Genomic DNA, 213291 nt, shown 5'->3' on the forward strand with positions numbered 1-213291 from the left:
AGAGAACATAGCTGTTACAATAATTGGGCCTAAAGTATTAGGTAATATATGTTTAAAAATTAGACTCGAATTTGAAGCACCGAGTGTTCTAGATGCCATAACAAACTCTTGATTTTTAAGCTTCAAAAATTGGCCTCGGACAATTCGACTCATACCTATCCATCCTGTCAGACTCATTGCTAATACAATTGTTAACATACTCGCATCAAAGATAATTACAAATAAAATCATAATAATTAAGTTTGGAATAGATGCAATAATTTCAATAATACGTTGCATAAAAGTATCAGTTGCACCACCAAAAAATCCAGAAACAGACCCGTAAGTAATTCCTATCACTACATCTAACAATGCTGCAATTATACCTATTAATAGAGAGACTTGTGTTCCCTTCCACACTCGAGTAAAAATATCTCTTCCTAACCTATCTGTTCCAAACCAATAACTGTCTTTTATATTATTTTCTTCGTATTTGTTATACCCATCCTTATCTTCACCTGTAAAAGGTAAGAATTTAACATCTTTTAAGATTTCAATTCTGGGCGCAAGATTTTCATGACCTTTATGTTGTTCTCTATATGTATGTCCACTAATCAACGGACCTATAAGTGCCATTAATGTTAACAAAACTAACCCTATCAAACCTAAGACAGCGCCTTTATTTGCTTTTAGCTGAAGCCATGCATCCTGCCAAAATGTTCTTGATTCTCTTTCAATTTTTTCATCGTTAATTTCATTTTTATCAGCAAGTATAAATGAGCCAGGATGTATTTGTAATGATTGGTTTAAATCGCCATGATTAATATATTTTTCATTATATTCTTGAGTCATTAATCTTTTCCTCCTTGAACTCGAATTCGCGGGTCAATTATTCCATATAGAATATCAACAATGAATAACACTGTAATGAATAAAAAGCTAAACAAAATAGTTAATGCCATAATTACAGGATAATCATTTTGTTGTATAGACCTAACGAACTGATCTCCAATTCCGGGAATTGCAAAAATTGTTTCAATGGTTAATGCACCTGTTAATATACCTACAGTCATTGGTCCGATCAAAGTAATAATTGGAATTAATGCATTTCTCAATGCATGACCAAATAATACTTTGATTGTTGAATTTCCTTTTGCTTTAGCTAAAGTTATATAATCAGAACTTAACACTTCAATCATTTCTGAACGAATATAACGTGCAATCGTTGCAATTACTCCTGCAGAAAGTGCTAAAGAAGGCAATACTGCATATTTTAGACCATCAAATTCTGCAACAGGAAAAATTGGATTTCTTACAGCAAAAAAGTACTGAAGTAAAACTGCTAGTACAAATGAAGGTACAGATATAGCTACTACTGAAAAGAGAGTTGCTAAATAATCAATCCAAGTATTTTGTTTAACTGCTGCAATAATACCTAGTATGATACCTATTGTTACACCAATTAACATAGCATAAGCACCTATTTCCGCTGATGGTCCCAATCTCGGTATTATTAAATCTAATACTTCTTTCCCATCATATTGGAAACTATTTCCAAAATCACCTGTTGCAACATTTTTAATGTAGTTACCATACTGTACTGGTAATGGGTCATTTAACCCGTATTTTTCTTTTACAATTTGCTTTTGTTCAGCAGATAATTTCTCATCGTTAAAAGGTGACCCTGGCATTAACTTCATAAGAAAGAAAGTTGCTGTAGCGACAATAAATAACGTAATTACCATGTAGAATAATCTTTTTAAAGCATACTTAAACATGAAAAAGCCTCCCATTCCTCCATAAAATACTTCTTTCAAACAGTTACAACATATTTTTAATTGTTTTTCTATATTTGTAGTACAATTATTATTTAAATTTTAAAAGTAACTAAATTTTCAGAAGATTAATTATATTATAAAACTTATGTATACAAAATATCAATATCTATTTTAAGATTTTTAATAATTATCTGGCTTTAAACAACATAATATAATGAGATAAACAAATGTTCATCGCGTTATCTCATATTTAAGTATATTTTTTTATAATAATATATAGTTATAATTATTTAGATATATTTATTTTTTTAATATAATAGATTTAATATAGAGGAGGACAATATATGGAAAAGTTTATTTATATAATTTTGACTGAATTATTTTTTATTTTATTATTAACTTTTATATTTCATTTTTCATTTATTAATGCTTTATTCATCATAGGTATGACAGGCTTGTGTGCTGGTTTACTTCTCTTGATTTATTCCGGTGGTGCCTTTAGTATTATCGGCTTTTCATTTCGAAGATTCCATTATATAATGGCCCCTAAAAGTGTGAAATCTACTATGGACGAGAGTAGTGATTCACATAAATCACTTACAATCAGAAGTGAAAAATATCCAATTACATCACCATTAATTATTGTATCTACGTTGTTACTAACGTTAAGCATTCTATTATTAATATTATAAAAGCGTATGCAGCAATTGCTGCATACGCTTTTATTAATATTTCTTCAACACTAGTACTGCATTATGTCCACCGAATCCAAGGCTGTTTGTCATGGCGTATTCGATATCCTTTGTCACTGCTTTCTCCGGAACATAATTTAGATCAAGTTCCGCATCAGGTGTATCTTGATGTATCGTCGGAGGAATCTGGCCTGTCTGTAATGCGAGGGCTGTAATAATCGTCTCAACAGCGCCTGTTGCGCCGAGTAGATGCCCTGTCATCGATTTAGTTGATGACACAAGTAGATCTTTCGCTGATTCCCCGAATGTTGTTTTGATGGCCATCGTCTCATATAAATCGCCAATGGGTGTACTCGTACCATGGGCGTTCAAGTATCCCACATCACTCGGTGTTATTCCAGCGTCTTTCAGTGCCATGTTCATCGTACGTGTGCCACCTTCACCGTTTGGCGCGGGTGCTGTAATATGATGGGCATCACCGTTATTCCCGTAGCCCACGACTTCTGCATAAATATGTGCTCCACGTGCTAATGCGTGCTCGAGTTCTTCCAGGACAACGACACCTGCGCCTTCACCCATAATGAAACCATCGCGTCCTTCCTGGAATGGTCTGCATGCTGTATGTGGATCATCGTTCGTACTTAATGCTTTATTCGCACTGAATCCTGCTAAGCTCATACGTGTAATCGGTGCTTCAGCACCTCCTGCAAACATTACATCTGCGTCGCCGTACTGTATAATACGCATGGCGTCACCGATAGAGTTTGTTCCTGTAGCACATGCTGTCACTGTACAGCCATTCGGCCCTTTAGCACCGAGTGCAATTGACACCTGCCCTGCTGCCATGTCAGGTATCAGCATCGGTACGAAGAATGGGCTTACACGTCTAGGTCCCTTTTCTGTCATCGCAGTATGTGCAAGCTCAAATGTCTCCATCCCACCAATTCCAGAACCAATCCAGACACCAACACGATCGCTGTTGTCATCATCAATCTGCAGCTTAGAATCTTTAAGCGCTTCATTTGCTGCGACAACCGCATACTGTGTAAAGCGATCCATTCTACGGGCTTCTTTCTTATCTATATAGTCTTCAACATTGAAGTCTTTCAGTTCTCCAGCCACTTTCACATTCATATCACTCGTATCAATACGCGTAATCGTATCGATACCATTGACACCGTTTAATGCATTGTTAAATGTTGTCTGTACATCGTTACCGATAGGTGTCAAAGCACCCATACCTGTTATTACAACTCTTCTCATCTTTTTTCCTCCTGTCCCCATATCAATGCGATTGCGCCGAATGTCAGTCCACCACCAAATCCGGTTAATATGAGTTGATCTCCATTTTTTATTTTACCGTTTTGACATTCATATGCAATAGATAATGGAATACTTGCCGCTGAAGTATTACCATACTTGTCGAGCGTTGTACTCACTTGTGAAGCGGAGAGTCCGAGGCGTTCTCTCGCTGATTCAATGATTCTCGTGTTCGCCTGATGTGGAATCAGCATATCAATATCCTGTGCATGAAGTCCTGCCTTATCCATAACAAGTTGTGACTGTTCTTCAAGAATACGCACCGCAAACTTAAATACTTCACGCCCATTCATCTTTAGGTACCCGGATGCTTTATCATCATAGAGATGAAATGCACCGCTACCGTCACTTCCCCAGCTATAAGCCTGAATACCATAATTATCACTGACCTGACTGACAATCACTGCACCTGCACCATCACCAAAGAGCACTGCAGTATTACGGTCCTCCATATTGGTAATTTTCGAAAGTTTATCTGCACCTACAACAAGAATATTACGGTAATTTCCTGATAAGATGAACTGCTGTGCCGTTATAAGGGAATAAATAAATCCCGTACATGCTGCAAGCTGATCCATTGCCGGCACTTTGCTCAATTTTAAACGATGCTGCAGCTGACAGGCCACCGACGGAAAGTGATGGTCTCCTGTTGATGTTGCAACAAGAATCAGATCAATGTCTTCCGGTTTAATCGCTGCATCTTCAATCGCCTGCAGCGCAGCATAATATGCCATATCACTGACATCCATGTCTTGATCTGCAAACCTTCTTTCCTTGATGCCTGTACGCGATACAATCCATTCATCTGTTGTTTCGAGATAGTTTTCAAAATAATGATTATCTATAATCGTTTCAGGTACATATGTTCCAATCCCTATAATCCCTGCATTCATTACAGCACCCACTTATATCAAGTTTTAGTATCTGGTACTAATTTATCACATAATAAAAAACACTTCAATATAAAGAAGTGCTTTTTAGCTTGCTTTAATCAGATACGCACTCTCCTGATATGTCGGGGGTAGTTTCTTATTCGGAAGAATGCCTGTCACTTTAAATCTCTGTATATCCGATTTGAGTTTCTTAACATACACTTCATCTACAGATTTCGATATCTCAAGATCAGTGATGTTGTTATTCATTCCGTATTTTTTGGTTCCACCTTTAAGTCTCCGTTCATAGTAATCATCAGCAATATCTGAATATAATTTCGATATATTCTGCGTCGTACTGCCGATAACAAAGCCCCCTAAGTAACTTTGATCAGAAATATACCCGATGGCCTTCTTATTACGTGCTTTAACAATCTCCATTACATCTCGATTTGTCCCGTCTGCTGCTGGATAGATCACATCTGCACGCTCCTTATCAATCAACCTTATTGTACATGCTTGTGCATCCCCATTATATCCCCATGTCTTTATATACTTTGTTTTAACTTTAACAGATTTTTCTTCATAATGGGCGCCATCTATAAATCCATCTATCTCTGGCTGTCCTTTAAATGCCCCGACAATTCCAAGCACCTTCGTTTTAGACTCATGTGCCGCGAGCATTCCTCCGAAAAATCCCATCGCATATCCTTCTATATTTAATGAAGATACATTTTTGGCACGACTCTCCCCATTCAAAAAGACAAAATGCATCTTCGGATACTTCACTGCAGCCTGATTAAACACTGCTTCAAATTCAGAGCCTTGCCCGTATATAATATTGACATCGCGCTCAGCAAATTGACGAATCGTATCCATTACCGCCTTATCGGTCTTTAGATTCTCCTGAACAAAAAAGTTGGCGTTGTGTGTCTGGATAATATTTAATATACCCTTATATCCTTCTGTGCCCCATGTCTGGTCATGAACTGATTCTTTGGATAAATATGCGATACTTTTAATCTCCTGATGTTTCGGAATAATAGAATAAATACATAGGACAATAAGTACGCAGACCGTTGCTAAGGAGATAACTTTATAATTCATAATATTTCCTTTCTAAAATAAGGTATACTTTTTTATGCTACTCTTTTATAATAAACTATATAGAATAAAGTTGGGGGAGAAATATTATGAATTATATTTTCACATTTGTGTGGGCTTTCATTCTTGTTCAAATGATTAATTTCGTTTTAATGAGTCTTGGTGGCGGACAGGATCTTAACTTACCATTTGCATCAATCATGGGCGTCATCTTTGGTATTCTTGCGATTATTATTGCACATATTATTCCGAATGAACCGATACCCCACCACGAAGAGCATTAATATTGACATAAGAAAGTACCAGATGATGAATCATCTGGTACTTTCTTTATATCGCGTTATCTGAATACGACTTCACCATCAACTCTATCTACAGTAATTTCCGTACCTTCAGCGTAATCTTCTTTTATCAGTAATTTAGCAAGCGGCGTCTCAATTTCCTTCTGAACGAAACGTTTCAGTGGTCGTGCACCAAACTGTGGTTCATACGCTGTATCAGCAATCCATGTTTTCACTGCGTCTGTTAAATGGACGCGTACACCGTTACTAATCAATCTCATGTTCAGCTGGTTAACGATTTTATCGACGATAAATGTCATATCGTTTCTGGATAATGGTTTAAACATAATGATATCATCCATACGGTTCAGTATCTCAGGCTTAAAGTACTGATGAAGTGCAGCTGTAACATTGTTTCTTGCATCTTCCGTTATTTCACCATTGTCGATGCCATCTAACAGATATTGAGATCCAATGTTACTTGTCATAATGACAATCGTATTCTTAAAGTCAACATTGCGTCCACGTGAATCTGTTAATCGACCTTCATCAAGTAATTGAAGCAGCACGTTAAATACATCACTATGCGCCTTTTCAATCTCATCGAGTAACAGAACTGTATATGGATTTCTGCGCACTGCTTCAGTCAGCTGACCACCTTCCTCATGCCCTACATAACCAGGAGGTGCACCGATTAATCTGCTCACAGAATGTTTCTCCATATATTCACTCATATCGATTCTTACCATATGTTTCTCTGAATCAAACAATGTGCTTGCTAATGCTTTCGCAAGTTCAGTCTTACCGACACCAGTTGGTCCTAAGAATAAGAAACTACCAATCGGACGATTCGGATCTTTTATCCCTGCACGCGCACGAATGACCGCATCAGATACTAAGTCAACTGCTTCATCTTGCCCAACGACGCGCTCATGCAGAATATCAGAAAGACGTAATAATTTATCTTTCTCTGATTCTACGAGTTTATTCACCGGAATACCTGTCCATTGTGACACAATATAACCAATTTCTTCTTCTGTCACTACTTCACGAATCAGACGGTCTGTATCTTTCGTTTCCTCGTGCAGCTGTGCTTCTAGTTCAGCAAGTTCTTTCTCTACTGCCGGAATCTTCGCATATTGCAGTTCTGATGCTTTTTCCAGGTTATAGTTGCTCTGTGCTTCTTCCAGCTGCTTACGAAAATCATCCAGTTCTGCCCGTTTAGTCTGCACAACGCTGATCTGTTCTTTTTCTTTCTCAACTTTCGCAGTTAACATCTGCTGACGTTCTTTCTCATCTGCAAGCTCTCTTTGCAGTTCATGCAGTCTTGCTTCTGATTTCGCATCACTTTCATGCTTCAATGCATTCTCTTCAATTTCTAACTGTAACACGCGGCGATTTACCGCATCAAGTTCTGTCGGATTAGAGCCCATTTCCGTACGTATTGTTGCACAAGCCTGATCGACTAGATCAATCGCCTTATCAGGCAGAAAGCGATCTGTAATGTAACGATCTGATAATTCAGCAGCGGCAACGAGTGCATTATCCTGTATACGTACACCGTGATGTACTTCATAACGTTCCTTTAAACCACGTAGTATTGAAATCGTATCTTCTAAATCCGGCTCTTTAACATTTACTTTCTGGAAACGACGCTCAAGCGCCGAATCTTTCTCGATATACTCACGATACTCATTTAATGTTGTGGCACCGATACAATGCAGTTCACCACGCGCAAGCATCGGTTTTAACATGTTCCCTGCATCCATTGCGCCATCTGTTTTACCAGCCCCAACAAGCATGTGAATCTCATCAATAAACAATAGAATCTTACCGTCAGATTCCTTAACTTCTTTAAGTACTGCTTTTAAACGTTCCTCAAACTCACCACGGAACTTCGCACCTGCAACAAGTGCTGATAAATCAAGCTCAAAGATTGTCTTGTCTAATAGACTGTCTGGAACATCACGCTTCACGATACGCTGTGCAAGACCTTCAACAATCGCTGTCTTACCGACACCCGGTTCGCCGATTAATATCGGATTGTTCTTTGTTTTACGGCTTAATATACGAATCGTATTGCGAATCTCATCATCACGACCAATCACCGGATCCATCTTACCGTTACGCACCTCTTCAACGAGATCGCGTCCATATTTCTTCAATACTTCATACTGAACTTCTGGATTTTGTGTTGTCACATGATTTCCCCCTCTTATATTCATTATGATTTCTTTAATAACATCATTCTTATTCCCTACAAAGTTACGTGTAATTTCATGAACTTCTGTGGCAGCTAGGATAATATGTTCAGCTGACACATACTGATCCTCCATTTCTGTCATCAGTGCCTGAGCCCGACTCATCAACTCGCTCATATTACTAGCAATATACTGGCCATACTGCACATCCCCCTCTACTCGAGGTTTCTTGTCCAGCGCTTCTTGTAATAAAGCTTTATATCCAGAGATGTCCAGATGCGCACGCTCGAACACTGTAACGAGCATACTATCAGCTGTTTCAGCAAAATGTAATAGCACATGCTCACTTTCAATGGCCTGCAATTTATCTTCTCTTGCCTTGTGCTGTGCTTGCTCTAACGCACTCTGCACATTAAATGTCATCTGTTCTATATTCATGTCATTCACCCCTGTTTGACCTTCTTTGACTATAACACTATTATAAAATGTTTTATAATAGAATACAAATATTACGGTTCGTATATAGAAGTTGAAATTTGTTATGTTATAATAAATACAAATTTGAAAATGATCCGTAAGAAGGTGAATACAATGGTTCAATCTGCATTTCACGAAGCAACAAGTATCGTCAACTACATTATGGAAGAGGGAAAGATAGAAACATTCGATGCAAATCAATATATCTTCCAGGCAGAAGATCCTATTGATTCAATCTATATCATTAAATCAGGGAATGTTGTGATTCATCGTGTACTTGAAGATGGCAAGGAATTCAATTTAAAACTGCTGGGCAGACGTAACCTGTTCGGTGTGAACACCCTGTTCTGCGGCAATAAGAAACATGCACTCTTTGCTAAGGTGAAAACAAAGACTACTGTCTATAAAATGGATTTAGCCACATTTGAGACTGCGATTCTTAACGATGAAGTACTAAACTATGAATGGCTGCTATTTATTCAAAATGAAAATGAAAAACAAGAGTATAAGTTACGTGACCTTTATACACTTGGGAAAAAAGGTGCCATCTACTCTACTTTGATTCGTCTGACAAATACGTATGGCGTTGAAACAGACGTAGGCATTAAACTTAATATTGATCTGACAAACAATGAACTGGCAAACTTCGGTGGCACAACACGAGAAGGCGTTAATCGCATCATCAGCGAACTTAAACAGAATGGTATCATCGAAACAAATAACAAGAAAATTACAATTAAAGATTTAGACTATCTAAAGAATGAAATTAACTGCGAAAATTGTCCACTTAATATATGTCGCATCGAATAAGAAGAAAGGAACGAGGCTGAAAATAAATTTTCAGCCTCGTTCCTTTCTCTTTATTATTAGCTTACACCTAAAGCAATCTTAGCATAACGGCTCATCATATCTTTATTCCATACTGGATTCCATACAACGTTCACTTCTGTCTCTTTAATCTCAGGTAATTCACCTAATGCAGTTTTCACCTGATCAATAATTTGCGGGCCCATCGGACAACCCATAGATGTCAATGTCATTTCAACCGTGCACAGACCATCATCATCCATATCTACATTGTAAACTAATCCTAAGTTAATGATATCAATACCTAGCTCAGGATCAATAACATTTTCGAGCGCTCCCATTATACTGTCTTTCATAGCTTCTTCCATTTGTATCACCTCAAAGTTTATTATACACTTACTATATCAGAAATTAATATACATATAAACGAAATACATTTAAAGGAGTTATTTTATGGAACAGCATTTAATTTGTCTCGATCTAGATGGAACATTACTTAATAGCAAGCAGGAGATTACACCGTTTACGAAGAAGGTCATCCGTCTGCTACAGGAACAAGGCCATAAATTTATTATTTCGACCGGACGTCCATACCGTGCCAGTCAAATTTATTATAATCAGCTGAACCTGGATACACCGATTGTTAATTTCAATGGCGCATTCGTTCATCACCCAGGTGATACGAATTTTGAGACATTTCATGAAACTTTAGATTTCGAGGTATCAAGAGATATCTTCTCTAAGATTCCTAATCTTAATATTAAGAATATCGTCGCCGAAATTAAAGACAATGTTTTCTTACATTATCATGATGAATATTTATTCGAAGGCTTTAGTATGGGTAACCCTGTCATCAAGATCGGGAATCTACTGGAAAACATTACAGAACCTCCGACAACCATCCTTATCCAGGCTGAAGAATCCGAGATTCCTAATATCTATAAGCACTTTGATGAAATCTATGCTGACAGATTAGAGCATCGTCGCTGGGGCGCTCCATTTCCAGTCATCGAAATCGTTAAGAAAGGTATCAATAAAGCAGTCGGCGTGAAGCTTTGTCACGAATATTTAAATATTAAACAAGAACATGTTATAGCATTCGGTGATGAAGATAATGACAATGAAATGATTAAATATGCTGGAACAGGCGTAGCAATGGGCAATGCAATCGATGAGCTCAAATCTATCGCAGACGAAATTACTGACACAAATAATGAAGATGGGATAGCGAAGTTTCTTATTCAATACTTTAAGCTGGAGGTATAATCATGAAAATCATTATCGTCGGTGCAGTTGCAGGTGGCGCGACAGTTGCATCTCAAATCAGAAGACTCGATGCAGATGCTGATATCACAATCTACGAAAAAGATCGTGATATGAGCTATGCAAACTGTGGTTTACCTTATTACATCGGAGAAACAGTGGCCTCTCGTGATAACATCGTTATGGCAACACCGGATACATTTAATGATAATCGTAATATTCAAGTCCACACGTATCATGAAGTGACACGTTTATATCCGGATGATAAGAAAATAGAAATTTACAATCATCAAACTAAAGAAACATTCACCGATACATACGATTACTTGATTCTGTCACCAGGCGCAAGCCAAATTGTTCCGGATTTATATAAGCATGATCATGTGTTCCAAGTGCGTAACTTAGAAGATACGGATAAGATCGATCAGTATATTGAACATACCCATGCACAGCGTGCACTCGTAGTTGGCGGTGGTTATATCAGTCTCGAGATGGCAGAAAACTTAAAGCATCGTGGACTGGATGTAACGCTTGTACATCGCAGCAGTCACTTCCTAAAACAGATGAGTCGAGATATTACAGACACGGTTCCTCAAGTACTTGAAGATAACGGTATTCATCTAAAACTAGAAGATGAGGTTGCGCGTATCAATGAGCACACTGTTACATTCAAGTCAGGTGATACCGATACATTTGATATCATCATCACAGCACTCGGTCTGCAACCGAATACGAAATTTATCGGTGATGCACTAGAACTCAATGATAAAGGATATATCAAGGTCAACCGTTATTTTGAAACGAGCAATCCATCTATATATGCACTAGGTGATGCAATAGAAACATTCTATCGCCATATAGATAAGACAGCAACAATCGCACTTGCCTGGGGTACGCATCGCGCTGCCTCTATCATTGCCCATAACTTATTCCATAAAGATAGAGAAGCATTTAAAGGACTACTTGGCAGTAATATTCTTCGATTATTTGATCATACGTATGCGTCGGTAGGCCTCACTGAAGCGCTCGTACTTGAAATGGATAATATCGCACACGTGTCACACACGCAAAAACATAAAGCCAGCTACATGCCTTACAGTTCGCCGCTAAGCATCACAGTTTACTACGAGCAATCAACCGGCAAAATATTATCAGCGAGCGTCTCTGGAAAAAGTGGTGTCGATAAACGAATCGATGTCCTATCAACGGCTATGATCGGCGGATTAACAATCTATGACTTCAAAGATATCGAAGTTGCGTATCATCCTGACTACTCCAGCCCAAAAGATATTATTAATATGCTCGGATATAAAGCGAAGTAGTCATTGATTGTTAATATAGAAAGCAGACGCCCAAGATTTGGGCGTCTTTGCATGGTGTTGCACTTTGTTTATGCACCCCCATCTCAACAGCGAAAAGACAACCCGTATGCACGGATTGTCTTTTCGTTGTTTCTATTTCCTTAAATTATTGACATGTTTCTTCCTATTTCTTGCTGCACCGATGATAAATACTGTAAAGAGCACGATCGTTAACAGTGATGCGATCACATAACCTAAGTTCAATCCACGTGGTGGAACGAGTGCGTAAAGCTCCGTTTCTTCACGGTTCGTTATCAAATTAAACGTGCCGTCTTTCACATGGATTCTATCTCCAATAAGCAATCCGCTGAGCATCTTATCGCCTGGTATGTCTTTGTCTGTCAGTTTAACGTTCGTAGATTTGCTTGTATCGTTAATATTATAGATGAAGTCTACTTTGTCTGTATCGAAATAGATAAGCTGTTCACCTTTTTCGTTGTAGATTACTTTAGAAGTACCATCGAACATTTCTTTGTACTTATGATAAACTTCGCTCGTCTGTTCTAAGTATTCCACCACTTCTTTATCCGTTCTAAAATCGAGTAGTTGGTGTGTATCAGGAAGTTTTTCACCATTCATCGCAATTTCAGTACCATAAGTCATACTGACCGGTTGCTTTTGTACAAACAGATAGCCCATCATCTGTTTAATACGTGTTCCTGGGAACATATTTTCATGAACCGCATAGCTTGTGAAACGTGGGGTAAAGAAGTTATCAGCTGAAAGTAGCTCCTTCTTATTGTGCTGCTCTGGGATTTGCTCATCAACATTCTTGAATGCTTGTGCAATTTGCTCTGATGTCTTCCCAGTCTGAATGTAATCATAGCCGGTTACTTTAACATCGCTATTGGTAATAGCAATCTTTGTTATATTCTCAGGAAATACTTTTGAAAGATCGACATTATCCTGAAGTACATACATCGATAAGCCATCGACTTTCGTTTTGTTTACGAAGTCTGTCATCAGCTGCTTATAGCGCTTAATATTTGCTTCATTCGTTAAATCAATCATCGGTGTATCTTTGTAATACGATTTCTCTATTGCGTTCATCTTCGTGTCTTCTGTTACTGTGAAATCATCCGTTGCAACAACAGGCATATCGACGATGACTTTCATATTATTTTTATGTGCAAGATATACGAGCTGTTTGAAGTCCTTCTCTCCACCGAATGTTTTAGAAATCTGATTATAATTATTAATCTTATACCCTAGATAATCATTCTTGTCATGGTCAAACACCGGTGAGACATGAATGGCATTAAAGCCCATCTTCTTAATATAGTCTATTTTATTGATGATACCTTTAAAGTCTCCACCGTAAGGCAGATTATTGTCCTTGTCATTATGAATGTCTTTATTATTATTCTCATCACCATTCATAAATCGATCAGTAAGAATGTTATAGATACGCATTTCGTCCTGACTCGCTGCTTGTGCAGGTAGCGCACTGAATGATAGCAGTAATATCACCAATATGATTGAAATTCTTTTCATTTGAATACCCTCACTTAAGTTATTATATTGATTATACTAAATTACTTATCGTTTATGTAAGAGTTCATAAAATATTCAAATAAAAAAGACAGCGAGAAACAATAAACGTTTCTTGCCGTCTTTTCATGCTTTACTTAAACATCGTTGTAATTGGCCCCATCGGTAAATGAATACCTAAGCCGATTGTTAAGATGATAAATAATATTACGAGATAGAAGAAGGTTCTTGAAGGTTTCTTCTTTTTCTTCTTCGCAATTGTCATCTCCATTAAACCGATAGTAATTAAACCTAATAAGAATTTAATACCATACAATGCTGAATCTACTTTCATATACTGCATAAAAATCATAATTCCGCTGATGATCACAAGTAATGCAAATAATCGCTGAACCATAAGTAATGGTTTGAAATATTTGCTAGGACCTAAGCGATCAGAGAAATTAGAGTATGCTGCAAAGAAAACGATAATTAAAACAACCCAACTTAAAATATGCAGATGAAACATACCAGTTTCCATGTATTTCACTCCTTTATATTCATACTGTTATTAGTTTAACATAGATTCCTATACTTGTACCAAAATAACTGTATGAACAAAAGGATACTATTCTCCGATTGTATTCTGTAAAGTACCGATACCGTCAATCGTCACTTTAATTTCATCCCCACGCTTTAAGTATACAGGTGGATTCATGCCTGCACCTACGCCGCTTGGTGTACCTGTTGCAATAATATCACCTGGATGTAGTGCAACATACTGTGAAATCTCAGCAATCAGATCGTCAATTTTCTTTACCATATCCTCCGTATTGCCATCCTGACGAATTTCATCGTTCACTTTTGTTACGATATTTGCATTTTCTGGAGTCGGCAGTTCATCTTTCGTTACGATATACGGTCCCATCGGGCATGCACCTAATAAGCTCTTAGATAAGAACGCCTGAGCATGCGCCTTCTGCAGGTCACGTGCTGTAATGTCATTAATGATTGTATAACCATAAACATAATCTAATGCTAATGCTTTAGGAATCTTATGACCATATTTACCGATGACTACGCCTAGTTCTCCTTCATAATCTAATGCTTCTGTAACATCGCTATGTGATGGTACAAAAGCACCATCTCCAATTAAGCTTGAAGGTGCTTTTGTAAAGACATAGAGCTCATCCACATTATTGTTCATTTCCTTCGCATGATCCGAATAATTTCGCCCGATAGCGATAACATTATTGGTCGGAACAACAGGTGGTAGGAACGTCATATCTGTATATGCAACTTTGTAATCTTCGGCATCCTTCTCTTGCTCTATATGTGCGATTGTTTTACGTACAAGCTCCTGAAAGTCGAGCGTATTGTTTTGCTGTAATGCTTCTAATAACGTCTTTGGGTAATTCGCTGTATTCGTTGCTTCAAATACACGGACAAGATCCCATGCTGCATCTTCTCTTTTAACCTTTACACCGAAAGATTGTTTACCTTTATACTCAAACGACAAAAATTTCATGAATTCCACTCCTTCTTATACTTTGTTTCATTATACAGAAAATAAGATGACGTTTCATTGTTTTAGAGTTATTTTTCAGATTTTTTTGAATTTATTATTTTTTACATGAAGAATTAACATCAAAACGACGAATACGGCACTTATAATTACAGTCAATATCAAGCTTTCTGTCATCATTACATTTAAGTTCTCTGGTGGAAATGCACGGAACCACCCTGTAAATAGCAGTGTGGCACTGATCTCGACGATGGCAATAAAAGCCATAAAAGTAATGACATCACGTGGAGTGACATGAACATTGCGGTCGAGTAACATAGCGATAGCTAGTCCTTGTAATAATGATCCGGACAACGTAATGATAAACTGTGTCCAGTCAAAAGTGGTGCTAAACAGCTGCAACTTAGCTGCTGTTCCTAAAGTTAACAGTATAAGTGCTAGTGGAAGCTTGAACTGCGTGATTCGTGCACGTCCTAAAAGCATAGAAGGTACGATAACACAACATAGCACGATTGTATAATGCCACAGATGCGAGTTGAACAGTTCTCTGTTCAACTGTAAGATTTCTCCGTAATGAGAAGCGTTGTATGTGCCAATAAATTCCTGGAATGCATTAACATTAAGAAATGTCTCCTTGTCACCATAGAGTAACAAAGACGGAATTAAAATAGCGATGAACAGCACACTTATCAATAAACAGGCGATGCTGATATAAAGTGTACGTGAATATGCTCCGATGAACTTATAAATCATATTCGTGACAATAAGTCCTAGCATCATCATAAATATGATACTCATTCTTGAATGTACTAATATGAGAAGCCCACCAATAATCAAGTAAGCCATCATTCTGCGTGTAAGTTGCACACGTGCCAGAAAATAAGCGATGACCGGAATCATTGTAAACAAAATGATAAATAAGTAAGTTTCTAGCACAGGGAGTTCTTCTTGCGCATAATAATCGAATGGATTAATAAATTCAACAGGCTGTGCACTTAAATATATAAAGTGCAGCCCGTAGATTAATAAAACGATTCCCATCATACTGTATTTAAGCAATAATTTTATCATTACACCTCAACCATTCCCGCCTCAAAGAAATATAGATATCCAGTTACAGGTTCATCTAATATAACTTCCAGCGTCTTCTTATAGTAATTCATCTGAACTTCGTAACGAAGCTTCAATTCTGCTAGTGTTTCCTCTGTCGTGCGGCTGAGCCGTGAGATTACTTTATCTGTCTTATAATCGATAAAATAGTAATGTCCGTCAAACTTAAATACACAGTCAATCATCCCCTGGACAAGCTGATCTGGATGACTTTGTGTGATATACTGCTTACCGATAACAAACGGCAGCTCAAAGTAAACCTCGTCTGCATGAACCAATCTGTCATAAAGTACAGTCTTTGTGAACTGATAAATATGTTTTTCGTTGATGAGCGGTCGTTCCTCATCTGAAATAATGCGACGCTCTACTAAATCATCAAGAAAATGCTTGATATCCTCTGATTCCACATTGTTCAGGCGCGGCAGATGCTGCATTACTTTATGCATAAGTGTTCCATATTCAGCTGCCGTCTTCTTCTCTTCAGACATAAACTTTGGACGATCATAAGTCGCTTTACCAAGACGATATTGATTGATATATGTCCAGGCAGTGGCTTCATCATCTGTTTCCTGTGCTTTCTTTATTTCTGACACACTTTCTTTTGTCGGTAGCAAATTCTCACTTAAATATGGATAGCGGTACTCTTTAAGTTCCTGTAGCCATGTTACACCTTCAGCTTCATTAGATTCAGCTGTTTCTGTAGCTTCATTTTCGGGTGTGTTCAGCGTACGAATAATACGAACGTCAATAGAGGCATCATGTAATGCAATCGGTGCGATAAGCTGCAAAGGACTAAGCGCACTGAGTCTATAGTAATCATCCATCTTTTTATCGACTTCTACATTCTGAAACTTCTCTATCACTTTATCGTCTTTGACATTTCCTACAAGCACCAGTTTTTCACGGGCACGCGTAAGCGCAACATACATCAACCTCAACTCTTCAGACACTTGTTCATTACGAATCTTCGTCTTAAACAACTGATTGATTGCTAACGGATAAGTCGTATGCGCCGCCTTATCATAGAAATTAATGGATAGGCCAAGACGTTGATTCAGCAGCAGCTGTTCCTTTGTTTCCATCAAGTTGAACTGGCGGTCAATATTGTTATAGATGACAAAAGGAAACTCTAATCCTTTAGAGGCGTGGACTGTCATCATTCTGACAACGTCCGCTTCATCTGAAACAATATTCATCTCACCAAAGTCTTTACCAGCTTCAAGTATATTGTCTACAAAGCGAAGAAACTGATAGATACCTCGGTAACTACTCTGTTCAAACTGCTCTGCCTTTTGTAGCAGACCTTCCAGATTGGCTTGTCGCTGGTGGCCTCCTGGCAGTAAGGTAAACTTTTCAATGAGCAGCGTGTCATTATATATGTAATCGATTAAGTCCTTCACACTCACTTTTCTACTTTGTTCACGATAATCTGAAATATCAGCGAGCACCTTCTTCACCTTATGCTTAAGCTGTTCATTTTCACCATTGACACTATATGCGAGAAGGTTATGGTAAAGATAGACTGAACAGTCGGATCTCAATGCGGAAAGTTCATGAGCATCAAACTGATAGATGATGCTGCGCAAGAGCCCAGCTAAAGGAATATCCTGTAATGGATTATCTACCACTCTTAATAAACTTAAAGTCGTATTAATTTCGTCCGTCTGGAAATACCCTTCTTTACTATTCACATGAAAAGGAATCTTGCGGTCTTTCATCACTTTCATATGCTCTGCCGCATTGCTGAATCCACGCTCTAAGATTGCGATATCTTTATACTGAGCTGCACGGTACTCACCCGTCTTAACATCATAAACTTTTTCTTGTGCAATAATCTGTTCAATGACATCGGCAATATGATGAGAAGCATAGTATTCGATATCATTCAGTTCCTCTTTACTCAGAAGATGCAGTTCTGTATGCTGTGACACGTCGTCATACGGTGCACCATAATATAGCATCTGTGCATCATCATAGATGATATCGCCAAGTTTCTCATCCATTATTTTAGAGAATATTTCATTTGTATTGTCGATGACAGAACGACGTGAACGGAAGTTTTGAGAAAGATCGATGACTTTACCAGGTCCGCCTGATTTGAAATGACTGTATTTCTCCATAAATAGTTCAGGTTCTGCCTGTCGGAATTTATAGATGGATTGTTTCACATCTCCGACCATAAACATATTATCCTCACGTTTGATCGCCTGAATGATACTTTCCTGTACACGGTTTGTATCCTGGTATTCATCGACGAGAATCTCCTTATATTGCGCCTTTAGCATGTGTGCAATTTCAGTCGGCTCATCATTATGGATTAATATTTGCAGAGCGAAATGCTCATAATCGCTAAAATCTATCAGTTTACGCTCGCGTTTAAGCTGGCTGAATCTATCGATGACCATCTGTGTTATACGTGTCAATCGTTCTACTTCAACCGACATGGCACGAATATCATCAGCAAGTTCTGCTATTGGTGCATATAGATAGTTTTCCTGAATATTTGATACCAGCTTCTTACTCTGTGCTAAATATTCTTTTATGCCTTCATTTAATTCTTTATCGTACGGATCATCGCTCTTTTTCATATTTGGTTTGCGACCAAATTGAATACTTTGAATAAATGAGAATTTATCTTCCAGCGCTTTAGGAAACTGTTCCAGCTGCTGACGTATTTTCTGTAGATATTCAAGGTTTGTATCTAATGCCGCGCTGATACATAGATCTTCTGCACGCTTAATTAACTGGATCGCCTGCAGCAGTTCGTCATTAATCTGTTGATTAATCGATAAGAAATAACTGCTGTCTATTGAAACGTCACGATATGAAGCCGCAATCGCGTCTAGCCATCTCGAAGGATGACTATTCGCAATCGCAAAGTCGTACATCTTCACTAATGTCTTTCTCACGTAATCATCTTTACGGTCTGATGAAAGGTGCAGAAGTAACGTCATATCATCCGGATGTGCAGCTTCATAAACTGTTTCTAATACATCATCGATCGCCTGCATGAGTAACAGCGCACGTTCTTCTTCAGAAGCGGTTCTGAACGTCGGATCAAGATCAATTGTATAATAGAAACGCTCGATTAAATTAAGACAGAAGCGATGCAAAGTCGATATATCTGCTTGATGCAATTTGATGAGCTGCGTTTTGAGATGTTCATTATGAGGTGCATCATTCAACGCTTCTTGCAAGCGATTAAAAATACGGTGTTTCATTTCTTTCGCGCTTGCATTTGTAAATGTAACGACGAGCAGTTCATCAACATTGACCGAGTGATCGATGACCTTTCTAATGATACGTTCTACAAGCACTGCTGTCTTACCACTACCCGCCGCTGCTGCAACGAGTGTATCCTGTCCTGTTGTCACTATCGCTTCTTGCTGACTAGCTGTCCATCGCATCTTTATTCACCGCCTTCATAATTTCATTTAATGGGTCGATTTCTTTATCAAACGTTCTGATATCCTCCTGGTTTAATATCGGATCTATATGGCATACCGATTTAAACGCACAGAACTGACAAGGGTTCAGCTTATCGTATCTTACAGGATTGATACGGCTGTCTCCTTGCAATATATTTTGTGCTGTATGCATAAACTGCTGTTTATTATGCTGAATAAGTGCATGCATTTCTTCTAATGCAAGCGTTCTGGAGCTTCTCTTATTAAACGATCCGTCATTCTTTAACATCGCGGGAACGATTTTCGATTTCTGTCCCGCTTCAAGCGTCGTGTCCATATCTTTTGCGATCTCTATGTCATCAAGGATAAACCCCTGCATACTATATTTATTAAATCGTTCATCGAAGAGTTGCTCTGCACCTTGCTTCACGTTAAATGAAAGTTTTGGATTGTACACATGAAAATAAAGCATCCCTGCTGGTATTACATCACTCTTCAGTCCAAGCCGTGCAGTGTTTGAAAGCACGACGTCCATATAAGTCAGCATCTGCATTTGCAGTCCATAATAGACCTGCTTTAAGTCAAGATCAGTCTCACGTGATTTATAATCGATGATGCGCACATAATCTTTATCTGTTGATGGGAGTATATCGATTCTATCAATCTGTCCGGTAATCTCGATCTGTTTATTCTTTCCGAAACGATAAATTTGCGTATCCAGTGCGCCACCTTTACCAAATTTCGTCTCAAAACGCGCCATCTTAAAGTTGCTGTACTTCGTCTGACGTTGAATCGCAGTGAAAGTCGAGAGTAAAATTGTCCTGATCTGTTTAACGATATATTGATAGTAATGTTTAGAATACAGCACTTCATAATGAACAGAAGGCAGTGACGCTTTCAAATAGTCGTCGATTTCTGAAGCGATGACAGCGGCATCCACTTGCAGCACCTGATCCTTAAACTTCTCACTTAAGTGTCGCAGTGCATCATGAAAGATATTGCCAAGCTGGAATGACTGAAATTGATAAGGCAGACGTTCCTTTAATTTTAGACCATGGTTTGCAAAGTGTTTGAATGCACATTGGTTAAATGTTTCAAACCTTGAGACGCTAGCCTTTATCGTATCGCCATAAAGATGCGACACTTCATGTTCGGCGAGCATCTCTGACTGATTTCTGTAATGTCTCAGCTTAAATACATGTTCAAATTGCGGATCTGTCTCATACACTGCAATAACATCTGACCAAGTATCGTCTTCAATATGTGACACTGCATGTTTAATACCTGCCTGATACGTTGTGATACAGTCTTGCGGTTTCATATCATGCGTCATATCCTGAACCTCAAGGTGTAACTGTCTCTCTAGCCGCGCTAAATACCTTGAAGGACGCATCGCTTCCTGGTTCATATTCATTAAACTGTATGATATGTATACCGAATGCTGTGCATGTGTCACAGCATTATAGAATACAAACCATTCATCCTGTATCAGTACATCCGTTGTCGGTGCAAGATGAATATCCCCTATTTCCTGCATCATACGTTTTTCCTGGTCCGTAATCAGCGCATCTTCTTTCATCGGTCGAGGCAGAATATCATCATTGACCCCGCATACGAATACATACTTTTTATTTTCTACCTTTGCAAGATCAAGGTTTAATATCTGTATCTGGTCGAGTCCTTGAGGTGGTGCATTATATTCAAGTGCCAAGAACCCAACATCTATAATATCGCACATCACCTTATAATCTAATGTCACTTCATCCATAATCAATACGAAATCATCCAGTACCTGATTTAGTCCAGTTAGAATCTGATCAAATGTCAGCGCAATATACTGCTCGCCGTTGTCTTTAGCCATATCTTTATGCTGCATCAAATATTCTGGCATCGAAATTGACAGCATAAAATTATAGATTGCACTTGCAAATGCACGTCCGGACTGCGCGTTCACTATCCCTTCCTTAAAAGGTTCTATAATCGATAGCATATACTCGATATATTGTAGTAATGCATCCCATTGGTCTTGTTCATAGACATCCTTTTCATCATAAAATAATTTACGTTTATGAATTAAATCATCATAATACATGCCACGCTCAATCATAACGTTTTCTAGCATATCAATAAGAAGCAGATCTTCTCCTCTCTTAAATTCGTGTGCAATCAAACCTGTCTTCAGTGCTCGAAATAGATGTTCAATACGCATATTTGTCTTAAATGCATCCAGTAATGAACGAATCAGTTCAATTGCTTTATGGTGAATCATTAGTTCTTTATAGTCCGTATGATATGGAATCTCATGCTTACGGCACACATCAATCAGCTGCTTGACATAACTTTCATCACGATAGAGTACTGCAATATCCTTAAATCTCTCCCCATTTCTCACGAGGTCCATTATTTGGTGTGCGATATGCGCAGCTTCAGCTGGTACAGATGCATGCTGTGATAAATGTATATGCTCCGGGTGACTGATTGATACTTCACGTGAGAAACTGTTTTCAAGCGTGTTCAGTTCGTCATTGAAACGATAAGGAACATGCATATTGTCGACATGATATGTTAATGCGCGCTCATGCAAATAAGTTTTAATATGATCTAACGTTTCTGTCGTCTTTCTAAACAGTACAGGGTCTGTCTGATCGATTGTCAATGCGATTGTCAGTGATTTCGCATGCTGTGCTAACGACTGGATGACCATATATTCTACAGTCGTAAAGTTATAGAAACCATCAATGTATATATCCGCATTACGGATTGTCTCTGATGTTTCTATCATTCTACATAGAGAAACGAGCATATCCTCTGTCTGCATATACCGTCCGCTCATCTTCTCCTCTAATGCTGTATACACTTCATATATGTCATGCAGCTTATCTTTCGTGCGCACTTCCATTTCTTTTCCGAGCAGTGTATAAACATCGGGCGGTGTGACATTATATTTTTTTAGTTCTGAGATGACTGCTGCCATCTTCTGACTAAAGCCAAAATATGCGCTTGTCGACTGAAATCTCTTTAATTCATCTTTATGTTCGTTGAGTATCTGATACGTCAGCATTTCAACGCCACTGTTTGAAATATGCTGCAGCTCCGTGCTTCCTTCTTCGCTTTCAAGTCTCCAGAACAGTCGATCAAAGGAATAGATTGCTGTACGCATACTTCCTTTAATCATCGCATCATGACTTAACGCCTGTTCAATCTGAAAGGTACTTTGTCTTGGTGCAATCATGATAATTGGATCACCAAGCGGTTGTCCTTTCAGCTGTAACTTTATCCTTTCAATAATTTCATAGGTTTTCCCTGTCCCTCTTCTGCCGAGTAATAATTGAACTGTCATCTGTTTCCTCCTAAAAAAACAACTTTACAAACAGGAATATTTTGTAAAGTTGTATCTATATTTATTGTGGATTAAAATTCACATGAAATGTATCTAGCGGCCAATATCTTACCTGTACTTCTCCTACAACTTGCTGCTCTTTGATCAATCCGAAACTTCTGCTATCATTACTCGTCTCTCTGTTGTCTCCAAGAACAAGCAGCTTACCTTCTGGAATGACCGATTTACCGCCCGCACCAGATAGATCACTTACTTTGAAATTTTCTGTAAGCAATATATTCGTCTTAGCAATTCGGTTTTCCTGAAGGTAGGGTTCTTCAGTACGTTCACCATTAATATATAAAACATCATCCCTGTATTCTACTTTATCTCCCGGCTTTCCTATAATACGTTTAACATAATCTTGAGTACTTCCTGTATGAAAGACGATAACATCGCCATTATGCAGTGTACTCATCTTATTAACGATGACCTTATCATCATCAGTGAAAGTCGGATACATTGAATCGCCACTTACAGAATAAGAAATAAAGAAGAATGTCTTTACAACAAAATATAATACTGTAGCAATGACAATCGCAATCAGCCATTCAATAAATTCCCGCTTCAAAAGGAGCACCTCAACTTATTTTATATTAATCACTTATCTTTCCAGATGCCGCTCAATTCTTTTACCAATCCACCACAGAATCACGAGCACTATAATAACAATTATACTCTTTTCAGGTGCTTTCACAAAGGAATATATATCGTTACCGATAAAGCTTAAAGTAAACAACATAATCGCTTTTCCCAATAGAACGACCCATAAATATTTCTTTATATCGAGCGTGCTTAGACCTGCCACAATATTGACCAGACTGGAGGGTGTGAATGGAAAGCAGAGTAACAAAAATAATGGCAGCATCCCTCTGTCATCTACTCTTCTTATAAACTTTAATGTCTGCGGATGTTTGCTTAATCGTCTTAAAAGTCGATGCTGACCATAGGTTCTCACTAAAAGCGTAACACAATATGCACCAGCTACTGCACCGCTCCATGTAATTAAGAATCCAAGGATCAGACCATAAGCATTCACATTAACAACGGCAAAGACCATAATCGGTAATATCGGAATAAATGCTTCAATAAACGGCAGAAGAAAAGCAATAATAATGCCGAGACCTTTAAATCGTTCAAGCAATTCCAGTAAGTGCGCTTCTGTAAACAAACCCTCACCTCACTTTTATGTGATTATAATGTAAATATTAAAAAAAACAAACTATGAACAGTTCATAGCTTGTTTTAAGAATAACATGACATATATTATTGAAGTCTTGCTTCTAGTTCTGCCTTCTTGTCTTCAAAGCCCGGTTTCCCAAGCAATGCGAACATATTCTGCTTGTACGCTTCAACCCCTGGCTGGTTAAATGGATTAACACCGAGCAAGTAGCCGCTCATCGCAACACTTAACTCGAAGAAGTAAACAAGGTAACCGAAAGTAAATGCATCTAACTTCGGTACTTCAACGACGAAGTTTGGTACCCCGCCATCGCTATGTGCAAGTAGTGTCCCCTGGAATGCTTTCGTGTTGACGAAGTCCAATGTTTTACCTGCTAAGAAGTTCAGACCATCTAGATCATTCTCATCCGCTTCAATTGTGACATCGCTTCTTGGTGTCGTTACTTTAACGACCGTTTCAAAGATATCACGACGCCCTTCCTGAACGTATTGACCTAATGAGTGAAGGTCCGTTGAGAAGTTCGCGCTTGATGGATAGATACCTTTAAAGTCCTTACCTTCAGACTCACCGAATAGCTGTTTCCACCACTCGTTGAAGTATTGAAGACTCGGTTCGTAATTGATTAACATCTCAATCGTGTACCCTTTGTTGTATAAAATATTACGCAGCGCTGCATACTGATAACTGATGTTCTCTGTAAGTTCTGATGAACTCAGTTCATTACGTGCACTCGCAGCTCCTTCCATCATCGCATCAATATCATGGCCTGCTGCTGCAATCGGTAATAATCCAACAGCTGTTAATACTGAGAAGCGTCCTCCGACATCATCCGGCACGACAAATGTTTCATAGCCTTCAGTTGTGGCAAGTGACTTTAATGCACCTTTAGATTTATCCGTAGTTGCATAAATACGAGATTTCGCGCCTTCTTTGCCGTATTTCTCTTCCAATAGTTTCTTAAATACACGGAATGCAACAGCTGGTTCCGTCGTTGTACCAGATTTAGAAATCACGTTCACTGAGAAATCTTTGTCCTGAACATATTCAATTAAATCGTTCAAATAGCTTGATGATAATTGGTGTCCTGCAAAGATAATCTGTGTCTTATCTGATTTCAGGTGATCAAATGATTTATTCAGCATCTCGATTGCAGCACGTGCACCGAGATAAGACCCTCCAATGCCGATAACAATTAACACGTCGCTATCTGCATTTATCTTCTTCGCACTTTCTTTAATACGTGCGAATTCTTCCTTATCGTAATCTACCGGTAAGTCCAGCCATCCTAGGAAATCGCTACCTGCACCACTACCTTCATGGATTACATGATGAATATTTTTCACTAAATCCTGCATCTGTGTCAATTCATGATCTCCTACGAACGATTTTGCCATGTCGTAGTTAAATTTAATATGCGTCATTTCTATTCCTCCCGTTCATAGTTTCACAATCATTGTACTCGATTCAACTTAAGTTCACAATCCATAACGCTTTATAAAGTGCTTATATCTTAAAAATTGAAATATTTATATTTTTATTCTAAAAAATGAATATTTATACTTGATTTTAGTTATGCATACTGATACATTATTATGTATATTAATTAATAAAATAAATTCAAAAACTAATGGGGGAATTGAAATGAACGAAAAACAAAAAGTGGTATTAGCATATTCTGGAGGATTAGATACTAGCGTCGCAATTCAATGGTTAATCGAGAAAGGGTATGATGTTATCGCATGCTGCCTTGATGTCGGTGAAGGAAAGGATCTCGCACACATTAAAGAAAAAGCACTCAAAGTTGGCGCGATTGAATCGATCATGCTCGATAAGATTGAAGCATATGCAGAGGACTACCTATCATATGCAATCAAAGGGAACAGCCTTTATGAAAATACATATCCGCTTATTTCAGCACTGAGCAGACCGCTGATCGCTGAAGCGCTTGTAGAAGTTGCACATCAACATGAGGCGAAGTTCATTGCACATGGCTGTACAGGAAAAGGAAATGACCAGGTGCGTTTTGAAGTTGCGATTCATAGTATCGATCCATCTATTACGACACTTGCGCCGGTTCGTGACTGGGGATTCAGTCGTGAAGAAGAGATTGAATACGCTAAAGCGCATGATATTCCCGTGCCTATCAACTTAGATTCACCCTACTCAATCGATCAGAATTTATGGGGCAGAAGTAACGAATGCGGCATCTTAGAAGATCCCTATGCCACACCACCTGAAGATGCATATGACTTAACCGTATCACCGAAAGATGCACCAGATGAAGAAGAAATTATTGATATCACTTTTAAAGCAGGACTTCCAGCTGCATTAAACGGACAGTCTTTAAAATTGCACGAAATCATCAAACAGTTGAATGAATTAGGAGGCAAACACGGTGTCGGCAGAATCGACCACGTTGAGAATCGTCTTGTCGGCATTAAATCACGTGAAGTATATGAAGCACCAGGTGCAATGATCATCCTTAAAGCACATAAAGACCTTGAAACAATCACTTTAACGAAAGATGTACAGCATTTTAAACCCTATGTTGAGCAGCAGTTTGCTAACCTTATATATAACGGCTTATTCTTCTCTCCACTTGCCGATCATCTGAAACATCTGTTAACAGATATGCAGCAATACGTTAATGGCGAAACAAAGGTCAAACTCTATAAAGGAAATATCACAGTAATCGGCAGAAAAAGTGATAACACTCTGTATAACGAGAAGCTCGCAACTTATACGAAGGAAGATACATTCAATCAGCAGGCAAGTGTCGGATTCATTGAAATCTATGAACTTCCAGTGAAGCAGGCAACGAGAGTGTATAGAGGTGATGCACATGAGTAAAGCGCTATGGGGTGGCAGATTTAAAGAAAGTATGAGTGAACAGGTCGCCGACTTCAATCAATCGATTGAAGTTGATGCGAGACTGTTCTACCAAGATATTAAAGGGAGTATCGCGCATGTTACGATGCTTGAGAAGACGTATATCATCACTTCAGATGAAGCGAATCAAATTATCAATGGACTACAGGACATTAGAGAAGACTATGAAGCGGGTAACGTGACTTTCAAAAAAGAACTAGAAGACATCCATCTTAATATCGAGAAACTGCTGATAGAAAAAATCGGCCCTGTTGGAGGAAAGATGCATACCGCTCGTTCAAGAAATGATCAGGTCGCAACAGATATGCACTTGTATGCAAAAGAGATGACAGAGGCCATCATTACATCTATAAAAGCATTACAACACGTCATAATCGATTTAAGCAAGCAGTACCATACAGTAATTATGCCGGGATATACCCATCTTCAGCGTGCACAGCCGATTCTTTTCAGCCATCATATTATGACATATTTCTGGATGCTGGAACGTGATAAAGCAAGATTCAGTGAAGGCTTAAAACGCATCAATATATCACCACTCGGTTCAGGAGCACTCGCAGGAACGACCTTTCCCATTGACCAGCAGTATACAGCTTCACTGCTCGAATTTGATGATGTCTATGCAAACAGCATCGATGCAGTAAGCGACAGAGACTATGTACTCGATATAATGCATAATATTAATCTTCTTATGATGCATCTGTCTCGTTTCTCTGAAGAGATTATTCTTTGGTGCAGCGAAGAATTTAAATTTGTAACTTTAAGTGATGCCTATACTACAGGTTCATCCATTATGCCGCAGAAGAAGAATCCAGATATGGCCGAACTCATACGAGGTAAATCCGGAACAGTGGCAGGTAACTATATGGGACTGCTGATGACGATTAAAGGTTTACCACTTGCATATAATAAAGACTTGCAAGAAGACAAGAAAGGATTCTTCGATAGTATCGATACAGCATTGCAGTCTGTTCAAATATTCACTGGTATGATAGATACGATGGAAGTCAATGCGGCACATCTAACAGATATCACACAAAATGATTTCTCAAATGCGACGGAACTTGCAGACTATCTCGTGACGCTCGGCATCCCTTTTAGAGACGCACATGAAATAACAGGACAACTCGTACTTTACGCAATTGATAACAATATCCTGCTAAAAGATATTCCATTAGGCCATTATCAAACGGTTAATAAAGATATTACGAATGATATATATACGAAGCTCAACCCCGAACATGCAGTAAATAGAAGAATCAATGACAATGGTACAAGTACAAAAAGCGTGATGAAACAAATTGCAAAAGCAGAAAAATGTATGTAAAAAAGCAGCGGAATCCGCTGCTTTTTATTTGCGTACTGATTTATAACGCTGCTCTATAGATTGCCAGTATATCTTCACGTTGTAACTTATAGAAGTTACCGAATGGGCCATAGATTAAAGTTTTATCTGCAAATGCTTCTAAATCTTCAGCGTTCACTCCGTAATCAGATAACTTCTGCTTCGCTCCTAGACTTGTCCAGAAGTTCTGAAGTTCATCAATCGCATAATTGATCTTGTCTTCATCTGATAAAGATGCCTCTACATTGAATACATCTTCAGCAAACTTCACAAAACGTGCTGGAGACTGCTTACTTACATAACGCATCCATTCAGGGAATAATATCGCAAGACCTGCACCGTGTGCAATATCATAGACGGCACTTACTGCATGTTCTAAGTTGTGCGTTGCCCAGTCACCAACGTAACCTAGACGCAGGAAACCGTTTAATGCAACTGTTGATGATAGCATCAATGTCTCACGTGCTTCGTAATTTTTAGGGTCTTTCACTGCAATTGGTCCAGTCTTCATCACAGTCTTCAGTACGCCACTGATCATTTGGTCTTGTACTTCTGTATTATCCGCTTCGTTAAAGTACTGTTCTAATAGGTGACTCATGCTATCAATAATACCATTTACCGTCTGATGTTCTGGTAATGTGTATAGCACTTCTGGATTTAACAGACTGAACTTAGGAAAAACAAGTGGCGAACCCCATCCTAACTTCTCATTCGTCTCCCAGTTTGTAATAACACTGCCTGAATTCATTTCAGAACCTGTTGCCGATAAAGTTAATACCGTGCCAAATGGTACAGCATCATCTACTTGTGCTTTACGTGTAACGATATCCCATGCATCACCATCATATTTACTTGCAGCTGCAATCAATTTCGTACCGTCGATGACAGATCCACCACCTACTGCTACGATAAAGTCGATATTATGCGCTTTCACAATTTCTACACCTTTGCGTACTGTTTCAACACGTGGATTCGGTTCGATTCCAGCAAGTTCAAATACTTCAAAGTCTGATAGCTTTTCCATTACTTCGTCGTAAAGACCTGTCTTCTTAATGCTTCCGCCACCATAGGTAAGTAGTACTTTATTCCCGTTGCTATAGGCTTTCACCATATCGTTCAGCTGTTCCAGACTTTCTTTTCCAAATACTAGTTTAACTGGATTATAAAATGTAAATTGATTCATTGCTTCCTCCTGAATTAAAAATGACATAATACGCAATTAAGCATATTATGTCATAGCTACTAATAGATATTCAAATATTTGAACTTATATGAAGTCACTGAAACGTTCTCTGAATTTTACATGGAGGATTGAGCCGAGAATAAAGAAAAGCAAAACAAATCCAAGATTATATAATGCTAACTTCCAATGTTCTACTAAGTACCATTCATGATATAGTATAGCACTTCTATAGCTTTCCGCTAAGAAGTAAACAGGATTCAATTTCATTATAAATTCTACTATTTGCATCTTTTCAGATGTACCTTCTGGTAGCCATAATATCGGAGAGATGTAAAATAACACTCTTAATAATGCTTGAACAGCCATCTGTACATCTCTGACAAGGACACCAAGTGTTGATGTAAACATTGTTACTGATAGACTGAAAATGTATACGAACGGTATATAGATTAAGAGCTGCAGCATATGTATGGATGGTTTAATTCCTGACAAGAAACAAATACCAATAATTAGCCCTAATAATATAATATGTGTATAAAATTTACTCATTAAAATATAACTTGGAATCGTGGATAAAGGGAAATTCATTTTAGCAACTTGACTATACTTCATCGAAATGGACTTTGTACCTTCCAGAATACCTTGATTCACAAAGAACCACATACTTATACCAACAAGCATCCATAAGATAAATGGCACACCATGAATATCTGCACGTCCTCCTCTTATACCAATGCCAAAGACAAAGTAATAAACACCGATTTGAATAAGTGGATTAATAAATTCCCACGCAAGGCCTAAATAATTATCATGTGTCGATATTTTAATTTGAAATTGTGCAAGTCTTTGAATTAAATAAAAATTTTTAAACTGTTCTCTTAAAACAACGCTTACAGGATTCATAATATCCTCTTTTCTATTCTTTTTCTTTTAGATGTTTATATGGATCATATTTTTCGTTAAACATTTGCTTCCTAACTTCAATCATAAATAATGGAATTGTTACCGCTCTTTTAAATCGTTTAAAATCAGTCAATATTCTATATAGCCATTCTAAGTTCATATTAATAAAAACTTCAGGTGCTCGTTTAACATTACCACTCAATACATCAAACGACCCTCCTACCCCCATGAATACAGTATGATGAAAATGATGCTGATTAAAATATATAAAACTTTCTTGTTTTGGAAAGCCCATTGCTACAAATACATAGTCGGGCTCAAAATCTTTTAACTTCTTTAGAGTTTTTTTATCATCTATTTCTTTATACCCATGCTTGGAGTTAAAGATAATATTTGGATATCTCTCTTCTAATTTCTGCTGGCATTGCTTAACCGTCTTTTTTGAACTGCCCAGAAGGAAAACCTTTTTATTTCTCATATTCGCTATTTCTAGCATTCCTTCCATCAATTCAATACCAGGCACACGGGATTTCATAGGTCTGCCAAGGTGCCTAGCTGCTTTAATAATACCGATACCATCAGGTACAATCAAGTCTGCCATAGAAATACGCGTCATATAACTCGTATTTTTTTTAGTCATATATGTAATTTCAGGATTTGCAGTTACTATAAATAAATTATCTTTTGTAGGTATAGTATCAAATTTTTCAATTATTTCTAAAGTTTCTTCTTTTGTTATATCATTGAAAGGAACATCTAATACATCACATATTGCTGTATGGATATTATATCGTTTTAAAAGTTCATATGTCATTGGTCAAGATGTACAAGACATCCATCACCTCTTTGCAATTTTCTAGTATAATGTATATTATAATATACAGTATTTAAACATTCTTTACAATCTCTTAATATTTACATTTTTTTATATAAGGATGAGTATAATGAAACCAACTGTTAAATTTGAAAATGTCACAAAGGAATACAAACTCTTCAATAATAATAAAGATCGATTATTAGATATCATTTTACCCAAGAAAACAAAAAGGTTTTATGCTTTAAAAGATATAAACTTTGAAGCATATGAAGGGGATATTGTCGGCTTAGTAGGAATCAATGGATCAGGAAAATCAACAATCAGTAATATTATCGGTGGGAGCGTAGCTATTACTGATGGAAAAGTCGTTAGAAATGGTCAGGTGAGCGTTATCGCAATCGCAGCTGGCTTAAACGCGCAATTATCCGGCTACGATAATATAGAGTTTAAACTGTTGCTCATGGGATATTCTAAATCCAAAATCAAAGAACTTACACCTAAAATTATTGAGTTCTCTGAATTAGGTGACTTCATTTATCAGCCCGTAAAAAAATATTCTAGTGGTATGAAATCGAAACTAGGATTTGCAATCAGTATTAATGTTGATCCTGATATTCTGGTTATTGATGAAGCATTATCTGTAGGCGATCAGACATTCACTCAAAAGAGTTTAAATAAAATCCACGAGTTTAAAGATGCTGGTAAAACCATTTTCTTTGTAAGCCATAATTTAAAACAAGTAAGAGAATTTTGTACTAAAATAATGTGGATTGAAGCCGGAGAAGTTAAAGCTTTCGGAGAAACAAATGAGATTATGGACCAATACGAAAATTTTCTTAAAGATTATAAAAAGAAAAGCAGTAAGGAGCAAAAAGCATTTCGTAACAAATTAAATGAAAAAAGACTTTTCTATAAATAGAATAATAAAACCGAGCATAATAACAATTATGCTCGGTTTTATATATTTATTAATCTTAAGCCCATCCACGGTAACGTGCAGCTTCTGCTGTTCGTTTAATACCGATAATGTATGCTGCTAGACGCATATCAATATTTCTGTTTTGTGATAATGTATATACATTATCAAATGCAGTTACAAGCTTATCTCTTAACTTCTCATTAACTTCTTCTTCTGTCCAGTAATAGCCTTGATTATTCTGTACCCATTCAAAGTACGATACAGTAACTCCACCTGCACTTGCAAGTACATCTGGCACAAGTAGAATGCCGCGTTCAGTTAAAATTTTAGTTGCTTCAGGTGTTGTTGGACCATTTGCAGCTTCAACTACGATATCTGCTTTAATATCATGTGCATTATCACCAGTAATCTGGTTAGAAATTGCAGCTGGTACTAGAATGTCACAATCTAATTCGAATAATTCCTTATTAGTAATTGTATCTTCAAAAAGATTCGTTACTGTACCGAAGCTATCACGACGATCTAATAGATAATCGATGTCTAAACCATTCGGATCATGTAAAGCACCATATGCATCTGAAATTCCGACAACCTTAGCGCCAGCATCATATAAGAACTTCGCTAAGAAACTTCCTGCATTACCGAAACCTTGAATAACTACTCGAGCATCTTTAATCTGCTTACCACGACGTTTTGCTGCTTCTTCAATCGCAATTACTACTCCTAATGCAGTTGAACGGTCACGTCCTTGTGATCCTCCAAGTACAATCGGTTTTCCTGTAATAAATCCTGGAGAGTTGAATGCATCCATCATGCTGTATTCATCCATCATCCAAGCCATAATCTGACTGTTTGTAAATACGTCCGGTGCTGGAATATCTTTCGTTGGACCTACGATTTGAGAAATCGCGCGAACATAACCACGAGATAAACGTTCAACTTCATGAATACTCATCTGACGTGGATCACACACGATACCCCCTTTACCCCCACCGTATGGTAGATCAACGATACCGCATTTTAATGTCATCCACATTGATAAAGCTTTCACTTCATCTTCATCAACATCCGGATGGAAACGTACCCCACCTTTAGTAGGACCTACAGCATCATTATGCTGAGCACGGTAACCCGTGAAAGTTTTAACCGAACCATCATCCATTCGTACTGGAATACGTACTGTTAATAGACGTAATGGTTCTTTCACTAAATCATACATACCTTCATCAAACCCTAATTTTTCTAAAGCTTCATGAATAATTTCCTGTGTAGATGACACTAAGTTAGTAGTTTCTGACATTTTATTCGCCTCTTTTTATATTCTATAATTCTACATTGTTAATTGTAACATATTAAAAAACTTTTAAAAGTCTAAAATTGAAAACGCTACCAACTATTTCGAAAATACTTGTTGTACTTTGTCGATCGCCCAGTCTAAATCTTCTTGAGAGATGATCAAAGGGGGTGCAAAGCGGATGACCGTGTCATGTGTTTCTTTACATAGTAACCCTAGTTCTTTAAGTTGTTCACAGTATGGACGTGCTGCTTCATTTAATTCAACACCAATAAATAATCCTTTACCACGAACTTCTTTGATTACTGGGTTGTCAATTTCTTTTAATTTGGACTGGAAGTATTCTCCTAATTCTAAGGAACGTTCTGCTAACTTCTCATCCACTAATACATCTAATGCTGCATTTGAAACTGCACACGCTAACGGATTACCACCAAATGTTGAACCATGGCTACCTGCATTGAACACTTCTAAGATTTCTTTATCAGCTAATACACATGAGATTGGGAATACTCCCCCACCTAATGCTTTACCTAGAATATACATATCAGGGACTACATTATCCCAATCTGTAGCAAACATCTTACCGGAGCGTCCAAGGCCTGCCTGGATCTCATCGGCAATAAATAATACATTGTTTTCAGTACATACATCGCGCACTTGTCTTAAAAATCCATCTTCAGGAATATTGATACCTGCTTCGCCTTGAATTGGCTCAAGTAATACCGCAGCAGTGTTCGGTGTTATAGCCGCTTTAATCTGTTCGATATCATCAAACTCAACAAGTTTAAAGCCACCCAATAACGGACCATAGCCACGTTGGTATTCTGCTTCGCTTGATAATGATACGGCGGCCATCGTACGACCATGGAAGTTTCCTTTCATCGCAATGATTTCAGCTTGATCTTTCGCTACACCTTTAACATCATAAGCCCAGCGTCGTGCTGCTTTAATTGCAGTTTCAACTGCTTCTGCACCTGTATTCATTGGTAATACCATTTCTTTACCTGCAAGTTTACAGATCTTTTCATACCAGGGACCTAATTGGTCACTGTGGAAAGCACGTGAAGTTAATGTCACACGGTCAGCCTGATCTTTCAATGCTTGAATAATCTTTGGATGACGGTGTCCTTGGTTTACCGCTGAGTACGCTGATAACATATCCATATATTTGTTGCCTTCCGGGTCACTTACCCATACCCCTTCAGCTTCTGAGATCACGATTGGTAGCGGATGATAGTTTGGCGCTCCGTAATGATTTGTAATTTCGATAATATCTTGAGATTTAGTCATTATTATTCCCCTTTTTTAAAAACAGTAGTGCGGCGCACTACTGTTTAGATTTTATATAGATTAAAGCATTTCGGAAGTTGTACGACCTTGCATGTGTAGTACTAAGTAGTCCGGTCCGCCTGCTTTAGAATCTGTACCTGACATTTTAAATCCACCAAATGGCTGGTATCCAACGATTGCACCTGTACATCCACGGTTGAAGTATAAGTTACCTACCATGAAGTCACGACGTGCCTGTTCTAGATGTTCACGATTATTTGTAATAACCGCACCTGTTAAACCGTAGTCTGTATCATTTGCAAATTCGATTGCTTGCGTGAAGTCTTTCGCTTTAGTAATTCCGACAACAGGACCAAAGATTTCTTCCTGCATTAAGCGATCATCATGTTTTAGATCAACGAAAACTGTTGGATTTACAAAGTTTCCAACTGACTCCTCAGTTGTTCCACCTACAAGTAAACGTCCTTCAGATTTACCGATTTCAATGTATTCTTTAATTTTATTTAATGATTTTTCATCGATGACAGGTCCCATGAAATGTTCATTCGTCTCTGGGTTCCCTGCAGATAACTTTTCAGTTTTCTCTTTAACTAATGCAACAACTTCATCGTATACATCTTCAACGATGACTGCACGAGAACATGCAGAACATTTCTGACCTGAGAAACCAAACGCTGATTTCACGATTGATTCTGCTGCTAATTCAATGTCTGCTTCAGAGTCAACAACGATTGTATCTTTACCACCCATTTCAGCGATGACACGTTTTAAGTTTAATTGTCCTTCATGAACCTTCGCTGCACGCTCATAAATATGAATGCCAACGTCGCGGCTCCCAGTAAATGAGACAAAGCGTGTATCTACGTGATCTACGATGAAGTCCCCAATATCACGGCTTGAACCTGGAATATAGTTTACTACACCTTTAGGCATACCCGCTTCTTCTAATACTTCCATAAACTTATATGCAACAACCGAAGTATTACTTGAAGGTTTAAGTAGTACAGTGTTACCCGTAACTAGAGGTGCAACTGTTGTTCCTGCCATGATTGCTAATGGGAAGTTCCAAGGTGAAATAACAACACCCACACCTAGAGCGATATAGTCATAACGGTTATATTCACCTGGACGGCTCTCAACTTTTGCGCCATCTTTAAGACGTAACATTTCACGTCCATAGAACTCAAGGAAGTCGATTGCTTCAGCTGTATCTGCATCCGCTTCGTTCCAAGGTTTACCAGCTTCTTTAATCATGATCGCTGAGAATTCATGTTTACGGCGACGAATGATTGCAGCCGCTCGGAATAAGATGTCTGCACGCATTTTAGGGTCTGTATTTCTCCATGTTCTGAATGTTTCTTTAGCAACTTTCATTGCTTGTTCAGCATGTTCTTGTGTTGCTTGTGATACATTACCGACTGTTTCTTCACGATTCGCCGGATTATATGAACGTACTTTATTATCCGTAAAGATACGCTCACCCCCGATAATGAGCGGATAGTCTTCTCCTAAATATCCTTTTACTGTTTCGATACCTTTTAGCATCGCCTGTTTATTCTCTTCTACAGTGAAATCTGTAAAAGGTTCATGTCTGTACGAAATCATTTAATATTTTCCCCCTTAGTATTATGGTTAGAAAACCCTTACATACATATAATGAACAATTTCTTTCAATAGTTCAACCCTAAATGCTCGAAATTTTACAAAAATTATTTATACATGTTCGCGAATAAAAATTATAGCTTTAATCCGCGTTCTATCCACCCGGGTAAACGTTCTTGAAGTGTCTCAAAACCAATAGATTCAGGCTCATTGAGCTGCTCCAGTACCGAACGTTTCGTTTTCTTTCTTTCTTGTTTCTTAAAGTATTCATTTTCTTTCAAACTTAAGTTGAGTTTCCCATCTCTTGAAACATTCAATACTTTAACCTTCACAATCTGTCCTACTGATAGCAACAAATTTAAATTGTGGACATAATCGTTCATTACTTCTGAGATATGGATCAGACCTTCAGTATGATCCTCAGTTTCAACGAATGCACCATATGGCTGAATGCCTGTAACCTTTACTTTTATAAACTGTCCCTTTTTATATGTCTTCTTCATCTTCATCCCTCATTTTCTTAAGCTTATTTTATCATAATTAAATCATTAAAAAAAATCATGTGAAGTCTACACTTCACATGATTGATCTAATGCATATATTTGTACCAGAACATCTGCTATTTCTGTTTCAGAAAGAGATGCGTCAAAACTGAATAGGAAGACATCTTGAATCTTTTCAATTGTGATTTTGTAAGGCAGTTTCTGATGAATGATATCCATGATTTCGTAATACTCCATATCGCCCTCGTTTGCATCTTCAAGCTGCATCGGATTCCATTGGTTTAAAATTTGATACATCTTAATATTAAATTCTGGATTCATGGTCTTTATCCTCTTTTAATCTTTGCATAACTTCTGCTTCAAATGCTTTTAACTTTTTCTCTTCCGCTTCTGAATTCTTCTTAAAGAAACGATATGTGATATAAGCAAGGACCATAAAAAAGATCAGCGAAATGACTGCAGGTATATACTCCCACTTATTTTCAGGGAAATATAGAAATTCCATCATAATAACTTCACACTCCTAATTTTATTATTATAACATGATGGATATAAAAAAAAATCATAAGTCATGACGATTTCATGACTTATGATTGATTAATTATTGAATTTCAATACGTTCGATAATCACATCTTCAAGAGGTTTATCTTGCCCGCCTACTTTTACTGCTGCAATAGTTTCTAACGTATCTGCACCTTCAACCAACTGACCAAATACCGTATGTTTCTGGTCTAACCATGGTGTGCCTCCATGTTCAGCATATGCATCAACAATTTCTTCTGGCCAGCCACCTTGCTTTAATTGTGATAACATTTGTGCCGGCACTTGTTTCATCTGTACGATAAAGAATTGTGAACCATTTGTATCCGGCCCTGCATTTGCCATCGATAATGCACCGTATAGATTGAAAGCTTCCATAGAAAATTCATCTTCGAATTTGTCACCATAAATACTTTCTCCACCCATGCCAGTACCAGTTGGGTCTCCACCTTGAATCATAAAGTCATTGATTACACGGTGGAACGTAATGCCTTCATAGTATCCTTTTTGTGATAACTGAATAAAGTTCTCTACAGTCTTTGGTGCAATTTCAGGAAATAACTTAAACTTCATTACACCTTTATTTGTATGCATTGTTACGAGTTTTTCATTTTCAGAAACTTCTGTACTTAATTGAGGAAAATTAGTCATTTTTCTCTCTCCTTCATGATATGATGTTTACAATAAACCATTTTAACATAAAGGATGATGAATATGTATTTTAGACTAATGCATAAAACAGGAATTTATATTGTAGAACATCTGGAATCAAGACCAAACGGCGAACTTGTCCAGGTTATAAACGTTATCACCCACCCCACTCAAGGTGATCTACATAACCGTAACGAAGTGGAAAATGTCTTTTTCCATGAACGCCGTGCACTAAGCTTCAAAGAAAAACGCATTGTTGATAAAAATTTATTGAAGCCTTATGAAGCAGCTCCTCTATCCTATGAAGAATCACTCCGTAATGCTATCAGTAAGATGGAAGACAAACTTAATAAAGAGGATAGTGCATTTAATCAGCAGTCATTGGCAATGCTTCGAAATTTAAAGGGAGAATATGAAAGACAATATAAAGTTAAATTTTAAAGTTATATTGTTACAATTTCGTGAACTTTTGAATTTGGAAATATGTTTTCTTCTTATTTAAAGAAATATGAATTTTATATGTACAATGATATTTCATTCCAAGCAGTGTCGTTAATAAACTCACATTTTTCTGTATAATAGAGAATATGAAATTTAAAGGAGGTTCAATCGATGTCTATATTATTAATCGTATTACTTCCAATCTTCGCTAGTCTTTTACCTGGCATTTTGGCAAAGTATATAAAAGGCATACATACAGGCTATTTTGTGTTACTTGTACCTGTTATCGCGTCACTCTACTTTTTATCGTTAATTCAAACAGTGATGCACGCACCCATCAACAAACACTTCACCTGGATGCCAAGTATCGGTCTCAACTTTGATATCCGTCTTGATGGCTTGGCATTGCTGTTTACATTACTCATCTCAATCATTGGAACGCTTGTTGTATTTTATTCGATTCATTACCTGCATAAAGAGGAAGCGCTCGGTCGTTTCTATACATACTTATTGTTGTTTATGGGGGCAATGTTAGGCGTTGTAACAAGCAACAATGTCTTATCGCTCTATTTATTCTGGGAGCTTACAAGTATCTCAAGCTTCCTGCTTATATCATTCTGGTACCACAAAGAGAAATCAACCGACGGGGCATTGAAGTCAATGCTGATTACAGTGTTTGGCGGATTGATGATGCTTGGTGGGTTGAGCATCCTAATCAGTATTACAGGCACACCTGTTATTTCTGATATGTTTATCCAAGCAACAAAAGTGCAGTCACACTCATTGTTCACGTTAGCTGCTATCCTTATTCTACTTGCAGCATTTACAAAATCTGCGCAGTTTCCATTCCACATCTGGTTACCAGATGCGATGGAGGCACCGACACCTGTCAGTGCTTACCTGCATTCTGCAACGATGGTTAAAGCCGGCATTTATTTAGTTGCAAGATTTACACCATTATTTGCAGTGAGTAATACATGGACATATGCAATCGTTATCGTTGGATTATTCACAATGTGCTTTGCTTCTATTAAAGCAGTCAATCAAATTGATTTGAAAGGTATTTTAGCCTTTAGTACAGTCAGTCAGCTCGGACTTATCATGAGCTTACTCGGTATTGGGTCAATCAGTTTAAAAGCAGGACATGAAACAGCGTATTATATTGCAGTTACTGCGGCTGTATTCCATATATTGAACCATGCAACATTTAAAGGTGCACTGTTTATGCTCGTCGGTATTATCGACCATGAAACAGGGACACGTAATATTCATAAGCTCAACGGCTTAATGTTTATCATGCCAATAACATTTACACTTACAACGTTAGGTGTACTCAGCATGGCTGGTGTGCCCCCGTTTAATGGATTTATCAGTAAGGAAATGTTTTTAGAATCTGTATTATTATCAGCAGAACATGGGTTATTTAATACATTACTAAGTGGGTTCCTACTACTATTGATGTTTGTCGGCAGTATATTTACATTTATCTACTCTTTAAAACTGATTAAAGATGTGTTCCTACCTAACAAAACCCAAAACAAAACTGAAAAGAAGCCACACGAAGCACCGATATTCTTTTTATTATCACCGATTATACTTATTTCAGTGATGTTGATAATATCAGTATTACCGGATATGTTCCGCCCGTTATTGCAATCAGCAACAAGTGCAATTGTGAACGATACTGTTACGTTAAAACAGATCCATCATTTCCATGGTATTAATACGCCTCTTTTAATTACGCTGGCAATCATTGTTATTGGTAGTGTCCTGCTCTACTTTATTACGAAGTGGCAGAAGGTTTACCAGTTATGGCCTGCTCAATTAAAGTTGAATAACGTATATAATATTGTATTAGTTCAATCACAAAAGCTCAGCTACGAAGTGAATAGAAGACTTGTCTATCACTCTATTCGTTTCAGCATTTTAAGTATTTTCTCAACATTATTATTGATGTCTGTGTATGTGTTTTTAAAAACTGATCTCTCAATATACTTTGAATCCATTGCCAGTATTCGACTGTATGAACTTGTGCTTATATTAATCATCGTTATTGCAACGATAATGATATTAAAGGCTCAGTCGCGATTATTCAGTATTATAATGCTGAGTGCGATAGGCTATTCAATCGCTTTACTCTTCGTATTCTTTAAAGCGCCGGACCTTGCACTCACACAGTTGTCAATCGAAACCATTTCAACCGCTTTATTTCTGATGTGTTTCTATCACATGCCTAAGGAATACCGTCACGTTGAGGAAAAGAAATTTAAAGTTACAAATGTTATCATTGCCATTGCTACAGGTATAATCGTGTCACTCATTGCATTAGTATCTTATAGCAATAAACACTTTACATCTATTTCTGAATACTACATCAAAAATGTATATGATCTTGCAGCAGGAAAAAACATGGTCAATGTTATCCTCGTGGATTTCCGTGGTTTTGATACATTATTTGAATCAAGTGTGCTCGCCATTGCAGGAATCGGTATCTATACACTAGTCAGATTAAGAAAGACGAGAGGTGAACATAATGAAGAAACAAGATAATGATGTGATATTACAATTCTGTACGCTTGTCGTCTTCTTCATCATTGTAATGTTTGCATTCTCTATATTTATGAACGGACATTATTTGCCAGGTGGTGGTTTCGTTGGTGGATTATTAATTTCTGCTGCGTTACTGATCATATTAATCGCTTATGATATTAAGACTTTATATCGCATCCTGCCAATTGACTTCAAAAAAGTAATCGGTATCGGACTTATATTTTGCTATGCGACACCGCTTATCAGTTTATTGCAGGGCAAACCATTTTTTACGCATTCTTTTGGCGAACTGCATGTACCTGTACTTGGCGCAATACATTATCATACAGCATTATTCTTCGATATTGGGGTAATGCTCGTCGTTATCGGAACGACACTGACAATCATCTTAACGATTGGAGAGAATGAATAATGGAAATATTAATAATTATTTTAAGCGGCATATTAGTTGCTGCTGGTGTCTATTTAATTCTTTCTAAAAGTTTAATTAGAATTATCATTGGTTCTTCAATTATTTCGCACGCAGTCAATTTGCTGCTTCTTACTAGCGGCACTTTAAAAAATGCTGCTTCTCCGATTTATTCCGGAAAGCATAAAATATATGTTGATCCTATTCCACAGGCACTGATCTTAACAGCTATCGTTATCAGCTTTGCCGTAACTGCATTTTTCCTTGTACTCGCTTTTCGTAGCTATAAAGAACTCGGAACTGATAATGTAGCTGATTTTAAGGGGGTGCCGGATGATGAGTAACTTAGTTATAATGCCGATCATTCTGCCCGCAATTACCGCAATTATATTAATCCTGATTGGTAAACGTCCAATCATCAAGCGTATGGTGGCTTTTTTCGGCACATTAATCACACTTATTGCAACTGTGATACAGTTCTTTCATGTATACAAGAATGGAACGACATATCTAGAGCTCGGGAACTGGAAAGTACCTTATAGTATCGTCCTTGTTTCTGATATGTTTGCTTCAATTCTTGTAGTAACTTCTACATTTATTACATTGCTCATGATCTTCTACTCTTTCCAGACAATCGGAAAAGATCGTGAAACTTATTATTACTATACTTCTGTAATGTTTATGCTTGCGGGACTTAACGGTGCATTTACAACAGGAGATATCTTTAACTTGTTCGTATTCTTCGAAGTCTTCTTAATTGCTTCCTATGTTCTGATGATCATCGGAGGAACGAAGATACAGCTACAGGAAAGTATTAAATATATTTTGGTCAATGTCACATCTTCTGCCTTTTTCGTGCTGGCAATTGGGATGCTTTATTCTGTAGTCGGCTCGCTGAACATGGCAGATATCAGCAATAGAATATCAACGATTCAGGATCAGGATATTATTATCGTTGTATCTATTCTATTTATCTTCATATTTGCAACGAAAGCGGGAATGTTCCCACTTTATTTCTGGCTACCGGGCGCTTATTATGCACCGCCGATACCAATCCTAGGATTGTTTGGGGCATTACTTACGAAAGTCGGTGTCTATGCAATCTATAGAACATATAGCTTGTTCTTCAGTTATTCAGGACCTGTAGTAACAAATATATTACTTGTCCTTGCATTGCTCACAATAATATTCGGCTGTATCGGTGCGATTGCATATTTCGATATGAAGAAGATTATTATTTATAACATTATGATTGCAGTCGGTGTAATTATTATGGGTATCGTCATATTTACAAAAGAGTCTACAATCGGTGGCATATACTATTTAATTCACGATATGCTCATTAAAGCAAGTCTCTTTATGCTAGTCGGTGTGATCATTAAGATCACAGGAGAAACAGATATTAGAAATATCAGCGGCTTAATTAAACGCTATCCTGTGCTCGGGTGGACATTCTTTATTGCAGCTTTATGCTTAGCTGGTATTCCACCACTCAGTGGATTCTTCGGTAAATTTTTTATCGTAAAAGCGGCCTTTATAGAAGGTTATACTGCAAGTGCACTTATCATTTTGATCAGTAGCTTGATCGTACTGCTCTCTGTTATAAAAATCTTTATCATGGTATTTTTCGGTGATGATAAGGGAATTGTATATGAAACCAAACCTTATCATAAAATGCTGATTGCTTCTGTTATCATGACAACAGTGGCTGTATTATTTGGATTATGCAGTGAACAACTTTATCCGTATATAGCGACTGCAGCTGAGCATATTTATAATCCAGCGTCTTACGTTAAAGCTCTGGGGGTGAAATAATATGGCAATACAACTTATTATTCATATCGGACTAATGATCATGTGGGTGATCATGACCAGCTCAGCTTCACTTGGCAATTTAATATTAGGATATCTGTTTGGATTGTTTGCACTGTATATTATGCGTCCATTCCTACCAGGTGGATTTTATCTCATTCCGTTTCTTAAAGTATTACGATTATTTGCAATTTTTATTATTGAACTCTTTAAAGCAAATATCGGTGTCTTAAAGATTGTTATGTCACCAAAAATCGATATAAAACCTGCATTTTTCACATATGAGACGTCTCTAAGAAAAGACTGGGAGATTAGCCTATTATCTCTGCTCATCACGCTTACACCTGGTACAGTCGTTGTTGCTGTGAGTGATGATAAATCTAAACTTTATATTCATTCGATTGATTTTAGTGATATCGAATCTGAATGTGAAGGGATCAAACAGTCTTTTGAAAAAGCGATAAAGGAGATTGGTATCCAATGATCAATATGGATTTAATAATTATTATCGCACTGATTCTCGTTTCTTTTGCGATGCTCGGAATACTTTACCGTGTAATAAAAGGTCCTACACTAGCAGACCGCGTGGTCGGTCTGGATGCATTAGGCATTTCACTGATGGCAATGATCGCCTTATTTTCAGTATTATTAAATACAAAGTATTTCATTAGTATTATCATGCTACTCGCAGTTCTCGCTTTCTTAGGTACAACAGCGTTTGCGAAATTTATGCAAAAAGGAGAGATCGTTGAATATGATCGTAACAATCGTACAGATCATTAGCATTATCTTTATTATGATTGGTGCACTGCTGTCATGTGTCAGTGCAATCGGGCTTATTCGTCTTCCTGATGTGTATACAAGAGCGCATGCTGCAGGTAAATCATCAACGCTAGGTGTCATGTTTATGATGTTCGGTGTTTTCTTACACTTTCTGGCACGAGATCATCACTTTGAACCGACATTACTTCTTGCAATTTTATTTATCTTTACGACAGGACCTATTGGATCTCATCTTATTATGCGCAGCGCCTATTACAGTGGTACGAAGTATACGGATAGTACAGTTAGAGATGATTTAAAGGACGTTAAATAAATCAGAATATAGAACAAACGCATCCGTAACTTTAACGGATGCGTTTGTTTTATTTCTTCTTCTTGATTGCAATGGTCGCTCTGCTAATACTGATCAGTGTTTCGCCTTGAACTACTTCCATCTGCCAAACATGTGCAGACTGACCTTTGTGGACGATGCTCGCACGTACTTCTACTATCCCGCTATTCACACTTCTGATGTGATTGGCATTGATTTCTAATCCTAGCGGAATTTCATCGTCTGAAGCGAGAAGTTTTGACCCGAGTGAAGCGGCTGTTTCACATAAGGCGACAGTCGCACCTCCATGGAGATATCCAAAAGGCTGCGTCACTTCTTCAATGACTGGCATCGTAAGTACTATCGTCTGACCATCGAAAGAGTGAAACTTCATATTTAAGTGGTTCAATAAATTGTTCTGTTCAAATAATTGATGAATCGCTTCCATATAGACTCCTATCGTTTTTAACTATAATATCATTGCAGCGATAAACCCACAAATAATTAACGGAATATTAAATAATAGGAATGTCGGTACACATGTATCCCAAATATGATGGTGCTGACCATCCATATTCAATCCAGCGGTTGGACCTAACGTAGAATCACTAGCAGGACTACCTGCATCTCCTAAAGCAGCGGCCGTACCGATAACTGCGATTATTGCCGCAGTTGATAAACCGATAGATTCACCAAGTGGAATAAATAATGCTGCAATAATCGGAATGGTTGCAAATGATGATCCAATACCAAGTGTTACAATCAGTCCGACGATTAACATAAATATAATCGTCAATACTTTTGAGCCACTTGTAAAGTCTACCATACCCGCAACTAAACGTTCAACATCACCTGTTGCTGACATTACACTGGCGAATCCATTCGCTGTGAGCATGACGACACCGATATATGCCATAATCTTGATGCCTGAGACAAGTTCGTCATCAAGTGTCTTCCAGTCAAATGCAAATGACAGAAAGAATACTAGAATCCCAGCCAGTGCACCGAAAATCATGGATTCTGTCGTAAGCTGTACTAGAAAGGTTGCAGCAATTGCTACTATAGAAACCATGACAACGTATGGTTTCAATGCTTTTCTCGGAGCCTCTTCTTTAAATTGAACCCTCTTATATTCGCGTGGTTTCCTGAATATTATAAACGCTAGTATTAACCCGATAACAAATCCTAACGATGGAATAATCATCGCAGGGAAAATCTGGTTCATTTCTATAGGATGGTCTGCTTTATCAAAACCTTTTTTGATAATGCCATGGAAGATATAACCGAAACCATATGGCATCAGCACATACGGAAAGTTTAATCCGAACGTAAGGATTACCGCAATTAATCGTCTATCGATTTTGAGTTCATTGAATAAACTTAAAAGTGGCGGAATAATAATTGGAATAAAGGCAATATGTACCGGTAAAATGTTCTGAGACATACATGCAATACTAATCAGTGACACAAGTATCGTCACTTTCGTAACTGTTCTTGTCTTTACTGTGTTATCCCTTTTAAGCATATTGATAATTTTTTCAACGAAATAATCTGTAATACCACTATAAGATAATATCGCTGCAAACCCTCCGAGCAATGCATAGCTCAGTGCAACTTCACTACCGTCGACAATTCCTCCTGTAAAGGTAACGATCGTCTTATCTATCCCGAGTCCAGAAACAAGCCCTCCTGCTAGTGCACCGATAAATAATGACAGCACGACATTCAGTCGACATAAACTTAATATAACCATTACAAGTACTGCGATTAAAACTGCATTCATCTTCTCAACCTCACTTTAGTTCTCTAATATATTAGCATACTAAAGTAATTTTTACTTTTCGTCAACCGATTTAACTAATTTATTTAAAATATACTGATAATAGCTTGTCAAATTCCAATATTGTCCGAGATCAATCCAGTGAAACCATTTACTTTCATCAAACAGCAACTTTCCTGCTGTAGCCTCTGTCAGTACAGACTCCGCTGCTGCCATATCATAACGAAAGCGAATAGGAAGTGATAAACCAATCAAAGTATCGATATATGTGCTTGATGTTCCACTGATTGTTATACATGCTTCGTCGTTAAGGTGCGTCAGAATTACGGGCTTTTTTCTATATTGCTTTGCATAACTGAGTGCATCATAGATGATAGCATATGGTACGGGTGCATCGATTTCAAGCAGACGGTTATTATATGCAATTCTCGTCGCTAATTGTGTATCAGACTGATAAACTATCTTTATCATATCTTCATGCTTCAGTTCAACATGATAGAGCGCACTTTCCGGTTGACTAATAATAATATAGAGTCGTTCATTATCTCCGATCACTTCTTCTACATGCTCTATTTTGTCATAAGAGAGCGGAAAATAACGTTCGATTTCAAATGCTTTATGATGATATACCGCTGCATCATAAAGCATCGTTTCAGCTTTTATTACCTCTTTCTTTTGCTTCTTCTGTATCAGTTCTGAAATCATGCTGACCAATTCATTGTCAAGATAATGCGAGAGCAATGTGAAATCAACGCTCACTTCTACATGTATTGAGTGAAGCGTATTAATCTTGTGCATCAGCTTTCTTACATCACTGAATTGGTAGTGTTTTAAATTACCACATGGAATTAAAGTATAATGCTTACCATTAATTTCTCTGATGATAATTTCGTTACTATGCAACGGATATACCGTCTTAATATCATTAAATATGTCGTTATCAATATAAGGTTTCAACTGGCTTATTTGTGATGGTAAAAAACACATATAGCTTGCTATATGTGCCTTAATTTCATTATTCATCTGTTCACCTCTAAAACATACTGTAACCGTTACGACGTAAATTGCGAATCACAAACCCTGCAGTAATTGCACCGATGAGTCCACCGGATAACATTAGAATATCGGCAGGCATCAAATGTGTGATTCCACGTATAAGCTGGTTGAATGCAAATTTTGGTTTCAGTATATAATCTGCTGTAGAAATCTTATCCACAATCGCAAATACGACAAAAGGATAAAGCGCTGTCATAATCCACGTAGATTTTAACAGCATATTGAGAATAAACGCTATTCCGAAAAACAATACAAAAAACAAGATAGTAGATATAATTAATTGTAATAATGCTGTCACTTGAATCCTCCTATAAAAATAAATGATAATGTGTATAGTTAAACTGTGGGCCCGGTGAAGTCGTACTCTTTAAACGCAAAGGTTCCTGCATTTCATCAATCAGCGCTCTAACCATGGGGCTACAGTGATCATCTTGATATAAATCATCAGTGCTACGGAACTGTACATCTTTAATCTCTTCGTCAGGAATGTCTTGACGAATCGTTGTATGTGCAGGACGTACTAAAAAGATGATCATATTATCTGAAATGATATCTTTAATTACCCCTGTACGTAATCCAATTACACCTTCAACAGAACCTTCAATACCCGTCTCTTCATATATTTCTCTTAATACTGCCTGGTCTGCAGTCTCTCCATTATCGACAAAACCTGCAGGAAAGCTCCACATTCCTTTCATACCCCCATATTGCTTCGTAACGACAAGCCATTCACCTTGCTCATTTATTACAAGGCCACTAACGCCAAGCCATACTTTATCTCTTTTCATCTCTTCACCACTTTATATAAATAAAAAGGATGGGACATTGCATCCCATCCCTACAAACTTAGATTCTTAGTACAAATTCTATAGCAATTATAGAAATTTACCTTTTTTGAACGCTACACCTGTACCACCAATTTTGAATACAGCACGTGTATCGATTAATTTCTTCATAAATGCTGCTTTCTTACCAGTAATTTCTTTACCGAATACAACACCTACACCATCATGTGAACCTAAAGAACATACTGTTCCTTTATCATCATATTCGAAAGTAGCTAATTTCTCATTGTTTAATAAACGTTTAACTGCATCTGCAGTAAATTCACCTTGTTGCATTGCAAGTTGAGCTGTCGTTGGCAATGGACGTTTGTTGTCACCTTCGCCAGCCATCACTGCTGAACAGTCACCGATAACGAAGATATCATCGTAACCGTCGATACGTAAATCTTCACGAACTATGATACGACCACGTTTAACGCCGTCAAATGATTCTTCCATCAATTTAGAACCACGTACACCCGCAGCCCAAATTACTGTGTTTGCATAAAGTTGTTCTTCTTTTTCGTCAACTTTAACAACGAAACCATTTTCGTTTGCTGCAACGATAGGTGTTGCAATCTTGAATTCAACACCACGTGCTTCAAGATAATCTACAACATATTTCACTAATGTTTCAGAGAACATCGGTAACATCTTTGGTGCTGCTTCTACACATGTCACTTTAACTTTAGACTGATCGATATTGTATTCTTTACACAGTTCAGGAATACGTTCAGCAAGTTCACCTAATAATTCGATACCAGTGAATCCTGCACCACCAACTAAGATTGCTAAGTCCTTATCATCTTTGTCTGCGCTGTTTGCATAATGCGCAAAACGCTCTTCAATATGTGTAGCAATACGACGTGCAGTATTGATATTCTCGATTTGGAAGGCATGTTCTTTCATACCAGTGATACCGAATGTTTCAGATTCGAAACCTAATGCTACGACTAAAATATCAAAATTGAACGTACCTTTAGACGTTTCAACTGTCTTTTCATCTTTGTTAATCTTTGTAACTTCAGCAGTAACAAAGTCAACTTTAGACTGATTTAAAACACTCGCAATCGGATATAGACAATCTTGATATGCACGTGTACCTGCAGATGCTTCATGTAACCAAGTTGATTCATAGTGATATTCATTCTTATTAATAAGCGTAATATCACAATCTTGTGAACTTACTAATTTTTGAAGTTTAGTAGCTGTTTGTAATCCAGCGTAACCTCCACCTAAAATCACAACTCTCTTTCTCTCAAAACCCATCGATTTCACCCATTCTTATATAATTTTATTCCAACAATCTTGTGATATATGTCACAAATATAATTTTAAGTGTTCCATCTTTTATAATAATCCTTTTACACTTTGAATTCAAGCATATACAAGCAAAATAAAAACTGCTTAACAGTTCTCAGGCGTACCAGCGACGTCTTTCGTTCTGAACGAGCTGCCACAACCACATGAAGCAATTGCATTCGGATTCTCGATTGCAAAGCCGCCCCCCATTAATGATTGTTTAAAATCTACAGTTGTTCCTTTCAATATCGGTGCATCGGCTTTATCTACAAGTACCTTTACATCATAGAAATCATGTACTTCATCATTATCTGATGGTGATTCCTCTGCACTCATACCGTATGATAATCCGGTACAGCCCCCACCTTTGACTGAAATTCTTAAGTAACCTTCCGGCATACCGTTTTGTTGCATCATCGATTTTACCTCATATGCTGCTGCTTCTGTTAATATTACTGTTGACATTGCATTACCTCCTAAAAAATCCATGTTTCTTCTATGTGCTGATAAATATTCTTCTTTAACGCTTCAGGCGTCTCACCAGTAACGATATCACCATTAACCAGTGCATATAGACTCTCGTTACATTGCCCGCAATAAGTCAGACAGCCATATTCAAGTACGTCCAGATGCTCATCCTGAGACAACTCATCAAAAACGACCTGGCCACCTTTAGCTAAATTAGAAATACAAAATTCTACGATTGGATTCATCTGATCATCCTTTTTTCATGATAACTATTACTTATCAAGAATCATTAAGTTTTTTTATAGCGAGAAACTTACAATGGCTATAAATTAAAGTCAAACTATATTATAATTTAAATTGTACAAAAACTATAGAACTTTGACTTATAAATGGGGAGAATACAATGAAAAATTTAGTGTTACTTGGTGGGGGATACGGTAATATGCGTATTATGCAACGTCTTTTGCCTAATACGTTACCGGATGAGTACAATATTACTTTGATTGATAAGATACCATTTCACGGACTTAAGACGGAGTTCTATGCACTTGCAGCTGGAACGGAATCGGATAAAGATGTACGTGTAGAATTCCCAAAGGACAAACGTCTGAATATTGTCTTCGGGGAAGTAACACATATTGACTTGGATAAACAGATTATTTCACTCGGTGAAAATCATGTAGATTACGATGAACTCGTTATTGGACTCGGCTGTGAAGATAAGTATCACAACGTACCAGGCGCGGAAGAATATACCTACAGTATTCAGACGATGACGAAAGCACGCAAAACATATCAGGCGATCGCTGACTTACCAAATGGCAGCTGCGTTGGAATTGTAGGCGCCGGTTTAAGTGGGATAGAACTCGCAAGTGAGCTACGAGAATCAAGAAAGGATCTTAAGATTCGATTATTTGATCGTGGTGAACGCATACTTCCTGCATTCCCAGAGAAGTTGAGTACATATGTAAAGAAATGGTTCGATAAGAATGACGTTGAAGTGATACCGAACTCCAATGTTGTTAAGGTGGAGCCAGGGAAACTTTATAATAATGACATTACCTATGATGTAGACATTTGCGTTTGGACTGCAGGCATCCAACCTGTAGAATTAGTTCGTACACTACCTGTCGAACTTGCTGAAGGTAATCGTGTAAAAGTGAATCAGTATCACCAAATACCTGAGCATCGCAATGTCTTCGTAGTAGGCGACTGTGCTGCACTACCACATGCACCAAGTGCACAACTTGCGGAACTTCAAGCAGAACAGATTGTTGATGTCATGAAACATATATGGCAGAATAAATCGCTACCTGAAACAATGCCAGAACTTAAAATTCAGGGATTCATGGGCTCATTAGGAGATAAAGAAGGCTTTGCATTCTTGATGGAAAAAACCGTTACAGGAAGACTTGCACGACTTATGAAGTCAGGTGTACTCTGGTTATATAAATATCATAATGGATAATATAAGAACCCATCAAATGATGGGTTCTTATACTATCCGTTAATACTTTAACGGTAATGTTGCGCTACAAAATTTGTTACTTGCGGCAATTGAATGTAACCATCTGCAACAATCTCATCATCCATCGTAATCAGTGGATAGAATAATTCATCATTGTTAATCTGTTCAATGATATTTTCATCATGATCCGTTAAATTAGAACTATTATTAATATCAATATAATTAAAATTAAATGCGAGCTCTGGAAATTTCCGTTTTAAATTTGGCTGAATCCAGTCATAAATATCCTTTGACGTCGGTGCATTGACACAGCTTGCACATACAACATCGGCACCATAGATGATAACATTTATCATTTATAAGCCATCCCCCTTAATTTTTTCATTAAAATATGCTATATTGATTATACTAAAGAAATGAGTAATTACATAGTAATACTCTTGGAAAGGAGTTATTATGACAACTGAACAGCAAACAATGTTTGACCAAGTCAATGAAGTGCTTGAAAAGTTACGTCCATTTCTTTTAAGAGATGGCGGCGACTGCGAATTAGTTGATGTCGAAGATGGTATCGTAAAATTACGTTTACTTGGCGCATGTGGTACATGTCCTTCTTCTACAATCACATTAAAGGCAGGTATCGAACGCGCATTACTTGAAGAAGTGCCTGGCGTTGTTGAGGTTGAACAAGTATTTTAATAAAATCCCAAATCAACACTGTTGATTTGGGATTTTATTTTACTTATGGGGTTGTTATTGGACGATGATGAATGTGATTATCCATCTGTTCATCTATATACGCCCATCCCTTCCAGCCGATATGTACTGCGTCACTTAATACATATGGTTCGTACTCCTTATCACTTAAATCATAGAGTTTAAATCCAGCTGAAGTGATTTTCTTGTTGATTTTATCATATACTGGCTGTCTTTGAGATTGTGGAATATTGATATGATCATACCATTTTCCATTAGCAGGAATAGAGATAAATATCGGGTCTGATTTGCTCTCCTTTAAAATATCAAGCAATAATTGTAAGTCGTTAAATTCTTGAGAGTTGATATAAAACTCACCATTTCTATATAATTTTTTTTGATGTTTTTGTATCATATCAAAATATTCATTTCTCATAAAATATGGATTGTTAGTTGCATGCCTACTTCCAAATTTCACTGCTAAATCTCTGATTTCTTCCCAAGATTTGTGTTCTAGATTGAGATGCTTTCTCTTTTTAAATCGATTTCCAGGAATCATGAACTTTGATTTAACAATATCATTTTTCTCCATAAGATTTTCATAGATGCCCCTTGAAACTTCGCTATTATCCGCTTCACTATTTGCATACACATTAACTTGTTCATCATCCTTAGTCGCAGAAAAATGCATTAATCTCTTACTCATCCTATGCTTTAAGTCTGGAGATAGATTTGGATTGCTCAATAGTTTATCTAATTGTAATTGAGAATATCGTGCAGAAAAATTATTATCTTCCAGTCCTTTTTTTGTAAACCATTGTGGTGAAATGATAATTGCAAACTTTTTGTTTTCGATATGCCCAGCATGACTTCCAATATTAATGGCGTGAATTAAGTCGGTAGATCCACCTGTCCCAATAAGAAAAGGGATCTTACCGAATTTCTTTTCTTTGAATATATGCGTCGGATGAAAGGGATCACGTTTCTCAAGTTCACTTGAACCAAATATCGGGTAGAACTTCTTATCTTCGAACATCTCTGTCTGAATCGCACTTCCCTTAAATGTTATTTCATTTAAATTGACACCATCACCGGTTACTGTCTTAAAAGGAACATATCTTTTTAGATAGTCAGATGGCATTGCTAAAAAAACTACAAATAGACTAATGGCAATGATTGCCGGTAAGAACTTTTTAATCATCTTAATGCTTCTAATACATCTGCTATCATGTTTGGTGTTGCCCATTCATCACGATCAAAGTCGGTGATTGTGAGATCCATATCTAATCGATCATTTAATGCAAGTAATAATCCGACTGTTGCAAACGAATCAAGAATATTCTCATCAAATATTCTTACGTCCGGATTTTCTTTTACAATATTGTTTTCTGCTACATCTGCGATTACATCTAATACTTCTTGTTTAAATTCCATTATTCTTCACTCCTAAAATAGTTTTCCTGAAAAAATTAAAAATCCAAATGCCACGACGTGGAAAGTAATCAGAATTCCTATGAAATCAACTACTTTTACTGGTAACTTATAAGGATGTTTCTTTCGGTATTGTTCATAATAACCATATAGTACAAATAAGATACCGTGGTATATTCCGTATGCTATATAAAACCATTCAATGCCATGCCAGATACCCATGATAAGAAAGTTCAGCATAAAACCTATATTGCTTGTCGTAAAGTTATTCTTAATATATTTATTCTTTGAAATAAAGAATACAAAACGCATATACACCATGTCTCTAAACCAAAAAGACAGTGACATGTGCCATCTATTCCAGAAATCTTTGATGTTCTTTGCTTTAAAAGGCTGATTAAAGTTCGGTGGTGTTTCAACACCCATAATATAACTAAATGCAAGGGCAAATAAACTGTAACCCGCAAAATCAAAGAAGAGATAGAAACTATAAGCATACATATAGATAATCTTCATCCATAAATCTGAATTCTCAAAAGTTATATTCAATATTACTTTCTGGTTAATAAAATACGCAATGATATATTTATATAAAAATCCAATAAAAATATAATGAATTGCTTTTTGTAAAAGATCAGAATATTTTTCCTGAGTTATCTCTCTCGCAATATCTTTATTAAATCGTTTATATCGGTCAATAGGACCGGAAGAGATCGTCGGAAAAAAGGTTAAGAACTTCAGTACTTCAAATAAATTAAGTGTTTTGATGCGTCTATCTCTTATTTCCATAATTATTTGAATACATTTAAACATGATATAGGATATTCCTAAGAATCCAATCAATGATTTAATAGAAAATCCACCTAGATGACCTGTAAAACCAAATAGTGAACTTTGAATCACTTTTACAGCTGCCAGCGGGGCAATAGATAACACTAAAAAGATAATAAACAAAGATAAGGTATTTTTGTGCTTTACTAATTTTAAGTAACTACTAATTATAATAAGTTGATAGATGATATATATAATAAAGCTAATCATCTCAAACGACAGTATCGATATGCCAAAAAGGTTCTTGTTAGGATCTTTAAAGATTAAAACCAGCATGATAACTGTAACAAACCAATTATAATAATGGTTCCTTCTTCCACAGAAACCGAATACTATGACAGGTACCAATAGTGCTAATGCTATAAAGAAAAACTGAAAATCTCCATAAGGTATCATTATCGATCACCTAATAGCGCTTTGCGATCTACTTTCCCGTTTGCAGTCATAGGAATTTGATCAATCACATTAAACTTTCTTGGAATCATATATTCAGGCAATTCATTTTTTAGCTTTTCTTTAACAGTAGCTTCTTGAAGATTAATTGCAACAACATGTGCAATTAGGTATTGTACTCTTCCTTGTTTCTCAACAGGTGTTACAATACACGTCTTAATGCCTTCCTGCTCAGTAATCACATGTTCTATCTCTTCAAGCTCCATACGGTAACCATTCAGTTTAATCTGAAAGTCAATACGCCCGTCGATAAACAATAGTCCATCTTCAAGTCTAGCTTTATCTCCCGTACGGTAGCTACGTTCTTCATCTTGGTAGAATTGCGCTGCAGTCTTATCCGGTGCATTGACATAACCTGTACTTACCGCATTACCATGAACGTGCAGCTCATCATCGGTAATAGATAATGTAACACCTGGTCGTGCATACCCAACAGGTAAAGGGTTATATTTGTGCAGTACATCTTCAGTTATTTCTAATCCTGTCACTGCAACAGTTGCTTCAGTAGGACCGTAAGTATTGTAAATATGACTATCATTAAACTTGGACTTTAAGCTTTCAGCTGTCTTATGCTTGAGTGCCTCACCACAGAAGTAGAAATACTTTAAATTACTATGATGCACTGCGTCAAATTCCGGTAGCATTAAACACATTTCCATGAATGAAGGCGTAGATACCCACGCCGATATCGGATATCGTTTTAAAGTTTCATAAATGCCGATCGGTTTTTTGATCATATCCTTGTCAATCATCACTAATGTGCTTCCCGTCGCTAGTGAAGGGTATACGGCCATTACCGAAAGATCAAAAGATAAAGGCGCCTGATTTAACCAGTAATTTTCTTCTTGTGTTTCGTATAAAGATGTCATCCACTCTGTAAATTCATTTAACGATTCACTCAGTATTGTTACTCCTTTTGGCATCCCTGTCGATCCACTTGTGAATATTGTATAGGCTACATCATCCACTTTAAGACCTGGTAAATCATAGAATTCTTCTTTAACGTCACTTGGGGTTATCGTTTGTATGGGTGTTGCTAATTCTTCTGTCGCAAAGATAAATTCCGGTTGGATTGTATCGATTATTTTATCTATACGTTCACTTGGTATCGACACATCTATCGGCACATAACCAATTCCAGCTTTAAGTGATGCGATCATACCTACTAGCATCCATTTTGACATATGTCCGTATACGATGAGTGGTTTTTTTGAATGTAATAACTTCTGCCCTAAATCATCACTTAATAAATCAAGTGCACGATACGTCATCGTTTCCTCTCTATGAATAAAAGCAATTTTTTCTGGCTGCTGATTTACAACTTGTTCAAACGTTTTTAGAAAATCCATTTTCCACCTCTTACATTAAAATTCATTGTATATAAAGTTATTCTCAACGCTTCCACCAGCGTATATCCAGAACAACATGAACAGTATTGAAATATAAAGTAAAGTTAGGAGTACTAATCTAGTATTCTCGTTTATTGTATCTTTCATGGCTTCACCTCTTTATTCTCACCTAATTATATTACAACTATATTTCAAACATTAAAATTATATTAATAATTTATTTACAATAACTGATATTACTATTTTTTAACTTTAAAATCAATAAATTTCCTGTTCATAATTTGGACACAAAAAAAATACTATGATTTCTCATAGTATTTTTTATACTGCTGCTTTCAATTTTTTGATGATCAACACACGCATATTATTCACCAGTTTCGTATATGCGAATAACATCTAATAAGTTTTTAACACTATGCGTTGGCGGAACTTGCTCTGCCATCACCTGTTCATAAGTGCTGACTCCTGTTTGAACATGTAATGTATCTATCCCTGCATTGATACCACTCATAATGTCTGTCATATATAAATCACCGATCATTACGAGTTCTTCTTTCGGTAATTGCATCATATCTACTGCTTTATTCATAATTGTTTCCATTGGTTTACCGATAAACTTAGGTTCTATACCTGTTGATACAGAGACCACACTCGTTAAAGCTCCATTCCCTGGTAAAAATCCACGTTCTGTCGGAATAGACGTATCTGGATTTGTCGAAATAAATCGAGCTCCATTACGCACAGCAAGACATGCTTTAGATAATTTTTCATAGTTGATGTCTACATCTAGGCCAATAACGACATAATCCACATGAATATCATCTGTAATAACAAGCTGTTCATCTTGTAATGCTTGTCTGATTCCAGTACCACCAATAACATAGACACTTGCACCTGGATGTTCTTCTGCGATATAACTTGCTGTTGCCATTGCACTTGTGACAACATTATCAGGCGTTGCGATAAATCCCATATCCGTTAATTTCTCAGCAACCTCATCCGGACGTTTCGATGCGTTATTTGTAACAAAGAGATAGGGTAGATTATTATTCGACAAATATTCGATAAATTCCTTTGCACCTTCTATAACGCGTGTGCCAGCGTACATCGTTCCATCTAAATCTAACAGATAACCTTTATACTTCTTCAACTTTTCCACCCTTTCCAAATGCTGATACTGGTCCTAATTCATTTTCGATAAATGTATCCACATTTGCTTTAAACTGTTTATAGCTTGCAATATTCTCCATAAATACACGCTTCACTTCATTGTGATCAATATTAATATAATCACGTACAAACCATTGTCTTAAATACAATGTATCGCGCATCATCTGCGCATCTTGTGCAGGAATTACTTGTTCCATTTCAAGGATATCCAATACATCTTTATAACTTCCTGGATCTCGCATAATAAATCCATCGATAATCATATTTCCTACATCTACAACACTCTCAATCAACATATGCGCAATACGCTCGAGTGCGTATCCTTCACTCTCTTCTAACACTTGTGATAATTGATTGATATACGCTAACTTTAATGTGAGTTCTTCTCTATCTACGAAATACATACCATCGCCTCCACTTCTCAGTTTATCAAATTTTGTATTCCGCTGCACTTCAATGTATACTATTCTTAAATGAGGTGAAGAAAATGATAGATATGTTCTTATATGATGATGAAGAACAAGCCAAAGTCAGATTCGTCAGCTTTGTTGGCGATAGCCGACATGATTTGACTTTAATTCAAACTGACCGACATTATGGTAAGACCATTGTATTAAATACACAATCAAACAAATTCGGTATTATTGGTCGAGATGATCTGGATGAACCTGGCTATATTGAACACGTACTTGGTGTCAATGAAAGTGATGCAGAAGAAATAAAGAGCTTTTTATATGAGGTCATTCTATAAAAAGCGATAATGATTATTATAATAATCATTATCGCTTTTTTATTTTAGTAGACTATAAATCTGTTGTGCCAATTTCTCATTATTAGGAATTTCATTTTGTGTTAGTTTGTTAGTAGCAACGACGACGACCTTGTTATGATTAAACAGGCTGACAAAATCTATCCCAAAGAAGTATCCACGCGAACGGTAATATTCTTTTTTTAAGGACATACCATATCTATATTTAGAATGTATATTAAAAATCATGGGCTTCGATATTGAATCTAATTGTGACTTACTTAACACTCTATATTGCATCACATCATTCAATAAAATTCCCATATCTTTCGGAGACATATAAATATTCCCTGCACCATAAAATTTATCCAAGCCCGTTGGCTCTATCGCTTTCCAATTATGATTCACATACTTTAATCCTTTAACAAAATAAGGGCTTAATTTTTCGTCATCAAAAAAACTTGATTCTTTCAAATGATATTTCTTAAATATACGCTGTTCAACATTTTGCTGATAAGATTTTCCTGTGACATTTTCTATCACCTTTGCAAGTAAAATATAATTTGCATCATTATATAAATATGATCCATGAGGAACTTGGCCAAGACCTGTCGCATTTATATTATCAACTGATGCATCTAATCCATGATAATCTCCATGAGATGCATACTTCACTAACCCCGAGCGATGTAATATTAAATCTTTTATTTTAATATTTGGATATTTGAAATTTGGAATGTATTGTTTAACAGGTACATCAACATTAATTATCCTATCATCAACAAGTTGCTTTGTAATAATCCCGGTTATTAATTTTTGGCAAGAACCAATTAAATACATGCTATTCTCGTCAAATTTTTCAGTCTGATCAGCACCTTTAAATCCATAAGACTGATCTAACAATGTATCATTATTGTAAGCAACAAATACACTTCCATTAAAGTGATTTTTCTTTATCAATTGATCTACTTGTATTTTTAATGTATCATTTTGATTCGTTTTAACTATGTTTGTTTGAACACCTGTATTTTGTTTACCTCTTGCTTCATGTCCTTCATTATTTTTTCCTGTTAATTCATAAATTAATGCTGCCCATAATCCAATGATTAGCAACAAAACGATTAGCTTTCTCATAAATACCTCTTTGACAATGTGATATGTAGAATTTATAACTTTTATTTATAATTGTCAATTATTAGCAATATTCATTTGAATTGAGTATATTTAATAGTATTGTTTCTGCTTGATATACATTGCTTTCCCTATTGGATGCCACACAAATAAACGATTTTTCATTAAAATAAACAACAACATCATGTGCATATAAAGAGCCTCTTAATCTTAAATAATTATCTCTTAAAGAAATCCCACTTCTGTACTTTTGATTTTTATATCGATGAGGTGCTAGTATGAACTCTGTTTTTGGTTTATTGAAGATAAGATGGTTAGCGAATAGATGACTAAGTATATCAATATCCTTCAGTGACATATACATATTTCCTGCTCCATAGTACTTATCAAGATCATTATGCCAATCTTCAATAAGTACACTACCAAATTGATGAAGGCCCGTCGTTGCACCGGTAACTTCATCATAAAAGCAACTATGCGCAAGCTGATATTTGTCGATAATTCTGTCATAAACTACCGCTCTATACGTCTGGTTTTCGACAATTTCGATTAGTTTTGCGAGTAATATATAGTTTGCATCGTTATAATCAAATTTATGAAATGGTAGTTTAGCACCCGATGCTCGAATCATATTTACGGATTGATCAAGTCCATAAAAATTGTGATGTACCTTATACGGACTAAGTCCACTAATATGAAGTAATAAGTCTTCAATCGTAATAAAATCAGGTAAACCGTTAATATATTTAACAATCTTATCCATTCTACGGATTTTACCTTCATCTATCAGTTGTTCAATGATAATACCCGTAATAAATTTTTGTATAGATGCTGTTAAAAATTGTGTATCGTATGTTATCGGATCCTGGTTTAAGTTTTTATATCCATAGCTTTGATGTAAGATACCTTTTCCTTCATGACTTATTCGAATTTGTCCATTAAAGTTTAGACCATGTAAATATTTATCTATTGCAGTGTAAGATATATTACGGTTACGATTAAATAAAAATTCAAAGGCTATTTTCATTACGCTCTCCTAAAAAAACCGAAAAGCATATGCTTTTCGGTCTAGTATAATAAATTCAATTTATTTCTGAAAATATTTGAAGGTCTTATCTTTATGCTCAGTTGGCTCTTCTTGCTCATTCTGCTGTTGTTTTTCAACTTGTGTCTGTTTCTCTAATTGAACAGGCACCTCTGACTCAGCACGCTTTGTGTCATCTTGTTGTGATGTATTCGCTGCAATCACAACCTCAGCACCGAAATGCTTTACAACTTCTTGTTCATTCAGTCTTCTCAGAACAAAATATGCACATCCAAAGTTGCAGTACTCAAGTAAATAATCCTGGATTGTAGAGAACCTTTTATTTACTTCCGAGCCCTTTTTATTATCTTCGAAGAAACCACGTAGCCTGAGCTGTTCGAATCCTATATCGCCAACAATATAAGGATAGCGATCTAATATTTCTGAATATCGATGGTCAAACATTTCCTGATTGAATGCTTCTCGATAATTCTCAATGACTTCAAAATAATGTCGTCCAGTCTGTATGATCATAGCGCACCTACTTACTAGAAAGCTCACCTAAACGATGTTTTTCTTTCGCAGCTTCATTTACTTGTTCATCTGCATGATATGAACTTCTCACCATTGGTCCTGCCTGGCAGTGTTTGAATCCTTTTTCCATCGCTACTTTACGTAACTTACCGAATTCAAGCGGTGTATAATATTTTTGGACCTTAAGGTGTTTACGGCTTGGCTGAAGGTACTGACCGATTGTCATAATATCTACGTCATTTGCACGCAAATCATCCATCACTTCGTAGATTTCTTCTGTTGTTTCTCCAAGTCCAACCATTAAACTCGATTTTGTCGGGATATCTGGATATAGTTCTTTAGAACGTCGTAATACTTCAAGAGAACGGTCATACGTTGCACGCGCACGAACTCTTGGCGTAAGGCGTCTTACCGTTTCAATATTATGGTTTAAGATATCTGGTTTTGCTGCCATCAACGTTTCCCAGTTCTCAATACTGCCACCCATATCAGATGGTAATACTTCAATTGTTGTATATGGATTGACTTCACGTACTTGACGAATTGTTTCCGCATAAACATGTGCACCACCGTCTTTTAGGTCATCACGAGCAACTGCTGTGATAACGACGTGCTTTAGATTCATTAGACGAACAGATTCTGCAACACGTTCTGGTTCGTTTAAGTCAAGTTCATTCGGCAATCCTGTCTTAACTGCACAGAAACGACATGCACGTGTACAGATTGCACCTAATATCATGATTGTCGCAGTCTTTCTTTCACCCCAGCATTCATGGATATTCGGACATTTTGCTTCTTCACATACTGTATTTAAATTGTGCTCGCGCATCATTTTTTTTAGACCAGTGTAACTTTTATTAGTATTTAATTTTATCTTTAGCCATTCGGGTTTTCTTAGTATTTCTTCATTTTTTGTAGCCAAACTAATCCCTCCAAAATTCTGATGATTTCATTATAACATATATGTAAGATGCCATTATTGTCAAATTTATAAACTCAGCATGTGTATTATATTTTTTTCACTGCTGTTTCCATAATATCACGTAAAAATTCTGGCATATAATAGCGCTTTTCATTTTGCGTAAACTGGGGAAAGAATCTTCCGAAAGTATACATATCGAGTGTCGCTAAATAATATTTCTTATGATTATCTATTTCCTCTGTACCAATGAAATAGCGTTGCTGTGACTGTATATAACCAATATTCTTCCATACATACATTCCAAAGATATCCCCTCTGAATCCGAAACCTTTGACAATGTCATCGCGGTAATCATGCAGCATACTCATATTGATAATTTCTTTTAGTTCACGTCCTGAGAGCGTAATCTTAACTGGGTTAATCGGGTGTGGCAGCATCGTATGTAAATCGAAATATGAAAAACCTCTACCTTCAAATCCTTTTACAATAAGACCAGAATTAATCAGAGCACAGTCCCCACCTGTGAAATCCATCAAAGCTTGTGAGAGCAGATCTGTTGTATAGGATGCACTGTAAAGGCGTCTCGGCAAATCCAGCTGCTTGTCTGAAACTTTTTGGCTGAGCAGCGCTGCACCTGCTTCAAAGAAGTCTTCTCCTGTTGGTCTGAGGTCGTTCGTATCAATCAACCTTGCACTTTTACGGATAAGCTTTCGCCCTTCAAATATTAAAGTCATCTCTCCGATGTACTCACCATATCTACCAGCAGCACCGATAAGTACATCATTTACAACTTCTCCTTGCTGGAAGAAATGATGTGTATGTGCACCTAGTATAATATCAATTTGCGGACAAGCTTCAGCAAGCTGTCGATCAAAGAACTTTCCGAGATGGCTCAGAATAATCACGACATCTACATGTTCATGAATGCGATGTACTTCACGAATAATGGCAGACATCGGATCCGTAACCTCCCAGCCTAGCGCTTTATAAAAAGGTGTAAATTCAGCTGTAGCACCGATGATACCATAAGTGATTCCTTGTCTTTCCATAATAACGGATGTGCGAATGTTTTCTGGAAGATTGCCTTGTTCATCAAATAGATTACAGCATGTAATTTCGAACCGTGCATCTTGATAAAGTTGATTGAACGCATCATGATCGAGCGTGATTCCCTCATTATTTCCGATCGTCACTACATCTACTTGTGCATCATTCAGTAATTCTATATTCGCTTTTCCTAATGTTGCCTCAGTCAGCGGATGACTTCTGTCCACATGATCCCCCAGGTCAAAATAAATCATATCTGTGTGTTCTTCACGTCTATCATTGAGATAACGACTAATTTTATGATAGTTGGATAAATAGCTATGTATATCGTTCGTATGAAATAATTTCACTTCCATGTCGCTTCACCTCTCTTAGCTTATCGTACTCTTAATTATTAAATATATTCCTAACAGCATCAAGATTACTCTGAGCATCATAACGACCGTTGAGGATTTCATTGATTTATTGATACGTACACCGATACGTGCACCAACATAGCTGGCAGCAATCAAGATGAGTGCATAGGGCCATATAATATTACCTTGAGCGGTATGACTCACTGCTCCTGTCACACTAGACACAAAAATCATAATCATACTTGTACCTACTGCAATATGAGGTGGAAATCTAAAGATAATGATCATCAAAGGGGTCATCAGGGCACCACCACCAATGCCGAATAAACCTGTCAGACAACCTACGAAGAAAGTCGCAATTACAGCCGGAACAGGTGCAATGCTATAATGATATGTCACACCTTCCTTGTCCGTAAATGTCTTCTCATGTGCTTTATTCTGAAAAAGTCTTATCGGTTTTATCTTATCTCTCACCAAAAGAACAATACTCATGATAATGAGAAATATTCCAAAGTATAGATTGAAGCTATGTAATGTTAAATACTTACTTAAATGTGCACCAATTAATGCACCAGGAATGATACCGATCATAAAGATGACTGCATTCTTCAGATCTGCCTGTTTATTCTTCATATATCCAATTGCAGCGGTCAGTCCAGTAGAGATTAAAATCACTGTAGAAGTCCCGATTGCCTTTTGCGGTGTAATACCATCAATAATCCCAGCATCCATCCCAAGATATATGAGTGCAGGAACAATGATTATACCGCCACCAATTCCAACGATAGCGCCGATAATACTTGAGAATAAACCGAGAATAATTAATATAATAATTGCTTGAATTGTCATCATGTCACTTCCTAAAATAATTTCAGCTGTTTATGATTCAGCCCTGTATATTCAATACCTAATAACTCACATATCTGTTTAGCATTTTTAGCTGCATGACCCCCGGAATTATTGTTGAATAGACAATAGACGTCTTTTGCTTTATGATCTAGTATCTTTAGCGATTGTGCAATGTGCTTGAGTTCCGTCTCATTATAATCGTACAAATATCTGACATCTCGCCATTCATCATCTGTTAAGTCTTTCTTTGTCCATCCAGCAATATTTCTTCCATGAAGTCGCATCAACGCTGTATTTGAAGTAACTCTATTGACGAAAGGAATAGAGCCATGCCCCGCCTGGGGTTCATCACACACAGAATGCATCAGTTCATGTTCATAAAGAAACTGTAACGTATGCTCTTTCATATCATCTGTAAACCAGCTATCATTTCTAAACTCGATACAGAGTGGAAATGGTTTAAGGTGTTGTTTTAAATAGATGATATAGTTAATATTAATAGTAGAACATTCATACCAAGGTGGAAACTGAATTAATATACAACCGAGCTTTCCCGCTGCAAAGAGTGGCTGAATCATCTGTTTGTACTGGCGGATCAGTTCTTCTTTATTGGCAGCAAACTTGCTGATATCATTATGTCCTGTTAATGCCTGATGAATCTTCACAATAAACTTAAAGTTGTCCGGCGTCTCACTGATCCACTTACGAATATTACGTTCCGGCTGCAGTGAATAGTACGTCGCATCTAATTCAACGATGGGAAAATGTGCAGCATAGTTAAAAAGCTTCTCTGATTTATTCGTTAAATCTTCATATAATAAATCGTGGTCGCCCCATCCTGTTAATCCAATATATATCATATCATCACCCATTTACAATCTTATCATAAAGTAAGGAAAACGATGAGAAAACTGAACTAAGAAGGAGCACTTATGACTGATATCAAATTAGAACATATCAACTTTTCTGTTGATAATAAACAAATCTTAAAAGACATTACGACAACCTTTCATTCAGGTAAGATTACAGCACTTATCGGTCCCTCTGGAGCGGGCAAAACGACATTGCTGAAACTGATCAATGGTCTGAGGAGTCCGGATTCCGGTAATATCTATATCGGTGAAAAAGAGATTCAATCATTCGACCTTATCAAGCTGAAGCAGCAGATTGGAATGGCACTTCAAAGCGCACCGATGATTCAAGGGACAGTATATGACAACCTTAATCTACCGCGCTCGATTTTCGGGGACACGCTTGATAGTCATAAAGCAATGGAACTGCTAGATCAGGTAAATCTGGAGACAACGGAGCTAACGACTGATGTTAAATCATTATCTGGCGGACAAAGGCAACGTCTATCGATTGCCAGAACGCTTGTTAATCAACCGGAAGTATTATTACTGGATGAGATTACGTCTAGTCTGGATCCAAGAAGCGTCAAGGAAGTAGAAGCCCTCATACGCAAAATCTGTGATCAGTTCGGTGTGACCATTATCTGGATTACGCATGATGTAGAACAAGCAAAACGCATCACAGATGATTACTGTATGTTAAAGGATGGACAATTTATCATATCAGGCCATTCTTCAGAACTAGAAACGACAGAACATCCTGTATTAAAAGCATTCTTGAAAGGAGAGATCGAATGACACTTTTTCAAATTTCACTCGCATTTATATTTGTAATTATACCGTTAGTGATGAGCGCTGTGCTCAAGCTAGGTCTTGAGAAAGATGTTATCATCGCTGCAGTACGAAGTACAATCCAGCTGATGATTGTAGGATATATATTGACCTTTGTCTTTGATGGCAATCATCCTATCTATATGTTTTTAATGATCTTACTCATGATCGTAGCAGCAACTCAGAACATCATCAAAAAAGGACAAGGGATCAGAGGAATCACCTGGAAAATCGTCCTTACGCTTATCGTTGTGGAAGTATTGACAATCGGTATTCTGACGGGATTTCGTATTATTCCATTTGAACCAAGATATGTTATACCGATCAGTGGAATGATGATTGGTAATGCGATGGTACTTTCACTTTTATTCTTGAATCGTTTCTTAAGTGAATTGGACCAGAATGACGAACAGATTGAATTAATCCTGTCACTTGGGGGTACTCCAAAACAAGCAATTCACAGAGTATTGATGACAAGCATTAAAAATTCGATGATACCAACAATCGAAAGCACAAAGACGATGGGGCTCGTTCAGCTTCCTGGTATGATGAGTGGTCAGATTATCGGGGGAGCTGATCCTCTAGTTGCGGCACAGCTACAGCTTATAATAATCTTCCTGTTAATGACTGCAGCAACGTTATCAAGTGTCCTTGTCGGATTCTTAAGCTATCCAACCTTATTTAATGAACGTGAGCAATACATAGGTAAATATTCAAAATCGTAATCTATATTGCCTATGCAGAATTTATAAAAGGTCGAGACATAGAGTCTCGACCTTTTATTTAAACATTTTACTTTTATAGAGTGTGATAAACGTTACAAGCATTAACGTTAATGCCGCAGCAATTGTTCCATACCACGTTAGTTTCGGTAAATCTACATTCATTCCGAAGAAGCTGAACACAAGTGTCGGAAGCGTCAAAAATACTGTAAACAGTGTTAATATCCGCATAATATTATTCATTTCATTCGCAATTAATGATGAATAAGATCCTGTAATACTTTCTAATATGCGTGTATAAAGCTCTGTCGTATTTAAGGCCTGTGTATTCTCAATCATTAAATCTTCTAGCAATTCTTTATCTTCTTCGTAAAGTTTAAGTGAACGTGATCTGAATATTTTTTTTATCGTATCTCCATTTGCAGTAAGTGACGTCAAGAAATAGACTAAACTCTTCTCAATCTCCATTAATTCATACAGCTGCTTATTCGTTAAGGAGTGTCTTAAGTTTGCTTCAATCTTAATACGCTCACGATTTATTTTCTTCAATGTGTTATTATATTTCGTTGCAACTGTAAGCATCACTTCCAGCAAGAATCGAGATTTCATCCGAAGATCAAAGGTCAGATTTACAATCTTATTGAATAGATCGTTTTCTCTTGAACAAATCGTTATAATATAACCTTTGCTTAATATGATACCGATAGGCACTGTAATATACGATTCTGTCTGCCTTATATTCTTATCCAGTACCGGAAAATCCGTTATCACTAATGTACTGTTAGAATCTTCATCATATTCAATACGTGCCCCTTCCTCTGGATCAAGTGGATCCTCGAGAAACTCTATAGGAACTTCAAATGCTTCTGCAACTTCTTCCATTTCTTCACGGGAAGGCATGACAAGGTTAACCCAGTTATTCGTCTGATACTTCTCTGTTTTAATAATTGTGCCTTCTTCTGAATTAATATATGTAGTAATCATTTGCCCACCTCCGTGATATCAACATTAAAATCTTATAATAACTTCCATTTAAAATCTATAGATAATTAGAAAAAATAAAAAAGATTGGGTTACCCCAATCTTTTTATATGTGAAGATTATCCAATCGAGCCTTCCATTTCGAATTTAATTAAACGGTTCATCTCAACCGCATATTCCATCGGTAATTCTTTCGTGAATGGCTCAATGAAGCCCATTACGATCATCTCAGTCGCTTCTTCTTCAGAGATACCACGGCTCATTAAATAGAATAGTTGTTCTTCAGATACTTTTGAAACTTTCGCTTCATGCTCTAATGAAATGTTATCGTTTAACATTTCGTTATATGGAATTGTATCTGATGTTGACTCGTTATCCATAATTAATGTATCACATTCGATGTTTGAACGTGCACCCGTCGCTTTACGTCCGAAGTGAACGATACCACGGTATACTACTTTACCACCTTGTTTTGAAATTGATTTCGAAACAATTGTAGAAGAAGTATTCGGTGCCATATGCATCATCTTCGCTCCAGCATCCTGAACTTGTCCTTTACCTGCTAAGGCAATAGATAATGTCATACCACGTGCACCTTCACCTAGAAGGTAACATGCTGGATATTTCATCGTAAGTTTAGAACCGATGTTCCCATCAATCCATTCCATCGTTCCATTCTCATAGACGAAAGTACGTTTCGTAACTAAGTTGAATACGTTGTTCGCCCAGTTTTGAATTGTTGTATAACGGCAGTAAGCATCTTTTTTAACGATAATTTCAACGACTGCTGAGTGCAATGAATTCGTCGTATAAACGGGTGCTGTACAACCTTCAACGTAATGCACGCTTGCCCCTTCATCAACGATGATTAATGTACGTTCAAATTGTCCCATATTTTCAGAGTTAATACGGAAGTAAGCTTGTAGCGGCGTTTCAAGTTTAACGTTTTTAGGTACATAGATAAACGATCCACCAGACCATACTGCTGAGTTTAATGCAGAGAACTTATTATCTGCAGGTGGAATTACTGACGCAAAGTGTTCTTTAAAGATATCTTCGTTTTCACGTAATGCTGAATCTGTATCTTTAAAGATAATCCCTTGGTCTTCAAGGTCTTCTTGCATATTGTGATATACTACTTCTGATTCATATTGTGCTGATACCCCTGCAAGATACTTCTGTTCAGCTTCTGGAATACCTAATTTATCAAATGTCTGTTTAATTTCTTCAGGTACTTCATCCCATGAACGCTCTGTATGTTCAGATGGTTTTACGTAATACGTAATTTCATCGAAGTTAAGTTCTGATAGATCTCCACCCCATGTAGGCATCGGCATCTTATAGAACTGCTTTAATGATTTTAAGCGGAAGTCTAGCATCCACTGTGGTTCTTCTTTCATCTTTGAAATTTCACGTACAATATCCTCTGTTAATCCTCTTTCTGAACGGAAAATCGATACGTCTTTATCGTGGAAACCATATTTGTAATCTCCAACTTCAGGTGCTTTTTTAGCCAATTGACGTCACTCCTTTTATTTTATTCATCTATTTCTTCACTGACATGTGTATCATTGTTTTCTTTCGTGCCACGTTCCAATGCTTTCCAGGCAAGTGTTGCACATTTAATACGTGCAGGGAACTTCGCCACACCAGAAAGCGCTTCGATGTCTCCAGCACTTTCATCAAATGTATAGTCTTCTCCAAGCATCATCTTAGAGAATTCTTCTCCCATTCCAAGTGCTTCACTTACTGATTTCCCTTTAATGGCTTCTGTCATCATCGATGCACTTGACATTGAGATAGAACACCCTTCACCTTCAAACTTCACATCTTTAACGATATCATCGACTACATCTAAAGTTAAACGAATTCTATCCCCACAAGTCGGGTTATTCATATCGATCGTTAATGTACCATCTTCAATAATTCCTTTGTTACGAGGATTCTTATAATGGTCCATAATAACTGAACGATATAGCTGATCCAAATTATTAAAACTCATAACTGAAAAACTCCTTCGTTTCTTTTAAGCTTGTTACTAGCTGATCGATTTCTTCTTTTGTGTTATAGATGTAGAAACTTGCACGTGCAGTTGATGACTGACCTAACCATTTCATAAGAGGTTGAGCACAGTGATGTCCCGCACGGATCGCGATACCATGACTATCTAAAGCGGTTGCTAAGTCATGTGGATGCACGCCTTCAAGATTAAAAGTAATAAGACCTGCACGTTTATCAGCGGTCGGGCCATAAATTTCAAGTCCTTCGATTGTTGACATCTGTTCGTAAGCATAAGCTGTTAACTCATGTTCATATTCTAGAATGTTATCTAAACCAATAGATTCTAAATATTTAATGGCTTCCGCTAAGCCAACTGCTTCTGCAATAAGCGGTGTCCCTGCTTCGAACTTCGTCGGTAGTTCTGTCCATGTTGAGTCTTGTAATCCAACAAAATCAATCATGTCTCCACCAAATTCTATCGGTTCCATCTTATCAAGTAATGCTTTCTTACCATATAACACACCGATTCCTGTCGGGCCACACATCTTGTGTCCACTAAAAGCAAAGAAATCACATCCAAGCGCCTGGACATCAACTTTCATATGGGGAACAGACTGTGCACCATCAACGACCATATAGGCACCCTGTGCATGTACAAGTTCTGTGATGGCCTGTATATCATTAATTGTTCCTAATACATTAGAAACATGGGCTATCGATACAATCTTCGTTTTATCTGTCAATGCGTCTTTAACGGAATCTAGAGAAATCGTACCGTCTTCGTTTAGTGGAATATACTTCAGTACTGCATCTTTACGCTTTGCAAGCTGTTGCCAAGGTACTAGGTTTGCATGGTGTTCCATCTCAGTAATGAGAATTTCATCACCAGCTTCGATTACGCGATCGCCAAAACTCTGAGCAACAAGATTGAGCGCTGTCGTTGTCCCACGTGTAAAAATAATTTCTTCGAAGTACTTTGCATTGATGAAGTTACGAACGGTCTCACGTGCCCCTTCGTAACCATCCGTTGCACGAGTCCCAAGTGTATGCACACCACGGTGAACGTTTGCGTTCATATGCGTATAATATTCTACTGTTTTATCGATGACGCTCTTTGGTTTCTGACTCGTTGCAGAAGAATCAAGATAAACGAGTGGTCTATCATTGACCACTTCTGAAAGAATCGGAAAATCTTTACGAATTGCTTGTATATTTAAATTGGTCACACTATCAAGACCTTTCAAACGTATTTATTTACCAGTAACTTTAGACTCAATTACTTCTGTTAATTGTTTCTTAACTGCTTCAATCGGTAATGCATTAACAACAGGCGCTAAGAATCCATGAATTACGAGACGCTCTGCTTCTTGTTTAGAAATACCTCGACTCATCAAGTAGAAGAGTTGCAGCGGATCAACACGACCAACAGATGCCGCGTGTCCTGCTGTTACATCATCTTCATCAATTAATAGAATTGGATTTGCATCTCCACGGGCTTTCTCAGAGAGCATTAATACACGTGATTCTTGTTGTGCATCCGCTTTCGTTCCACCGTGTTTAATGTGTCCGATACCGTTAAAGATAGATGATGCGCTGTCTTTCATTACACCATGTTTTAAAATATGACCCTCAGAACGTTTGCCGTACTGAATAATTTGTGATGTAAAGTTTAATTTTTGTGAACCGCGACCAACAACTACAATTTTAAGGTGGCTCTTAGAGTCATCTCCCATTAAGTAAGTCGTATTATCATGAATCGTATCACCATCATTCATCAATCCTAGTGCCCAGTCAATAACTGCGTCACGACTTGCAATACCACGACGAATGACATGTCCAACTAAATCTTTATTCAAGAAGTCTACTGCACCGTAGTTTACTTTCGCATTATCTTTAGCGATAACTTCTGAAATGATGTTAAGGTGACCTTTAGCTGATGTAACACCAGATAAGTAATTTTCAACGTATGTTACTTCTGAACTTTCTTCAGCTACGATTATAACGTGGTTGAACAGGTTCGCATCTTCATTATCGTGTAGCACGATGTATTGAACAGGATGTTCAATAACGACGTTACGTGGCACATAGATAAATAATCCACCATTCATCATAGCGGCATGAAGAGCCGTTAAACGATGCTCATCAACTTTAACAGCATCTGTCATATAATATTGCTCTACAAGTTCACCGTGTTCTGTAAGCGCTGTTTGTATATCGGTAATGATAACACCTTGAGATTGAAGTTTCTCCTCAATTTCAATGAATGCAGGTGTGTTGTTGTGTTGAACAATTAAGTTATGCGTGTTCTCTAAATCGATTAGTGCTTTAACAGATTCAGGTAACGCTTCTTTAGACGTAAAAGTTTCGCTTTCTACTACTTTATGATGCACATCGAAATTCCATTTATCCAGTTTCGTTTTATCTGGCTTTGGCATTTCGATTGTATTTAATTTATTAAGTGCATCTTGACGTAAATTTTGCATCCATGATGGTTCTTTACGTGCTGCTGAAAGATCCGTTAATATTTCTTGTGTAAAATCTATCGTATTGCTCATGAATATATCCTCCTATATGTTTAATCAGGTTTATGCGTCTACAGTTTCATCTTGAATATCTAACTCTTGTTTGATCCAGTCGTATCCTTCTTTTTCAAGACGTTGTGCAAGTTCTTCTCCACCTGATTTTACAACGCGACCTTGCATCATTACGTGAACGTGGTCTGGAGTAATATAGTTTAATAGACGTTGGTAATGCGTGATAATTAAGCAGCCGAAGTTTTCTCCGCGCATCTCGTTGATTCCTTTTGATACAACTTTAAGCGCATCGATATCTAAACCTGAGTCAATTTCATCTAAAATCGCAAATTTAGGTTCTAACATCATTAACTGAAGAATTTCGTTACGTTTCTTTTCCCCACCAGAGAATCCTTCGTTTAAATAACGTTGTGCCATATCAAGATCCATTTCTAAGAACTCCATGTTTTTATCTAATTTCTTGATAAATTGCATTAAGTTGATTTCCTTACCTTCCTCACGTTTCGCATTAATTGCTGAACGTAAGAAGTCCGCGTTTGTCACACCTGAAATTTCTGATGGATACTGCATTGCTAAGAAAAGACCTGCTTGCGCACGTTCGTCAACTTCCATCTCTAATACGTTCTCACCATCAAGTAATACTTCACCTTGAGTCACTGTATATTTCGGATGACCCATGATTGCAGCAGATAAAGTTGATTTACCTGTACCGTTAGGACCCATGATTGCATGTATTTCATTTTGCTTAATTGTCAGGTTCACACCTTTTAAAATTTCCTTACCTTCTATCTCAACGTGTAAATCTTTAATTTCTAATACTGATACCATATTGATGTCCTCCATTTATATAAAATTTTCATCTCATCTAGTTTATAATAATTTTAATCTAAGGTCAAAGGCCTATGACATAAATCACAGTTTTAATTATAACGTAATTGAGAACGAATATGAATTAAATGAGATTAAATAATAAAAAAAGATGAATATTCCTATAGGAACATTCATCTTTTCTAATATTATTTCGCCGGGATTACAGCACCATTATATTTTTTATTGATAAAATCTTGTGTTTCTTTAGATTGTAATGCTTTCACTAAAGCTTTAATTTTAGCATCACCTTTGTGTCCTTCTTGTACCGCGATCAAGTTTGCGTAAGGTGAATCACTCTTTTCAATCGCAATTGAATCTTTTAATGGATTCAGTTTATTTTCAAGTGCAAAGTTAGAGTTAATGATCACTGCATCACCTTCACCATTGTTATATGATTTCGGTAAGAATTCAGCACTTTGCTTGTTGTTGAATTTAATGTTCTTCTTATTTTCTTTAATATCTTTAAACGTAGCTTTTACTGGATCTACGCCATCGTTCAATGTGATTAATCCAGCTTCAGTAAAGAATGATAAGAAACGCCCTTCTTCAGCTGGGTTATTTGATACAAATACTTCAGCGTTTTCTGGAAGCTCTTTTAATGATTTATATTTCTTTGAGTAGATAGCCATCGGTTCGATATGGATGTTACCTGCTGATTCAATTTTATATCCTTTTGCTTTCTTCTCAGTGTCTAAGTATGGTGTATGCTGGAAGAAGTTTGCATCAAGCTCACCTGCATCTAAGAAACGGTTCGGAGTTGTGTAGTCATTGATTGTCTTAATCTTTAAAGTATAGCCTTCTTTTTCTAATACTGGTTTAACTTGTTCAAGTAATTCCGCATGCGGTGCTGGTGAAGCGCCGACAGTAATCGTCTTATCGTCTTCTTTAGAAGCTTTCTTTTCGTTGCCTCCACAAGCTGCAAGTACAAGTACTAATGTAGCTACAAATAATAATGATATAAACTTTTTCATTTAATTCACTCTCTTTCCGTTATTTAATTTATAGTCAAATTCCATTGGAACTGATTATCGTTTATCAATACGTTTTGTGATTATATCACCGATAAATTGTATCGCAAATACAAGCAGTAATATTAACACTGTCGAAACTAAGATGACATCATTCTGTGCTCTAGTGAACCCTACTAAATAAGCTAGGTTCCCTAATCCACCTGCACCGATAACCCCGGCAATGGCAGTAGACCCTACTAAAGCGATTGCTGTTACTGTAATACCAGACACAAGTGCCGGTAAACTTTCAGGAATCAATACTTTACGAACTAATGTAAAGGTATTCGCACCCATTGACTGCACCGCTTCAATAACACCCTTATCAATTTCTTTCATCGCAATTTCAACGAGTCGCGCATAAAATGGTGAAGCTCCGATGATGAGTGCCGGCAATGCGCCTTTTACACCACTAATTGTCTGCATAATTAAGTTAGTAAACGGGAACAGGAGCAAGATTAAAATGATAAATGGTATCGCTCTGAATAAATTCACTAAAAATGCAGTGATGGAATAAAAGATGCGCACTCCTTTATTGTTACTGCGTGATGTGAGGAATAAGATAATCCCGATAATCAACCCGAAGAAAAATGTAAAGAAGGTTGCAATCAATGTCATTTGCAACGTTTCTACCGTTGCTGTCCATACATCTGCCCAAATTACATTTTTGAAGCTCAGCATCTCTTTAAGCGTATCTAAAAAACTAGTTTGCATCTTGTTCTACCTCCACTTCTACACCGTGACGCTTAAGTTCATCCGCAATTTTCGTAAGATCACCATTCACCGACGTTAAATGGACGATTAAATGTCCAAATGAGCCTGCTTGTGTATGCTTTACGTTACCTGCCAGAATATTCATATCCAGACCATACTTCTGTATCACCTGACTGACAATCGGCTGTCCTGTAGCAGAACCGATGAACTTAAGTCGAAGCAGTGTCCCTACAGGATACTCTGCTTTAATCTCCTTGATAGAAGCTTCCAGTTCTTCGTCAGAGATATCATCTTTTACGAAGCGCTTCGTAATGTTCGTCTGTGGATTGTTGAATACACTTAATACTGAACCTTCTTCAACGACCTTACCGTGTTCCATCACTGCGACACGATGGCAGATTTTACGGATAACTTCCATCTCGTGTGTAATCAGCACGATTGTTAAGTTCAGTTTCTTGTTGATATCAACGAGCAGTTCAAGAATTTCATCTGTCGTCTGAGGGTCAAGTGCACTTGTTGCTTCGTCACATAACAGTACTTTCGGATCGTTACTCAGTGCACGCGCGATACCTACACGCTGTTTTTGACCCCCAGACAGTTCGGAAGGATATGCATTTTCTCGACCATTGAGTCCAACAAGATTGATTAATGACTTCACCTTACCATCGATATCTAATTTCTTAACACCTGCAATTTCCAGTGGCAGCGCAATATTGTCATACACTGTACGCGACCACAATAAGTTAAAGTGCTGGAAGATCATCGAGATCTTCTGGCGTTTCATATTCAATGTTTTCTGATCAAGTTGATTGATAATATCATTATCAACCACCACTTCACCAGACGTCGGTTTTTCTAAACCGTTAAACATACGGATTAACGTACTTTTACCCGCACCACTAAAGCCGATGATTCCATAGATTTCACCTTGCGTAATATCCAGTGAAACACGATCTACAGCAGTGATGTCACCTTTTTTCGTTGTAAAAGTCTTTACAACATTATTTAACTTAATCACGTGCATCCTCCTAAAATAAAAAGTCGTCTTCCTTAAATACATAAGAAAGACGACATAGTGATATATTCGACTCTCTCATCTTCTAAAGTTTACACTTTATGTGAATTGGCACCATTTCTTTTCAGACGGTTGCCGGGCTTCAAAGGGCACATCCCTCCACCTCTCTTGATAAGAGCAACTATTAAATTGTTTTGTTAATGATTTTTATAATAAAGCAGATTGAATTATTCGTCAATAGATTTCGATAATATTTCGTATATTGAAGTAACAGACTCAAATCGAAATATCGTGTCAACGACTTCATTGTCTTTGACGATGAGCAATACAGGTACACTTGAAATCTTATACTGTGTACTGAGGGATTCATAATAATTCAAATCCAGCTTTAATATATCCAGCTTCAGTGACATGTTAACGATATCCAGCATCTTTTCTGCGAGTTTACATGTGCCACAAAAAGGGGTGTAGCCAAAAATAATATAATTGTCTTGTATTCTTTCTAGATCTTTAGATTGCAAATGCGTTCTGATACTCATAAGGTTGCGACTTACCTTTCCATTCAAACTGTTCTTTAATTTCAAAGTCATGACGACTGACAACTTTCGCTAAGTAATCAAGCGGACAATTACTCACCTCACCATACTTTGAATCGATATAAATATGATGTCCTTCGCTTAAATGACGCTTAAACCACGCTCTGATCTTGCGCCCTGCTTTATCACTGTCGGTCATGATATACACTTTATGATGATACAAGTCTTCAATCATGGCATCTAACTTCTCGATACCCATTGTACCATTCGTGCAAATAATATGTACAGGTTCCGTTAATACTTCTTGTAATCTTTTCTTGTCTCGCTTACCCTCTACCACGATGACCTTCTGAATTACAGACATTTTCCATCACCTTTTTCGTCATATTAAAAAATCCTTGATAAATTTATTATCAAGGAAAGTATATCATTTATGCATTAATCATTTCATCATATTGCGCTTGATCCATTAATTCATCAAGTTCGCTGTCATCTGCTTCAACTTTGATCATCCATGCTTGATCCATAGCAGATTCATTTACTAATTCAGGAGAATCTTCTAATTCAGAGTTAACTTCAACAACTTTGCCTGAGATTGGAGCATATAATTCAGAAACAGTTTTAACCGACTCAACGCTACCAAATGGTGAACCAGTAGTAATTTCATCGCCTACTTCAGGAAGTTCAACGAATACGATATCCCCTAGTTCTGATTGTGCAAAGTCTGTAATTCCGATTACTTTTACGTTATCTTCTAATTTAACCCACTCATGATCTTTTGAAAATTTTAAGTTCGACATTATAAGCCCTCCATATAAATAAAATACTTAACACTTTTATAATGACATAATGTAAGCGTATCTTCAATCTTTTTTATAACCAAGTTTGTTTATAGTCCGCTTCTTTGAATCCTAAAGTGATTCTATCCTTATTTACAGCTAAAGGACGTTTTACAAGCATTCCATCTGAGGCAAGAAGCTCTAATTTCTCTTCATACGATTTATCCGGCAATGTTTCCTTTAAATCAAGCTCCTTATACTTTGTGCCTAGCCTGTTGAATAATAAATCCACATCAACACCAGTATTCTTAATAATTGTATCAAACTCTTTTGCAGTGGGTGTATGTTCCACAATGTGAATCGGCTCGAAACTCACACCATTATCCGCAAGGTATTTTGCTGCTTTTCTACAGGTTGTACAGCTGGGTAACTGATAAAATTTAATCATATGTAACCTCCTGAATGTGATACCTCAATCATAACAACTTTGTAAGATTACGACAACTAAGCGTTTTCTTTTCTTTACTTCTTAAAAAGAAGTATAATATAAGAAAAGTATATAAGGAGTAATAAAAGTGAGAACAATTAGTCAATACGAAGAGTTTAAAGAAATTATTGCAAGTGAGGAACCTGTTGTTATCAAGTTCTTCGCAGATTGGTGCCCAGACTGTACGCGTATGGACTTTTGGATCGATCCAATTGTTGACGAATATCACAACTATAACTGGTATAAGATTAATCGTGACCAAGTGCCTGAAGCAGCAGATGAAAACGACGTTATGGGTATTCCAAGCATCTTAATTTTTAAGAATAGTGAAAAGCTAGCACACTTGCATTCAGCGAACGCCAAAACACCTGAATCAGTGAAAGCATTTCTAGCAGAACATTTAACAAAATAACAAAAAACTGCGCGTCCGGTTAACTGGATGCGCAGTTTTTATTTTAAAATAGCGTAATCAAGTTTTCTTTCTTTCTCTCCTTGTGCGGTGCTTCAGTTTGTGCTGTTAAATAAATTACACCATAGATTATTTCATCATCTTGAACATTTAATGCATCGTTCATTTTTGGATTTAGATAGGGGGGCTGTGTTTTTATGCAGCTACCAACACCGTTTTCAAATAGAGCGAGTGATAGTGTCTGCATAAACCCGCCAACTGCAAGTAAATCTTCGAAGTTTTCTTTCTGACGACGATCGCGTTTTCCAACTATGACGAGTACTCCAGCTAACTTTTTAACTGTTTCAATATGCGTCTGATACTTCTCTTCATTGTTTTTAAATGCGATATCAGCAAACAATTGTCCAAAATCAGCTAAGCGTTCTTTCTTCACCCATACTACACGCCACGGTTCACGCATACCATGGTTTGGTGTATATGTCGCGAGTTCGATAGAATCCTTAACCACGCTGTCGTCAACTGTCGTATCTTCATATTGCTTAATACTTCTTCTCTCTTTAATTGCCTGTTTTAATTCCATAAAAAACATCCTCTCACACTAATTGATAACTATTATCAATTATAGTAAAAGGATGTTCATTTGTAAACTTAATACAGTGCAAGCCGATGATGCAGATCACGTACATGAATCTGTCCTGGTGCTACAGGTTCACCTACATAGCCAAACGTCATTGACGAACCAAATACACCACATGCAAGTCGTGTTATCTTACCGATTTCACCCATCGCTATACCAATAACATTCGTATCATAAGCTTGCTTCGTTTCATACACTGCATCCATTAGATTCAGCACATCTTTACCATCATGAGGCATTACTGCAAGCTTACAGTAATCTGCATCTAGTGTAATCATCTTCTTGTACATCGCAAGCATATCTTTTATACGAGGTGTGTACTGAAATTCATGATGACTGATCAGTACTTCAATTTGATGCTGACGCGCGAGCTGTAATAAATCTGTCATGTATTGTTCATAAATCATTAAATCAATATCAATAATATCACAGAGGTCATTTAAAATTATAAACTTAATAATCTCATAATAATCTGCAGCTTCTATCGTTGCTCGGTCTCTATCATCGAACATACGATATGTAAACAACATCTTCTTATTTGGAAAACGGCTTCTAATATATAGAAGTTCATCTTTATAATCCGCTAGTGTCATCACCTTTAAATCTGCACGGTACTCAATAATATCAAAGAAAGCACTGTTTTCCTCAGCCTCTTTTACATGAATATTATCCTTATTTTGCACATCTGATAATGTAACGATAATCTTTGGAATCGCTAAACCTTTATCACTCAATTTAAATCCTCCTCAAATGAAAGCCCGAAACTGTGGTAAAATGTATATATGTGTTTGAAACGAGCTGTTTTCTCCATTCTACAACATCTTTGTTCTTTATTATATGAAAATAACCTCATTTTAAATTTGTATCTCAATTTAAATGGCGGAACACAAATTTAACTTAAAGGTGATACTATGAAAAATACATTCAATCTTAAATATTTACCAGGCTGGTCATTAACGAATAATACTAAAATTCCGATTCGATTAGTAGAAAATAAATCTTATATCGCAGTAACGAAACCTATTTACAAAAGTCATAGTATTCTTGATATCATTGAATTTAATAATGGAGAACCTGTTGCTTTCACCAATCCGAACAACAGTAACCAGATTGCTATAGCAATTAATCATGACACGAAAGAAATAACCGTTAACCCGCGTGATTAACGGTTATTAATTTATGCATTCGGTTGATGATGTGATGTCTCGAGGTGGCTCGTAAATTTATACACGCGCCACTTTGCTTATACTCACCTATTTATCAGATCGTTTCACTTCTTGTGATAATGTTAATATCGATAACAATACTGCCAATCCTAAGAAATAATACTTATAATCATCGATTGACGGTATAACAAATGACAGCAAAAATGCAATAAACAATATAACCGCTAGACCATTCATAAAATTATTCATAACATCCTCCTTTGTTCGTCTATAACCAATATAGCACAAAATAAATAGCCTATAACACCAAGTGTTATAGGCTAATGTATGGAGACGGCGGGAGTCGAACCCGCGTCCAAGGATCCTGCAGCTGATACTTCTACGTGTGTAGTCCTGTTATTAAGTTTCGCTATTAACCTGAAAACGGACATCCTGGTTAATAGCTAGCTCGATTAATCTCTTCTGTACAGACCGCAAGCGGAGGTGTACAGCGTATCCTACTTAAGTTGAACCTCTACATCAGGCACATAGGCGATGCTTGAGAGAGGTGCAGAGTGCGATTAGGCAGCTACTGCGAAATTGTTTGTTTTGCCAGTTATTATAAACTGTTGTGTTGATGACGAAGACAACCCTCCGACACGCTATACCAGCCCAAGTGACCCCTGTCGAATCCGTAACGCCCCCGTGGTTAGTATTTTCTAACTAGCATTTTCTAATATAACAAAATTATAAGGGAGTATCAAGAAAAATGATTGCATTGAAGATGGCCCATGTTTTTTATTTATGGGCCATCCTCAGCACCATACCCTGCTCTCGGCATTCATCTTGGCCCATGTTTTTTATTTATGAGCCATCTTCAGCACTATACCCTGCTCTTGGCATTCATCTTGGCCCATGTTTTTTATTTATGGGCCATCTTCAGCACTATACCCTGCTCTTGACATTCATCTTGGCTCATGTTTTTTATTCATGAGCCATCTTCAGCAGCAATCGCTACTTCATCTTAATCTCACACATCAAAATACGACCTGCCACATAAGCAGGTCGTACTTATTCTAATATCTTTCTTTCATTGCACGGTCCATTTCACGTTTCGCTTCTTTTGCTTTTAGGGCATGACGCTTGTCGTAGTCTTTCTTACCTTTCGCTACACCGATCAGCATCTTGCAGTAGCCGTTTTTAATATATAGCTTCAGTGGTACAAGCGTGTAGCCTTGTTCACGAGTCTGTCCAAACAGTTTATCGATCTGTTTTCTTTTCAATAGTAACTTGCGTGTTCTAAGTGGATCATGGTTAAATCGATTACCCTCTTCATAAGGTGCAACGTGCATATTGTAGACATACATTTCACCATTATACACGCGTGCATAGGAATCACGTAAGTTTGCGCTTCCACGTCGAATGGACTTAATTTCTGTTCCTTTAAGTTCGATTCCCGCTTCTATCGTTTCTTCAATCGTATAATCGTGACTCGCTTTTCTATTTTGTGCTAATACTTTTCCGGTTCCTTTAGGCATAACGTCACCTCTACTTCTTCTTTCTACGTCCTGAATTTTTCACCGCTTTCGCATTATAGAACGGTTTCTTATTTTTATGCTTCTTACTCATTTCTGTGCCACGCGCTTTACCGCGTCCTTTTTTTTGCGGTTTTTCATCAGATGATTTTGTGTTCCTTTTCGCTTTAATTTTCACTTCGCGAATCTTATCTTCAATCTTCTTCATATCCATACCAACAATCGCAAAGTCAATCATGCGTTCATCAACGTTGACATTCACAACTTTTACGCGCACTTTCTGACCGATTCTGTATACTTTACCGTGACGTTCACCAATCATCGCCATATGACGTTCATCAAAGTTATAGTAATCGTCTGTCATGTTTGAATTATGAACCATACCTTCGATTGTATTCTCAAGTTCAACGAACATACCGAAGTTTGCAACACTGCTGATAATCCCGTCAAATTCTTCACCGATATGCTGCACCATGTATTCTGCCTTCTTCAGATCATCTGTATCACGTTCGGCATCGATGGCACGGCGTTCTCGTTTAGAAGTATGCTCACTAATCTCGATCAATGCTTCTGCCCAGAAATCCTGTGCTTTATCGTCCATAGATTTCTCGAACAAATATTTACGAATCAGTCTGTGCACGATTAAATCTGGATAACGTCGTATCGGGGATGTGAAGTGCGTATAATATTCAGCTGATAATCCAAAATGACCTAAGTTTTCTTCTGAATACTTCGCCTGTTGCATCGAGCGCAGCATAAGTGTCGAGATAACGAGTTCTTCAGGTTTACCATGAATTTCGTTACCGATATTCTGCAACGTTTTCGGATGAATATTCTCTGTGCCACCCTTAACTAATATACCGAAGTTTGTAATAAACTCAAAGAAACGTTTCAGGCGATCCGCTTTCGGTTCTTCATGTACGCGATAGATGAACGGTACTTTCATCTTTGCAAAGTGTTCTGCAACTGTTTCATTTGCTGCAAGCATAAAGGATTCAATCAAACGCTCACCGAGCCCTCTATCTCTTATCACTACTTCTCTAGGAACGCCGTCTTCATCTACTAATATCTTTGCTTCTTTTAAATCGAAATCAATCTCTCCACGTGCTTCGCGCATACGTTTAAGAATCGCTGCTAAATCTTTGGCGTGTAATAGTAGTTCATGAATATGTGCATATTTATTGATTAAAGCTTCATCCTTATCCTCTAATATTGCATTCACGTCATCATAAGTCATACGTTCGTCCGAATGTATCACACTTTCATAGATTTTATGATTTACAGTATGTCCATTTGGTGTGATTTCCATCTCACAGCTTAATGTTAAACGGTCTGCGTGTGGATTAAGTGAACAAATACCATTGCTGAGTCGATGTGGTATCATCGGAATTACGCGGTCCACTAGATACACACTTGTGCCACGTTCATATGCATCTGCATCAAGACTAGATCCTTCTGTTACATAGTGGCTGACATCAGCAATAGAGACGATTAAACGGTAGTTCCCATTATCCAGCTTATCAACGCTGATTGCATCATCTAAGTCTTTTGCATCGGCTCCATCAATTGTAATCGTCAGAACGTCACGTAAATCCGTTCTTCCTGTGATTTCTGAGGGACTGATTTCATCTGGTACATTATTAGCTTCTTCAATCGTCGCTGGATTGAATTCAATATTAATCCCGTGTTGATAAATTATCGATAATATATCAACGCCTGGATCATTTTTATGACCAAGAATGGCTTTTACCATACCTTCAGGATTATTCGTACCATCAGCATACTGCGTAAGTTCTACGAGTACTTTATGACCTTCAACTGCCCCTAAATTTTTACCTTTTGGAATAAAGATATCTTGTGTAATTCTTGAGTCGTCGGGTAATACAAAACCGAAATGTTTCGCTTCAGTATAAGTACCGACAACTTGAGTAATTGCACGCTTTTCAATTGCCTTTACTTCACCTTCATTACGACCATCTCGCGCCTTTGATACGCTCACGAGTACCGTATCTCCATCCATAGCACGATTAATCTTATTCGGTGGAATAAATACATCATCTACTGTTTCGTCCTCTGCTCTTACGAATGCAAAACCTTTCTTATGCTGACTCAGCGTTCCTTTTACGAGTGCTTTACTACCATCAAATGCAATGTAGTACTTATCGTTTTTCGTGCGACTCAATTTTCCTGTTTGTTCTAAATGTACAAGCGTTTTAACTAAATCTTTAAATGCATCTGCACTCTCAAGATTTAGATGCGCTTCTATTGCTTCTATCGTAACTGCACTACCCTTTAATGATTTTAAATATGCAATTACTTCATGTTCATACAGATGCATATAATTCCTCCTTTAATTTGACCAGTCTAATTGTTCTAAAAACTGATGATAATCTTCAAATAACTGTTCTTTTTCTTTATCTATTGTTATAACGTGACCACTTTGTTCATACCAATGCATTTCTTTGTCATCGCTTCCTGCTTCATTGTAGATGATGTTCGCTGAATCTGGATTAATCATCGTATCTAGTCTACCTTGAGCTACAAACAGTGGTGCGTATACATTATCTACTGTATCTCGGACATCTTGAATCGTCATTTGTAAATCTACAAGCATATCTGTCGGATGGAAATTTTCCATTTCCTGATTAATCTGAGTTTCAGGTTTACCTTCACGCTTCTTAAATTCACGTGCATATGCCAGGACACCTTCATACATATTGCCAGTTGTCTTAATATACATCGGACTGCACATTGTAGCTACACTTAACACATCACGATATTGCGCCAGTTTCAAAGCGAAGACACCACCAAGCGATAGTCCTGCTACTGCAATTTCATTATACCCTTTTTCAACTAAGAAATCATAAGCTTCTAGGACTTGGCTCCACCATACGTGGGGACTAGATGCAAGCAGTTCTTCCGGGGGTACCCCGTGACCTTCATAGTGCGGTGCATAACTTGTATAACCTTTTTTCTGCAGGAATCTTCCAAGTTGTCTCACATCTGATGAATTTCCTGTAAACCCATGTAATAATAGGACTGCTCTTTTTCCCTCTTCAAAAAAGAACGGTTCTGGTAATCTCATTTTCATAATACATTCTCCTTTTAATAACCTCATCTACTATTGTAAGTTTTTTCGAACAGATTTAAAATAAAAAAGCCCGAACGCGATTGTCCGGACCTGTTTTAAATATTAAAGTAACCAATAGCAATAGTAATTAAGAATAATAATACCGATGCAACAATTGTGATTCTATTTAATATTAATTCTACACCACGTTGTTTTTGTTTACCGAAAAGTGTCTCAGCACCGCCGCTGATCGCACCTGATAAACCACTGCTCTTACCTTCTTGTAAAAGTACAACTGTGATTAATACGAAACAATCTATAATTAATAAAACGGTTAATAGCGTATTCATGAGTGGTCCTCCTATATGATAACTTTTAACATTTTACCATATATACATAAAAAAAGGAAGAGACGTCGTCACGCCTCTCCTTTATAAATATAATTACTTATTTAAGTTGTAGAATGCATTTAAACCTTTAAATTTTGCAGTTTCAAATAATTCATCTTCAATACGTAACAATTGATTGTATTTCGCAATACGGTCAGTACGTGATAATGAACCTGTTTTAATTTGTCCAGCGTTTGTTGCAACTGCGATATCCGCAATTGTAGTATCTTCAGTTTCACCAGAACGGTGTGAAACAACTGCAGTGTACCCAGCTTTTTGAGCCATTTCGATTGCTTCGAATGTTTCAGTTAAAGTACCGATTTGGTTCACTTTAATTAAGATTGAGTTACCAACGCCTTCGTTAATACCACGTTCTAAAATCTTAGTGTTCGTAACGAATAAATCATCACCAACAAGTTGTACCTTATTGCCTAAACGATCTGTTAATGCTTTCCAGCCTTCCCAGTCATTTTCATCCATACCATCTTCAATTGTGATGATTGGATATTTGTTTACTAATTCTTCTAAATAATCTACTTGTTCAGCAGAAGTACGTTTTTTACCGTTTTCACCTTCAAATTTAGCGTAGTCATATACACCGTTTTCGAAGAACTCAGAAGCAGCACAGTCAAATCCTAAGAATACATCTTTACCTGGCTCAAGTCCTGCAGCTTTAATCGCTTCTAAAATTGTTTCAACAGCATCTTCAGTACCTTCAAATGTCGGTGCGAATCCACCTTCATCACCTACAGCAGTAGATAAATTACGGCCTTTTAAGATTTTCGCTAAGTTGTGGAAAATTTCAGCGCCCCAGCGTAATGCTTCTTTGAAGTTTGGTGCCCCTACTGGTAATACCATGAACTCCTGGAATGCGATCGGTGCATCTGAGTGAGAACCACCGTTAACGATGTTCATCATCGGAACTGGTAATTCAGTACCGTTAAATCCACCTAGATATTTGTATAAAGGCATACCTAAGTATTCAGCAGCAGCACGAGCTACAGCGATAGAGACACCTAAAATTGCATTGGCACCTAATTTACCTTTATTATCTGTACCATCTAATGCGATCATCATTTTGTCGATTGATACTTGATCAAGTACCGAGAAGTCACCTTCAATAATCTCAGGTGCGATAATTTCATTTACGTTTTCTACAGCTTTTAAAACACCTTTACCCATATAACGGTCTTTATCACCATCACGTAGTTCTACTGCTTCGTGTTCACCTGTTGAAGCTCCTGATGGTACTAATGCACGCCCTAGTGCGCCACTTTCAGTAAATACTTCTACCTCAATTGTAGGGTTACCTCTTGAATCTAATACTTCGCGTGCATAAACATCTGTAATAATTGGCATTTATAAAAACTCCTCTCAATTTGTGTTCTTATTTATTATTATTGATTTAATTGAAATAATCAATTATTTGTATTTCATTTTCTGTATCACATTAACCTTTTTGAATCAACGACTCACCAGTCATATCTTCAGGTTGTTCAACACCCAATAAATCGACTAATGTCGGTGCTAGATCAGCTAGACGGCCGCCGTCACGCAACGTAATACCTTCACGCGTCACAATCACAGGTACTGGATTTGTTGTATGTGCTGTCATCGGACTACCATCAAGCTTTACCACTTCATCCGAATTACCGTGATCAGCTGTAATAATCGCTGTCCCTTGCATTTCCAAGATCTTGTCTACTACTGCACCTAGACATTCATCCACCGCTTCAATCGCTTTAATCGTTGGTTCCAGCATGCCAGAATGTCCAACCATATCAGGATTAGCAAAGTTTAAAATAATTAAATCTAAATCGCCTTTATCAAGTTCAGCAAGCAATGCATCGCGTACTTCATATGCACTCATTTCAGGCTGTAAGTCGTAGGTTGCAACTTTCGGTGAATTTATCAACACACGACGTTCGCCTGGAAACTCATCATTACGTCCACCACTCATAAAGTAAGTGACGTGCGGATACTTTTCTGTTTCAGCGATACGCAGTTGTGTCAAGTTGTTACTTGCTGCGACTTCACCGATTGTGTTCACTAAATCTACCTTTTCAAACACAACATCTGCTTTCACTTGATCGTTGTACTTAGTAAATGTTACGAACTTAATCCCGATTAGACGCTTATCCATCTTGAAGCCGTCAAATTCTTCATTCGTATATACTTCTGAAAGCTGTGCTGCACGGTCAGGTCTGAAGTTGAAGAAAATCATCGCATCTCCGTCGTTTACACCCGTGTTCTCTTCTCCTTTTTCGTGGTCTTTAACCACAAACGGAACAACGAACTCATCATTTACACCTTCTGCATAACTTGCTTCTACACCTGCAGCGGCTGAACTATATTCTACACCTTTTCCGTATGTCATAGCATCATATGCTAATTGCTCACGATCCCAGCGTTTGTCTCTATCCATCGCATAGTAACGACCAGAAACAGAAGCAAATTGACCGATACCAATCTCTTCAAACTGCTTTTCAGTTGTCTCGATATACTTAAGCGCTGTCTGCTGACCGACATCGCGACCATCTAAAAACGCATGCACATAAACCTTGTCCACCCCTTGCTCTTTCGCAAGTTTAAGTAACGCAAATAAATGTTCATAGTGACTATGCACGCCACCATCAGAGAGTAATCCCATTAAGTGCAGCACTGTATGATTCTCTTTCACATGCTGCATTGCGTCTAGCAGCACCTGATTCTTAAAGAAGTCACCATCTTCAATCGATTTATTGATACGTGTCAAAGACTGATAGACAACACGGCCTGCTCCAATGTTTAAATGGCCCACTTCAGAATTCCCCATCTGTCCTTCAGGCAATCCTACATCCAATCCACATGCTTTCAGTTCGCTATGTGGATATTGATTGTAGTAACGGTCAAAATTTGGTTTATGTGCTTGAGCGACTGCATTCCCAAATGTTTCTTTACGGTTTGCAAAACCATCTAAAATGATTAAAGCTGTCGGGCTTTTCATTACTTAGCACCTTCTAACAATTGAACAAAAGAATCCACTTCTAACGATGCGCCACCTACTAATGCACCATCGATGTTTTCGTTTGCCATATATTCCTTAATATTACCTGGTTTAACAGATCCGCCGTATTGGATACGCACAGCTGCAGCTGCATCTTTACCGAAGTCTTTTTCCACAACTGAACGCACGAACTTACAGCTTGCTTCAGCATCTTCACTTGTTGCAGATTTACCTGTTCCGATTGCCCAGATAGGTTCATAGGCAATAACAAGCTGCTTCACTTGTTCAGCGTCAAAACCTTTAAGCGCGTTGCTTACTTGAGCACCTACTTTAGCTTCAAACTGACCTGATTCACGTTCTTCGTCTGTTTCACCACAACAAATGATTGGTGTCATCCCATGTTTAAATACAGCCAATGCTTTCTTATTAATATCTTCGTCTGTTTCACTAAAATATTCACGACGTTCAGAATGTCCTAAAACTACATACTGTACACCTAGATCCTTTAATGCTGCTGGAGATGTTTCGCCAGTGAATGCACCGCTATCTTCAAAATAACAATTTTGAGCACCAACTTGTAAGTTTTTAACATCAGCAGAAATAATTGCATCTAATTGAATATGTGGTGCACAGATTACTGCATCAACACCTTCTGCCGGTAACTCTGGTAAGCTTGAAACAAATGCTTTCGCTTCTTTTACCGTTTTGTTCATTTTCCAGTTTCCTGCGATAATTGGTTTTCTCATTTATAAAAACTCCTTTTTATTTGTCAGAAATTGATTTAATACCTGGTAGTTCTTTACCTTCTAAGTACTCTAACGAAGCGCCGCCGCCTGTTGAGATATGCGTGAACTTATCTGCGAATCCAAGGTCCATTGCTGCTGCTGCTGAATCTCCACCGCCGATAATTGTAGTCGCGTCTTTCAATTCAGCAATTGCTTTACATACTCCTACGGTACCTTTCGCAAAATTACTCATTTCGAATACACCCATCGGTCCGTTCCATACGACAGTTTTAGCGCCTTCAAGTTCTTTGCCAAATAATTCAACTGTTTTAGGACCGATATCTAAAGCTTGTAAATCAGCTGGAATGTGATCGATTGCTACTGCTTCTATTTCTCCATCATTTGAGAACTCTTTTGTCACTTTCGCATCAACAGGTAAAACAAGTTTATCTTTACCACGTTCCATTAAACCTTTCGCTAAGTCAATTTTATCTTCCTCTAATAATGAATGACCGATTTCTTTGCCTTGCGCTTTTAAGAAAGTGTACGCCATGCCGCCACCGATCAATACTTTATCAGCTACTTCTAATAAGTTCTCGATAACACCGATTTTATCTGATACTTTCGCACCACCTAAAATGGCAACGAAAGGACGTTCTGGTTTTTCAACGACACCACCGATAAACTTAATTTCTTTTTCCATCAAGAATCCTGCAGCAGTATCTATATGTGTCGCAACACCAACGTTCGATGCATGCTCACGGTGGGCAGTACCGAACGCATCATTCACAAATACATCTCCAAGTGATGCCCAATACTTCCCAAGTTGCGCATCGTTCTTACTTTCTTTCTTACCATCAACATCTTCGAAACGTGTGTTTTCGAATAATAATACTTCACCTGATTGTAATGCATTAATTGCTGATTCTAACTTTTCTCCACGTGTTTCAGCTACAAACTGAACATCTTTTTCGAGTAGTTCTGATAAACGATTTGCTACAGGTTGAAGTGATAAATTCGCCTTATCTTCTTCGGTTTTCACTTTACCAAGGTGAGAGAATAATATCACTTTCCCGCCTTGTTCGATAATATATTTAATAGTAGGTAATGCTTCAACGATACGATTATCGTTCGTAATGTTCCCATCTTTCATCGGTACATTGAAATCAGCACGCACGAGTACTTTTTTATCTTTTAACTCTAAATCTGAAACAACCTTTTTAACCATGTTATGGCCTCCTAATAATATATTCTTACAATATAATTATACCAAATAACTTATTAAAAAAAGCAGGAGAAGCGAAATCTTCCCCCGCTTACGCGTGAATAAACTATTATTTAGCTTGTGCTTGTTCAGCTAAGAATTCTAATGTACGAACTAATTGTGCAGTGTAGCTCATTTCGTTATCGTACCAAGCAACTGTCTTAACCATTTGGTGTTCACCAACAGTCATTACACGTGTTTGTGTTGCATCGAATAATGAACCGTAAGTAATACCGATGATGTCTGATGATACGATTTCGTCTTCAGTGTAACCGAATGATTCGTTAGAAGCAGCTTTCATTGCAGCATTTACTTCTTCAACTGAAACTTCTTTTTCTAAGATTGTAGTTAACTCAGTTACTGAACCTGTTGGAACTGGAACACGTTGCGCTGATCCATCTAATTTACCTTTTAATTCAGGGATAACTAAACCGATTGCTTTTGCAGCACCTGTTGAGTTAGGTACGATGTTGTTCGCTGCTGCACGTGCACGACGGAAGTCACCTTTTGCGTGTGGTGCATCTAATGTGTTTTGATCACCAGTAAATGCGTGAACTGTCATCATTAAACCTTCGATAATTCCGAATTCGTCGTTTAATACTTTAGCCATTGGTGCTAAACAGTTTGTAGTACATGAAGCTCCTGAAACGATCTCTTCTGAACCATCTAATACGTCATGGTTAACGTTATATACTACAGTTTTTAAGTCACCTTTTGCTGGCGCTGAAATTAATACTTTTTTAGCGCCTGCTTCGATATGCGCTTGAGCTTTTTCTTTATCTGTGAAGAAACCAGTACATTCTAAAACTACGTCGATTCCAAGTTCGCCCCATGGTAATTCAGCAGGGTTAGGATTTTCGAATGATTTAACTTCGCGACCGTTGACACGGAATCCACCTTCAATAACTTCAACTTCTTCTTTGAAACGCCCTTGTGTTGTATCATATTTTAATAAATGCGCTAACATTTTATCGTCTGTTAAATCGTTAACCGCTACTACTTCAATACCTTCTACCTCTTGTAATCTTCTGAATGCTAAACGTCCGATTCTACCAAACCCGTTAATTGCTACTTTTACTGCCATAATGTATGGCCTCCTTTAAATGTCTATTTTTAAGGGGTATACCCTTTACTACCAACTTCATCATACATCCTTATTATAATCAAAATACACAGAAAAATAAAAATATTACACTTCTGATATTAAGATTTCCTTTGAAACTACTGATTCATCAGCCAGTTACCTACAACTGAATCTGTAATCAATACTGTATGCTTCGGAGCTATCTTCAGATAGGAAGCTATCGCTTCTTTCTTACTATTTCCTCCTGCTACAGCAATGATTCTTTTATCTTCAGTAAGATCATCAAGATGTATACCAATTGTTCTTACACGATAAACGATGTTGCCATCCTCATCAAAATAATAACCGAAAGCTTCGGCAACAGCATTGCCATCCATCAGTTTCTTCATAACTTGTGGTGACGAGTGTCTTCGTTCCGCCATCTTCTGAGCTGAACCAATGCCATGCAGTACAATATCTGCCTGTTGAATATGATGTAATACACGTCTAACAGACTGTTCTTCAAGAAGTGCATTATAACCTGCTTCACTTACTTGGTCCGGGACATAAAGAACTTCGAACGTCCCACCCGTCTGTTCAGCCATCAAATGCGTTATCGCATTAGCTTGAAAAGAAACTTCTTCACCTAATCCGCCACGCGCAGGAATAAAATTGATAGATTTATCTGTAGGACGCATTGAACGCGCAATGTGTGCCATTGTGGATCCTCCAGTTACAGTTACTCTAGTCCCATCTTCAAAACAGCTTTCTAGATACTCGCTTGTCGCCTGACCCATCCTAAGCTTCACTTCATCATCGATGTCTGCATCACCACTTACAACGATCACCTTTTGAATAGCAAAACGACTTTCAATTGCATGTGCAATATGTTCTAGCCTAGTCAAACTATCCATAGAAGCTTTCATCTTGTAAAGCACATCTTCGCCACTTTCAGTTACTGACATTCCTTTAGACGTAATGATAATCAAACCCTGTGTTTTTAATATATCCGTCTCAGTTCTAAGGATGCGTTCACTGAGGTGAACCGTTTCACTAAGTGCCCGTCTGCCAATCGGCTGTTGCAGCTCAATTGCAGAGAGTATTTGAAATCTTCGGTACATCTTGTCAACTAAATCAGGGACAAGCTTCTTTTGAACCTCAAATAAAGCATTCAAATACATCCCTCCTCAATTAGTTATGGACAAAATTTGTCCCGCTCGGGTCAAAAAGTAACTTGCGTTACACATACATAATAGCAAGTCCATCTATAGTAAGCAAGTAAAAGCTCCTAAAAAAATAATGAATACGCTTTCTTCAGTTATCGCTTAAATATTCCAGAATGGTCACAAAATCAATCTGGCCTTCCTGTATCACAACATCATTATGTAATAGTACTGGAATCGACATGAAATATTGCACTTCTAATGCTGGATCGCTCGTAATATTGATTTCGTTCACAGTGAAATCAATATCTTCTTGTGCTAGGGCAATTTGAATCTTTGCATCATTACAAAGTCCACATTGATTTCCTACTAATAAAGTAAGTTCTTTCATAAATACACTCCTTTTAATGTGATTTCGACCTAAATAATACTATAATATTAGCAGTAACGTTAAAAATATGAATGATATGAGCGCTTTTTTTGACTATCTTTGACTTTATAGTGTATATTAAATTTAACGAACTTTAAACGAATCTTAAGGAGGATTTACTAATGAACTTAATACCTACAGTAATTGAATCAACAAATCGCGGAGAACGCGCATATGATATTTATTCACGTCTGTTAAAGGACCGTATCATTATGTTAGGATCGGCTATCGATGACAACGTGGCAAACTCTATCGTATCTCAATTATTATTCCTACAAGCACAAGATGCTGAGAAAGATATCTACCTATACATCAACTCACCAGGTGGTAGCGTGACTGCTGGTATGGCTATCTATGATACAATGCAGCACATCAAACCTGATGTACAGACAATCTGTATCGGTATGGCAGCATCGATGGGATCATTCCTACTCGCAGCGGGTACAAAAGGAAAAAGATTCGCTCTACCGAATGCTGAAGTTATGATTCATCAGCCATTAGGTGGCGCACAAGGGCAAGCAACCGAAATTGAAATTGCTGCACGACACATTTTAAAAACTCGCGAAAAATTAAATCGCATCTTAGCTGAACGTACAGGTCAACCTATCGAAAAGATTGAAAAAGACACAGATCGTGATAATTTCTTAACAGCTGATGAAGCGAAAGCTTATGGCTTGATCGACGAAGTTATGCATCCAGCAGAATAAAGATATAAAAATAGCGTGTACTAAGTAAAAGCTCTTAGTACACGCTATTCTTTTGTAGTTAAAATGGAAAATAACTAATATTTTATTTCTTCAGTTCAATATGTTCCCCATTTCTTAATTTCTCAGCAATCTCATCTATCTTTCTTAATCGATGATTCACTCCCGACTTCGATATCACACCGGTAGATACCATCTCGCCAAGTTCTTTCAAGGAGATATCCTGATGTTGAACACGCAGTCTCGCAATCTCTCTTAATCGTTCTGGAAGTTCATCGATACCAACTTCTTCATCAATTAATCGAATATTCTCTACTTGGCGCATTGCAGCACCGATCGTTTTATTTAAGTTGGCCGTTTCACAATTGACAAGACGATTCACGGAATTTCGCATATCTCTGACAATCCTCACATCTTCAAACTTAAGTAATGCCTGATATCCACCTATAATACTCAGAAAGTCTGAGATTTTTTCCGCTTCTTTTAAGTACGAAATATATCCTTTCTTACGTTCCAAAGTCTTCGCATTCAGTCCATAACCATTCATCATTTCTGTTAATCCTTCAGAATGACTTTCATATAACGAGAATATTTCAAGATGATACGAAGATGTCTCTGGGTTATTCACAGATCCTCCTGCTAAAAATGCCCCTCTTAAATAGCTGCGTTTACAACATTCCTCTTTGATCAGTGATTGATCGATATGCTGCACAAACTGGCCATCTTGCAATATGCTTAGTTCATCAAGAATTTCTTTTGTCTTCATCTTGATGCGGCAAATATAGACATTATTTTTCTTTAATTTCATTTTCTTACGTACGAGTAATTCAATATCAACACCGAATATTTTCTTTGTCAAACTATATACACGTCGTGCAATGGCTGCGTTTTCTGATTGTACATTAATCACCCACTGCATATTCTGTATATTTAAATTTCCGTTCATCCGAATGAGCGCGGCAAGTTCTGCTTTACTACAGCAGAGATCTGTCTCTATCCGCGTCAATTCATTCTTCATCTCTGAAGCAAATGACAATTTATTCTCCCTCTTTCTGAGTGAATTCAATTGTACTGATTTCACTTAATGCTAATTCATAAATCATTTCAGCGAGCACTTCATTATTATGACGTACCGCACCTTCCTCGTTGATTTCAACGAGATTATCATCTGTGATAAGCGTGATTCCCAAACGTTTAATATTCTCAGAGTCACACGTTACAAATTTTGAATTACGCTTTTCATAATTCTCGTTAATCTTATTTTGAAGTACAAGTTCATTGGCAATGACAAACTGAATAAATGGGAAGGCAACATGTTTATGAATCGCTTCTATATGGTCTGATACCGAGTAATCTGTCGTTTCACCTGGTTGTGTCATAATATTAGAAACGTAGAGCTTCTTCGCTTTACTTTCAATAACAGCGTCCCCTAGTTCACGGATGACTAAGTTTGGAATGATACTTGTATAAAGACTGCCTGGTCCCAATACAATGAGATCCGCCTCCAGAACTGCATCTATAGCTTCTTGCATCGGTTTGATATATCCAGGTGTCAAGAAGACACTATCTATTCTTTTGAACTTTAAAGGAATAAGAGATTCCCCGACAACAATTTCACCGTCTTCCATTACGGCATTCAATATCGGACTTGTATTTGTCGAAGGAATCACCGTCCCTTTAACGTTCAATATTTTACTTAGTTCTTTGACAGCATGACCGAAATCATCCGTGACGTCTGTCATTGCTGCAATCATTAAGTTGCCTACAGGATGCCCTCCGAGTGTATCCGAATTAAAGCGATACTGAAATAATTTCTCAAGCATGGGTTCTACGTCACTTAAGGCTGCAAGTACATTCCTAATATCTCCAGGTGCAGGGATATCCATGACATCTCTTATCTTACCTGTACTTCCTCCATCATCTGCAACAGTTACAATGGCGGTGATATCAACAGGATATTCTTTAAGCCCTCTCGCCATAACTGAAAGACCTGTACCCCCACCGATAAGACAGACTTTAAGCCTTTTCATTGATCGTTCCCTCAATAAGTGCATCTCTGTGGCGAGTATGAAGCTCAAAGTCAAAGAAGTCCTTTAATTCATTACTGATACGTTCACTTAATGCAACTGAACGGTGCTGTCCACCTGTACATCCGATAGCGATGACAACTTGACTTTTACCTTCGCGCATATAACCAGGAATGACGAACTTCAGCAGATCGATTAATTTCTGGTAGAACATTTCAGTCTCTTTCCATTTCATGACATAGTCATATACAAGGGGATCGAGACCTGTTAATTTTCTCATTTCTTCTATGTAATATGGATTCGGTAAAAACCTCACATCGAATACGATATCAGCATCGATGGGCAATCCATGCTTGAAGCCGAAACTCATCACATTAATCGTGAATATATTATCTTTGCCAGATCCAAAGATTTCAATCACTTTAGAGCGCAATGCTTTTGGCTTATACTCAGAGGTATCAATAATGTGTGTTGCAACCCCTCTTAAATCAGCAAGCAGCATTCTCTCCTCCTGAATCGCATCAATCAATGAAATGTTATCCTGAAGCGGATGTGTACGTCTTGTTTCTTTATAACGAGAAACTAATATTTGATCGCTTGCTTCGACGAATAAAACTTGTACGAGTACTTCATTTAGATTGATAATATTTTGAATTTCTTCTTGTAAACTATTAAAGAAATCTTTCCCACGCAAGTCAATCCCGATAGCTACGCGTGACAGAGATTCTGTATTATTATTCATCAGTTCGATAAACTTCGGCAGCAATATAGGGGGCAGGTTATCAACACAGAAATAACCTAAGTCTTCAAGACATTGAATTGCTACACTTTTCCCCGCACCGCTCATTCCAGTGACAACAACCAGTCGTTTATATGTATCTTCGTTCGACATATACATTCCTCCTCATCTTAATTTCATTCTACATGAATTCATAAAAATAGACACGCACAAAATGCGTATCTATTTTTATGAATATATTAATCATTCAAGCTTTCAATATAATGCTGAGCATTCTGTGCAGCAATACTGCCGTCACCTGTCGCTGTTACGATTTGACGAAGCTTCTTCTGTCTAACGTCACCAGCAGCGAATATTCCAGGAATATTCGTCTCCATCTCTTCATTCGTCATAATATAGCCGATTTCGTCAGTTATACCAAGATGCTGGAATGGTTTTGTCAGTGGCTGCATACCGATATAGATGAATACTCCATCTGTTTCAACATCTGTCTCTTTACCTTCATTATCGATCAATGTTACAGATCCGACTTTTCCTTCTTTTTCGTTGATTGATTTTAACGTACTATTCCAGATAAAATCAATCTTATCATTTTTAAATGCACGTTCCTGAAGAATTTTCTGAGCTCTTAATGTATCTCTTCTATGCACGATTGTTACTTTGTCTGCATATTTCGTTAAATATACACCCTCTTCAACTGCAGAATCTCCCCCACCAATTACTACTAAGTTCTTCTGCTTGAAGAATGCACCATCACACACAGCACAGTAAGATACACCACGTCCACCAAGCTCTGATTCTCCTGGCACACCAATTTTCTTATATTCTGCACCTGTCGCAATAATAACAGCTTTTGCTTTTAACTGCTTGTCACCTAAATCCACAATCTTGTCATCGCCTTCAACAGTAATATTTTTAATATCACCATAAGTATATTCTGCACCGAATTTCTGTGCATGAGAGAACATCTTCGTTGAAAGGTCAGGTCCTGTGATCAAATCAAATCCAGGAAAATTTTCGACATCTGCAGTATTGGCCATCTGTCCACCAGGCATACCACGTTCAATCATAATCGTAGATAGGTTTGCTCTAGACGCATAGACTGCTGCTGTCATCCCGGCTGGACCAGCACCAACAATGATTACGTCATATTCTTTAATTTCACTCATAATTATACCTCCATGTTTGTTCAGTACTTATAATATACATGAATTCCAGATTTTTAAATATTATTTTGCTTGAACTGTTCATACACCTTCATAAAATGGTAGCGCGTCGTGTTAAATTTTTCTATCACCGCACGTTTTGATAATTTTTCATTTCGTGCTCTTTCAAATAAGAAGTAGCAAACCGCTGTATATGCATTGATCTGCTTAAGATTTAATTTTTTGTCTATGATGGCCTCTGCCATATCAATCCATCGCTCCATCAGCTCCAGCCTGCCATCCTGATCATAGATTAATTCAAGACCTCTATGAATGAAGTCTAGTTTAACAAGCTGAATATTATGAAAGATATAAGAGAGATATAACTTTTCGTAATCTCCCATCTCTTCAAGCTGATTCCATACTTTCTGATTGATCATCAACGTCTTATCCTTGAGACGCGATAACAGAAAGATGCCAATAATACGACGGTGCTGATCTTCACTATTTAAAAGCGGCATAACATCATCCATAATATAGGCTTCACCTTCAGCCATCTTACGTGGACTTACACCAGGGTGGCTTACAATCTCACCGAGCTGCTGAAAGAACATATCAGACTGTGATACATAACCAAGTGCATAGCTTGAATAACTTAACGCATGCAGCATCTGTGAACTGTGAAACTTTCCTTTTTGATATAGTGGAAACAGCAGTTGATAGGATTCTGTATATTCCTTCAGGAAACTAAGTACGATACCCAGTTTAAATTTTTCGTCATCGTTAATCGGGATAATCGTTCTAAGTTTCTTCAAATAGGATTCATAAGTTTTCGTCTGATGTGTATTGTATAGCAGTAAAGTATAGTGACAGAGCGCATTAATATCAGCAGGATTTTCCTCAAGTAATTGCTTTAATATCTTTGCCGCTTCATGGTACTTGCTATTAAATAGTAAAGTCATGGCCTTCAAATTGCGCACTTCAGTACGCATCTGAATATTATAAGGCTGAAAATCAATCCATTCTAAGGCAAGATCATAATTCATATGCTCAAAAAAATACTGAAAGATGTAATGGACAACAAAGTTTTCACTTTCTATCTCTACTTTAGTGACGTCATTATAAACGACTTCAAACATTTTTTTCAGCTCGTCAAGATATACATGGTCATCTGTGAGCAGACAATAATACATACCGAATAAAAAGGCTTTATTAGGATCACGTTGTCTAATAAAGAGCTGGCTCAGATCATAGAAGACATCTTCTTCATTAAAATCATCTTTAAAATAATCTATTAGATAATGCTGTGCTTTATCGAAATTACCAAGTTCCGAAAAACAAAAAGCAATGTGCTGTACTGTATCGTATCTGAGATTTAAATCCAGTGATTTTATGAAGAATGAGATGGCCTCTTCGTAATGATGTTCACTCTGCTTCTTTACTCCAATTTGATAATATTCATCTTCAGTTGCTGGAAAACGGATAACATTACTCATCCATCTCACCTCCGTTCGTTATTATTTTATGTGCATCGGATTACCGCATACAAAGGCATTCGCAGGAATATCTTTCGATACAACTGTCATTGCGCCAACCTTCGCACCATCACCTATTGTGACCCCCGGCAAGACTGTAACATTTGCACCAATTAATACATTTCTACCAATCGTAATCTTTCCAGTGCGATACTCGTCCGTCAAATATTCATGTGCAAGTAACGTTGCATTATACCCAATGATTGAGTTATCACCTATTTTTATCAGTTCAGGAAACATCAGATCAGGCATCGCCTTATAAGCAAATGACACATGATGTCCGAGCTGCATCTTCAGACATTTACTGAACAGGTAATGTTTCCATTTCACTGATGGCAGAATGCGACACAATTCAATAACAACAAAGTTACGGCAAACCTTAAAGAATGAGACCGTCTTATACATCTGCCATAACGGGTTAGGCCCCTCTAATCTATAGCGATTTAACTGACGCATAAGCGGAGCTCCTTATAGGTTCATTTACTTCACCATAACGCGGCAGTCGATATTTATAATTACGATAGAGCCATATTAAAGTCGCTGCAATCATAATCACGATCGAAATCACTTGGGCAATACGCAGATTTGATGTGAGCATCAAACTATCTGTTCTTAATCCTTCCACAAACACACGCCCAATCGAATACCATATCGTATATAAAAGAAATGTCTGACCAATCTTCAGTCGTTTACGTATCAATAATAATATAACAAATCCTGTGAAGCTCCATAACGATTCATAGAGGAAGGTCGGATGATAATATGCTCCACCAATATTCATCTGATCGATTATAAATTTTGGTAAATGCAATGACTCCAGGAAATCTCTTGAAACCATACCACCATGAGCTTCCTGATTCATAAAGTTTCCCCACCTACCAATTGCCTGTCCGAGAATGATACTCGGTGCCGCAATATCTCCAAGCTGAAAAAACGATATTCCTTTCTTTTTACATAAGAAATATGCCATACCAATTGCACCGATCAAACCACCGTGTATTGCTATGCCACCGTTCATAATCAACGGAATTTCAGAAAAATGATCCTGATAATAATCCCATTTAAATAATACATAATAGATACGAGCACAAATTATCCCCGAAATGATAGACCACATGACAATATCGATCAACGTATCTTCTTTAAAATGCTTTTTTTCTGTCTCTTTTTGAGCGATAAGATATCCGACTAAAATACCAAATGCAATAATAATACCGTACCATCTTACAGGATAGCCAAAGAGCTCGAATGCAACTGGATTAAATGGTGTCATGTTAAATCTCCTTTATCGACTGCTTTCTAATTTGTTCATTCAGGCGTTCATTAAAATCTTTTGCGGTGTTTGTTCCCATCTTATTGAGACGATAGTTCATCGCAGCAACTTCTATGATTACTGCTAAGTTACGCCCTGGTCTGATAGGGATCGTCTTCTTCGTAATTTGAGAATCAAGGATCGATAATTTTTCTTCGATTAATCCTATGCGGTCGTAAACTTTATCTTTATCCCATGTTTCTAGATTCATATTGAGCATTAGACGTTTCTCTGGAAGGACACTCCCTGCGCCAAATAAGGTCATTACATTGATGATTCCTAGTCCTCTAATTTCAAGAAGATGTTCTATCAGCTTTGGTGCTTTGCCCATCAGTACATTACGTGAAACTTCCTTTATCTCCACATTGTCATCTGCAACGAGTCGATGTCCACGCTTGACAAGTTCCAGTGCTGTCTCACTCTTACCTACTCCAGAATCACCGGTAATCAATACACCTACCCCATATACATCGACCAGAACTCCGTGCATCGTCGTTTCAGGCGCAAGCTCACTCTCAAGATAAGATGTAATCTTGCTGATTAAACTTGTCGTCGCTTCTTTGCTCTGCAGGAGTGGTGTCCCTTTACGATTACATGCATCGATTAGTTCCTGCGGGGCCGGAATGTTTCTTGTTAAGATAATACACGGTGTTTCCTTACGACAAAGCTTTACCATTCGTTCTGCACGTTCTTCCTTCGACAACGTTTCAAAGAAAGACATCTCAGTCGTCCCCAGTATTTGTATGCGATCGGAAGAATAGTGAGAGAAGAAGCCTGCCATCTCAAGGCCCGGTCGCGAAATATCTGCATTAGCCACCGGGATTTCTATTGCGACATTGCCCGCTAAAAACTTAAGGTCAAATTTATCAATTAGTTCTATACTTGTTATCATAATTATCCTCACTTTCTCTTATCATTTATATTAAATAACTTTATATCAATTTACAATTCATAATCACCAACAAAACCCGAGCGCTGCAGAAAATTATTAACAATTTCTACAGCGCCCGGGTTTAGCTAGAGATGATTTGACAATGATCTCAACAGTTATTTCTCTATATGATGTTTTAAATATTGACCTGTGTATGACTCACGCACTTGCATAATCTGTTCTGGAGTGCCGCTTGCGATAATCTGTCCACCGTTATCTCCACCTTCTGGACCGAGGTCAACAATGTAATCGGCCATCTTGATGACGTCCAGATTATGCTCGATGATCAGAACCGTATCCCCATTGTCAACAAGTTGCTGCAAAACTTTCAGTAGCCTTGCAATATCATCAACGTGTAATCCAGTCGTCGGTTCATCTAGAATATATAACGTTTTACCTGTACTGCGTTTATGCAGTTCCGAAGCTAATTTGACACGTTGTGCCTCACCCCCTGAAAGTGTTGTAGCAGGTTGTCCAAGCTGAATATATCCTAGTCCGACGTCCATGATGGTCTTAAGTTTACGCTTAATCTTAGGAATGTTCTCAAAGAAATGATACGCATCTTCTATCGTCATCTCGAGTATATCTGCAATATTCTTATCTTTATATTTCACTTCCAGCGTTTCACGATTATAGCGTTTGCCATGGCAGACTTCGCATGGCACATAGACGTCAGGAAGAAAGTGCATCTCTATCTTGATAATGCCGTCTCCGTGACAAGCCTCACAGCGTCCGCCTTTAACGTTAAAGCTGAATCGACCTTTTTGATAGCCTCTTAACTTCGCTTCATTCGTCTGCGCAAAGACATCACGTATATCATCAAAGAGACTCGTATACGTCGCAGGATTTGAACGTGGTGTTCTACCTATAGGAGATTGATCAATATCGATTATCTTATCAATATGCTCTATCCCCTTTACCGCTTTATGAGGTCCCGGTTTTTCTTTCGATTTATATAGCTTCTGAGCAAGTGCCTTATACAGCACATCGTTAACAAGCGTACTCTTTCCGGAACCGGAGACTCCGGTTACCACCGTCATCATACCCAGTGGAATCTGAACGTCCACGTCCTTCAAGTTATTACTTATTGCACCTTCTACCGATAAGAATCTTCCATCCGGTGTACGTCTTTTTTCAGGAAGCTCTATTTTTTTTGCACCGCTCAAATACTGACCTGTCAGCGATTTCTTGTTCTTCATCACTTGCTTAGGTGTACCTTGTGCGACAATCTCTCCTCCGTGCACGCCGGCTCCTGGACCAATGTCAATCAAATAATCAGCGGCAAGCATCGTATCTTCATCATGTTCAACGACAATAAGGGTATTCCCAATATCTCTCATCGATTTCAATGTATCAATGAGACGGTCGTTATCTCTCTGATGCAGACCTATGGACGGTTCATCCAGAACATACATTACACCTGTTAATCTTGAACCAATCTGCGTTGCAAGTCGGATACGTTGGGCTTCTCCACCAGAAAGCGTTCCTGCTGTTCTATTTAAAGTGAGGTATTCCAGCCCTACATTATATAAGAACGCCAACCTTTCAGTGATTTCTTTCAGCACGAGTTCAGCAATTTGCTGTTCTTTCTTTGAAAGTTCAAGCTTACTGAAATATTGTAATGCCTCTCTGATAGATAACGTTACAACTTCTCCTATATGCTGATTATTAATCTTAACACTCATCGCTTCTTCAGAAAGACGATAGCCATGACACGTATCACAGACCTCATCCACCATATATTTCTTCATCTGTTCACGTGTATATTCTGAAGGACTTTCCTTGTATCTACGTTCGATATTATTCACAATACCTTCAAACTTCATTACACGTTTACGTGATACACCATTATCCTGTCTGAATGTAAAGGAAATATCGTCTGAATGTCCATACAGGATGATGTCCTGATCTTTCTTAGATAAATCTCTAAAAGGTGCTTTCATAGAAATTCCAAAATGTTTACATGCCTGCTTGAGTAATGTCGGATAATAGTTCGAACTGATGGGCTCCCATGGCACTAATGCACCATTTGTTAATGATTTGCTATCATCAGGAATGACAAGATTTAAATCAACTGTTAATTTTGTACCTAGTCCATCACAATCGGGACATGCACCAAACGGGCTATTAAACGAGAACATTCGAGGTTCTAGCTTATCTATTGAAAATCCACAAATTGGACAGGCATGATGCTCTGAAAACTTCAATTCATCTCCGTCGATCAAATCAATGACAACGTTACCTTCTGCAAGTTTCAATGCATTTTCGAGAGAATCTGCCAGGCGGGTCTCAATGCCTGGTTTCACAACAAGTCGGTCTACGATAACATGGATATCATGATTTGTATTTTTATTGAGATCGATTGTTTCAGAAGCATCATAAACTTCACCATCTACCATGATACGTGCATATCCTTTTTTTGAGATCTCTTCTATGAGTTTCTTGTGCGTTCCCTTTCGGCCCTGCACTATTGGAGCCATAACTTGTATCTTTGTTCTTTCCTCTAATGCCATAACTTGATCCACCATCTGCTGTACCGTCTGTGACTCGATAGGGATACCATGATTCGGACAATAAGGTGTGCCGATTCTAGCATATAGCAGTCTTAAATAATCATAAATTTCTGTAACAGTTGCAACTGTACTTCTCGGGTTCTTACTTGTTGTCTTCTGGTCAATCGAAATTGCAGGGGATAAACCTTCTATCGTATCCACATCCGGTTTATCCATCTGTCCTAAGAATTGTCTGGCATATGCACTCAATGATTCCACATATCTACGCTGACCTTCAGCATAGATGGTATCGAATGCAAGACTAGATTTACCTGAACCTGATAATCCTGTCATAACAATGAGTTTATCTCTCGGAATTTCAATATCAACATTCTTTAAATTATGCGCTCTTGCGCCTTTGACGATAATAGATTTATTCTTCATCCGCTCACCCTTCTGCTTTTAACTCAAACAGTGCATCTCTGAGTTCTGTAGCACGTTCAAAATCTAAAGCTTTTGCCGCTTCTTTCATTTCATGTTCAAGCTGCTCTATTGTACGTGCTCTTTCCTTCTTCGTTAATTTCTTCTTCTGTACGGGTTTTTGTTCCTCATCTGTTTCTAATGTGGCACTGATGACATCACGAATCTTCTTATTGATGGTTGTCGGAGTTATTCCATGTTCTTCATTATATGCTTCTTGTATCGAACGACGACGTGATGTTTCATCAATCGCAAACTGCATAGACTCTGTTATCTTATCTGCATACATAATGACGCGCCCCTGTTCATTTCGGGCAGCACGTCCAATCGTCTGAATCAATGAACGCTGACTGCGCAAAAATCCTTCTTTGTCCGCATCTAATATCGCGACGAGCGACACTTCGGGAATATCCAGACCTTCTCTAAGCAGGTTGATGCCGACCAATACATCAAATACTCCTAGTCTTAGATCACGGATAATCTCTATACGCTCTAACGTCTTAATCTCTGAATGCAGGTAATTAACTTTTATTCCAGCTTCTTTTAAGTAAATTGTTAAGTCTTCACTCATTTTCTTAGTAAGTGTCGTAATAAGTACACGCTCATTCTTTTCGATACGCACACGAATCTCTTCCATCAAATCATCTATCTGATGTTGTGATGGTCGCACTTCTATAATAGGATCCAGCAATCCTGTCGGTCGGATAATTTGTTCCACCATCTCGTCTGTATGCTCAATCTCATAAGGACCAGGTGTAGCAGAAACATAGAGAAACTGATGTCCTTTTTGTTCAAACTCTTCAAACTTCAGCGGACGATTATCCAGCGCGCTCGGCAATCTGAAACCATGCTCTACGAGAACATTCTTTCTCGCCTGATCCCCATTATACATACCACGAACTTGTGGCACCGTAACATGAGACTCATCCATCATGATCAGCCAGTCGTCACCGAAATAATCCAGCAACGTATATGGCGTCGACCCTCTAGGTCTTAAAGTCAGATGTAAAGAATAGTTTTCTATTCCTGAGCAAAAGCCCATTTCTCGCATCATTTCAAGATCGTAATTCGTACGTTGTTCAAGTCTCTGTGCCTCAAGCAGCTTCCCCTCGTCACGAAACTTCTTCAGTTGTTCCTCTAGTTCCTTCTCTATTCTTTCAATCGCAAGCTTCATCTTCTCTTCACGTGTGACGAAGTGACTTGCCGGGAATATCGCAAAGTGCTCTCGTTCTTTCAGCACTTCACCTGTTAAATAATTGATTTCACGTATGCGTTCTATCTCATCACCGAAGAACTCGATACGTATACACTGCTCATCACGAGATGCAGGAAAGATTTCCACAACATCTCCTCGAACACGAAATGTACCACGACGAAAATCTATATCATTACGCGTATACTGCACATCTACAAGCTTGCGTAATAATTGGTTGCGTTCCATCTCCATACCTACACGTACGCTGACAACAAGATCCCGATACTCTTCTGGGTTCCCTAAACCATATATACAGCTGACGGAAGAAATAATAATCACATCATCACGCTCAAATAAGGCACTTGTCGCTGAGTGACGTAACTTATCAATTTCATCGTTAATCGATGCGTCTTTCTCTATAAATGTATCTGTAGAAGGTACATAAGCTTCGGGCTGATAATAATCATAGTAACTTACAAAATATTCAACTCTGTTCTCTGGGAAAAACTCTTTAAACTCACTATAGAGCTGACCTGCTAATGTTTTATTATGCGCCATGATCAGCGTAGGTTTACCGATACGTTCAATGACATTACTCATCGTAAACGTCTTCCCTGTACCAGTAGCACCCAATAACGTCTGATAGCGTTTACCTTCTTTGATTCCTTGTACGATTTTCTCTATCGCATCAGGCTGATCTCCTGCTGGCTGATAGTCTGAATGTATCTTAAAGTCATGATGTTCCATACGTCCCCTCCTCATCGATTTACATTTTACCAAAATATACGCTTAAGGTACAAACATTTGTTCGTAAATCTTCATTCGTTTAACGTGCATCATATGACAAAACCCGATAAACGTATAGACACTATTAAATGTCTTGCATTTACCGGATTCTATTTTGAAAAGTCGCCTTTAGTATTCAACTTCCTATGTTTGATTATCTTTATCCAGGTTGTACATCTCTACGAACAAATAGCCGACTATCAGGCTCAGCGTATCTAAAAACACAATCATCTGTGAATGAAAGAATCCTTTGTAAACAGATACGCCGATAACAATAACCGACAACAGTAATCCTGTATATTTATTACGTACAATCATACTGAAACAAATCACCAGAAATGCAGGTAATGTACATGCTAATATATACCATATTGTCATTATATATTGTCCTTTTGCTGCAAGATTGCCATCGTTATTTCACGCAGTTCAGATCTTGGAATAAATTTCTCCTGAAGCATATCCGGAAGAATATTATCCAGAAAATCCTGCACACAATAAAGGTGCTTGAATTTTATAATCGTTCTTAAACTTTTGTCATAAATTTCAAAGTATAATGGTTCTGGGTTCCGCTTTTGAATCTCTCCAAAAGATTCATATAACAAATCAATCTTATCTGCTACAGACAGAATCTGACCTTCAAGTGTATCGTCTTTACCTTCTTTTAAGCGTTCTCGATATATTTCTCTATAAGCTTCCGGAAACTCACTGTCAATAAACTTACCGATCATTTCTTCTTCAACTTCACTGAATAAGCGTTTCAATTCTTTCGACGCATATTTAACAGGCGTCTTTATATCTCCGGTGAAGATTTCAGGGTAATCATGGTTTAATGCTTTCTCATATACATTTTTCCAGTTAATCTCTGCGCCATGATACTCCTCGACAGTTGCTAAGTATTGTGCAATCTTAGTGACCTTAAATGAATGTGCGGCAACATTATGTTCCTGGTATTTAAATTTGCCGGGACATCGTATTAACTTTTCCAGATCCGACAAACTTTTGAAATATTGATGGACACCCATTGAATCCCTCCTATTGAATCTGCATGATAATTTCTTCTATTTTCTGTTGATTAAGTTCGCCTACATATGTCTTCAATACTTTACCTTGTTTATCGACGAATACCGTCGTAGGAATATTGTAGATTTTATATCGTTTCATCGACGCTTCATCTAACGTGTACATCGGATATGTCGGTTTATAGTTATCGATAAACGCGTCTCTTTTTTCTATTTTATCCTGCACGTTGAATCCAATAAGACCGACATGATTAGGTTTCTCTTTTCCATACGTCACAAGCTCAGGCATCTCTTTCTTACACGGCTCGCACCACGATGCCCAAACATTGATTATCGTAATATCATGTTTTAAAAGTGATGCAATTTCTTTTTTCTGACCATTCATATCTGTAACAGCTATATCACCAATCTGCTTATTATTAAGCGGGTGATTATGTGTCACAATATTACCCGGCTTCTCATTGCCTTTATTAAATTGTATTACAGTATAAATTGAATAAGTTGCTAGTGCAACAAATATAGCAGCTAACAGAATTGTTATCAATCTTCTCATAGGACACCTCATGACATATTATAACAAAAAAACCTTACAACACGAACGGTGTGTAAGATTTAATCATTTTAATATTATTTTATTAGTAAATATATTCAAACTGAGAGCGCTGTGCTTTTGAAATTGTTCTATAAGTCTTCACGCCACTACGTGGATAGTTCATTTCAGAGACGAGTATACTTCCATTGCGATTGATACGTTCTACAACTGCTGCATGCCCATGATAACCTTTTTGAGAAATCATGACTGCACCATATACAGGCGTACGACTCACTTTATAACCCATTCGTCGTGCATTCGATGGCCAGTATTTTGCACTGTTCCAATTGTTACTTACAGGACGTTTAAGTTGTGCACGTCTATTAAACGCATAATATACACAGCTCCCTTTATAATAATAATTGTATCCAGCTTTCTTTACAGGATTATTATAAGCATGTGCCTGTTGACTATTTGGATAAATTGCTTCAGTTGTAGTCCCCAGCATGATTATTGCAATTATTGAAAGTATAACTTTTTTCATGTAATATCCTCCGGTTGTTTTATTAGCTAAATAGATATTACCATATAGAAAAAGCGAAAAATTCAATGTAACTTACATGTAATATATGGTTAATACAACTAACATATAATAATTTGATTATTACATAATGATTGCAGCTACAAGTTAATTGTTAAAATTAAAAAAATCATGGGACAGGTTGTCCCATGACTTATTAGAATCTGTAATATCCTGCTACTGAACCATTTACGTAACTTACTGGACGTTGTCCAATACCTTCAGATGGATTTAAAGCATCGATCATTTGACCGTTACCAATGTATACCCCAACGTGGCTTCCACCATTGAAATATACTAAATCTCCTGCTTGAGGTGTTGAAACACGTGTTCCTGCAGCCATTTGTGCATATGTTGTACGTGGAATTGATTTCCCTTGAGCAGCGAGTACTTGTTGAGCAAATGCTGAACAATCTACTGCACTAGCAGAATTCGCACCGTAAACATAAGATTTTCCTGCCGCTATACCATTTGCGACTTGCGCTACATTACCATTTACAGGTGCTTTATAGCTCTTCGCTGGTGCTTGGTATGACTGTTGCGCTGGTGCTGCCGTTTGCTGTGCTGGTGCTTGGTATGACTGTTGTGCTGGCGCTTGGTATGACTGTTGTGCTGGCGCTTGGTATGACTGTTGTGCTGGCGCTTGGTATGACTGTTGTGCTGGCGCTTGGTATGACTGTTGTGCTGGCGCTGCCGTTTGTTGCGCTGGTGCTTGGTATGATTGTTGTACTGGCGCTTGGTATGACTGTTGCGCTGGTGCTTCAGCTTGTTGTGCTACTGGTGCGTTCGCTTGTGTAACAGGTTGAACTGTTTCTGATTGAACTTTAGCAATAGGTGCTGTCAAGTTTAACTTTGTACCTACTTCAATCGTATCTGAAGTTAAGTTGTTCCATGACATAATATCATTCACTGTTAAATCAAATTGAGATGCGATTTTGTGTAATGTATCGCCTTTTTTAACTGTATAAGTATCAGTATTCTCTACCTTTAATGTTTGTCCCACTAAGATAAGATCGCTATTTAAATTATTTAATGTTTTAAGTGCATCTACGCTTGTACCATTCTCTTGTGCAATCGCCCATAATGTGTCACCTGCTTGAACATGATGTTCACTTGCGTATGCTTGTGAAGCTACTCCTGTAACTGCCGTGATTCCCGCAATCGTAACTAATGCTTTTTTCATTATATGTGTTGCCTCCTGAGTTTTAGTGTTCTTAGTAAATTTCTACAAGACATAATATACCATATCCTTACACAATATCTACCAATGTAATATTTTTGTAATGTAATCGTTATGCTTCTATCATAGAACGTAATTTTCAGAAATATCATTTCATAACGAAAAAAGTAGATGAAATATTAATCATTTCACCTACTTTATATTATTATTTCTGTTTTGCTAAATATGCTGCAACTTTTTTTGCATCTTCGCCATCGACTACTTTTGCTGGCATATTCCCTTTACCTTTAATGATGATATCATGAATTTGCTGCTCAGAGTATTTGCTGCCTACCTCTTGTAGATTCGGCCCGCTTGCACCTTCAAGGTTACGTCCATGACACCCTACACAGGAATTATTTGCATAAATTTCTTGTCCCGGATCAGATGAAGTAGTCTTCTTCTCCGCTTCATCTGATCCGCATGCTGCAAGACCTAATAACGATAAAGTAATGATACCTGCATATAATTTTTTCATTGGTCAGCCCCCTAATTTATGATTACTTTAATTATAGCTTATAATTCATAAAAAAGGAAAATTTATAAAATAATCTTACAACTGACTCTTTAAGTATGCATCGATAAATAAATCTATATCGCCATCCATTACCGCATTTGTATTTCCGGTTTCAGCGTTTGTTCTATGGTCTTTTACCATAGCATACGGGTGGAATACGTATGAACGGATCTGGCTTCCCCAGCCAATCTCTTTTTGTTCACCACGGATGGCTGCAAGCTCTGCTTCTTGTTCTTCTATTTTCTTTTGATAAAGTTTCGCTTTAAGCATCTTCATTGCTTGCTCTCTATTCTTTATTTGAGAACGTTCATTCTGACAGGTTACTACAATACCTGTCGGCTGATGCGTAATACGCACGGCTGAATCCGTTGTATTAACGTGCTGCCCTCCAGCGCCACTTGCACGATACGTATCGATCTTAATGTCTTCTGTATTAATTTCAATCTCAATATTGTCATTGTCAAACTCTGGTGTAACATCACATGAAACGAATGAAGTATGACGGCGTCCGGATGAGTCAAAGGGAGAAATCCTTACGAGACGATGAACACCTTTTTCAGCCTTTAAATAGCCGTAAGCATTATGTCCTTTAATCAGTAAGGTCACACTTTTAATCCCCGCTTCATCCCCCGGTAAGTAATCTACAGTTTCAACTTTGAAACCCTTTTTATCCGCAAATCGTTGATACATCCTTAACAGCATTTCTCCCCAGTCCTGTGATTCTGTACCACCAGCACCTGGATGCAATTCTAATATTGCATTATTCGCATCAAATTCTCCACTCAATAACATCTTAAGTTCAAAGTCATTCGCAATTTGCTGGAGTGTATTGAGCTGCTCGATGAGTTCCTGATGTGTATCCTCATCTGTTTCTTCTTTATACATCTCAAACAGCACTTCACTGTTTTCCAGTCCTTCTTCGAGTGTACTAAACTCCTGAACAACTGATTTAAGTGCATTATTCTTATTGATGATATCTTGAGCCTTATCTCCATCATTCCAGAAATCCGGGTCAGACATCATTTCTTCGTATTCCTTAATATTCGTCTCTTTTTCTTCTAAGTCAAAGAGACCCCCTGAAACTATCAATCTTTTCAGTCAAAGTTTCAAGTGTATTTTTTATTTCAAATTGTTCCAAATCAATTTACCCTCTTCCGTGACAATTTTTATATTTCTTTCCACTACCACAAGGACAAGGTTCATTACGACCGATATCTGGTTCTGATTTAACTTTTGGCTGTTGCTTCACTTTTTCTTTGCCATCATTTGCAACCATCGCTTCACCTTTACCGACTTGTTCTCGTTCTACTTGTTCTCCTCTATCAACGATTGATTTCAGAATGTATTTCGAAACATCATCTTCAATAGATTCAAGCATTGTATCAAACAAAGTTAATCCTTCGTTCTGATATTCACGAAGTGGGTTAATCTGACCATAACTACGCAGGTGAATTCCTGTACGTAACTGATCCATCGTATCGATATGATCTGTCCATTTCATATCAATCGTACGTAACATGATCATGCGTTCAAACTCATGGAACTGCTCCTGCAATTCTACTTTTTGATGTTCATATTGCGCCATAACTTTACTCATTACAATGTCATAGATTTCTTCGTTATCTCGTCGACTAATCTCGTCAACTGATAGTGCGCCTTCTGTCAGATACATATCTTCTGCATAATTTTTAAAAGCTTCATAATCATGTGTACTCTCATCACCGGTAAAGTGGTAGTCCACTGCACGACGCACAGATTGTTCAATCATTGCTTTCACTTGATCTGAACAATCATCTTTCTCAAGGATTTCATTACGTTCCGCATAGATGATCTCACGTTGCTTACGCAATACATCATCATATTCTAACGTACGTTTACGGCTATCATAGTTATTTCCTTCAACACGTTTTTGAGCAGATTCTACAGCGCGCGACACCATCTTAGATTCAATCGGCTGATCATCATTCATGCCGAGCTTTGTCATCATCGTAGACATACGTTCCGAACCAAAACGAACCATCAGTTCATCTTGTAACGACAAATAGAATCTAGAATAACCCGGGTCTCCTTGACGTCCTGCACGACCACGTAACTGATCGTCAATACGGCGAGACTCATGGCGTTCGGTACCGATAACTGCTAAGCCACCGCGTTCTTTAACGCCCTCTCCGAGCTTGATATCCGTACCACGACCTGCCATATTCGTTGCGATGGTCACAGCACCTTTTTGACCTGCATTTTGTACAATTTCAGCTTCTCGTTCATGGTTTTTCGCATTCAATACGTTATGGCGTATCCCTTTTTTCTTTAGCAACTCTGAAATATATTCACTTGTTTCAACTGCCACAGTACCTAATAAGACAGGTTGTCCTTCTTTATGACGACGAATCACTTCATCCACAACAGCATGGAACTTCCCTTTTTCTGAAGCGTAGATCAAATCAGCACCATCAATACGTTGTACGGGTTTGTTAGTAGGGATCTGAGTAACGGCCATATTATAGATATTTAATAATTCTTCTTCTTCGGTTTTTGCAGTCCCGGTCATCCCCGATAGTTTATTATACATACGGAAGAAGTTCTGGAATGTAACAGAAGCCATCGTCTTAGATTCATTTTGAATTTCAACTGCTTCTTTCGCTTCAATCGCCTGGTGTAACCCTTCAGAGAATCGACGACCCGGCATTGTACGGCCTGTAAACTGATCAACGATGACAATCTCGCCATCCTCTACAACATAGTCGATATCCTTTAACATAGCGCGTTGTGCCTTTAAAGCAATGTTAATATGATGCATTAAGTTAACATTCTTTACATCATATAAATTATCAACCTTAAACATACGTTCTGCTTTATCGATACCATTTTCAGTTAACTGAATACCTTTTGTCTTCTCATCATAGTTGTAATCAACTTCATCTTTAAGCATCTTAACAAAGACATTGGCCTGAATGTACATGCTCGTCGATTTCTCCGCTTGACCCGAAATAATTAAAGGCGTACGCGCTTCGTCAATTAAGATTGAGTCAACCTCATCAATAATCGCGAAGTTCAGTGGACGCATAACACGTTCTTCCTTATATGTCACCATGTTATCACGCAAATAATCAAACCCAAGTTCATTATTCGTACTATATGTAATATCACAAGCATAGGCTGCACGTTTTTCTTCCGTAGTTAAACTATTTAAATTAACACCTACCGTTAGTCCTAAAAAATTATATAGGTGAGACATTTCTTCTGCTTGTACACTTGCTAGATACTCATTGACTGTAACAACATGTACACCACGACCTGTAAGCGCATTTAAATAAACCGGCATCGTCGCCGTTAACGTCTTACCTTCACCGGTTCTCATCTCTGCAATGTCACCGCGATGAATTGCCACTCCCCCCATAATTTGTACCGGGAAAGGGAACATTCCTAAAACACGACGTGATGCTTCACGCACTACTGCGTATGCTTCAGGTAAAATCTTATTTAAATAAGCTTCTTGTTGTTTATATTCTTCTATATTTTGTAATTCTACTTGATATTCTTTCGTTTTATTCTGCAATGCTTCATCTGATAAAGATTTCATCTCTTCTTCGAAAGCCTGCACTTGATCAGCAACTTTTCTCAAGGATTTTACTTCCTTCTTGTTGCCGTCAAACATCTTCTTAATAAATCCCATCGTGTTCTCTCCTTTAGTTACAAAGTACATTTGTATACAACATATAACTATAGCATGTATTTAATTGTAATTGAAATATAAAGGTTATGACAAAAGCGTTATGAGCTATAGCAAAATACAGGATATGCAAAGAAAATGGTTTGTGTTTTCTGCATGGCCTGGATTCTGTCGTAAGCTCAGCTTTTGGAATACCGTCAACAAGGTTATGACAAAAGCGTTATGAGCTATAGCAAAATACAGGACATGCAAAGAAAGAAGCCGGAACTGAAGTTCCGACTTCTTTCTTCACTCACTATCGCTCAACTGATGTCTCAATTAATCCATACTTACCATCTTTACGTTTGTAAACAATATTTGTTTCGTTTGTTTCACCATCATTGAAGATAAAGAAATCATGACCTAACATATTCATCTGCAACACGGCTTCTTCTGCATCCATCGGTTTAAGATCAAATTGCTTAGAACGAATGATTTCGATTTCATCCCCTTTTTCCTCTTCAGGTTCAGTACCAGGCAATACAGGGAAAATATCATTTTCCACACCTTTTTCACGGAATTTACGGTTTACTTTCGTTTTATGTTTACGCATTTGACGTTCTAATTTCTCAACGATTAAGTCGACTGCAGCATACAAATCATTATGACGTTCTTCTGCACGCAATGTCACATTTTTAAGAGGAATCGTAACTTCTACTTTAGATTTACCGTCTTGATAAGTTTTAATCTTCACATGTGCATTCGCTTCCGGCACGTTCGTGAAGTATCTTTCAAGTTTGCTAAGCTTCTCCTCGATATAATTTCTGATTGCATCCGTTACAGTGATGTTGTCACCATGAATTTCAAATCTAAACATAAAGCATCGCTCCTTTTGAAACTATTCTTATGATGTTTCTTCCTAACTCTATTTTACCAAATATTCAGGCTCTTGCAAACGCTAACACCTCCACTCGACAATCTTTATTGGATAATAATACACTTGCTGCCTGATGCACAGTTAAACCTGTCGTATAAATATCATCTATTAGTAATATACGTGCTCCTGGTTTTAGCGGTTGTTTCATATAGAAAGGGTTGGTTTGCTGCAGGCGTTCTTTCTTCGTCATTCTGGACTGCTTATCGCGATAATGCGTTCCTAACACATCATGATGGAGTATTTGTGCTGCGTCTAATATTGCAGCAACTTGATTGAATCCTCTATCGTGCAGTCGCGTTTTTGATATCGGCATCGCGATGATATGGTCATACTTTTTAAAAAAGTGCGCTGAGTAATGGAGTAATAATATTTCCGCAAATGCCTTGCTAAGGATATAGTCACCCAGTCCTTTATACTGTAAGATCATAGATTTTACAAAGGGCGTGTAATCAGCAATAGTATAAATTTTTTCTATTTTTACATTTAATTTTGCAAGAAATAGGCAGTCTCTGCATTCCATTTCATCCTCAGCAAGTTTTTTATGACAGTGTTCACAACGTCTCGTATCCATCTTCGTAAATGATGCGGTACACTGTTCACATAAAAACTTCGGCTTATGGAATAATGTATTAATTGTAAGGGTGAGTGGTATCAGCTCTTCACACTGCAGACATCGATTGACCATGCTTTTTATTCATCCTTTTAATTGTTTGTATCGCTCTCGTCATATGGCCGCTTAGGCCTTCGTGAAAGAAGACGACTTCTCCATTCATACTTGCCCCTTTTCTATCGACCCTGCCTGCAATCTGTACGAGGCTGTCCCACGTGAACCGTTCACTATTGATGACCCAGACCGATAAGTTCTCTTGCGTAAATCCACGCTCCAATATGGTCGTTGTAAATATGAAGCGATATTCTCCACATCGAATGGCTTCTACCTTATCATGGCGTTCATCATCATTTGAGTAAACAATCGTCCCATCCGCTTGTAGAGATTCAGGAAGTGCAGCATAATATTTTTCCATTTGCTTAATATCATTAAAGAAGATGAGCGTCGTATTAACAATATCTTTAAGTTTCTGTTCTAACGATCTGCTATTAATTTTGTAATAGTGAAGTTTCGGTAGCGGCAAGGGACGATTATGATATCGTGACGGTAAATAAATATGAGGGAGCTTCATTAAATGTGCTGGTGGTGTGGCTGACAGATAGATGATTGTTCCTTTTTCATGCATAGCTCGTTTAAGTACTTCTGACAGGCGTGGATCGTAGCTCATCGGGAAGGCATCAATTTCATCCACGATAATTAATTCAAAATGCTCATTGAACTGAATAAGCTGCTGCACAGTTGTAACGACGAGGCGACCTGCTGTTAGCCCCTGATGACCTCCGTACAGCACATCAATCTGTATTCTTGGCATATATTCCTGCATGCGTAGTGCTAATTCTTTTACAACGTCAGTTCTCGGTGCTGCAATCGCAACGTTACATCCTTCCTTTCTAGCTTCAACAACTGCCTGCAACATCATTTCTGTCTTACCTGCACCTGTCACAGCATAGAGCAGACTATCTTGATTCTTATGAAACTGTCCTACAATATAATCACTCGCACGCTTTTGCTGGGCTGTAAGTTCGAACGGGAGATGTAGTGTTACAACTTCCGCCTTCTTCTGACATGGTTCAAGTGCTATAAAGTTTTCCGTTGTCGCATAATGAGAGAGACAGGTGCGACAATATACAATCTCCTTCTCTATTCCTTCGTGATAATAGCTATGAAACAAATATTGTTTATCGTTCAGACAATAGTTACAGTGATATTTATTTCCTTTTTTTATTACAGAAGGAATATCAGCATTATCAGTTATATATTGCAGCATATTTACCTCCATAAAAATAAGCACACTTAAATAAGTGTGCTGAAATAATAATAATATGAAAGACTTTACTGAAAAAATTCAAACTTATGGTGTACATAGCCAATACCAAGTGCCTTTTCTCCAACATGCGTACCGATAACCGGACCGAAATAACTTTTAATGACATCTGCATCCGGAAACTGAGATTTCAAATGTTGCATGATCACTTCTGCTTCTTCCTCTGCGTTGGCATGTATGACTACAAGTGTAGCTGGTGCAACTACTTCTTGTTTAATTTTATTCTGGACGAACTGCACTGCTTTTTTCTTCGTGCGAACTTTATCATAAGGAACTATGATCTTATCTTCAAAATATAATATCGGTTTTACTTGCAGCATACTTCCTATAATTGCCTGTGCACCATTAAGCCGACCACCTTTTTGAAGATTCTTCAAGTCATCAACCAGAAGATAAGCATTTGAATGTGCTCTTAACAGCTTTAATTCTTCGATAATTTGTTGTGGTGATAATATATCCTTAAGCTCAGCTGCACGAAGTGTATACATACCTGCTACCATACACGCAATTTCACTGTCAAAGGCATGCATATTGATGCCTTCTACCATCTCTCCTGCAGTAATTGCATTCTGATATGTTCCACTGATCCCGCTTGATAAATGTATCGCAATACAATCCGTATAACCATCAGATTTCAGCTGTTCTAGTAATGTAATATATTCGCCTGTTGTTGGCTGACTTGTCGTAGGAAGCTGTCTCTCAGAACGCATACGCTCGTAGAACTGCGTTGCAGCATATTCAGCTTCAACAAAGACTTGATCTTTGAATATTACATTCAGTGAAATTACGCGTATATCATAACGATCGATCATTTCCTGTGAAAGATAGCTCGTTGAATCAGTAATTATTGCCGTTTTCATTTATACCCTCCATTCCAATACATCCCATTTTATATTCTATACAGTTTATAAATAAAAATAAAGGATAAAGATATATGATAGAATTTTAAAATTTTTGTTAAAATAATGATTATAATATAAAGAGGTGACCTACTTGAAAAACTTTATCACAATTAAGCAGAATATTGAACAAGAAACAGTGATTAATAAATCACGATTTATTACATATCTATTTAAAGTCGAAAACGAAGATGAGGCAAAGGCAAAGATTGACGAGATAAAAGCATTGCATAAAGATGCTACTCACAATTGCTCAGCTTATACAGTCGGTGACAGCCACCAGATTCAAAAAGCAAATGATGATGGCGAACCTAGTGGTACTGCAGGCGTACCGATGTTAGAATCTTTGAAGAAAAATGACATCCATAACGTTGTGGCCATTGTCACACGTTACTTCGGTGGCATCAAGCTTGGCAGTGGTGGTTTAATCCGCGCTTATCAAGGTAGGGTGTCTGAAGCGATTCAGCTAGCTGGTAAAGTAATCTATAAAAACGGGCTGATGATTCAGGTAACATTACCATATGAGCTCTCGGGAAAGTTTGAACACGCCATCGACGACAAATTTATCATCATAAATCAAACATATACAGATAAAGTGATATATGACGTACAACTTGTTTCTGAAGATAAAGATGAATTCATTAACTTTGTTACAGAACTCACACAAGGCCTCCCAGTTATCCAAGTGAAATCTGAACTGATGCTCCCATTCGACATCAGAAATAACATCTAGAGTGCTCTAGATGTTATTTCTTTATAATGCTGCGCATGAAGTTGAGTAATGGCTGATGGGTATCATCTATTAATCCAGTAAATTCAACGATTAATTCAATCGTGATAATCAACAGCAGCACGATTAATATCGCACCCCACACTGAGGATAGATATAAGATGACTGAGGCAACGCTAAACAATGCTGCAATTGAATAGATGAGCATCACTGTCTGAGGATGCGTATAACCAAGCTGCAGTAATTTGTGATGCAGATGTGACTTATCTGCCTGCATAATCGGCTTGCCTTGTCTATATCTACGAATCATTGCAAACGACATATCGATAAACGGCACTGCAAGGATAATGACAGGGAAGAACAGAGAAATTAACGTGATATTCTTAAACCCAAGAAGACTAAGGACACCGATAATAAATCCTAGCATTAACGCACCGTTATCTCCAAGAAAGATACGTGCCGGATAAAAGTTATATTTCAAGAAGCCGAGTAATGCTCCGATGAGTACACTACAGAGCATCATGATAAATATATTCTGCTGAATGATGGCGATAAACCCTATCGTCGCTAAGGCAATACCGGAAACTCCTGCTGCAAGACCATCTAGACCATCAACAAGATTGATTGCATTTGTTACAGCTACAATCCATAGTATTGTCATTGGAATACTAAATATTCCAAATTCAATGACGATACCGAATGGTAAAGTAATCAAGTCTAACGTAATTCCGTGATAGACGACGATTGTTGCAACCCCGATTTGTGCAATGAGCTTGATTATAGCCGGAAGATCAATAAAATCATCAATAAGGCCCGTTATTTGTATGAGTATCGCACCGATAATAATTGGATATATTTCTTTTTCAACTGGCTGTCCAATCCATAAACCGAACAAAAATGCACATAGGATTATCACCCCACCCAGCATCGATACTGGTTTAGTATGTACTTTACGGTAATTGGGTTTATCGACAGCACCAATGAAGTATGAAAATCTGATAATTATAGGTGTAAGTACGAAAGAGAATAATGCTGTTATAATGATTAGTTTTAATGTGAGCATGTGTACACCTCTTGAATTCATTCTTCTTAATAATATCACAATTAGTGATGTTATCAATTAATTTCTATAATAAGTAATAATTGACTATGCATTTTATTTATTTCATAATAAGACGGTTAAGGTCTAATTATGAAATTATTTACGCAAAGCATCTTGCTTTGCTTATTTTTTAATGGATGGAGAGGATAATATGCAATTGAACAGAACAATAATGGATATTCTCTATACTTTAATCGGGTCGATTATTGTAGGCATAAGCTACAATCTATTTTTGTTACCTGGCAAGATTGCTGCAGGTGGGATTTCAGGTTTAAGTACAATCCTTAATCACCTATTCCATCTAGACCCGTCGATTGTGCAGTTTATCTTCAACTTACCTATTTTTATAATTGGTTGGTTTGCATTAGGCCGTTCGTTTAGCCTGAAGACTTTAATTGCAACGTTCCTCGTGCCACTTACAATTTTTTTAACACAAGATATTGTACAATACGGCACTAAAGATGCATTATTAGCTTCACTCTATGGTGGTATCGTGCTCGGTATCGGGCTTGGACTTGTCTATAGAGGAAACGGTTCTACAGGTGGGACAGCGACCCTTGCTCAGATCGTCAGAAAGTATAGCGGTCTATCAAGTGGATATGCACAACTCGTTGTCGATGCGTTTGTCGTAATTTTCAGTGCTTTCGTATTTAATTTCGAACTTGCATTATATGCATTAATTTCTATATTTGTTACAAGTAAAGTAATAGATATCGTTCAACTTAGAACTGGTGACAACAAACTTGTTTTTATCATTACTTCAAAGGAAGCACAAGTGATAGATATTATTCACAATAAAATTGAACGTGGTGTAACCTCTGTCAATGCCTTTGGTGGCTTTGACCGCAATGGTAAAACCATATTGTTTTCTGTCATGGAACAAACAGAAGCAATTTATTTTAAAAATCTGATAACAGAAGAAGAACCAGATTCTTTCGTAATCTTTATTAACACTTCTGAAATAATAGGACGAGGGTTCAGCGCTGCAAAAATATACCGTTCAAAATAGGAAGGGGAATTTATATGATTGAAGCAATTATCTATAATATCGCTGTAACTGTCAGTGGTATTTACTTATTCCATAGAATTCAGTTTTTTGAAGATAGGGAAATTATCTTCAAGAAACCTTATATCGCACTACTCATGACCACTATCGCTATACTGTTATTGACGTATCCGATTGGCTATAAAGAAATTTCGTTCAACCTTGCCTTTGTTCCTCTACTTTTTCTCGGTAGATTTACAAACTTTTTTTATACATTTTTAAGTGCATGCATTATTGTTGTAGTAGATATATATCTATTAGGAACGTCATTTCCTTCTTCACTCTATTTGCTGATCATCGCTACTGTAGTGAGCATGATTGGACCGTTCATCAAATTACAGGACATACAAGCTATTCAAGTGCTGAATTTAATCAGTATCTTAATCATCGCAGTATATACCTGGATTAAACAGATGTTTATCATTAATGAGATGATACTTTTGATTATTTCCAGTTTCATACTATCTTTAAGTTCGAGCGTGATGTTTGTGGATATATGGCGTGTACAGAAAATGCTGAGTCGCTTCAACAAAGAACATGTCGTGGATTATTTAACCGGCTTAGGAAATGTGCGTGCATTTGACAGATATTTAAACGTCATCAGCCGCCAGTCCTCTGAGCAAAAACAGTCACTTTCACTATTACTTATCGATATCGATGACTTTAAAGAGGTCAATGATAAGTTTGGTCATGATGCTGGAGATGCAGTATTAAAACAAATGTCGCAAGTTCTAAACAACTATGTTCCTGATCAATCTAAAATCTTCAGAAATGGCGGCGAAGAATTCTCAGTTATCTTTAATGACAAGTCATTAAATGATACAGTAAAGATTGCAGAAAGCATAAAAAACGGCGTAATAAACTCTACGTTCCACCTGCAAAATAGAGAAACGATTCATCTTACAGTAACAATTGGAGTCGGATATATTCCAAGATCTGAAATTAAGACACATCGTAAAATCTTTAAAGAAGCAGATGAAATGTTGCATGCTGCGAAAAAACAAGGAGCAAATACGATTATGTTCAACCCTATCATTAAGTAAAAAGGAGAAAAAGATGCTTTCAAATCAACTTTACGATGAACAAAAAGTAAAAGATGTTGCAATGCTTGCAGGTAGAATCCTTCTCGAGTCAGGAGCAGAAACCTATCGGGTGGAAGATACGATGACGCGAATCGCAGAATTTTACGGACTTCATAACACGCATAGTTTTGTAACACCTACTGCGATCATCTTCTCTCTTAACGAAAAGAGTTCGACACGCTTATATCGTGTATCAGACCGTACTACCGACCTCGAAAAGATTTCAGAAGTCAATGAAATCTCACGAGCGATTACATCAGGAAAAGTTTCTTTAGAATCCGCAAAGATGGCACTGTCTATATTAGATAAAGAAAACCTTCAATACAAATTCTGGCTTAAAGTTTTGTCTTCAGGTATTGTATCCTTACTGTTTCTATTTATGTTTGACGGTAGCCCGTCAGATGCAATACCTGCATTTATTAGCGGACTCGCTGGATATTATATTTGTGAGCGTATAGGAGCATATTTTAAGATTCGTTTTTTCGCTGAGTTTGCAGGTTCAGTCGTGATTGCTTTAATTGCCATCGCATGTGTGCAGTACTTTTTCAGTGAATCGCTCGATAAAATCATCATATCGGGTGTTATGCCCCTTGTACCAGGGGTCCCAATCACAAATGCAATTCGTGATATGATGGCAGGTCAGCTCATTGCCGGTATTACTAAAGGTGTAGAAGCGGCGCTTACCGCTTTCGCAATTGGTGCAGGTGTCGGCGTGATCTTCATCATCTTTGGAGGTACAATATGATTATTTTTCAAACTTTCATCAGTTTTTTCGCGACTTTATTCTTTTCGATTATCTTTAATGCGCCAAGAAAATTACTTATTGCTTGCGGATTTGTTGGTGCCATTGGCTGGATTGTCTATTACATTGCGAATTCAAATGGATTATCTGATGCTGTGAGTATATTCCTTGGAAGCTTCGCTCTTAGTCTATGTGCACATATTCTTGCACGAATTTATAAACGTCCTGTTATCATCTTTAATGTATCAGGTATCATACCACTCGTTCCCGGTGGTGTCGCTTACGATGCAACAAAGAACCTGATTATCTCTGATTTTAGTGAAGCAATTATTAAAGGTAGTCAGGCGACATTATCTTCTGGCGCAATTGCATTTGGTCTATTGATTGCGGAAATGCTATTTTTAACGTCTATGAAAATGTATAAACATTTTAAACATAAGAATAAAAAAACTAGGAACGTTTGATGTTAAATAAACGTTCCTAGTTTTTTAAAATTTTTCTTTCGGATTTCGTAGTTTATTCATGACACATATTCATTTTAAGTATAGAATAATATTAATGAAGACAGGAGGAATACAGATGAAAGAAAAACTAATTGATAGACTTACTTCTTATGTTGTTATCGATACACAGTCCGATGCTTCTAGTACAACAACACCATCAACGGATAAACAGTGGAATCTTCTTAATCAGCTTAAACAGGAGATTGAGCAATTAGGTCTTGAAACGGATATCGATGAATTTGGTTACTTATTTGCAACATTGCCATCCAATACTGATAAAGAAGTTCCTGTTATCGGTCTGTTAGCGCATGTAGATACAGCTACAGATTTCACTGGAACAAATGTTAATCCTCAGATTATTCAATCTTATAATGGTGATGCTATCACTTTAAAGAGTGGGCTTAAGATTGAAACTGAAAAGTTTCCGGAACTCTCGCTTTACAAAGGGCACACATTAATTACGACAGATGGTACTACATTGCTTGGGGCGGATAACAAAGCAGGTATCGCTGAAATTATGACAGCAATAGAATACTTGATTGCCCACCCTGAAATCAAACACGGCAAGATTCGTTTCGGCTTTACTCCAGATGAAGAAATCGGACGCGGGCCGCATAAATTTGACGTAGAACGTTTTGGTTGTGATTTTGCATATACGATCGACGGAGGCCGTCGTGGAGAACTACAATATGAAAGTTTTAATGCAGCAGGCGTCAATATTACGTTTAACGGGGTAAATGTGCATCCGGGAAGCGCTAAAGATAAAATGGTGAATGCGCTCAACCTTGCAGTACGCTTCCAGTCTTCTTTACCGGCAAACGAAGTACCGGAACATACAGAAGGTTATGAAGGCTTCTTCCATTTGATGGAGTTGAATGGAAATGTTGAACGTGCACAACTTTCATATATTATAAGAGATCATTCTCGTGAGCAGTTTGAAGCACGTAAAGTAACGATGCGTGACATCATAACGTCTATACAGAAAGAATATGGTGAACAAGCTGCGCATATCGAGATTAATGATCAGTATTATAATATGGGCGAGAAAATTACACCACATCCACAGCTTATAGATATCCCACTTGAAGTAATGAAATCATTAAACATAGAACCAATTGTTGAACCGATTCGTGGGGGTACTGATGGCAGTCAGTTATCATATATGGGTTTACCTACACCAAACTTATTTACAGGTGGAGAAAATTATCATGGCCCATATGAATACGTCTCTGTTGATGATATGGAACGTGCTGTTATGAATATCGTTGGTATATTACAGAAGTTTGAAGAGAAAGCTTAATCTTCAACATCCTCATCACTATAACAAGACCCGGACAACGCAGGCATAATTTATGTCTACACTGTTCGGGTCTTATATTACTTACTTAATTTCATGATACTTTGAATAGCTTGCTGCAACTGTAATCCGATCTGTATATCTTCTGTAAGCTCAGTAACTTCTGGATAGACATTTAGTGGTACGACGCTATCCTTTATATGATGCGCAAGAAATTGTTTACCTGCAGAAAGATAAATATATTGCTTACTTTCATCGATGCGGTTGTTGATTTCACTGACAATCAATGAGCCTGATGTCTCTTCGTTACTTCCTCCACCATAAATAATCACATCTGCTTCTTCTAATAAAGATTCAATATGCGTTCGTTCAAAGATGAGTTGTGCGGAAGTTCTGATATCTGCTTTAAAGTATTGTTCAAAGATTGTTCTAAGCGCTCCACCATCCCCTCCATATGGAGAGTATGTATAATCTAAGCCGTGCTTTTTAAATTGCTGTAGCATATACCATATACTATTATCTACTCGTTGCTTAACGTCAAAAGCATAGTCCTGCGCACTGACTTGACTTTTTTTTCCGTAATTATGATATTTATGGTCAGAAATAATTTTGAAGTTCACATGTTTTAATCTTGAATCCATATCATCAAAATGCATGTAACGTACAAATTTAAGCAGCCCTTGATGCATCACACTATCAATCAACTGATGATCTCGATCATAGAACTTAGCACCTAATGCCTGTAGCATCCCTGCACCTGCATCGAATACTGCAACATTTCCTAACGAGATAATAAACGATGTCATTCCCATATCCAAACCATTCATCAGCATCTGACCAAGTCCGTAACTTGACGTTTCTTCAGGCACTTCACTATTTAAGAACTGTCCTGCATCAATTAGCATTGTATCGTGAGCAACACGTGCGACTTGAATATCTGTTTCAACCAAATTGCCATTATATACTTGCTGTGAGAGTTTCGCACCTTTTTCCCATGTGAGCAGAGCATCAATCATATTTTTATCGCTCTCAAATAATGGTACCATCACTACATTTGCATCTTCTGTCTCTATCCCGTCATATACATACTGATTCGCATGTTGAGAATACAACGTATTAAAGAAAGTATCCATCGCTATTAATATCTTCATCGTTTCCTCCAAAATAAATAACTAATAGAAATTCTATTAGTTATCGATTGTTTTGATAAAGCATCGTACATTCTATTCTTCTGCTTTAGAAAGATTTGCTATTGTAATATTTCTATGACTGTCATGCCATTTCACAGTTTTATCTGAGAAATAAAAAGCTTGAGGAGATTCATGCTTTACTTTAGTTAAATCAGCAATATAGTCTGAAAGTTCTCTAGCCTGCTGAACAATTAAGTAATAACCATTAATATCTCTTTCATACATAAAGTTCTCGAACTGGTCATATGCACTTGCAGAGATTGGACAAGTGTCAGAGTGTTTCAGGAAATATACATTCGTATGTTCTTCTAATAATTTCTCGAACTGCTCGATTGTATTAATTTTAATCATCATCTTATTTTTCCACCTATCTGTGCCTTCAAAGATAAAATATATCACGCTTCTACGTATTTAGCAATCGCATTAATATTTATTATACCCCTATCTTAATATAATACACATGATATAATGAAATAAATATCTTTATTGGAGGTTATAATGAATCAAAAATATCCATTAAAACGCTGGACTTTCGTAGATACCATTAATTTATGTCTGTTTATTTACGTAGTATTGTTTGTCATTGATTTCAAAAATCATAGCGGACTTTCATTCATCATTATTGCTGCATTTATCATCTGGGTGCTTACAGTAATTTCTAAAAACATCATCATATCAAAGAAACAGAAGGAACAACAATATTTAAAAAATAAATGATACCTTATAATGGTATCATTTATTTTTTTCTTCTAGCTTTCCTAATGCTTCATAATATTCATCATCGATTGACTGGATATATTTTGTATTTTTCAGAATATCTTGAATCGGCATATTTTGTAACTTTGTTTCAATATTCATCGCAAGCCTACGTTCTCTATAATAGTTCATCAGGCTATAATAAATTTCAATTGTTGCTTTACGCATACCTAATACATTTTTTGAAGAGATCTGAGTCTGATTAAGTTTGTCAATATTCGATTTTAGAAATGGGAGTAGTTTACTTTCAATATACTGCTGCTTTTGTTTAACCGTTGCATCAGTTGATAAATATTCAACTTTGTTTTTAAGCTGCTCACTATTGTCATTAATAACATCCGCTAATAGTTCGTATTCCTTTGCGTCTTTCCCATTGGCTGAAACTTGATTTGCATATTGTTCACTTAAAGCCTTATTTTTTTCAAATACTTCCGTATACTGAAGTATCTTTTCATTAGATTGAATCGATTGATTAAACAACTTCATATAGTGTTCCAGATCCAGAATAAACTGTTTTTTCTTGATTAAATTTCTTTTATAAATGTTATGAACTTCCTTTACTTCAGAGGTTTCAGGGTTAATGGCTTTTACTTTTTGTTCATAAACTTTCAACTGGGGCCTTATCTTGTTATGTATCGATTCTTCAATTAACTTCAACTTCTTTTTCTTTTCTTCTGTTACTTCCGATCCGAGCAATTGATCAGCTTTATCTAAACCTAGTTTATCCAATTCATGTACAAGCTTCTTTTCTTCTGATTGTACATCATGCATTTCCGCTTTATAATTTTTAATATCAGATGTCACTTTATCCCCACACGCTGCAAGAATAATTGATATACTCATTATTAAATATATAAATATATTAATTTTATTCATATCGGCTCTCCTTAGATATCAATATTATACCTAAAAATGATTAGAATGAAAACATGATTTATTTTTTCAAACTTGAAAGGAAGATTTAAAATGAAAGTAAAACCTAATAATTTTATCAACTATTCCCCTGATCGCTATGTATCAGAGTACAAAATAATACAGCAAAGTTTATTAAACCTGCTCGATTCACCAGTGATTAAAACATATCATATCGGCTCTACTGCAATTGAAGGAGCAAATACTTCAGGAATTATCGACATTCTTGTAATTGTGAAGCGCCTTCATGAAATAACAACATTGGATGAAAAACGTTTAAACTTATCAGGATTTTATAGATTACATCATCCATATAAGAAAAAATGTGTCTTTTCTCAGTTTGATAGTCTTAAAACACTTAATGAACAAGTACGACTTCATATTGTTGAGAAAGATAGTAAAAAACAAGTTCAATATTTGGAAGGGCAACGCTATTTACTGAATCATATTACGGAATATAATCATTTTAAACAGAAGATTGATGCGCATCTCAACTTGAAACAATATGAAGATGAAAAATCGTCATGGTTTCATCAATGTCTTTCTGTCTAATTATGCTATCCTTTGCTATAATGAGGAATGAATTCAATGAAAGGGCGAACATTTATGCAATTACATACTATAGTCGATCAGCTGAAGAAATCTATTCAGTCAGAACATATAAAAATCAATGAACCATTAAAGAAATATACTTATACGAAAACTGGTGGCAATGCTGATATATATGTCATACCGACAAACTATGCAGAGGTACAGGCCGCATTAAATGTAGCTAAACAAAATGATACCCCAGTTACATTTTTAGGGAATGGTTCAAATATTATCATTCGAGATGGTGGCATTAGAGGCATCGTTATCAGTCTACTTAACCTTACCAAAATAAAAGTTAATGGGCAGTGTATAACTGCCAGCAGTGGTGCAGCGATTATCGATGTTAGCAGAACTGCAAGAGACCATCATTTAACCGGTCTTGAATTTGCGTGTGGTATTCCAGGCTCTGTTGGCGGTGCTGTATTTATGAATGCTGGAGCTTATGGCGGTGAAATTAAGGATGTGATTGATCATGCTTTAGTCATTAACCATGAGGGTGAAATCATCTCACTTGATAATCAGGCATTAGAACTTGACTACCGTACTAGTATTATCCAAAAAGAACATTTTGTCGTACTTGAAGCTAGTTTTAAGCTTGCTCCTGGGGATATTAAGTCTATCCAGTCACAAATGGACATACTCACTGAACGTCGAGAATCAAAGCAGCCACTAGAATACCCATCTTGCGGGAGTGTGTTTAGACGTCCGCCGGGTCACTTTGCTGGTAAACTTATTCAAGAGGCACAGTTACAAGGTCACATCATCGGCGGCGTGCAAGTCTCTGAAAAACATGCTGGCTTTATCGTAAATGTGAACGAAGGAACTGCGACTGATTACGAAAATATGATTGCCCATATTCAGGAAACTGTCTATAAAAATTCAGGCATCGCGCTAGAAACAGAAGTAAGAATTATCGGAGAACCATTATAATAAAAAGAGTTAATATTAGCCAAAAAGAGCTTGAGATATACAGTATGATATCTCAAGCTCTTTATTATTGACGCGCTTATTTCACTTCAAATTCTGTATCATTATGAACATGAAAGTCGGGTTGCTTTTCTGCATGTGCTGTAACGGTATATTTTCCACTCTCAGCAAATGTATGTTTTGTTTCATATTCTCCGAGTTTACTTTCCTGCAAGTCCACCCACTCAGTCTTTCCAGAAGGTGTCTTCACTTCAAATCTTGCAACAGATGCCTCTGTTAACGGCTTGCCTTCTGCATCCATTACATGCATCATTAATGTTGTTTCTTTATCTTTCTCTGCTTTAATATCCATTATATGTATCATACCGGCATGATGGTGATCTTGATGACTATGCTGTTGTGCAGCATCTCCAATCGTTATTTCTTTATTCGGCATTGTATGCTGGTTAAATGCTGTAACATGGCTAATAATGTTATATGTGCCATCTTCTTTAAAGTTATATGTAAACGTGTAAACACCATCTTTTGCTTCTTTAACTTTTTCTTTAACAGAATTTTTTGTATCGCCATCTTTAATCACTTCAAACATTACTTCATCAGCATCATTCACTTTTTCTTTTCCATGTTTCACGAGTGCTTTAATTTCTACTGTTTTCCCCTTTTCTACATGCTCAGGTACAGTTAGATCTACCGTTAACGGTTGTACTTTTTTATCAGATGTTGTTGCATAATTTTCATGCCCTTCATGCCCTTCTTTCTTTTCTTCTTTGCCACATGCTGCTAAAGCAACTGTGCATAGACCTATCATCAATAATCTTTTTGCGTTCATAATGTTCCTCCTCAATATTTATACGCTTACAATTATGTCTGTTATATATATTTCTAGCAATGTCCAATTTGTGACAAATACTGTACTTAAAAAGAGCTTGCGACATTTGTCACAAGCTCGTCAAATATTAAGATTCAAATTGGAAGTCTTCGTCTGTTAATGCTTCTACGTTTAATGCGATAACGTAACCGTCACCTTTAACACTGAAGAAGTCGTGGTTTTTCGTAGAAGTGTTTAAGGCATTCTCAATGATTGGATTGAAGCCTTTCTCTTCAAAATAAGGTTCGAATCCTAAGTTTGCTAATGCTTTGTTACCGTTATACTGTACATAATTTAAGACATCCTCTGTGAGCCCGACACGGTCATACAGCATCTTAGTATAACGTTCTTCATTTGCATAGAGTTCCTTTAATAAATCATACATCTCTTTATCTGCACGCAATTTCTCATCATCTGTTAATTCATTGCGTAAACTTTGTGCATCTAAACCTGTAAATACACCGTGAATAGATTCGTCTAGCAGAATCTTACGAATAATCTCTCCACTCGTCGTCATGCGACCTTGACCAGCTAAGTATAGTGGATAATAAAATCCACTATAGAATAAAAATGTCTCTAAGAATACGCTGGCAACACGTGCCATATACTGATCATAGATTGTCGCTTCTTTGCCCCAAAGTTTATGGTATCTAGAAACGATCTTTTCTGATTTAAACTTTAGATGCGGTTCATTCACAACCCAGTTATCAAGTAAATCGTTCGTTTCAGCAGATGGTAAGAGCGTAGTGAAAATATGAGAATAACTTTTTGCATGGATCTGCTCCATCATCCCCATAAATGAATAAACTGCTTTTTTACGTAAATCTTTCGTATGCAGACCGATGAGTGGCATACCATCGTCCGCTTGATGTGTATCTAATCCTGTGAGACCAGCAAGTGCATGGTTGAATGTATACTTTTCATCTTCAGTCAACTCTTTCCAGCTTGCAATATCTTTTGAAACTTTAAATTCTGATTCTACCCACATCTGTGAGATATTCTGTCTCCAGAACATATTTGTCATGTCTTCTTGTGTATTCCAGTTAACGGCTATCATATTTTCAGTCCTTTTGATTGTTATACATATTTTAAAGGCTGATAATTCAGCCTTTAATGATTTAGATTGCGCAGCTTGTACATTCTTCAACACTTAACAATTTATTTCTTGTGTAATACAGTGATTTTAAACCTTTATGATGTGCATATACGTATAGTCTTGCAAGTTCTCTCGTAGAAATATCACTGTTCACAAATAATATTGTACTGATACCTTGGTCTATATGTTCCTGAATTGTCGCAATTAGATCAATCAACTTCATTTGATCTGTATTAAATGCTGATTTGTAGAACCACATTGTTTCAGGTGATAAAAATGGCATAGGATAGAATGTTTCAGCATTACCATAAGTTCTACGCTCAATCTGATCAACGATCGGCATAACAGAACTTGTTGCATTTTGCACATAAGAGATACTTTGTGTCGGTGCAATAGCAAGACGATATGCATGGAATAGTCCATTTTCCATCACTTTTTCTTTAAGACCTGCCCAATCTTCTGGCGTTGGGATTGCTATCCCTTCAAAAAGTTCAACAACTTTGTCTGTTGTAGGTCTATAGTCTTTCGCAATATATTTGTCGAAATAAGTACCAGATGCATAATCTGACTTTTCGAAGTCTGCGAATGTCTCATTTCGTTCAAGGGCAATTTCCATAGAGCGTTCTAATGAATAATAGTTTAACATCATAAAGAACGTCGCTGCGAATTCTTTCGCTTCCTCTGATTCATATCCAATTTTATTCTTTGCTAAGTAGCCATGTAGGTTCATGACACCAAGCCCAACCGAATGCAGTTCGCGATTTGCTTTTGCCACACCAGGAGCATTTTTAATATCCGCTTCATCACTCACAGTTGTAAGTGCATCCATACCAGTATGTACTGAATCTTTAAATTTCTTAGATTCCATTACATTCACAATATTCAATGATCCTAAGTTACATGAAATATCTCGTTTGATTTCATCTTCAGTGCCATAATCATTAATAATGGATGTTTCTTGTAATTGGAAGATTTCTGTACATAAATTGCTCATCTTAATCTGACCGATATTCGAATTTGCATGCACTTTGTTCGCATTGTCTTTAAACATTAAGTATGGATAACCCGATTGAAGTTGCGTTTGAGCAATCAAGTTTAACATTTCACGTGCATCTTTAGATTTCTTCATAATATTTGGATTTTCCACAAGTTCGTCATACATTTCATCAATGTTTAGATCGTCTAGCGTTAAACCATATTCACGTTCCACTGTATGTGGTGCAAACATAAAGAAATCTTTGCCCTCTTTCGCCAAATCAAAGAATTTACTTGGTACGATAAGTCCAGTAGAAATCGTTGATAAACGTAAGTCTTCATCAGCATTTACCTTCTTCGTATCCAAGAACTCAAGCACGTCATAATGGAAGATGTTTAAGTATACAGCACCTGCACCTGGACGTTGTCCTAGCTGGTCCGCATAACTAAATCCGCCTTCGAGCGCTTTAGCTACAGGTAATACACCTTTAGCCACACCTTTAATGCCTTTAATTGCTTCTCCTCGTGCGCGTAACTTTGACAAGTTAATTGCAACACCGCCACCAATTTTAGATAATTGTTTCGCAGTTGAGTCGATATAGTTGATAGAATTTAAACTATCATCTACTTCTAATAAGAAACAAGATACAAGCTCACCGCGTCTTGCACGGCCTGCATTTAAAAATGTAGGTGTCGCCGGTTGATAACGTTGCTCAATCATCGCAGAGATTAATTGTTTCGCCTTATTTACATCACCTTTAGCTAAATATAGGCTTACAATAATAACATGCTCTTTATAATCTTCTAGATATTGCTGTTTATCATTTGTTTTCAATGCATAATCTTTAAAGAATTTACTTGCCGACATATAACTCGCAAAGTTAAATTCAATATCTTGTGCATACTTAATAATATCGTTCAAATCTGTTTCGTTATATTCATTAAATAAATCATAATAAAAATCTTGTTCAACGAGATACTTAAGACGCGCAATCGGTGTATCAAATGTTATCGTTTTATCTTTTATTTCTTCTAAGTAAACTTTAAGCGCTTCTTGATCTTTATCAATATCAAAGAAGCCATCTTCTCGACGTTTTGTGACCTGGTTATTAAGTTCAATATGATTGTACTGTTTCTCTTGTGCGATATTCACTGATTTCTTCCACCTTTATATTAAATTCTTTCACATCTTTATCATTACCGTGTAGTTCAAACTTCATTAATAATGGCACATGATATGTACTACTTATTAAGTCTCCTGCACGTGCAAAGTTCTGACCCCAGTTTCTGTTACCGCTGGCTGCTACAGCTATTAAATTTGCACTATGACGGTCCAGAAACTGTCTAACTGGATCCGGTATCTCGCCAAACCCTATCGTTCCTGTTACAATGATATACGGTTCATTTATACCTTCCGCTTGATCTAGAGTTAATGTATTTGCATACTTTGTTTTCTGTATAAAACGTTTCACATTTCCAGTGAGCGAATAATAGACGATGAGCATAATATCACTCCTCTCATTTAAAAGCAGTTGTGAACAATAATATTAAAACTATCTTTAAAACTACCCAAAAATTTATGTATTATGTGCTTGACTTTTAGCAATTCGCAAGTATTGTGTTCGCATCAATACCGAACACAAGATATAGTGGTATATTTTCCAACAACCACAAGATATACGAATAATTATAGCATTTATAAAGGGGTTTTCAACGTTTAAACCTTGTAAAAATTTATATTTTTAGGGTTGACTTTTGAAGAAAACGAGCAAACCTTTGCTACTGCTCACTTTGATAAACGTAAGAAATTTTGTATTTAAATTATTGAAAATATATTCATATTACTGAAAAAGGAGGACACATATGAATAATAAAATAAAAGGAATATTATGGTTGGTTGTTGCTTCGGTTGGTTTCAGTTTAATGGGTGCCTTCGTAAAGCTCTCTGGAGATTTGCCAGTCATACAGAAATCATTGTTTCGTAATATTATCGGAATAATCCTTCCTCTGTATTTCGTATACAAGTATAAAGCGCCTCTTTTTGGTCATAGAGAGAACCAGCTAACGCTTATTTTAAGAAGTGTCTTTGGAATGATTGGTGTGCTTCTTAACTATTATGCAATTGACCGCATGGTGTTAAGTGATGCAGATATGCTGAATAAACTCAGTCCATTCTTCACTATTTTATTTTGTGCATGGTTTTTAAAGGAATATATTAAAAAGTATCAATTCATCAGCATGATAATTGCATTTATTGGTGCTCTATTTATCATTAAGCCGAATTTCAGTTCAGATATGTATATTGCCATAATAGGTGTCCTTGGCGCCATGTTTGCAGGACTTGCCTATACAACATTACGTGTACTCGGTTCAAAAGAGAAGTTCTATACGACTGTGTTTTACTTTTCGTTCGTATCAACAATTGTACTTATTCCACTCACATTGCTGACATATCAACCCATGACAAATGCGCAGATCATCTATCTGATTCTATCCGGCCTATTTGCTACGCTCGGACAATTCGGATTAACAATCGCTTATAGCTATGCACCAGCGAAAGATATTTCAATATTCTTTTATACGACTGTGTTATTCAGTGCAATTATAGGATTTATTCTATTTAATGAGACCCCGGACTTACTAAGTTATCTCGGATATATTATAATATTCTTTGCGAGCTACTATATGTTTGTAAAAGCAAAAGTGAAACAACATTAATCAGGAGGCTATTATGTCAGGAAGACAAAAAGAAGAATTACAGGATATTACGTTACTTGGTAATCAGAACAATAAATATTTATATGAATATGACCCGACAATATTAGAGTCATTTGATAACAAACATCAAGGTCGTGACTATTTTGTTAAGTTTAATTGTCCGGAGTTCACAAGTTTATGTCCGATTACAGGACAACCCGACTTCGCTGCAATTTATATCAGCTATATTCCAAATATCAAGATGGTTGAATCAAAGTCATTAAAACTATACTTATTCAGCTTCAGAAACCATGGAGATTTTCATGAAGACTGTATGAATATTATTATGAATGATTTAATTGAACTTATGGACCCACACTACATTGAAGTATGGGGTAAGTTCACACCGCGTGGTGGTATTTCAATTGATCCATATACGAACTACGGGCGCCCAGGAACTAAATATGAAGAAATGGCATCTTATCGTCTGATGAATCATGATTTATATCCTGAAACGATTACAAATAGATAGCACGGTATAACGAAGCTGAGAGATTTCAAAATCTCCGCTTCGTTATTTTTATTATTTACATTCTTTTTAAAATTATTCAAAATTCGAATTGTCTAAATATTCTTTTAGGTGTACAATATTATCTTATTATAGTATTTAAATTTGAAGGGGGAAAATGAATGTCTCAACATACAAGGGAAGAAATTGTAAATAGTATGCCGAGAACTGGATTCTTTGGACATCCTAAAGGTCTGTTTACACTTATGATAACTGAGTTCTGGGAACGTTTCAGTTACTATGGAATGAAAGCAATATTAGTTTATTACTTATATTATTCTGTTAAAGATGGCGGTTTTGGATTACCTGATGCACTTGCATTACAAATCGTATCAATATATGGTGCGATGATCTATATGAGCGGTGTGGTAGGTGCATGGCTTGCTGACCGATTTATCGGAACGCGAAAAGCCATATTATATGGCGCGATTCTCATCATGATCGGTCATATATTACTATCTCTACCGAATAACTTCACCTTGTTACTTGTCGCACTATTATTTATCATTTTAGGTACAGGATTGCTTAAACCGAATATTTCTTCAAATGTCGGAGAAATTTATGAGAAGAACGATCCGAAGGTAGATTCAGCATTCACACTATTTGTAATGTCTATTAACTTAGGTGCATTTATTTCACCATTAATTGTCGGATGGCTACAGAAAAATGCCGGATTCCATTACGGATTTGCTGTTGCAGCTGTCGGAATGTTCTTTGGACTAATTATTTATGTATTACGTGCTAAACCCACTTTAGGGCTATCTGGATTGGACATCCCAAACCCAGTAACACCTGAAGATAAAAAGAAAACACTCACATATGTAACAGTGATTGTTATTGCATTTGTAATTTATTTCTTATTCGCCCAACTTACTGGAAACTTAAACTTACAAACATTTATGTCACTTGTAACAGCACTGGGTATTGGTCTGCCAGTTGTTTACTTTATTATGATGTTCGTATCCAAAAAGACGACATCTGAAGAGAAATCACGTGTAGCAGCATATATTCCATTATTCTTAGCATCTGTTGTATTCTGGTCAATTCAGGAGCAAGGTTCAACAATCCTTGCTGCGTTTGCCGATAAGAATACACAGTTAGATTTAGCTAAAGTGACAAATGGTGCCATTAACTTTGTAATTCCACCAGCTTGGTTCCAGTCACTAAACCCATTATTTATAGTAACACTTGCACCACTATTTGCATGGTTATGGGTAAAACTTGGACGATTTAATCCACCAACAGTAGTTAAGTTCAGTATCGCACTATTTTTAGCAGGTTTCAGCTATGTCGTGATGGTTTATCCATTAACGCATAACGGCGACGCTTTAATGAATCCGGCCTGGTTAGTATTAAGCTACTTGCTAGTAACAATGGCTGAGCTTTGCTTATCACCTACTGGTTTATCAGTAACAACAAAACTTGCACCGAGTGTATTCGCATCTCAAATGATGAGTATATGGTTCTTAGCAAACACAGTCGCGCAGTTATTTAACGGTCAAGTACTCGTTAAATATTATGATACTGTTAATAACGCAACATACTTCGGTAACATCGGAATGGTTACAATCGGATTAGGGATTGTATTACTTATTGTAAGTCCTTTTATGAAACGCTTCATGAAAGGGATTCACTAATAACTTTATAAATTTTAACACCCTTAAAGTATATAGGATGCTTTAAGGGTGTTTTTGAGTTGCTTAATATCGTGAAATTATTATATTAGTAATACATATTATAATTAATATATTATATTAAAATTAAAACATAACACTTTAACTCTTTAAACGAAACTAGCATATCAACTTTTTGAAAATTTCGTCTTTTTAAAAAGTTATTGAATGATATTAATTTAATGGTAAAATTATATTCTGAAATAACATTAATTTTCAGAATATTTTTATTACGGAAGGTGAAATTATGGAAACAACGAAATACTCCCGTGAAGAAATGGTACAAAGTGTACCACAGACTGGGTTTTTCGGACATCCTAGAGGATTAGGGATTCTATTCTTTGTAGAGTTCTGGGAACGCTTCAGTTATTATGGGATGCGCGCAATCTTAATTTATTACATGTATGATACGGTTGCTAACGGTGGGCTGGGTATAGATAAGACAACTGCCGCGAGTATTGGATCGATGTATGGATCATTGATCTTTATGACAGGAATTTTAGGTGGCTGGGTTGCCGACAGATTGATTGGTTCCCGAAAAGCCCTGCTCTACGGGGCAACATTAATTATGCTCGGACATATTGCAATGAGCTTACCGTTTGGAGTTCCTACATTTCTAGCATCTATGTTTTTAATTATTGTGGGATCCGGATTAATGAAACCCAATATTTCTAATGTCGTCGGCGGACTGTATCATAAAAATGATAGTCGTATGGATGGTGGTTTTGTAATTTTTTATATGTCTGTTAATATGGGTGCCTTTCTTTCCCCATTAATTGTTGGTGCACTCCAAAAACAATATAACTATCATATCGGATTTCTAGCAGCAGCCCTTGGCATGGCGCTTGCATTAGTCGTATATATCATCTTCAATCGTAAATCACTCGGTTTAGTCGGAAATGAGCCTACAAACCTATTACAAGGCGAAGAAAAGAAACGTTACTCAAGAAACATTGTTATCGCAGCAATTGCACTTATTAGTATCATTGTAGTTACTTTAATGATGGGAATCCTTACATTTAATACATTTTCATTCGTCGTAACGATTCTCGGCATTGTACTCCCTATCGTCTACTGGTTCACTATGTATCGAAGTGAGGATGTGACATCAACTGAACGTTCAAGATTACTTGCATATATTCCATTGTTCTTAGCGAGTGTAATGTTCTGGGTCATTCAGGAACAAGGCGCAAATACCCTGGCATTATTTGCAGCTGAAAGAACTCAGCTGGACTTGAAACCTTTATTTGGTATTGATTATACGTTGCCAGCTGCATACTTCCAATCATTAAATCCATTATTTATCGTAATATTAGCACCTGTCATTTCGACATTATGGATTAAATTAGGTAAGCGTAATCCAACGACACCATTTAAATTTACTTTAGGGATTTTGTTTGCAGGATTGAGTTTCTTAGTGATGATTCTTCCATTAACACAAAATGAGACACACCTCATCAATCCGTTATGGCTAGTTTTATCTTTCTTACTATGTGTTATCGGAGAATTATGTTTATCCCCGACAGGTTCTTCGGTATCTGTTAAATTGGCACCTGTCGCATTTAATTCACAAATGCTAAGCTTATGGTTCTTATCGAATGCTACAGCTCAAGGATTAAATGCACAGTTTGTAAAACTTATAGAACCACTTGGTTATACGAAATACTTTATTTTTATTGGTACGATTGCCATGATACTGTTTGTTATCATATTGTTAATGAATAAATGGATTTCAAAGAAAATGGATGGTATTCACTAGACACAGCGCCTATGCGCTGTGTTTTTAATTTGGGCAAACGAGGTATATAATATAACATAACAAATAACAATAAGAAGGTGTCAATGTGCATAAATTTAATAACGGCATATTATTTTATCACGATAAAGCAGGACAAGGTGATGTACACGAAATCATCGGAGAGGTTACAAAGCATCTATCACAGATAATTACCCATTTAACAATCTACAGAAGCTTAGAGCAAGGTGAGATCTATGAACTACTTACACAGTCTTCACAGCCATATGATATATTTCTTATTCTTGGTGGTGATGGTACTGTACATGAACTGATTAACGGGATGATTGATGGCGGCTACCATAAACCAATCGGAATCCTCCCAGGTGGCACATTTAATGACTTCACAAAAACGTTAAATCTAAACCCGGACCCTGTACGTGCTGCTACTCAGCTACTCGAGTCAGAAGTTAAATATTATGATGTGCTAAAGACTAATGAACGCTATGCACTTAACTTTGCAGGAATGGGTCTCATGGTTGATAACTCTGAAGGGGTCAATCCACAAGTAAAGAGTAAAATCGGCAAGTTCAGCTACTTCTTCTCTATGATCAAAAATGTCTCTAATCCTACCTTCTTTGAGTATGAAATTGAAGTTGATGGCACCAAATCATATGGTACATCTTCTATGATTATTATCGCAAACGGTCAGTTTATCGGCGGAAATCGCATACCACTATCTGAACTTTCACCAAGTGACGGCATTCTCAATGTATTCATCTTTAAAGATAGCGGCCTTAAATCATTTACAGACATGATCGGTGAGAAATCAGAAGTCAACTGGAATGAAATCAGTCAGAATATTGAACACATCTCCGGAGAACATGTTCATCTGAAAACAAAAGATGAACTGTCAGTAGATGTAGACGGAGAAATTGATCTTGTGACACCGCTTGACGTTACGATTGTTCCAAATAAACTTAAGATCTTAACAGCGCCAGTGAATACATTATTTTAATAGATATAGATACTATCATTATTACGACAACACCCAAACCATATAGATATGGTTTGGGTGTTGTCGTTACATATATAAAGCTTAGTATCTATTTATCCAGGAAATAACGTTCAACATCGTTCCATGAATTTACTCTATCAAATTCAGAAATACTTCGGTTATGTACCGCATCAAAGATAATACCTTTGCCTTTAAATGCGCGCAGCTGTCTCGGATTATCATCTATCAGATAATCTGTTCCAACAATGCTTTTATTACCGCAGAAGATAAAATGCTGTGGATCTAAAAATGGAAAATGCTCTCTCAGCCATTCATATTTTGCATCGAATGATGTCGGCACATCCATCGCAGCTGTAGCAATATAGACATCATAATGATGGTTGAGTCGCTCTACGACACGTACTGCATCAGGAAATACTTCTAAATCTCTAAAGAAACCTCGATCTAGTAACAGCTTGTCTAATTTATCCACGTGTTCTGGGTATTCTGTGCGAAGTTTCCTTTCGTACAAATCTTCTTTTGTTAAGGACATACCTGCACTTTCATTAAACTGAAAGATAACTTTCTTCAATGTATCTGCAAGTACTTCATCCATATCAATTGCAATTGACTGTCTCATCATAATCATCCTTTATCCTGTATTACTATTATTATAAGCAATCTAGATTGCTAATTGTAGTAATTTGATTAACTGAAGAATGAATTGAGTACTTTATGAACTTTTTCATTATCGTCACGCGTACCAATTGATATTCTTACCCCGTTAGGCATCGGTCTAGCAATTACTCCACCCTTAATCAATGCTTCGAATAACGCTTCAGCCTGATTCGTCTTCACAAATATAAAGTTTGTTACGCTATCTATAAGGTGTTCTTTGTAATCCGCTTCAAAGAATTTATTACGTTCTTTATCATTATGAGCAACATAATCCTTTAAATATTGCTGGTCTTTTAATGCAGCAATTGCTCCGACTAGCGAAAGTGCTGTCACGTTAAACGGCAGCTTTACTTTATTGAACACATCAATATATGCTTTAGATGTTATGGCATATCCTACACGTAGTCCTGCTAACCCATAGGCTTTAGAGAATGTTCTGAGCACAATCAGATTCGGGAAGCGTTTAAGTAACGCTACGCCATCTGGATAATCCTCACGCAGAACAAATTCAAAGTATGCTTCATCCAGTACGACCATTACATCTTCATGTACACTCTCTAAAAATCCAGTTAATTCTGTTTCAGTAACATAAGTACCTGTCGGATTATTCGGGTTACAGATCCAGATGATACTTGTCTCATCATTCATCTTATCTTTAAAACTTTCCAGATCAAACTTCCCTTCCTTCAACGGTACACTGACCACTTCATTATCTTCAATCAGTGCATGTGTCGTATACTGAATAAAAGTACCTTCACTCGTCAGGATGTGGCCTTTGGGATTCAGACGTGCACGCGAAATCATCATGATAATTTCATCTAATCCAGCTCCTATGAGAATTTGGTCACTATCTACCTGATAGAAATGAGCGAGTGATGCTTTTAAGTGTACCGCTTCTGGATCAGGATAATAGTTGAGTGCATCTTGTGAGCGAATGGCTTTGTATACTTCCGGGGACGGGCCCATTGGATTTTCATTCGATGCCAGTCTGCTGAAGTCTCCCTCAACATTAAACTTGCGCTTTAATGCTTCCTCTGATAATCCCGCCTTGTAGACGCCTAGACTTTCTAGTTGTGGTTTCATATTAGACCCTCCAATTCATTTTATATTATGATAGAGAAAATAAAAAAAGATAGCAAATTTTTGCTATCTTTTTAACAAATTAATTTATTTTATAATCTTTTCTTTTTTTAAATATGCCTTTGCGACACTTTCTGGCGTCTTATTGTTATATGCAACCTCATAGTTCATCTTCTGCATTTCTTCATCCGTAATCTTACCTGCAAGTTCATTTAATGCATCGACAACCTGTGGATGTTCCTCAATTGTACTTTGTTTTAATAAAGGCGCACCCTGATATGGTGGGAATAGGTGTTTATCATCTTTCAGCACGACCATATCATATTTCTTAAGTTCTGCATCCGTTGAATAAGCGTCCATCAGATCTATCTTATTCTGATCAATTGCCTGATAACGAATCTTCGGTTCCATCGTCTTCACGTTATTAAACTTGATATTATATTTCTTCTGGATTCCTTTGTAACCATCATTTCTATCATTAAATTCTAAAGTAAACCCTACTCTGATATCATCTTTCATCTTTTCAAGATCAGATATCGTTTTTAAGTTATGTTCTTCAGCATAACTTTTCTTTACTGCGAGTGCATATGTGTTGTTGTATTTCATTGGTTTTAGTAAAGCCATATCATATTTTTTCTTCAGACTTTCATTAGCCTGCTGATAAACTTCAGCTTCTGTCGTTGCCTCAGGATCTTCTTTAGTGATTTCTCCAAGCACTGTCCCTGTAAACTCCAGGTAGCCATCAATATTATCTGATTTCAAAGCATTGAATAAAAATGTTGTCTTACCCATACCTGGTGAAACCTCAACTGAGACATCCGTCTTTTCTTCAATGACATATTTGTACATATTTGTAATAATCTCTGGTTCTGTTCCAAGCTTCCCTGCAAATTTCAGCTTCTCTTCTTTACCAAATAATAAAGGTCCTACTGCTACAAGTAAAAATACAAGCAGCATCACACCGAGAATGTAGATAAGCTTTCTGTAGCTCAATTTCTCCATACGCTTTAACAGGAAGTCAAATATTAATGCAAGTAGTGCTGCCGGAATTGCTCCTAACAGGAGAATGCTTGTATTATTACGGTCTATACCAAGAAGAATTAAATCTCCTAAGCCACCCGCACCTATAAATGCTGCAAGTGTCGCAGTACCGATGATCAAGACCATCGCTGTTCTGATACCAGCCATAATGACCGGCATCGCTAAAGGAATTTCAACCTTTGTCAGCTGACGGAATGTATTCATACCGATTCCGCTCGCTGCCTCTTTCAGTGAAGGATCTACTTCTTTGATCCCTGTATATGTATTGCGCAGAATCGGCAGTAAAGCATAGATGACGAGGGCTATGATTGCTGGCACTCGACCAATACCGAATAGTGGAATCATCAACCCGAGCAATGCAAGAGATGGAATTGTCTGTAATACCGCTGTCACATTAATAATAGGTTCAGCAATCCTCGAATGACGTGTCAAATAGATTCCAATCGGTATCGCAATGAATGTTGCAATTAATAAAGCAATAAATGAAATTTGAATATGTTCGAACAATGCCTGCAATAATTCATACTTACGTTCTGAAAATGTCTGCCATAACGTATTCATTACATCGCCTCCTTACTCAGTTGACGTAATACGTCATTGCGTGATATAACACCAATTCTTCTTGTATCTTCCATTACAGCGATATATTCATGCTCAGTGAGTAAGGCATAGACATCATGCAATGAAGTATCCGGTGCTACTTGTGCTGAAGTAGCTACATCGATTGGCCTCATTATATTTCTAGCATATTGCTTAATTTGCACCGCATCACCCATAAATGTCTTAACAAATTCATTATTCGGGGCATTGATGAATGATTCAGGTGTTCCAATCTGTTCTATCTTCCCATTATTCATCAAACATATTCTATCACCAAGCTTCAAAGCTTCAGATAAATCATGTGTAACAAAGATTATCGTCTTCTTAATTTCTGATTGAAGACGAATGAGATCATCCTGCAGCTTTTCACGTGAGATAGGATCTAGTGCACTAAATGGTTCATCCATCAATATTACTGGAGGATCCGCCATTAAAGCACGAACAACACCTACACGTTGTTTCTGTCCACCGGATAATTCATCAGGATAACGATGTAAATATGCTTCGCTTTCAAGTCCAACCATATTCAATAAGCGCACCGCATCTTTATCGATACGTTCTTGAGACCATTTCTTCATAAGAGGCACTTGACTAATATTCTCCTTAATTGTCATATGAGGGAATAGTGCAATTTGTTGTAGCACATAGCCGATATCCCAGCGCATCTCATCAAGTTTGTAATCACTGATAGGTCGATCTTTAAAGTAAATGTAACCTTCTGACAACGGAACCAATCTGTTGATCATCTTCAATGTCGTTGTCTTTCCACTACCCGAAGGTCCGATGATAACAAAGAATTCTCCTTCTTCAATTTCAAAGTTGATATCATCCACAACCGTATTTTCACCATAACGTTTCGATACATGTTTAAATTTTATCATGTTGCACCTCTTATAGAATTTAATGTAATATATATAACCTAAACTCTAGAAGTTAAACAACACATTAGCTTACATAATCCTGAATCACTTCAATAAATTTTGGGCAGTAATGTTTTAGCTTATATGATCCGACACCTTCGATTAGTATCATATCTTCTTTAGAAACAGGTTTTTTATCAGCAAAGAGCTCAAGTGTATGATCAGAAAATATAGTAAATGGTGGTATATCCAGCCGTTCACTTAATTCTTTACGTGCGGTCTTAAGTGCCCTTAACAATGTATCATCTATAGCACCTATCGTTGTAATTTTTACTTTCTCATTGTATTGATTCGGTTTATAATATGTCATCACCTGTTCATCATTAAATAAGATGGCTTTTGCTGCTTCATCACAATATAGATAGTGATCATGGATTCTTATATAGCCATTAAAGATTAACGTATCGATAAATGATTGCACAGCGCTCGCCTCATAGTCCTTTAATAACCCAAAAGTAGAGAGCTTGTGCAGTGATTCGTTGTGAATCTGATCATCATTTTCTCCGTGCAGCACTTTAGAAAGCAGGTGTTTAGTTACAGGAATCTTTATGCGGATGAGACAACTTAATATTTGTTTCGCTTCTGTCGTCATATTATAATTCTCATCCTGGCTCAGACAGTTAGAGCACTGACCACAATTTTTCAGTGGTTCATTTGGATTAAAGTAATTAATGATGGTTGACTGCAGACAGCGCTTCGTCTTCGTATATTGAATCATTTTACTCAGTTTGTCTTTCTTTAATTCCTGCACTGGTTCAGGCGCTGTCTCAATAAAGAAATGCTGCAACTTAATATCCGCTTCTGAATACATTAAAATACACTCACTCTTCAAACCATCACGGCCTGCTCGCCCTGCCTCCTGATAATAGCTCTCTAAGTCCTGCGGCATATTATAATGAATGACATATCTGACATTGGATTTATCAATCCCCATTCCAAATGCATTCGTTGCAATCATTACCGGAATATCATCTCGAACGAAAGCACTTTGATTACGTTCTTTTTCTTCCTTCTTAAGTCCGGCATGATAGAATGTATGACGAATCTGATTCACTTCAAACACTTCACTTAACAACTCTACTTGCTTTCTTGTGCTAGCGTAGATAATTCCTGATGCATCACTATGACTCTTTATATAGTCAATCACCATCTTTTGTTTCTGATACGTCGGGTCTACGATGAACTTCAAGTTTTCTCTTTTTGTACTTGTTTCAACAACATGCTCCAGTTGAATATGCAGTAAGCTGCATATATCCTCCTTAACATCTACGGTAGCCGTAGCTGTTAATGCCATAAGCGTAAAATGGTGAGGTAACGTCATCACCTTTTGTACGACGTCACGGTAGCTGGGTCTAAAGTCATGTCCCCATTTTGATATGCAATGTGCCTCATCGAAAGCGACAAGTCGAATATCAAGGGCGTATAACAGCTGCTGAAAAGAATGATTATCAAATCGTTCAGGCGCAACATACAGAAATTGACACTCACCTGAAATTAATTGCGTTTCAACTGCACGCATTTCCTGTTTCGTTAATGAAGAATTGATATAGCTAGCTTTAATACCACTCGCATTGAGTGCATCCACCTGGTCTTTCATCAATGAGATGAGCGGGCTTATGACGAGCGTCAATCCTCCTTTGTAGATGCCCGGCACTTGATAGCATATAGATTTCCCGCCACCTGTCGGAAGAATGCCAAGTGTCGGAATATTATTTATCGCATAATCTATTAATTGTTGCTGTCCGGGCCTAAAGCTGGAATAACCAAAATACTCTTGTAATATGTGTTTCATAACCTACTCCATTCGTGCAGAAAGTTCATCCCATTCTTCAAAGTATGTTTCATATAGTATTTCTTTCTCCTGACGTTCAGTCGTCAATTGATTGAGTTTATCATAATTTGTCGTCTCTTGTGCAATTCTATTATCAATATCTGCAATGTCCTGTTCTAATGATTCAATCGCATCTGTCAAAAATTCAAAGCGGCGTTTGTCTTTATAGGATACACGTTTTGTTCCCTTTTCTTGATTTTTATGTTTCTCACTTTTCTCTGGCGACTGTATGGTAATATTGCTCTCTATCTGTGATTTGAAGTCCAGGTAATCTTCAAAATCCCCTAGTATTTTATGAACTGTATTTTCATGTACATACCAATAGGAAGTCACTGCTTTATTCAGAAAATATCTATCATGGCTGACCGTGATGACAGCACCTTTAAATGACTCAAGATACTGTTCTAATACGGTCAATGTCTCTGTATCCAGATCATTTGTCGGTTCATCCAGCAATAATACGTTAGGTCCTTGAATCAATATACTTAGTAAATAGAGGCGCTTACGTTCTCCACCACTCAGTTTACTAATATAGGTACCGTGAACAGCGGACGGAAATAAGAAGCGTTCCAGTAATTGCGTAACGGAAATCTTTTCACCTGTAGAAGTGAAACCTATTTCAGCTTTCTCTCTTAAAAAGTCGATCATACGCATATCTTTTTCCAGTTCCATCTCTACTTGTCGGTAATATCCGACTCTCACTGTCTGGCCTACTTTGATCGTCCCCGTTTTTAGTGTAAGCTCTCCAGCCAGCAGATTCAATAGCGTGGACTTTCCTGTGCCGTTCTGACCAACAATACCGATACGATCTGTCGTCTGCACAATATCACTGAAGCTTTCAAATAATATTTTATCGTCAAAGTGCATCCCAACCGATTCTAGTTCAAATACTTGCTTACCAAGACGCTTATTTTGAAGATTGATTTCCATCGTTTCCGATTTCTTCTGCGCTTTCACTTTATCTTCTATATCACTGAAACGGTCAATTCTCGCCTGCTGTTTCGTTGTTCTCGCTTTCGCACCTTTGCGCATCCAGGCGAGTTCTTGTTTATACAATTGCTTTTCCTTCTGTTCCTGATTAGCAAGGATAAGTTCATCTTCGGCTTTTTGAACGACGTAATCTTCGTAGTTACCACGATACTGATAGAGCTTACCATTTCTTAATTCAACAATACGGTTCGTAATCTCATTCAGGAAGTAACGGTCATGTGTCACTATGAGAACAGCTTTTTTATAATTTTTTATGAACTGAATGAGCCAATATATGGATTCAAAATCAAGGTGGTTGGTCGGTTCGTCAAGTAACAGTAAATCAGGTGCCTTAAGTAAAGATTTTGCAAGCGCAACACGCTTCTTCTGTCCACCACTAAGTGTAGTAATCGGCGCCTCAAGATTCAATATTCCGAGTTTCGTAAGAATTGCTTCTGCAGAGCTGCGATATGTAAATCCATCCATTTGTTCAATCTGCGTCTGAATTTCGCTAAGTTCATGTGCCAATGTGTCATTATAATCTGATTCCATCTGTTTTAATATGTGATTATATTTCTTAAACAACTGCATCACTGGATGCGCACGGTCCAGCACATTATCAGTAATTGAAAGTGATTCATCTAGTACAGGCGATTGTGCTGCGTACTCGATTGTAAATCCATTGGGATGAGTCACTGTTCCATTATGTTCCTCTATTTCAGCAATGCATTTTAACAGTGCACTTTTACCTGTTCCATTGATACCAACAAGTGCAATTTTATCGCCGGTTGAAATGCTTAAGCTAAGGTTTTCGAATACCGTTTTTACACCGTACTGCTTTGTCAAATTTTCTATTTTATATGCTTCCATAATATAAACTCCCACTTATTTTCTTTATTTCATATAAGAAACAATATCTCATTAAACACGTATATGATATAGTTATGTATTATAAATATCAATATAATATTATACAGTTTTTTTATAAGGAGGTACATATGTTCGAATGGTTTAGTGAGTTATCACCAATGGTACAGGCTGGAATCGCCGGAATCTTTACATGGCTGATGACAGGACTTGGTGCGTCTATCGTATTTTTCTTCAAGACTGTAAATAATAAAGTGCTGAATACGATGCAAGGCTTTGCCGCGGGCGTTATGATTGCTGCATCCTTCTGGTCTTTGCTATCACCAGCAATCAGTTTTAGTGAAGACAATGGCGTAACACCATGGTTACCAGCTGCAATCGGCTTTTTATTAGGCGGTCTCTTTATACGCCTGCTCGATGTCGTTATTCCACATATCCATCCAAATGCCTCTAATCCTGGGCATATTAATGAAGGACCATCAACAAATCTTAAGAAATCTACATTACTTTTTTTAGCAATTACGATGCATAATATTCCTGAAGGATTAGCTTTAGGTGTCGCATTTGGTGGTGTTGTCAGCGGGAATAGTGCTGCACTAATGGGTGCAATAGGGCTTGCAATCGGTATTGGTATTCAAAACATACCTGAAGGTTCAGCATTATCTTTGCCAATACATGGTGATGGTAAGTCTAAGATGAAAGCATTTAATCTCGGACACGGTTCAGCAATCGTCGAACCGATATTTGCAGTTATCGGAGCAGGTGCTGTTTTACTTGTAACGCCACTCTTACCGTACGCACTTGCATTTGCAGCAGGTGCAATGATATTCGTAGTCGTAGAGGAGCTGATACCAGAATCTCAGTCTGGAGATAATACAGACTTAGCTACAATGGGACTCATGGTCGGATTTACAATTATGATGATATTAGACGTCGCACTGGGCTAAGGTTGAAAAAAATGCGATCTTGATCCGCAGCAAAATAAAAACGGCGCCAAGAAAATGTTCTTTGTTTTCTGCGTCGTTTGAATTTTGTCGCCAGGGTCAGCATTTTTTTCACCGTCAATAATCATTTATTCATCGCTGAATTTAATAAAAAATGCGATTCTTGGCCCTCAGCAAAAGAAAACCGGTCAATATAGAAAACAATTTAAGTTTTCTATATTGACCGGCTTTCTTTATTATTGAGATACGTCACCATTATCATAATGGTATTTTGAAGCGTTAATTTTCTCAAACTCTGGATTGTTATAGAATCTTAACAAGTCACCATTGATAAGCGCATCAGACATTTCTAATTCTTTTTCAGCTTGTCTTTTTATTGTTTCTGCTGCAGCCTCTTGCTTTTTATCTGTTAGAGGCTGGTTTGTTTTGTTGCTGTAAAAGACTCCATTAATCGATTTATATTCTGATGTTATGAAATCACCGTTTCTAAATGTTACAGTATCCTTGTGCTGTTTAGAGAATAAATCCGTCCCAAACATCACATATGGTTTAGCATCAATTCCAAGCAAATGTAATAACGTCGGTGCTACGTCTACCTGAGCTGCATACGTATGGTCAACCTTACCTTCAACACCTGGCACTTTAAGGAATAGACCTGTACGCTGTAGGTCCATAAATTTAGTTGGCGTAATTTCTTCGCCTAATAATTTTGCCATCGCTTTATTATGGTTTTCAGATATACCATAATGATCACCGTAAATTAATATTACAGAATCATCATAGAGTCCTTCTTTTTTCAAATCTTCTATAAACTGCTGAACTGCTTCATCTAGATATCTTGCAGTTTGTACATACCCGTCGACAGTAGGGTTACCTGTTTCAGGTGAATCTATTGTTGCTTCAGCTTTATCAATCGTAAATGGATAGTGATTTGTTAATGTGATCAGATGAGAGTAGAACGGTTGTTTCTCATTCTTTAAATATGGGATTGACTCTTTAAAGAACTCTTTGTCTTTCAATCCTAAGTTCTCTAAGTTTTTCTCGCTCATATCATAATACGTCGCATCATAGAATTTATCGATACCGAAGTGTTTATACACCTGATCTCTGTTCCAGAATGTTTTATAATCTCCATGCATAACAGAAGTTGAATATCCTTGTTGCTGATTCATAATCGCAGGTAACGACTGATACGTATTATCACCTTTCAATGAATAAGCTGAACCTTGCTGCAAGCCATAAATTGAGTTATCCATCGTTAATTCTGAATCGCTTGTCTTACCTTGGCCAGTCTGATGGAAGAAATTATCATAATAAATAAAATCTTTATTTCCTGAAGCAAGTGAATTTAAGAATGGTGTTACTTCCTCGCCGTTCACTTTATAGTTGATCAAGAATGTCTGGAAGCTTTCAAGATGAATCTTAATTACATTCTTCTCTTTAGCAATACCGAATGTAGCACCATTTGGTGCAGCATATTTCGTTTTTGTATATGACTGCACTTGCGCTAAGTCATCCGAACTCGCATGTGCTTTTTGCTGGTTATTCTGAATCGTCTGGATACCGTCATATACGGTAAAGTTATACGGCCCAAGATATTTGACTAAATATTTATGGTCAAACGTTCTTGTTAATAATTCGGGACGATCCGTTTCAGCAAAGGCCAGGTTCAGGAAAAATAAAGATACTGAAACACCCATTACAACCGGGATATACTTTTTCTTGAATGAACGTGTAGAAAAGTACTGCTTTTTCATCAATAATAAATATAAGAATCCAAAAATATCCAGGAAATAAATAAAGTCATACCATTTAAATGAACTCCACAACGCACCTGACATTGATTCTACGTTGCTCACCTGGTTTAATGTACTAAAAGTAATAAAATCTGAGAAAAATCTGAAGTAAACGACATTAGAATAAAGAAGGAATGTTAACAGAAACCCTCCAATATAAATAAACCAATAAGCTTTTCTACCTTTAAAGAATAAAAACACACTTAAAATTAGTGCCACCAAACTATAGGGGTTCATCAGTAATATTAAGTTCTGGATTAATCCTTTAACGCCTAATGATAAATCAATATAATAGGCAAAATATGTCTTTATCGAAACTGTGATAACAGTTAACAGGAAAAACATAAAAACTGTAATCCTTTTATCTTTCATCTTCATACCTCCATTTATTCAGAATATCTATATACTTCCGACTATATATATTTATGATGTTTATAATACTTACAATGAATTATTCTTTGTAACAGTGTTGTAATATTTATCGTACAATATATTAATCTATACTTATTCTCAACAATTTTCAAGTATTATTACTTAAAAATGATAACAAATGTGTAATTTGTTTCTTTAGAGCATTTATTTACTTAACTCAATATTGTGCTGGAAAGCAATTTGATGCATAACCGTTTTAATCCAGTTTTCATAACTTTCTTTTTGACGCACCATCTCTTCTTGATCCACCCATTTAAATAACAGCTTCGAACCGGGTTTCTTCTGGGAAAGCTTAGCGAGATGATAATCTGCGATATAAGCGAACTGAACATAATCATCATCTTGGGTAATGTGCTTCAAAGATATCGCGATGTCATGCTGATGCGTAATTTGTAGTGTACCGCAGCGCTCAACAGAAACATTATTATTTGAAATCAATTTCACTTTCTGCCCTTCCAGTATAAACCCCGTTCTATCAAAGTGCTGCGTCACTGTATAAGTGTCTTGTGTCAGCTGTTTTCTTGATAAAGTATCGAGTGCTGCTGTACTGATAATATGAAATACATCTGAATAATAAAGTCGCGCGAGCGAATAGGCATCGATTCCCCAAGTAGCGCACTTCTGATGTTCTAGGTTATCAAACATTTTTTTGTGGAGTTCGTTATAATCACGTTCAAGCTCGATTCGTGTTCCCGCCTTTAAGACAATGTTGCCGCTCAGATTGTTTACAAAGTGCATCCCACCTGCAACAGCCATATATACACGTGTCCCTTTTTTGGGCTGGCGAAACTTTAGCACGTCACCTTTTTCCATTAAATGCACTTTAAAAGGTGCAATCTCACGCTCGTCTGTATAGGCATAGAATTCTGCGCCGGTTAACGCAATCAGCGTACGTTCTTCAAAACGTATCACTGGTGCAGTGAAGGTCATCTCTAACGTTTCTCTCGTTATATCATTACCAAGTAATGCATTACCTAATATATGCGCCAGACTATCACAGGGTCCAGACAGTGAAGTTGCTGCATATGCGACATCATTGATCTGCTGCAGACTCGTAAATACGCCCGTCGTTTCGAATACAATTGACATTTGATTGCTCCTTTATAATTATTATAAATTCATTTACATAACCATACATCAGCCCAAAGACCTAAAAAAACTACCGATAACTATGATCGGTAGAATAAATTTGAAAAATCAATCAGTATATTCTGGAAGCAAAACGTTATTACCGCAACAACTAATAATGCGCCGAACATTGTTATATAAAGATAAATATAAGCTTGTTTTATATTTTGAGCTTTGAACTCGTCGATAATTACCCTGTTCATTATGTAGACGCCAAGCGATAAACCTGTCAGCAACATCAGTATGATGATTATATTTAAAAACATTGCATCACCTAATCTCTCAATAATTTATACTATATTGTAACTTAAATTTTTTATTTGCGCATCAATTACAAAATGATTTTCACTTCAGACCACTCTCTTAAACTATTGATCATATAAATAGTGAGTCGTCCTGATGCATACATGTCTATAAATTCTTCAATCGTGATATCCTGTTCTGAAACCTTGCCTTCATCTAGTAGCTGCTGTTTCATACAACCTTCAAGAATATAATGCTGCGCACTCGGTGTATAATAGTTATCATTAATTTTATAGACTAAATTTCCTATATTAAATTCTAAGAGATACCTATCATAATATAGTGCAAGCTCCTGCTCTGGCTGTGTATAGTGGGTACGGACGGAAGTCTTATGCTGATAGAAGCGTTCATCACCTTGCACAGATGGGAGGAGCTCCGCAGTAAATACTTTCTTATCTGGTAACGGTTCTGTCGTAGCGTTTAAAATGCCATCCATACTAAGTGTAACTCTATACCTTCCATTCTTTGGCTTATTATCACGAATAAATGCTTTTACATTGTCTAAATCTACATTAATATTAAATGCTATAATGCCACGCCATAATCGTTCCAGATGGTACTTTTCTCTTTGGATAATACTATCAGTAACGCGCATCGTCTCAATTAATTCGAAGTGTGGCTGCACGACTTGTGTCTTTGCGATAATTTCTTCATATTCCGCTTGTGGATGTGAGTCAATTGTAATCCCACCGCCTGCGCTATATACTGCTTCATTATGGTGCAAGGAGATTGTACGAATCGGAATATTAAATATCATATAATCATCTGGCTTAATAAAACCAATCGTCCCACAATAAATTCCTCTTGGTGACTCCAGTTCATTAATGATTTTCATCGTCGAAATTTTAGGTGCGCCAGTAATTGAGCCACACGGGAAAAGCGCACGCATAATTTCATACAATGAATGGTTGTTATTCGTTGCCGTAATTGTTGAAGTCATTTGGAATACTGTTTGATATCGTTCCACTTCAAACAGTTGATCGACCTTCACACTGCCCTTTTTCGCGATACGACTTAAATCATTACGTAATAAATCGACGATCATCACATTCTCTGCTTTATCTTTACTTGAGTTTTTGAGCTGTTCGTAGTTTTTAGCATCTTCTGCTTCGTTACTGCCGCGCTCAAGCGTACCTTTCATCGGTCTCGTTAACAGCTGATTATTCAGTACATCATATTGGAAGAAGAGTTCCGGTGAAATGCTGATGATATAATCGTCCCCATCTTCTACATAAGCCGTATAGTTGCCGTTTTGTGCACTCAAGTATTGATAGAGTGCGTATGGATCTTCTGTTAATGTCGCTTTAAGTCGTGTCGTATAATTAACTTGATACGTGACACCTTGTCGAATATATTCCTGGATAGATTCTACAGCTTTCATGATTTCTTCAGCAGATTGTTCAAAAGTAAACTGTGTTTTCAATGGTTCTGCATTTACATATTCAAATGCATCATAATCTTCAAAGTAATAAAACAATGCAAGAGGCCCATCTATATGATGAACTTTCATAAGTGGATTAAACAGTTTCGCCGCTTCATACTTAATCGCAGTGACAACATATAGTCCACTCTCTTCTGCTTCTGTTAAAGCATTTAGCATACCGTCTTCTGTATACACTCTATCTACTTTTACAGGGTTCGTAAAGGTATATTGAACAGGTATCGTCTTACCATCGCGATAGAGCTGAAAGTTAATGACCGCGCGCATGAAATTCACGTCCTAACGATAAGAAATTGTTGAGCATCATATAGCCGGAAGTTGTGAGTACAGATTCTGGATGAAACTGAATACCGTAAATCGGCCATGATTCATGTGCTACACTCATCACAATATTATCCGTTATACCGGTAACGATTAATGGCCTTTGAATCTTGTCCATCGTTCCTAAAGAGTGATATCTTGCAACTTGTGCCGGCGCTTCTACACCTTGGTATAAGTCTGTACCGTCATGTTCTACATGGCCGATATGCCCGTGTACTGGTGACAGCTTCTTAATTTCATGATTAAAGTGCTGCATGATCACCTGAAAACCAAGACATATGCCAAGAATCGGAATACGGCCTCCGAATGTATCGATAACTTTATGTGCGATAATTGCTTCTGCCGGATGTCCCGGACCTGGTGATAGAATAATAAATTCCGGCGATAATCGATCTATATGTTCAATGGTCACAACTTTAGAACGAACGACTTGAACAGTTTCATCCATTGCCTCTAAATAATGAACGATATTATATGTAAACGAATCATCGTGGTCTATCATTAAAATCATAAACTTCACTCATTTCTAAAAACGTTTTCTTGAAGTAACAGATATTATTATACACGCTTTTCTGTTATAATGAGTAGCGAATTCAATATAAGAGGTTCCTAGCGCACACCCTCTATAAAAAACTAGAACGACACCGCTAGGATTGGTGTCTTTTTTAATGGAGTGAATATAATGAAACAACTGAATTCTAACAAAGCGCTGGTCGTCTTTAGTGGCGGTCAGGATAGCACAACATGCATGTTCTATGCGATGCATCATTATGATGAGGTAGAACTTGTAACCTTTAACTATGGGCAACGTCATGCTCTTGAAATCGATATCGCAAAACAAATTGCAGAAGAACAGAATTTAAAACATCATGTCCTTGATATGTCTTTACTCTCACAGTTATCACCGAATGCATTGACGCACCACGACTTAACAATCGAAGAGGATGATATTCCAAATACATTCGTTCCTGCGCGTAACTTGCTGTTTATGAGCTTTGCGGCGGCACTTGCGTATCAGATTAATGCGAAGCATATCATTACCGGCGTCTGTGAAACAGACTTCTCAGGATACCCTGACTGCCGTGATAACTTTATTAAGTCACTGAATGTCACGATTAACTTATCGATGGATCTAAACTTTGAAATTCATACACCATTAATGTGGCTTGATAAGAAAGAAACTTGGGCGCTTGCAGATACGTTAGGACAACTGGACTATGTTCGTAACAAAACATTAACATGCTATAACGGAATCCCTGCAGACGGATGCGGAGAGTGTCCAAGCTGTAAACTGAGAAATAAAGGTCTTAACCAATACTTGCAAGAAAAAGAAAGCGGTGACTTATAATGATGCAGCAACTATATCCTCAAGTGAATCATAATTATGCATTTGAAATGAACAAAGATATTAACTTCTCTGCCGCACACTTTATTCCGAATGAGAAGGCAGGTGTATGCAGCCGTGTTCACGGACACACATACTTTGCGAATGTAACAATTGGTGGAAATGAACTAGATGAAATGGGATTTCTCGTTAATTTCAGAGATATAAAATCTATCATCAATGATACGTTTGACCATCGTTTAATGAATGATTTAGAAGCATTTCAAGGCACACCACCATCAACAGAAAGCGTTGCGAAGCTCATATTCGAAAAAATTGAAGCACATTTAGATACACTTTCACATGGACCAAAAGTGCTGCAAGTCTATTTACGTGAAACACCAACAAGCTACGTATTATATAGAGGTAAACGATAATGAAGATACCTGTACTAGAAATATTCGGTCCAACGATTCAAGGTGAAGGTGCAGTTATCGGGCGCAAGACGATGTTTGTCAGAACAGCAGGCTGTGACTTCAGCTGCGCTTGGTGTGACTCGAAGTTTACATGGGATGGTACGATGAAAGATGAAATTGAAATGTTATTACCCGAAACAATCTATGAACGTCTTCAGTCTATTGCACCTAATCAGTTTAATCATGTCACGATATCGGGTGGTAATCCTGCGCTGATAAAAAATTTAGCTGGATTTGTATCGTTATTACACGATAAAGGTATTGAAGTGGCGCTCGAAACACAAGGTACGAAATTCCAGAGCTGGATGACTGAAATCGATCAGTTGACGATTAGCCCGAAACCGCCAAGTTCAACGATGACACACGATTTAGACCAGCTGGACGCTGTGATTCGTGAGCTGGATTCAGATAAAGTAACATTAAAAGTGGTTATCTTTAATGATGAAGATTATCATTTCAGCAAAATGATTCATAAACGCTACCCACATATTAAAATGTATTTACAGGTTGGTAATCCCTATCTTGATGATACTGTAGAAGACCATACTTCAAGACTACTTTCACATTATGAAACATTAATCGATAAAGTAATGCCGGACAGTGAAATGAATGATGTGTATATAACGCCACAACTGCACACATTGCTCTGGAGTAACAAAAAAGGTGTATAATAATCATTGTGTTTCATTTTATGTAAACGTTATAATTGAAACACGATTGAAATTTAAGGAGACACTTTATGAGTTACTTGCTGATAGGAAATTTATTAATGACGCTCTTCGTATTTCTGTTCTTTAACTTTAAAGAACAGAACATGACATATATTCATTTGAATATATCTACGATGATCGTAGTATTAACGAACTATCCATTACTTGGACATGCAAACTTTATTTCTAAAACATTCGTGCTTTTTATCGGTTCGATAAGTGTCATGCATCTATACTTACGCTATTATCATTCCGATAACTATAACATCTATATTCACTATAAATGGCTGCACTTATTATTAGCTTTACTCTTTAATATATCAATACCATTTATTATTATACATAGTGACGAATCTGTTTATTTATCAAGTCCATATTTGAGCGTTTCATTTTTTATCATCGGTCTTATTATGTATCAGTTATCAGAAGTAAACGGTACAGTAAAGTGGTTTCAGTTTGAATATTTAAATATATACAAATATATTAACCATCCGAAACGTATCGGAGAATATTTATTTGCAATTAGTTTTATATTACTCGTAATGTTTATTCCATATAATTACGTCTATTTCATTTTAGGAATACTATACATCATTTATATTAAAAAAAGCTTACTGTTTAACAATCAATAAGCTTTTTTATGATTATATTAAAATTAATTTTCATTAATTTTAATAAAAATGTTTATCTCCTTTTTTACGTGGTATTTATGAATCATAAGCGAAACGCTTATAAACGTTTTTATAATATTCGTTTAAATTGTTTAATATAGGAGGAAATTATTATGGGCTTTATTTTAACAATTATTATGGGTGGTCTGATTGGTTGGATCGCAGGTATGATTATGGGTACTGATATTCCAGGCGGAAAAATCGGTAATATCATTGCCGGTCTTATCGGTGCATCTATCGGTGGTAACTTATTAGGAGAAATGGGACCAACAATTTGGGGCGTAAGTATTATCCCTGCATTAGTAGGTACAATCCTTTTAATTGCAATCGTATCAATTGTATTACAATTAATGCACAAACGTCGTTAATATACGGCAAACAGTAAGAGCAGCGAATTCGCTGCTCTTATTTTTATGTGATGATATTAAAAAATAAACCGATAAATATTGTAATAAACACCGCATTCGCAATTTCCAGCACCCCTATTTTAATGGGTTTAAGCTGCTTGCCGTATAATATTACTGCACGAATCAAACTCGGTAAAAATGCGATGAGTAACAGTGGATGAATAAAGTAGCCTACGATAACAAGTAAAACATGGTATACCCATGACATATTACGATAATGGATATTCTTCTTCTCACGAATCATCGTCTTCACGTAGAATACTGTTCCAATGAAGTACGCTACACTTAATCCGAATACATAAATCATCGGCCATTCAAATTGATGAGATTGAATATAGTATGTCAGCACGCCTGCAATCGAGAAAATCATAACTGCTGAGAAATCATTAACAATATGGCGTTCGTTACGTGCTTTTGCAAAGAAATAATTGATAATACCAAACGGTAGCATTGCTAAGAAAAACATCATAACTTTATATTCATAAATGATTATCGGTATATAACAAATTGCAGCGATGAATAAAAACAATAATGCGCACTTTAAGTATCCGATTTCCTTCTTTCTCTGCTTCACATAAAACAGAAAATGATCTGCAAAGAAAAATGTCATAAACCATCCTGCAAAAAAGAGCAGCTGAAATATATTAAACTTTGTTGCAAACATTCCGAACAATACAGGCATAATAATCATTGCCCATGCGCCATGCTGATTTGGTTTTTTAAATTTCATACGCTCACCTCAAACTTATTGTACAACAAACATACATTTAATATATATGTTAAAAACCATTAATTGTGACGAACTCATGAAAAAGAGATGGTGCCATTGAACATCACCATCTCATCGTTTATTCAATATTTACTTCATATCCCCAATTTTAATCTTATCCGGATCTTTAAATTGACGTTCATTTCTATTTAAATTATTAATTGCTTCTATATCTTGTTCCATTAACTCAAAATGACAAACATCAATATTCTCTTTAATACGTTCTATGTTTGATGACTTAGGAATGACGATTCGGCCACTGTCGATATGCCATCTAATAATGACTTGTGTTACTGTTTTGTTATATTTTTCTGCGATACGCTTCAACGTTTCGTCTTCAAACAGTGCTCCGCCTCGCATTAATGGGCTCCACGCAGTAACTGCAATGCCTTTATCTTTACAGTACTGCTGCAGCGTATCTTGATTAAAAATCGGATGATACTCAATTTGGTTTACTGCAGGTACTACAGTTGTTTCTTGTAGTAACTTATTCAGATGATGTTCTTTGAAATTAGCGACCCCTAACGCTTTAATCTTCCCTTCGTGATACAGTTCTTCCATCGCTTTATAACTTTCAACGAATAATTCGTCTTCCGGACATGGCCAGTGAATCAAATAAAGATCTACATAATCCATATCTAATTTCTGAAGCGAATCATTGAATGCTTTCTTCGTTGATTCATAACCTTGATGATCATTCCACAGTTTCGTCGTAATAAACAGTTCTTCTCGTGGTATATTGCTTTCGTTCAATGCTTTACCGAGCGAGACTTCATTAAAATAGAAGTGCGCCGTATCGAACGCACGGTACCCTGCATCTAGTGCGGCATTAACGACCTCTGACATTTCTTCATCCGAAATTTTGTACACACCGAGTCCAATTTGTGGCATAGTTACACCATTGTTTAACTGAATATGGTTCATAATTATCATCTCCTTTATTAAATCATACACTAAACAAGCTTTCTTACAAAATGAATATCATTATATTTTTAGACGCTTCAAATATTTAGTATAATAATGATAATCTTAATAAATGGAGGAAAATAATGAACAATCACGAAATAGACTACAAAATTTATGGCGATGATATGCAATATGTTGAAATTGAGCTTGATCCAAATGAAACAGTGATATCTGAAGCGGGCAGTATGATGATGATCAATCCAAATATTCATATGGAAACAATCTTTGGTGATGGTTCAACAAGCGGTGGCAATGGATTTATGGATAAATTATTTGCAGCAGGCCGTCGTACATTAACAGGCGAAAGTTTGTTTATGACAACATTTACAAACCGTGGAACAGGTAAAGACCATGTCTATTTCGCAGCACCATATCCAGGTAAAATCATTCCGATCGATTTATCTCAATTGGGAGGAGAATTTATTTGTCAGAAAGATGCTTTTCTAGCAGCTGCTAAAGGCGTACAAATTGGAATTGCACTTCAGAAACGTTTAGGTGTTGGCTTCTTCGGTGGAGAAGGATTCATCATGCAACGTTTATCAGGTGATGGTATGGCGTTTATCCATGCAGGGGGTGCCATTATGAAACGTGATCTACAACCTGGAGAAACTTTGCTGGTAGATACAGGCTGTTTAGTAGGTATGACAAAAGATGTAGCGTACGATATCGAGACAGTACCGGGACTTAAAACAAAACTTTTTGGGGGCGAAGGTATATTTTTAGCGCGATTACGTGGCCCAGGAAGTGTTTATGTGCAATCACTGCCATTCTCAAGATTCGCAAGTCGAATCTTTGCTGCAGCTCCTGTTACTGGTAAACAAAAGGGAGAAAGCGGTATCGGTGGACTATTTGATATGTTCAGTGATTAATGCGTAGAAGCGCCAAAACGATACTTTTTAATCGTTTTGGCGCTTCTTTTCTGATTTACTTATATTTAACGTTTTGGCACATACTTCAACGTCGAAAAAAGTTCATCCTTTTCATTTTCAGTTAAATCTTTCCATTCTCCAAGTTTTAAGTCATCCACCAATATATTCATCACGCGAATTCGACGCAATTGCTTCACTTCATATCCTAATGCTTCTGTCATACGTCTGATTTGTCGATTCAATCCTTGCGTTAATATAATTTTGAATGTCTTCGCATTTAATCTCTCAACTTCTGCAGGTAATGTCACAGTATCCAATATTGCCACACCTTCTGACATCTGTTTCACGAAATCATCAGTTATGGGTTTATCAACAGTTACGATATATTCCTTTTCATGTCGACCTTCCTTACGTAATATTTCGTTTACGATATCACCATCATTCGTGAGCAAGATTAAGCCTTCTGAATCTTTATCTAATCTACCGATATGAAATATACGTTCACTATGCCCCACAAAATCAACGATATTCCCTTTAATATGGCGCTCAGTTGTCGATGTAATACCACGAGGTTTATTCAGCTTAATATATACGTATCCTTTATCTGTGTTCAATGTCACAACTTTGTTATCGACTTCAATACTATCACCTTCTGTCACCTTACTGCCAAGTTCAGCTTTAACGCCATTAATCTTTATGCGTCCTGCTTCGATCCACTTATCAGCTCCACGACGTGAGCAAATGCCCGCTTCTGATAAATACTTATTAATTCTCATACAACCAGCAACCTTTCAAAGTAAAAGCGTCTGAGGCATTGCCTCACACGCTTCAATAATATTTTGAACGAATATAATAATGATCATACACAAATGTGCCAAATGGTATGAATGCTACAATAAGACCGATGACCGGCCACTTCATAGGCCATTTCGTACGAATCGTTATTAATATTAATGTAATTACATACACTGTGAATAAAAACCCATGAATTGAACCTATTATTGTTACAACTTCAGGCTTTCCAGCTGAATATTTAAGGGGCATTGCAATACCTAATAATAACAAGAGTGAGCCCCCTTCTAGGAAACCAAAGAATCTAAACACACTCTTCAAAGTACTACTTTCCATATTACGCTTCCTCTTCTTCGTCTGGATTATTTCTTGAAGCATTGAAGTCTTTATGCAACGCAACAGTGATAATCTGATGGTTCTCAGATTCTAATACAACCCATTTGTCATACTTAGTATCAATGTAATCATCTTTCTCAATATCGGGATTTTGCGCTTGAATCCATCCCCCTATCGTATCAATATCGTCTGAATCTTCAAACTCTATACCAAACTTCTCAGTAATATCATCTAATAATACACGACCATTAATCTGGTATGTATCGTCTCCAGTCTTAATAATATCATTCACTTCATCATCATCAAATTCGTCACGAATCTCTCCGACAATCTCTTCCAATATATCTTCCATCGTAATAATCCCTGCTGTACCGCCGTATTCATCAATAACAAGTGCAATATGCACACGTTCACGCTGCATCTTAATTAAAGCATCACTAATGCGCGTCACTTCATGAATTAACGGCAGATCATGAATATGATCCTTAATACGTACAGGATTACCCGAAGCATATTTCGTTAGAAATTCTTTTACATTAATAAATCCAATAATATGATCTTTGTCGCCATCTTCAGTAATTGGATAACGTGTAAATTGATGTTCGTTAATCACTTCTAACAACTCATCAATATTGAATGGTTGTGTTAATGATACCATCTGCGTTCTCGGTACCATAATATCCTTTGCTAATCGCTCGTCAAAACTAAAGATGTTCTGCATATACGCAAGCTCTGTATGGTTGATTTCTCCACCTTGATAACTCTGGGTCATGATAATCTTCAGCTCTTCTTCACTCATCGCCTGTTCATGATCTGCAGGCTGGACACCAAAGATACGTAAGATTAAACGGGCCGTACCGTTCATAGCAAAGATCAATGGTTTCATAATAATACCAAAGAAATAAAGGGGTCTAGCAAATGCTAAAGTCATCCTCTCGGCATATTGGATAGCTAGAGACTTCGGTGCAAGTTCTCCGATAACTACGTGAATAAATGTAACGATAAAGAAACTTAAGAATATCGTTATTGGCTTACTCAAATCAGTTGGGATATGGAATAAATGTAGAACAGGATGAATTAATGCTTCGAATGTTGATTCACCAATCCAACCAAGCCCTAAAGCTGTTACTGTAATACCAAGCTGACATGCTGATAAATAATAATCTAGATGATGCACCATATGTTGTACAATCTTTGCAGCAGAATTACCTTCTGATACAAGCTGATCAATTCTTGAAGTTCTTACCTTAACTAAACTAAATTCTGATCCTACGAATAATGCAGTGAGTGCGATTAATAATGCGAATAATAATAAATTTGATATGGTCTGTATGTCCAATTAATTCCCTAATACTAGGGATTCACCTCCGAAATATGTTTGGTGACTACGCAAGTCACATTTGATTTTTGTTACGGTTATTTCATGATTTAAATTTGCTTTTATACAATTTATGACCTTCCCAACAGTAGTCACCTCCTCGGTAGATTACTCAATATTTTATCACAAATTTGTGTACATTAATATTACAGTGTATTTAAATACACTGTAATATCTAAATTAAAGCTTTAAGCATTAGCGGAATGGATATTAATAAATGTCTTACTCAAATCATTAAAACGTTCTGGCTGATCGATATTACATACATGTCCAGAATCTTTAATCACTTCTAGGCTAAAGTTTCCATTTTCTTTCACTACCTTTTCAACTGGCGGGATAAACAAATAATCCTCTTCTCCCATAATAAACAATGTCGGTATGGTCTTCGTTGCGACTTGCAGATGACTTAGATAAGGATTGATCAGTTTCGTCAAACTAAACCATTTCACAAATTGCTTCTGACTCATCTTCTTTGCTTCGTTTATGAAAGCGAGACGTGATTCTTCATGAGCCTTCTTCGGCATAATAATCCATGCAAACAGTTTATATAGCAACATAAACGGAATAAGATTCTTTGTTAGTCGTCCAATCATCAGCAAGAATTTCGTACGAATATCAAGCGATATAATCGCACCTCCTAACACGAGTGATATCACTCGTTCAGGATATTTGTTCGCCACTGTTTGAGAAACGATTGTCCCCAAGCTCATTCCGATAATATGTGTCTTTTGGATACCAAGTTCATCCAGTACTTCGACAACTTCTAAGGCAAGTGTCTTAAATGAGTCCTCCTTCTTCCAGATTACTTCCGATGAACGTCCATGGCCGCGAAGATCTACGAGTAATATGTTAAAATCTTTTCTGAAGTATCGTATTTGTTTAAACCAAATCGTCGAGCTTCCCCCTGCACCATGAATAAATGTAATCCAAGGTGCGTCTTTATCTTTTATATATGTTTTATAATATAGCATCCATATCATCCGTTCTTTTATTTCACAATTAATAAGTAATGATATTATACCCCATTTATTATATATTACGCAGTAAATAATGAGAAAAGATTTATAATATGTCAATCTATTGAAAATATTTATAAAAAACCTGCCGAACTTTTATTTTAGTACGGCAGGTTATAATTTACACTTTATTTCACTTCTAGTTCTTCTGGGTGTTTCTTAATCAAACCGTAAATGACTGCTGATACGACAACACCAATAAATAATGCAAGTAAGAACATTGGCCAGTGTGCTTTATCAAGTCCAATTACGAATATACCACCATGTGGTGCTGGGACACGACAACCGAATGCCATTGCAAGTGCTCCAGCTGTTGCACTCCCTGCAATCATTGATGGGATGACACGTAATGGGTCTGCTGCTGCAAACGGAATTGCACCTTCAGTAATAAATGATGCTCCCATTACGATATTTGAAACGATTGATCCACGTTGTGTCTTTGTATACTTTTTCTTAAATAAAATCATTGATAGCGCTATTGCTAATGGTGGAACCATTCCACCTATCATCGCAGCAGTAATCGGTGCATAGTTCCCCGCTTCAATTGCTGCAAACCCAAATGCGTATGATGCCTTATTGAACGGTCCACCCATATCAATGGCCATCATACCACCTAATACTAAGCCCAGCAATACGATATTTGTTCCATCCATACTATTTAAGGTATCTGCCATTAATTTATTTAACCAGCTCGCTGGTGGGTTGATAATGTAGTACATAATTAATCCCGTGCTTGTTACACCAAGCAGTGGATATAATAGCGTCGGTTTTAATCCATCTAATGCTTGTGGCATACCACTTAACATTTTCTTAATCGCTTCTACTAAATAACCTGCTAAGAATCCGGCAATCAGTCCACCAAGGAAGCCTGAACCTCCCATAACAGCTAACATACCACCAACCATACCTGGTGCCAATCCAGGACGGTCTGCAATACTCATTGCGATGAAACCTGCTAATATCGGAACCATTAAAGCGAATGCAGACTTATTCCCAATCGCCCATAATGCTTCTGCAAACGGATGGTAATCTGATTTGGTTGGATCGAACGATGTAATCCCAAACATAAATGCAATGGCCATTAATATACCACCTGCAACAACGAAAGGTAGCATATTAGATACACCGCTCATCAAGTGTTTATAAAATCCTTTACGCTCTCCACCTGAATTCGTAGTGCCTTTATCATCCTTTGCAGTATATGCTGGTCTTGATGTATCTAAAGCCATATTAATCAGCTCTTCAGGACGCTTAATGCCATCTGCTACTGGTACTGTCACAACATTCTTACCATGGAAACGATTTGTTTCAACATTCACATCTGCTGCAACGATAATACCTTTTGCTTTTTTAATTTCTTCCTCTGTTAATCTGTTTTTAATGCCTCCTGAACCATTTGTCTCAACTTTAATCGGCACACCCATCTTAACAGCTTGATTCTTCAGTGCATCTGCTGCCATATACGTATGTGCGATTCCTGTAGGACATGCGGTAACAGCTAGCACGAGATTATCATCATCCTCATCTCCAGTAGGTGCTAAAACGACTTCTTCATCTTTTTCAATTTCATCGTGTAAGTTGATTGTTTCAATAACTTCTTCTTTTGTCTTTGCGTGTAATAATTCAGTTCTAACATCTTCATTCATTAATATCCCTGATAACTTCGCTAAAGCTTCAAGATGCGTCTGTGCACCTCCTGCAGGTGCTGCAATCATAAAGAATAAGCGCGCTGGTTGCCCATCAAGTGAATCGTAATCGATGCCATCTACCGCTTTACCAAATGCTATGGCTGGTTTCTTAACCGCATCATTTTTCGCGTGGGGTATTGCAATCCCTTCACCAACACCTGTAGTACTCTGTGCTTCACGTGCATGTATCGCTTCTTTAAATGATGCTTTGTCCGATAATATCCCAGCAGCTGATAATGTATCGACTAACTCATCGATCACACCGTCTTTCGTTGTCGCTTGTAAATCCATTGCCATCGTGTCAAATGTAAGCAAATCAGTGATTCTCATTATTTTCCCTCCTAATTATTAAAGCTCTTCAATTTGTATTTGGTTTATTATCTCTTGAATTTCTTCATTCGTTGCTAAGTCTTCTGTAAATGCTGTCGCTGTACCACAAGCAATCGCTTGTCTAAATGCAGACGTTAATGATAATCCGTTCGTTAATCCGGCAACCATACCTGCTACTGTCGAATCTCCTGAGCCGACAGTATTTACAACTTGTCCTTTCGGTACCGTTGCCTTCAAGCATCGCTCTTCAGTGACTAACATCGCACCATCTCCACCCATAGAAACAAATACCATCTGCGCACCTTTATGCAATAACCGTTTCGCTGCTTCATAAATTGCATCATCTGTTGTCAACGTTGTATTAAACATTTCTTCTAATTCCACAATATTTGGCTTAATAAACACTGGTTTATAAGGTAACACTGAGTTTAATAAAGCTTTTTCTGCATCAACAACAAATTTAATCTGTTGTTCATGGCAAAGCTCTGCAATCTGTGCATAAATATCAGCTGGCATCGAAGAAGGAATACTACCTGCAATTACGACAGTGTCTTCAGATGTTAACGCCTTAAGCTTGTTCATTAGCTGTTGAATATTTTCTTCATTAATATCAGGACCTGGTGCGTTAATTTCTGTTTCATTTGCGCCTTTCAATTTCACATTGATCCTTGTATCACTCTCTACTTGAACACAATCCACCTGGATATCGCTCGCCTTCAACTTATCCTCGATAAATTGCCCGGGAAATCCCCCTAGAAAACCGAGTACGGTGGACTCTGTGTTCAGCGACTTAAGTACTCTTGAAACATTGATACCTTTACCACCTGCAAACTTATAAGTCGTATGTGCACGGTTTAATGCGCCTGCTTCAAATCCATCCGTAAACATCACATAATCGATAGATGGATTCAATGTTATTGTATAAATCATATACTACCTCCTATATTAAATATTTACCATATTTGTGCTGAAGGTCATTCTCACGATTCGTAATTAACATCGTTCTGCCTTCTTGTAAGTCTGACACTTTCGCAAATGTCACTTCATCAAACTTGCTGTCATCAACTAAAAAGTAAATCTGTTCAGCTTTTTCAATCGCTTTTCGCTTAATATAGGCTTCTTCGATATCGGGCGTCGTTATACCTTGTGTCAAATGCACACCGTTTGCACCCATGAATACTTTATCAAAGCGAAATTGCCTTAAACTTTCTATCGCCTGTACACCAATACTTGCATGCGTATCTGGTTTAATATAACCGCCAATCATATAAACTTCATAACCTTTCTCAACAAGTGGCGGCACATGTGTCAGGCCGTTCGTTACAATGGTAATATGTGCTTGATCCAGATAAGGAATCATCATCAATGTGCTGCTGCCTGCATCCAGGTAGATACAGTCATTATTCCGCACTTGTGCTGCAGCAATTTTTGCGATTTCCTCTTTTTCCTTCGTTTTCTTCGTAGACTTCACAGACAGCGCGACATCTCTATGTTTTTCGGTCACCTTTTTTGCGCCTCCATGAATGCGAATCAGCTGACCTTCACTTTCTAATGTAGAGAGATCTCTTCTTATTGTAGACTCACTGCAATGCGTCTCATCAATAAGCATTTGAAGCGTAACAATCTCATGTATCTCTAAAAGTCTTAATATCGTATTGTGTCTTTCAATCGTCAGCATAGAAGACCTCCTTTGTGAACACTTTCATAATATGATTGTTTTCATTCATTGTCAATCAAACTCATTCAATTTCAATCATAAAAATGCAAAAAAAAATAAGAAATGTGATAAAATATTCACATTTCTTAACTAAATTGCAGTTGATCTAATTGATCCATAATTTTGTGCTTATCCAGTCCTTCACCAATAACGACCAGTTTAAGTGGTAGGTTCATTGCCTCTTCTTCATATTGAGGAATTCCATAGGCATACTGAAACAGTACAGTCTGTTCTTTGTTCTCTCTAAACTTAATAAATCCTTTTACACGCAAAACACTGTCCGGTAACTGCATCAACCAACTTACGAACGCACGTGAATCAACCGGTCCATCAAACGTATACACAACAGATGATATTCCATGGTGCATATGCACATGCGCATGCTGTTCATTCCCTTTTTGCTCTAAAAGGTTGAATTCAATCTTGCTATATGATGTTTCTGTCATTGTGGCACGTGCGTTGATGTTTAATAGCTGATGTGTTACCTCTATACGTTCATCATCCTCTATCATATCCACCTTATTTACAATCACAATATCAGCATATTTTACCTGTTCTTCCATCAGTCTTCTTGTAGATTCCGTATATTTATTTCTTTCTAGAAAACGCTTAGCATCTACTATCGTAGTAATATTATATACATCGGCAATCGGTGTAAGCACTGGATCTGTGCATGCATCATAAATCTCTACAGGATGTGCTACACCAGTCGCCTCGATAATGACATAGTCCGGATGATGTCGATGATAGAGATCGCTTATCTGCACAGCGACATCATGCTTCAAATCACAGCAGATACAGCCATTCAATAATTCGTTATATGGCGTTTCTTCTCCAATGATTTTAGAGTCAACATTAAAACCACCAAGTTCGTTCATTAATATTGCGATATTGGAATCGTTGTTTTCTTTATTATGTTTTAATATATTGAGTAATAAACTTGTCTTACCACTCCCTAAAAACCCACTAAGAATAATGATTTTCATCTTCTGAGACATAAATTTAACCTTCCTTTTTTAGAGTATTATATATTTTTTCCATTAAACAATAAACATAAGTAAGGCGCTTTAACACCCATACTTAAAGATTGTAAATAGCATTGAATATCGTTCTTTTTTGTATTAAATTACAAAAGAATGCGTTAGGTGATTCATTTATTATAGAGTATACTAAATATAGAGATATGCAAAAAGCAAACGCATTTATTTTTGCGCATAAAGTAGGAGGAAATAAATGTCAGAAAACTTCAGATTAGATAAACAGCTGTGCTTCAATCTATATAATGCACACCGCCAAGTAAATAGATATTATTCGAATAAAGTTTTCAAGAAATATAATATCACTTATCCCCAGTATCTTGTACTCTCAATTTTATGGGATGAGTCTCCAGTAAATGTTAAGAAGCTCGTTACCGAATTGTCATTAGATACCGGGACAATTTCACCACTCCTAAAACGTATGGAAGCTAACAACTTAATTGTTCGTACACGTTCAGAACTAGACCAAAGAGAAGTGTTCATCTCTTTAACAGATAAAAGTATTGCAATGAAGGATGATTTATATCAAGTGACTGAAATCATCAATGAAGTCTCTCAATTCACGGAGGAAGAGAGAAAATGCTATAGTACACTCCTGAACAAACTTATTAATAATCTGTCAAACGATTAATCTATCATTTGAACATAAAAAAGAGGATTGGTTACACCAATCCTCTTTATCTATGCATTGATCCAGCCTATTCCTACCGTGCCATAACCTAGATGAACACCAGCAACTGGGACAAGTAATTCATTGGTAATATGAATATCTGGGTATTTTTCTTTTAACCATTCGATATAAATATCTGCTTCGCTTCTATCACCTGCGTAAACCACACAGATTTCTTTCGGTTGTGCAGTTTTAAGTGCCTCATCAACACACTTTTTCATCAACGCGATGACTTTCTTCTTGGTTCTCACCTTTTCTATAGGGTAGATTTTACCTTCTTCAAACTGAAGAATCAGCTGAATATTTAATAATCCTGCCATAAAGCTCTGTGTCTTAGAGACACGTCCGCTTTTTTTCATCTGGCTTAAGTTTTTCGGTTGTAAGAATAGGACTGTATCCTCTGTATAAGACGTTAACTTATCAACGACCTCTTCAAAAGAATACCCTTCTTCAAATAAAGACATCCCTTTATTAATCATTGCTTTCATCGGATAACTACCGATTCTTGAATCAATAACTGCACTGATTAGTGAAGATTCTTGACTTGCTTTCACCGAATTCTGGAACGATCCCGTGAGTTCGCTTGAAGGATGTATCGCAATAACATGCGTATAACCGAGCTTTTCAATATGTTCATAAATTTCATGCAGTGCCTGAAAATTAGGTTGCGTTGTTTTCGCTCCATCTCCATATTCCTGAAGTAAAGAGTAGAATTCCTCCACTGATAATTCTGCTTGATCCTGGTAATGCTTATCATTTAATATCACACCCATTGGCACGACGAATATATCTTGATGAGCACCAATCTTATATCCTGATGCAGTATCTGTAATCCATGCGACTTTCAATAATTTATCCTCCTGATTATTATTTATTATTATTTTATCATAATATTTGATATAAATAATAATTTATTAATGATAATATCAAAAGAATTACATTTTAATTATATTAATATAATTATTACCCCTCTGAAAGTGCATTAAACAATGTCGTTTTATTTTTGTACAATTGTTGAAATGTTCCTCTTTCTACAATCTTACCTGCATCCATCACTAAGATTTCATCCATCGTTTTCAATAATTCAGTATCATGACTTATGAGTATCAGTGTAATTTGATTTCGTTTTAAGTATGACATCATAATTTCAATGTTTTCGTTATCTACGCCATTAAATGGTTCATCCATTAACCATAACGGTTTATTTCTTAATATCATCCTTATAAAATGTAGTCGTTTCTTTTCGCCTCCAGATAGATTACTTCCGAAAGCTTCTACGGTACTTTGGGCTTTAAAGGGCAAGTTAAAATGAAGAAGCAGTTCTTCTAATTCCTTATCTGCAACAGATAAAAACATATTATCAGAGATTGTTCCTTCGATAAAATGCGTATCCTGTGTCGCGACATTCCACATTGACAGCAGATCGACAGGTAATTGTATAGAATTTCCATTTAACATATAATTTCCTTCTATCTGATTTAAGCCCAGTATCGTATGCGCCAAAGTCGTTTTCCCAGAACCGCTACGACCAGCAATCCCTATCTTTTGACCTTTTGTCATCTTCAGATTGATTGTATCTAGAATCAATTTTTTTTTCTTAACAGATACATCACACAATTCTAACGCTTCAAACGGGAGGTTGATTTTTTCTACATCATTATATGTTAGTTCAGAAATCTCTTCTTCTGCGCGATTCGATTCCGCTTTGTGGTAGGGATAATGCACCATCGGTATGCTCATTTCAAATAATGTAATGGTTACCATCACAAGACTTAAGTACATCATCACATTTAGTGAAGGATCAACAATCATGACAGTAATCGTTGAGAATATTGCTGCCATAGATATCGCATTCAACAGAAAATCATACAAAGTAATAACTTTATTTTCTTTCGCTATGCTCGATTCCATACGATCTTGCAGTTTATTTAACTGCTGCTCAAAACGGTGGTTTTCATCAAAGATTTGAATTGTCTCATAATGCAGCTGATAATCCATGAGCTTATTTTCATATTGTGCAGTCGATTCATATTTATTATGGACAACCACTTCCAGCTGTCTTGCGAATATATTAGGAAGTACAATAATCATTATCATCATGGCAATTGCAATCACAATTACGGCATACATACTATACTGAATATATACAAGTATTACAGTTAATGTTGTTAATAGTGCGATAATCGGTGGATAGATCACTCTCAACAATTTATTCTGAAGTTTTTCAATATTATTGACAGTACGGTTCAGCACATCAGACAATTTGTAATCTGACTGTATATGCTCAAAATTTTCAAGCAGTATACCTACAGTCCTAACCCTGATATCTTTAAGCATCTCAAACGTTGCGTCATGAGAGATAAGACGCTCAAAATATTTGCATATTGCGCGTACGACACCGAACAATTTAATTGTTGCGACAAGGACAATTAAAGTATATAGCGGCACATTCAATACGCTCTTCGATAACATGAGACCACTTAAACTAAACATTCCGATTGATGTAAGTGCTCCTAATAAACCGATAACAATTGATAAAATAATCGATTTACTGACCCACTCATTCATCCATCTCATCATTATTCAACCTCATTTCTTCATTTGAAACACGTGTAATACGACCATTCTGGACGTATACCAGTCGCTTACTTTGCTTCACCGTTTCTTCATGATGGGCAATCATCATGATATAACTATGCGCTTTTAATTCTTCAATTGCCCCGAGTATGATATCTCGACTTTCTTTATCCAGCATTGCCGTTGGTTCGTCAAGAATAATCAGCTTTTTCGGATACAAAAATACACGCATTAATGATAGTCTTCTCGTTTCTCCTCCAGAAAGCTGTTCACCTTCTGGTCCAATAACTGTGTCATAACCATCAGGCATCCTTGTAAATCGCTCATGAAGCCTAAATTTTTTCGCTAGTGCCACGACTTGTTCAAAGTTGTAATCATTGAACATCGTGATATTGTTGATCACACTATCAGAAAGAATTGCATCAAACTGAGATAAATAGACAACTTCATTCTGTAACTTATTACTTAACGACATCTGTCCTTCAAAAGGAACCCTATTACACAGTAATTTCGCGAATGTTGATTTGCCAGAACCACTCGCACCAGCGATCGTATAATGATCAAGCGGTAAATCAAGCTCTGGAATGTCAAGAGTAAACTCACTATTGTCATAATGCGTCTTAACGTTTGTAAAACGAATAATGTCTTCAGTGATATACTCCACTTGCGGCACGGATTCTGTCATTTGCTCACTCAATATTTCTCCATAACCCGCTGCTGTTTTACCTGTATGAAATGCTAGACCAAGATCCTTGAGCGCATTATAAAATTCCGGCGCAAGCATCAGCACTACGACTGACGTATAAAAACTTACACTATGAAACACTAGCAGTGACAGTCCAATTTCTAAAGCAATGATACCAATTGATAGCATCGAGATAAATTCCAGCATTAAGGTAGAAAGAAACGCTGTCTTCAAAATTTTCATCGTATGTTCTTTGTAACGTTCTGAATATTGTGCTGTTTGCTTCAGCGCTTTTTCTTCATAATCAAATGTTTTAATCGTCATTATACCTTTCATAACATTTAGAAAGTAGTTTGAGAACCTATTGAGACTCAGCATTTGACGTGTCGCTTCTTTTTCAGTATTAATACCTATAATAATATAGAATATAGGAATAAAAGGTGCTGTAATTAACATAATTAGTGCAGTCTGATAATGAAAGAAACATAAAAATACCAGAATTGAACATGGAATAAACGTAGAACGATACACTTGTGGCAAATAGTCACTGAAGAATGGATGAATCCCCTCTATACCTTGCTGTATGTTATTCATAACAGTGCCTGCATCATCTTTTTTCTTGCTTAAAAACGCTCTGAGTTGATGTTTCACCTTAATACTGAGCGTGTTTCCAGTTACCTTCAGTCCCATCTGTACACTACTTCTAGATATTAAAATGATAAAAATCGTAAACAGAACAAAAGTAAAATCTATCTTATGCTGATAAAGTACCGCATCAACCACCTTACCAATTTGTATACTTTGCAATACAATAATAACACTCAATAATATACTTAATATAAAAAATATAACGTGGGCCCATCTATAGTTAAAAGATAATTTTGTTAAAAATTTCACATTATCACTCCTATAAAGCATTATAACGGCATCTATTATAAATATAAACTTTTCCGCTTATATTTCATAGAAATGAAAAGTGTGGAAAAGTGTCGTTTATGCTATAATCTTTTAAGTGTTCATGGAAATATTAAATAATGACTAAAAGGTGGTTAACACATGACTTTTTTTGAGCTTGTTAAAGCATTAATATTAGGGATTGTAGAAGGACTTACAGAATTCGCGCCGGTTTCTTCAACAGGACATCAGATCTTAGTTGATGATATGTGGTTACAGACGAAGTACGTACTTAATAGCCAGGAATCGGCCAATACATTTAAAATTGTGATTCAGCTCGGCTCAATATTTGCTGCTGCCTGGATATTCAGACATCGATTTCTGGAAGTGCTCCATATAGAAAAAACTAAGACTGAGGGTCCACGTCTTAATTTACTTCATATATTTATCGGGTTAATACCTGCAGGAATTATGGGACTATTGTTCGATGACTTTATTGACAAACATCTCTTCAGTGTCCCTACTGTGCTTATCGGACTTGCTTTAGGTGCGCTGTTGATGATTGCAGCAGACCTATTCAATAAGAAGGTAACACATACAACGACTGTAGATGAAATGACCTATAAGCAAGCGCTGATCATCGGGGTTGCACAATGTCTTGCATTATGGCCAGGTTTCTCAAGAAGTGGATCAACGATTTCAGCGGGTGTGCTGCTTAAGATGAACCATAAAGCTGCAAGTGATTTTACATTTATCATGGCAGTTCCTATCATGTTTGCAGCAAGTGCTAAAAGTTTAGCGAGCAATATACAATATATTCATAGCGACCAGATTTTATTTTATATTGTTGGTTTTATCGCTGCATTTATTTTCGGGGTATTATCTATTCGTCTGTTCCTAAGTTTAATCAATCGTGTAAAACTTATGCCATTTGCAATATACCGTCTCATTCTTGTCGCTGTTATTGCAGTACTTTATTTTGGATTCGGTATCGGCAAGGGAATCTAAACAGCAGTATTCACTGCTGTTTTTTTATTGGTTGCTTCTTTCATCTTTATGAAATTTACTATCATTCTCTCACAATTGATGTTATAGTTTAGTCAAGAAGTTGAATAGAAGGAGTCAATATTATGAACAAAGATACTCTTGACTATCAACTATATCTTGTCCAAAGAGAAATCATCAAGAAGTATAATAGAGAATTGCTTAAATCCTATTCTTTAAGCTATCAGCATTACCTCGTATTAATGGTTCTGGATGAACATAACGTACTCCCAGTATTACAGCTCGGAGAACGGTTAGCATTTCAATCTGGTACAATTACGCCAATCGTTAAGAAGATGGAAGCGAATGGTCTTGTCGAAAGAAGAAGAATGTCTTCGGATGAACGTGTAGTTGAAGTAATATTAACAGAGAAAGCTAAGAAGTTGATTGAACCTCTTAAAGACATACCACTCAATATGTATATGAGCAGTGATCTCTCGGTCGAAGAATATCAACTACTTATAAAACTTTCAAAGAAACTTTCAGACAATATGACTTATTAAATCAATCAAATAGAGCATCTTAAATCTTAACAAGAGAGTGGACATTAATTGTCCACTCTCTTGTTAATTTTATTAATTATAGGGTATCTATACTATAATACTATTAACTACATACAAAGGAGCTTGCATATGAATAAAAACAAAGTTAAAACAGCAGTAAACGTTGCTGCAGTCATTCTTGTCCCTCTGATCAATGAGCGTCATAAACTGAAAGAGCAGAGAGAAGTTCAACAACTGACAGGCTTATCGGTTAAAGCCTATGACGTTACAAAGGATAAAACAGTAACAGCCGCAAGAAAAGCAAAAGGCGCTACAACAACTATTAAAAGAGGTGCTGTAAATACATCTTCATTTATTGCAGACAAATATAAAGATGAGAAAAAAGCCTTCCATTACAAAAAAAAGATGAAACCATTTGTACAGCAAGCGAAAGAAGAAAAGAAACAGAAGAAAGTTGAGCAAAAACAGATTAACACATTAGGTCAAACATTGTCACAGTCTATTGAATCAAGAAGACGTGATGAAGAAAAAAACGAGAAAGCACGAGAAAAACGATTGATCAAAGAAATGAAGCTTGCAGAAAAAGGAAATTTCCACGCAGCTCAAACGGTAACTTCTAAACAAGATAAGAAGGTTAAGAAAGAAATCGATCAATTAGATAAGAAGCTCAACAAATCAATTGAAGAAAGACATAAAGCTGAGATCCAGCTAAAAGAAGAAAACGAAAAACTAAGAATTAAAGCGTTAAAGAAATACAAAAACTATAAAGTGAAAACGCCAAAGCAAAACCGTTCTCTATTTGGTTTAAAGAAACATCTGTTAACAGAACCACATAAACCGAACAATTATCATAATGCACAAATGCCTAATGATGAAGACTTTAGTAATGCACAGCTTTTTGAACGACACAGAAAACAGATGGCCGAAAAAATTGGCAGACGTTAACTACAGAATCATCATCGATGCCGATAGCTCTCCTGTGATTGATGAAACAGTACACATTGCTGCAAAATATCACATTGAAGTGATTCTTGTAAAAGACTATGCACATCATTCATCAAAAATATATGGTCCAGATGTCAGGTCGATATATGTCGATACTGCCAGCGATAGTGCGGACTACAAAATATTATCTCTTGTCGACAAAGATGACATTGTCATAACTGGTGATTATGGATTAGCAAGTATTGTCATCAATAAAGCGTTTGTCATGCATCATACTGGATTTATATATACCAAATCCAACCTTGATGCATTGCTGATCACACGATTTATCAACCATGAATCCAGAAAGATGAACAAGCGAATAAAAGGTCCTGCCAAATTTACTACTTCTGACAGAACGAAATTCAAAACAACGCTTGAACAAATAATAACGTCCCCGAATTATTAATCAGGGACGTTATTTATTATCTTCTTTAATACTTTAAGACGGCTAAATCCTTGGCGTACCATCATCTTCTGATCGATGAAGCCGCATTTGATAAAAGCGTAGTATGCATCATTCTTTACATTAACCATTAAATAAATCGCCCACACATCTGCATAGTTCGATTTAATATAAGTCTCTATCAAAGGCAGGACTTCCTTTAGAATACCACTGCCCTGATATTTATAATCTATCGATAACCCACGCAGGTAAATTGCTGTACTAGGGGCATCTATCTTATTTAGAATATCACCTCTATCCAGAGCAAAGACACCGATGACATCATTATCCTTCTTAATAATAAAAGCAGCATAATCTGCTCTTTGAACGGATAATATGTAACGTGGATGTCCTGAGAAGAACATCTGTTTTGCTGGCAGCATGTATTGTTCTAAAGATATCGATGCACTATCCTTCACTTGTTCAATCGTTATCATTCGTTTCACCCCATTCAATAATAAATATCATAACATATTCTACTCAACTAAAGTGTGTCATCTAGATTATTAACAAATTCAACTTCACTTATGACATGAATACCATGTCTTCGTAGTAAAGCTGCAGTTACACCGTCCCCACTTTTCAGCTTTCCGTTAAATGAACCATCGTAGATTTGATCGCTACCACAACTTGGACTGTCTGCTTTTAATACAGCAGTAGATACATTGTAATCTATACAATACTGTAATGTCTGCTTGGCCCCTGCGATAAATTCAGCAGTGACATCAGTCCCATGAATCGTTATCACACGCGCCTTTCCATCCAGACAATCATCGCCATCTCCCCCTACAATTTCAGCAGGTGCACGGGGAACAGTCAATCCACCCAGCATTTCTGGACAAGCATGTATCGCCTCTTTCATATCTATTAATCTAGCAATAATTTCATTTGTTTTACTCCGGCCATCATAGCGCACTGGATGTCCTACAAGACAGCTACTGATTAAGATCATTCACTACACTCCTATATAATATTTGTTCATCTGGATAGTGCGGATGAACAAATGCTGTAACATCCTTCATTCCTAACTTCTTCATTACATTGATACTCTTTATATTATTTACAGATGTATACGCATATAAATCTTCTATCTTTAGCATACGCATGTAATCTATCAGACCTTGTGCACCTTCTGTCGCATATCCATTACCAGTGAACTGCGGTAATATCCTCCAGCCAATTTCATAAAATGGACTATGTGGGATTGAAGCGTCATATTCAGCAAACAGCGTCCCAATAAAACCGATAAATGTGCCATCTTTTAAAGTCACTGCAAACAAACCATGTTTGTCACGCTCTATTTCTTTGTACATGATATCAAAGATACGCTCACTTCTTTCCTTACTCAGTATATCCGGGAAGTATCTTCTCACTTCAAAATTCCGATTCAGTTCAATGTAATGCGCAAGATCTGAGTTATGCCAATTTCTAAAAATGAGACGTTCCGTTTCAAAGTATGTCATCGATTACCCCTTATTTATATATACTGATCTTTCCGACAGTACCTTCTTTATTTTGGTCTTCAACTTTAATTTTAATACCAAGTTGAGGTAATACACGGCTACTATCTGGGGCCTGCATATTTAACATCGCTTTTTTCGAATAATTCCTGTCATCAAAAAGTAGTACTGGTGCTGTAGATTTCTTCTTGAAGAAATAGTTTTTATTCGAATTGTATTGCCCAAAAGATCTTGTATTGAATGGCGCATCAAAAATTTGTATATCTGTCATCGGCATATACCCACCAGAAGTACGAATATTTCCAGGGCTCGCATCGACTACGCCAATCAAACTTTCACCAAAATGTTTAGATAAATTACTATTATCTTTATAATATTCATTCACATACCACACAAGCATTCCTTTACCATATTTATTTATGCCAAAAGAATCTTTAATTCTCGATAAACCGATATCTAAACCTGTATGATTCCTCCACTCAATTAAATAATAGCGCTTATAGCTCTTTAGCTTACCCTTTACTTTCTTTTGTAGCGGGGGCAAGTTTACTTTAATGACGTTATTGTTCTGTCCTTTATAAGCAGATTGATCCAGCAAATAATACTTTTTCTTCGCATTAATCTGCTTATAATCTACTTCATTGATACGAATCCAGTTACCACCGTAGATTCTCTGAATAAGCATCTTAGCATAAGGGCTCATACTGACAGGGTTCAATCCAGGAATCTTTCCGGCATCTTTGCCATAACTCATAAGCGACCAATAACGAACTGGTTCACCTGCATGACTCACCGAGCTACTTGCTGTGTCATATTCATCAGGTAGTCCAAGCATATGTCCAAACTCATGTGCCACTGTCCCTACTGTACTGTCTTCAGATATCATGCCATATTCTGCAATTGCTAGTCGTTTCTTTAGAAACTTTGAATTCTTGCTATAGGTTCCCGGAATCGTTGACGGCTTATTATCTTTAGTGAATGGCACTTCGGAAACATGTTCCCAGATCGTATTCTGTCCAAATTTCCCACCACCTTCACTTTCACCGATACCACTATATACGACAACAAACTTATCGATGATACCATCGGGTTCGTTTACTTTTTTGTCTTTATCAAGGTCATAATAATCAAATCTGTCATAGCGTTTCATATCAATCTTTTTGTCTTTAGCAACTTTTTCCGCTGCTTCCATAACCAGCTCAGAAGCCCGTGCATCATTGTTAGCACCGTAATATTGAATCGGATGTTTCGCACGATACCATCCCGCTACTTGTCCTGTTAATGACAGACTGCCACTTGATGCACTATTATAATAGGATTTAAGTGAATGATATTTGTATCCTCCTGGACCTGTGACATTCTTACCAAAGAACAGGTCATTATAGTATTTCTTATCATATGATTTTATATAGTTTTCGGTATCCTTCTGCGTAAGCTTTCCGTGTGGCGCATTACTAAAATCCATTAATACAACCAGTACATTTTCATTAATGACCTGTCCTTTATAAGGTCTGGATTTAAAAGGTGGTATTGCTTTCGTCTGAACTGTCTTCTTCTGGGTAATTATCGGTTTTGTCTTTACTTTTTTAGCGTTCTGCAACTGTACATTATTATTTGGCTGTTTCTCAGTTGCCTGAACATTACAAGTAAATGTTAATGAACATATTCCAATACTCACAATCAACTTTATAAGCTTCACTGTCCGACCTCTTTTCAGCTATTTATGTCTATACGCTTACTATGTATCATCTGTTCTTTCACATACACTTTAATCGTAACTGAATGCACTGCTTCTCTTGCAATCTTACCATTAAAATAGCAATGAAAGCGATTATCTTTTGCGCTCATATTATATGTATCAGATTTCCCTGGTGGACGACCGTTAAATAATCCAACCTGTCTTCCATCACTATCTATGAGTTCGATTGCAACATCTTTCATCTGCTTTTGACTATATATATCGATCTTGATATAGTCTCCCGGATAAACGGATGATGGCGCCTGTATTTCAAGTGGCTCAGATTTCTTTGTAACGGACTTATTCTCTACTCGTTTATTTGAATCTGCACCGAAACTCCCCTGTTCAAAAGTAGTAGGGTCATACCACTTGTAACCGTGGCCAGGTTGTCCCCAAGGTTCTTGTTTTGGTTCCTTAGATTGCTGTGGAACTTCCATTCTTAATAGGGGCGTCTTCTGATCTGACGTCACTTTACCTTCTAATGTAGTATAAGCTTCAGGTTTCATAATCCAGGTAACCAAATTTTTGAGCAGTACTTTATGACTCGCTTCTTCAATACCATCGTACGTTCTCTTCGTATTACCGTTGTCTTCACGTACATACTTTGGTGTTTCATCTTCTACTATCGAAGAATCACCGATAAAGACAGCCTTTCCTTTTTTATACTTACTGATCGCTACGAAGGCGCCTTCATCTTTACCCCCTTTTGTGTATATCCCTTGGTCAACCGCGTGCGGCCAGCGATCATTTTGTGATAGTTTGCCTGGGTAGATAATTCCTTTTGCGATTTTAGGGTTCGTAATTGCTATTGTACTGCCTGCGTGCATGTTGATACTTTGCACATTATCCAGAAGACCGAAAGCATCGTATGCTGAATCTGCATCAATCCTGACATTATTGAGGGCATTATATCTAAAACGTACACCAAATGTATCTGAAAGAAAATCTGAACCTTTCACATTCTGCATACGCTCTGATTGCTTTTCATCGTGTGATAATCCTTTTGTAATATCATCAAATGCGCCTCTTCGATACCCATTGAATATTTCTGAAGAGTCAAATCGATTTAAATTTCGATCAGCATTATAATGGTCAGCAATCATCATAATACTCCCCCCTTCACCGACAAAACGTTGAATAGCCTCCTGTTCTTCAACTTTAAAGGGAATATTAGGTTCAGGTATAATGACTGCTTTGTACTGTTTTAATTTTTCATATGTTAATGTCGTGTCATAATCAGTGCTCACTGTTTTATAATCCATATCACGAATTACATCATTGAAACTAGAGAAAGCACCGTCAATCACCCAATCTGCTTCACCTGCAGTCTGTCCATGTGCAGCATCAAATAGGACATCAGCTTGTCCATCATAAAACTGTGCTGGCTGCGTGCATCCCGTGAGAAACAATATGGATAAAAGTATCAACTTCTTCATAACCTTCTCCTTTATAAAAAGCCTTAACAGATGCTAAGGCTTTATGATCTCGTTTTATATGATATTAATCTAATCTTAACTTTATCCTTCTTAAGATGTTGTCTGCCATCCTTTCGGGTTGTAACAGTTACATCAACTTCATCTTCAGACTCGTTAAACTGATAATTGATTATATACGTTTCAAAATCTTGCTCAAAGTTTGGCTTTTGTGCAACAACACGTTCAATATCTCCAAAAGTATCAAGTGCTGTATAGCCTGTAATATGCTCTAACTCACTTGCAATTTCAGTCAATGTCATCGTTTCGCCTTCCATTAATACGAACTTTTCTTCATGCATGATATCACCTCTAATATATTTAATTTATTATTCCCTTAATTATAAAAGAAAAACATCAGGAAATCGTATAAGGTTCTGATACAATTTCTGATTGTGCTTCACTATTCGACTTTGTCGATGTACCACCTAATAAATAGAGTTTTCCTCCATCTTGTGTTAAAGCTTGATATGTCTTTTCATCTAGTGCAATCGATTTATAGCTCACTGTAGACTCCTTTGGCCCATATTCATTGTACGCCCGTTCTTCAGACTTCACGAAATCTTCTTGTAATTCCTGAGGAATAAATGATGTCGCATCAGAATAAATGACAGTCTTTCCAACTACAAGCTTGCTCGTATTATTATAGTAGACAGGAGCCTGATTATTATTTTTCGTATGGACTTCATAAAGAAGTGTATAACCGGAAGATGCGCCTTTAAAAATAACCTTTTGATTTTCTATGTTTGTAATCTTAAAAATCTGTAGACGCTTAACATTGCTCTCAACACCGTTATCATGTATCGATAGATTAACATTATCAATCGACTTCACAAGTGTCGATTTGCCGTGCGTTGTTGTCTCTATAGTGTTCGGCATCGTTTTAGCAGCTAACATTTCCTTAACTTTTTGCTGCTGCTTTAATCGTTCTTCTTTCTTTAGCTTAGCTCTCGTCTTACGCTTTTCCTGTTCTAGCTTTTTAGCCGCTTCTTCTTTTGCGATCTGTTCTTTAATTTCGGCTTCATTTTTTTCTTCTATCTCTTTTAATTTATCTTCATTTGCTTTTATTTTTTCATCTAGTTTATCATTTTTTTCTTTAATCGCATGATATTCTTTCGTTAGCTCCGCCTTTTTTGCGTCAAGCTTTTCTACAGACTGCTTTAAGTCTGTCTCTTTATTACCACATGCACTCAGCACTAGAGTAAGTGCCAGTACACTTGTTACATATTTCAATACAATCCCACCTTCACAATATATCTATATTCTATCATAATAATAATAAAATATATTGTATTAACACCCTTTACAAGGGGTATAGTACATATAAAAGGAGGTATAGCCTATGAAATATAAAATATTACACACACCCACATCCCCTTCTACACCCAACCATATGATTCTGCCGGTAATTATATATAATACAGAGGAAAGTCATTTCGAAACACGCTTTAAAAATAATGCATGGCATAATATATGGACCAATGGTGTATTTGATTATCATCACTTCCATCCCAACCAGCATGAAGTCCTTGGGGTAAAAAGTGGTCGTGCCACACTATTAATCGGTGGAGAGAACGGCCAAAATATTGAAGTTACACAAGGTGATGTTCTATTATTACCAGCAGGTTACGGTCATAAAAAATTAGAACAAAGTGACGATTTTACTATTGTAGGTGCATATCCAGATACAACAGCAGCACAAACATTGACATCTTATGAGAATATAAATGAAGTAAACAAGATCATCAATACTGTACCATTACCTGACACCGACCCTGTAGGTGGAAGTACGGGCCCGATGTTTAAAGAATGGCATAATATTTATCAGTGCAGTACAGTCCGAGGTGGCTAACGTAGAAAAACGGCGTTTCGAGACTCAACAAAGTCTGAAACGCCATTTTTAAATAATTCCTTGATTAAAACCCATCTTTCTTTCATCGATGTATAATGTGCTAATCATATGGCATTTCAATATGTTTATACATCAATTTATCATCTGCCCTATAGCCAAGCTTGTGGTTAAGTCTTCTCATAGCGTGATTATCCGGATGAACGTGTCCATAGATATAGTGGACATCTGCGGCTAATGATAATCTCTCTACATATTGCTTAAGCCTATGTGCATATCCTTTGCCGCGTTCATCTGGATGGACATATAAGGACTTAACATGTGTCTTCTCCCCAATATGAAACCAGATAAAGGCTGATAATCGTGCTTTTTCGACTATAATGATGCGATCATGATTATATTTCATCAGCAATCGTATAGATTCAGTCCTGAGTTTCACTTCAAGTTCAGTCGTTACATAGTGGCTATCATAGGATTTCGGTATCTGCTCATGTATCCATGCAATTTGCTCGATCAGCGGGTCCTCGCTTGTTATTTCTTTCATTGTAATCACCTCAATCATTGTACATGTATTTATTTTTTAAAACTACTTTTTAGAATCATAAGAATAAAATTTTCAATCTGTTATATATAATAATCTCTTTTTTACCCTCTGTATCATTACAGTTAAAGTACTGGTATGAAGGGTTTTTGCATTTTTTAAATTTTTTTATGCTTTTGTGATACTTTTCACGTAATCCTTGTTATACTAAGTTTGTGAATTGGTGAACAAAAAATTCTGGAGGGATTTATATGTTTAAAGAAGAGACAAAAAGAACAAATGCTTGGGAAGGGTTCAAATCAGGTAAATGGAACAAACGCGTTGATGTGCGTGAATTTATTCAACTGAACTACACACTTTTTGAAGGTAAAGATGAATTCTTGGCTGGTCCTACTGAAGCTACGAAAAAACTTTGGGAACAAGTGATGCAGTTATCAAAAGAAGAACGCGAACGTGGTGGTATGTGGGATATGGACACTAAAGTTGTATCTAGCATTACTTCTCATGATGCTGGATATTTAGACAAAGACCTAGAAACAATCGTTGGTGTTCAAACTGAAAAACCTTTCAAACGTTCAATGCAGCCGTTCGGTGGGATTCGTATGACGAAAGCAGCTTGTGAGTCGTATGGTTATGAGTTAGATGCCGAAACTGAACGTATCTTCACAGATTACCGTAAGACACATAACCAAGGTGTGTTCGATGCTTACTCTAAAGAAATGTTAGCTTGCCGTAAAGCCGGCGTTATCACTGGTCTTCCAGATGCTTACGGTCGCGGCCGTATTATCGGTGACTATCGTCGCGTCGCTTTATACGGTGTGGATTTCTTAATGAAAGAAAAGCATAAAGATTTCCATAACTTATCTAGTGTGATGAGCGAAGATATTATTCGTTTACGTGAAGAAGTATCTGAACAGTACCGTGCATTAAACGAATTGAAACAGTTGGGTGAAATATACGGATTTGATTTAAGCCGTCCAGCTGAGACCTTCAAAGAAGCTGTTCAATGGACTTACCTTGCATACCTTGCTGCAATTAAAGAACAAAATGGTGCAGCAATGAGTTTAGGTCGTGTATCTACATTCTTAGATATTTACGCTGAGCGTGATCTTAAAGCGGGTACCATCACTGAGATGGAAGTTCAGGAAATTATCGACCACTTCATTATGAAGTTGCGTTTAGTTAAATTTGCACGTACACCAGACTACAATGAATTATTCTCTGGAGATCCAACTTGGGTAACAGAGTCTATCGGTGGGGTTGGTATTGATGGCCGTCCACTTGTAACGAAAAGTTCATTCCGCTTCTTACATTCATTAGATAACTTAGGTCCAGCACCAGAGCCAAACTTAACTGTACTTTGGTCTACGCGTTTACCTGAAAACTTTAAGAAATACTGTGCTAAGATGAGTATTAAAACAAGCTCAATCCAATACGAAAACGATGATTTAATGCGTGAGAGCTACGGTGACGATTATGGTATCGCCTGCTGTGTATCAGCGATGAAGATTGGTAAACAAATGCAGTTCTTCGGCGCTCGTGCGAACTTAGCAAAAACATTGTTATACGCTATTAACGGTGGGATTGATGAAAAGTCTGGCGCTCAAGTAGGTCCAAACTTTGCACCGATTACTGATGAAGTCTTAGATTATGACACTGTATACAAACAATTCGATCAAATGATGGAATGGTTAGCTGGCGTATATATTAACTCATTGAATGTTATTCACTATATGCATGATAAATACAGCTACGAAAGAATTGAAATGGCGTTACATGATACTGAGGTCATTCGTACGATGGCTACAGGTATCGCTGGTCTTTCAGTTGCAGCTGACTCATTATCAGCTATTAAATACGCGAAAGTAAAAACAATCAGAGATGAAAACGGACTTGTTGTCGACTTCGAAACTGAAGGTGAATTCCCTCAATACGGTAACAACGATCCACGTGTTGATGATATTGCAGTTGAACTTGTAGAATCATTTATGGCAAAACTTCGCAAACATAAAACATATCGTGATTCAGAGCATACAATGAGTGTGTTAACAATCACTTCAAACGTCGTATACGGTAAGAAAACAGGTAACACACCTGACGGACGTAAAGCAGGAGAACCTTTCGCGCCTGGTGCGAACCCAATGCATGGTCGTGACACTAAAGGTGCACTTGCATCATTATCATCAGTAGCAAAATTACCATATGACTGCTGTAAAGATGGTATCTCTAATACGTTCTCTATCGTACCGAAATCTTTAGGTAAAGAAGACGATGCACAGCAATCTAACCTAGTTGCAGTATTAGATGGATATGCGATGCAGCATGGTCACCATTTAAACATTAACGTGTTCAACAGAGAAACTTTACTCGATGCAATGGAGCATCCAGAAGAGTATCCACAGCTTACAATCCGTGTATCAGGATATGCAGTAAACTTTATTAAATTAACACGTGAACAGCAACTAGACGTTATTTCCAGAACATTCCACGAAAAAATGTAATGATAATATATGATTAGTATTATGAAGGACGGGGATTATTATGATTAAAGGACATATTCATTCAATCGAGAGTTTAGGAACAGTTGACGGACCAGGGTTACGCTACATCTTATTTACGCAAGGATGCCTACTGCGTTGTCAGTTCTGTCACAATCCTGATACTTGGGAGATTGGTACACCATCACGTGAAGTGACAGCAGAAGAAATGGTTGCAGAAATTGTTCCTTACCTCCCCTACTTCAATGCATCAGGCGGTGGCGTAACGATCAGTGGCGGAGAGCCACTGCTCCAGTTACCATTTATAGAACAATTATTTAAACAATTAAAGGCAGAAGGTATCCATACTTGTATCGATACATCAGCAGGATGTTTTAATGAAACGCCAGCATTTATGAATCACTTTAATCCCGTACAGGAACATACTGATTTATTTCTGCTCGATATTAAACATATCGATAATGAGAAACATTTAAGTTTAACCGGAAAACCCAATACCCATATACTAAAATTTGCCCGTATGTTATCAGATAGAAAACAGCCCGTATGGATTAGACACGTGTTAGTGCCAGGTGTTACTGACGATAAAGATGATCTCATCAAGCTGGGTCAGTTCATCAATAGTCTAGAAAATGTTGAAAAGTTCGAAATCCTCCCGTACCACCAGCTTGGTGTTCATAAATGGGAAGCACTTGGTATTAAATATCCGTTAGAAGACGTTGAAGCACCAACGGATGATGCTGTAAATCTCGCATATGAATATGTTGATTTCCAAGGTAAAACTCCCCTAAATGCTTGATACTATTATTAGAACGAATAAGAAGGAAGCCTGAAATGATACTCTTTCAGGCTTCCTTCTTATTCGTTAATGGTATCAATGTCTGTCTAGTCTTCCGTATCCAACAGCATCATTTCATCATAGTTCAATGCTTGTCTCAACTCAACTGCTACTTCACGACTGATCTTAGCTTTTTTCACGAGCCTTGCTACCATATCTTTTTCGACTGCTAATACATCAAGCGCAAATAACGTTTCATCATCATCAATCGTTTCATTCGTGGCATTTCTCTTAATCTGATTTACCCGATTCAAATAGTTATCTGACACAAGCGCAACTTCTATCCGATTCTCTCTACTTATTTCTTCGGACAATCGTTGCACAACGTTATAGTGTACACGTGATGCAATTTTTTGAATTTCTAACAGACTATTTTTTAGCGAGAGCGAACTTGACTGATTCAATCTATTTTCAAATGCTTTGCGCTTACCATGCATGCGAATTAAAAACACCATTCTTCTGAAGAAGCTTGTCGAGGCGAATATCTTTGTTCTTTCGATATATTGAACGTAGTTGTTGAATGCACTCTGTGTAATCTCATCATTTTCTACCAGTTCATCAAGCGTTTTCATTTCTGTTTCAAGGGCAATCGCATGCAGTCTATCAAACTCTTTCGGATTATACTCTCTGTCACTTACCTCACTATAAAATCCAACCTGCATCGTATACTGACGTATGAGATTTCCGGCAATCATACTGTTTTCAGGTGTAGTTTGTTTATGAATATATTTCATTCCAAATTCTTTGATCAATATATATGCTTCTCTGAAATCAAGGTGGGAATCTACGCTATTATCTTCTGCTTTTGGTGTTAATAGTGGTAAGAAAATTTGTGCAACAACTAAACTAATGACCACCACACCTGCTGTGATAAATAGTAAGTTATCGCGATAGTTGAAATACTCTCCGTTCATGATTTCTACTGGTATCGTCAATGCTATGGCCATAGAGATTGTGCCATGCACACCACACACAGTAGCAATTAACGCATACTTAAAACGATTGGGTCTCTTATCAAATTTATCAATATCTTCATGCTTTAGCACTTTTTCAAAACGACTTTCTGGAATATAAAACTTATTATAGAGTACAAATACCCATATAAACCTAAAAACATAAACAAGTAATGCGATTACAAGCGTGTATATCATTGTTGAAAAAATACTTTTTTCATCATGTTCAGTCAGCGAAAGTGTAACTTGAGGGATTAAATACCCTAGCAATGTAAAGACAAAGCCATTCAGAACAGTAGAGAGTAATCCCCATGTATTGTTATACCCAAGTTGCAAACGTGTCGTCGCTTGAGATAACCTATCTCGTTCAATTCCATGGATGATTCCGCCAACTACAGCTGCAATAATACCTGAAACGTGAATACTTTCAGCAGCCATGTAAATGACAAAAGGTGTAAGGAGCTGTATTAATATATAAATATATTCATTTTCAAACCCTTTTCTAACCAGAAGGATTCTAATCTGTACAAAGATTAATCCTATAAACAGACCCACAACTAACCCACCTAATGAAGAGATAAAGAACTGTGTGATCGAACCTGTGACACTAAATACACCTGTCGTTAAAGCGACAATCGCGATATTAAAACTTAATATCCCCGCTGCATCATTCAGTAAAGATTCTCCTTCAAGAATCGTCATCAGTCCACGCGGGAGTTTCTTATCTTGTGCAATCGCCTGAACTGCCACCGCATCAGTCGGACAAATAATTGCAGCGAGTGCAAAGCATGCAGCCATCGGTAGAAATGGAATCATACTATGTGTAATGTATCCCAGACCAATTACAGTTGTGAAGACAAGGCCTAGCGCCATCAATATAATCGGTTTTAAATATTTAATCATATATAGCCTGGATACAGTGTAACCTTCGAGGAATAGTAATGGTGCGATAATACCAATTAGAAAGAGTTCCGGTTCAAAATCTACATTGAGAGGGATAGGTGTTAAAAAAATGAGCATCCCTATAGCTATCTGGATAAAAGCGAGCGGAACTTTAGGGATGTAAAAATGAATCACGGTGGAAATGATAACTGCAAGTACCAAACTGAGTATTACGATAAAATTCTCCAAAACTGACCACTCCAATATTTATATTTGATGCTATTAACGATTCAAAGTTGTAAATTTAATTCAAAAAAATAAGCAGACTGTAAAAAATAGATACAGTCCACTTGAATAAACTATTTATTATTCACTGTCTCGTGATGGCCCATAAATGCCAGGGACTTTAAGACCCGCTTGTCTCATCAATACTGTCATCTGTCCTCTATGATGAGCCAAGTGTGTAATATTTGAATAAAGTAAAGCACCTTTAGCGAGATTATGTCCAAAGAAATCAACATCATCATTCAAATTCTCGTCTGTTAGGCTAGCTTCATAGGCTGCTAACGTATTGTTAACTATCTTCTCTGCCTCCTCTAAAATCTCCGCTTTCGTTTCTGGCATAGAAGAGCTATAGTTCGCACCTTCTACTGAAATACCTGCGCGTTCTGCAAACCCACCGAGACTTTGAACGATATGCCAGGTAAGCTCTCCTAAAGTTCTATCTAGTTCAGTTACCGCTTGTGTTAAAGATTCATCTGTTAATTCTCTTATACAGGCGAGAGTCGTTTCACCTTCCTGACGATACTGCGTAATAAAATCATTTTTGCTGCGAAACATATATGTTCCTCCTAGGTTTATTATTATTAGTTATTATATCCCACCAATTGATGCTTATGAAACATTTTGATTATAGAAAATTGGCTCATGTGTATTATTTATGCGCTAACTTGCCACATCACTATCTATTAACAAGACTATTGTTTCCACCAAAGTCTATATCAACACATCCAGTACGAACCAGATGACCATAATAATCAATATTAAAAACTTGGCGACGGTACTTGTCAAAAATCCAAAGAGCGATCCGATGCTCGCATTAAAAGCTCTTGTTATATCTCTTTGGATAAAAAGTTCAACAAATAATACCATTATAAACGGCACGATGATAATGCCGAGCGGTGGAAAAAGGAAGCTACCGATAATGATACCGATTGCTGCTGTAAATTCTCCTGCTCTTGATCCACCGTACCTTTTGACGAAGTAACTGCCAGCTATATAGTCGCTGATTAACGTAACAAAAGTCAGCATCGCCATCGCAATCCAGAAGAACCATGTCAATTCTTCGTTATTGATACCAAAATGATAGATAAAAAATCCTACCCACATCAACAGCACACCTGGCAGCATTGGTACGACCAGCCCAACGAATGCTGCGATAAAACTAATAATGACGACCATCCATAATACTATCATCATGCTAAATCCTCCATCTTTATGGGTTTCGTGAATATTAATAAAATAAATGCAATTAATACGAATGACGAAGATACATAAAATACATTTCCAAGTCCTACAACGTCACTCATGACTCCACCAAGTAGGTTGCCGAGTAATTGTCCTGCAATCATCGCATTAGAAAATAATGTCGATGCATATCCTGGAAAGTCCGGCAATATATCCTGAAAGTAACTGATTCCTAAACCTAGCAGTATGGCTAAGAAGAACGCTAACCCAATTTGACCGATGAGCATCGCTGTCACACTGTCAAATAAACCGATTGAAAGATAGTAGCCTCCACCAAATACTGCACCAATCATCAATAATGTACGCGTTTGAAATCTGCTTGCTAGTATACCTAGAATAATCATAAACGGAACTTCAAGTCCTGCACATAAACTTGCTAAATAACCAACATTCGCTTCATCTGCATTTAAGAATTCTGTTACGAATAAAGGCATGTTCAGCGTATACATCCATTGTCCAATATGTAAGAATACAAAAGCAAGGAACGGGATAAGCAAGTACGTATCTTTCAAAAGGTTCGGTGCAACTGGCTCAATGTGACCTTTAGCATGCGCTGGTTTTTCTACTTTAATCTCTTTATAAAAGAATAAGAACGACAGTAATACGATAATATAAAGCAGAATTGTACCACCAAATATTCCAGCAAATCCAAACTTCTTAAGCAAGACCGTCCCAACGAGCGGTCCGAACAAGAAGCCGAAGCTAAACATAGAACGAAGGAGTGTATTCGCAAATACAGCATTTTTACTTGAAGCTGACACATTGATGCTTTCTCGCGCTGATGCATAGAGCTGTGGCATAGCAGGCGCACCCATACCCCCAAAAAACACGTATATCATGATGAAAACGACAGGATTATCGATATAAAAATACGTACTGAATGCGATTGCAGCCATCATTACTGAAAACATGATCATATACTTACGATTAAAGTTCGCCCGATCAGAAAACCTTGCAACAATTGTGTTGACCATAAATCCAGCCAAGGCAAACAACGCCATCATAACGCCATATAATCCTCGTGTCATTCCGAGTTCCTGAGTTGCATACAAGACAAAAAACGGCACCGTAATCGCTAAAGCCATACCAAGCAGAATCATGTTGATAAGAAATAATTTATAGTTTTTAATTGTGAGAAGATCTCGAAACATTGAACACACTCTTTTCATTAGATTCATTTTGTTTTATTATATATGAAATTACTTTTTTATGTGAGAACTGCGACTTAATGATGTAGCCGATCAACCTAAAAAGATGACTGGAAATACTCCTGTCATCTTTTCATATCATATACCAGTGACTTCGTGTTGCGAATCTTTAATCTAATAATATGGTATTGCGCACTTCTGTCATCTTCCGATCCAGTTCACTTGAAACATCCGCGACTTCCTTCAGTTCACGGCGTATGCTGTCATTTAATTTCTTGGTATTATATTTGTATTGCAGCTTATGCTCTGTAGATGCGAAGAAATCCATGGCTAATGTGCGAATCTGAATTTCTGCAGGGACCCACTTCACACCTTCAGAGAGCACTAGTTCTGTTTCAACGATTAGATGCAGACTTTTATAGCCACTTTGTTTCGGATTTTTTATGTAATCTTTCACACGTATAATTTTAAGATCATTACGTCCCTTTAAAATATCATATATTTTATAGACATCGTCTTCAAACGTTGTAACGATTCTTACACCAATAATATCAAATATATTCTCCTGTATGCTCTTTAAATTAAAGTCTATTTCTTTTCGTTTTATTTTGTCACGTAGTGAGATGGGTGTCTTAATACGTGTCTTTATGTGTTCAAATGGAGAATAACCATAATTCGCCTGCCATTCTAAGTCGATGACCTCTATATCACTTTTTAATTCTAATAAGCCCATCTCATATTCTTTAAATAAATAAGAAAAATCTTCGACAAGCTTGATGATTTCGGATTGGTCTTCTATTTTTTGCATTACATTCTCAATATCCATTTGCTATCCTCTTTCAATTCATAAGCCGTTGACGACTTCTTTTAATAATGCGATAAACGCACTCACCTGAGGGAGGCTCAATATATCATTCTCATAGGATATGTATGTCTCCCTTAATAATTCCTGTCCATGTGCCTCGACAAGCTTAACTTCAAACTCTTTACGATCAATATCTTCTGCTACAATTTCAGGAAGTACAGTCATCCCTACCCCACTTAATAGGAGTGCCTTACACGTCGCTATCTGATCTGTCTTTATCTGTGGTGCATATTCTTTGTTGAATAACTCAGTGTACCATTGTTCTATCTCTTTCAAATAGACCGGATCTGCCTGAAATTCAATCATCGGTAATGTATCTAATACATCCTTCTTACCCTTCGGATAAATAAAATAATGCTTTTCTTGCATCAGTCGTTCATTATGGAGGTTCATTATCTTTGTGCCACGTATAACGGACACGTGGAAGTCATGACGATTATTCATAATGCGTGTACTGGAACCAACCTGCAACTGAATCTTCACATTAGGATACTCATGTACAAAACGTTCAAGTACAGCCGGTAGTACTGTCTGTCCAATCAACGAGGATACACCAATTGACAGGTTCCCGTTCACCACACCTTCAGAAGAATGAATCATTTCTTTAAGATTTGTCTCTTCTTTCAGCATCTTACGTGCGTGATTAATAATTGCTTCGCCGTGGGTTGTGACAATCAGCTTCTTCTTCGTTCTAATAAAAATTTCCGTGCCCCAGTCGTTCTCAATGGTCTTGAGTCGCTGACTGACTGCGGGCTGAGAAATATATAAGGTTTCAGCAGCTTTACGAAGCGTCTCTTCCTCATCCAAAGCTACAAGTAATCTGTAATCATCTATTTTCATATTATATCCTCAATCTTAAATTCGATAGAAAGCTTTCGTGTTATACGTCATAATAGATTCTATGTTTTCTGCTTTCGGATAAAACAGCTCTAGCTCCTTTATTATAGCAGAAAGTTGCGATTTAATCTCTTTTGCTTCAAACCCTTCGTGTGGCCACGGTCCATCCGTTTCTATCATGAGTCGATGGAGCGGGAAAGCCTGGGCTACTCTTCTGGTCTTTACATTCCATAGAATATCAGGCGTTACACTGACCATGTAATCACTATTTAAAACCTCTTCCAATACATCTTTATCTGCTTTAAACCAATGAAAATGCGCTTTTTGAATTTGATATTCTCTTAAGAGTTCCATCACTATTCTCGCATCGTCATAGACAGCATGGAGGATGACAGGGAGTTGATGGGCTCTCGCTTTATTCATGAATGCTTCCAATATATCAATATACGGCTGCAATTTTATCGATTGATCCTGACGCATTAAATATTGCGGCAAGCCCACTTCACCGATTGCCACAATCTCATGATGATGCGTATCGATTAAGCGAATAATTTCTTCTACTTCATTTTTATCAATGCGCTGCTCAGGATGATACCCTAAAGCAATATGAATATTTTCATTCTTAAGTGCAAGTAGTCGATAGCAACTCTTCAAGTCTGTTGCAACGGCAACACATTGTATATTTTGCGACATGATATCTTGAATATCTTTATCGCTATACTGATCGATATGAATATGTGCATCTATCATCATAAACACCTCATTTTGATTTTAACATAAATTTTACACAATGTTTTAAAGGGCCACATAAAAGGAATAGTTAATTATTACTATTATTTTGAGGAGGAGTCATAATGAACAAATATGAAAAGATCGATAAAGAAATTAAAGGTTATACACAACCCGAACAGCCTGGTATCGAAAAAGAAATGAATCCAAAACCGATTGCAGAAGATGATAACTATAAAGGATCAGATAAATTAAGAGGGAAAGTCGCGCTTATTACCGGTGGTGACTCAGGTATAGGTCGTGCTGTAGCCATATGTTATGCAAAAGAAGGTGCAGACATTGCGATTGGGTACTATAACGAACATGAAGACGCCAAAGATACAGTCGCACGTCTAGAATCACTTGGCGTTAAAGCAAAGTCCTATGCTTTCGATCTTAAATCAGAAGAACAATGTAATCAATTAATCGCAGATGTTACATCGGAATTCGGAAGTTTAAATATTCTTGTGAATAATGGAGGCGTACAGTATCCACAAGAAAGTTTACTTGATATTTCTAGTGATCAGATTAAAGAAACATTCGAAACGAATATATTCGGTATGATGTATGTTACTAAAGCTGCACTACCGCATCTTTCTAAAGGTGATGCCATTGTTAATACGAGCAGTGTGACTGCTTATAGAGGTTCTAAAACATTAATTGATTATTCTGCTACTAAAGGTGCGATTACATCATTTACACGTTCACTCTCACAAAACATAGCAGAAGAAGGCATTAGAGTAAATGCTGTTGCACCAGGACCAATCTATACACCGCTCATTCCTGCAACGTTCCCTGCTGAAAAGGTAGAGAAGCATGGACAGGAAACCGCCCTCGAACGTCGCGGGCAACCAAGCGAGATTGCACCGGCATATGTATTCCTTGCTAGTGACGATGCATCTTATATCACTGGTGAAACAATTCATATCAATGGTGGAGACTACATTTCAGGTTAAAATGCATTGAATAAAATTAAAACGGAAAGGACGACTATGTCCTTTCCGTTTTAATTTCGGCTTTGCACTTGCTTGCGAGCTGTTCAAAACATATGAAGTTGTCTTTCACTTCATCCATCACTTCTTGAGCAGTCTTATAGGCAAGATCATATTGCGCCTGCGTAATAACCTGCTTTTTAAGTGCACGTTTCACATCTGCCTCATCTACTAGTTCATAGCGTCCGTCAGGTAATACAAGTACATCAAGATAGAGATCATGGGTTCTTGCCTCACCCATTTCCACAATATTCTCATCATTAATATCGAAGTAATACTGTAGCGGCTTATCTTGTGCATCATACATTACAGTAATGCTATAGTGCTTATCTTTCGGTAAGATTTGCAACCAGCGAAACCCGTTGTCAGCTACTACAATGCTTTGATCGATAACCTTAATTTCTAGCGGTGACTTTACCTTTATCATCTCAATCTCACCGATTATCCCATCAAACCACTCATCACTGACACGAATTTCCTTATAATGTTTCTTTAAGAGACGACGCCAACTTCTTTTATCAATGTACTTTGTCTTCATATCGCCTCACTCCTTATTCTTTATTATATAAAAATAAACAAGTATGACAAATAATTATGCCTTACTTGTTTATTTTTAATCAAAGCTCTTCAGCACGATAATGTTCTTTTCCTTTTAAGAAGAAGGACAGTATAAATGCCAGTGCACTTAGCGCTGTCGCTACCCAGAAGGCATCGTTAATACCATTGATTGTTGCGACCTTCTGAAGATATCCCATTACAAGTTGACCACCCGCTTCTTGTGATCCGACACTGCGACCAATCTCAGCGAACTGTCCTGCAATTTCTGGATGCGTCTTATCCATTGTATTCGAAATATCACCGACATGTGCTGTGGTCTGTTGTGTCATAATCGTAACCAGTACAGCAGTACCGATAGACCCTGCAAGCTGACGTACCGTGTTACTGATGGCGTTGCCATGCGGAATCATTCTTTGTGGTAATGCGTTCATACCTGCAGTCATAATGGGCATCATAATAAAGCTCATACCGAAAGAACGCAGTACATAGATCCCTAATATCGTTGAATAAGAAGTATCCATGCTCAATTTTGTGAGTTCCCATGTTGCATACGTCATAATAAATAATCCAAATATCGCAATCGGCTTAATTCCAAATTTATCAAGCAGACGACCCGATATAGGTCCCATGAGTCCCATGAGTAGCGAGCCAGGTAATAGTAGTAATCCTGAATCTAAAGGAGAAAAACCTCGAATAGACTGAAGATATACAGGCAGAAGTAACATACCTCCGAATAAACTCATCGTTACAATTACATTGATCAGCAATGTAAATGAAAACCCTGTATACTTTAACGCACGTAAATCCATCATCGGGGCTTTCATAGAAATTTCTCGATAAACAAATAATGCAACGAATAAGAGTCCAATGATCATCATTGTAATTACAGTTGCTGAATCCCAGCCTTTATTCCCCGCTTCAGAAAAGCCATAAAGCAAACTACCAAATCCTAGTGAACTAAATACGACACCAGGGACATCTAGCTTAGGATTACTTATCGGTTGATAGATTTTGAACCAGAAGAAACCGATAATAATTGCGAGTATTCCTACAACAGACATCCCATAGAACATCACATTCCAATGATAGTTCTGAATAACCCAACCCGTTAATGTCGGTCCAATTGCAGGTGCAAGAATGAAGGCGATCCCCATCATTCCCATTGCAGCTCCACGTTTCTCAGGCGGGAAGACTGTCATAAATACGTTTGTTCCAAGTGGCATCAAGATTCCTGCTCCAACCGCCTGAATTACACGACCTGTCATCATTACAGGGAAGTTCGTACTTATGGCACAGATAACAGAACCTATTGTAAATGCAATCATCGCAAACATAAAGAGCTGACGATACGTAAACTTCTGAATCAAATAAGCACTGACAGGAACGAGAATCCCGTTTACAAGCATAAACCCTGTTGTTAACCATTGTGCAGTTGAAGTAGAAATACTGAAGTCATTAATCATAACAGGGAGTGCCACGTTTATTAACGTTTGATTTAATATTGCAACGAACATCCCCGCCATGAGCGCAGTAATAATCTTCGCCAAAGTGATACCTTTACCGAACGTTACAAGTGCTTCAGGCTTTTTCACCTGTTCATGTACAGGACGATTGACATCTATTTCCTGTTCCATTTTCTCATCTTGTATATGTGATTCACTTATTTTCGGTGCAGTTGTAGGTTTAACTTGTGCGTTTGACACTGGTTCATATACTTTTTTATCTTGTTTTTGAATAGAACGATGCTGAGCTTTGCGCTTTCTTTTAAGCATTACTCTATTAACGACGAAGAATGTCAGCAAAGAAAATAAGCTGTATAAAATAATCATCGAGGTCATACGATAACCTCCTTAGTTTTTATGAATGCGTACAGTTACATTCATTCCTGGTAAAATGTCTAACGATTTTCCTTTTGAAAGTTCAATCTTAACTGGAACAACTTGCGTTACCTTCGTATAGTTTGCATTACCGTTTGATGAAGGTAATAGACTAAAGCTAGATGCTGTTGCTAAACCAATTTGTTCAACTTTCCCAGATAAAGTCGTATCTTTATATCCATCGACATATACATCGACATCCTGACCCTTTTTAACACCGTCAAGTTCAGTTTCTTTAATGTTTGCAGTAACGAATAATTGATTCATATCGTAAGCATAGGCAATCGGAGTACCAGCACCTACAAATCCATTTTCTGTTGCTTGCTTCTTCACAATCGTGCCATCCTGTGGCATCGTAATATCAACCTTAGTTGGGTTACCGTCTTGACCAGCGCCTGCTACAGTACCAAGTTTGTCATCCTTAGATAATTTGTCGCCTACCGTTTTATTGAATGAAACTAGTTTACCTGCAACTGGACTTGCAATAGAGACTTGCTCTCCGTCAATCTTCGCATTGTCCGTCTTTACATAGTTTGTTGCTTCATCATAGAAGTGAAAAGCGACTACGCCAAGCACTGCTAAGATGATTAAAGTTAAAATATTGATCATTACTAATTTTTTCATGTTTACTTCCTCCCAATTTTTCGCATAAACAATATTATATAATGATTTACTAAACAATCAACCAACAATATTTGTGAATCTGTTGGAAATTAAGTAAAATAAATAGATAATACTATTAAATAAGAAGAAATGAGTCATGTATGGACAAAAAACAGTTAATCGAAAACAGTTTAATACAATTGCTGGAAGAACACCGATTCAGAGAAATAACGATAAAGATGCTATGTAATAAAGCTGGTATTAATCGTTCTACTTTCTATGCTTATTTTGAAGACAAATACGCATTACTGGATAGCATGATAGATTCACATATTTCACATCTAGAATCAATATTATATACTGATCTGCAGGACCTTCACTTACAGAGAGACAAAAAATCATCAATAGAAAAATACCTTGAACACATATTCCAGTATATTCATGAGCACAGACAATTCTTCAGAGTGTTACTCACCTTGCATCCTGCACAAAACTTTACACAGAAATTATTATCAAATTGGCGCAATAATTATATGCACGTCCTTGAAACAACTGCTAGTCTTCAGTATCCTGATTATTTTATCAGTTACACATTAGGGGGCCAGTTCGGTGTGTTGTATTTCTGGTTACAAAATGATTGTCCGGAACCTCCTGAAGTTATCAGCAAGATTATTCATAATAACATCATGAAAATTAATCGCTAATCTTAAAAAGATGGCTGGAAAATTATCTCCAGCCATCTTTTCATGATTTCATTCGTATCTGAACGCTCGTGTCACGTCCTTTTATTTTCAGCGTTCCACGAGCAGAAACTTCAATAAATCAAAAAGATGGCCCAAAACATAGACCATTTTTTGCCATCTTTTCATGATTTCATTCGTATCTGAACGCTCGTGTCACGTCCTTTTATTTTAATCCTTCTTCAATTTTCTTAATTTCGTCTGCGCTTAAGTTCTTCGCAATTTCGCCATCTTTTGTGTCTTCTTTCAATGCATCTTTCGCTTTATCTGAATGATAGAGTTCTACAATCTTTTTATATGTCTTGTTATCTTTATCTTTCGTCTGTGCAGCAATTACATTAATATACGGTGCAACATTTTCACTATTTGAATCTTCTAAGTAAATTGGATCATCTTGCGGACTAAATCCTGCACGCGCTGCAACACCGTTATTGATAATACTTGCTGCAACATCTGGTAATACACGTGGTGTCTGCTGTGCTTCAATCGGTTTAATCTTAAGGTTTAACTTGTTTTCTTTAATCTTGTCTGGACCACCAAATAATCCGAAGTCATCTGATAACTTAATCAGCCCACCTGCTTCTAATAAGCGAAGTGCACGCGCTTGATTTGTTACATCATCTGGAATTGCTATTGTTTCACCTTTTTTGATATCTTTAATATCTTTTACTTTTTCTGAATATACACCCAGTGGTGCAAATACTGTAGTTCCTACCACTGAAAGGTCTAATTTATGATCCTTTTTAAATTGGTCTAAGAATGCGAAATGCTGGAATGCGTTTAAATCGATTTCCCCTTCATTCAAAGCATTATTTGGTGCTGTGTAATCCTGAAATTCTACAAACTCAATATTAATGCCTTCTTTTTTCGCTTCTTCTTTAACAACTTCCCATACCTTTGAATCTATACCTGTAACACCGATTTTTACTGTCTTATCTTTATCCTCTTTTCCTCCACATGCTGCAAGTACAACCACTAACGATAATAATAATACCAATAATTTTTTCATATTTTTTTCTCCTTTTATAATCTACTTGTATATATGCTTGCTACTTTGTTACCGATAAATTGTGTAATTTGTACTAATATAATCAGAATGACGACTGTTATAAACATGATCAGCACGTCAAATCTTTGATATCCATAAGTAAATGCTAAATATCCAATTCCACCTGCACCAACAAGTCCTGCCACAGCTGAGAATTCTATTAAAGATACAGTTGTAAATGTAAGACCTAATATTAAAGCGCCTGCAGCTTCTGGGATGAGTACTTTGAACAGTATGTCGAACTTGCTTGATCCCATTGCTTCAGCTGCTTCAATGACTCCTCTATCTACAGACACGATGTTATTTTCTACAATTCGAGCGATAGAAAGCGAGGCTGCAAGTGTCATCGGAAATATTGCTGCCCAGATGCCGATAGATGTCCCGACTAGAATTCGGGTTATCGGAATCAATGCTACTAGAAATATGATGAAAGGTATTGGGCGTATCGTATTAATAATGGCGTTCAATATACTGTTCACTACTTTATTCTCGAGTATATTACCTTTTGCTGTTGCATAAAGCAGTATGCCAATTGGTAGTCCAATGAGCGTTGCAAAGATTAACGTGATCGCAACCATGATCAGTGTATTAATTGTCTGTTCGATAATAACGGGATAGAACGTCGTAATATCAGTTTTCAAATCCTTCAACCTCCTTTACTTTAATGCCTTTTTGTATGAGATCGTCTAGCGCACTGTTTATATGTTCTGGTTGTCCGACCGCTTCAATCAGTAAATTACCAAATAACTTATCGGTTAACTCCGTTATACCGCCGTATAAAATATTGAAATCTACATGATACTGACGTCCAACTTCACTTAGTGCCGGTTTTAATATTTGTTCATGATTGAATATAAAACGATATAAACGTCGATTACTAATGTCAATATCTTTAGGGATATCATCATTCAGCACACTGTGGACAAATCGTTTTGTTGTTGCATGCTGCGGTGAAGTGAATAACTCGAACACTTTATTCTGCTCAACAACCTTCCCTTTTTCCATTACAGCCACTTCATCACAAATCTTTTTGACGACCTCCATCTCATGCGTAATAATAACAATCGTAATATTGAGCCGCTGATTAATTTTCTTGAGTAATTCCAGGATATCGTCTGTTGTCTCTGGATCCAGGGCACTCGTTGCTTCATCGCATAATAAGATATCCGGTTCAGTTGCAAGGGCTCTTGCAATACCAATACGCTGCTTCTGTCCTCCTGAAAGTTGATTTGGATAGTCATCTTTCTTGTCACTCAGGCCAACAAAGTTTAAGAGTTCATCCACTCGCGCCTCAATTTCCTGCTTGCTATATTTCTTTGTCAGCTTTAATGGATATCGGATATTATCACTGACTGTTTTCGATTTAAATAAGTTGAACTGCTGAAAGATCATTCCAATATTCTGTCGCTGTTTTCTAAGCGCACTTTCTTTCAATGCTGTAATCTCATTACCTTCAACAAACACTTGACCTGTCGACGGTTTTTCAAGTCGATTGATCAGTCTAAGTAAAGTAGATTTACCCGCACCTGAATATCCGACAATACCGAAGACCTGACCTTTTTCAATAGTTAAGCTGACATGGTCTAAAGCATTGATGTCACCTTTTTTCGTGCGATAAACCTTCGTCACGTCTCGTACTTCAATAATTCCCATTCATTCTTTCCTCCTTAAAATAAAAAACGCTCACTTAGCCTGAGCTAAATGAGCGTTTGACGGTCAACATTTATCTGCCAAGCTAAAGCTTGATGGAATTAGCACAGTGCTCTCTAAAGAGTCTGCTGCTGAGACTTCGTCGGGCCATATCCCTCTGTCTCTCTTGATAAAATATGATTAAGTTGTTTTTTATATTACATGGGTTAGATTTATAAGTCAATGTATTTTCAGAATTTACTCAACTTTTTTTATATTAGAAACTTGATATTCCTGTAAATTCTTGGACTCTGTATATGACATCTTTAATAAATGACGGATCTTTCTTCACTTCATAATCGTCTGTAACATAAGCCTGTTCATTATTCCACATCGCACTAAATTCCCGATTCAGTCGATGGAAGACCGGAAGATCACTGCGTCCACTAATAATAACATCTGTCTCCATATTGTAGTCCCCAACATTACGACGTGTCAGATTAGCACTACCGAGTACCAGTGTACTCGTCTTGCTATCTTTATATTGGAATAACGTATACTTCGCATGAAATTGTTCACCATGACTTACCGCCCATTTTACTTGGATCCTATCATTTGATTTGGATACTAGCTCATGTGCGACCGGTTTATTTGGAATACCAGGTTTTTCCTTACCAAATGCTTCTTTATTCACATCCAGTATCATCTGAATCCCGACACCTCGTTTCGATGCTTTTATCAATGCTTTAATGATATCTCTGTCAGAAAGATAGAACATCCCCATCTTCACACGATCTCCCGTTTTCGTCATATTGATCTGTTCGAGCAGTGCAGCTTTAATCTTACCTTCCGTGACTAATGTTGTAGTATAGTCCATGTCACTACTATATGCACGGTGCGTAATATTAAAGTCACTTGCGGACAGCTTACTGCCACTCATATTAAGTGCACTCACTTCACTTTTTATCAAATCTTCCTGTAGCTTACCTGTCACTTTTACTGCAATATTCTCATGATGGGCACTCGGATCATGAGGGTTACTACTTGAGATTATTGCTGCATCTTCAGTGACCAGTGTTTTTCTATGGTTCGCTTTCATATTCAACAATCTGCCGAATCCTCTTACAGTAACATTTGGTGCGTCCTTAGAAAATATATTCGTGATTATTCCGTTCTCATTATTACCGAACCATCTTAATGTCGGACGCCATAACCCGGAATAAAGTGGATTGGAATCTCTTAGTTTCACAAGGTTCGTTTCATAGAGTACGATACCGTTATCGCGCAATTTTCTGTAGTGCTCTGGTGTATAGCTTCCATAAAAAGAATTGATGGGATCTGTCAACATGTAGATGCGAATATTGGGACTTTCCTTTTTCTTATCAATCAATACTTGCGTCAGTGTTTCTGTCAGCTTTGTGAATTTTTTTTGTCCGTCATATGTATTGTTGAATAAAAACATATCTAAAATGATAAAATCATCTGCTTCTTGAATCGTTTTCAACTGTTCATTGAATATTTCATGGTTATAATACATATGATTTTCTTTCTCATATGTTTTGTCTACAAGTAGTTTCACATCATTTGTCTTGCTTGATTCAAACCATTTGCTGACGCCACCTGGCAATGGTTTGAACGCACCATAGATGACACTGCATATATAAATGATACATCCTAGAATAACGAAATGCTTGAATTTAAACTTTGACTTTGACCTTGATCTTTTTGTCTTACGCATTTTATTCACAGGACGCTTTTTAGCTGTAGATTGCTTTCTTGTCTGAACTGCTTTCCTTTTTGTCGCCATAGCACACCTCCTCATATAAATTATAACAAAAAGCAGGGAGTTCCCTGCTTATTTTATAAATATAAATGATTTTTCCGGGCTATCAATAACGAAGATTCGTTGCCCTTTTGAATCAATCTGCTGTGCGTTTACCATGCGTTTAAATTCTTTTCTGTCTATTTTTTTCGCACCTTTTACTTCATTTATCGTTTCAATATTTCTGACATGTTCAAAAGATGTTTTTCGTGGAAGTTCATATACGTTGCCATCTTTTAGTACATCACTCGGCTCAGAGATGATTTCCTCATCAATTAGAAATTGTATTAACTTCGTATCGTATATCGAAATCGGAACGTCATAACTTCCAGACTCGGTAACCATTCCATTCGATTTAACATGTTCATAATCGAAAGTAATACTATACTTTGTTTTTCCTGCTTGAAGATTTGAATTAAAACTTCTTTCTTTAATACTTGTTTCCAGAACTTTTATAAGCTTTTCTTTTTGTTTGTTATTCATGCTGTCACCCGTAAATGAATCGTTATTCACTTCATGGGTAATAGAAATTTGATCTTTTTTATGCTTACTAAGATCAAGTGCAGTGACTAGCGCTTTCATATTGTCTTCTGTATTGACACGCTTAATGTAGTTATCATAATCTTTTTCAAAGACTTCATAATTTCTATCAACTACTCGACCATTATTCATAATATACTGAATATGTATCGTACGGACTGCTACATCATTGTTATATACACCTTTTTTTGCGTTCTTTAATTGTTTATGCGCATCGACAACACTATCAATAAATGCTTGATTGCTTACTTTCGTATCGTTCAGCAAACTTTGATTCATGTACATTTGATTAGCATCTTCAAAAGTTGTTGCGACAGATGAGATTTCTTTTTTATCAGGTATAAATTGTTCACGCATATATCCTGAAATAAAAACTAATATCAACGCAGCAGCTACAATCGCGAACGAAGTGATATAAAGTCGCTTATCGAAAGTGATTCGAGCAGACTTTTGTGAAATCATTTCCATTAGTATGAACGCAACTGTAAATGCGATTGCATAGATGATGAGTGATATAATCTTCATCTCACTAAATAATGAGCTGAATATCAATCCTCCTAGCATGGTCGCTATAAACAGCATAATAAAATAGATAATCAAATAGATAAACTGATTCGCATAAGGTTCATTGATGCGCTCATTCTTACGTCGCATATATGCATAATAAGAAAGTGCAATCATGACGATTGATATTACAAACACCACGACCAAATAGACAAAGTGATAGCGATCTGCAATCACGAATTCCATAAATTTTACAGGTATCGTAATATCATTAAGCAGCACAGTAGGATATTCCGAAAGACCTTTGAATAATACCATATGCGTTGTATAGATTAGTGTTCCCATAATTACCGGGGAAATAAGCAGTGCTATCGTCCCAACAGTATGACTTAAGTAATTATTTATCAATAAGCCTAACAATACAGTTAAACTAAAGATAAACAGATGAATGAGTAAACTTAACAGCACCCATATCAGCGCTTTCTCAATATTTATGCCGTTAAATTTAATCCCGAATATTAATGTGATAACACCGTTTATCAATAAATTGAGGAGCACATGCGTAAAATATGTTAGGTAAACTGTATTTAAAATACTATAACGTTTTATCGGCAGACTATGAATAAAGTCAGATGCACCTTGCCCTTTAAAGAAATAGGTAATAAAAATACCGCTTAATCCTGCATAAATCATTGCGCCAAAGAAATATAGCCCTGCTGTATTTAATGAGCCGATAATATACTTACTAATATTATTCGTACCTTCAACATCCATCATAAAATAGGAGAACGGCACTAAAATAAATGTACAGATGATATTAATTACCGTCAAAAACATGATATTGCGTGATAAGTTTCTGAACAGCGCTTTATTCCACAATGATGTTTTCAATTGCATAACCGTAACCTCCCAATTCATATGTAAAGATTTCTTCTAATGTGAGCGGTAATATATCATAGAGCAGTGGATCTGCTGTTGTAATATATTCTTCTACTCTGTCTAGGTTGTCTTTTACGATACAAGTAACTACACGTCCTTTAGTCACTTTCTCGATAACATTCATCCCTTTATAGAATGATTCATCAGGTAATGTGCTGAAAGCCATCTGTATTTTAGCTACATTTCCTTTTAAGTCATCAAGGTCACGTGTCATCAATACGCGTCCTTCATGCATCAAAGTTACCGCATCACAGAAATCTTCCATTTCTCTTAAATTATGGCTAGACACGAACAAAGCCATGTCATGATTGGTAACATCCTGAATCAAGATGTTCTTGATTGTATGTCTGACAATCGGGTCTAATCCATCAAACGGTTCATCCAGCAGCATAACTTTAGGACGTGCTGCAATCGCTAGTATAAATGCACATTGACGCTGCATACCTTTTGATAACTTTGCAATCTTCTTAGATGGATTCATATTAAGCACTTTTACAAGCTGTTTGTATCGTTCTTCACTGAAATCGGGAAACATCATTTTATAGAATTCAGACATCTCATCCAGACTCGCATGTCCAAAGAAATAAGGAATATCAGAGATAAAGATCATATGCGCCTTATAATGGATGTCTTCGAATATATCCATATCATTTACTGTAATCTGTCCAGTATCACTTTTATAGATACCTGCAATTAGCTTGAGCAATGTTGTCTTACCTGCCCCATTACTTCCAAGTAACCCTTGAATTGAACCTTGCTTTATTATTAAGTCAACTTCATCCACCGCTTTGAACTTTCCAAATGACTTGCTGACCTTATTCAGTTTGATTGTCATCGTGCTCACCCCTCATGTTTTCAATTGCTGCTATAATCTCTTCTTTCGTCAGACCTAGAAATAGTAATTCCTGCACTGTTTTATGCAATGTCTCTGTTAACATGTTGATGCGCTCCTTATTCATCTCATTTTGAATGGTGTTTACAAAGCTTCCTTTACCTGGGACTGAATAGGTGTAACCTAGATGTTCTAGTTCACGGTATGCCTTTTGAATAGTGTTCGGATTAATGGTTAACTCTTGCGCAAGCTGTCTCACGGACGGCAGCTTTTCATCCGGTAGCAGAACGCCATTCATAATTTGAAGCTTAAATCCATTGATAAGCTGCTCATATATCGGAATACGACTCCTATTGTCGATTGATATCATAAAACCTCTCCGTTCTACTGTATTAACTGTACTATATAATATAATACACTTAATACAGCATTCGTCAACCTTTTGACAAAAAAAATAGCATCAGGAAATATCCCGATGCTATCTTCATTAAAGACTTGGTGATTTACCACCATCGATATTTACAGCAGTACCCGTAACATAACTTGCTGCATCACTTACTAAGAATGAAATGACATTCGCCGCTTCTCTAGTATCGCCAATACGACCAATCGGAATTTCAAACTTAGGATCTCTTGCATATTCTTCCCAAGGCTTTTCAGGTGCTTCCTCCTGCCAGCGTTTTTCAATCTGACCACTGCGAATCAGACCGATACATACAGCGTTCACACGAATATTATACTGTGCAAGATCCTTACTTAATGTCTTCGTCAATGCAAGTCCTGCTGCACGCGTGACAGAGGTTGGTGTTGTATCGGCTGGAGGGTTTTTGCCAGCAATGGCTGTAAGATTGACTATGGCGCCCCCATTCTTCTTAAGTTCTGGTAATGCTGCATGTAACATATGAAGCGCACCGAATAGTTTGAGGTCAAGATCATCCTGCCAGTCATCCAGCGAAACATCTTCGAAATTTTTAGCAAACGCACTTCCTGCATTATTGATGAGTATATCAAGCTTTCCATACGTATCGATTGCTTTTTGAACAAATTGTTTACAGTCCGTTTCCTTCGTAACATCACATACTTGATAAGATACTTCTTGACCTGTTTGCTCCTTAATTTCCTTTGCAACATTAATCAGTTCGTCTTCATGACGGGAAGCAATCACTACACGAGCACCTTCTGCAGCTAATACCGTCGCAGTTTCCTTACCGATACCTTTACTTGAACCTGTAATTATAGCTACTTTACCCTTTAAACCTAAATCCATACCCTCAGCTCCTTTCTCTCATCATAACAAATATTAAAGTAAGTATAAAAAAATGCACCTTATCAATAAGGTGCTATCATCCAATGGATAGGTTTAATTGCCAGTTGATACCAAACTGATCAGCTACCCATGCAAACTTCTCTGACACTGGATGCATCGGCGCAAGTTCCATCAGCACTTGTCCATCCTCCTTTAACTGATCATATAAGAATTCAATCTCTTCAGCAGATTCGCATTCAACCGCAAAACTTAGCGCCGGCGTAAAAGGAATATCTGTACCATTCGCGTTGTCAATTGCCATGAACTGTTCGTTATGAATTGTAAACACTGCATGATTCACCGTCCCGGGTGCACCTGGTCCTTGTTCATCATACTTAATCATAGAAATGATTTCACTATTACGAAATACAGCGGTATAAAATTCAATTGCCGCTTCTGCTTTTCCATTAAACATCATAAATGGCGTAATTTTTTTGTTTTTCATTATACATTCCCCTTGTGCTTTAATGCATATTTTTCGATAATCGTTTGGTGTCTCGGGTACCACTCTATCAGTTCATCTTGCGTAAACAGTTCAAAGCTCTCGAATGTAAATCCTGGTGCGACCATACAGCCAACGAGACTCCATCTATCTTCTCCTTTAACTGTAGATGCAAATATCGTGTTCTTTGGTACTAGATATTGTGGCACTTCACCCTTTTTCACATCGAGCCCAAGTTTAACAGACTGATAACTCCCATCAGGATGAATCATATGAATCGTCAGTGAATCACCTGCATGGAAATACCACAGTTCATCCGACTGTATACGATGAAAGTGTGAAATATTTCCTGACTCTAGCAAGAAATAGATGCTTGTATATAGTCTTTTATCATCTATCTTAAGTTCAGATTGATATGTCTCATAGTAATAGCCCCCTTCTGGATGTGGTTGTAATTGCAATGTCTCTATAAAATCCTGTTTATTCATAATTCCTCCTAAAAAAGCACTGAAATCGCTTCAGTGCTTACAAATTATACATTTACATTATGGTGTACAGTCTGTACGTCTTCTAAATCTTCAATCGCGTCTACTAACTTTTCAAATACTTCTAAGTCCGAATCGGATAAGTCTAATTCAGACTGAGGGACCATTGAAAGTTCGGCTATAGTAAATTCTGCAATCCCTGCTTCTTTCAGTGTGTTCTGTACAGCTGCAAATTGATCAGGTTCTGCATAGACAATAACGTGCCCGTCCTCTTCTATTACATCGCGTACATCAATATCTGCTTCCATCAGAATTTCCAGCGTTTCATCTGCACTCTTACCATCGAATCCAAACACTGCAGTATTATCAAACATATAACTTACTGAACCGGATACCCCCATATTCCCCCCGTTCTTACCAAATGCCGCACGAACGTCACTCGCTGTACGGTTAACGTTATTTGTAAGGGCGTCTACGATTAACATCGAACCACCAGGACCAAATCCCTCATAGCGTAGTTCATCGTAGTTCTCTTCTGCACCGCCTTTAGCTTTCTCGATAGCACGATCAATAATATGTTTCGGTACAGAGTATGTTTTCGCACGTTCAAGAACGAATTTCAAATTTTGGTTCGATTCAGGATCTGGCTCGCCAGACTTTGCTGCGACATAGATTTCACGACCGAATTTCGCATAGATTCTACTCGTATCCTTGTCCTTTGCAGCTTTCTTATCTTTAATGTTGTTCCATTTACGACCCATAATATACACTTCTCTTTCAATAATTTATGTCATTATTATACACATTAATCCTTCATTACACAAAAAAGATTAAAGGCGCATGCCTTTAATCTTTTAAAATACTTGCTAATCGTAAAATATCTAAAATGATATTCAATAGGTTGATAAATAAGCTAAATCCCATCTCCTGTGGTGAGAAGTTTCCTTGTTTTAAACGGTTAAAGTCATATACTGTATACAAGAAGAAGATTGCAAGTCCTGCAATTGTAATCACCATCTGGAACATTGGAATTTGAATGAATATGCCTAAGAAACTTGCAAATACTAATGCGATTAATGCTGGGAATAATAGACGCCCTAAGTTAGATGCATCTCCTACTACAAAGTATCCAACTAAACCAAAGGCTAAGAATGCCCCTACAGCAAGTGCAACGTTTTGATAGAATGCAGCTTCACCTAACGTTGACATGTAGTACATAAATGTACCGTAACTTACAATCCCCATCCCAAACGCCATTAAGTTAGAAATTAAGAATCCAAACTTACGTGAAGCACGCACGAATAACGATAACATTACAAGTGCAAAAATTGCCATAGAAACCGTAAATCTTAATCCCGCTGGCACAAATTGTCCTAAATATGTTCCTACCGCAAAGATAATCCAGTAATACATAAAGAATAAAAACGTTTGACGATACGCTGATGCGCGTGTCACAGGTTGTGCATTATAATAATTGTTCATATAATCCCTCATTTAATTAGTGTTATATAATGATTATACAGTTTACAACTTACATTTACGAGCGATTTGATTATACAAACAGGCTGAAAATCATAATAAAGATGAGACCACTCACAGATATGATCGTCTCTAGAAGCGTCCATGTCAGCACTGTCTCTTTAATGGATAACCCGAAATATTCTTTAAACATCCAGAATCCTGCATCATTCACATGTGATGCGATGACACTCCCGGCACCTGTTGCAAGAACAACCAATGCTAAATTCACATCAGACGCTTCAAGCAACGGAATAACGATACCTGTCGTAGAAATCGCAGCAACTGTCGCAGATCCTAATGCAATTCTAAGTACTGCTGCAACAAGCCAAGCTAACAGAATCGGTGAAAAGTCTGAATGCGTAAATAATGTTTCGACATGCTTACCTACGCCACCATCAATCAATACCTGTTTAAATGCGCCACCTGCACCGATTATCAGAATCATCATCCCAATTGGATAGATTGCATCTGTAACCGACTGCATCACATCTTTCATCTTGCGCCCTCTAGAGAGACCCATTGTGATTACAGCGATCAATATTGAAATCAGCATGGCAGTAGATGCATCACCAATTAGGTAAATGGCCTTGATCAATCCATTTACATTTATTCCTTGTGCTTCTACCATTAATTTAACAATTGTGGAAATCAGCATTAATAATACAGGAAATAATGCTGTAAGTGTACTAATGAAAAATCCTGGTGTTTCCTCAATTTTGAAATTCACGTTTTTACCTAAAGACGAGATGTCTCCTTCACGTGTGAATGCTGTCGGCGTAATTTTCTTTGCAAACTTTGTAAATAACGGGCCTGCAATGATTGCTACAGGAATCGCAATGATAAAGCCATATATTAATACTTCACCAAGGTTTGCGTCATATTCTTTTGCAATCATGACCGGTCCAGGATGTGGCGGTAAGAAACCATGCGTTACAGAAAGTGCTGCAGCCATAGGAATACCTAAATAAAGTGCGGGTAGTTTCGTTTCTTTCGCAATGGTATACACAATCGGAATCAGTAATACAAGACCGACTTCAAAGAATAGCGCAATCCCAATAATGAAGGATGCCACAACAACAGCCCACTGAATATGTTTTAGTCCAAATTTATCGATGAGCGTATGTGCAATTCTCGTTGCTCCCCCACCATCAGCAAGCAACTTCCCAAGCATCGCACCTAAACCAAAGATGAGCGCAATATGTCCAAGTGTCCCACCCATTCCTGCTTCAATCGTAGCGACGACTTTATCTAAAGGAATCCCTAGCATAAGTGCCGTTAAAAAAGCGACGATGATTAATGATATAAACGTATTAAGTTTGAGTCCCATAATTAAGACCAGTAGAATAATAATCGCTATAGCGACTGTAAATAACGGCCATTGTTGTACGATAAAATCCATTATACTTCCCTCTTTTCATATTTTCTTTGAAACGCAGCAATGTCATCATACGTTTCCATCAATTGTTGTGTCATCTTAATATAAATCGGTAATACCTCGCGATAGATGTATACGTTTTCCTGAATCGGTTGATGTGGCTTTGTTGCACCGACCATAGCGCTGACATGGTCAAAATTATCTTTTTCTCCAATTGCAATTTGACCGAGAATAAAAGCACCAAGACAAGAACTTTCGATACTCTCCGGTACAATCACTTCATGTTCAAAAATATCGGACATCATCTGTCGCCATAGTGCACTTTTTGCAAATCCCCCTGTTGCCTTTAATGTCTTTACTTCTTCATCCATCAACACGGAAAGCGCAATATAAACTGTATAGAGATTAAAGATGACACCTTCAAGTGCCGCACGAATCATATGCTCTTTTTTATGCGAGAGGGTTAATCCAAAGAATGAGCCACGCACATTTGCATTCCAATGTGGCGCACGTTCTCCTGCAAGAAAAGGATGAAAGATCAAGCCATTACTCGCTGGTGGCACGCGTTCAGCAATCTTAGTCAATACTTCATAGCTATCGACACCGAGACGCTTTGCTGTTTCAATCTCACTTGAAGCAAATTCATCACGTATCCAGCGCAAGACGACACCACCATTATTCACAGGACCGCCAATGACCCATTTGTCCTTTGTCAAAGCATAGCAGAACAATCTCCCCTGACTATCTGTTTTCGGTTGATCAATTACTGTGCGAATCGCTCCACTTGTGCCAATAGTTACTGCAACTTCTCCAGGCTTAAATGCATCTACACCGAGATTACTAAGTACACCGTCACTCGCACCGATAACAAATGGTGTGTTGACATCAATATTCATGATATCCGCATATTGCTTATCTATTCCTGTTAACAGTGTCGTCGTATCTACAGCTTCAGATAACTGACTTTTGTCTATTTCTAAAAGCTTGAGCACAGCATCATCATAATCAAGCTGGCGAATATTAAATATACCCGTGGCACTTAATATTGAATAATCTTCGATATATCTCTTAAAGAGTTGATAGAACACATAACCTTTTATTCCAATAAACTTTTTAGTCGACTGATAAAGCTTGGTTTCCGTTTCTTTCAGCCATAACATTTTGGTCAACGGACTCATCGGGTGAATCGGTGTCCCTGTACGGTGGTAGATAGCAAGACCATCATGTTCACGATTCAGCTTTTCTGCATACTGATAACTCCGATTATCTGCCCACGTAATACTATTAGTAAGTGGTTTATTATGTTCATCCATCAAGATCAAACTATGCATTGCACTAGAAAAGCTAATAAAATCAATCTCATTTTTAGCGGCTTCTGCTTTTTTCACAACCATACGGATGGTTTCTAAAACCGCTTCAAAGATGTCATTCGGATGTTGCTCCGCTGTATCTGTAGTAGGTGTTAATAATGGATACTCCACATGATGTACACCCACTATCTCACCTTGATTTTTATAGATTACCGCTTTAGTACTCGTCGTACCGATATCTACACCTATTTTAAACATTAATTTTCCTCCTTCGTTTGAGAATAGAATAAATCATCTATTTCTTCATGAACATCATCAAAATTCATATGAAGTACTTTTTTATAACCTTTTCTATCTCTTTGTTCAACAGTCGTGATATATTCATGATGATTCTTAAAGATGCGTTCAAAATCACCTTTATTAAACTTCATTCTTTCCTCCATAGAAATTAGATTCAGTATCAGCATTGTCGGTTTAATGCTCATCCATAACTTTTCTAATTGCTTATGGTGAATACTTTCGATCATCGTCTGATGGAAAAGAATATCCTGCATAGCAAACTCCGCAGCATCATTAAATTTAACCGCTACTTTCATCATTTCAAGTTTCTTATGGAGTTCCAGTACGACTTTAGATATATCCTTTTTTCTGATCTTTTCAAAACTAAAGCTTTCAATCATCAGTCTCATGTCATAAAGTTCTTTTATATCATTTTCTGATAAAGCCATTATCACTGCACCCATCCGTTCTAAACGAATCAATTTATCATTAGATAAAATTTTTACCGCATCTCTTACGGGTGAACGACTCACCTTGTACATCTGAGCTAATGTATTCTCTGAAAGCTTCTCTCCATCCTTAATCTGCTTAGAAATAATCTTATACCTCAAATCTAATGCTATCTGCTCTCCTGTTGAAAGTTGATCCATCCATTGTTTAGGTATCATGGTTTACCTCCGTCTACTTGTATACAAGTATGGTAATATAAAATTAACAAACTGTAAACGCTTTCGTTTGAAATAAAAAATAAAGATAAATAAAGCTAGCACTTTATTTATCTTTATTCCTCTAATTAAAGTAATTGATTCAATTCATCTATACCATCATGAAATTCGTGCTGCCCGAATTGTTTTGTAATGATATTCATTTGTGGAAATTGTTGTTGCCAGCACATTTGGTGTTTGATGTCTACACGATCATCATCAACAGACTGAATGTGCGTAATGGGTACATCGATGTAGTCCTCTGCATCTTCTCTTAACTTATTCTGCTCATCGCTAAACTTGTCATCGCAGCCAAACAAAGGGGACCCGATAAGAATCACTTGTTTAATTTTTTGTGTCACTTGATTTTCAGTTAAGTACTTCATAATTACAGTGCCACCGAACGAGTGCCCAATTAAGGTGACAGGTTCATGATCATCAATTTCATTCAAACTTTCAATGAATGGTTCCACCCATAATTCATAGACCTGTCCCTTGTCTCTTGGATAGCGGTGCTTATGCCACACGTACTCACCTTGCGGAATCGTTCTCAGCAAAGGATTACTACCACTCTCTTTTGTTTGTTCACTTGCACTATGTACAAATACTATATGTTCCATCCTTATCCCTCCTAAAAAAATTCGGATAAACTGTTAACAGTTTACCCGAATATGTATGATTTAATTAAAAAATATGTGTAATGAAGTTAACAACAAAATAGATAATCGCTGCAATGATGGCTGAAATCGGCAATGTAATCACCCATGTAATAATCATACGCTGTGCTGTCGTCCACTTCACGCCTTTAACACGGTGACTTGATCCCACACCTAGAATTGAAGAGGATACAACGTGCGTTGTGGATACAGGTAGATGAAAATGTGTTGCTCCAAAGATGATAAATGCAGATGATAAGTCTGCTGCAACACCGTTGGCTGGACGAATCTTCATGATATTACCACCAACTGTTTTAATAATCTTCCATCCTCCTACTGCTGTACCTAATCCCATCGCTGCTGCACATGAAAGCTGTACCCATGTCTGAGGTTCAGTACTTCCGGTCTGCATCCCGGCTGAGATTAATGCCATCGTAATAATACCCATCGCTTTTTGCGCATCATTAGACCCGTGTGCAAAAGCTTGCGCTGCTGCTGTGAAAATCTGCAGGAATCTGAAATTACGATTTGTTTTCGTTAAGTTTGCATTCTTAAATACTGTTTTAATAATTGTATACATGATATAACCAACGATAAATGCAAGTAATGGTGAAATCAATAACCCTACAATAATCTTCGTAAATCCTGCATATTCCAGAATTCCAAAACCACCTGATGCAATTGCAGCGCCTGCAATTGATCCAATCAATGTATGTGACGACGAACTCGGAATCCCAAAATACCATGTGATTAAGTTCCATGTAATCGCACTGATTAATGCCGCAAGGATGACCACTTGACCGTTTTGTAACGTAAATGGGTCTACAATATCTTTCGTAACCGTCTTCGCTACCCCATGAAAAAGAATTGCTCCTACAAAGTTCAGTACAGCTGCCATCAATATCGCATGACGAGGCTTCAAAGCTTTCGTTGAGACTGCAGTTGCAATTGCATTCGCC

General features: G+C 37.2%; 219 protein-coding genes, 1 other RNA gene and 2 riboswitches (1 of these 222 cut by a window edge). Of the genes, 55 read left to right on the plus strand and 165 right to left on the minus strand.

Annotated features, from left to right (window positions below):
- Positions 1-831, minus strand: the 5' portion of a protein-coding gene (gene opp3C, locus QNJ52_RS01995; protein WP_219494254.1) for an oligopeptide ABC transporter permease. It extends 225 nt beyond the left edge of the window; the window shows 831 of its 1056 coding nt (coding positions 1-831); it begins with the start codon at positions 829-831; the stop codon falls past the left edge of the window.
- Entirely contained in the window at positions 831-1757 is a 927-nt protein-coding gene (opp3b, locus tag QNJ52_RS02000) for an oligopeptide ABC transporter permease (protein WP_219494252.1), read from the minus strand. The genes opp3C and opp3b overlap by 1 nt, the downstream gene beginning before the upstream one ends.
- A gap of 344 nt (positions 1758-2101) precedes the next feature.
- Between opp3b and QNJ52_RS02005 the strand changes: the two genes are divergently transcribed.
- Positions 2102-2449, plus strand: coding sequence for a DUF3899 domain-containing protein (locus QNJ52_RS02005; protein ID WP_219494250.1), 348 nt, complete (start codon positions 2102-2104; stop codon positions 2447-2449).
- Positions 2450-2482: 33 nt separating this feature from the next.
- On the opposite strand, the gene fabF is transcribed toward QNJ52_RS02005, so the two are convergent.
- The 3 genes from fabF to QNJ52_RS02020 form a co-directional block, all read right to left on the minus strand.
- Complete coding sequence (fabF, locus tag QNJ52_RS02010) at positions 2483-3733, minus strand: beta-ketoacyl-ACP synthase II (protein ID WP_481817287.1); 1251 nt, start codon at positions 3731-3733, stop codon at positions 2483-2485.
- The gene (locus QNJ52_RS02015) at positions 3709-4662 is read right to left on the minus strand and encodes a beta-ketoacyl-ACP synthase III (RefSeq protein WP_101141909.1); all 954 of its coding nucleotides are present in this window, start codon (positions 4660-4662) and stop codon (positions 3709-3711) included. The genes fabF and QNJ52_RS02015 overlap by 25 nt, the downstream gene beginning before the upstream one ends.
- A gap of 84 nt (positions 4663-4746) precedes the next feature.
- Positions 4747-5748 (minus strand): BMP family ABC transporter substrate-binding protein, encoded by a 1002-nt coding sequence (locus tag QNJ52_RS02020; RefSeq protein WP_283721756.1) that lies wholly within the window; start codon positions 5746-5748, stop codon positions 4747-4749.
- Positions 5749-5834: 86 nt separating this feature from the next.
- On the opposite strand from QNJ52_RS02020, the gene QNJ52_RS02025 reads away from it, so the two are divergent.
- The gene (locus QNJ52_RS02025; RefSeq protein ID WP_120786550.1) at positions 5835-6029 is read left to right on the plus strand and encodes a DUF2929 family protein; all 195 of its coding nucleotides are present in this window, start codon (positions 5835-5837) and stop codon (positions 6027-6029) included.
- A 56-nt stretch (positions 6030-6085) separates the two neighbouring features.
- Here the strand turns inward: QNJ52_RS02025 and clpB are convergent, their stop codons facing one another.
- Positions 6086-8665: an ATP-dependent chaperone ClpB gene (gene clpB / locus QNJ52_RS02030; protein ID WP_219494243.1), complete on the minus strand. Its 2580-nt coding sequence runs from the start codon at positions 8663-8665 to the stop codon at positions 6086-6088.
- Between the two features lie 153 nt (positions 8666-8818).
- Here clpB and QNJ52_RS02035 point away from each other — a divergent pair, with 153 nt between their 5' ends.
- A complete protein-coding gene (locus QNJ52_RS02035; RefSeq protein ID WP_219494241.1) occupies positions 8819-9514 on the plus strand; it encodes a Crp/Fnr family transcriptional regulator in 696 nt (231 codons plus the stop codon).
- Positions 9515-9570: 56 nt separating this feature from the next.
- Here the strand turns inward: QNJ52_RS02035 and QNJ52_RS02040 are convergent, their stop codons facing one another.
- Complete coding sequence (locus QNJ52_RS02040) at positions 9571-9879, minus strand: metal-sulfur cluster assembly factor (RefSeq protein WP_219494239.1); 309 nt, start codon at positions 9877-9879, stop codon at positions 9571-9573.
- A gap of 85 nt (positions 9880-9964) precedes the next feature.
- On the opposite strand from QNJ52_RS02040, the gene QNJ52_RS02045 reads away from it, so the two are divergent.
- The gene (locus QNJ52_RS02045) at positions 9965-10777 is read left to right on the plus strand and encodes a Cof-type HAD-IIB family hydrolase (protein WP_219494237.1); all 813 of its coding nucleotides are present in this window, start codon (positions 9965-9967) and stop codon (positions 10775-10777) included.
- A complete protein-coding gene (locus QNJ52_RS02050) occupies positions 10777-12096 on the plus strand; it encodes a CoA-disulfide reductase (RefSeq protein WP_283721866.1) in 1320 nt (439 codons plus the stop codon). The genes QNJ52_RS02045 and QNJ52_RS02050 overlap by 1 nt, the downstream gene beginning before the upstream one ends.
- Positions 12097-12228: 132 nt before the next feature.
- On the opposite strand, the gene QNJ52_RS02055 is transcribed toward QNJ52_RS02050, so the two are convergent.
- The 9 genes from QNJ52_RS02055 to QNJ52_RS02095 all read right to left on the minus strand — a co-directional run bounded on the left by QNJ52_RS02055 (position 12229) and on the right by QNJ52_RS02095 (position 25630).
- Positions 12229-13629: an alpha-amylase family protein gene (locus QNJ52_RS02055; protein ID WP_219494236.1), complete on the minus strand. Its 1401-nt coding sequence runs from the start codon at positions 13627-13629 to the stop codon at positions 12229-12231.
- A 130-nt stretch (positions 13630-13759) separates the two neighbouring features.
- Complete coding sequence (locus QNJ52_RS02060; RefSeq protein ID WP_241427487.1) at positions 13760-14146, minus strand: YisL family protein; 387 nt, start codon at positions 14144-14146, stop codon at positions 13760-13762.
- A gap of 87 nt (positions 14147-14233) precedes the next feature.
- Positions 14234-15133 (minus strand): fumarylacetoacetate hydrolase family protein, encoded by a 900-nt coding sequence (locus QNJ52_RS02065; RefSeq protein ID WP_283721760.1) that lies wholly within the window; start codon positions 15131-15133, stop codon positions 14234-14236.
- 75 nt (positions 15134-15208) lie between these two features.
- The gene (locus tag QNJ52_RS02070) at positions 15209-16201 is read right to left on the minus strand and encodes a hypothetical protein (protein WP_219494232.1); all 993 of its coding nucleotides are present in this window, start codon (positions 16199-16201) and stop codon (positions 15209-15211) included.
- Entirely contained in the window at positions 16201-19647 is a 3447-nt protein-coding gene (addA, locus tag QNJ52_RS02075) for a helicase-exonuclease AddAB subunit AddA (RefSeq protein WP_283721761.1), read from the minus strand. Before addA ends, QNJ52_RS02070 begins: the two co-directional genes overlap by 1 nt.
- Positions 19631-22987, minus strand: coding sequence for a helicase-exonuclease AddAB subunit AddB (addB, locus tag QNJ52_RS02080; protein ID WP_283721762.1), 3357 nt, complete (start codon positions 22985-22987; stop codon positions 19631-19633). Before addB ends, addA begins: the two co-directional genes overlap by 17 nt.
- 61 nt (positions 22988-23048) lie before the next feature.
- The gene (lepB, locus tag QNJ52_RS02085) at positions 23049-23597 is read right to left on the minus strand and encodes a signal peptidase I (RefSeq protein WP_283721763.1); all 549 of its coding nucleotides are present in this window, start codon (positions 23595-23597) and stop codon (positions 23049-23051) included.
- Positions 23598-23630: 33 nt separating this feature from the next.
- Positions 23631-24197 (minus strand): TVP38/TMEM64 family protein, encoded by a 567-nt coding sequence (locus QNJ52_RS02090; protein ID WP_283721764.1) that lies wholly within the window; start codon positions 24195-24197, stop codon positions 23631-23633.
- A gap of 95 nt (positions 24198-24292) precedes the next feature.
- Positions 24293-25630 (minus strand): glucose-6-phosphate isomerase, encoded by a 1338-nt coding sequence (locus QNJ52_RS02095; protein WP_219494223.1) that lies wholly within the window; start codon positions 25628-25630, stop codon positions 24293-24295.
- Between the two features lie 220 nt (positions 25631-25850).
- Between QNJ52_RS02095 and QNJ52_RS02100 the strand changes: the two genes are divergently transcribed.
- Positions 25851-27059, plus strand: a complete 1209-nt coding sequence (locus QNJ52_RS02100; protein ID WP_219494221.1) for an argininosuccinate synthase — start codon at positions 25851-25853, stop codon at positions 27057-27059.
- Positions 27052-28425: an argininosuccinate lyase gene (argH, locus tag QNJ52_RS02105; protein ID WP_283721766.1), complete on the plus strand. Its 1374-nt coding sequence runs from the start codon at positions 27052-27054 to the stop codon at positions 28423-28425. Before QNJ52_RS02100 ends, argH begins: the two co-directional genes overlap by 8 nt.
- A 40-nt stretch (positions 28426-28465) precedes the next feature.
- Here the strand turns inward: argH and QNJ52_RS02110 are convergent, their stop codons facing one another.
- The 3 genes from QNJ52_RS02110 to QNJ52_RS02120 form a co-directional block, all read right to left on the minus strand.
- The gene (locus tag QNJ52_RS02110; protein ID WP_283721767.1) at positions 28466-29626 is read right to left on the minus strand and encodes an iron-containing alcohol dehydrogenase; all 1161 of its coding nucleotides are present in this window, start codon (positions 29624-29626) and stop codon (positions 28466-28468) included.
- An 84-nt stretch (positions 29627-29710) separates the two neighbouring features.
- Positions 29711-30529, minus strand: coding sequence for an ABC transporter permease (locus tag QNJ52_RS02115; RefSeq protein ID WP_283721768.1), 819 nt, complete (start codon positions 30527-30529; stop codon positions 29711-29713).
- A 13-nt stretch (positions 30530-30542) separates the two neighbouring features.
- Entirely contained in the window at positions 30543-31343 is an 801-nt protein-coding gene (locus QNJ52_RS02120; protein ID WP_283721769.1) for a WecB/TagA/CpsF family glycosyltransferase, read from the minus strand.
- A 130-nt stretch (positions 31344-31473) separates the two neighbouring features.
- Here QNJ52_RS02120 and tagH point away from each other — a divergent pair, with 130 nt between their 5' ends.
- Positions 31474-32265: a teichoic acids export ABC transporter ATP-binding subunit TagH gene (gene tagH / locus QNJ52_RS02125; RefSeq protein ID WP_283721770.1), complete on the plus strand. Its 792-nt coding sequence runs from the start codon at positions 31474-31476 to the stop codon at positions 32263-32265.
- Positions 32266-32320: 55 nt separating this feature from the next.
- Here the strand turns inward: tagH and QNJ52_RS02130 are convergent, their stop codons facing one another.
- The 7 genes from QNJ52_RS02130 to QNJ52_RS02160 all read right to left on the minus strand — a co-directional run bounded on the left by QNJ52_RS02130 (position 32321) and on the right by QNJ52_RS02160 (position 38149).
- Positions 32321-33565, minus strand: a complete 1245-nt coding sequence (locus QNJ52_RS02130) for a Glu/Leu/Phe/Val family dehydrogenase (protein ID WP_099482529.1) — start codon at positions 33563-33565, stop codon at positions 32321-32323.
- A 93-nt stretch (positions 33566-33658) separates the two neighbouring features.
- Positions 33659-34852 carry an ornithine--oxo-acid transaminase gene (locus QNJ52_RS02135; protein ID WP_219494215.1) on the minus strand — a complete coding sequence of 398 codons (1194 nt, stop codon included), beginning with the start codon at positions 34850-34852 and terminating at the stop codon, positions 33659-33661.
- Between the two features lie 60 nt (positions 34853-34912).
- Positions 34913-36457, minus strand: a complete 1545-nt coding sequence (gene pruA, locus QNJ52_RS02140) for an L-glutamate gamma-semialdehyde dehydrogenase (protein WP_219494213.1) — start codon at positions 36455-36457, stop codon at positions 34913-34915.
- Between the two features lie 131 nt (positions 36458-36588).
- Positions 36589-36957 (minus strand): S1 domain-containing post-transcriptional regulator Ygs, encoded by a 369-nt coding sequence (ygs, locus tag QNJ52_RS02145; protein ID WP_219494211.1) that lies wholly within the window; start codon positions 36955-36957, stop codon positions 36589-36591.
- A gap of 66 nt (positions 36958-37023) precedes the next feature.
- The gene (locus tag QNJ52_RS02150; RefSeq protein ID WP_219494209.1) at positions 37024-37278 is read right to left on the minus strand and encodes a DUF1871 family protein; all 255 of its coding nucleotides are present in this window, start codon (positions 37276-37278) and stop codon (positions 37024-37026) included.
- Positions 37262-37465, minus strand: coding sequence for a hypothetical protein (locus QNJ52_RS02155; protein WP_219494207.1), 204 nt, complete (start codon positions 37463-37465; stop codon positions 37262-37264). Before QNJ52_RS02155 ends, QNJ52_RS02150 begins: the two co-directional genes overlap by 17 nt.
- Positions 37466-37558: 93 nt before the next feature.
- Positions 37559-38149 (minus strand): peptidylprolyl isomerase, encoded by a 591-nt coding sequence (locus QNJ52_RS02160; protein WP_283721772.1) that lies wholly within the window; start codon positions 38147-38149, stop codon positions 37559-37561.
- Between the two features lie 63 nt (positions 38150-38212).
- Here QNJ52_RS02160 and QNJ52_RS02165 point away from each other — a divergent pair, with 63 nt between their 5' ends.
- The 8 genes from QNJ52_RS02165 to mnhG all read left to right on the plus strand — a co-directional run bounded on the left by QNJ52_RS02165 (position 38213) and on the right by mnhG (position 44457).
- Positions 38213-38590, plus strand: a complete 378-nt coding sequence (locus QNJ52_RS02165; RefSeq protein WP_283721773.1) for a kinase-associated lipoprotein B — start codon at positions 38213-38215, stop codon at positions 38588-38590.
- Between the two features lie 171 nt (positions 38591-38761).
- Positions 38762-41140: a Na+/H+ antiporter subunit A gene (locus QNJ52_RS02170; protein ID WP_283721774.1), complete on the plus strand. Its 2379-nt coding sequence runs from the start codon at positions 38762-38764 to the stop codon at positions 41138-41140.
- Positions 41124-41552, plus strand: coding sequence for a Na(+)/H(+) antiporter subunit B (locus tag QNJ52_RS02175; RefSeq protein WP_219522166.1), 429 nt, complete (start codon positions 41124-41126; stop codon positions 41550-41552). The genes QNJ52_RS02170 and QNJ52_RS02175 overlap by 17 nt, the downstream gene beginning before the upstream one ends.
- A complete protein-coding gene (locus QNJ52_RS02180) occupies positions 41552-41893 on the plus strand; it encodes a Na(+)/H(+) antiporter subunit C (RefSeq protein WP_219494200.1) in 342 nt (113 codons plus the stop codon). Before QNJ52_RS02175 ends, QNJ52_RS02180 begins: the two co-directional genes overlap by 1 nt.
- Entirely contained in the window at positions 41883-43364 is a 1482-nt protein-coding gene (locus QNJ52_RS02185; protein WP_219522165.1) for a Na+/H+ antiporter subunit D, read from the plus strand. The genes QNJ52_RS02180 and QNJ52_RS02185 overlap by 11 nt, the downstream gene beginning before the upstream one ends.
- Position 43365: 1 nt before the next feature.
- Positions 43366-43845: a Na+/H+ antiporter subunit E gene (locus QNJ52_RS02190; protein WP_219494196.1), complete on the plus strand. Its 480-nt coding sequence runs from the start codon at positions 43366-43368 to the stop codon at positions 43843-43845.
- A complete protein-coding gene (locus tag QNJ52_RS02195; RefSeq protein ID WP_012656481.1) occupies positions 43842-44144 on the plus strand; it encodes a Na(+)/H(+) antiporter subunit F1 in 303 nt (100 codons plus the stop codon). Before QNJ52_RS02190 ends, QNJ52_RS02195 begins: the two co-directional genes overlap by 4 nt.
- Entirely contained in the window at positions 44116-44457 is a 342-nt protein-coding gene (mnhG, locus tag QNJ52_RS02200; RefSeq protein ID WP_283720135.1) for a monovalent cation/H(+) antiporter subunit G, read from the plus strand. The genes QNJ52_RS02195 and mnhG overlap by 29 nt, the downstream gene beginning before the upstream one ends.
- A gap of 49 nt (positions 44458-44506) precedes the next feature.
- Here the strand turns inward: mnhG and QNJ52_RS02205 are convergent, their stop codons facing one another.
- The 8 genes from QNJ52_RS02205 to QNJ52_RS02240 all read right to left on the minus strand — a co-directional run bounded on the left by QNJ52_RS02205 (position 44507) and on the right by QNJ52_RS02240 (position 50129).
- A complete protein-coding gene (locus QNJ52_RS02205; RefSeq protein ID WP_283721775.1) occupies positions 44507-44902 on the minus strand; it encodes a PaaI family thioesterase in 396 nt (131 codons plus the stop codon).
- A 21-nt stretch (positions 44903-44923) separates the two neighbouring features.
- Positions 44924-46237 (minus strand): Na+/H+ antiporter family protein, encoded by a 1314-nt coding sequence (locus QNJ52_RS02210; RefSeq protein ID WP_283721776.1) that lies wholly within the window; start codon positions 46235-46237, stop codon positions 44924-44926.
- A 51-nt stretch (positions 46238-46288) separates the two neighbouring features.
- Complete coding sequence (locus tag QNJ52_RS02215) at positions 46289-47257, minus strand: hypothetical protein (protein ID WP_283721777.1); 969 nt, start codon at positions 47255-47257, stop codon at positions 46289-46291.
- A gap of 10 nt (positions 47258-47267) precedes the next feature.
- Positions 47268-47588, minus strand: coding sequence for a YuiB family protein (locus QNJ52_RS02220; protein WP_283721779.1), 321 nt, complete (start codon positions 47586-47588; stop codon positions 47268-47270).
- A gap of 10 nt (positions 47589-47598) precedes the next feature.
- The gene (locus QNJ52_RS02225; RefSeq protein ID WP_283721780.1) at positions 47599-48078 is read right to left on the minus strand and encodes an NUDIX domain-containing protein; all 480 of its coding nucleotides are present in this window, start codon (positions 48076-48078) and stop codon (positions 47599-47601) included.
- Between the two features lie 87 nt (positions 48079-48165).
- Positions 48166-49383 carry an NAD(P)/FAD-dependent oxidoreductase gene (locus tag QNJ52_RS02230; RefSeq protein WP_219494182.1) on the minus strand — a complete coding sequence of 406 codons (1218 nt, stop codon included), beginning with the start codon at positions 49381-49383 and terminating at the stop codon, positions 48166-48168.
- A 138-nt stretch (positions 49384-49521) separates the two neighbouring features.
- The gene (locus QNJ52_RS02235; RefSeq protein ID WP_219494180.1) at positions 49522-49881 is read right to left on the minus strand and encodes a HesB/IscA family protein; all 360 of its coding nucleotides are present in this window, start codon (positions 49879-49881) and stop codon (positions 49522-49524) included.
- 11 nt (positions 49882-49892) lie between these two features.
- The gene (locus QNJ52_RS02240) at positions 49893-50129 is read right to left on the minus strand and encodes a YuzB family protein (protein ID WP_219494178.1); all 237 of its coding nucleotides are present in this window, start codon (positions 50127-50129) and stop codon (positions 49893-49895) included.
- A 158-nt stretch (positions 50130-50287) separates the two neighbouring features.
- On the opposite strand from QNJ52_RS02240, the gene QNJ52_RS02245 reads away from it, so the two are divergent.
- The gene (locus tag QNJ52_RS02245) at positions 50288-51352 is read left to right on the plus strand and encodes an NAD(P)/FAD-dependent oxidoreductase (protein WP_219494176.1); all 1065 of its coding nucleotides are present in this window, start codon (positions 50288-50290) and stop codon (positions 51350-51352) included.
- A gap of 47 nt (positions 51353-51399) precedes the next feature.
- Here the strand turns inward: QNJ52_RS02245 and QNJ52_RS02250 are convergent, their stop codons facing one another.
- Positions 51400-51708 (minus strand): YuzD family protein, encoded by a 309-nt coding sequence (locus tag QNJ52_RS02250; protein ID WP_283721782.1) that lies wholly within the window; start codon positions 51706-51708, stop codon positions 51400-51402.
- Between the two features lie 100 nt (positions 51709-51808).
- Here QNJ52_RS02250 and QNJ52_RS02255 point away from each other — a divergent pair, with 100 nt between their 5' ends.
- On the plus strand, positions 51809-52051 hold the full coding sequence (locus tag QNJ52_RS02255; RefSeq protein ID WP_041635844.1) for a NifU family protein: 243 nt from the start codon (positions 51809-51811) through the stop codon (positions 52049-52051).
- 43 nt (positions 52052-52094) lie between these two features.
- Here the strand turns inward: QNJ52_RS02255 and dltD are convergent, their stop codons facing one another.
- From dltD to QNJ52_RS02290, 7 genes are all read right to left on the minus strand, one after another.
- Complete coding sequence (gene dltD / locus QNJ52_RS02260) at positions 52095-53249, minus strand: D-alanyl-lipoteichoic acid biosynthesis protein DltD (protein WP_283721784.1); 1155 nt, start codon at positions 53247-53249, stop codon at positions 52095-52097.
- Positions 53246-53482, minus strand: coding sequence for a D-alanine--poly(phosphoribitol) ligase subunit 2 (dltC, locus tag QNJ52_RS02265; protein ID WP_283721785.1), 237 nt, complete (start codon positions 53480-53482; stop codon positions 53246-53248). Before dltC ends, dltD begins: the two co-directional genes overlap by 4 nt.
- Positions 53483-53494: 12 nt before the next feature.
- On the minus strand, positions 53495-54706 hold the full coding sequence (dltB, locus tag QNJ52_RS02270) for a D-alanyl-lipoteichoic acid biosynthesis protein DltB (RefSeq protein ID WP_283721786.1): 1212 nt from the start codon (positions 54704-54706) through the stop codon (positions 53495-53497).
- Entirely contained in the window at positions 54706-56112 is a 1407-nt protein-coding gene (dltA, locus tag QNJ52_RS02275; protein WP_283721787.1) for a D-alanine--poly(phosphoribitol) ligase subunit DltA, read from the minus strand. The genes dltB and dltA overlap by 1 nt, the downstream gene beginning before the upstream one ends.
- A gap of 15 nt (positions 56113-56127) precedes the next feature.
- Positions 56128-56259 carry a teichoic acid D-Ala incorporation-associated protein DltX gene (locus QNJ52_RS02280; RefSeq protein WP_283721788.1) on the minus strand — a complete coding sequence of 44 codons (132 nt, stop codon included), beginning with the start codon at positions 56257-56259 and terminating at the stop codon, positions 56128-56130.
- Positions 56260-56476: 217 nt separating this feature from the next.
- Positions 56477-57262 carry a TIGR01457 family HAD-type hydrolase gene (locus QNJ52_RS02285; protein ID WP_219494166.1) on the minus strand — a complete coding sequence of 262 codons (786 nt, stop codon included), beginning with the start codon at positions 57260-57262 and terminating at the stop codon, positions 56477-56479.
- Entirely contained in the window at positions 57249-57686 is a 438-nt protein-coding gene (locus QNJ52_RS02290) for a DUF86 domain-containing protein (protein WP_219494165.1), read from the minus strand. The genes QNJ52_RS02285 and QNJ52_RS02290 overlap by 14 nt, the downstream gene beginning before the upstream one ends.
- Before the next feature lie 83 nt (positions 57687-57769).
- Between QNJ52_RS02290 and QNJ52_RS02295 the strand changes: the two genes are divergently transcribed.
- Entirely contained in the window at positions 57770-58033 is a 264-nt protein-coding gene (locus tag QNJ52_RS02295) for a DUF3055 domain-containing protein (protein ID WP_219494163.1), read from the plus strand.
- A gap of 39 nt (positions 58034-58072) precedes the next feature.
- Here the strand turns inward: QNJ52_RS02295 and QNJ52_RS02300 are convergent, their stop codons facing one another.
- The 7 genes from QNJ52_RS02300 to QNJ52_RS02330 form a co-directional block, all read right to left on the minus strand.
- Positions 58073-59164, minus strand: coding sequence for a serine hydrolase domain-containing protein (locus QNJ52_RS02300; RefSeq protein ID WP_219494160.1), 1092 nt, complete (start codon positions 59162-59164; stop codon positions 58073-58075).
- 61 nt (positions 59165-59225) lie between these two features.
- Complete coding sequence (locus tag QNJ52_RS02305) at positions 59226-60188, minus strand: serine hydrolase domain-containing protein (protein WP_283721789.1); 963 nt, start codon at positions 60186-60188, stop codon at positions 59226-59228.
- A gap of 60 nt (positions 60189-60248) precedes the next feature.
- A complete protein-coding gene (locus QNJ52_RS11555) occupies positions 60249-60719 on the minus strand; it encodes a YutD family protein (RefSeq protein ID WP_241427485.1) in 471 nt (156 codons plus the stop codon).
- 7 nt (positions 60720-60726) lie between these two features.
- On the minus strand, positions 60727-61641 hold the full coding sequence (gene lipA, locus QNJ52_RS02315) for a lipoyl synthase (RefSeq protein WP_219494157.1): 915 nt from the start codon (positions 61639-61641) through the stop codon (positions 60727-60729).
- A gap of 86 nt (positions 61642-61727) precedes the next feature.
- Positions 61728-63044, minus strand: coding sequence for a bifunctional metallophosphatase/5'-nucleotidase (locus tag QNJ52_RS02320; protein WP_219494155.1), 1317 nt, complete (start codon positions 63042-63044; stop codon positions 61728-61730).
- A 15-nt stretch (positions 63045-63059) separates the two neighbouring features.
- Entirely contained in the window at positions 63060-63896 is an 837-nt protein-coding gene (locus tag QNJ52_RS02325; RefSeq protein ID WP_283721790.1) for a sulfite exporter TauE/SafE family protein, read from the minus strand.
- 8 nt (positions 63897-63904) lie between these two features.
- Positions 63905-64753 (minus strand): DUF72 domain-containing protein, encoded by an 849-nt coding sequence (locus tag QNJ52_RS02330; RefSeq protein WP_219494152.1) that lies wholly within the window; start codon positions 64751-64753, stop codon positions 63905-63907.
- Between the two features lie 72 nt (positions 64754-64825).
- On the opposite strand from QNJ52_RS02330, the gene QNJ52_RS02335 reads away from it, so the two are divergent.
- Complete coding sequence (locus QNJ52_RS02335) at positions 64826-65542, plus strand: ABC transporter ATP-binding protein (protein ID WP_283721791.1); 717 nt, start codon at positions 64826-64828, stop codon at positions 65540-65542.
- Positions 65539-66300 (plus strand): ABC transporter permease, encoded by a 762-nt coding sequence (locus QNJ52_RS02340; protein ID WP_283721792.1) that lies wholly within the window; start codon positions 65539-65541, stop codon positions 66298-66300. The genes QNJ52_RS02335 and QNJ52_RS02340 overlap by 4 nt, the downstream gene beginning before the upstream one ends.
- 54 nt (positions 66301-66354) lie before the next feature.
- Here QNJ52_RS02340 and QNJ52_RS02345 read toward each other — a convergent pair whose 3' ends face one another.
- The 13 genes from QNJ52_RS02345 to QNJ52_RS02405 form a co-directional block, all read right to left on the minus strand.
- Positions 66355-67281 (minus strand): magnesium transporter CorA family protein, encoded by a 927-nt coding sequence (locus QNJ52_RS02345; protein ID WP_283721793.1) that lies wholly within the window; start codon positions 67279-67281, stop codon positions 66355-66357.
- 116 nt (positions 67282-67397) lie between these two features.
- Positions 67398-68795: a Fe-S cluster assembly protein SufB gene (sufB, locus tag QNJ52_RS02350; protein WP_219494144.1), complete on the minus strand. Its 1398-nt coding sequence runs from the start codon at positions 68793-68795 to the stop codon at positions 67398-67400.
- Positions 68796-68815: 20 nt separating this feature from the next.
- Positions 68816-69280: a Fe-S cluster assembly sulfur transfer protein SufU gene (gene sufU / locus QNJ52_RS02355; RefSeq protein ID WP_101140368.1), complete on the minus strand. Its 465-nt coding sequence runs from the start codon at positions 69278-69280 to the stop codon at positions 68816-68818.
- The gene (locus QNJ52_RS02360; protein WP_283721794.1) at positions 69270-70505 is read right to left on the minus strand and encodes a cysteine desulfurase; all 1236 of its coding nucleotides are present in this window, start codon (positions 70503-70505) and stop codon (positions 69270-69272) included. The genes sufU and QNJ52_RS02360 overlap by 11 nt, the downstream gene beginning before the upstream one ends.
- A 24-nt stretch (positions 70506-70529) precedes the next feature.
- On the minus strand, positions 70530-71834 hold the full coding sequence (sufD, locus tag QNJ52_RS02365; protein WP_219494141.1) for a Fe-S cluster assembly protein SufD: 1305 nt from the start codon (positions 71832-71834) through the stop codon (positions 70530-70532).
- A 30-nt stretch (positions 71835-71864) separates the two neighbouring features.
- Positions 71865-72641: a Fe-S cluster assembly ATPase SufC gene (sufC, locus tag QNJ52_RS02370; RefSeq protein ID WP_120786592.1), complete on the minus strand. Its 777-nt coding sequence runs from the start codon at positions 72639-72641 to the stop codon at positions 71865-71867.
- 188 nt (positions 72642-72829) lie between these two features.
- On the minus strand, positions 72830-73654 hold the full coding sequence (locus QNJ52_RS02375) for a MetQ/NlpA family ABC transporter substrate-binding protein (protein ID WP_283721795.1): 825 nt from the start codon (positions 73652-73654) through the stop codon (positions 72830-72832).
- Positions 73655-73708: 54 nt separating this feature from the next.
- Positions 73709-74404 (minus strand): methionine ABC transporter permease, encoded by a 696-nt coding sequence (locus QNJ52_RS02380; protein WP_120786594.1) that lies wholly within the window; start codon positions 74402-74404, stop codon positions 73709-73711.
- Positions 74394-75422, minus strand: coding sequence for a methionine ABC transporter ATP-binding protein (locus QNJ52_RS02385; RefSeq protein WP_283721796.1), 1029 nt, complete (start codon positions 75420-75422; stop codon positions 74394-74396). The genes QNJ52_RS02380 and QNJ52_RS02385 overlap by 11 nt, the downstream gene beginning before the upstream one ends.
- A gap of 72 nt (positions 75423-75494) precedes the next feature.
- Positions 75495-75597, minus strand: a riboswitch (SAM riboswitch).
- 49 nt (positions 75598-75646) lie between these two features.
- The gene (locus QNJ52_RS02390) at positions 75647-75958 is read right to left on the minus strand and encodes a thioredoxin family protein (protein WP_099482557.1); all 312 of its coding nucleotides are present in this window, start codon (positions 75956-75958) and stop codon (positions 75647-75649) included.
- Positions 75930-76319, minus strand: coding sequence for a toprim domain-containing protein (locus QNJ52_RS02395; protein WP_219494136.1), 390 nt, complete (start codon positions 76317-76319; stop codon positions 75930-75932). Before QNJ52_RS02395 ends, QNJ52_RS02390 begins: the two co-directional genes overlap by 29 nt.
- 67 nt (positions 76320-76386) lie before the next feature.
- Positions 76387-76755 carry a glycine cleavage system protein GcvH gene (gene gcvH, locus QNJ52_RS02400; protein ID WP_219494135.1) on the minus strand — a complete coding sequence of 123 codons (369 nt, stop codon included), beginning with the start codon at positions 76753-76755 and terminating at the stop codon, positions 76387-76389.
- Between the two features lie 73 nt (positions 76756-76828).
- Positions 76829-77182, minus strand: a complete 354-nt coding sequence (locus QNJ52_RS02405) for a Spx/MgsR family RNA polymerase-binding regulatory protein (protein ID WP_219494133.1) — start codon at positions 77180-77182, stop codon at positions 76829-76831.
- Positions 77183-77309: 127 nt separating this feature from the next.
- Between QNJ52_RS02405 and QNJ52_RS02410 the strand changes: the two genes are divergently transcribed.
- The gene (locus QNJ52_RS02410; RefSeq protein ID WP_012656442.1) at positions 77310-77633 is read left to right on the plus strand and encodes a thioredoxin family protein; all 324 of its coding nucleotides are present in this window, start codon (positions 77310-77312) and stop codon (positions 77631-77633) included.
- A 43-nt stretch (positions 77634-77676) separates the two neighbouring features.
- Here the strand turns inward: QNJ52_RS02410 and QNJ52_RS02415 are convergent, their stop codons facing one another.
- On the minus strand, positions 77677-78210 hold the full coding sequence (locus QNJ52_RS02415; protein WP_283721797.1) for a nitroreductase family protein: 534 nt from the start codon (positions 78208-78210) through the stop codon (positions 77677-77679).
- A 68-nt stretch (positions 78211-78278) separates the two neighbouring features.
- The gene (aroD, locus tag QNJ52_RS02420) at positions 78279-79001 is read right to left on the minus strand and encodes a type I 3-dehydroquinate dehydratase (RefSeq protein ID WP_283721798.1); all 723 of its coding nucleotides are present in this window, start codon (positions 78999-79001) and stop codon (positions 78279-78281) included.
- A 177-nt stretch (positions 79002-79178) separates the two neighbouring features.
- On the opposite strand from aroD, the gene QNJ52_RS02425 reads away from it, so the two are divergent.
- Entirely contained in the window at positions 79179-79433 is a 255-nt protein-coding gene (locus QNJ52_RS02425; RefSeq protein ID WP_283721799.1) for a hypothetical protein, read from the plus strand.
- A gap of 87 nt (positions 79434-79520) precedes the next feature.
- Here QNJ52_RS02425 and QNJ52_RS02430 read toward each other — a convergent pair whose 3' ends face one another.
- From QNJ52_RS02430 to QNJ52_RS02490, 13 genes are all read right to left on the minus strand, one after another.
- A complete protein-coding gene (locus tag QNJ52_RS02430) occupies positions 79521-79682 on the minus strand; it encodes a hypothetical protein (RefSeq protein ID WP_158552752.1) in 162 nt (53 codons plus the stop codon).
- A 76-nt stretch (positions 79683-79758) separates the two neighbouring features.
- Positions 79759-80117: a transfer-messenger RNA gene (gene ssrA / locus QNJ52_RS02435) on the minus strand.
- Between the two features lie 371 nt (positions 80118-80488).
- A complete protein-coding gene (smpB, locus tag QNJ52_RS02440; RefSeq protein ID WP_219494125.1) occupies positions 80489-80950 on the minus strand; it encodes an SsrA-binding protein SmpB in 462 nt (153 codons plus the stop codon).
- A 10-nt stretch (positions 80951-80960) separates the two neighbouring features.
- On the minus strand, positions 80961-83285 hold the full coding sequence (gene rnr / locus QNJ52_RS02445) for a ribonuclease R (RefSeq protein WP_283721800.1): 2325 nt from the start codon (positions 83283-83285) through the stop codon (positions 80961-80963).
- 12 nt (positions 83286-83297) lie between these two features.
- Positions 83298-84038, minus strand: coding sequence for an alpha/beta hydrolase (locus QNJ52_RS02450; RefSeq protein WP_283721801.1), 741 nt, complete (start codon positions 84036-84038; stop codon positions 83298-83300).
- Between the two features lie 95 nt (positions 84039-84133).
- Positions 84134-84367: a preprotein translocase subunit SecG gene (gene secG, locus QNJ52_RS02455; protein WP_012656434.1), complete on the minus strand. Its 234-nt coding sequence runs from the start codon at positions 84365-84367 to the stop codon at positions 84134-84136.
- A 93-nt stretch (positions 84368-84460) separates the two neighbouring features.
- The gene (eno, locus tag QNJ52_RS02460) at positions 84461-85765 is read right to left on the minus strand and encodes a phosphopyruvate hydratase (RefSeq protein ID WP_283721802.1); all 1305 of its coding nucleotides are present in this window, start codon (positions 85763-85765) and stop codon (positions 84461-84463) included.
- Between the two features lie 91 nt (positions 85766-85856).
- Positions 85857-87392, minus strand: coding sequence for a 2,3-bisphosphoglycerate-independent phosphoglycerate mutase (gene gpmI / locus QNJ52_RS02465; protein WP_283721803.1), 1536 nt, complete (start codon positions 87390-87392; stop codon positions 85857-85859).
- Positions 87392-88138: a triose-phosphate isomerase gene (gene tpiA, locus QNJ52_RS02470; RefSeq protein ID WP_219494115.1), complete on the minus strand. Its 747-nt coding sequence runs from the start codon at positions 88136-88138 to the stop codon at positions 87392-87394. The genes gpmI and tpiA overlap by 1 nt, the downstream gene beginning before the upstream one ends.
- A gap of 16 nt (positions 88139-88154) precedes the next feature.
- Entirely contained in the window at positions 88155-89345 is a 1191-nt protein-coding gene (locus QNJ52_RS02475) for a phosphoglycerate kinase (RefSeq protein ID WP_283721804.1), read from the minus strand.
- 106 nt (positions 89346-89451) lie between these two features.
- Positions 89452-90465, minus strand: coding sequence for a type I glyceraldehyde-3-phosphate dehydrogenase (gene gap / locus QNJ52_RS02480; RefSeq protein ID WP_012656429.1), 1014 nt, complete (start codon positions 90463-90465; stop codon positions 89452-89454).
- A gap of 137 nt (positions 90466-90602) precedes the next feature.
- Positions 90603-91625, minus strand: a complete 1023-nt coding sequence (locus QNJ52_RS02485; RefSeq protein WP_423245840.1) for a sugar-binding transcriptional regulator — start codon at positions 91623-91625, stop codon at positions 90603-90605.
- 133 nt (positions 91626-91758) lie between these two features.
- The gene (locus QNJ52_RS02490) at positions 91759-91998 is read right to left on the minus strand and encodes a glutaredoxin family protein (protein ID WP_219494110.1); all 240 of its coding nucleotides are present in this window, start codon (positions 91996-91998) and stop codon (positions 91759-91761) included.
- Positions 91999-92159: 161 nt separating this feature from the next.
- On the opposite strand from QNJ52_RS02490, the gene clpP reads away from it, so the two are divergent.
- The gene (gene clpP / locus QNJ52_RS02495; protein WP_283719990.1) at positions 92160-92744 is read left to right on the plus strand and encodes an ATP-dependent Clp endopeptidase proteolytic subunit ClpP; all 585 of its coding nucleotides are present in this window, start codon (positions 92160-92162) and stop codon (positions 92742-92744) included.
- An 82-nt stretch (positions 92745-92826) separates the two neighbouring features.
- Here clpP and whiA read toward each other — a convergent pair whose 3' ends face one another.
- The 22 genes from whiA to fakB1 form a co-directional block, all read right to left on the minus strand.
- Positions 92827-93777, minus strand: a complete 951-nt coding sequence (gene whiA, locus QNJ52_RS02500; protein WP_219494106.1) for a DNA-binding protein WhiA — start codon at positions 93775-93777, stop codon at positions 92827-92829.
- Between the two features lies 1 nt (position 93778).
- Positions 93779-94771, minus strand: coding sequence for a gluconeogenesis factor YvcK family protein (locus QNJ52_RS02505; protein WP_283721806.1), 993 nt, complete (start codon positions 94769-94771; stop codon positions 93779-93781).
- A complete protein-coding gene (gene rapZ / locus QNJ52_RS02510; RefSeq protein WP_413474230.1) occupies positions 94758-95666 on the minus strand; it encodes an RNase adapter RapZ in 909 nt (302 codons plus the stop codon). The genes QNJ52_RS02505 and rapZ overlap by 14 nt, the downstream gene beginning before the upstream one ends.
- A gap of 80 nt (positions 95667-95746) precedes the next feature.
- Positions 95747-96676, minus strand: a complete 930-nt coding sequence (gene trxB / locus QNJ52_RS02515; RefSeq protein WP_219494100.1) for a thioredoxin-disulfide reductase — start codon at positions 96674-96676, stop codon at positions 95747-95749.
- Positions 96677-96729: 53 nt separating this feature from the next.
- Positions 96730-98148 (minus strand): tetratricopeptide repeat protein, encoded by a 1419-nt coding sequence (locus QNJ52_RS02520; RefSeq protein ID WP_219494098.1) that lies wholly within the window; start codon positions 98146-98148, stop codon positions 96730-96732.
- 21 nt (positions 98149-98169) lie between these two features.
- On the minus strand, positions 98170-98643 hold the full coding sequence (locus QNJ52_RS02525; protein ID WP_283721807.1) for an acyltransferase: 474 nt from the start codon (positions 98641-98643) through the stop codon (positions 98170-98172).
- Positions 98621-99460 carry a prolipoprotein diacylglyceryl transferase gene (gene lgt, locus QNJ52_RS02530; RefSeq protein WP_219494094.1) on the minus strand — a complete coding sequence of 280 codons (840 nt, stop codon included), beginning with the start codon at positions 99458-99460 and terminating at the stop codon, positions 98621-98623. Before lgt ends, QNJ52_RS02525 begins: the two co-directional genes overlap by 23 nt.
- A gap of 1 nt (position 99461) precedes the next feature.
- On the minus strand, positions 99462-100391 hold the full coding sequence (gene hprK, locus QNJ52_RS02535) for an HPr(Ser) kinase/phosphatase (protein WP_283721808.1): 930 nt from the start codon (positions 100389-100391) through the stop codon (positions 99462-99464).
- A 155-nt stretch (positions 100392-100546) separates the two neighbouring features.
- Positions 100547-103366, minus strand: a complete 2820-nt coding sequence (gene uvrA / locus QNJ52_RS02540) for an excinuclease ABC subunit UvrA (RefSeq protein ID WP_283721809.1) — start codon at positions 103364-103366, stop codon at positions 100547-100549.
- Positions 103367-103370: 4 nt separating this feature from the next.
- Entirely contained in the window at positions 103371-105359 is a 1989-nt protein-coding gene (uvrB, locus tag QNJ52_RS02545) for an excinuclease ABC subunit UvrB (RefSeq protein ID WP_413474444.1), read from the minus strand.
- A 168-nt stretch (positions 105360-105527) separates the two neighbouring features.
- Complete coding sequence (locus QNJ52_RS02550; protein WP_219494086.1) at positions 105528-105761, minus strand: CsbA family protein; 234 nt, start codon at positions 105759-105761, stop codon at positions 105528-105530.
- Positions 105761-106405: a YfbR-like 5'-deoxynucleotidase gene (locus QNJ52_RS02555; protein ID WP_219494084.1), complete on the minus strand. Its 645-nt coding sequence runs from the start codon at positions 106403-106405 to the stop codon at positions 105761-105763. Before QNJ52_RS02555 ends, QNJ52_RS02550 begins: the two co-directional genes overlap by 1 nt.
- 10 nt (positions 106406-106415) lie before the next feature.
- A complete protein-coding gene (locus QNJ52_RS02560; protein WP_283721811.1) occupies positions 106416-106955 on the minus strand; it encodes a TlpA family protein disulfide reductase in 540 nt (179 codons plus the stop codon).
- 82 nt (positions 106956-107037) lie between these two features.
- Positions 107038-107478: a CHAP domain-containing protein gene (locus QNJ52_RS02565; protein WP_283721812.1), complete on the minus strand. Its 441-nt coding sequence runs from the start codon at positions 107476-107478 to the stop codon at positions 107038-107040.
- 193 nt (positions 107479-107671) lie between these two features.
- Positions 107672-108697 (minus strand): LysM peptidoglycan-binding domain-containing protein, encoded by a 1026-nt coding sequence (locus QNJ52_RS02570; RefSeq protein WP_283721813.1) that lies wholly within the window; start codon positions 108695-108697, stop codon positions 107672-107674.
- 202 nt (positions 108698-108899) lie between these two features.
- Positions 108900-109211: a cytochrome c551 gene (cccB, locus tag QNJ52_RS02575; RefSeq protein ID WP_219494079.1), complete on the minus strand. Its 312-nt coding sequence runs from the start codon at positions 109209-109211 to the stop codon at positions 108900-108902.
- 75 nt (positions 109212-109286) lie between these two features.
- Positions 109287-110388 (minus strand): peptide chain release factor 2 gene (gene prfB, locus QNJ52_RS02580; protein ID WP_241427483.1). Its coding sequence is split into 2 segments (ribosomal slippage): positions 109287-110315 and positions 110317-110388, totalling 1101 coding nucleotides; the frame shifts between segments, so codons are not numbered across the junction.
- 6 nt (positions 110389-110394) lie between these two features.
- Positions 110395-112923: a preprotein translocase subunit SecA gene (gene secA, locus QNJ52_RS02585; protein WP_219494077.1), complete on the minus strand. Its 2529-nt coding sequence runs from the start codon at positions 112921-112923 to the stop codon at positions 110395-110397.
- 292 nt (positions 112924-113215) lie between these two features.
- Positions 113216-113776: a ribosome hibernation-promoting factor, HPF/YfiA family gene (gene hpf, locus QNJ52_RS02590; RefSeq protein WP_219494076.1), complete on the minus strand. Its 561-nt coding sequence runs from the start codon at positions 113774-113776 to the stop codon at positions 113216-113218.
- Positions 113777-113840: 64 nt separating this feature from the next.
- The gene (locus QNJ52_RS02595; RefSeq protein ID WP_219494074.1) at positions 113841-114521 is read right to left on the minus strand and encodes a ComF family protein; all 681 of its coding nucleotides are present in this window, start codon (positions 114519-114521) and stop codon (positions 113841-113843) included.
- Positions 114496-115713: a DEAD/DEAH box helicase gene (locus QNJ52_RS02600; protein WP_219494072.1), complete on the minus strand. Its 1218-nt coding sequence runs from the start codon at positions 115711-115713 to the stop codon at positions 114496-114498. Before QNJ52_RS02600 ends, QNJ52_RS02595 begins: the two co-directional genes overlap by 26 nt.
- Before the next feature lie 65 nt (positions 115714-115778).
- The gene (gene fakB1 / locus QNJ52_RS02605; protein WP_219494070.1) at positions 115779-116630 is read right to left on the minus strand and encodes a fatty acid kinase binding subunit FakB1; all 852 of its coding nucleotides are present in this window, start codon (positions 116628-116630) and stop codon (positions 115779-115781) included.
- Positions 116631-116763: 133 nt separating this feature from the next.
- On the opposite strand from fakB1, the gene QNJ52_RS02610 reads away from it, so the two are divergent.
- Entirely contained in the window at positions 116764-117402 is a 639-nt protein-coding gene (locus QNJ52_RS02610) for a YigZ family protein (RefSeq protein WP_219494068.1), read from the plus strand.
- Between the two features lie 13 nt (positions 117403-117415).
- Here the strand turns inward: QNJ52_RS02610 and QNJ52_RS02615 are convergent, their stop codons facing one another.
- Positions 117416-118462 (minus strand): glycosyltransferase family 4 protein, encoded by a 1047-nt coding sequence (locus QNJ52_RS02615; RefSeq protein ID WP_219494066.1) that lies wholly within the window; start codon positions 118460-118462, stop codon positions 117416-117418.
- 190 nt (positions 118463-118652) lie between these two features.
- On the opposite strand from QNJ52_RS02615, the gene QNJ52_RS02620 reads away from it, so the two are divergent.
- The 5 genes from QNJ52_RS02620 to pepT all read left to right on the plus strand — a co-directional run bounded on the left by QNJ52_RS02620 (position 118653) and on the right by pepT (position 123173).
- Entirely contained in the window at positions 118653-119510 is an 858-nt protein-coding gene (locus tag QNJ52_RS02620) for a YitT family protein (RefSeq protein ID WP_283721814.1), read from the plus strand.
- A gap of 14 nt (positions 119511-119524) precedes the next feature.
- Positions 119525-120589, plus strand: coding sequence for a GGDEF domain-containing protein GdpS (gene gdpS, locus QNJ52_RS02625; protein WP_219494062.1), 1065 nt, complete (start codon positions 119525-119527; stop codon positions 120587-120589).
- 13 nt (positions 120590-120602) lie between these two features.
- On the plus strand, positions 120603-121373 hold the full coding sequence (locus QNJ52_RS02630) for a threonine/serine exporter family protein (RefSeq protein WP_120786624.1): 771 nt from the start codon (positions 120603-120605) through the stop codon (positions 121371-121373).
- On the plus strand, positions 121370-121834 hold the full coding sequence (locus tag QNJ52_RS02635) for a threonine/serine exporter family protein (protein ID WP_219494061.1): 465 nt from the start codon (positions 121370-121372) through the stop codon (positions 121832-121834). The genes QNJ52_RS02630 and QNJ52_RS02635 overlap by 4 nt, the downstream gene beginning before the upstream one ends.
- Before the next feature lie 115 nt (positions 121835-121949).
- Positions 121950-123173, plus strand: coding sequence for a peptidase T (gene pepT / locus QNJ52_RS02640; RefSeq protein WP_283721815.1), 1224 nt, complete (start codon positions 121950-121952; stop codon positions 123171-123173).
- 77 nt (positions 123174-123250) lie between these two features.
- Here the strand turns inward: pepT and QNJ52_RS02645 are convergent, their stop codons facing one another.
- Together QNJ52_RS02645 and ytxJ are read right to left on the minus strand one after the other, a co-directional pair.
- Positions 123251-124321: a glycerate kinase gene (locus QNJ52_RS02645; protein ID WP_219494058.1), complete on the minus strand. Its 1071-nt coding sequence runs from the start codon at positions 124319-124321 to the stop codon at positions 123251-123253.
- Between the two features lie 72 nt (positions 124322-124393).
- The gene (ytxJ, locus tag QNJ52_RS02650; RefSeq protein ID WP_219494056.1) at positions 124394-124714 is read right to left on the minus strand and encodes a bacillithiol system redox-active protein YtxJ; all 321 of its coding nucleotides are present in this window, start codon (positions 124712-124714) and stop codon (positions 124394-124396) included.
- Positions 124715-124858: 144 nt separating this feature from the next.
- Here ytxJ and QNJ52_RS02655 point away from each other — a divergent pair, with 144 nt between their 5' ends.
- On the plus strand, positions 124859-125077 hold the full coding sequence (locus QNJ52_RS02655; protein WP_283721816.1) for a hypothetical protein: 219 nt from the start codon (positions 124859-124861) through the stop codon (positions 125075-125077).
- A gap of 15 nt (positions 125078-125092) precedes the next feature.
- Here the strand turns inward: QNJ52_RS02655 and QNJ52_RS02660 are convergent, their stop codons facing one another.
- Positions 125093-125992: an EMYY motif lipoprotein gene (locus tag QNJ52_RS02660; RefSeq protein ID WP_283721817.1), complete on the minus strand. Its 900-nt coding sequence runs from the start codon at positions 125990-125992 to the stop codon at positions 125093-125095.
- 90 nt (positions 125993-126082) lie between these two features.
- Between QNJ52_RS02660 and QNJ52_RS02665 the strand changes: the two genes are divergently transcribed.
- Both QNJ52_RS02665 and murB read left to right on the plus strand, forming a co-directional pair.
- Positions 126083-126580, plus strand: coding sequence for a GrpB family protein (locus QNJ52_RS02665; protein WP_219494051.1), 498 nt, complete (start codon positions 126083-126085; stop codon positions 126578-126580).
- Between the two features lie 54 nt (positions 126581-126634).
- Entirely contained in the window at positions 126635-127549 is a 915-nt protein-coding gene (gene murB, locus QNJ52_RS02670) for a UDP-N-acetylmuramate dehydrogenase (RefSeq protein WP_219494050.1), read from the plus strand.
- A 76-nt stretch (positions 127550-127625) separates the two neighbouring features.
- Here murB and QNJ52_RS02675 read toward each other — a convergent pair whose 3' ends face one another.
- From QNJ52_RS02675 to nrdI, 4 genes are all read right to left on the minus strand, one after another.
- A complete protein-coding gene (locus QNJ52_RS02675; RefSeq protein WP_283721818.1) occupies positions 127626-128375 on the minus strand; it encodes a FixH family protein in 750 nt (249 codons plus the stop codon).
- 127 nt (positions 128376-128502) lie between these two features.
- On the minus strand, positions 128503-129471 hold the full coding sequence (nrdF, locus tag QNJ52_RS02680; protein ID WP_283721819.1) for a class 1b ribonucleoside-diphosphate reductase subunit beta: 969 nt from the start codon (positions 129469-129471) through the stop codon (positions 128503-128505).
- A 61-nt stretch (positions 129472-129532) separates the two neighbouring features.
- Complete coding sequence (nrdE, locus tag QNJ52_RS02685; protein WP_283721820.1) at positions 129533-131638, minus strand: class 1b ribonucleoside-diphosphate reductase subunit alpha; 2106 nt, start codon at positions 131636-131638, stop codon at positions 129533-129535.
- A complete protein-coding gene (gene nrdI / locus QNJ52_RS02690; protein WP_283721821.1) occupies positions 131601-131990 on the minus strand; it encodes a class Ib ribonucleoside-diphosphate reductase assembly flavoprotein NrdI in 390 nt (129 codons plus the stop codon). The genes nrdE and nrdI overlap by 38 nt, the downstream gene beginning before the upstream one ends.
- A 358-nt stretch (positions 131991-132348) precedes the next feature.
- Here nrdI and QNJ52_RS02695 point away from each other — a divergent pair, with 358 nt between their 5' ends.
- The 5 genes from QNJ52_RS02695 to QNJ52_RS02715 all read left to right on the plus strand — a co-directional run bounded on the left by QNJ52_RS02695 (position 132349) and on the right by QNJ52_RS02715 (position 138176).
- On the plus strand, positions 132349-133203 hold the full coding sequence (locus QNJ52_RS02695) for a DMT family transporter (protein ID WP_283721822.1): 855 nt from the start codon (positions 132349-132351) through the stop codon (positions 133201-133203).
- A 10-nt stretch (positions 133204-133213) separates the two neighbouring features.
- Complete coding sequence (gene queF, locus QNJ52_RS02700; protein ID WP_219494808.1) at positions 133214-133714, plus strand: preQ(1) synthase; 501 nt, start codon at positions 133214-133216, stop codon at positions 133712-133714.
- Positions 133715-133872: 158 nt separating this feature from the next.
- On the plus strand, positions 133873-135387 hold the full coding sequence (locus QNJ52_RS02705) for a peptide MFS transporter (RefSeq protein WP_219494038.1): 1515 nt from the start codon (positions 133873-133875) through the stop codon (positions 135385-135387).
- 283 nt (positions 135388-135670) lie between these two features.
- The gene (locus tag QNJ52_RS02710) at positions 135671-137182 is read left to right on the plus strand and encodes a peptide MFS transporter (protein WP_283721823.1); all 1512 of its coding nucleotides are present in this window, start codon (positions 135671-135673) and stop codon (positions 137180-137182) included.
- Between the two features lie 85 nt (positions 137183-137267).
- A complete protein-coding gene (locus QNJ52_RS02715; protein WP_283721824.1) occupies positions 137268-138176 on the plus strand; it encodes a diacylglycerol/lipid kinase family protein in 909 nt (302 codons plus the stop codon).
- Positions 138177-138264: 88 nt separating this feature from the next.
- Here the strand turns inward: QNJ52_RS02715 and QNJ52_RS02720 are convergent, their stop codons facing one another.
- The 6 genes from QNJ52_RS02720 to QNJ52_RS02745 form a co-directional block, all read right to left on the minus strand.
- Entirely contained in the window at positions 138265-138798 is a 534-nt protein-coding gene (locus tag QNJ52_RS02720) for a 5' nucleotidase, NT5C type (protein WP_219494034.1), read from the minus strand.
- 65 nt (positions 138799-138863) lie between these two features.
- Positions 138864-139916: a histidinol-phosphate transaminase gene (gene hisC, locus QNJ52_RS02725; protein WP_283721825.1), complete on the minus strand. Its 1053-nt coding sequence runs from the start codon at positions 139914-139916 to the stop codon at positions 138864-138866.
- Between the two features lie 84 nt (positions 139917-140000).
- Positions 140001-141515: an ABC transporter permease/substrate-binding protein gene (locus tag QNJ52_RS02730; protein ID WP_219494030.1), complete on the minus strand. Its 1515-nt coding sequence runs from the start codon at positions 141513-141515 to the stop codon at positions 140001-140003.
- Positions 141515-142435: an ABC transporter ATP-binding protein gene (locus QNJ52_RS02735; protein ID WP_219494028.1), complete on the minus strand. Its 921-nt coding sequence runs from the start codon at positions 142433-142435 to the stop codon at positions 141515-141517. The genes QNJ52_RS02730 and QNJ52_RS02735 overlap by 1 nt, the downstream gene beginning before the upstream one ends.
- A 64-nt stretch (positions 142436-142499) precedes the next feature.
- Entirely contained in the window at positions 142500-144266 is a 1767-nt protein-coding gene (gene recQ / locus QNJ52_RS02740) for a DNA helicase RecQ (RefSeq protein WP_219494026.1), read from the minus strand.
- Positions 144267-144269: 3 nt separating this feature from the next.
- Positions 144270-146144, minus strand: a complete 1875-nt coding sequence (locus tag QNJ52_RS02745) for an ABC-F family ATP-binding cassette domain-containing protein (protein ID WP_283721826.1) — start codon at positions 146142-146144, stop codon at positions 144270-144272.
- Positions 146145-146272: 128 nt separating this feature from the next.
- Here QNJ52_RS02745 and QNJ52_RS02750 point away from each other — a divergent pair, with 128 nt between their 5' ends.
- On the plus strand, positions 146273-147088 hold the full coding sequence (locus QNJ52_RS02750) for a ZIP family metal transporter (RefSeq protein ID WP_283721827.1): 816 nt from the start codon (positions 146273-146275) through the stop codon (positions 147086-147088).
- A gap of 233 nt (positions 147089-147321) precedes the next feature.
- On the opposite strand, the gene ltaS is transcribed toward QNJ52_RS02750, so the two are convergent.
- The 4 genes from ltaS to QNJ52_RS02770 all read right to left on the minus strand — a co-directional run bounded on the left by ltaS (position 147322) and on the right by QNJ52_RS02770 (position 153017).
- A complete protein-coding gene (gene ltaS / locus QNJ52_RS02755) occupies positions 147322-149259 on the minus strand; it encodes a polyglycerol-phosphate lipoteichoic acid synthase LtaS (protein WP_283721828.1) in 1938 nt (645 codons plus the stop codon).
- Between the two features lie 198 nt (positions 149260-149457).
- Complete coding sequence (locus tag QNJ52_RS02760; protein ID WP_219494019.1) at positions 149458-150402, minus strand: 5-oxoprolinase subunit C family protein; 945 nt, start codon at positions 150400-150402, stop codon at positions 149458-149460.
- 370 nt (positions 150403-150772) lie between these two features.
- Entirely contained in the window at positions 150773-152452 is a 1680-nt protein-coding gene (pabB, locus tag QNJ52_RS02765; RefSeq protein ID WP_283721829.1) for an aminodeoxychorismate synthase component I, read from the minus strand.
- A complete protein-coding gene (locus tag QNJ52_RS02770) occupies positions 152436-153017 on the minus strand; it encodes an anthranilate synthase component II (protein WP_283721830.1) in 582 nt (193 codons plus the stop codon). Before QNJ52_RS02770 ends, pabB begins: the two co-directional genes overlap by 17 nt.
- A 171-nt stretch (positions 153018-153188) precedes the next feature.
- On the opposite strand from QNJ52_RS02770, the gene queC reads away from it, so the two are divergent.
- The 5 genes from queC to QNJ52_RS02795 all read left to right on the plus strand — a co-directional run bounded on the left by queC (position 153189) and on the right by QNJ52_RS02795 (position 156055).
- Positions 153189-153854 carry a 7-cyano-7-deazaguanine synthase QueC gene (gene queC / locus QNJ52_RS02775; protein ID WP_086038221.1) on the plus strand — a complete coding sequence of 222 codons (666 nt, stop codon included), beginning with the start codon at positions 153189-153191 and terminating at the stop codon, positions 153852-153854.
- Entirely contained in the window at positions 153854-154267 is a 414-nt protein-coding gene (locus QNJ52_RS02780) for a 6-pyruvoyl trahydropterin synthase family protein (protein ID WP_283721831.1), read from the plus strand. Before queC ends, QNJ52_RS02780 begins: the two co-directional genes overlap by 1 nt.
- Positions 154264-154977 carry a 7-carboxy-7-deazaguanine synthase QueE gene (gene queE, locus QNJ52_RS02785; RefSeq protein ID WP_165980801.1) on the plus strand — a complete coding sequence of 238 codons (714 nt, stop codon included), beginning with the start codon at positions 154264-154266 and terminating at the stop codon, positions 154975-154977. Before QNJ52_RS02780 ends, queE begins: the two co-directional genes overlap by 4 nt.
- A gap of 68 nt (positions 154978-155045) precedes the next feature.
- Positions 155046-155648, plus strand: a complete 603-nt coding sequence (locus QNJ52_RS02790) for a hypothetical protein (protein WP_283721832.1) — start codon at positions 155046-155048, stop codon at positions 155646-155648.
- A 152-nt stretch (positions 155649-155800) separates the two neighbouring features.
- Positions 155801-156055 carry a GlsB/YeaQ/YmgE family stress response membrane protein gene (locus tag QNJ52_RS02795; RefSeq protein ID WP_283721833.1) on the plus strand — a complete coding sequence of 85 codons (255 nt, stop codon included), beginning with the start codon at positions 155801-155803 and terminating at the stop codon, positions 156053-156055.
- 43 nt (positions 156056-156098) lie between these two features.
- Here the strand turns inward: QNJ52_RS02795 and QNJ52_RS02800 are convergent, their stop codons facing one another.
- Positions 156099-156824: a YwiC-like family protein gene (locus QNJ52_RS02800; RefSeq protein ID WP_283721834.1), complete on the minus strand. Its 726-nt coding sequence runs from the start codon at positions 156822-156824 to the stop codon at positions 156099-156101.
- 129 nt (positions 156825-156953) lie between these two features.
- Positions 156954-157790: an aldo/keto reductase gene (locus QNJ52_RS02805; protein ID WP_283721867.1), complete on the minus strand. Its 837-nt coding sequence runs from the start codon at positions 157788-157790 to the stop codon at positions 156954-156956.
- A 122-nt stretch (positions 157791-157912) separates the two neighbouring features.
- Between QNJ52_RS02805 and QNJ52_RS02810 the strand changes: the two genes are divergently transcribed.
- Positions 157913-158698 carry a TIGR00266 family protein gene (locus tag QNJ52_RS02810; RefSeq protein ID WP_219494006.1) on the plus strand — a complete coding sequence of 262 codons (786 nt, stop codon included), beginning with the start codon at positions 157913-157915 and terminating at the stop codon, positions 158696-158698.
- A 65-nt stretch (positions 158699-158763) separates the two neighbouring features.
- On the opposite strand, the gene QNJ52_RS02815 is transcribed toward QNJ52_RS02810, so the two are convergent.
- From QNJ52_RS02815 to QNJ52_RS02850, 8 genes are all read right to left on the minus strand, one after another.
- Positions 158764-159474 carry a pseudouridine synthase gene (locus QNJ52_RS02815; RefSeq protein WP_283721835.1) on the minus strand — a complete coding sequence of 237 codons (711 nt, stop codon included), beginning with the start codon at positions 159472-159474 and terminating at the stop codon, positions 158764-158766.
- Positions 159475-159526: 52 nt separating this feature from the next.
- Positions 159527-159826 carry a DUF3817 domain-containing protein gene (locus QNJ52_RS02820; RefSeq protein ID WP_219494003.1) on the minus strand — a complete coding sequence of 100 codons (300 nt, stop codon included), beginning with the start codon at positions 159824-159826 and terminating at the stop codon, positions 159527-159529.
- A 1-nt stretch (position 159827) separates the two neighbouring features.
- On the minus strand, positions 159828-161165 hold the full coding sequence (locus QNJ52_RS02825) for a hemolysin family protein (RefSeq protein WP_283721836.1): 1338 nt from the start codon (positions 161163-161165) through the stop codon (positions 159828-159830).
- Between the two features lie 227 nt (positions 161166-161392).
- Positions 161393-162175, minus strand: coding sequence for an alpha/beta fold hydrolase (locus tag QNJ52_RS02830; RefSeq protein WP_283721837.1), 783 nt, complete (start codon positions 162173-162175; stop codon positions 161393-161395).
- Between the two features lie 173 nt (positions 162176-162348).
- Entirely contained in the window at positions 162349-164238 is a 1890-nt protein-coding gene (locus QNJ52_RS02835; RefSeq protein ID WP_219493999.1) for a PTS fructose transporter subunit IIABC, read from the minus strand.
- A gap of 18 nt (positions 164239-164256) precedes the next feature.
- A complete protein-coding gene (pfkB, locus tag QNJ52_RS02840; protein WP_219493997.1) occupies positions 164257-165168 on the minus strand; it encodes a 1-phosphofructokinase in 912 nt (303 codons plus the stop codon).
- 10 nt (positions 165169-165178) lie between these two features.
- On the minus strand, positions 165179-165916 hold the full coding sequence (locus tag QNJ52_RS02845; protein ID WP_219493995.1) for a DeoR/GlpR family DNA-binding transcription regulator: 738 nt from the start codon (positions 165914-165916) through the stop codon (positions 165179-165181).
- Between the two features lie 125 nt (positions 165917-166041).
- Positions 166042-166953, minus strand: coding sequence for a CobW family GTP-binding protein (locus QNJ52_RS02850; protein ID WP_219493993.1), 912 nt, complete (start codon positions 166951-166953; stop codon positions 166042-166044).
- 235 nt (positions 166954-167188) lie between these two features.
- On the opposite strand from QNJ52_RS02850, the gene QNJ52_RS02855 reads away from it, so the two are divergent.
- Positions 167189-167623: a MarR family winged helix-turn-helix transcriptional regulator gene (locus QNJ52_RS02855; RefSeq protein WP_120786660.1), complete on the plus strand. Its 435-nt coding sequence runs from the start codon at positions 167189-167191 to the stop codon at positions 167621-167623.
- A 50-nt stretch (positions 167624-167673) separates the two neighbouring features.
- Here the strand turns inward: QNJ52_RS02855 and QNJ52_RS02860 are convergent, their stop codons facing one another.
- The 3 genes from QNJ52_RS02860 to QNJ52_RS02870 form a co-directional block, all read right to left on the minus strand.
- Positions 167674-168510, minus strand: coding sequence for a DegV family protein (locus tag QNJ52_RS02860; RefSeq protein WP_219493991.1), 837 nt, complete (start codon positions 168508-168510; stop codon positions 167674-167676).
- 115 nt (positions 168511-168625) lie between these two features.
- A complete protein-coding gene (locus QNJ52_RS02865) occupies positions 168626-170242 on the minus strand; it encodes an amino acid ABC transporter ATP-binding/permease protein (RefSeq protein WP_283721838.1) in 1617 nt (538 codons plus the stop codon).
- Entirely contained in the window at positions 170223-171821 is a 1599-nt protein-coding gene (locus QNJ52_RS02870) for an ABC transporter ATP-binding protein/permease (RefSeq protein WP_283721839.1), read from the minus strand. The genes QNJ52_RS02865 and QNJ52_RS02870 overlap by 20 nt, the downstream gene beginning before the upstream one ends.
- A 159-nt stretch (positions 171822-171980) precedes the next feature.
- On the opposite strand from QNJ52_RS02870, the gene QNJ52_RS02875 reads away from it, so the two are divergent.
- From QNJ52_RS02875 to QNJ52_RS02890, 4 genes are all read left to right on the plus strand, one after another.
- Entirely contained in the window at positions 171981-172826 is an 846-nt protein-coding gene (locus tag QNJ52_RS02875; RefSeq protein ID WP_012656354.1) for an undecaprenyl-diphosphate phosphatase, read from the plus strand.
- 122 nt (positions 172827-172948) lie between these two features.
- On the plus strand, positions 172949-173365 hold the full coding sequence (locus QNJ52_RS02880; RefSeq protein WP_120786665.1) for a MarR family winged helix-turn-helix transcriptional regulator: 417 nt from the start codon (positions 172949-172951) through the stop codon (positions 173363-173365).
- A gap of 129 nt (positions 173366-173494) precedes the next feature.
- Positions 173495-174310, plus strand: a complete 816-nt coding sequence (locus QNJ52_RS02885; protein ID WP_283721840.1) for a hypothetical protein — start codon at positions 173495-173497, stop codon at positions 174308-174310.
- Positions 174297-174758, plus strand: coding sequence for a DUF188 domain-containing protein (locus QNJ52_RS02890; RefSeq protein ID WP_283721841.1), 462 nt, complete (start codon positions 174297-174299; stop codon positions 174756-174758). Before QNJ52_RS02885 ends, QNJ52_RS02890 begins: the two co-directional genes overlap by 14 nt.
- Here the strand turns inward: QNJ52_RS02890 and QNJ52_RS02895 are convergent.
- Genes QNJ52_RS02895 through QNJ52_RS02925 form a run of 7 tightly spaced genes read right to left on the minus strand, consistent with a single transcriptional unit; the run spans position 174755 to position 180697 of the window.
- Entirely contained in the window at positions 174755-175231 is a 477-nt protein-coding gene (locus tag QNJ52_RS02895) for a GNAT family N-acetyltransferase (protein WP_120786668.1), read from the minus strand. The genes QNJ52_RS02890 and QNJ52_RS02895 overlap by 4 nt on opposite strands.
- A gap of 47 nt (positions 175232-175278) precedes the next feature.
- Positions 175279-175746 (minus strand): 2-thiouracil desulfurase family protein, encoded by a 468-nt coding sequence (locus QNJ52_RS02900; RefSeq protein ID WP_219493984.1) that lies wholly within the window; start codon positions 175744-175746, stop codon positions 175279-175281.
- Positions 175730-176257 carry a GNAT family N-acetyltransferase gene (locus QNJ52_RS02905; protein ID WP_219493968.1) on the minus strand — a complete coding sequence of 176 codons (528 nt, stop codon included), beginning with the start codon at positions 176255-176257 and terminating at the stop codon, positions 175730-175732. Before QNJ52_RS02905 ends, QNJ52_RS02900 begins: the two co-directional genes overlap by 17 nt.
- 10 nt (positions 176258-176267) lie before the next feature.
- Positions 176268-177953, minus strand: coding sequence for an immune inhibitor A domain-containing protein (locus tag QNJ52_RS02910; protein WP_219493965.1), 1686 nt, complete (start codon positions 177951-177953; stop codon positions 176268-176270).
- Positions 177954-177967: 14 nt separating this feature from the next.
- Positions 177968-179428, minus strand: a complete 1461-nt coding sequence (locus tag QNJ52_RS02915; protein WP_283721842.1) for a DNA-binding protein — start codon at positions 179426-179428, stop codon at positions 177968-177970.
- 41 nt (positions 179429-179469) lie between these two features.
- Entirely contained in the window at positions 179470-179766 is a 297-nt protein-coding gene (locus QNJ52_RS02920) for a hypothetical protein (protein ID WP_219493961.1), read from the minus strand.
- Between the two features lie 55 nt (positions 179767-179821).
- Positions 179822-180697, minus strand: a complete 876-nt coding sequence (locus QNJ52_RS02925) for a hypothetical protein (RefSeq protein WP_283721843.1) — start codon at positions 180695-180697, stop codon at positions 179822-179824.
- A 109-nt stretch (positions 180698-180806) separates the two neighbouring features.
- Between QNJ52_RS02925 and QNJ52_RS02930 the strand changes: the two genes are divergently transcribed.
- A complete protein-coding gene (locus QNJ52_RS02930) occupies positions 180807-181316 on the plus strand; it encodes a cupin domain-containing protein (RefSeq protein WP_219493958.1) in 510 nt (169 codons plus the stop codon).
- 100 nt (positions 181317-181416) lie between these two features.
- Here QNJ52_RS02930 and QNJ52_RS02935 read toward each other — a convergent pair whose 3' ends face one another.
- Positions 181417-181857, minus strand: coding sequence for a GNAT family N-acetyltransferase (locus tag QNJ52_RS02935; RefSeq protein ID WP_219493957.1), 441 nt, complete (start codon positions 181855-181857; stop codon positions 181417-181419).
- 248 nt (positions 181858-182105) lie between these two features.
- Between QNJ52_RS02935 and pflB the strand changes: the two genes are divergently transcribed.
- Together pflB and pflA are read left to right on the plus strand one after the other, a co-directional pair.
- Entirely contained in the window at positions 182106-184355 is a 2250-nt protein-coding gene (gene pflB, locus QNJ52_RS02940; RefSeq protein ID WP_219493956.1) for a formate C-acetyltransferase, read from the plus strand.
- Between the two features lie 40 nt (positions 184356-184395).
- Positions 184396-185151 (plus strand): pyruvate formate-lyase-activating protein, encoded by a 756-nt coding sequence (pflA, locus tag QNJ52_RS02945; RefSeq protein ID WP_283721844.1) that lies wholly within the window; start codon positions 184396-184398, stop codon positions 185149-185151.
- An 86-nt stretch (positions 185152-185237) separates the two neighbouring features.
- Here pflA and QNJ52_RS02950 read toward each other — a convergent pair whose 3' ends face one another.
- The 7 genes from QNJ52_RS02950 to QNJ52_RS02980 all read right to left on the minus strand — a co-directional run bounded on the left by QNJ52_RS02950 (position 185238) and on the right by QNJ52_RS02980 (position 192155).
- Positions 185238-187274, minus strand: coding sequence for a cation:proton antiporter (locus QNJ52_RS02950; RefSeq protein WP_283721845.1), 2037 nt, complete (start codon positions 187272-187274; stop codon positions 185238-185240).
- 117 nt (positions 187275-187391) lie between these two features.
- Positions 187392-187865, minus strand: coding sequence for a DinB family protein (locus QNJ52_RS02955; protein WP_219493953.1), 474 nt, complete (start codon positions 187863-187865; stop codon positions 187392-187394).
- A gap of 156 nt (positions 187866-188021) precedes the next feature.
- Positions 188022-188504: a DUF456 domain-containing protein gene (locus QNJ52_RS02960; protein ID WP_219493951.1), complete on the minus strand. Its 483-nt coding sequence runs from the start codon at positions 188502-188504 to the stop codon at positions 188022-188024.
- Positions 188501-189721, minus strand: coding sequence for a sugar efflux transporter (locus QNJ52_RS02965; protein WP_283721846.1), 1221 nt, complete (start codon positions 189719-189721; stop codon positions 188501-188503). Before QNJ52_RS02965 ends, QNJ52_RS02960 begins: the two co-directional genes overlap by 4 nt.
- A gap of 148 nt (positions 189722-189869) precedes the next feature.
- Entirely contained in the window at positions 189870-190526 is a 657-nt protein-coding gene (locus QNJ52_RS02970) for a GTP pyrophosphokinase (protein ID WP_283721847.1), read from the minus strand.
- A gap of 18 nt (positions 190527-190544) precedes the next feature.
- A complete protein-coding gene (locus QNJ52_RS02975) occupies positions 190545-191405 on the minus strand; it encodes a LysR family transcriptional regulator (protein WP_219493944.1) in 861 nt (286 codons plus the stop codon).
- Positions 191406-191420: 15 nt separating this feature from the next.
- The gene (locus QNJ52_RS02980; RefSeq protein ID WP_283721848.1) at positions 191421-192155 is read right to left on the minus strand and encodes a TatD family hydrolase; all 735 of its coding nucleotides are present in this window, start codon (positions 192153-192155) and stop codon (positions 191421-191423) included.
- A gap of 101 nt (positions 192156-192256) precedes the next feature.
- On the opposite strand from QNJ52_RS02980, the gene QNJ52_RS02985 reads away from it, so the two are divergent.
- Complete coding sequence (locus QNJ52_RS02985) at positions 192257-193126, plus strand: SDR family oxidoreductase (protein WP_283721849.1); 870 nt, start codon at positions 192257-192259, stop codon at positions 193124-193126.
- Between the two features lie 34 nt (positions 193127-193160).
- Here QNJ52_RS02985 and QNJ52_RS02990 read toward each other — a convergent pair whose 3' ends face one another.
- The 3 genes from QNJ52_RS02990 to QNJ52_RS03000 form a co-directional block, all read right to left on the minus strand.
- Positions 193161-193700: a ribonuclease FAU-1 family protein gene (locus tag QNJ52_RS02990; protein ID WP_283721850.1), complete on the minus strand. Its 540-nt coding sequence runs from the start codon at positions 193698-193700 to the stop codon at positions 193161-193163.
- A gap of 79 nt (positions 193701-193779) precedes the next feature.
- Complete coding sequence (locus QNJ52_RS02995) at positions 193780-195558, minus strand: DHA2 family efflux MFS transporter permease subunit (protein WP_283721851.1); 1779 nt, start codon at positions 195556-195558, stop codon at positions 193780-193782.
- A gap of 12 nt (positions 195559-195570) precedes the next feature.
- On the minus strand, positions 195571-196221 hold the full coding sequence (locus tag QNJ52_RS03000; RefSeq protein WP_219493937.1) for an HlyD family efflux transporter periplasmic adaptor subunit: 651 nt from the start codon (positions 196219-196221) through the stop codon (positions 195571-195573).
- Between the two features lie 140 nt (positions 196222-196361).
- On the opposite strand from QNJ52_RS03000, the gene QNJ52_RS03005 reads away from it, so the two are divergent.
- Positions 196362-196904 (plus strand): TetR/AcrR family transcriptional regulator, encoded by a 543-nt coding sequence (locus QNJ52_RS03005; protein WP_219493936.1) that lies wholly within the window; start codon positions 196362-196364, stop codon positions 196902-196904.
- Between the two features lie 202 nt (positions 196905-197106).
- Here the strand turns inward: QNJ52_RS03005 and QNJ52_RS03010 are convergent, their stop codons facing one another.
- The 17 genes from QNJ52_RS03010 to QNJ52_RS03090 all read right to left on the minus strand — a co-directional run.
- Positions 197107-197949, minus strand: coding sequence for a MetQ/NlpA family ABC transporter substrate-binding protein (locus QNJ52_RS03010; RefSeq protein ID WP_219493935.1), 843 nt, complete (start codon positions 197947-197949; stop codon positions 197107-197109).
- Between the two features lie 14 nt (positions 197950-197963).
- Entirely contained in the window at positions 197964-198629 is a 666-nt protein-coding gene (locus tag QNJ52_RS03015) for a methionine ABC transporter permease (protein ID WP_219493934.1), read from the minus strand.
- Positions 198619-199635 carry a methionine ABC transporter ATP-binding protein gene (locus tag QNJ52_RS03020; RefSeq protein WP_219494806.1) on the minus strand — a complete coding sequence of 339 codons (1017 nt, stop codon included), beginning with the start codon at positions 199633-199635 and terminating at the stop codon, positions 198619-198621. Before QNJ52_RS03020 ends, QNJ52_RS03015 begins: the two co-directional genes overlap by 11 nt.
- A gap of 73 nt (positions 199636-199708) precedes the next feature.
- A riboswitch (SAM riboswitch) is annotated at positions 199709-199814 on the minus strand.
- Between the two features lie 80 nt (positions 199815-199894).
- Complete coding sequence (locus QNJ52_RS03025) at positions 199895-201424, minus strand: phospholipase D family protein (protein ID WP_283721852.1); 1530 nt, start codon at positions 201422-201424, stop codon at positions 199895-199897.
- Between the two features lie 48 nt (positions 201425-201472).
- Entirely contained in the window at positions 201473-203380 is a 1908-nt protein-coding gene (locus QNJ52_RS03030; RefSeq protein ID WP_283721853.1) for a hypothetical protein, read from the minus strand.
- Positions 203352-204257 carry an ABC transporter ATP-binding protein gene (locus QNJ52_RS03035; RefSeq protein ID WP_086038146.1) on the minus strand — a complete coding sequence of 302 codons (906 nt, stop codon included), beginning with the start codon at positions 204255-204257 and terminating at the stop codon, positions 203352-203354. Before QNJ52_RS03035 ends, QNJ52_RS03030 begins: the two co-directional genes overlap by 29 nt.
- Positions 204238-204624, minus strand: a complete 387-nt coding sequence (locus tag QNJ52_RS03040; protein WP_086038145.1) for a GntR family transcriptional regulator — start codon at positions 204622-204624, stop codon at positions 204238-204240. The genes QNJ52_RS03035 and QNJ52_RS03040 overlap by 20 nt, the downstream gene beginning before the upstream one ends.
- A gap of 117 nt (positions 204625-204741) precedes the next feature.
- A complete protein-coding gene (locus QNJ52_RS03045; protein WP_283721854.1) occupies positions 204742-205521 on the minus strand; it encodes an SDR family NAD(P)-dependent oxidoreductase in 780 nt (259 codons plus the stop codon).
- Between the two features lie 76 nt (positions 205522-205597).
- Entirely contained in the window at positions 205598-206005 is a 408-nt protein-coding gene (locus tag QNJ52_RS03050) for a VOC family protein (protein ID WP_219493927.1), read from the minus strand.
- On the minus strand, positions 206005-206490 hold the full coding sequence (locus QNJ52_RS03055) for a cupin domain-containing protein (protein ID WP_283721855.1): 486 nt from the start codon (positions 206488-206490) through the stop codon (positions 206005-206007). The genes QNJ52_RS03050 and QNJ52_RS03055 overlap by 1 nt, the downstream gene beginning before the upstream one ends.
- A gap of 44 nt (positions 206491-206534) precedes the next feature.
- Positions 206535-207248, minus strand: coding sequence for a YebC/PmpR family DNA-binding transcriptional regulator (locus QNJ52_RS03060; protein WP_283721856.1), 714 nt, complete (start codon positions 207246-207248; stop codon positions 206535-206537).
- An 85-nt stretch (positions 207249-207333) separates the two neighbouring features.
- Entirely contained in the window at positions 207334-207969 is a 636-nt protein-coding gene (locus QNJ52_RS03065; RefSeq protein WP_012656316.1) for a Bax inhibitor-1/YccA family protein, read from the minus strand.
- 70 nt (positions 207970-208039) lie between these two features.
- Positions 208040-209407 (minus strand): gluconate:H+ symporter, encoded by a 1368-nt coding sequence (locus QNJ52_RS03070; protein WP_283721857.1) that lies wholly within the window; start codon positions 209405-209407, stop codon positions 208040-208042.
- Positions 209407-210951 (minus strand): gluconokinase, encoded by a 1545-nt coding sequence (gene gntK / locus QNJ52_RS03075; RefSeq protein ID WP_283721858.1) that lies wholly within the window; start codon positions 210949-210951, stop codon positions 209407-209409. Before gntK ends, QNJ52_RS03070 begins: the two co-directional genes overlap by 1 nt.
- Positions 210951-211640 (minus strand): GntR family transcriptional regulator, encoded by a 690-nt coding sequence (locus QNJ52_RS03080; RefSeq protein ID WP_283721859.1) that lies wholly within the window; start codon positions 211638-211640, stop codon positions 210951-210953. Before QNJ52_RS03080 ends, gntK begins: the two co-directional genes overlap by 1 nt.
- Before the next feature lie 125 nt (positions 211641-211765).
- Positions 211766-212296, minus strand: coding sequence for an alpha/beta fold hydrolase (locus QNJ52_RS03085; RefSeq protein ID WP_219493914.1), 531 nt, complete (start codon positions 212294-212296; stop codon positions 211766-211768).
- A 64-nt stretch (positions 212297-212360) separates the two neighbouring features.
- On the minus strand, positions 212361-213291 hold a 931-nt coding region (locus tag QNJ52_RS03090; RefSeq protein ID WP_283721860.1), incomplete at its 5' end, for an inorganic phosphate transporter.

This window comes from Macrococcus sp. S115, from assembly GCF_030067655.1.
Classification (GTDB): Bacteria; Bacillota; Bacilli; order Staphylococcales; family Staphylococcaceae; genus Macrococcoides; species Macrococcoides psychrotolerans.

What these genes read in the sequence shown, in the direction of transcription:
- QNJ52_RS02160 (WP_283721772.1), bottom strand. Translation starts at nt 38,149, where the DNA reads ATGACTAATTTTCCTCAATTAAGTACAGAAGTTTCTGAAAATGAAAAA.
- QNJ52_RS02720 (WP_219494034.1), bottom strand. Translation starts at nt 138,798, where the DNA reads ATGATGAGACAGTCAATTGCAATTGATATGGATGAAGTACTTGCAGAT.
- opp3b (WP_219494252.1), bottom strand. Translation starts at nt 1,757, where the DNA reads ATGTTTAAGTATGCTTTAAAAAGATTATTCTACATGGTAATTACGTTA.
- QNJ52_RS02525 (WP_283721807.1), bottom strand. Translation starts at nt 98,643, where the DNA reads ATGCGTCAGTTAAATCGCTATAGATTAGAGGGGCCTAACCCGTTATGG.
- QNJ52_RS02380 (WP_120786594.1), bottom strand. Translation starts at nt 74,404, where the DNA reads ATGCAAACTAGTTTTTTAGATACGCTTAAAGAGATGCTGAGCTTCAAA.
- QNJ52_RS02645 (WP_219494058.1), bottom strand. Translation starts at nt 124,321, where the DNA reads ATGAAGATATTAATAGCGATGGATACTTTCTTTAATACGTTGTATTCT.
- QNJ52_RS02675 (WP_283721818.1), bottom strand. Translation starts at nt 128,375, where the DNA reads ATGAACGCAAAAAGATTATTGATGATAGGTCTATGCACAGTTGCTTTA.
- QNJ52_RS02655 (WP_283721816.1), top strand. Translation starts at nt 124,859, where the DNA reads ATGAATCAAAAATATCCATTAAAACGCTGGACTTTCGTAGATACCATT.
- QNJ52_RS02835 (WP_219493999.1), bottom strand. Translation starts at nt 164,238, where the DNA reads ATGAGAATCACTGATTTGCTTACATTTGACACGATGGCAATGGATTTA.
- gntK (WP_283721858.1), bottom strand. Translation starts at nt 210,951, where the DNA reads ATGTTTAAAATAGGTGTAGATATCGGTACGACGAGTACTAAAGCGGTA.
- hprK (WP_283721808.1), bottom strand. Translation starts at nt 100,391, where the DNA reads ATGATAACAAGTATAGAACTAATTGATAAATTTGACCTTAAGTTTTTA.
- QNJ52_RS02850 (WP_219493993.1), bottom strand. Translation starts at nt 166,953, where the DNA reads ATGTCTCAGAAGATGAAAATCATTATTCTTAGTGGGTTTTTAGGGAGT.
- QNJ52_RS02245 (WP_219494176.1), top strand. Translation starts at nt 50,288, where the DNA reads ATGAAAAATTTAGTGTTACTTGGTGGGGGATACGGTAATATGCGTATT.
- addB (WP_283721762.1), bottom strand. Translation starts at nt 22,987, where the DNA reads ATGACAGTTCAATTATTACTCGGCAGAAGAGGGACAGGGAAAACCTAT.
- cccB (WP_219494079.1), bottom strand. Translation starts at nt 109,211, where the DNA reads ATGAAAAAATTATATGCAGGTATCATTACTTTATCGTTATTAGGTCTT.
- QNJ52_RS02635 (WP_219494061.1), top strand. Translation starts at nt 121,370, where the DNA reads ATGATTATTTTTCAAACTTTCATCAGTTTTTTCGCGACTTTATTCTTT.
- QNJ52_RS02595 (WP_219494074.1), bottom strand. Translation starts at nt 114,521, where the DNA reads ATGGTCAATCGATGTCTGCAGTGTGAAGAGCTGATACCACTCACCCTT.
- QNJ52_RS02730 (WP_219494030.1), bottom strand. Translation starts at nt 141,515, where the DNA reads ATGAATACGTTATGGCAGACATTTTCAGAACGTAAGTATGAATTATTG.
- QNJ52_RS02735 (WP_219494028.1), bottom strand. Translation starts at nt 142,435, where the DNA reads ATGATAAAATTTAAACATGTATCGAAACGTTATGGTGAAAATACGGTT.
- QNJ52_RS02900 (WP_219493984.1), bottom strand. Translation starts at nt 175,746, where the DNA reads ATGATCTTAATCAGTAGCTGTCTTGTAGGACATCCAGTGCGCTATGAT.
- uvrB (WP_413474444.1), bottom strand. Translation starts at nt 105,359, where the DNA reads ATGAGGAGGGGACGTATGGAACATCATGACTTTAAGATACATTCAGAC.
- tpiA (WP_219494115.1), bottom strand. Translation starts at nt 88,138, where the DNA reads ATGAGAAAACCAATTATCGCAGGAAACTGGAAAATGAACAAAACGGTA.
- QNJ52_RS02190 (WP_219494196.1), top strand. Translation starts at nt 43,366, where the DNA reads ATGGCAATACAACTTATTATTCATATCGGACTAATGATCATGTGGGTG.
- QNJ52_RS02035 (WP_219494241.1), top strand. Translation starts at nt 8,819, where the DNA reads ATGGTTCAATCTGCATTTCACGAAGCAACAAGTATCGTCAACTACATT.
- gcvH (WP_219494135.1), bottom strand. Translation starts at nt 76,755, where the DNA reads ATGTCGAACTTAAAATTTTCAAAAGATCATGAGTGGGTTAAATTAGAA.
- QNJ52_RS02230 (WP_219494182.1), bottom strand. Translation starts at nt 49,383, where the DNA reads ATGGGTTTTGAGAGAAAGAGAGTTGTGATTTTAGGTGGAGGTTACGCT.
- QNJ52_RS02215 (WP_283721777.1), bottom strand. Translation starts at nt 47,257, where the DNA reads ATGAATAATGAAATTAAGGCACATATAGCAAGCTATATGTGTTTTTTA.
- QNJ52_RS02205 (WP_283721775.1), bottom strand. Translation starts at nt 44,902, where the DNA reads ATGGAAGCGATTCATCAATTATTTGAACAGAACAATTTATTGAACCAC.
- ytxJ (WP_219494056.1), bottom strand. Translation starts at nt 124,714, where the DNA reads ATGATGATTAAAATTAATACAATCGAGCAGTTCGAGAAATTATTAGAA.
- nrdI (WP_283721821.1), bottom strand. Translation starts at nt 131,990, where the DNA reads ATGCTCATCGTCTATTATTCGCTCACTGGAAATGTGAAACGTTTTATA.
- pfkB (WP_219493997.1), bottom strand. Translation starts at nt 165,168, where the DNA reads ATGATTTATACAATAACATTGAATCCATCTATCGATTATGTGATGTTT.
- fabF (WP_481817287.1), bottom strand. Translation starts at nt 3,733, where the DNA reads ATGGGGACAGGAGGAAAAAAGATGAGAAGAGTTGTAATAACAGGTATG.
- secG (WP_012656434.1), bottom strand. Translation starts at nt 84,367, where the DNA reads ATGAATACGCTATTAACCGTTTTATTAATTATAGATTGTTTCGTATTA.
- murB (WP_219494050.1), top strand. Translation starts at nt 126,635, where the DNA reads ATGCAATTACATACTATAGTCGATCAGCTGAAGAAATCTATTCAGTCA.
- QNJ52_RS02235 (WP_219494180.1), bottom strand. Translation starts at nt 49,881, where the DNA reads ATGTCAACAGTAATATTAACAGAAGCAGCAGCATATGAGGTAAAATCG.
- QNJ52_RS02390 (WP_099482557.1), bottom strand. Translation starts at nt 75,958, where the DNA reads ATGAGTATCAGAACGCATTTGCAATCTAAAGATCTAGAAAGAATACAA.
- QNJ52_RS11555 (WP_241427485.1), bottom strand. Translation starts at nt 60,719, where the DNA reads ATGATCATACAGACTGGACGACATTATTTTGAAGTCATTGAGAATTAT.
- tagH (WP_283721770.1), top strand. Translation starts at nt 31,474, where the DNA reads ATGAAACCAACTGTTAAATTTGAAAATGTCACAAAGGAATACAAACTC.
- QNJ52_RS02055 (WP_219494236.1), bottom strand. Translation starts at nt 13,629, where the DNA reads ATGAAAAGAATTTCAATCATATTGGTGATATTACTGCTATCATTCAGT.
- QNJ52_RS02820 (WP_219494003.1), bottom strand. Translation starts at nt 159,826, where the DNA reads ATGGAAAGTAGTACTTTGAAGAGTGTGTTTAGATTCTTTGGTTTCCTA.
- eno (WP_283721802.1), bottom strand. Translation starts at nt 85,765, where the DNA reads ATGCCAATTATTACAGATGTTTATGCACGCGAAGTATTAGATTCAAGA.
- QNJ52_RS02485 (WP_423245840.1), bottom strand. Translation starts at nt 91,625, where the DNA reads ATGTATTTGAATGCTTTATTTGAGGTTCAAAAGAAGCTTGTCCCTGAT.
- QNJ52_RS02305 (WP_283721789.1), bottom strand. Translation starts at nt 60,188, where the DNA reads ATGAAAATAGCCTTTGAATTTTTATTTAATCGTAACCGTAATATATCT.
- QNJ52_RS02165 (WP_283721773.1), top strand. Translation starts at nt 38,213, where the DNA reads ATGTATTTTAGACTAATGCATAAAACAGGAATTTATATTGTAGAACAT.
- QNJ52_RS02930 (WP_219493958.1), top strand. Translation starts at nt 180,807, where the DNA reads ATGAAATATAAAATATTACACACACCCACATCCCCTTCTACACCCAAC.
- QNJ52_RS02965 (WP_283721846.1), bottom strand. Translation starts at nt 189,721, where the DNA reads ATGAAAAGAGTGTGTTCAATGTTTCGAGATCTTCTCACAATTAAAAAC.
- QNJ52_RS02110 (WP_283721767.1), bottom strand. Translation starts at nt 29,626, where the DNA reads ATGAATCAATTTACATTTTATAATCCAGTTAAACTAGTATTTGGAAAA.
- QNJ52_RS02600 (WP_219494072.1), bottom strand. Translation starts at nt 115,713, where the DNA reads ATGCTGCAATATATAACTGATAATGCTGATATTCCTTCTGTAATAAAA.
- QNJ52_RS02065 (WP_283721760.1), bottom strand. Translation starts at nt 15,133, where the DNA reads ATGAAATTTTTGTCGTTTGAGTATAAAGGTAAACAATCTTTCGGTGTA.
- QNJ52_RS02615 (WP_219494066.1), bottom strand. Translation starts at nt 118,462, where the DNA reads ATGCTCACATTAAAACTAATCATTATAACAGCATTATTCTCTTTCGTA.
- rnr (WP_283721800.1), bottom strand. Translation starts at nt 83,285, where the DNA reads ATGCATCTGTATGAACATGAAGTAATTGCATATTTAAAATCATTAAAG.
- QNJ52_RS02450 (WP_283721801.1), bottom strand. Translation starts at nt 84,038, where the DNA reads ATGAAAATGAGATTACCAGAACCGTTCTTTTTTGAAGAGGGAAAAAGA.
- QNJ52_RS02290 (WP_219494165.1), bottom strand. Translation starts at nt 57,686, where the DNA reads ATGTATTTCGTAGATAGAGAAGAACTCACATTAAAGTTAGCGTATATC.
- QNJ52_RS02195 (WP_012656481.1), top strand. Translation starts at nt 43,842, where the DNA reads ATGATCAATATGGATTTAATAATTATTATCGCACTGATTCTCGTTTCT.
- QNJ52_RS02990 (WP_283721850.1), bottom strand. Translation starts at nt 193,700, where the DNA reads ATGAAGACAAAGTACATTGATAAAAGAAGTTGGCGTCGTCTCTTAAAG.
- QNJ52_RS02960 (WP_219493951.1), bottom strand. Translation starts at nt 188,504, where the DNA reads ATGATGATAGTATTATGGATGGTCGTCATTATTAGTTTTATCGCAGCA.
- QNJ52_RS02175 (WP_219522166.1), top strand. Translation starts at nt 41,124, where the DNA reads ATGAAGAAACAAGATAATGATGTGATATTACAATTCTGTACGCTTGTC.
- QNJ52_RS02325 (WP_283721790.1), bottom strand. Translation starts at nt 63,896, where the DNA reads ATGATGACAATTCAAGCAATTATTATATTAATTATTCTCGGTTTATTC.
- dltB (WP_283721786.1), bottom strand. Translation starts at nt 54,706, where the DNA reads ATGATACCTTATGGAGATTTTCAGTTTTTCTTTATAGCATTAGCACTA.
- ygs (WP_219494211.1), bottom strand. Translation starts at nt 36,957, where the DNA reads ATGAAGAAGACATATAAAAAGGGACAGTTTATAAAAGTAAAGGTTACA.
- QNJ52_RS02025 (WP_120786550.1), top strand. Translation starts at nt 5,835, where the DNA reads ATGAATTATATTTTCACATTTGTGTGGGCTTTCATTCTTGTTCAAATG.
- QNJ52_RS02815 (WP_283721835.1), bottom strand. Translation starts at nt 159,474, where the DNA reads ATGAGAATTAATAAGTATTTATCAGAAGCGGGCATTTGCTCACGTCGT.
- QNJ52_RS02395 (WP_219494136.1), bottom strand. Translation starts at nt 76,319, where the DNA reads ATGTCTGTAATTCAGAAGGTCATCGTGGTAGAGGGTAAGCGAGACAAG.
- QNJ52_RS02980 (WP_283721848.1), bottom strand. Translation starts at nt 192,155, where the DNA reads ATGATGATAGATGCACATATTCATATCGATCAGTATAGCGATAAAGAT.
- sufC (WP_120786592.1), bottom strand. Translation starts at nt 72,641, where the DNA reads ATGGTATCAGTATTAGAAATTAAAGATTTACACGTTGAGATAGAAGGT.
- dltC (WP_283721785.1), bottom strand. Translation starts at nt 53,482, where the DNA reads ATGGAATTTAAACAAGAAGTATTAGATGTAATCGCAGATGTAGCAGAA.
- QNJ52_RS02550 (WP_219494086.1), bottom strand. Translation starts at nt 105,761, where the DNA reads ATGACAATATGGTATATATTAGCATGTACATTACCTGCATTTCTGGTG.
- QNJ52_RS03045 (WP_283721854.1), bottom strand. Translation starts at nt 205,521, where the DNA reads ATGGATTTAGGTTTAAAGGGTAAAGTAGCTATAATTACAGGTTCAAGT.
- clpP (WP_283719990.1), top strand. Translation starts at nt 92,160, where the DNA reads ATGAACTTAATACCTACAGTAATTGAATCAACAAATCGCGGAGAACGC.
- QNJ52_RS02115 (WP_283721768.1), bottom strand. Translation starts at nt 30,529, where the DNA reads ATGAATCCTGTAAGCGTTGTTTTAAGAGAACAGTTTAAAAATTTTTAT.
- QNJ52_RS02560 (WP_283721811.1), bottom strand. Translation starts at nt 106,955, where the DNA reads ATGAGAAGATTGATAACAATTCTGTTAGCTGCTATATTTGTTGCACTA.
- QNJ52_RS03050 (WP_219493927.1), bottom strand. Translation starts at nt 206,005, where the DNA reads ATGAAAAACAAAAAAATTACGCCATTTATGATGTTTAATGGAAAAGCA.
- QNJ52_RS02180 (WP_219494200.1), top strand. Translation starts at nt 41,552, where the DNA reads ATGGAAATATTAATAATTATTTTAAGCGGCATATTAGTTGCTGCTGGT.
- sufU (WP_101140368.1), bottom strand. Translation starts at nt 69,280, where the DNA reads ATGAGTTTTAATAATTTGGATCAGCTATATCGTTCAGTTATTATGGAC.
- QNJ52_RS02170 (WP_283721774.1), top strand. Translation starts at nt 38,762, where the DNA reads ATGTCTATATTATTAATCGTATTACTTCCAATCTTCGCTAGTCTTTTA.
- QNJ52_RS02210 (WP_283721776.1), bottom strand. Translation starts at nt 46,237, where the DNA reads ATGAATGCAGTTTTAATCGCAGTACTTGTAATGGTTATATTAAGTTTA.
- QNJ52_RS02335 (WP_283721791.1), top strand. Translation starts at nt 64,826, where the DNA reads ATGACTGATATCAAATTAGAACATATCAACTTTTCTGTTGATAATAAA.
- nrdF (WP_283721819.1), bottom strand. Translation starts at nt 129,471, where the DNA reads ATGATAGCCGTTAACTGGAATACACAAGAAGACATGACAAATATGTTC.
- dltD (WP_283721784.1), bottom strand. Translation starts at nt 53,249, where the DNA reads ATGATTAAAAAGTTCTTACCGGCAATCATTGCCATTAGTCTATTTGTA.
- QNJ52_RS02920 (WP_219493961.1), bottom strand. Translation starts at nt 179,766, where the DNA reads ATGCATGAAGAAAAGTTCGTATTAATGGAAGGCGAAACGATGACATTG.
- QNJ52_RS02665 (WP_219494051.1), top strand. Translation starts at nt 126,083, where the DNA reads ATGAAAGTAAAACCTAATAATTTTATCAACTATTCCCCTGATCGCTAT.
- QNJ52_RS03010 (WP_219493935.1), bottom strand. Translation starts at nt 197,949, where the DNA reads ATGAAAAAATTATTGGTATTATTATTATCGTTAGTGGTTGTACTTGCA.
- QNJ52_RS02135 (WP_219494215.1), bottom strand. Translation starts at nt 34,852, where the DNA reads ATGACTAAATCTCAAGATATTATCGAAATTACAAATCATTACGGAGCG.
- dltA (WP_283721787.1), bottom strand. Translation starts at nt 56,112, where the DNA reads ATGGATTTTCTAAAAACGTTTGAACAAGTTGTAAATCAGCAGCCAGAA.
- QNJ52_RS02935 (WP_219493957.1), bottom strand. Translation starts at nt 181,857, where the DNA reads ATGAAAGAAATAACAAGCGAGGACCCGCTGATCGAGCAAATTGCATGG.
- pflA (WP_283721844.1), top strand. Translation starts at nt 184,396, where the DNA reads ATGATTAAAGGACATATTCATTCAATCGAGAGTTTAGGAACAGTTGAC.
- QNJ52_RS02405 (WP_219494133.1), bottom strand. Translation starts at nt 77,182, where the DNA reads ATGATTAAATTTTATCAGTTACCCAGCTGTACAACCTGTAGAAAAGCA.
- QNJ52_RS02490 (WP_219494110.1), bottom strand. Translation starts at nt 91,998, where the DNA reads ATGAAAGAACTTACTTTATTAGTAGGAAATCAATGTGGACTTTGTAAT.
- QNJ52_RS03025 (WP_283721852.1), bottom strand. Translation starts at nt 201,424, where the DNA reads ATGGCGACAAAAAGGAAAGCAGTTCAGACAAGAAAGCAATCTACAGCT.
- smpB (WP_219494125.1), bottom strand. Translation starts at nt 80,950, where the DNA reads ATGCCTAAAGGAACCGGAAAAGTATTAGCACAAAATAGAAAAGCGAGT.
- QNJ52_RS02475 (WP_283721804.1), bottom strand. Translation starts at nt 89,345, where the DNA reads ATGGTTAAAAAGGTTGTTTCAGATTTAGAGTTAAAAGATAAAAAAGTA.
- QNJ52_RS02185 (WP_219522165.1), top strand. Translation starts at nt 41,883, where the DNA reads ATGATGAGTAACTTAGTTATAATGCCGATCATTCTGCCCGCAATTACC.
- QNJ52_RS02430 (WP_158552752.1), bottom strand. Translation starts at nt 79,682, where the DNA reads ATGAATAATTTTATGAATGGTCTAGCGGTTATATTGTTTATTGCATTT.
- recQ (WP_219494026.1), bottom strand. Translation starts at nt 144,266, where the DNA reads ATGAAACACATATTACAAGAGTATTTTGGTTATTCCAGCTTTAGGCCC.
- QNJ52_RS02045 (WP_219494237.1), top strand. Translation starts at nt 9,965, where the DNA reads ATGGAACAGCATTTAATTTGTCTCGATCTAGATGGAACATTACTTAAT.
- QNJ52_RS02250 (WP_283721782.1), bottom strand. Translation starts at nt 51,708, where the DNA reads ATGATAAATGTTATCATCTATGGTGCCGATGTTGTATGTGCAAGCTGT.
- QNJ52_RS02970 (WP_283721847.1), bottom strand. Translation starts at nt 190,526, where the DNA reads ATGGATATTGAGAATGTAATGCAAAAAATAGAAGACCAATCCGAAATC.
- QNJ52_RS02915 (WP_283721842.1), bottom strand. Translation starts at nt 179,428, where the DNA reads ATGAAGAAGTTGATACTTTTATCCATATTGTTTCTCACGGGATGCACG.
- fakB1 (WP_219494070.1), bottom strand. Translation starts at nt 116,630, where the DNA reads ATGAAAACGGCAATAATTACTGATTCAACGAGCTATCTTTCACAGGAA.
- QNJ52_RS02095 (WP_219494223.1), bottom strand. Translation starts at nt 25,630, where the DNA reads ATGACGCATATTAAATTTAACTACGACATGGCAAAATCGTTCGTAGGA.
- pruA (WP_219494213.1), bottom strand. Translation starts at nt 36,457, where the DNA reads ATGATTTCGTACAGACATGAACCTTTTACAGATTTCACTGTAGAAGAG.
- QNJ52_RS02570 (WP_283721813.1), bottom strand. Translation starts at nt 108,697, where the DNA reads ATGAAAAAAGCATTAGTTACGATTGCGGGAATCACGGCAGTTACAGGA.
- QNJ52_RS02330 (WP_219494152.1), bottom strand. Translation starts at nt 64,753, where the DNA reads ATGATATATATTGGATTAACAGGATGGGGCGACCACGATTTATTATAT.
- QNJ52_RS03035 (WP_086038146.1), bottom strand. Translation starts at nt 204,257, where the DNA reads ATGACAATCAAACTGAATAAGGTCAGCAAGTCATTTGGAAAGTTCAAA.
- QNJ52_RS02320 (WP_219494155.1), bottom strand. Translation starts at nt 63,044, where the DNA reads ATGGAAGTGAAATTATTTCATACGAACGATATACATAGCTATTTATCC.
- QNJ52_RS03005 (WP_219493936.1), top strand. Translation starts at nt 196,362, where the DNA reads ATGGACAAAAAACAGTTAATCGAAAACAGTTTAATACAATTGCTGGAA.
- QNJ52_RS03065 (WP_012656316.1), bottom strand. Translation starts at nt 207,969, where the DNA reads ATGAACAATTATTATAATGCACAACCTGTGACACGCGCATCAGCGTAT.
- QNJ52_RS03000 (WP_219493937.1), bottom strand. Translation starts at nt 196,221, where the DNA reads ATGAAAAAATTAGTAATGATCAATATTTTAACTTTAATCATCTTAGCA.
- QNJ52_RS02865 (WP_283721838.1), bottom strand. Translation starts at nt 170,242, where the DNA reads ATGATGAGATGGATGAATGAGTGGGTCAGTAAATCGATTATTTTATCA.
- QNJ52_RS02695 (WP_283721822.1), top strand. Translation starts at nt 132,349, where the DNA reads ATGAATAATAAAATAAAAGGAATATTATGGTTGGTTGTTGCTTCGGTT.
- QNJ52_RS03060 (WP_283721856.1), bottom strand. Translation starts at nt 207,248, where the DNA reads ATGGGTCGTAAATGGAACAACATTAAAGATAAGAAAGCTGCAAAGGAC.
- QNJ52_RS02425 (WP_283721799.1), top strand. Translation starts at nt 79,179, where the DNA reads ATGAAAAATACATTCAATCTTAAATATTTACCAGGCTGGTCATTAACG.
- QNJ52_RS02705 (WP_219494038.1), top strand. Translation starts at nt 133,873, where the DNA reads ATGTCTCAACATACAAGGGAAGAAATTGTAAATAGTATGCCGAGAACT.
- QNJ52_RS02280 (WP_283721788.1), bottom strand. Translation starts at nt 56,259, where the DNA reads ATGAAAGATACAATAAACGAGAATACTAGATTAGTACTCCTAACTTTA.
- QNJ52_RS02255 (WP_041635844.1), top strand. Translation starts at nt 51,809, where the DNA reads ATGACAACTGAACAGCAAACAATGTTTGACCAAGTCAATGAAGTGCTT.
- QNJ52_RS03030 (WP_283721853.1), bottom strand. Translation starts at nt 203,380, where the DNA reads ATGCAATTGAAAACATCATTGTGGAATAAAGCGCTGTTCAGAAACTTA.
- QNJ52_RS02340 (WP_283721792.1), top strand. Translation starts at nt 65,539, where the DNA reads ATGACACTTTTTCAAATTTCACTCGCATTTATATTTGTAATTATACCG.
- QNJ52_RS02240 (WP_219494178.1), bottom strand. Translation starts at nt 50,129, where the DNA reads ATGAATCCAATCGTAGAATTTTGTATTTCTAATTTAGCTAAAGGTGGC.
- QNJ52_RS02005 (WP_219494250.1), top strand. Translation starts at nt 2,102, where the DNA reads ATGGAAAAGTTTATTTATATAATTTTGACTGAATTATTTTTTATTTTA.
- lgt (WP_219494094.1), bottom strand. Translation starts at nt 99,460, where the DNA reads ATGACACCATTTAATCCAGTTGCATTCGAGCTCTTTGGCTATCCTGTA.
- QNJ52_RS02555 (WP_219494084.1), bottom strand. Translation starts at nt 106,405, where the DNA reads ATGGGTGTCCATCAATATTTCAAAAGTTTGTCGGATCTGGAAAAGTTA.
- QNJ52_RS02150 (WP_219494209.1), bottom strand. Translation starts at nt 37,278, where the DNA reads ATGAATCCAGAATTTAATATTAAGATGTATCAAATTTTAAACCAATGG.
- QNJ52_RS02780 (WP_283721831.1), top strand. Translation starts at nt 153,854, where the DNA reads ATGATGCAGCAACTATATCCTCAAGTGAATCATAATTATGCATTTGAA.
- mnhG (WP_283720135.1), top strand. Translation starts at nt 44,116, where the DNA reads ATGATCGTAACAATCGTACAGATCATTAGCATTATCTTTATTATGATT.
- ltaS (WP_283721828.1), bottom strand. Translation starts at nt 149,259, where the DNA reads ATGAAGATGAAAGATAAAAGGATTACAGTTTTTATGTTTTTCCTGTTA.
- QNJ52_RS02415 (WP_283721797.1), bottom strand. Translation starts at nt 78,210, where the DNA reads ATGGAATTAAAACAGGCAATTAAAGAGAGAAGAAGTATTAAGCAATAT.
- gap (WP_012656429.1), bottom strand. Translation starts at nt 90,465, where the DNA reads ATGGCAGTAAAAGTAGCAATTAACGGGTTTGGTAGAATCGGACGTTTA.
- QNJ52_RS02020 (WP_283721756.1), bottom strand. Translation starts at nt 5,748, where the DNA reads ATGAATTATAAAGTTATCTCCTTAGCAACGGTCTGCGTACTTATTGTC.
- clpB (WP_219494243.1), bottom strand. Translation starts at nt 8,665, where the DNA reads ATGAATATAGAACAGATGACATTTAATGTGCAGAGTGCGTTAGAGCAA.
- QNJ52_RS02875 (WP_012656354.1), top strand. Translation starts at nt 171,981, where the DNA reads ATGACTTTTTTTGAGCTTGTTAAAGCATTAATATTAGGGATTGTAGAA.
- QNJ52_RS02760 (WP_219494019.1), bottom strand. Translation starts at nt 150,402, where the DNA reads ATGTCAATTGTATTCGAAACGACGGGCGTATTTACGAGTCTGCAGCAG.
- QNJ52_RS02810 (WP_219494006.1), top strand. Translation starts at nt 157,913, where the DNA reads ATGAACAATCACGAAATAGACTACAAAATTTATGGCGATGATATGCAA.
- QNJ52_RS02845 (WP_219493995.1), bottom strand. Translation starts at nt 165,916, where the DNA reads ATGCTGACGATTGAAAGACACAATACGATATTAAGACTTTTAGAGATA.
- trxB (WP_219494100.1), bottom strand. Translation starts at nt 96,676, where the DNA reads ATGAGTGAAATTAAAGAATATGACGTAATCATTGTTGGTGCTGGTCCA.
- QNJ52_RS02795 (WP_283721833.1), top strand. Translation starts at nt 155,801, where the DNA reads ATGGGCTTTATTTTAACAATTATTATGGGTGGTCTGATTGGTTGGATC.
- QNJ52_RS02905 (WP_219493968.1), bottom strand. Translation starts at nt 176,257, where the DNA reads ATGACATACTTTGAAACGGAACGTCTCATTTTTAGAAATTGGCATAAC.
- QNJ52_RS02995 (WP_283721851.1), bottom strand. Translation starts at nt 195,558, where the DNA reads ATGACCTCGATGATTATTTTATACAGCTTATTTTCTTTGCTGACATTC.
- secA (WP_219494077.1), bottom strand. Translation starts at nt 112,923, where the DNA reads ATGGGATTTATTAAGAAGATGTTTGACGGCAACAAGAAGGAAGTAAAA.
- QNJ52_RS02015 (WP_101141909.1), bottom strand. Translation starts at nt 4,662, where the DNA reads ATGAATGCAGGGATTATAGGGATTGGAACATATGTACCTGAAACGATT.
- hisC (WP_283721825.1), bottom strand. Translation starts at nt 139,916, where the DNA reads ATGAAACCACAACTAGAAAGTCTAGGCGTCTACAAGGCGGGATTATCA.
- uvrA (WP_283721809.1), bottom strand. Translation starts at nt 103,366, where the DNA reads ATGAAGAATAAATCTATTATCGTCAAAGGCGCAAGAGCGCATAATTTA.
- QNJ52_RS03040 (WP_086038145.1), bottom strand. Translation starts at nt 204,624, where the DNA reads ATGATATCAATCGACAATAGGAGTCGTATTCCGATATATGAGCAGCTT.
- QNJ52_RS02750 (WP_283721827.1), top strand. Translation starts at nt 146,273, where the DNA reads ATGTTCGAATGGTTTAGTGAGTTATCACCAATGGTACAGGCTGGAATC.
- QNJ52_RS03080 (WP_283721859.1), bottom strand. Translation starts at nt 211,640, where the DNA reads ATGATACCTAAACAATGGATGGATCAACTTTCAACAGGAGAGCAGATA.
- pepT (WP_283721815.1), top strand. Translation starts at nt 121,950, where the DNA reads ATGAAAGAAAAACTAATTGATAGACTTACTTCTTATGTTGTTATCGAT.
- QNJ52_RS02630 (WP_120786624.1), top strand. Translation starts at nt 120,603, where the DNA reads ATGCTTTCAAATCAACTTTACGATGAACAAAAAGTAAAAGATGTTGCA.
- addA (WP_283721761.1), bottom strand. Translation starts at nt 19,647, where the DNA reads ATGCGATGGACAGCTAGTCAGCAAGAAGCGATAGTGACAACAGGACAG.
- QNJ52_RS02895 (WP_120786668.1), bottom strand. Translation starts at nt 175,231, where the DNA reads ATGATAACGATTGAACAAGTGAAGGATAGTGCATCGATATCTTTAGAA.
- QNJ52_RS03070 (WP_283721857.1), bottom strand. Translation starts at nt 209,407, where the DNA reads ATGGATTTTATCGTACAACAATGGCCGTTATTTACAGTCGCTATAGCG.
- QNJ52_RS02885 (WP_283721840.1), top strand. Translation starts at nt 173,495, where the DNA reads ATGAATAAAAACAAAGTTAAAACAGCAGTAAACGTTGCTGCAGTCATT.
- pabB (WP_283721829.1), bottom strand. Translation starts at nt 152,452, where the DNA reads ATGCGCGCGGTCATTAACTTTCAGCTCTATCGCGATGGTAAGACGATA.
- QNJ52_RS02375 (WP_283721795.1), bottom strand. Translation starts at nt 73,654, where the DNA reads ATGAAAAAGTTTATATCATTATTATTTGTAGCTACATTAGTACTTGTA.
- sufD (WP_219494141.1), bottom strand. Translation starts at nt 71,834, where the DNA reads ATGAGCAATACGATAGATTTTACACAAGAAATATTAACGGATCTTTCA.
- QNJ52_RS02975 (WP_219493944.1), bottom strand. Translation starts at nt 191,405, where the DNA reads ATGAAAATAGATGATTACAGATTACTTGTAGCTTTGGATGAGGAAGAG.
- QNJ52_RS02985 (WP_283721849.1), top strand. Translation starts at nt 192,257, where the DNA reads ATGAACAAATATGAAAAGATCGATAAAGAAATTAAAGGTTATACACAA.
- QNJ52_RS02565 (WP_283721812.1), bottom strand. Translation starts at nt 107,478, where the DNA reads ATGAAAAAAGTTATACTTTCAATAATTGCAATAATCATGCTGGGGACT.
- QNJ52_RS02060 (WP_241427487.1), bottom strand. Translation starts at nt 14,146, where the DNA reads ATGGAAACTGGTATGTTTCATCTGCATATTTTAAGTTGGGTTGTTTTA.
- QNJ52_RS02300 (WP_219494160.1), bottom strand. Translation starts at nt 59,164, where the DNA reads ATGAGAAAGCTAATCGTTTTGTTGCTAATCATTGGATTATGGGCAGCA.
- QNJ52_RS02660 (WP_283721817.1), bottom strand. Translation starts at nt 125,992, where the DNA reads ATGAATAAAATTAATATATTTATATATTTAATAATGAGTATATCAATT.
- QNJ52_RS02790 (WP_283721832.1), top strand. Translation starts at nt 155,046, where the DNA reads ATGAGTTACTTGCTGATAGGAAATTTATTAATGACGCTCTTCGTATTT.
- QNJ52_RS02100 (WP_219494221.1), top strand. Translation starts at nt 25,851, where the DNA reads ATGAACGAAAAACAAAAAGTGGTATTAGCATATTCTGGAGGATTAGAT.
- QNJ52_RS02620 (WP_283721814.1), top strand. Translation starts at nt 118,653, where the DNA reads ATGCAATTGAACAGAACAATAATGGATATTCTCTATACTTTAATCGGG.
- gdpS (WP_219494062.1), top strand. Translation starts at nt 119,525, where the DNA reads ATGATTGAAGCAATTATCTATAATATCGCTGTAACTGTCAGTGGTATT.
- QNJ52_RS02345 (WP_283721793.1), bottom strand. Translation starts at nt 67,281, where the DNA reads ATGATTACTACATATATTAATTCAGAAGAAGGCACAATTATTAAAACA.
- gpmI (WP_283721803.1), bottom strand. Translation starts at nt 87,392, where the DNA reads ATGAAAAGCCCGACAGCTTTAATCATTTTAGATGGTTTTGCAAACCGT.
- QNJ52_RS02800 (WP_283721834.1), bottom strand. Translation starts at nt 156,824, where the DNA reads ATGAAATTTAAAAAACCAAATCAGCATGGCGCATGGGCAATGATTATT.
- QNJ52_RS02710 (WP_283721823.1), top strand. Translation starts at nt 135,671, where the DNA reads ATGGAAACAACGAAATACTCCCGTGAAGAAATGGTACAAAGTGTACCA.
- QNJ52_RS02120 (WP_283721769.1), bottom strand. Translation starts at nt 31,343, where the DNA reads ATGACATATGAACTTTTAAAACGATATAATATCCATACAGCAATATGT.
- QNJ52_RS02830 (WP_283721837.1), bottom strand. Translation starts at nt 162,175, where the DNA reads ATGCTATATTATAAAACATATATAAAAGATAAAGACGCACCTTGGATT.
- QNJ52_RS03055 (WP_283721855.1), bottom strand. Translation starts at nt 206,490, where the DNA reads ATGAATAAACAGGATTTTATAGAGACATTGCAATTACAACCACATCCA.
- QNJ52_RS02155 (WP_219494207.1), bottom strand. Translation starts at nt 37,465, where the DNA reads ATGATGGAATTTCTATATTTCCCTGAAAATAAGTGGGAGTATATACCT.
- QNJ52_RS02770 (WP_283721830.1), bottom strand. Translation starts at nt 153,017, where the DNA reads ATGATTTTAATGATAGACCACGATGATTCGTTTACATATAATATCGTT.
- argH (WP_283721766.1), top strand. Translation starts at nt 27,052, where the DNA reads ATGAGTAAAGCGCTATGGGGTGGCAGATTTAAAGAAAGTATGAGTGAA.
- queC (WP_086038221.1), top strand. Translation starts at nt 153,189, where the DNA reads ATGAAACAACTGAATTCTAACAAAGCGCTGGTCGTCTTTAGTGGCGGT.
- QNJ52_RS02040 (WP_219494239.1), bottom strand. Translation starts at nt 9,879, where the DNA reads ATGGAAGAAGCTATGAAAGACAGTATAATGGGAGCGCTCGAAAATGTT.
- QNJ52_RS02855 (WP_120786660.1), top strand. Translation starts at nt 167,189, where the DNA reads ATGTCAGAAAACTTCAGATTAGATAAACAGCTGTGCTTCAATCTATAT.
- QNJ52_RS02225 (WP_283721780.1), bottom strand. Translation starts at nt 48,078, where the DNA reads ATGAAAAGAGATAAAGTATGGCTTGGCGTTAGTGGCCTTGTAATAAAT.
- QNJ52_RS02070 (WP_219494232.1), bottom strand. Translation starts at nt 16,201, where the DNA reads ATGATAAAATTATTGCTTAAATACAGTATGATGGGAATCGTTTTATTA.
- hpf (WP_219494076.1), bottom strand. Translation starts at nt 113,776, where the DNA reads ATGTTTAGATTTGAAATTCATGGTGACAACATCACTGTAACGGATGCA.
- pflB (WP_219493956.1), top strand. Translation starts at nt 182,106, where the DNA reads ATGTTTAAAGAAGAGACAAAAAGAACAAATGCTTGGGAAGGGTTCAAA.
- QNJ52_RS02505 (WP_283721806.1), bottom strand. Translation starts at nt 94,771, where the DNA reads ATGAAAAGGCTTAAAGTCTGTCTTATCGGTGGGGGTACAGGTCTTTCA.
- QNJ52_RS02520 (WP_219494098.1), bottom strand. Translation starts at nt 98,148, where the DNA reads ATGAGTAATGTTATCCGTTTTCCAGCAACTGAAGATGAATATTATCAA.
- QNJ52_RS02295 (WP_219494163.1), top strand. Translation starts at nt 57,770, where the DNA reads ATGATAGATATGTTCTTATATGATGATGAAGAACAAGCCAAAGTCAGA.
- QNJ52_RS02955 (WP_219493953.1), bottom strand. Translation starts at nt 187,865, where the DNA reads ATGTTTCGCAGCAAAAATGATTTTATTACGCAGTATCGTCAGGAAGGT.
- QNJ52_RS02130 (WP_099482529.1), bottom strand. Translation starts at nt 33,565, where the DNA reads ATGTCAGAAACTACTAACTTAGTGTCATCTACACAGGAAATTATTCAT.
- rapZ (WP_413474230.1), bottom strand. Translation starts at nt 95,666, where the DNA reads ATGTATATGTCGAACGAAGATACATATAAACGACTGGTTGTTGTCACT.
- QNJ52_RS02880 (WP_120786665.1), top strand. Translation starts at nt 172,949, where the DNA reads ATGAACAAAGATACTCTTGACTATCAACTATATCTTGTCCAAAGAGAA.
- QNJ52_RS03085 (WP_219493914.1), bottom strand. Translation starts at nt 212,296, where the DNA reads ATGGAACATATAGTATTTGTACATAGTGCAAGTGAACAAACAAAAGAG.
- QNJ52_RS02745 (WP_283721826.1), bottom strand. Translation starts at nt 146,144, where the DNA reads ATGGAAGCATATAAAATAGAAAATTTGACAAAGCAGTACGGTGTAAAA.